Genomic DNA, 230,686 nt, shown 5'->3' with positions numbered 1-230,686 from the left:
GAAATGGCTTCCGGTTCAAAAAAGGCATTTTCTTCCGACTATGCTATTGCGACAACTGGAATAGCGGGGCCAGGTGGTGGAACAGCTGAGAAACCAGTTGGCACTATTTGGGTGGCTGTTGCCGGGAAAAAGGAAATTTTAACCAAGAAGTTTCAATTTGATAACGACAGACTGATCAACATCGAACGTACCCGTATGAATGCTTTATTACTGCTATGGAAGTTGCTTGTAAAAGAAAAAGAACAGGATACACAATAGAGTAAAATAATATTTCAAAAAAAACGTTATTTAAGGAATAATATTTTAAATTGTTGAAAGTAAACCACAATTTATTTAACTTCGTTTTTCTATAACGAGATTGCTAAAAAATATGGCTTTATATAAACTCTTGCTCCCAAAAATGGGAGAAAGTGTATCCGAGGCAACAATCACAAAATGGTTAAAACAACCTGGTGACCTGATTGATGAAGATGACACTTTATTGGAAATTGCAACTGACAAAGTTGATTCAGAGGTACCTTCCCCTGTAAAAGGTGTTTTAAAAGAGCATTGCTATACCGTAGACCAGACTGTCCAAGTTGGTGAAGTCGTTGCAATTATAGAAATTGAAGGCGAAAATGAAGAACCTGGGATTCAAGCACAAGAAAATATCGCTCCTTCAGCGGCAACTCCCGAAGAAATCATAGCATTGAACATCCCAGGTGTAGACCAGCTGCCCAATGTAACGGCTGAAATTCCATCTTCTTCATACGAAAATACCCTTCGCTTCTATTCACCTTTAGTGAAAAATATCGCACGCCACGAAGGATTGTCCCAGGATGAACTTGACCGTATCCAGGGTACCGGAGCAGAGGGAAGAGTGACTAAGGAAGATATTTTAACGTATGTATCGCATCGGGATTCATCCTCAAAATCGACAAAAGCCATTCCGGCAGAGCACACGAATACGAGCACGGGCATGGGTACGGAATCTCCAAAAATAACCTCCAGCGCTCCGTCGCATGTTCACACCGTTGCCAATGGCAGTGATGAAATCATTGAAATGGACCGTATGCGGAGATTGATAGCGGACCATATGGTCAAAAGCGTACAGACCTCTCCCCATGTATGTTCTTTTGTTGAGGCAGATGTTACCAATTTAGTTTTGTGGCGCAATAAAGTTAAAGATGCCTATAAAAAACGCGAAGGAGAAAACATCACGTTTACCCCTTTGTTTATCGAGGCTATTAGCAAGGCACTCAAAGATTTTCCATTGGTCAATATATCGATCGACGGTTACAATATCATCAAGAAGAAAAACATCAATATTGGTATGGCGGCAGCATTGCCTAATGGTAATCTCATCGTTCCGGTCATCAAAAATGCGGACCAATTAAGCTTAGTCGGGTTGAGTAAAAGTGTCAACGACCTCGCACAACGGTCACGGGCGAATAAATTGAAGCCTGACGATACCCAAGATGGTACATTCACATTCACCAATATCGGCGCTTTCGGTAATATTATGGGAACGCCTATCATTAACCAACCGCAAGCTGCAATCTTGGCTGTCGGTACCATTACGAAAAAACCAGCGGTCATAGAAACAGAGTATGGCGATATGATTGGTATTAGACATATGATGTATCTGTCACTCTCTTACGATCACCGTGCAATCGATGGTGCCCTCGGAGGTACTTTCTTAAAACGTGTGGCCGACTACCTGGAAAACTGGGATAGCAATAGAGTAATCTAGCAATCAGAATAAAAAAACGGCTCTTAACAGAGCCGTTTTTTGTATTTAGTATATACGTTTTGTTACTTAAACATACTTTGTTCGAACTGTATTTTTTTCTTCTTAATCACCAATTGAAACCGCAGGTAAAGTAAAAGCGAAGAGCTTAGCAGGCCCAGCGTTAACCCGTACCAAATCCCCTTGATACCCCAGTTAAACAAGACGCCCATGAGGTAGCCGCTTGGTAGCCCAATAATCCAATAAGCGATAAATGTGATTAGGGTTGGTATATTCACATCCCCCATCCCACGTAACACTCCCAGACCGACAACTTGGGTACCATCAAACAATTGGAAAAGGCCCGCAATAATCAACAGCTGAGAAGCAATAATCACCACGGCATGATCTGAGGTAAAGATATAAGGCAAATAATCATTCAACAGCGCGAACAAAGACGCTGTAATCACCATAAAGATCAACACCAATTGATACGACGTGATGGCAAATCGTTCGAGACGAAAAAGATTTCGATTACCATAACTATTCCCCACCTTGATTGTTGCAGCAGCAGCAATACCACTCGCCATCATATACGTCATCGCGGCCAGCTGTATGGCTACTTGATGAGAAGCTTGCGCTGTCGCACTTATGGTACCCGCCAATAAGGATGCCCCTGCAAAAGCCCCAATTTCAAATACATATTGCATAGCCACGGGTGCCCCGATACGCACGATCTTCAGCAATCGCTCCCGATAGACCTTTGTTATCTTAAAGTATTGAATATATCCTTTAAATTTCTGCGATCGCAAGACATAGGTCATCATCACAGACATCATTAACACACGGTCGATCAATGTACTGTATCCGACTCCCTTGACCCCCATTGGACTGATGCCAAACATCCCTTTGACAAAGATGATCGCCAAAATAATGTTCAATACATTCCCCCAAATAGTTACATTCATCGCTTGCTTTGTAAATCCCAGGCCTTCAGCAAATTGCTTAAAGGTGCTAAATACCATCAATGGAAGCATCGATAAACTCAGAATAAGCAAATAAGGCTTTGCCTCCTTCACCACAGCCGGATCTTGGTTGAGGTGATCGATCGCCAACATCGAACCAAAATAGACCAATGCGAATAACAAGAGTCCTGCAATAATATTTAACCAAAAGCTATTAGATAACAAAATGGCACATTCTTTTTTATTATCACGGCCATTCTCTTGCGCAATCAACGGCGTGATGCCATACGCAATCCCCAAACCAATGACCATAACAACCATAAAAACAGCATGTACCAACGAAACTGCCGCCAATGGAATAGTTCCTGCAAAATGTCCAACAATCACACTATCTGCGGTATGCACCAGCGTATGTCCCAACTGTGAGATCACCACTGGCCCCGCCAATACCATCGTACTTTTGTAATACGGTTTAAATGTTTTAAATTTTCCCAACATAATCGATTTCCCAAAAAAATAGCCACAAAAATACGAAGATATTTCCGCCCTATCGTCATATTAAAAAATATTTAGCAAAAATACAACAATTTACACCCATCAAATAACCGCACTTTATTAAGTAATTTTTATGTTTCAAATACCTTAAAATTATCTTAAATTTACTTTTGGGTCTAAGAACTATAGAAATATAAATGTACCTTAGCATCTAGTTAGTAATCAAAAGAAGAGGAAAAAGAGTATGTACAATCCAGTAATAGCATTTCTAAACATCGGAACACAAGAGATGATCTTAATTGTGTTTGCAATCTTGTTACTTTTTGGAGGCAAAAAACTTCCTGAATTGGCGAGAGGTTTAGGAAGAGGAATACGTGAGTTCAAAGATGCATCAGAAGGTATCAAACGTGAAATTTCAGATCAGATCAATAATTTCGAGAAAGACATAGACGTTAAAACAGAAGTAAAAGAAGAAACTGTTCCTAATGATGTTCGTTTGGCTGAAGAGCAAGCTCAAGCAGCACACGAAGAAGGGGCTAAGCCACAGGAAGCCGTAGAAGGTTCAGAAACAGATCAACCAAAGAAAAAATATGAATTCACAACACCTGCCGGTGTCGTCGAACATAACCCACATAAACAACCCGATTACGGCGAAGAGCCATCTCACATCACGTACGGGTATAACGATCATTTTGCTGAAACGAAAAACAACGAGGTAGAAGATAAAAAAGTTCCTGAGCAGGACAATACCAGTAAACCTGCTTAATTTTACTACTTTAGTTTATAATTAGATATACTTAGAGCTGTTGAATCGCCATTCAACAGCTCTACTTTTTAAGATTAAACCGACAATGAACTTATCAACACACGAAATTACCATTGCTAATGAGCTTTCTATTAGCGAAAAACAAGTTCGCACGACTATAGCACTATTAGACGAAGGTGCTACTGTTCCGTTTATCTCACGCTACCGTAAGGAAATGACGGGTAGTTTGGACGAAGTTCAAATCACCACGATCAGAGATCGTTTCCAGCAGCTGCGTGATTTAGATAAACGTAAAGAAGCTGTTCTTAAATCGATCAACGATCAGGGAAAATTGACACCGGAGCTTGAGCAGCAGCTTTTGGGTGCCGAAACCATGGCCAGTCTCGAAGATATCTATTTACCTTACAAACCCAAGCGTAAAACTCGCGCCAGTGTGGCACGTGAAAAAGGTCTGCAACCTTTAGCGGATCTTATTCTAGCACAAGAAACAGGAGATTTCCTCGCCCTTGCCGACAGTTTAATAGATGAAGAAAAAGGCGTCAAGAATACAGAGGAGGCACTGGCAGGTGCCCGCGATATCATCGCAGAGATCATTGCGGAAGATGCGACAGTGAGAGCCAAAGCGAGAGCGATCTTCCTCGAAAAAAGCACATTTGTTTCACGGGTGGTTCCCGGAAAGGAAGAAGCTGCACTAAAGTATAAAGATTATTACGAATGGTCTGAACCGTTGAAAAATGCACCTTCACATCGTGTGCTGGCCATGCGCCGCGGAGAGAAAGAGGAATTACTCTATTTAGATATCGATATCAATGAAGAAGAAATTCTACCGAGTATCGAATCCATGTATGTTAAGGGTGCCAACGATGCCGCAGCTCAGGTAAAACTTGCCTTGGTCGATAGCTACAAGCGTCTGTTAAAACCTTCTATGGAGACGGAAATTCGTGTATTGACACGTCAAAAAGCCGATGAAGAAGCCATCAAAGTTTTTGCCGACAATGTGCGTCAACTACTTCTAGCCGCTCCACTAGGGCAGAAAAGGCTGCTCGCGATCGACCCAGGATTTCGTACAGGCTGTAAAACGGTTGTTCTGGACGAACAGGGACAGCTCAAAGAAAATACGGCCATCTTTCCACATACAGGCGCCAACGGGCTTGCAGAAGCAAAAAAAACAATTCAGTATCTAGTATCAAAATACGATATCCAAGCCATCGCAATTGGCAATGGAACCGCCGGTCGTGAAACGGAAGAATTTGTACGGAAACTCGGATTAAATAACGTTACCATCGTAATGGTCAATGAAAGTGGAGCCTCTATTTATTCAGCTTCCGAAACTGCCCGTGAAGAATTTCCAGATCAAGATGTTACGGTACGCGGCGCAGTATCTATTGGTAGACGGTTGATGGACCCATTGGCTGAACTGGTTAAGATCGATCCAAAATCGATCGGTGTCGGACAATATCAGCATGATGTAGATCAAAATAAACTCCAGACTTCATTGGATGATACCGTCATCAGTTGCGTAAATGCTGTCGGTGTCGAATTGAATACGGCTTCCAAACAAATTTTATCCTACGTTTCCGGTCTTGGTCCATCCCTGGCACAACAGATCATCAAATACCGGAATGAGAACGGTCCTTTTGCCTCCAGGCGCGAACTGAAAAAAGTTCCTCGCCTTGGCGATAAAGCCTTTGAACAAGCTGCAGGCTTTCTACGCATCCGCCATGCCGCAAATCCACTGGATTCGTCGGCGGTACACCCCGAGCGTTATGCATTGGTCGAACAAATGGCCAAAGACCTTGGCAAAAAAGTAGAAGATCTATTGACTGACGCTGACTTGCGAAAATCGATCCCTTTGAAAAACTATATCTCAGAGGAAGTTGGATTACCGACATTGAATGATATTCTCAATGAATTAGCGAAACCCGGATTAGATCCAAGGGAAAAGTTCGAAGCATTCTCATTCACAGATGGCGTCAATACCATTGGGGATTTAAAAGTGGGCATGAAGCTGCCAGGAATCGTGACGAATATTACAAATTTCGGAGCCTTTGTTGATATTGGCGTACATCAAGATGGCTTGGTACATCTAAGCCAATTATCGAATCGCTATATATCGGATCCCCATGAAGTCGTCAAAGTACAGCAACACGTCATGGTAACAGTAACAGAAGTAGACGAAAAGCGTAGTCGTATCGCATTGTCAATGAAAACAGATGAAAAGCCTGCGCTACCAAAAAACAAAAAAAATGAACCTAAAAAGCAGGCCGAGCCACAAACGGATATGGCCAGCAAGCTCGCTGCATTGGCGAGTAAGTTCAAATAGATAGTTTTAACTTCCTATCGAAAAGCTGACCGTTCGCCGGACTGCCCCTCATAAAAGTGCTTAACATTTTTTGGCAGTACTGCGGCGACTGGTCAGCTTTTTTTTGATTCGATTAAATCCAATGTCCGTCATTCGTATCGCTGTTTTATTTTGTATCTTTAGAGGAAACAAGTTTAGACCCGTTATGAAAAATTGTACCCTACTATTCTTCCTATTTTTTGGAATTTATTTTTCTAAAATCCAGGCACAGCAACTTCACGACGGAGCCTATCTATATCAGGATGGCATCAATAAACATCTAATGCTCGTTAAAGATCATTATATCTCATTCATAAGTTACGATGATGTCAGAAAACGTTTTCAACACACCTGGGGTGGGCCACTTGATAAACAGCCTAATCTGATCAATATCGCCATCGAGTATAATTCACAGGATTCATCTGCGATCGGCAAAACAACCCAATTGCAGTATCGGAGTGAAGCAGACTCCCTTCGCCTAAAAATAGCCAATAGCTATCATCTCTATATTAAACAGAAAAAAGTCCCGCAGGACCTGGACGCACTTTGGCGTATCACTGGTCGCCAACAAGGAGAAAAAATGCAGGATATTCCGAAAGCAGACCGCAAAACAATCAAAATATTGGTTGATGGCTATTTTCAATGGATAGCGATTAATCCTGCACAAAAAGGTTTCTATGGTACTGGCGGGGGCAATTATCAATACGATAACAATCGGTATACTGAAAAAATACAGTTCTTTTCGAGAGACAATAATCGAGTTGGGCAAGAACTGGCCTTTGACGGTGAAATTGTAGATGGCAGATGGCAGCATAGAGGAAAAAGCTCGAAAGGAGACGATATTTATGAAATTTGGAGCAAAGAAATAACAGAATAAAAAAATATATGACAATAGAAGAATTTCAATCACTTGAAAGTCCACTTCAGCATTGGACAGCGGTACAAAAGTCACTTTGGTATGATCTGAAAGGAAATTGGAAAACCGCGCACGACCTCATCGATCAATTGGGGGGAACCGACGCAGCACATGTTCATGCTTATTTACACCGCAAAGAAGGTGATCAATGGAATGCAGAATATTGGTATCGCCGCGCCAAACAAAATGTATACAGAGGCAATCTGGATGATGAGTGGAAAGAACTCTTCAAGTGTTACGTTGTGTAATCACAATTACCCTATTTTCCACAGGGGCTGTTCTCTTTTATATACACATGCGGAAAGTTTGCCAATAAAATAGGCGAAATTTTACCAAAAATTAACTCAATCCTTTTTCAAACTACTTAACATCTTTAAAAACATAAAAATATTACCAAATAAGATATAACATCAACCAAATCAAGTGATATTACGTAACAAAAATAACACAAAGAAAAATAGTATAAAACTAACAAGTAGAATGGCACAGATATTGAATATAGTCTACTATACTTGAGAAAGTATACTTTTCATAAATTTAGGTTAATAATTGGTTAGGTTAAACACTTGAAGTTCCCCACTTCAAGTGTTTTTTTTTAATCCAATGCTTACCATCTTAACCCCACGCACCGCTTTTCTTTTTTAAGGGTCGTATCGCGGCACTCCCGCCATTTTTTTCCATTAATCTCTGCCGGAACAAATGAGTGTAAAAGAGCGATCAAATTCGTCTTTTTCACAGTGCTTGTTCAGTGCTTGTTCAGTGCTCGTTCAGTGCTCGTTCAGTGATAGCTCAGTGTACACTGAATAAGCAATGATTAAATACTGTGTAAATACTGATTGAATAGTGGGATTAGATATACGTTGGTATTTGCATGTATCAAGATTAATATTTATCTTAACTATTTATAATCAAGCAATTGCGACGACCATCACAAATAGTTTGAGGCCCAAATTTTCACTCAACGGTCCAACAAAGACGAACACTATGCCGCATAACTTGCTGAAGACCGTTTCCACTTCCTGATCTTGCGGAAATACAGTTGACAGCGAAAGAAATTTCAAGTCTCGTTGGCGAATATAAAAGCGAACAACCGTTGTTTTACAGTTTTTCTAAATAGAAATCATCACCATACACAGTACCGCTCAAGGGTTTATAGAAATAGACCGTAGCCGTAGTATTATTGGCGCCAGTTGTAAAAGTAACCGAATTATTGGAATAGCTGGTCGTACCAATAGTCGCATTGACTGCAGTTCCACCAAAGTTTTTGACGCCGATACTAACAGACTGGCCAGCTGTAGACACTTTGGCGTAGCCACCGAACCGATAGGTCGTATTTGGCGTTAAACCGGTCAGGTATTGTTCAATGGATGTCTCCCCGCCAATTTCGCGGATGCATCTGCTTCCTGTCCGGGCGTCGGTGGAAACGACCGATGATCCTCCACCCCATGTTGTCCATGGATAGATGGTACCACTTTCGAAATCGCCATTGTTAAATAAAGGTAGCTTATACACACGTACATAATCAACCTGCATACTAAAGGGCAGGTCAGCATTTGTGATCGCTCCTGGCCATCCAGCTCCACCAGCCTGATTTAAAATCAGATAAAAAGGTACGTCAAATGGCCATTGTTGCGTTCCGCCACCAGAAACCCTTGCGTAGGTATACTGCAATACATTGTTGACGTAAAATCGAATGTCGTTAGGACTCCAGATCATCGTATATAAGTTGTAATCTGTCGTATTATAAGTGGCCGCTTTTGAAGCGGTGCTTCCACCATTTGCATTGGTAACCGAGCTATTATGGATCGTATGATACATCACACTTTCGTTGTTGACATGCTCCATAATATCAATTTCACCACAGGCTGGCCAGCCTCCATACGCCGTAGCCGGTTCGGGCATCATCCAAATCGCAGGCCAGGATCCTCTTCCTTGTGTAAACTTAGCTCTCACTTCAACTTTACCATAAGTCATACTAAATTTTCCCATCGACTTAACTCCACCCGCATGATAGGCAACAGGATCGCCGGCTACAACAGCATTATCCATACGCAATACAAGATTGCTCCCGTCTTGGGATGCATAAGCCGGCAAGGAGGTCATATACTTATTCCATGCGACAGTGCCCCTGTCTGCATAAGACCATTTTGTGGAATCAAATCCCCCGTTACTATTAAACTCATCCGACCAGATCAGTTCGTAATCTGTTGTCGCTACGGCAGTAGCATTGAATAGCTTAGTCGAGGCCTTTGCCTTACTGACTTCCGGAATCGAAGTTTTTGTTGTTGTCGAATCTTTTTTGCAAGCAAAAATAGACAGGCTAGTTGCGATTAGGCTCAACACCAGCCAAAATTTGGTTTTTCTCATTTAGTTTTGGATTATTGGTTTTATTTTAAGTTTATAGCGTTATTTGACAGCCTGTGGAGCAAGCTGCATTAGAAACGAAGATTCATTTTTTTCTTTCATTCCTTCCTGTTTTAACCAAAAGGAAGAAATGAAAGAAAATGTGTATTATTTCCATAACACGATATGCCTGATTATTTAAAATTTACTGGCAGAAAGACAATTTTGCTGTAATTCTCTTTTTCAAATAGAACACCGAGTTTATTTTTATTTAAAAGTACTAAATCGGAATAAGCAGCATAATCCCCTTTCACACCTTCGGGAGCTTTGGCAACGACCTGATTGAAATACCATGTTTTGCCCTGATCTTTACTTAAACGAACGGTTAGATTGTCCCGTCTATGGGTTGATGCAGCATTACAGACAGCCAATACATATTTCCCTTTCTTTTGCCAGGAAAGTACCGAGCCCTGGTTGACTGGATCGGCCAGATTTTTATCATAATAGGTTGTATCCCAACTGACACCACCATCACTGGAATAGGACACAATCCTCGATTTTACGTTACCTTGTTGATTACGGGAATTCATATACAGTCCTGTATGCGATATTTGCGCGGCCATGGTTTCATTTGATCCTTCAAATTTCACGCTCGCCCCTATCTTGAAGGTCTTTCCATGATCGTCCGAGTAATACGAATGCGCAAAATAGTCCTTACCATTTTCTTTCGGATTTCCTTCAGAATGGTTAGCAGGAATATAAATGCGTCCTTTATACTTACCAGAATCAAATTGTAAAGCATGCCCAGGTGTATTCGCATAGGTTCGCCAATCGTCCTTAAAGGTATATTGCGCATTCACTGACGGTTGATTGGGGCGATGTGTCTCAAGCGTAATATTCTGTGGCTTGGACCATGTTTTACCGCCATCGGATGAACTAATTGACCAACATTCCCGCAGGCCATTCCCTTTGCGCACTTCTCCCTCATGATTATTTCCCGTATTGTAAAAAAGTAAGAGACGTCCTTGAGGATATGCTGGATCCAATAGATCAACTACAGGTGCCGGATTTCCGACCTGTAAATTATCGTTGTCCACAGCGACTTGCAATGGCCCCCAGGTCTTTCCATTATCCTTACTGGTTTTATAAACAATATCCACATTACCAAAATCGCCAGCATGATCCACCCGACCTTCGGCAAAAGCGATTAACTGCCCATTTTTATCCTTTACAATGGCAGGTATGCGATAGCTTTTATAGCCCTCTTCGCCTGAAACAAACACATTCACTTCCTGTGCATGGCAGATACTGGCTAACATTGCAAATACCACCATTGTTCCTAATTTCTTCATATCGATATAAGTTTATTGTTACTTTTCTTTAAAAATTTCATCTGCATTCATGCATTGTGATATACGATTTACTGCTCTCTTTCAATCGGGAGGCAGGTAAACATCCATTTTAGTGGATTTTTCCAGTCTTTCCCTTGTAATTTCCCCACGGGCAGTTTGACTACAATGGTATTCCAGCCCTTGCGCAATTGAATCATCGTAGGACTTCGGTAACTGTATCCCTCATCAATTAAGGGGACTTCCAAGTCTCCTTTTTTGCCCGCCTGTTGCCAATCTGGCGGAAGCACTTTATGTCCATTGACCCAAAGTGTGCTCATTCGATCGTCCCAGGTCCCCAAATGTGGTGAATCACTGGCATACGAACGCGAGAGATCATTAAAACCGATCCAAAAACCTTGGTTGCCCCCTTTTTCACTCCACACTTTGCTCAGGGCATACACGGTACTATTTTCAAGTGGACGATCAATCGCCCCCTCGACAACATCAGCCCACCAATGGCGCAATACAATGGTACCTCCGTAAAACTCGCCGATCTTTTTCAAAGCGTTAAAATCTCCCGTAGCTTCATTTTTTAAGGCCATACCCAGATCGCCTTTATTTTCCACAGGCCCGTATAATATCCATTTTTGCCTACTTTGTTGGTGGTAGGGAAAGATAAGACCATTAAAATACAGTTGTTTATGTGCAAGTAAACGCTTTTCAAATTCGACAAAATCAGCCAATCCTTTCACATCCGTTTTGATATTACTACGCCATGCAAAATCCCCTTCGCCTCGCCAGCTGCGCTCCGCAAACGTCAATAAAGCGGGGTAAACTCCATTTTGACGAAATAGATCGTTTTCATTCTTCACCGCGCGATCGGGCCATGAACATAGCGTCGCACCCATTAACTTTTCATTTTCTGAAGACTGTCCGCCCAACTGCCTATAGAACAAGGTCGTCACCGTTTCTAAAGGATCCATATGATTGATGTACAAGTGCTTTGAATCAATGACTTCAAAAGGCGAATCATTGGTAATAGCCTTTGGACCACCCATCCAAAGCTGCCGGATTGTGTTTGGCTGCAAATTGCCGCCGGGTTCCCAACCAATAGTTTTTAGACCCAAATCCTCCGTCCATGTTGTCATCATCGGTAAAAATTCTTGATTATGAATTTTCACCTCATCCCCCCCAATATGCAGATAAGGTAGTCCCGGATAAGTGTTTGCAAATTCCTTAACCAGTTCCTTGAGGATAGCTATGCCGCTATCGCTCTGCATATCAGTTTTAAAATAACGGCGAAATGCTGCTGAATGTCCCGGCATATCAATTTCGGGTACAAGTTGGATATGCCGATCACGACAATAGCGAATTAGTTCTTGCATTTCCTCAACGGTATAATACTTTCCCTTCCAACGCTTCATATTCGTCGAGTCGGTCAAACCGGGATATTTTTTGCTGATCAGTCGCCAAGCAATATCCTCGGTGAAATGAAAGTGAAAAATATTCAGTTTATAGCGCGCCATGATATTGATCTGCTCCTTTAGCACATCCATTGACTGAAAATTTCGTCCGACGTCTACCAAGTAACCGCGCCAGCGAAAGGAAGGATAATCGGTAATGGAGCAATAGGGCAACTTGCCATCATTGCCTCTGAGTTGACCCAGAGTTTGTAAGGCATAAAAAACACCGGTACTCGTTCTGGCTTCGATCTGTATTCCCTGTTTATCCACGTCGATCCGATAAGCCTCCAATGATGCCGAAGGTAGATCCAATTCCTGATCACAAACAATGGTGATATTTTTATTCTTGAAGTTGTCGAAAATAACCTGAGTTACATTCCAATCTTTCAACAAGAGGCTTAACATCTGCCTATCAGCATTTGCAACCTCCCCTTTGATATGCACATGGACAAGATCCGGCAAACAATAACGCCCTGTTTTCCAGCTCACAGTATGGGGCATAGGAAGCAAAGGAGGTTTGATTGAATCCGGTAGACAGCGTAAAGGACTGATTAAAATAAGAATAACCAGCAGACCGGATAGCAATGTACATGTAATGGACTTTTGGTGCTCCATAATCTTCTACTTAAGGGAATTAAATTCCTTTAAAATTTGCATACAATACCATTCTTGGCGAGGGAGATGGAAAGGACCTTTAAACAAATTCCCTTTTGCGGTTTGGGCAATCTTCCCATCACGATGGAGGTAACCATACCACTCACCATTGATTTTATCGTGAAAATGATCATAGGCATACTGATTGATCTGCTGATGCCAATTTTTATATTTCTCATTCCCAGTCATCAGGTAAGCGAGTAATGTTGCGATAATCGTTTCATTCTGCGGCCACCAAAATTTCATATCTTGCCAATATTCTTGTACTGGCTTTCCATAGACATCTCGAAAATAGAGTATACCACCATATTCTTTATCCCAGCCCCGTTCCCACATATAATCCAACATACGACAGCCTAGATCAATCAAATGCGGATCGTTTCCTCGGGATCTAGCTTCATGTAGGATAAACCAAGCTCCTTCGATAGCATGTCCGGGATTGAGTGTACGACCGTCAATATGATCGACAATTTCACCTTCAGGTCCTACTTGTTCCATCACGCAGCGAATATCGTCCTTAACAAAATCACGTTCAATCTGTGCGATACAATCACTGATGACACGATCACAACGCGGATCCCCAATGGTCTCACGAATCTGCTGTGCCGTATTGATCATAATCATCGGCACACCTATTCCCTTCATTGGCCTTGTGGCTTCATACTTTGGTTCGATCAATTTTTCTCCATTTGCATACGCGAGGCAAATTCCCAGCAGATGTCGTGCTTCATCTGCTATCTCCTCGTCTCCAGTCGCTTTTGCATAGGCTGCAAAGGCGATTGCCGCGAAAGTCTCCGAAAAGAAATAGCGACGCATACGAATAGGATCGCCTAGGCGGTCAACATGAAAATACATTTTTCCATTAGCGTCAAAACAATGCTCTTTCAAAAATTCATAGCCGATTCGGGCTCCTTCCAGCCATTCCTCTTTTTGTTCAACCGTATTGTAAAGTGTGGCCAGCAACCAGCATGCCCTTCCCTGTATCCATACGGCTTTATCGGTATCTATCAAAGTCCCATCCTGATCGCGCATGAACAAATATCCGCCATATTCATGGTCAATAGACCGTGGAAACCAAAATGGTACAGTGTCTTTTAAAAGCTGATCACGATAGAATACTTCCAAATCCTTCAAGTAATCCCTGTCTATTATTTTTGCGGTATCTTTTATACTTATCTGTTTCATGTGTTTTACTACTTACATCAATTCATTTCTATTTATTGAATCGTCAAAGCGAAAGTGGATACCGGTGTTCCAATTTCATTTTGAAGATTTGCTCTACTGAATGGTTCGAATCCATACAGGATTTTGGTGATTTGGAAATTCGGTTTAACGATCTCGATGGTATTATCCGATACGATATTTGTGCTTACATTGAAAATCCTTCCTTTATTGTCCATCAGCTGAAACCCTCTTACCGCTGTATTTTCCTGAGTTTTTAATTTTTTACAATGATCAAATATCAATACCAGCTTATCCTCATGAAGTGTACAACTGACCGGATCAGGATGATCAGCATTCAGTTCAACGTTATACAAGTGTTTCTGCACTAAATTTGCCAAGCGCTGGCCTACTGTAATCTTTTCACGGGGATGTACATCCAAAGAATCACCTACATCGAGCGTTACGGCCATGTATGTACCTTTAATACCCTTCTCCAATAAGCGTTGTGCGTTTCTAAAATCTCCCCATGAAGGCCTGTCTATACTGGAGAGCTGCGCGAAGAAAAAGGGCAGTTCTTGGTGAAAATTCTTCCGCCAGGAAGAAACCAATGTTTTAAAAAGACGTTCGTAAAGTTCTATATTATGCGCATTGCTTTCACCTTGATACCACAGTATTCCTTTCAACCCGGTGTTTAACCATTTGCTGACGCCAGCTTCAAAATTGTAAGCTGGTTGATACGGATGACGTTGATTTTTAACGTTCGAACCAGCGAGATTCTGACCCGCACGTTCCCGACAGAACTCCTGCACAAAATCAGATTTTTGCCAGTTATGAATATAAGAAGCCAGCAAATCATCGTTTTCCAATGATTTACGGTCAATCCACGATTCGGTATTGGATCCACCGACAGACAGATCAATAATGCCAATCGGAATATGTTGTTCTCTGGCTATTTGTTCAGCAAAAGCATAAGCTACTGCGGAGAACTGTGCTGCTTCATCTTCATTCGCTTGCCTCCAGCTGCCGTTGAAATAGGCCAAATCGTTTACTTTTTTAAAGCTCGCGGTATCCCATGCAACGGCATTGGTCTCCACAAGATTTTGACATTTAAAAAGCCGCAGATGCTGTATTCTGCCGGCATTTCTGATCAACGAATCACTGTTTGTGGCACGGCGAAGTTGAAAAGCCATATTCGATTGTCCCGAAGCGAGATATACATCACCAAAAAGAATATTTTTCAACATTACTTTCTGTCTGCCAGAACTCACTGCGATTTCATAAGGTCCCCCAGCTTCCATTTTGGGTAACTTGATTTCCCAGGAACCATCAGGATTGACTTTAGTCTTATAGCTTTTCTTATTGAAAACGATGTTGATCTCAGCGGCAGCAGTACCCTTACCAAAGATGCTATTCTCCCAATTACGCTGGAGCACCATATCCGAACCGATGGTTTCGGCCACTTGTAGTTTTTGGCTAAGAGGTACCAGTGCATTAGCCACCTGTCTCGCAATCATTGTTGCTCCTTGCTTATTTGGGTGCAAGTAGTCGTCGAAAAGATCTATTCGATACCGAAGCGGGGTGTTGAGATCAATCAGTCCGACTTGATTGTTTTGAGCAATCTGAGGAATCAATTCCTGAATCTGGTTGTACCAATCGCGGGTTCCTGAGAGAAAACGCGGATGACCGCTAAAAATAGGCGTCAATCGACAGATGTAAATTTGCATTTTGGGATTAACGGATCGTATGGAATCAATCAAATCCGCGTAATCTGATGCAAAGGAGTATTTATAATTTGGCCAGTTTCTCGGATCGGTATCATTGAGTCCCAAATGTATAATGGCAACATCGGGTTTAAAATCCAAGGCCTTCTTGTATTCCTCTGTTTTAAAATAAGGTCTATGCCCCTTACGTAAAAGAGTGGCTCCTGAATGGCCAAAATTACGTACTTCAAACCGCTGACCCAACAATGACTGAAGCTGCCCTGGATAAGAATCCAGCCTAGGATTGCCGAGGCCATAACCAAAGGTTACGGAGTTACCAATACAAGCTACCTTTGTCCGGGGCTGTCCCAAGGAAATTAAGATGGAAAGGATCAAACAAAAAAGTAGGCCTCCTTTTTTTGAAATACTGATAAGCATTATGTCGATGAAGGGTTTCATATTCATGATCTATTCATTCAAGAGATAGCTGCGGTTACTTTTCCAGTGTTTTCGGTTTAAGAAATACGATTTGCAAGAGCAGTGCTAACAGTACCGCAGCCCCCAATAATGCAAAGCCTAAGCCAAAATGGCCTTCATCCTTAAATCTTCCCAGCCATTGTGTGATGACAGCTCCAGCAAATACACCTACCATATTCATAAAGCCATAAGCGGTTGCCCGCAAATTTTTGGGAACAACCTGACAAAGAATAGGCATATTGTTGGCATCGAAAATACCAAAGCCAATTCCAAAACAGACTGCCGCCCCCACAACTGCAGGTAGGGTCTGACCTAACCCTAAAAACAATAAAGCCGGTATAGTCAGTCCAAGGCCAATGGCACTGGTATAGATGCGACCTCGGATATGCTTTTGCACCCATCGGTCACTGAGTATTCCGCCGACGATAACCCCGATAAAGGATGAGATCGCAATTGTGATTGTGGACAATGGACCTGCACTGGCCATTGGAATATTTAGGCTATCTGCAAACAATGTTGGCAGCCAATTTTTGATAGCCCAGCCAGGTAAGCTTGGAGCGGCGAAATAAAACAATAGAATCCAGAATGCTACATTGGAAAATAGCAGCAGTAAGCTTTTAGAGAGGGGTAATTGATCTTCTGAAGTACGCTCATCAGTTGACGGTTCGTGTTTCTTCTCCAGGAGCAAGACTGCAAGTAGGAGGGCATAACATATTCCGATAATTCCAAACCAATGAAAAGCGGTATGCCATCCTTTTGAAGCGGCCAATGTTGCACCAAAACCGCCCAAAGCCTGCCCCGTATAGAGTCCTGTCATATGTAGCCCAATGGCCAGCGATCGATTTTTTCCAGTATGGTAATCGGCAATCAAGGAAAGGGCTGTCGGGATATACAGCGCTTCACTAAACCCCATAATAGCCCTTAGTACCAATAGTGTTGTGTAATCGTGCGCCATCCCCATACCATAAGTTACCGCTGACCAAACAAAAAGACTACCTACGATCAGCCATTTTCTATTGCTACGATCGGCAACGATACCCGCTATCGGACTCATAAGACCATAGATGTAAAGAAACACGGCCATCAATACACCAAAAGTCTCAGCACGCTGCAATTGTGGAATATCGACCTGCATGGCTTCGCGCATAGTTGATAGCATCTGCCGGTCCATATAATTCAGCAGAGCGACCCCCCAAAGGAGTGCTACAACGAGCCACGGGTAAAAAGATTTATGTCGTAAAGAAGAGATCATCTTAAGCTTTATCAGGGTTATATGAATTTTTTATATCTTATTTTTTCAATCCTATTTATTAGAAAATGTTGCTACTAAAATCTCAGGAGTACGAACGCCTGCCTTAATTTCGCCGCTAGGCAAAATGATCATGTCGTCCCAGACCACCGCTGTCGTGGTCACCGCCCCATCCGATGGCAGATCCGCCATCCGGCTCCATTTTTTAAGATTCAAATCATAGCGCCATATTGCTCTACCGAAACCAGGATGATTGATTTGCAATTTGTTTTTAGCATCAATAAGTTGCTGTCTCTTCGATGGATTCACTTCCTTTTTAGCGTCAAAGATCAACGATTCCACCCGATGGAAGGTATCACCCCGATCTGCGCTCAGCAACCATATTCCTTGGTCGGGTAATAAACATGCGGTTCCTGCCGCAGCAGGAAAAGGAATGTCCGCCTGTTTAGACCAGGTACGACCATCATCGGTAGAGCACCATAGTTCATGGTATAACGTTGAAGGACCCTGCGAATTCCCCTTTCTTCCACCCAGTAGATAAAGATTATTTTGGTTATCAGACAACAATTGTACATGGGAGACGGCATAGGGTAATTTCCCCACACAGCCCCATCCTTTTTCAAGATGCGCCAGATCCAATTGCAACACTTGGTCCGATACCGTATCCTGCTTTTCACCACCGACGATGACGAGTTTATTCCCATGAACTACCGCTCCCATATTGGCAAGCGGAAATGGGAGATCCGGAAAGTCTGACAGCGAAATTTTCTTGTTAGAGCCATCATATTTAATTAGTCTACAAGCAGCTGTTTTTCCTTCAGGAGTCTCTCCACCGATAACCAGCAATCCATCGGGTAGACTCAGGCTGGCAGCGTATGCAACCGCCATAGAAAGACTATCCTGCGCTGCTAAGCGTAGTCTTACCCCTTCTTTTCTGTAAATAAATACTTCTTTTTGGATCTCTTTCGCACCACCTTCCCAAGGTGGTAAATGTGGGAAATTCGCTCCACCGGCAATCAGGAGACAATTGCCCGTAACACCAGCTATTGGTCCTGCCAGACCAATATGCGTCTTTCCATCTTGCATAGCCGGCAGCGTAATGCCTTTATGCCATTCCAATTGACCAACTTGCGCATCAACAGCACCTGTAAACAGTATTCCCACGATAACTCCCATCCAATGTTGTTTTGTCATATCTTTTTATTGTTGAACATACACGCCAAGCTATTCTTAGTTATCTCCTGAGGGAAACACGTTAGCCCACAAGAACAAGTGAGCTGACTTAATGTGCGCAAAAACCCTGAAAGCCAACTTTTACCGCATCTTCCGTAAACAGTTCAAACTGCTCAACAGACATATTTTTCACGGGCAGTCTAAAAGCTCCGCAGTCAAGCCCAATTAATTTCATATACGCTTTCCCTACTGAAATACCACCGTACTTCCCTAACAATGTGATCATATCGATAGATTGCTGCTGCAAAGCATTCGCTTTGTCAAGCTCTCCCTTATCATAAGCCTCCATAAGATCAAGGTATAAAGGTGCGGCGTAGTTATAGGTACTTCCGACAGCTCCTTTGTTACCTAATACTAAGGCGGACAGCATATTCTCATCTCTTCCCCATAACATATCATACTTGCGATCTGCGTAATTCATACAGCTTAGAAAATCCATAAAATCTTCGTGTGTATATTTGATTCCCTTAAAATTGGGTATCACCCCATCAATCTGCTTCAACAGGTCGATCATCTGGAAATTTCCGCCGGTCAATACAGGAATATGATAATAATAGAAAGCCGTATTCGGTGCCGCTCGTGCAATTTCAACACAACATTTTGCCAATTGATCCACATTAGCAGGTTTGAAATAAGATGGCGCAGTAAATGACACGACATCGACCCCTGCTTGCTCGGCCAGCCCGGCCAATTGTTGGCATTCTTTGATATTTGTTCCCCCCAGAAGCATCATGAGTGTAAATGCATCATCCTCTTTTGTCAATCTGGCCCAAGCCGTCATCACTGCAACTTTTTCCTCAAAAGTCAACGACACCCCTTCTCCGGTAGAGCCACAAATAAAGGCACCCGTGACGCGGTTGCGCTTTAACATCGCATAGTATTGCGGAATCAGCTCAAGATTCAATTCTCCGTTTTCATCGAAAGGAGTAAATGGCGCTGCAATTAATCCTGAGATTTTTTGATTTAGCATATGGTATTTTATATAAAAAGTTAACAATATCCTGTCTCAGACCTTCGCGTGGGATTAAGACAGGCTATTCGTTTTTAGGTTCCCTTATAACCTGGATTTTGCTGATCATTTAATTTGGGATCTACAGTAAGTGTCCCCAAGTCTATTGGCCATAAGATTTTGTGTTTCTGACCATCAATATTGTTCAATACGCCGACTAAGTTCAAATCTTTACGAAACACCAATGGTTTTCCAGCAGAATCCTGCATGCGTCGCAAATCGAACCATCGCTTGCCCTCGGACACAAATTCCTTTGTACGTTCATAGAAGATCGCTAATTCGTTTGCCTCAAAACTGCTATTTATAAACAAAGGTGCTTTTCCAGCGTAGGCACGATTACGTACAGCCATGATTTCAGCAGTTGGATCCTCTCCCAATTTATTCTTAATTTCCGCCAACAATAAATAGGCTTCCGATAGACGATAAACAGGATAATCATCAGAATAGTTACGAACGCCGTCTATCAAAGTTCCCAAGAATTTTCTAAATACTATGGCAGATGTATTTCCTTTATTAAAATTAAGGAATGTTGCATTTGCCCTCGTATCAGCCTTTTCATATAATCTATAGAGGTCCATTTTATACTCGTAACGGATCAAACCCGTGGATCCAGTCTGAAGAGGATCTTTTGGAATTGCCTGCCCATTATCATCTACATAGCCTGTAATATCATCACTTGCCGCATAAATGAAATTACTGAAAAATGAAGTCGCTTCTCCATTTAGGTAACGAAGTACAAAGATCATTTCAGCATTACCTTTCATCGCTGGTACACTGGCAGATTTAAAGGCCTCTGCAAAATTGCTGACAAGCGTATATTTAGGAATTACTTCTTCTATAGCGGCTTTTGCAAGTTTTAATTCCGCAAGACTATTCTCTGGGGCCTTTCCATCCACATCAACTTTGGCCGACCATAAATATACCTCCGTTTTTAACATTTTTGTTGCCGCCAAAGACCATTGTGCTTTTTGATTTTTAGTCTCGTAGTTTCCTGAAAACGATTTTTCCGATTTATCAACTTCCGATTTGATAAAGTCTAAGGTTTCTTTCTCCGTTTCTGTTCGCGCCTTATATGCTTCTTCTGCCGAGGTCGGGGTATTAATTGCTGCTTGTGGTTCTGTCACCAAAGGCACCCGACCATAAGTTCTAAACAAATAGAAATAATAAAAAGCACGCAGTCCGTAGGCTTGCCCCAAATAGTAGCCCTTTTGCACATCTGTCAAATAATCGGCTTTCTCAACCTGATAAATAAAATTATTTACCTGAAAAATTGGCGCGTACAGTCCAGCCCAGCCCGATATGCCAGGAGAGCTTTCACGAATATCCTGTGTAATTATACCTGCTGAGTTCAATGATGCTGTTCCTGTAAAACTGGTACCATCTCGTAAGGTTCCCCCACGCAGTTCACCCAAATTCCATAAGTTTTGCTGTTGTCCACGCAACTGAGTATGAAGTCCCAACATAGCTCCAGCGACCTGCTCGTTGCTTTTCCAGAAACTCCCGCTGGCAAAGTAATCCTCGGGACTAAGGTCCAAGTCAATTTCTTTACAAGAAGAAAACAGAAAAACTACAAGACCTATATATATAAATATCTTTTTCATAATTTGGAATTAAAATGTTAATTGAAGCCCAAGTATAAATGTTTTAGGAAGAGGGTATCCGCCTCCATTTTGTCCTACACTTCCACTTTCAGGGGAGAACAATGTATTTTTTGACCAATAGTGTAAATTTTGGCCTGTGGCGGAGATGCTTAAATCTTCCATTTTTAATCGGTTAGCAATGGATTTAGGCAATCGATAAGCGACATTAATCTCTCTAAAAGCCAGATAATTTCCTTTATTATAAAACATGCTACTTTCCCGACTCGTATTATTTTTAAATAATTGATCTGCCCAATAATAAGTCGGATATTTTGCATTTGGATTTTCAGGTGTCCATGTATCAAATACACTTGTTGTCGTATTGAATGTTCCCTGCATCATTCCAAGAAACCAGGCTCTCGGTCCGTCATAAGCAACATAGCCCAATGCGTAATCAAAACGGGTACTCAAGCTAATATTCTTCCAGCGTAAAGCTGCACCAAATCCACCCGTCCATCTCGGTACTGTATTTCCCATATACACCCTATCATAAGAATTGATTATACCATCTCCGTTTACATCCTTCCACATAACATCGCCTAAAGCTAATGGGTAGTATAAATTCTTCTCACTGCTGGACAATGCATTATAGACATCCGGATGTACCAATGTACGCGCACCGATCAGATCTTTCAATTGCAAGGCGTAGCTATCCAACTGTTCTTTTGTCCGAATGATCCCGATGGCTTCATAGGCATAAGCAACGTTCGGGTCTTGCCCCTCCTGATTGCCCCCTACCCAAATGAGTTCTTTGGATTTTGGATCATAAACCTGTAAACCGCCTTGTCTGTTATTTTCAACGCCATTAAAAGGCAATTTTAAGATCTTGTTCTTATTATACGCCGTATTCCAATTAAAGCTTAGATCCCAATCTTTCCTTCTCAGCATTTGATAATTCACCCCAATTTCGACTCCCTGATTCTGCATATCGCCATTGTTGGTCGTAATTGTAGTAAACCCGGCTGAAGCTGGTAATGATAAACTTGCAATCTTATCTTTAGTCGTCCGATGATAATAGGCAAGACTCAAATCAATCTTATTTAAGATTCTGGATTCAAGTCCGACTTCTTTTGTAATCAAACTCTCCCATTTGAGGTTTGGAATTGAAAGCGTAGACATGGTGTACCCCACCTGCCCATCATACTTGTTTGTGCCATATGAACCTTGAAGTGTATAGGATCCGATTCCACTGACATTCCCATTCCCTCCATAACTAGCGCGTAATTTTAACGTATTTACGACTTTATCAGTGCCTAAATAATCCTTCAGGAAATCTTCACGGTGTAGAGCCCAACCGACTGAAACTCCAGGAAAGGTTCCCCATCGATTATTTAGCAATGTCGAATAACCATCTCTACGTGCAGTCAATGTCAAAAGGTATTTTTCTTTATAGTCATAGTTTACGCGTCCAAAATAGGACATGATACGTTGTCGATCATGGTATGAATCGATACTTCTTTTATTGGCCTCTGGACTCGTTAATCCAAGATCCATAAAGTCGTCTGTTGGAGCTCCACTTCCCGCAGCTGTAAATCCATTGTTATACGTATCGAAAAATTCCGACCCCAACATCGCGTCAATATGATGCGAACTCGCGATTTCAGTTCTGTAATTTAAAACTGCGTTATAGGTTTGATTATATATTTTATCATAGGAAGCCGAGGAATTTCTTGTGCGAACATAATTTCCTGGGCTGGCTATATAATCCTTATTAAAGGACTCGGAAGTAGACTGGTTAAAAAACCAGTTACCACTGACGCGTAAGCTAAGATTCTCCAAAAAATTAATTGTAAAAGCTTGGGTAAGCGTAAGCTTCTGATTTAGATTTTTACGTATGAACTTATCATCATTTACCAGAGGGTTCCCATCTTGATAATCACGACCAACGAGCAGATCTCCATTGGCATTTGTACCACGCATTGTTGGAGGGGCTCCCAGTGCCCGCGTCATATAGTTTGCTTCTCCGTTAATAGCGTCACGCCATTTCGTATACGCGAAATTCACCCCTGACAATGAATGTAGCCAAGGTTTAACTTTATATTCGCCATTTAACACAAAAGTTGTACGATCATAAAAAGTATTGATTGGCATCCCTTTCTCGTTATACTTCCCCACGCTTCCATAATATTTACCTTTATCGTTCCCACCTTGTAAAGCGATATTATAATCTTGCGTCAAACTAGCATCACGAAGTGCATATTTAGCATAGTCAAAATCCTTAAAAATTAGTTCTTTTCCAGTTACAGGATCAATCATGGTCTGCCATCCCTGTTGCAACAATTCACGATTGGTATCATCGAGCAACATGGTACTCCACACGGCATTGCTGGTAAGATTACCATCTAGGATATTTCCCTTATCATCCTTATATTTATTTCCTGTACCAAAGGGCCCCACACTTGTTAATTGATTCAACTGAGACGGTTGATATTGCCCCGATACCTGAACACCTTTTCTACTCCAGTTTAAGTAATCTTTGGCACTTAGGAAATCAAAAGGGTTGTTCAATTTATTGACACCAACTTTAGACGACAATGTAATATTGGAAACACCTTCTTTTCCCCTTTTTGTGGTTATCAATATCACACCGTTTGCAGCCCTAGCACCATAAATTGCTGTAGCAGAAGCATCTTTTAAGACATCGATCGATTCAATGTCATTTTGATTAATGTCATTAAATCCATTTCTAATCAAGCCGTCAACAATAACCAATGGTGTGCCACCGCCGCCATACGTAGTCCCGCCTCGAAGCACAACCGTGGGTACCGCTCCCGGTCTTCCTGAAGTTTGCTGCACTCGAATACCCGGTATCGTACCCGCCAAAGCAGAAGCTGGGTTCGAACGAACTCCAGTTTCAAGCACTTTTTTATCCAAGCTGCTTACAGACCCCGTTAAATTCGACTTCTTCATTTTTCCATATCCCACCACCACAACTTCATCCATTTGCTCAACCTTGGACTCGAGTTTGATATCCAATTGATTTAATTGTCCAACTTTTACTTCATACGGTCTATACCCCGTAGACGTGATGATTAATACCGTATTGGGATTCGTACTGATCGAGAACGTTCCATCAGCGTTTGTCTGCAAAGATTGGCTGGATCCTTTGACTTTTACAGTCACATTGCCAAGCAATTCCCCTGTCTTTGCATCGGTAATTTTTCCCCGCACGGCATGGTTTTGTGCTTGCGCTAGGAGCATGTTGCCCATCAAAATAGACAGGCTGAGAAGGGTTCGCAATTTTAGGTTTGAATACATATTGGTTTGTATTAAGTATTACATATATGCAAATATATAAATTACAAAATGTAAAAAACAAATTTTAATTAAATTATGTATAACATATTAATCGCTTTTATTAATTATCTTTGCCTTAACGCGCCTAATGCGCTATTATGTAATATATATGGAACCGAATTCTTCGCTCATAGAACATCTGAACACAATTGATACTTCTTCACTTGTAGATCGTGCAGAAAAAGAAATCATCAATCTTTTTGTCAATCAAGGCTTAAAGGTTGGAGATGCTTTACCTAAGGAAATTGAACTGGCAGAAACCCTTGGTGTAAGTCGTACGGTTGTTCGCGAGGCCATGTTGCGGTTGCGTATGGTCGGATTGATCGAGTCCAAAAAACATCGCGGAGCTGTTTTAACGAGTCCAGATCTTATAAAGCCCCTACGCAAATCGCTTTATCCGACCATCATGGAAAACAAGACCTTACAGGATCTTTTTGAAATGCGTATGGTGCTGGAGGTGGGTATGGCGGATATTCTCTTTGAACATATACAAGAAAAGGACATTGAGGAATTGGAAGCGATTGTTGCAAAAGAACCTATAGATGCAGATAATACTATTTTCGACATTGAAACTGAAATTGCCTTCCATGGTAAGCTTTACGAAATAACTGGAAATACGATTCTCAAAGACTTTCAGAACATGCTATTACCTGTTTTTCAGTATGTACACAGCAGTGGCTTACTGACCAGTCCCAGCCCATCGAAAAGCTTTATCTCACACCGAGGCCTAGTCGATATCTTAAAGGTGGGTAATGCTGAAGTTTTTCGAAATGCCATGCGCAAGCATCTTGATAATCATTATCAGCGACTCTTTTTATATAAGAAATCTATTGGATAATCTGTTTAACAGGATTGATTCACTTTACTATAGAAAGCCCGATTATATGATTGGGCTTTAAGCACCTACTAAAGCTACCAAGAGTATACACTTAATTGTTGCCTTAAATTCCATAATTATAGTATAAAAATAGATTACCTCTCCTTATTGTCATTTTAATCCACATCAAAAATACATAGCGGTATGATATAAAAAAGTAAATTCAATCATTTACTATTTTATGTAATACATATTAATCATTATCTTAGTCAGCATTATAATCTTTGCTAAGTCTATACTATTTTTCAAATAGCATAGGTTAAAAAACTTGATACATTCAATTTAAACCGAAAACACCATGAGAATCAGGATCTTTTTATTTGCTGTACTCGCAACATTTCTGCATAAAAATACATTTGCACAAAAAAAGCCCAATATCATTATCATTATTTCCGATGATCATGCCTATCAGGCAATAGGCGCCTATGGTTCGAAATACGGAAAAACACCACAGATAGATCGCATTGCTGCTCAGGGTGCTCTATTTAAAAATGCGTTTGTAAACAATTCCATCTGCGGACCATCCCGGGCTACATTATTGACGGGCAAGTACAGCCATAAAAATGGATTCAAAGATAATGAGACCTCTGAGTTTGACTTTAGTCAGGATCTTTTTGTCAAACAGCTCCAAAATATAGGTTACAATACCGCTTGGGTGGGTAAAATTCACTTAGGAGACAAGCTTCAAGGTTTCAACTATTATGATATTCTTGTTGGTCAGGGAACTTATTTTAATCCAGATTTTATCAGCAAAGAGGGGCGCAAACGCAACGAAGGGTATGTATCCGATATCGTAACCGAAAAAGCGATCGATTGGCTAGATACGGTAGATGCGAATAAGCCCTTTTGTTTAGTCATCGGTCACAAAGCTACACACCGTACTTGGATGCCGGATCCAAAGGACTTTGGCAGCTATGATTCTGTAAAATTTACCTTGCCAACTACTTTTTACGACAATTATCAAAGTAGAACTGCTGCGGCATTGCAAGAAATGTCTATTGACAAGGATATGAAAATGGGCTACGATCTCAAAATGTTCAATTCGCTGGAAGACATGATGGCCGACGGTAATTTCAAGCGGATGAACCAAGCTCAAAAAGACAGCTATATCGCCTATTATCGTCCTATTTATGAGCAATTGAAACAAAATAATTTGACAGGAAAACAGCTCGCCGAATGGAAATTTAGACGATATATGATTGATTATCTCAATACTGCCCAATCCATGGACCGCAACATCGGGAAAGTATTGGATTTTTTAGATCGAAAATCCCTCGCTGAAAATACAATTGTGATCTATCTTTCAGACCAAGGTTTTTACATGGGTGAACATGGCTGGTTCGACAAACGTTGGATGTATGAGGAATCCTTTCGTACACCAATGGTCATGCGGTACCCGGCTCTATTACATCCAAACTCAACCATAAATGCTAAAATTGTCAACGCTGATATCGCTCCCACGTTATTGGAATTAGCTGCTATCAAAAAACCGAAGGACATGCAGGGTGAATCTTTTGTGCATGTCCTGAAAAATAACAGCGAGGAACATCGAAAAGAGCTGTTCTATCATTATTTTGAAAATGGCGAACACGCCGTGAGCCCTCATTTTGGTGTTCGTGACGACCGTTATAAATTGATTCGCTACTATAAAAGGATTGAAAACTGGGAGCTCTTTGACCTTCAAAAGGACTCCAATGAACTTCATAATGTCTACAAGGATCCAGCCTATCAAAGCGTCGTCAAACGGATGAAAAAGAAACTTATCACGCAAATGCGCCAATTTGATGATAAAGAAGCAGAAGCTATTTACAAAATCAACATCGACCAATAATGTCATGAGGGTATCCGATCTACTGGATACCCTCTTTTTAATGCTATACCCTTTTTCAAATTGCTGATCAAAATGCTAGCTATATCGTGAACACAATAAGATTATCGCAAAAAGATTGCCCTTCAGACAAATAATGCAAAAAATATTGTAACAAATAAAATCCGCAATCGATTGTTTTTTAAATAAATTTTCATTTATAGTATAAAATTCATTTCTTTAATATTGTATTAAAATGATTTTACATTTAATCATTTTAATACAATATAGCCAAGATATACGTACTTAAATTTTATGAAAATTTACTTTATTTTAATTTTATTACTCACCGCAACTATAGCTATAGGCCAGTCGAAGGGAAAAGTTCTCGGGACGGTATTTGCTCAAAATGCGGAACCATTAGAAAAAGCAACTGTAACGATTCTCAATTCAAAAGACTCTTCCGTGGTTTCCTATCTCCTTACTGATACAAAAGGTAAGTTTGAATTTGTTAAAATTCCCACAGGGACCGCATTAACACTTTTTATTTCACATGTTAATGCAAACCCATTTCGTCAAGAATTCAATATTCCCAATGGAGAAAATTATGATTTCGCTCAATTAAAGCTCGATTCCAAAAGTCTCGATGAAGTAGTCGTCAATATTGTTCCCCCCGTACGGATGAATAAAGATACCTTAGAATATAACACAAACTTCTTCAAAACTCGTCCCAACGCCAACGTAGAGGAATTACTCAAAGAACTACCTGGTCTACAAGTTAATATGGATGGTTCGATTTACTATCAAGGGAAAGAAGTTTCAAAAGTAAAAGTAAATGATAAGGATTTCTTTTCGAGCGATCTGCGCATTGCTACACGGAATCTGGACGCTTCCCTTATTAAAACTGTACAGGTGTACCGCGATAAGGGTGAAACAAAAAAGGATAATGAGGACGAAGATAAGCTGCCGATCACGATTAATTTAAAATTTAAGAAAGATTTCCTCAGAGCTAGCTTCGGTAAGCTCTATGGCAGTGTCGGCAACCGGAGTAGATATGAGGCGGGCGGTTTATTCAATACATTTAAGGATACACTCCAGCTGAGTTTAATCGGTTTTGGAAATAACATTAACCGCCAAAGTTTTGACTACAATGAATTGAACCAAGAAGCTGGGCTTGGTCGTTCCGAAAATTATGGTTTTGATAATTTTGGAGGTAGAAACTATTCAGGTAAAGCCAACGATATTGGCTTAGGATTTAACCTCAACAATGACTGGGGAAAGAAAACCAAGTTGAATATCATGTATATGCTGAAATATAATAAAGCCGAAAATCAGAATACAGGCAATCAAATCTCTTTATTCGACCAGGAAAAACAATATTCAGAATCCAATTACCAACGACAGGAGAGATCTGTTGGGCATAATATCAAAACCCTGCTGCGTCATCGCATGGACACCACAGCCTACTTTGAATTTACACCGAGTTTGGGTATCAATGCAAAAAACAGTTCAACCTTCGGAATGAACCGCTCCTATACGGATCTCAAAAAACTAAATGACGCAACAGGTACAGGGGGGGATAATGAAAATACCCTGAACTATTCACATGGTTTCTATATCGAAAAGCAACTCCATAAAAATCATATTGTATCATTTAGAAATACGGTTTCCATCAATACCAATGAAAAGACCGACAGCTCTTTCCAGCTTACCAATATATACGATACAGCGAATCCTCAAACTAGTCTATGGCATAAAAACCTAACACAAAATAATTCCAACAATCTCTATTTTAGTGCTGCCTATTACAATAAAACTATTAAAAAACTCAACTTTGATTATTATTTAACCTATGTCACCAACCGGCAGGGACCACAGGAGAGTGTGTACATCAACCGTGACAGTACGGGAGAAGTACATGCTGCTCCCTATGAAAATAGTTACCGTTACAAATACCAGGATTATATTACGGGGATTATATTTTACTGGAGACCAACCAAAGATTTCAATGTAAAGTTTGGAACAGCCTATCAAGTAAAGGCAAATCATTTTGATTTACTTAAAATCAATTCGGTCGAGAAATCATCTTTAGGCTACTGGCTTCCCAATATTAACATCCGTTATAAAGATCTAAACCTCGGCTGGTACAAAGATCTCGAGTCTCCCGAACTCTACGGAATTCAACAGCTCGTCATGGATCTAAATCCATTGTATACGCGAAAGACATCTTTTATATTCAACAATATCGAAAAACAGAATGTTAGTATATCCTACTATAAGTATACCTCGAAATTGCAGTTTAATGTCAATGGGAATATCAATTATGTCAATAACAGCATCGGGAGCCGTAGCTGGCGAAACAACAATACAGGACAAATGACCACCCAGATGTTTCTCGCTGGCTCAAAATATAACTATAGTGCCTATACTTACCTGAGATACAACCTAAAAGCTAATAAAAATTGGTCATTCTATCTATCGCAAAACAACAATATCTACACCTATGAAAATTATAGTTCCATCAATGATGTTGATAATAAAGGGACCAATATAGGGATTAATGCCAGCCAACGATTTTCCGCGACGTGGAAAAACATGGTGACGATATCACCACAGTACACTTATTCTTGGAACAAAAACATAAATTCGGTAAAAGATAACCCCGACTTTATTGAATCAACCTATTCTACACATAAAATTGGCGCAGGATTGAATATTAATCCGATCCACGGGTTTTCATTGGAATCTACCTACTCGCTACATAACCGGGCCAGCGGATTGAGTGGAAGAAAAAACTACCATATCTTAAATGCTTCAGTCTATTACACATTGAAAAACAATTCACAGCTAAAATTGACTGGCTTTGACATATTGAATCAGAATACCCAAAATTATTGGGGCAGTCAGGGCAACAGGACGTATTTTGGAAATTCACTAACATTAAAACAATATTTTATGGTAGGTTATATTCACAAGTTTAATATTGTCAAAACAAAGAAATAGATCAGGTAAAGAGCTGAAGCTTGTTCATAACAACGATAAAAATAATCATTACAATCTTTCAATATTCGATATCTTACTTTTCATTTCTTCAAGTTCAGCTCGTGATAAACGTTGCTTTTCAGAATAGCTATCTGCATGTTGCTCGCGCAATTTGCGCAGGCCCTTTCGGCTATCCGCTTCATAATCGTTTAGGTCAAAGGTAACAGAGTCCGTCGTTAAATTGGCGATGCGATAAAGGGTACGCATGGTTTTTCCATCTTTTGTATAGGAAATCTCATACACATCGCCAACCTTTGGATCTTTCAGGTATTTTTCCTTCTTTTTTGCACCGGAAATTCCTGCTATAACAATAGCGGATACAAAAAGTCCAATCAGAACTAAGCCCGCAAAATATCCAATAGGTGTTTTACGGATAGTTCCCGATGATATGGACTGAAGTGTTTGTGGGTCGATTTCACGTTGATAACTTAGCTTTTTGCAATGGGTACACATGGTAATAATCTCCGAGGCATATGGAAATAGGGGTATCCAAAAAATATGAATGTACTTCACTTGTCTGTATGCAAAAAGAGACTGAGCAGTACCACAATATGCACAGTTGCCAATCGCCGATTGCGATCTGTTAGCTAATACCTTTGTTCTTGTACCAAAAATAATCATTGCGTTATACGTTTTATTACATGGAATCGCTGAACAAGAATATTGCCCTTTCCTATTCAAGAATACGAAGATTTACAATTCGTACGTCGCCGTTTATGATTCGTATCCGCCAATCAATATTCTGATAAGCAACATATTGCATAGAACATATGAAGGTATTCCGGAAAAAAAACGAACTTGATTAATTAGCCTCCCCCCTCCTTTAACGACCACATCTCATCATTCTGACTCAAAAATTACAAAAAACAAAAAAACAAAGTATAGTTATCAGGTAGATTTTATATATTTGCATTAACATTTTTTAACACATGAAACAGCATACAGATAATATCCTTGAAAAACGAATGTCCTAAGGGGATGTTTTACAGGTAAATTTCAAATATCTCCTATAACCCAACTCAAATAATAAACTCACTATTATAATTAATATGGCAAAAAATAACATAAATTTTGTCGTAATGGCCGCGCTTTGTCTTAGTACTGGCGCGCTATACGCACAAACCACTATAAAGGGAAAGGTAGTCGACAACAACAACAATCCTATCCAAGGGGCTACAGTTACCGAAACAAGTAGCAAAAAGCAGGTTCAAACAGATGCAAATGGATTATTTGAGTTCCCTTCGACTGGAAGCTCACTCAACATCAGCATTCAATACATTGGCTTTGAAACTAGGACTGTTCAAACCAATCCTACAGGTTTCACCACTGTTCAACTTTTGCCAACGACTTCACAACTCGACGAAGTCGTTGTGACGGCATTAAATATCTCGAAGGAAAAAAAGACATTGGGATATTCTATTCAGGAGCTGAAAGGAAAGGACCTTTCGGAAGCTAAAGAAAGTAATTTAGTCAATTCACTTGCAGGAAAGGTTGCAGGCGTTCAGGTAACAAATAGTCAAGGTAACATGGGGTCCTCCCGGATTATTATCCGCGGAGAAACATCAATTGCGGGAAATAATCAGCCATTATTTGTGATCGACGGAACCCCCGTTGATAATTCCCAGTTGGGTACGAGCGGTAATCGGGATTATGCTAATGCAATCTCAGACATCAACAGTGAAGATATTGAATCGATCAGTGTACTAAAAGGACCCAATGCCGCTGCATTATATGGTTCAAGGGCCGCCGCAGGTGTAATTTTGATTACAACAAAATCCGGAAAAAAACGCAAAGGACTAGGAATAAACATCAATTCAAATAATACAATCGAACGGCTTGCCGTTTTACCCGATTATCAAAATGTTTTTGGACAAGGTGCCGATGGAAAATTTAGCTATGTAGATGGCAAGGGCGGCGGGATAAATGATGGTGTGGACGAAAGTTGGGGGCCAAAGATGGACGGCAGACTGATTCCTCAGTTTTATTCCAATGGTGAAGCCGTGCCCTTTGTAGCACATCCAGATAACGTCAGGAGTTTCTTTGGTACGGGAAGAACTTTAAATAATGGTATTTCAATTGCCGATGCAACGGACAAAATTGATTACCGTTTCTCGTATAATAATAGCAATCAAACGGGGATTGTTCCAAATTCTTCCATTGAAAAAAACAATTTCAATATTAATACACGTTATAAAATCACAGAAGATCTAACCCTTACGGCCAACGCAAACTATGTACGAACGAATTCTGGTAATTTACCCGGTGTAGGCGGTTTCCGTTCGAATGGTTACATGTTACAATTTACGTGGTTTGGAAGACAAGTGGATGTTTCGCGTCTAAAAAATTATCGGGATGCTAACGGCAATCTAGTCAATTGGAACAATAGTTATTATAGCAACCCTTATTTCATTGCGGAAGAGAATACGGTTCAGCAGCAGCGCGACCGCATTTTTGGCAATATTGGTTTGAACTATAAAATCAATAAGCATTTGACGGCAAACTTCCGTACAGGTAACGATTATTATACGGATCGGCGTAAAATTAGAATCGCATATGGCACGAACGGTACGCCTTATGGCTCTTACGAAGAGGATGCTTACACCGTAAATGAAAATAATACGGAGTTTACTTTAAATTATAACCGTCCCCTTTCCAATGATTTCACATTGGACATCCTAGGGGGTGGAAATATACGAAGCCAGTCCCGACAACGGAATAACCAAAAGGCACCGCGTTTGGCAGTACCTGACGTATACACACTGGCAAACTCGAGAGATGCTCTGATCTCAACGGGTGAGTATAGTCCCTTGAAAGCTTACAGCATTTTTTCTTCCGCACAATTAGGCTATAAAAATTATGCCTTTTTGAATCTGACGGCACGAAATGATTGGTCTTCAACTTTACCCGTTGATAACCTATCTTATTTCTACCCATCAGCAAACGCAAGTATCGTATTGACAGATGCTCTTGCTATTCAAAGCAATGTACTTTCTTTTTGGAAATTACGTGGCGGATGGTCTAAAGTAGGTAAAGACACCGATCCATTTAATTTAATAGATTCTTATCTTTTTAGTGCGCCTTATGGAAATAGCCCGCAATTATCAGTCAATGACATCAAGAAAAATCCAGATCTAAAACCTGAAACAACAACCTCGACGGAATTAGGTACCGAGTTGGCCTTCTTCAAAAGTCGGGTACGTTTGGATCTAAGTTTATATGATATCAATAGTATCAATCAAATCTTAAGCGTTGATGTTAGCCCTTCAACAGGTTACAAAAAACAACTTGTCAACGCCGGAAAAATCAATAATAAAGGGTTGGAAATTCAACTCGGTGTTACCCCGTTAAAAAAACAGGATTTTCAATGGGACATCAATGTAAACTTTGCGACGAATAAAAGTAAAGTCGTAGAATTAGATGATGCCGGATTATTAAAAAGCTATACGATCGGTTCTTCGGGAACAGTACAGGTCTTGGCTGCAGTCGGAAAACCCTATGGAACTCTCTACGGAACCGGCTTTTTGCGAAATGACGCTGGACGTATTATTGTGAATGCCGATGGGACACCTGCTACCGACCCTGTCAACCACTATTTTGGAAAATTTACACCAAACTGGTTAGGTGGTATTACTAATCAATTCCGTTACAAAGACTTTGACCTAAGCTTTTTGATCGACATCAAACACGGTGGAAAGCTGTATTCTGGCACGAATGCTACAGGTACAGGAACAGGAGTATTAGCCTCCACGCTTCCAGGAAGGGATGCTGAGCATGGCGGTTTGAGCTATACGGTGAACGGTATAACGTACGATGACGGTATTATTGCAGATGGCGTTAATGCAGATGGTTCGGAAAACACGAAGGTTGTTTCGGCACAACAATATTATAAAACGTTATATAGAACCAATGAAGCAAATGTATTCGATGCTTCCTATGTCAAGTTGCGCGAGGTAAAACTAGGTTACCAATTACCCAATCGCTGGATTTCCAAAATTGGTTTTCAGGGAGCATCTTTCTCTTTAGTAGGTCGTAATTTGTGGATTATTCATAAAAATGCACCCAACATTGATCCGGAAACAGCTTTTAACACAGGAAATGCCCAAGGTTTGGAAAGTTTGCAATTGCCCACTACAAGAAGCTTTGGTTTCAATTTGAACCTGAAGTTTTAAGAAAATGAAACAATCGGATTAAAAATAGAACAAAACTTACGGATTTATACAAGTAACTGGCAATTAACAAAGCAAATAAGGTACAAGTACCGTTGATAACAGCTAATTGATAAACAAATAACGATAGAAAATGAAAATAAATAACAAACATATAGCAGGACTTTTTCTCTTACTGGGCCTAACGGCGTCCTGTAAAGACGAGTTGGCAAAAGTAAACCAAAATCAGAATGAAGCAGAAACTCCTCAGCCGGCCTACCTGCTAACCAGTACGATTAAAACGACAACAGATAGCTACTGGGGTATAAGTAACAACCTCGCGTCTAGCTTGTTATTTGTTCAACATTGGGCGAGAATACAGTATACTGATCCCGATCGTTACATCTTTACAAATAATGATTTTAACGAGGGTTGGTCTACCTGGTACTCGAAAAGCATTAGCCAATTGAAAATCATTCAAAAACTGGCGGCAAGCACAGGAAATGACAACTATAAGGGGGTGGCAATCGTCCTACAATCTTGGGTATTCTCGCTACTTACGGACGCTTATGGTGAAATACCTTACACAGAAGCGGGAAATATTGACGTTTATCTTACACCACATTACGATACGCAAGAAAAAGTATACACAGGCTTATTAAACGATCTGAAAAGTGCTCAGGCTTTATTAAATCCGAGTGGAAAAAATATTGAAGGAGACATTATTTATAACGGTAAGATCGCACAATGGAAGCGTTTTACAAATGCCCTCCGTCTACGTATTGCTTTACGTATCGCAGACCGATTACCAAACCTCTCCAAAACAACATTACAGGAGATCGCTGCAGAAGGAAGTGGCTATTTGACTTCAAATGCAGACAATGCACAGCTCATCTATCGCGACGCTCCCTATCGTAATCCGGTCAGTGCATCGTTTGAAGCGCGGGAAGACTATAGAGTCAGTAAGACAATTGTCGACAAATTGCGTTCACTTAACGATCCGCGCTTAGGTATTTACGCCGATACAACCACTACCTCAACGCCAGAAAAATATATCGGCGTACCAAATGGTTTAACGGCAAGCGACGCCAGTAACTTAGGATTCGCCCGTACTTCAAGACCTGGTATCTATTTTAGAGACCCACATGCTCCAGCAGTAATCTTAAGCTTTTCGGAAACACTTTTTGGTTTGTCAGAAGCAGTCAGCAGAGGATTTATTACAGGTGACGCAGCAGACTACTATCAGAAGGCAATCCGTGCTTCTTTGGAGCAATACAACGTTGGCAATGATCAAATCGTTAGCTATCTCAGCCAGGCAGCCATTAAGTTCGATTCCAATAGCTACAAAAAATCCATTGGCGAACAAAAATGGATTGCATTGTATGGACAGGGCTTAGAAGCCTTTGCAGAATGGCGTAGGTTAGATTATCCGCAATTAACACCAGCGAAAGCTGGTGCTTTAAATGGCAAAATTCCTTTGCGTTTTCTCTACCCGGGAACCGAACAATCACTCAATGGAACGAGCTATCAGGAAGCCATAGCACGTCAGGGTAGCAATACATTACTCACTAAATTGTGGTTTGATGTAGAATAAGCATAAATTCAAACAATTTCAAAGAAGCGGAAGAAGTTATTTTTCCGCTTTTTTTCTGTAGATTTCTTATCTTCGTATAGCACTCTAAAGAATAAAATGCTATGGACGATCAAACATTAGACAGAATAGACCAACTTAGCGAGGAAGGAAACATCCAATGTGATGAAGGCAACTATCAGGAAGCAATTCGGGTGTGGACCGAAGCGCTTGATCTAGTCCCTAGTCCACAAAATGTTCATGCGGAAAGCCTCTGGCTCGAAGCTTCCATTGGAGATGCCTTTTTCTTAATGGACGATTTTCGCAATGCCCTCTCCCATTTTGAAAAGGCAAAACAGAACATTATCGAAAATGCCTATGAAAACCCTTTTATCATGCTGCGCTTAGGACAGTGCTATTTGGAAGACAATAATAGCGAGTCTGCCCAGGAATATCTTCTCCGCGCCTATATGATGGAAGGAAGAGACATTTTTGACGATGAATCACCTAAGTATCTTAAATTTTTAGATGACAATATCGATTTGGATTGATAATAATTCGTCAAAACGAATCGATTACTTCGCCAACTTCCATAGGAAGATCAGACTCAAGAATGGAGGCTCCTTCCGCAAATATGGCCTTATACTTCTCGCCACGTTCTGCCTTTGTCTTCAATTTATCGTAGGTAGGTGCTGCTGAAATCATGCACATCACACCCTTTCTGTTGAAAAATTGATACATCGCCTGATTGGAATCCTTTAGTTCTGGCCCGATATAGACAATCATACGATCGTAGGGTAATCCAGCGGATTTAAACTTCTCCAATGCAGCTTGATCTTTGATATGCATGGACATATACTGTTCTGGATTCTGCGCCAAATAAAACGCTGCCTGTTCAGTATTATGTACCGTAACCCACACCCAACTGTAGGCATTGTATTTTTTTAGTATTGCTGCTGTAGCCGCCAATGGTAAATCTTTTTTATCTAAGTTGAGGATAGTTTTACCCTTTGCCCATTTAATAACTTCATCAAGTGTGTTAATACCATAGTTGGTCACATTTCCAGCCTGATCCTTTAGCTTCAGTTTACGCAATTCATCCCAGGTATAGTCTGCTATTTTTCCTTTTCCATTTGTGGTTCGATCCAATGTCGCATCATGCATCAAGATAGCAACACTATCCTTGGTATAACGCGGATCGATTTCAAAAATAGCCGGTGTTTTTTGCAGTACGGCCTCAAATGCCGCAATCGAATTTTCTGGAAGCCCAGCCTCAATCGTTCCCCGATGACCACTGACAATTTTTTTGTCGCTAGCATAGGTAAAATAAGCTCGCATCGCCTGTGGAGAAGCAAACGCAAGTGAGTGGATTTTTTGCCCGACGACGATTGAGTACGACGAAACAAAAAGAAAAAAAGCAAAAAATGTTCTTCTCATGAATTTATAATTACGTTAAAATTTCTTAGCCTGCGACACACAAAAACAGTATGCTAAAATAATCATCCAAGATCAATAAATCTTTAATAAAGCATTTAATTCGTGTAAACCCCAGCCCGTAAACATTTGCTTACCAATTCATACGCATCAAGTGCGACAAAATGAACTTGAAAATCACGACCTAACATCTGTAAAAATCAAAAAAATAACGTATAGCTGTTGGCACAACTATAAAATAAACTATATTTGCACATTAATTTATATTTGATCTAAATAAATTACCATGAAAAACGGAACACGCTATATGATGTTCAGCAGTGGAATTCTTTTGCTTTTAAGTGCTCAGCTACATGCACAAGAATTATCCCTTATCGTAAAAGACAGTGACAATAAACCATTAAGTCAAGCGAATATCAAAGTCGACGGAAAAAGCGTCGGCTATTCCAATCAATCCGGGCAATTCATTTTTGCAAAAAGACCGTTGAATAATCCCATTCAATTGCGTGTGTCTTATACAGGCTTTTCAACAGTTGAAAAAATGGTTAATTTAGATACCGTTCAACAGCCCCTGTTATTTCAGCTCAATTCTACTCAACTTTTAGATGAAATTATCGTAACAGCTGGACGCAAAGCGGAGAACATTTCAACTGTTCCTTCTTCAGTTTCTATTTTAACCACAAAAGAAATCGAAGCTCAAAGTCAAATAAGCACCAATCTTTCCACAATCTTGGGTAATACCATCCCTGGCTTGGGAACCTCAACCAACAAAGCGACCAATTCTGGACAAACACTGCGTGGGCGATCTGTACTGGTGTTGATTGACGGGATCCCGCAATCTACACCTTTGATGAATGGACAACGTGATCTCCGGACCATTGACCCGAGTGTCATCGAGCGCGTGGAGGTTATCAAAGGTGCCACATCCATCTATGGAAATGGATCGGCAGGCGGGATTATCAATTACATTACACGCAATCCCTCCAAAGACGCTGCAGCTATCCAAGGAATCACCAGTCTACGAACAACATTCAATCCCGTACACAGCGCCGGCACCATGGGATATCGCATAGGACAAACCTTGTACGGACAAAAAAACAGATGGAATTATACCGTTAGCGGTTCGGCCGATTACGTTGGCCTGCAGCGCGATGGCGACGGAGTTCCCCTTGGTCAGACAGACGGTCTTTCGAACACCTATCAATATAATGCGTTTTTAAAGGCCGGATACCGTATCGATAGTAGCTCCACTATTACGGCAGTATACAACTTCTACAGAAGTAACCAACACAACAGATACATCAGCCAAACAGGTGTATATGGTCAAACGCCAACGATAGGCGTAAAAGGCGATGATCCAGGTAAACCTGCCGGAACTCCGTATAACCACAATGCCATGTTGACCTATACTAAAAGTAATCTATTCGCTTCGACATCCTTAACTGCTTCTGCATACTACAATACATTTCGATCCATGAACCGTTATGTCGAGAAAGCTTCTGCATGGTACGGTCCGGGACAAACACAGATCAACTCGGAGAAAAAAGGCCTACGCGTTAACCTAAACACACCTTTCCAGGTATTGGGTTCCAATGCGGATATCACCTATGGTGTGGATTTATTAAATGATGTTACGGATCAAAATCTGACCGACGGCAGGGTCTATATTCCCTATATGAACATGTTAAACGTCGCTCCATACGCCCAGGTAAAAATTGATTTCCTAGAAAATTTAATCTTTAAAGGCGGTGTACGTTATGAAAATGCAACAGTCAAAATCAAGGATTTCCATACCATCGCTACAGGTCCCAACAACGAAGGCAGTATTGCCGTAAAAGGAGGTACAATTCCCTACAAAGGAGCGACCTTCAATGCAGGTTTGCGTTACAACAAATTCGCGATCTTTAATCCCTTCGTGAGTTTCTCACAAGGTTTCGCGATCAATGAACTTGGCCGTATTGTGCGTCGGGCAACAGATAATGATTTAGATAGCCTAAAAACTGACCCTATCATCACCAATAATTACGAAATCGGATTCTCAAGCAATTACAGCATTTTCCAGCTATCAGCATCTTATTACTACAGTACTTCAAAAATGGGCGTTGAACTGGTGGACATTGGTGGTTACCTGATGCCACAACGCCTCCCAGAAGATGTGTACGGATACGAAATTGCATTAAGCGCTCATATTTCGCCTCAATTGACCATCGGTGGAACCTATGCCTATGTGGAAGGAAAGTCAAAAAAAGACGATGGATCAAAATCCTACCTCAATGGTTCACGGATCTCGCCAGATAAAGCAACAGGATACATCTATTACACGCCAATCAAACCCTTAACCTTTCAGCTTTTTTGGGTGCATACCGGGTCCCGGGATCGCTTTCTTCCAAACGATAAAGGCGTATACAAAAACAGCGAAGGCCCAGTTAAGACTGTTGACCTATTTAACTTAAATGGAAATTACCAAGTAAACAAACAATGGTCTATCGGTATGGGTGTAGAAAACTTATTCAATAAAAACTATTACCCTGTTGTCAGTCAATATCGTGCCTTAAATGAAGAATACGTCAAAGGACAAGGTATGTTGGCCTCATTTAACATCAACTATAAATTTTAATATGTTTAAGACCGTCATTCTTTGGTTGCATAAATGGCTCGGAATCATCACCGGAGTTGTGGTATTCATCCTAAGCCTGACGGGCAGCATATACACCTTTCAGGATGAGCTCAAGCTCTGGGCTTATCCTGAAAAATATTTTATCTCCGATACAACCATCCTCTCAAAAACTCCACTACCATTAAGCACACTTCTTGACAGCGCACAGAAAAGCCTCAAAAAAAATCAAAAAATTACGCGGGTTGATCTCTATCCTTCGAAGAATCGTACCTGGGTATTTCGTGCCATAAAAACGGACGAAAAAGCATTTGGCCATTGGAATTATTACCGCTATTACAAACGCGTTTTCATCAATCCATATACTGGCCAGGTACAGCAAGTAGAAAATTCAAAAACAGAATTCTTTCAACTGGTGCTTCAGCTTCACCTCAATCTCCTCTTGGGCAAGCAATATGGCCACCCTATCGTCGCCTGGTCAACGGCCATTTTTGTACTTATCTTACTTAGTGGCATTGTTCTTTGGTGGCCAAAAAAATGGAAGGGCAAGAATCTCAAACGCAGTTTTTGGCTCGATACCAAAGTAAAATGGAAGCGACTGAACCACGACCTCCACAATGTCATTGGATTTTACAGTTTATTTATCGGATTGATTTTTGCCATTACGGGACTCGCTTTTGCTTTTCCGGATTTTAAAAAGACCTATAGCGCAACATTCAATTTATTGCAGTCGCCAACAGCTTCTTCCACACGTAGCTCCCCTATACCCTTGCCCGCTGTGGAAAAGAAATTTCAGGACAATGCGCTGCGGTATGCCTTGACAAATTATCCGGATGCTGAAATGATGTCGATCCGACTAAAAAAAGAAACCGAAACAGCAATGGATATACAGGTGAGACATCATGAAAAACGAAGCGGTGTATTTGACTGGCTTTATTATAATAAAGAAGAAAACAGTCTTACAGCAGTCAAATCCAGCAACGAATTGCAGTATGGGGATAAGCTCAGTGCACTTAACTATGATATTCATACCGGTGCCATCGGTGGACTCATAACAAAAATTATCGCTTGCCTTTCCAGTCTCTTTTGTGCTTCCTTGCCCATCACAGGATACATCATCTGGATGAACAAAAGCAAAAAGAAGAAAAAGAAAGGTTATCAACACAATGTTAATAAGTACTGTTAATAACTGTATTTTTCTTTTAAACAGGTTTTCAACAGCGTTATTAACATAATGTGGAAAACTAACCCTCACCCTATTTACCCGACACAATCTCTTGACCAAATTTACAGGAACACGATAAGCCAGCTGAAAAAATACCATACGAGAGAAAAAAGATGACAACCTTTAAATCGAGAAGAGTCCAGCGCGAAGCAGGATCAACAGGGCGACACTAAAAAAAGGAAGCATTCTTCAACATAAGGAACCACAATATAGAGCCTAAAAAGAAGGGCGAGCGGGAAAAAAGAAAATCCGATGCACAGGGTACACCGGATTTCTTCAATAATAAACCAACAACTAACTTTACAGATTCGGGTTCCGCACAGTCTCTTCGTATGGGATAGCAAACAAATAATAAGGGCTATTTTCCACAAAATTAGATCCATTAGGAAACTTAATAACCCGGTGCCCCTGCCCGTTCACTAGCTTCGGTTTGCCATCTGCACCCACAATTTGGACTTGAATAGGCTTGCCGTCTGCATCAACATAAGATTTTCGTGCAACCTTTCCTTGTGTCCGAAGAATATCCGACAGGGCAAATCCTTCCCCCCAAAGCTCTTTTCGTCTTTCAATCAGGACCGCTGCAATTAATTGATCCGTATCATTTCCTGAAAACAGCTTTGCATTCCTCGCTGCACGCAACTTATTCAAGGCTGCTACTGCTTTATCTTTTTCACCAGCCCGTGCGTACCCCTCGGCAGCGATCAAAACCATTTCCGAAGCACGCATATACACAATGTCACCGATCAAATTCGATTTAAACTTAAACTTCTTATACCGTAGAAAGCCCTCCCGACCGGGTAAATTATCCCATTCAAATAAAGCGTAACGCACATCACTGGTATCGAATAAATCTTTAAAATAAGGATCGGCCATAAAACTATAGTAATAAGATCCAGCTGACGAAACATCCAAATAATGAAATGTATAACTTGCCACATTTTGCTCGTTAGTCTGCTGATGCCCCCAAATCCACTCGCTATTTCCAAGATCATTAAAACCCGCCTGATAATCTGACGGAGTCATTAAATTATACTTCTGAGCTGCTTTTTCAGCATACGCTGCCGCCAGTTTCCATTCGCCCACCTGCAGATAAGTCCGAGCGAGCAAACCATAAACAACCTCTGCATTGATTTCGTATTTATCCGCTCGACCAGCAGAAGCCAACAAGCTTTCACTGTCTTTGAGATCTTTCAAGATAAGTTCATACACTTCTGCCTGTGTTGACCTTGATTTTCCTTCAGTCGATAGTGTACTGGGTTCGGTATAAATCGGAACAGATTTCGCATTTTTGTCCTTGAGGTAACTAAACTGATAAAATGTGGCCAGATTTAAGTAGGAAAATGCACGTAATGCTTTAGCTCTTCCCTTTAACACATTTTTAGTTTCAGTAGAGCCTTCGGCCCCATCTACCTTTGCAATGACATTGTTCATGTTATCGATCACCTTATACAACATAATCCAAAAAGAATTGACACGATTTGATCGATTATTTGTCAATTCGGTAAAGGCATAAGCATCACGATAGCCATATTTGGTAGTCACCGCCACATCACTTCCCATCGCATCACTAGTACGCATCACCGCTGTATATCCCGGATTAGCATAGGTAAAATAGGTATCATTTAAATACTTCCAGGTACCGTTGATCACCGTAGCAACATTGTCGGTGTTTTTAAAAACTTCACCTTCAGGCACTGCGGTCGTCGGATCCAGCTCAAGCGCATCCTTACATGATGCATTCACTAGGGAGAGCGCCAATATGATATATACAATTTTTAGTTTCATGATTTTCATTTAAATTCTCAGATTAACAATAAGGCATTAAAAAACAAGCTGAATACCACCAGAGATTGTTCGCATTGCCGGATAGCGAAAATAGGTCGCCCCATTCACCGTCTGTTCTGGATCCATTCCTTGATGACCATAAAATGTCAATAGATTTTCGGCTGTTGCAAAGACGCGAAGTTTTTCTACACCTATCCGCTTTAATAAATCCGAAGGTAATCGATAACCTAAACTTACATTTTTAAGGCGTGCATAAGTGCCACTGTAAAGAAAGCGTGTGGACGAAGAAGTCCAATTCAAGTTATCGGTTGTCAATTTAGGCACATCGGTCTGCGTATGCTCAGGCGTCCAGCGCTCGAGGATCTCCTTGGACCAAGCGCGTCCTGGATTATTACCGCTATGCATAAGCTGAATATAATCGTTATCTAATATCTGTCCACCCAAACTAAAACTCAATAAAGCAGACAAATCAAAATTTTTGTAGGTGAAACTGTTTTGAATCCCGCCGACAAGATCTGGCAATGAAGTTCCGGCAATAAAATTACCGGCCTTACTGTATTCCGAAGTTTTTTCACCTGTTTTATTACCGTCCTTATCAGCAGTATACCATTGTGGCAGACCGTTATCTGGATTTACTCCAGCCCATTCCGGCAGATAAAAATCATAGATACTTCCGCCTACGCGCAGGAGTTTATTCCCTGTAATGATCGGTTTGTTATCTTTTGGCAAAGCTGTAATCTTGTTTTTATAATGCGAAAGATTGACGTCTAAATTCCATTTAAAATTTTCATTTCGAACCGGGACAGTACGAATATCCACGTCGACACCTGTATTTTTCAGCGCTCCTATATTTGCATCATAGCCTGTATATCCTGTTGAATAAGCCATCGGCATTGTAAATAGCAAATCTTTACTTCGACGGTTAAAGTACTCCACACTTAACGACACCCGGTTCTCAAAAGCGGATACGTCAACCCCCACATTCAAATTGAGGTTCGACTCCCATTTCAGGTCTGGAGTAGCCAGCCTGCCGGTATAGGTACCGCCCTTACCTAAGCTATTGGCAATCGTATAAAGTCCTTTATAAGCATAATAGGTTCCCAGATTATCATTTCCCTGTCCACCATAACTCGCTCTTACCGTCAGCTGATCAATCGTTGTATTATCCTTCAGAAATTCTTCCTGCTTCAGTTTCCATGAGCCGCCCACAGACCAGAACGTACCCCAACGTTTATCCGGCGAAAAACGAGATGATCCATCTGTCCGTAAGGAAGTTGAAAAATAGTATTTGTTATCATAGTTATACTCCGCTCTTCCCAAAAAGCTCAGTAACCTATAATCAACACTGGATCCTGTAAAATTATTAAGTTGAGATGCAGCAGCAGGTTCGTCAAAATAAGGAAGTACAAACTGTTGTCTGCTACCATTTATATTACTGCTGTTAAAATCATAGTATTCCTGTCCGGCCAATACATTGAGGGAATGCAAACCAAACTGCTTTTCATAGGTCAGCAAATTATTCCAGGTCTGTGCGACCGTACGTACGTTTGAACGATACACATAACCTCCGGTGTTCACACCATCGCCCAACAATGGATTAGTGTAGTCGTGCGTATTTCCATTGAGATAATCAAGACTATAAGTCGACTTGAACTTTAAGTTTTTAGAAAACAAAACTTCCAGATAGGTTCGCGCAGATAGATTTTCGCGACGGATATCATTTCGATCCAAAGGAAGAGATGCTGCCAGATTATTACGTGGAGTCGCACCACTTGGACGATATTCTCCAAAATCGTAAATCTTGTTTCCGGCTCCATCAAGGACATATGAGCCATCCGCATTCCGTTCATAGTACGGATAAAAAGAAGGGACCAGTCTCGTAAAATTTATAATATTAGCCGTATTACTGTCTTCAGACTGCGGATATTTTTGTTGTGTACTGCTACCACCTATATTCAGGCCTACATTTAACCAAGACTTGACCTTACTGTCAATATTTGCACGCAGATTATAGCGTTTAAAGCCCGATTCAATTGCAATTCCTTGATCATTGAGATAACCTCCTGAAATGTAGTAGGTACTCTTCGCACTACCACCGCTAAATCCGAGGTCTGCCTGTGTACGCACCCCAGTACGTTGCAATACGTCGGTCCATGGATCATTCCAAAGCGTTTTTGCTCCAGCAACCAATTTACCATCTACGCCGACCGGCTGTGGGTATTGACTGCCGTAAGGATTAATATTTAAATCTGTCAATACGGTCTTACTTGCATTGGACGCCGCTTGCTCTGCCGTAAGGCCATTTGATAGGTTTTTATTTCTTAAAGCTTCCCAATAGAGTTGAAAATATTCATCGGTCGACACCTGATCATAGTCACGAACTGCACGTGTTGAATAGCCCTGTGTAAAATTGAGATTAATCTTGGTGTTGTCGGAAGTCACACCCGACTTTGTGGTAATGATAATCACCCCATTTGCCCCTCTGGAACCATAAAGTGCACTTGATGCTGCATCTTTTAAAACAGAGATGGACTGAATGTCATTCGGATTGATGGAGTTAATATCTCCTGCATAGGGACTACCATCCAGCACGATCAAAGGTGCACTGGAGGCATTAATGGAGCCGATACCCCTAATACGGATGGCTGCTTCAGTACCTGGCTGTCCCGAGGACGCCACGGACTGTAAGCCCGGTACCTGTCCCTCTAATGCTTTGGTAATATTTGACACTTGTCTATTTTCGATCGCTTTGCTGCTTACTGTACTGACCGATCCCGTTATGTTTGTACGTTTGGCAGTACCGTAAGCCACGACCACCACCTCTTCCAGATCTGTACTGGAGGGGTTCAAGGACAATGTTAAGTTTGTGCTTGTTGCTTTTAGCTGTTGAGATTCATAGCCAACAAAAGAAAATTCCAATACAGGTAATACGTCACCTGTGACATTGATTGTAAACTCTCCTTTTGAATTCGTTAAGGTTCCTTGATTTTGCCCCGAAATGCGAACATTTACTCCAGGAAGTAGGTGACCGGTATTGGCATCAACAACTTTTCCTTGTATAGCCCGCTGCTGAGCATAGAGCCTGTTCATATTGACCCCCGATAATGCTATAGCAGCAATAGGAATGTATTTAAGTTTTGCGTACATCGTAAGAATGCTTTACTAAATAAGTTAAGTGTGATTAAAAACAAAAAACACGGCGGCTTCTTGCACTCGAATAAAAACTACTTGTTTAATAGATTTTATTCGAGTGCAAATATATAATAAAATCCATTGAATTACTAGATTTTAAGAATTAAAAACAAAAAAACACTAATATTCAGCTACTTAATTTATAAATAGTGTAGAAAAATATTTTTTCGTTAGCTAACTCACCATTTATTGATCAAGCCATCTTTGAAACTTCGGGGACCGTTCCTCACTAACAATGACGACAATTCCTTCTCGGGTTGAAGGCATTAGCTCTAACTTGATTCGATTTCGACTAATCTTTAACATGGACTGGATGGCATCTATCCGAACAAGGAATTTCCGATTGATCTGAAAGAAAACTGTGGGATCCACCTGTGAAACGAGATGTGTGATGGTATCTTCAATAATATATGCAATTCCCGATCCTTTTTCTATGGCATACAGCTCTTTGTCTTCTGCCATAAAATAGGCAATATCAGCAATGGCCAGCGACTTTAAAAAATTACCATATTTCACTAGGAAGCGCTGTTTGAGCCGAGGTTCTACGTTGGGTAGTAGCGGTTCTATACGTTTCATGATCTCCGCCAACTCGTCGCTGTCGAAAGGCTTTAACAGATAGGCATAACCCTTATTTTGGAAGGCCTCCAATGCATATTGTTCGTAAGCCGTCGTAAAAATCAGTGGCACATCGATCGATACCTGCTTAAAAATTTCGAAGCTCAGCCCATCCATCAGGTGAATATCCATAAAAATCAGATCGAATTGATTTCTATTGATCGTCGTCACCGCTTCCTGAACCTCTTTTGCATTGGTAAAGATCAGTTCGCTTTCTCCATAGAGCGCAGTCAACATTTCCTTTAAGCCTACAAAAGCCCAGTCTTCGTCTTCGACAATCAGTATTTTCCATCCCATGGGTTGAATGTAATAAAAAATCCATTTCCTAAAAAGAAAATGGATTAATATATATAGGATTTTAAAAAAAAACGATTATTTCAACAGATCGGGATTATTATTGATTGCCTCCTGTGGATAACGAATCACATAACGTGGATCGTTCTGCTGCAGGGTTACTGTCCTACCGAAACTACTGTGTGTGATCGCCGGTCTTGTCGTCCGCTTTAGATCATACCAGCGTAATCCCTCTAGCGCCAGTTCACGCTTGCGTTCCAGCAGAACCGCATCTAGTAATTGCTCCTTTGACAAACCTGCGTCAGCCTTCGTTTCTTTGGCATATGCGTCTGCTGTGAATCTGTTTTTCTTTAAAGCAGACAGATATTTTAATGCTTCTGCTGTATTTCCCAGACGAACGTAACATTCGGCCATCGTCAAATAAAGATCAGCATTTCTAAAACTCACGTTAAAACGATTCTCACCACCTTTGAGGGATACATAATCGCCACCACTTTTTTGGAAGTAACGACCTTTTCTCAAATCGCCTGCTAAATAACTGTCTAATAAGGTCGGTGAAATAAAGGAACTTGTACGCACTCCGGGAACAGATACTTTTTCCAAAGCCATAATCATCTCCACTGATTCAAAATCATTCGGAAGTAGACTTCCAACAACATTTAAATCAACCAATTTGTCATTTATAACCAAAGCTTTTTTAGCGGCATCAATTGCATCCTGCCACTCACCGCGGTATAGATGAACGCGTGAGGCCATTGCAAAAGCAGCGCGTTTGCTAAAGCGATAATTAACACCTTTTGCCTGATCATCGACAGTCAGTAACGCTGTCCCTTTTTCCATGTCAGCCAGGATCTGCATATAAGACTCTCCAATGGTCGCTGGAACAAAACGTTGTTCCAGGTCAATCTTTGTCGATAAAGGAACACCCCGAAGCCCTGCATTACTCGCCGAATAGACCTCACTGTAAAGATTTAACAACTCAAAATGAGCATAAGCCCGCATTAGGTAAGCTTCCCCTTTAATCTGATCTACCGTGGCATTACTTCCTAATTTGTCATCAATGGTACTGATAATTTGATTGGCATAAAAAATACTGTTGTAAAATGCCAAATAAGGATAAGCGATTGTTGTCGCATCAGGATTTTGATCGTTCCAAAGATAGATATCTTTGGTTCTAGCGGCATCGGTCGAACTTTCATCCAACAATAGTTCATCCGTACGCAAAGACAAATAGGACTTATGTGTAGGGAATCCCAGGTAACCGCTTGTCATCAATCCTCTAAAATCACTTTCCGTGGCAGGGATGACCGTCCCAACGGGTTGTATATCTAAATATTTATTGCAGGAAGACAATGCACTCGCTGTCATGATCATTCCAAAATAAATTATTTTCTTCATGTTATAAATCAATTAAAAATTAAAAACTTGCGGAAAGACCAAAGGCAAACGATTTACTGATTGGCTGCGCATAATAATCGCCATAAGTTTCGGGATCAAAATACCCATCGTAATTTGTTCCAAAAACAAACAGGTTCCGTCCTTCTACATTCACGCGTAAACTGCTTGTACCAATCTTTTTACTTAGTGCAGCAGGTAAGGTGTAGCCTAAACGAATGCTATTGATACGGACATAGCTCATTTTCTTTGCCCATATATCATATTGTTTAAACGAATTAATTGGGTCGTTACTTTCCATCCAGGCATAGGCCATCCAGCGTTCGTTTAATTCAGAACTGATACTTCCCAATGCTGGTAATGCGGCTTTACCCTGCAAGGCCATCAACAGATCCTTTGTATAATTCTGTCCACGATCTACTTTGGCAGGATTGTAAGTTGGCGTACGGCTCGCCCAGCGTTCTAAATTAAATACCGCAGAGATAGCCAAATCAAATTGACCATAACGGAAACGATTGGTCATCCCGCCAATGAATTTAGGATCTTTACTACCAGCATATTTAAACTTGGAACGATAAGTTGCCGCCGACATATCCGTCTGAGAAGTATATCCTGGCAAGAAATCTGCCCAAGGGTCATAAAGACCATAAAACTCTTCCATACTCGCAACAGAACCATCCTGATTTCTAAACTGCATCACACCATCTTTGTCCAAACCAGCAGTTTCCAATACATATAAACCATTAATTGGTCGACCAGCCTGAGATTCTGGCGCATAAGCCGTTGGATTGTTGATTACCTTCAATAATTTATTATTGTTGTGTGCAATATTGAAGTCCGTTGACCAAGAAAACTCATCTGTCTGAATCTGACGGCTTGAAATCGTCAACTCAATACCTTGATTACGTGCTGAAGCCCAGTTAACCTGCACATTTTGAAAACCATTTTCCAAAGGAAGTGCACTATATGCGATGAGATCTGTACTTTTTCTGTTATAATAGTCGACTGTAATGTTTAATCGATTTTTCCATAAGCCCAAATCAATTCCGGCATTATAAGATTGTGTACGTTCCCAACGTAATTTATCATTGGCAGGCATGTCAACGACCACAGATCCTTCCGTGTTACCCGGAAGAAGCGTTGTATTACCATATTTACCGACGATAAAGGGGTAGGTATTGCGATCCACATTCCCTTGGATACCGTAAGAAGCACGTACACGAAGATCAGACAAGGCTGTTTTTCCTTTGATAAACTCTTCTTCTAGCACATTCCACGATCCTGAAAGTGACCAAATTGGTAAAAACCGATATTTTGGATCCACACCAAACATGTTTGAACCATCGTAACGAATACTTCCATACACATTATACTTACGATCCAGTGTATATGTTGCGTTACCGTAAAAAGAAGCATATGAGTTCTCGATAAATGCTTTTTTATATTGCACAAACCTAGAATCATTTTGATAGGTACTATTTGGAAAAATAATCGTCTGGGTAGTCAATGTTGTTGGATTATAACCAAACCCCTTCGTAGTCACCATTGTATTTTTGCTTCTTCGTAACTCCGTCCCTCCCATTACTTCTAATTCGTGACGATCGTTCCACGTTTTAGTGTACTTGAGGTAAGTTTTCCAATTATATTGAAAAATACTATTATGGGTATTTTCGATCGTTCCACCTACGGGTAAGAAATACTTATTTGTCTTACTCGCTGCATCGTAATAACGTGTAGCGGCACGCAATTTACGCGTGTTATAACTTTCCTGATCCGCAAATTTTTCCGAACCGTTTTCGTCAAATTGCAAGCCGAATTCGGTTCGTAATGATAGTTGTGGCAGGATGGTGTACTCCAAATAGCTAATCGCCTTAAGGCCTTTATTCGTAAATGTATATTTGGTATTTTCTCGTTCTTCAACCGCATTAAAAGGAATATAAGTATCGCCCTCAAACCCTTCAATATCGGGATCATAGTTATACTTTCCTGACTGATCATAGACCGACAGATAAGGATTAACCGAACGCACATAATAACTTGGGTTTGTAAAAGCATCGCGATCCTGAATTGGATTTTGTCGGTTTGAAGCCGTCCCCATTAGATTAATACCTGCTTTAAATCGATCATTAATATTAAAATCGTTATTTAATGTCAATGTATAGCGGCGTAGATCTACACCTTTCGTAGCTCCTTTTTCATCGTACAAACCACTGGACAAATAATAGCGATGTCCGTCATTACCACCCGAAATAGATGCAGAATACTGCTGATTCAGCGCCTGACGATAAAGTTCTTTCCCCCAGTCTGTTTGCTGTGAACGCAATTGATTGATTGACTGCTGCACGTCCGGCGACAAAGCCGCTAAACCACCGGAACGGTAAGCATCCAATGCGTCTGCTTTGTTTAGTATCCGCATAATCGCACCTTTGTTCGTACGATAATTTAGATCCGTGCGGTTTGCCATCAATAACTCAAAGTCAACCTTCTCGTTAGCATTCATCAGATTGAGGTTGTTGTAATCTGGGCGTTCGGTCACAAAGGTATTTGCTGAGACCTGCAATTTTGCGGGACCAGATTTACCTCTTTTTGTGGTAATCACAATGACCCCATTTGCTGCCCGGGCGCCATAAATCGATGTTGCCGCTGCATCTTTTAATACTGTAATATCGGCGATATCATCAGGATTGATACCTGCAATAGGAAGATTTGTCAAGCTATTGAGGTTGTCCTTATCAATTCGATTAGGCATTTCAGTTCCTTCAATGGGCAACCCATCAATTACCCATAATGGATCTTGTGTTCCATTGAGTGATACTGTACCACGGATACGAATCTGAGGAGCACTATTGGGACCGCCGCTAAAATTACTCAGTTGCAAACCTGCCACCTGACCAGCCAACATTTCGTCGATCGATGAAATACCGGTTTGTTTGATATCAGCGACATTGATTTTATTGTAAGCCGTCGTATTCTTACGTTTTTTGATATCCGTATAACCTGTTACGATCACCTCATCCAAAGATTCACCACTTGGCTGAAGCAAGATTGTCTTATGATCCTGAAATACGGGCACCTGAATACGCTGGTACCCGACATAGCTAATCGTTACATATTTTAAATTACTAGGCACTTTTAAGCGAAATTCTCCAGCCGCATCGGTCAATGAACCCAATGCTGACTGCTGCACCTGATTAGGTACACCGATATCTTCTGCTACTGCCGAACTTTCAACGACAACCGTCGCCCCCACGACCGGTTTTAACGTGACCGCATCCAGAACCTTTCCTTTCAATTCTCTGGATTCCTGCGCATGCGCAATGTGCACACACATGAAGGTCAACGGTATTAAAAACTTATTCATTTTGGTAGATGTTAATATATTAGTTTAATTCTAAGGTATTTGCAATACGTAATAAAAGATCCATATAATGCGATTTTGTCGTCGCGTCACCAGTCCGCTGCTTTTGTTTCAACAACTGGTAAATCTCATATAATTCAGCTCGTTTATAGGTCAGCATATCGGACGTGCGTATCATACCAGTGACATGTACATTCCGCAGTCCAGTTTGTGAAGAAGATGCATGTTGTGGATGTAAACATAGATCAGGTTGCGTCGCTTCAACCAGCTGCTCAATACCTGCTAGTTTCTTCGCATTTAGTTTCTCCATCGATTTGTTGGTAGAGACCATCAGCACATCCACATAGTTTTGTTGCAGCATCCGTGTTTTAAGATCCAACGATTGCCCACTGATGGTTTTAGCAAAAACCGTCTGACGTACAGAAGTTAAAAACTCCGGTGCGCTCCATGCTTTCTTACTTCCGAAAAGATTTTCCATCTCAACCATACGCAGCAAACGTTCATCATTGACCAGTTTATACAACATAGCGTATTGAAATTCACGTTGTAAGTTATAAGGAGCGTACTCAAATGGTCCTATCGGAGAATCTTTCAATGGAAAAGTTTTTGCCATCAGCTCCGGAACGAACAACCATTCGGGCATGTAAAAGACATTCTTCTTGAGGTACTCCAAAGCACGTAGTTGTTTGTCTTTTGGTACTGGGCTATAGGCATCTTTTTGATCACCCAAAACAGCATTTTCGAGGTAAATACCACCAATATTATTTAAAACATGATCAGCATATGCATACCATTGTCCAACCACGCCCATATACAATTTACCGGCACGGTAGTAATCATCGCCGACATTGGTTGTCCAATTGATAATATTAGGCATCATGCGACGCAGATTCAGCATACCATATTCGCCAGCCATCATGGCGTCATCACCAAGATCTTCCGATTGAGCCCGCGGATCAACGATATTTTTAGAGTCTTGCTGTTCACCGTAATGATAAATAGGATCATGTACATGGCTATCAATTTCCTTTCTCAGCAAAGGGATTTCATCCCAAGGTTGCGTTTTGCCGTACCAGCGGTAGGCCCAGCCAATGGCGTACTTGTCGTAAGCACCGATCACGGGAGTAATTTGTTCTACGCCATCCTCAGGCTGTGCGACATAATTGAAACGTGCGTAATCCATGATGGAAGGAGCTGTCCCCCCCATTTTGGCGGTAAAGCTTTTGCTACGCAACGAATCAACAGGGAAACTTGCCGAAGAGCCCATATTGTGCATCAATCCAAGCGTGTGTCCAATTTCATGGGACGACACAAAACGAATGGCATGTGCCATTTTCTCATCGGAGAAAACATTAGCACGCACTGATGTATCTACGATACCGGTCTGTATGCGCATCCAACTGTTCAAAATAGTCATGACGTTGTGCCACCAAATCACGTCAGCTTCTAATATCTCCCCTGAGCGTGGATCAACAACAGATGGCCCCATGGCATTAGCTTGAGCAGATGCTGCGTATACAATAGAAGAAACATTAGCGTCGTCTGGATCAAATTTGACACTATCGGGCTGTTGTTTGGCCAGAATTGCATTTTTGAAGCCAGCAGCTTCAAAGGCGGCCTGCCAATCATGTACGCCATCAATAATGGCCTGACGCCATTGTTTTGGGGTCGCTGGGTCCAAATAAAAGACAATCGGTTTTTTGGGTTCGACCAGCTCCCCTTTTAGATAGCGCGCTTTGTCTTCGTCACGCGGTTCCAAACGCCAGCGATTGACCAGATTTTTCTTATCCAGTTCTTGTTGTTTATCGTTAAAATACCAACGCGGCGAAGTAAAGAAACCAACCCTTGGATCTGCAAACCGGGCAACCATAGGCTTTTCAGGCAGTTCGTAAAGGTTACTTGTAATTTCCAAAGAAACCGGTACAGATTCATTACCTTCCGTCACCTTGGTAGAAAATACAGACTTCACAACGATATTATTCGCATAGGATTTGATATCTTCAACTGTAGATATACTGCTTTTAGGTGAAGTTCCCAAACCCAAGGAAGTAAACACATCCGTAAAACTCTTTTCTGAACCATCAAATACCTTATTGACTTTGATCACAACAGCACTTGAATCTTTTGAATAACTTTCAATCTTAAAAGATTCAATATAAGAAGGGCGGTAATTATCGTATACCGAAGCGGCTATTGCGTCACCTTTAGGGACTTCCACCTGAGGTTTGATCTCCGAAACCCACACTTCTTTCTTCTCCTTGCGGAGTGTAAACCGGATGACCTTATTTTCATAATTCATTCCTTTGTTTACCCCAGCCTCATTTAAAGCCAATGGAACGGAGGACAGCTTCTGTATCAACAGAATATCCCGCCCCATTTTCTTCAATGGAATTTCAAAATAGTAATTATTTTCCTTACGAATTACCGTAAACATACCAGTATCAACCCGGGCATCTTTAAGCAATTTGTCGTACGCAGCTGTCGTATCTTTCTTGGCAATAGAATCTTTAGCAGAAGTAACCGTTTCTTTTTTTCGCAGGCCTACTGTTTGCAATAATGAACAAGATTGCATTAGACCAGCGGAAAATAAAAGACCTATGGCTAACTTAGTGTAAGTGTTTTTCATCAAATAAATATTTTGAGCCCTTGTTTTCAAAGGTGATATCTGAGCTCGTTGCACTCCATGTGTTTTTCAAAAGTGATGACGGATCATCAAGCTAATTATCTCGTGTTATCCATAAGCTAATTTTAGCTTACTACAGAACGATTAGAAAGTAATTTTGTCTATTCCAAGCAGGTCAATTCCAAGTCATTTATACTTAAAACTTATGCTATTTGATCGGATAGGATTAGGCTAACCACGAACTAATATTTCTAGATTAGGAGCCAAATTTGTTAAAAATATTATACAGAAAAGTATGCAAAGCGATGAACACGCAGTTTAAAGGTATGAACACGCGCTACAAAAACATGAACACGTAAACCGACCATCTTTTATTCTTCATTTTCAACTGGATGAGAGTGGTAAGTATACCGAAAAAAAGTCCGATTCTATCCCGTACCGGAAGCCCGACATCGCATAATAACGATAGATGGATGCTAAATAATTAAGTCCGTACCCCTCACCTTCCAGCTCTGCCCCCTGTCTGGGCTGCCAGTTATTGCGGATTTCCAGCACGTTTTCTTCAACAAGATAGATGATCTGAATCTTCAGCGGATGTTCGATCGAAATACGGGTATGCTTGATCGCATTTTCTACCAGCATCTGCAGGCCCAAACGTGGAATTTTCCGATCCAAACATGTTGCTGGCAGCCGAATTTCCATATCACTTAAAGCCGCTCCGAACCGCACCTGCTGTAAAAAGAAATAGGCTTTGGCCAATTCCAACTCCTCCCCCAATGATGACCATTCGGCTTCATCTGTGCGGAGCATCTTCCGGTAGACTTTTGTCATCTTGCCAATAAAAGATTTCGCAAGATCATTGTCCTTTCCAATCAGGTATTGAAGCGACCCAAATGTATTGAATAAAAAATGTGGATTGATCTGCTGCCGCAGTTGAACCAACTGCATGCGCGTATATTCATTCTCTTGCTTCAGGGATTGCAGTTTCAGTTGCTGAATCTTGCGACGCTCCACGATATTAAAGTAGATTAACACCATAGCTACCAACATCAAGCCCACACCAAGCAAGATGCTATACGTTAGCAATTCTTGGATTTCCTCTTCAATACTCAGCAACAGGACATACACCTTGATTTCACCACCCACTAAAAGAATGTTACAGGGATACGAATTGACCATAACGTCCAGCTGAAGAAAATCAGATTTCACAATCTGTCCTTGTTTTGCAACTGCTGTACTGGCCCGCTTACCCCACTTTCGATTATCTGGAGAATACACACATAATCCACGGTCGTCGTAAATCTCGAAATAAGCTCGTCTTCCGAAATTGAGTTCCGCGAAATAGGCATTCAATTTTACTACATCCAGATAAATGTGATATAGTCGGTGATTTATTGTCCGTGTGCGTAACAAGGTAAGCATTCGCTGATTGACAGCGTCCGCTTGTCCAACCGGCAAAACGACCAACAGCGAGTCAGCACTTTCTTTTAGATCAAAGGCGGGCTGATTTAAGATCTTTTTTTCCGAAAGGAATAGATCTTGCTGCAACAACTCCAATTGCTTTTTGACAAGCAACATATTCTCATCTGCAAAATCGATCAGTATCCTCTTCTTAAGGAGGTCTACTTTATGATGGATAATACCGAGCAAGCCTCCCCCAATCAACAACAACAAAAACAAACAGGCAGTCAGGATGATACTATTCTTCTGTTCGGCATTTTTAAATCGAAATTTCACGCCGCAAAAATACATGAAATTTTTAAAAGCCTATGCAAAGCACTTCGCAAGAAAGGCTTTAACGCGGCCTCTTGTCAATGAAAAACGACATAATCCAAGCCCTTTTCAAAATAAATGCATCACATAACTGAGATTAATAATAATTTTCTGATTTTTGTAACCACAAAAAATTCCAAAGTGTCAAAAGCAACATTTATAAAAGTTGTGAAACGTATCGCTATCGTTTTTACAAGCATCGCCGTACTACTCGTTATCAGCATATTATCTATTCCTTATATATTCGAAAATGAAGTAAACAGCAAGGTCAAATCGCTCGTAAACGAGCACATTACAGGTGAATTAAATTATTCCAAAGTAAGATTAACCTTCTTTGATCAATTCCCTTTGCTTACTGCATCGATGGATGATGTCTTACTAAAAGGGGCCGAACCTTTCAAAAACGACACGCTGCTCGCTGCAAAAAAAGTCAGTTTTGGCGTGGACCTTATGAGTCTTCTCAAATCTAAAATTGTAATCGACAAATTTATCGTGAACAGCGGGAAGATCAACATCCTGGTTGATTCTTTGGGAAATGCCAATTACAATATTTATAAATCTAGCTCCGCTGATGCTACAAAAACACAAGACAATTCCGAAAGCAGTGCTTTAGCCTTCCAACTGATTAAACTTGAAAAAACAAATCTCCATTATGAAGATCGCTCCATTCCGCTTCAGATAGAGGCAAAAGATCTGGAATATGAGGGTAAGGGAGATCTCATGTCAAATATCTTTGACTTGAACACACGTGCGAAAATTGCATCATTTTCATTTTCCTTTGACAATGAATTGTATGTGGACAAAAAGTCGATCGATGCCAATTTGCTAACACGGATCAATACCAATAATTTATCTTTCGTCTTCGAACGAAATGATATTAAAATAAATCAATTACCGGTTCGTTTCCGTGGGTTGTTGTCTTTTATCTCCCATGGTTATCACCTGGATTTTAAATTAAAATCACAGGAAAGCACCTTGGCCGAATTACTTTCATTAGTCCCAAATAGCTACGCTTCTTGGATCAAGGACCTCTCCGTGAAAGGTACATCGGAGGTTTTTGTCAATTTAGAAGGAGACTATATTGTCGACAACAACAAAATGCCTAATCTTTCCCTTGGACTCATGGTCAACAATGGCTTTCTCGCGTATAAACAATCCACCAATCCGCTAACAGACTGGAATGCAAAATTACGGATAGACTTGCCGGCACTGAATCCAGACTCACTACAAATTGATCTGAAACAATTTGACTTTAAAGTTGCTTCAGGCTATTTCAATGCACAGGGCAACATTGCGGGTTTACACCCTGTAACCGTGCATGCTAACATAAAAAGTGATCTTGATCTCGGTAAACTCAATGAATCCCTACAATTCCCTGACTTTTCATTTGGTGGAAAATGGAATCTTTACGCAAAAATCGACGGAACATACGTCAAAGCTATTCGTAAGGTAGGACTTCAAAAACGCGAACAGGAATACATTGCATCCATTCCTACTTTTGATATCAAAAATACACTCGTCGATGGTAAATTCAAATTGGCTAACCTCCCACAAGGGTTGGACAAAATTGCTTATCGTCTGGAAGCAAAGGATCCCGATGGCCAATTAAAAAGTGCATCAATAGCAATCCATGATATTTCTGTTCAGGCGCTTAACAACTATATAAAGGGTTTTATTTCAATAACAGATTTTAATAAAATTGCTGTCAACTCGGATTTAAAAGCTTCATTTAATTTAGCAGATATCAAAAATTTCTATCCAATTAAACAAGTTGAATTGGCAGGGTTGGTGGATGTCAACCTTATGGCAAAAGGTTATGTGGATCTCAAACGAAACATTTTTCCCGAAACCAATACATCCATCGTGATGAAGAATGGCTTGATCAAGTCAAATGATTATCCTATCCCGATGGAAAATATTCAGGTCGAAGCCTTTGTCAATAGCGAAAAAGGCTCACTTCGGGATCTGAATGTCAAAATCCTACCGGTATCATTTACATTTGCGGGCGAACCATTTTTCTTGAATGCAGACCTCAAGAACTTCAATAATATCAAGTACAGCATACAATCCAAGGGTAAGCTCAATCTCGGCCCTATTTATAAACTCTTTGCATTAGATGGTACCAATGTCGATGGTTTTATCTATACGGATTTCAGTTTAAAAGGTTTACAGAGCGATGCCACCAATGGTCATTATAACCGACTCCAAAATAGTGGTCAGTTAAGTATTGGAAACATCCAGGTTCAGTCCGACATGCTTCCACAGCCTATTGCAATTAGACGTGGGAACTTCAGTTTTTATCAGGAGAAAATGAATTTCGATAAATTCTTGGTAGCCTATGCGAAGAATGATATTTCCATCAAAGGATATCTCAACAACATTATTAATTATGCAACAAGTAGTCAAGCACCGTTAAAGGGGCAATTTACACTCAGCAGCAAGAAAATCAATGTGGATGATTTTATGGTTTTTGCTTCTCCGGCCACATCGACGACTGCAAGCTCTTCGGAAAGCGGTGTGGTTCTTCTCCCCAAAAATTTGGACGTTCAGGTCTTGGGGCTTGTCAATGCCATAGCATATAATAAAATGAATATCAAAGACTTCAAAGGTGACCTACAGGTAAAAGACGGTAAGATGATTCTTCATAAGACAAACTTTGAACTAGCGGGACTGAAAGTAGATATGAACGGAAGCTATCGTCCTATAAATCCACGTAGAGCAAGTTTTGATTATGCTGTGAAAGCTGACAGCTTTGATATTCAACGCGCTTACAAAGAGATACCGCTATTCAGAGAAATGGTTAGCTCTGCCAAAAATGCTTATGGCCTGGTTTCATTGGATTATAAATTGGGTGGTTTATTGAATGGCAATATGCAACCAGTAATGCCCTCCATCGTCGGCGATGGATCCCTAACACTGAATCAAATTAAATTCAGAGGCTTCAAGTTACTTAATGGAATTAGTCAATCTACTTCCAAGGAAAAATTGAAAGATGGCGAAGTGAAAAAAGTTGTTATTAAATCCCATATCAAAAATAATGTGATGACCATCGAACGCACTAAAATGAAAATGATGGGATTCAGGCCTCGTTTTGAAGGTCAAGTAACCTTAGATGGACGGATGAACCTGGGTTTTCGACTGGGCTTACCTCCTTTTGGAATCTTTGGGATACCTATGCGAATTACGGGCACTCCAGATAACTTTCACTTAAAAATGGGAAAATACAAAGAAGAGGATCTCGACATGGAAATGGATGACGAGGACAACAAAGTATATAAAGAATCTCAAAAGACGCAAGAATCACAGGCTAAATAAACTTGCAATAAGTTCTAGTAAAGTCTGTCAACACAATAGTGCTGCAGTAAAAACGTTGTTTAATATAACAGAAAGATTTGTTAACTTAAACAACGTTTTTAATTTTTGAAAACCATGAGATATATACTAATTATACCCATTGCAATGCTATCCATTTGCAGTTGGTCCAGTTTCAAGACCGTTAACGACCAGAAAAACCCCTTATATGGGAAAGTATTCCGTGAGATCAATGAAATTGCTGAATTAAAATCTTATACCTATACAACTGGTGCGCTTATTGAAACCGACAAGAATACCCAAGGAGACTTTCGCTTTGCTGCCGGCTATTTTACAAATGCCAAAAATGGTGTTTGTATTTTAGAGGAATTGTTGCCCGATGATAGCAAAGGTAAAGTCAAATACAAGATTTTGGATACCATCAATATTCAAAAACTGAAGTCCAACGAGCAACTCAGCTTATGCAACTGCAAGCAAGGTGACAAACCAGACAGCGAAATTATAGCCATTAGCCGGGTCGATGAAAGCAAAGAATATTTCGACAAAATCGTCAAGGCATGGCGAATGGATACCAAAAGCCAAAAAATTATTCCTTTAAAAGACACAAAGGGTATCAGCTGCCTCAATGAAGGCTATGGCATCTAGCAGCGACAGGATTTTTTAAATCAATCCGTCAGCCTTCAACTTGTCAAACACATGCAAAACGCCAATGACCTGGATAGGTTCTTCCTGATATTCTTGGTGTGAAAAATAACGAACGGCGCCAATCTCATTACTGGGTTCGATCTGCTCTGTTAATGGATACAGAAAACAATCCTGTTCCATGATAACCTCTGGCACAAGTCCGTACGCCGGGGCTGTTATATGGCAATAGTACGAGATTTTATCCGGATCCAGATTGATATTCAACTCCTCCAAAATCTCGCGACGTAGGGACTGCAGGGCTTCCTCCCCTGCATCAATCTTCCCACCTGGCAGATACCATGCCTTTCTATTGTTGCTATACGCCAATAATAATTTATCTTCCTTAATACTCACTAAACCCGCTGTAGGCAAATATTTTTTTGTTGTCTTGAAATCCATTATAAGCTATTACTGATTAAATACGCTAGATGTGAAATTACTTCTTTTACAACATTTATCAAAGCGCAACAGCTCATCTGGAGAATGCTTCGTTAAAACCTCGCAAAAAATCAATACAGCGGGGCCAATCAATATACCGAAACATCATCGGCTAGTTTCTCTTTGTGCACAAGCTTCCGTAGACTCTTCAAAAATGTCTCCGCGTGATTCATGGTGAAACAGAGCGGCGGTAATAGGCGGAGGGTATAGCGTCCTGCATATCCTGTAAAAATCTTTTCAGAAAACAAAAGTTCTTCCCGTAGGTGTTGAATATCGTTTTCAAACTCTACGCCAATCATCAATCCTTGCCCCCTCACTTCACTCACGCCATGAATTTTTCTTAATTCTGTCAACAGAAATTCACCTACAGTTGCGGCATTATCAATCAATTGCTCTTTTTGGATGACATCAAGTACAGCCAGTGCCGCCGCGCAAACCACATGACTACCGCCAAAAGTAGTGCCCAATTGCCCCGTGACCGGCTTTATTTTAGGCGAAATAATTGTCGCCCCCATCGGGAGGCCATTTGCAATCCCTTTGGCCACCGTAATTAAATCGGCTTCTATCCCAGCATGCTGATGTGCAAAGAAACGTCCCGTGCGCCCATACCCGCATTGAATTTCATCTAAAATAAGCATAGTCCCAGTTTTCGTGCAGATTGCTCTTACTTCCTGTAAGAAACTAGGACTTGCCCGATGAATCCCCCCGACTCCTTGAATAGGTTCAATGATGACAGCACAATATTCTTCGGTTTCCAATTGTTTTTTCAAACTGGAGATCTCGTTGAAGGGCGTAAAGACAAATTGTTCACTGTCATTTAATGGTGCACGAATCGACCGGATATCCGTTGCCGAAACCGCGGCTGAGGTTCTCCCATGAAACGCATTTGACATCGCCAATACTTTCCTCCTTCCCGTATGGAACGAAGCTAACTTCAGTGCATTTTCATTTGCTTCGGCCCCCGAATTACTGTAAAAAACAGCATATGTAGGATAACCACAGGCACTGCCCAAGCGCTCGGCCAAACGATCCTGAAGATCGTTTGTAACTGCATTTGAATAGAATCCGATCTTATTCATCTGTTGTATAGTTTCTTCAACAACATGCGGATGGCTATGCCCAACAGAAATAACGGCATGACCACCATATAGATCTAAATAGGCCTGCTGCTGTTTATCATAAACAAAGCAACCAAGGGCTCGTTCGATCGCAATATCAACTTTCTCAAAAACGGGAAATGGTTTCATGAATGACTTCGATTAGTAAAACTCAAAAATCAACTTAAATCTCCTTTCATTCCTAGTCCAAGATGGTTATTTATTCCTAGTCCAGCCGTCACGTACAATAAACAAAACAACTCATCTTAAATAGAATAGCGCAGCACTGATCATGCATCATCTATCCGATGTATTTTAATCCTGCAGAACAATTGTATATTTGAACAATTACCCGATACAATAGCCTCATGCTTAGACCTTGGAATTTAACGATAGATATTGACAGATCCTCTTCAAAAGCGATTTACATCCAAATAGCGGATAACATTGCTGCTGATATACAATCAGGTCGATTGGCGAAAGGAACGGCCTTACCCAGTAGCAGATCTCTTGCAGCCCAACTAAAATTAAACCGAAACACGGTAATTGATGCCATACAGTTGCTGTTGAGCGAAGGCTGGCTGGTTAGTCAGGCACGTAGAGGTATATTTGTAGCGGCTCAATTACCTTATGGCTCTAACCTATATGTTGCACAAAAGATCGAATTATCTGATCATCAAGCCCCCACACGTATTATATTCGATGATGGTAATCCAGACAGCAAGATTGCCCCGATAGAACAGCTCGGACGGGCCTATCGTCAAATTTTTAAACGCAGCGCACGTTGGAAAATGATGGGCTATGCCGATCCCCGAGGACATCTTGATTTTCGGGAAGAAATCGCCAATATGCTCAACATCGAGCGCAACATGCACATTGATAAAAATAACCTATGCATCAGTCGTGGAAGTCAAATGGCCATGTACCTGGTCGCCCAATGCCTATTACGGCACGATGATTATATCTTTGTGGAGTCCCCTGGATACCATTCAGCCTGGAAAATCTTTGAAAAAGCTGGTGCGCGATTGATTCCTATCCCTGTCGATACCGATGGTCTTATCGTTGATGAACTTCTCCCACATTTATTGAAAAAAAGCAATATTAGGGCACTATATCTTACTCCACATCGACAATATCCAACCACTGTGACCTTAAGCAAAGAACGGAGATCACAATTAATAGCATTATCCAACCAACATAACTTCACGATCATTGAGGACGATTACGATTACGAATTTCATTTTGAACAAGCGCCCTATTACCCACTCGCTTCACAGCAGGAACTGATCAATACTGTTTACATTGGTACACTCAGCAAAGTTGTTGCACCAGCACTCCGTCTCGGTTATCTGGCGACAAGAAACGAGCAGCTACTCCAGCAGGTTACCGAACTTCGCTACTTCATCGATATACAAGGTGACAATATTATGGAGCAAGCTGTCCTGGAACTCATTCAGGATGGAACAATTCGTAGACATATCCGAAAAGCAACGCTGCTTTACAAAAAGAAACGTGATTTCATGATCGCCCAATTGGACAAATATCTGCAGGATCATGTGAGCTATACTTCTCCAAAAGGGGGATTGGCGGTTTGGCTATCATTTAAACATCAGATCGACTGGGCATTTTTATCCCAAAAATTAAAGGAAAGATCAGTCCATATACCGCATCCCGAAAACTACAGCAGAGAAAATATTTTTGGTGGAATACGACTTGGTTATGGATCCTTATCTGAGGAATTGATCGAGGAAGGAATCATCATTTTAGCTGAACTTTTGGAACAGGCGAAACGCTCCTTCCGATGATTTGAAACACAAAAAGCAACTAGACTATTTTGCGAATTGGACGAACATAGTTAGATTAATATTTCGTAAAAACAGGCGCATTCAATATTTAATTCCGCATCATAAAGACCGATTAAAAGATTAGTATAGACAATATGTAAAAAACAGTTAAAAGTGTTGGCAAAACGTAATTTTTTGCCATAAATCATTTTTTTCGCTTACTAATCGCATAAATTAACCGTAGTTTTACGGCGCAAAAAACACACGAGTCATTCCTAATAGGATAGCTATAATAAGAGAGAGAATAGAGTACATTAATTTATGACTGAGAGAATACCCAGCAGGCCGTATGCAGCAATTACTGGTATTGGCGGATATATTCCACCGAATAAGAGATCAAATACAGATTTGGAGCAGTTTTGCGATACATCCGATGAATGGATTATCAAACGTACAGGTATTAAGGAGCGGAGAATTTTAGAAGAAAATCTTGCCACATCAGACATGGCTGTAAAAGCTATACAAGATTTGGCAACACAATATCATAAAAATCTGAACGATGTAGATGCGCTAATTGTAGCGACTTCTACACCCGATATGCCAATGCCGGCAACAGCAAATATCATTTTAGAAAAATTAGGTCTTACCAATGTTTGGGCTTTTGATGTCAATGCTGCTTGCTCTGGGTTTTTATATGCCTTAGACATGGCTTCAGCTCTCGTTGAGACAGGCCGTTATAAAAATGTACTCGTAGTCGGTGCTGACAACATCAGTACTTATGTCGATTTAAAAGATCGTTCGACCAATATTCTTTTTGGTGATGGCGCTGGTGTGATATGGCTTGAGCCATCTTTAGAAGGTGGAATTATGGATGCCTATCTATGTAGCAATGGCGCGGGAAAAGAATTCTTAAAAATCGAAGCCGGCGGTTCTTTGCATCCAATCGACAGTAATCTTCCTGTCAACGACAACAGATTCCTGAAACAAGATGGCAAAACTGTATTTAGACATGCTGTTCAGTCTATGAGCGACGCTTGTAATACGGTTTTACAACGCAACAACCTACAGATTGAAGATATCAACTGGTTAATTCCACATCAGGCTAATCAGCGCATCATTGATGCCGTTGGGCGTAGTCTGAATATACCAGAAGACAGAGCATTAAGTAATATCGAATACCTAGGAAATACCATTGCTGCCACGATCCCGTTGTGTATCTGGCAGAATATTAAAAAATTAAATACCGGTGATTTAGTCATGTTAACCGCCTTTGGTGCAGGTTTCTCTTGGGGAGCCAGCATATTTAAATGGATGATTTAAGCGATCAAAAACTTTAGTCGTCATAAAATTCACACTAGTATAAAACGCCAGGAATAAACCATTTCTGGCGTTTTTCTTTCTTTCCATCTACCAAAACCAGATTCGCCATTCCCCAATAAGAATTGATCTATCTTCCTTTTATAGGCAGGGTAGCGGAGAAAGGAATACGCTAACGGGGAAAGCACTAAGCTAGCGATAACCCGAAGGGCAAAACATGAAAATACATTGTAGACAAAGCTTACATAATAAGTTATTTTTATATTCAATAATAGGGAGTTTATAGGGACCTTATTCGGACCTTATAGGGACCTCATTTGGATGAACGCGGCTAAAGTCCGATTTATCTCCCAATAATCTACCAATAAAATCAGGATTATTTTATAAACAGTACGCCACTTATCCACTCTTTTTATAGCACAAGAAAAAGGGGGCTTTGCGATGGAAAGCCCCCTTTAAAAATCCAATATAAAATCTATTCTTTTAATAATTTAATGACAAGCCCACACCAAAGCCCATATCGCTATCATAATGTGTTCTAAAAGCCATATTTTTGGTGATGACATAATTTAGTCCAGCCATATATTCAAGGTCTGAGTTGACCATAAAATCGCCACGGATCCTTCTAGCGATCGGGATATCCTCACGCATAAGCTGCAATCGCACAATTCCATCGTGATACACCTCTGCCTGAAAATTGACCAACATGGGTAAAGTATACATAAAACCCAGACTTAAAGCTTTGCGACTATCTTTTTTATTGGCCTGTCCAAAAATATTTTTCTCATGTTCATCCTCCCCCATTCGACGATAACGATAATCAAAACCTACAAATGGCATAAACCATTGCATCTTCCCAAAGTATCTACCCAAGTGGGTTTCCACCTCATAACCGTGCATATCATTATACCCCAAACGCCATTCTGAACCAAGCTGCCAGCGTGCATTCTGAAACATTGCCTGACCGTCATTTCCATTGGTAGCGAAATCATTTTGCGCCATGAAATGAGTCATATTACTTTCCATCTGCAGCTCCTTATAGGCTTTAGCTTTATCTGGAAGATAGGGATTTTTATAATCGTCCACAGCAAAAACGCGGTTCATCCCCGCCATCATATGATACAGGATATGGCAATGAAAAAACCAGTCTCCTTCTTCATTCGCTAAGAATTCGATCGTATCCGTCTCCATGGGCATGATATCCACCACATTTTTCAACGGCGCTTTTGATCCTTTTCCATTTAACAATCTAAAGTCAAAGCCATGCAGATGTATTGGATGACGCATCATTGAGTTATTATAGATGGTAATGCGCAATACCTCGCCCTTTTTTACAGGTATCTTATCCGTTTCAGAAAGAATTTTATTGTCCATGCTCCATACATAACGGCTCATATTTCCCGTCAGGGTAAATTTGAGATCTCGTATCGGCGCTTCTTTAGGTAGTTCAGTAGCTTGAGGAGACTCCAGCATCGCATAGTTGAGCGTGACAATATCGCCCAATGCATTGGCATTATAACGATTGGGATCTTCGTCCATGTTCATTTGTCCATGATTCATACCGCTATGTTTACTGTGATCTTCTTTTTTCTTTCCATCACCTGTAATTTCGGGATACATCACCACATTCATATCCATCTGGTTCAGACTCATCTTCATGCCCATATCATTGAGATCACCATTCATCTTCATCATATCGTTCATCATCTTCATGCCCTCAAAATATTTAAGGCGGGGAAGCGGGGAAATCAATTGTTTAATACCATTTCCGACAAAATAACTGGCAGATTGTGTTCGATCTTCTGTTGTTGCCATGAATTCGTAAGCTGTACCTTCATTTGGTATAGTTACAACGACATCATAAGTCTCCGATACCGCAATCATTAATCGATCGACCTCCACCGGAACCACATCATTCCCATCATTGGCAACAACGGTAATTTTGCCACCTGCATAGCGCAGCCAAAAATAAGACGAAGCACCGCCATTGGAAATTCGTAAACGCACTTTATCTCCTGCTTTCAAAGCTTTACCATTCACCGACTTTAAATCCGTGGAATGAGCCCCGTTCATCAACACCTTATCATAATAGACATCACTGACATCCATCGCCAGCTGACGTTTCCATTCATTCGTGACTTTCGTCTTAAACTTCCCTTCTTTAATTGCTTCGACGTACGATTGTGTAGACCCTTTTTTTATCGCGGCCCAATCGTTGGCCGTGTGTAGCATTCGCTGAATGTTATCGGGGTTATAATTTGTCCATTCACTTAATATGACCGGAATCGTGGGTAAATCATCAATTCCTTTTCGGAAAGTCTTATCATCTGCACGCTTGTTGAGAATAAGGCTACCATACATACCGATCTGTTCCTGGAGGCCCGAATGCGAGTGATACCAATGTGTACCGTGTTGAATTATCGGAAAACGATAGGTATAAGTCGAATTCGGCTTTATAGGTTCCTGCGTCAGGTGTGGCACACCGTCTTCTTTATTCGGCAGAAAAATACCGTGCCAGTGCAGCGAAGTACTTTCCTTTAACTCATTGTGAACAACGATTTCCGCCGTATCTCCTTCAGTAAAAGTCAGGGTCGGCATTGGAATCTGCCCGTTTACAGCGATTGCCCGTTTTGATTTGCCGGCATAATTGACAATGGTATCCCGTACATAAAGGTCATGACGAACCACCTTCTGGGCCAGCACTGTCAGTTGTGTCATCAATAGTAAGACAACCGTTAATATATTACTCTTTTTATACATGTTTATTCATTTAATACATTAGTATTCCATTTCCCATCGGTCCTACGCCATATTGGTAGACCAGTCTAGCACCGTGATGCCCCGTGATAAATAGTGTCACCGATAAACTGATCAACAAAATCAATATCAAATAGTTTATCCAAGCACTTGTATCTTTTCGCAATCCAACAAAATGCAGGACTGTAGTGCTACTTGCAATCCAAAAGCTGATCCAGGCAAAACGTTGATGGATCTCAAAAACCGCGAAGGCCTTTTCATCTGCATCGCCTGAAATATGGGTTGCGGTCTGAATTGCAGCAAGAGCTCCAAGTGTTCCCAGTAATAACAATCCGAAAGTCAGCACAGTGAAAGGACGTCGATGTTTTTTTAACAATAAGGCACCTATATGACTAATCAAGGCCATCAGCAAGAGCACAATCGGAAAATGTACCAATAGCGGGTGTAAGCTGGGCAGTCCTTCGAATAAGCTTTTCATTGTATTAATGTATTGTTTCTACGATAGATCCACAGGTGGCCATTGATTGACCTAAATAAGGATTTTCAATTTTCTTTTGTGTACTCAACCAATTGGCTCCTTTTCCATCACGATACATAGGGCAGTGTTGGTAATAGACCGTAACTTCAGGTTTGACAGATTTCATCAACACATACATATTTTTGGAAAGGGTCACAAAGTGCTCTCGCTGATGTTCATTTTCCGTAATCCCAGCAATATGCTCTGTATCGAAAGCCAATTTCCGTTGGTATTCCTTCCAAAGTTTTGCCTGAACAGCATCCAATTGTTCGTTATTAACTCTTTCAATGGCAGCCTGTATTCCTTTCGCTGCTGTCTGTGCAGCCGCGCCATTATCCTTAACCAATGCATCTTTCAGCGCGAAATAGGCGCTGTATAAGCCTGCAAAAGGATTGCTAGCTGCTGTTACATCAACTTTCCCCGCCGATGGTTCTATTTTTGCAGCTGTATTATTTACTCTGGCAGCCTCTTTAGTCAAAGCGCTATCGCCTTTGCTTTTGTCAACATTCGTCGTTGCGGTATCCGCAGCAACAGGGACCGTATGATCTGCATGTGTATTTTTCGATGTTGAATTGTTGCATGCAACGAATATCAATGCGATCGCCACAATTAGCATAAACTTTTTCATAATTACGTGTATTTATAGGTTTAGATTTTTAATATAATTTCGATAGTTTGTTTCGTTTTCAAAATAGGAAACTTCCCCTTGATCGCCGGTAATTGCAATGGAAGCCGTCGCCTTATCCACTTCTTTTTTTGAAAAAGGATCGATGGCTACACGTACCGCAGCTTCTTGCGGTATGCGCTTTTTACACATTTCACAGCAACCATAATAATCCTTACCCTCGTATCTGACCAGCAATTGTTTTTTCCCCATAAAAGCATCATTCACCATGCAAACTTGTGCTGTGGGGACGAGATCACCCACTTTATATTGAACTGACTGTACAGGCAAACTGATCGCCGGATCAGTCGAAGCTATTTGATCTTCAGCTTTGGTATTTGTTTGTGAACCGCTACAGGCCGTTAAAGACAATACAACAACCGATAGGATCGCTAGGAAATAATTCATAACACAGGCGATTAGTTTAACGTTTCTACTGTACTTCCACAACTAATCATTTGCGCTCCAAAGAATGGGTTTTTCACGGCATTCTCCTTACTTAGCCAATGCGCTCCCTTGCCTTCACTAAACATAGGGCAATGCTGATAATAAATAGGTCCGTCCACTTTACTCACCTTCAGCAGCTCATACAACGCATTTGAAAGAGATGCAAAAGCCACACGTTGCTTAGCAACATCTTTATTTTTAGTTATACCTGTCGCATCGCTTGCCAGCTTATTCATCACCTTCATCCATACCGTATGTTCATCGTGGCTAAGTTTATTCATATCGACAGCTTTGACTGCTGCTTGAAATGCCTCGGCATGAGCTGCTGCCGCCACCGCATCTGTCTTCACCAATGCATCCTTTAGCGCAAAGTAAGAACTTGCCAAGAGTGCAAATGCGGTCTTTTCATCCGCTGCTTTTGAGTTCACCGAAGGCTGAATTGTTGTTTGTACGCCCTGACGATGGTTCGTATGATCGACCTGCTGTTCAGTATCATTTTTTAATGCTGGTTTTAGGACTCGTTCATATTGTTCAGCTTTTGCCAATTGAACATAAGCATCATCTGGAGCCAGAAATTTTTCATTGTCGAACCCTGCCAATGCAATGCGCTTAAGAACCTCATCCGCGCTTGTTTTTGACGAGTCGTAGGTAACAACCGCCAGTTTGGTTGCCTGATTCCAGTCAACTTTCGCAAATTGTCCGTCCCGACCTTCTTTTTCAATGATCGTTTTAACAGCCGGTGTATTTCCAAAAATCTTTACAGTCGCTGTCTTTGCATTTTTAATTTGTGCATGTGTATGTTGGGTGGATAGTAATACAGGGATTACCAAACCAAGTAATGACATTAATCTCATGATTATCATATGTAGTATATAAAAGAATACCGACGAAAAACCCTTCTACAGCGATTTACTGTATTTGCGTATTGAATCCGATAGATCCAAAGGGATTTTCATAAGCTAAAATAAAACGGGGCTTTGGATAGAGAAACCGATCCAAAAAGACATAGCATGGGCTATCAGTCTAACACTAGGCGATCTGAGGAGGTTGCCAAATGGAAAAATAGGCATCAGCGCAATAAGGCTGTTTATAGCGCGCATAAGCGCTTGATGCATCAGCATATAAGGGTAAAATAAGCTGAGCTTCGATCACTGAAACAATAGGATTACATTGCAGAGAGGTACGGCATGATTTTTCGCCACAATGTTTACCACAGTCATCCGCATGATGATCTGATTTTGGTGATTCAGCTCTTTCATCTTTACAACAATCTGCTGTTTCGACGTCCTTTACCTGTTGTCTTTCATCAAGGCAACATGATTTTTCTTCCTGTTTTGGCTTTTCGGACGGTTCGTGGCAGGCAAATAACCTATACGGTGCTAAGAAAAGCCCCAGCATACAGATTATAAATACGATATTACGTTTTGCCCACATAACGGATTAATTTGAAAAGTAGAGATGTGCTACTTTGGAGGTAAATTTCGGTAGAATTTTCGAATGTACAATTGTAATATTTTTTATTTTATTTATAATATTTTGATTTGCTGTATTTCCGATTCTCGGCCTGGCCGCATAAAAACTACTTTTCGAGTCCTTTGATCCAGTTCAGTATCAACAGGCAACCAGGCGCATACACTCCCCCATGATCAAACCCCTGTAGCTGATACAACGAGGTTCTGGTATGCCCTACCTGTTTTAAGACCGCTGCCAAATGGGCGTTTTCTTCAAACCGTGCCGCCATTTCCAATTGTTGATCCCCAGTGATCAGGAGAATTGGCGGTGCATCTTTCCGTGCGAACGAAAGCGGTGCAAAATGATCAATCTGGGGGATCACCATGGATTGCCCACGTTCCTTTTTAATCGTGTAATGCGTATTTGTTTGCCCACTAATCGGTGCCAGCCCTTTTATATTATTTGCATCAACACCAAATTTTTGCAGGTAATGCTTATCCAAACCAACCATTAAAGCCAAATATCCGCCTGCTGAATGTCCCGACACATAAATTTTTGAGGGATCTCCGCCATAGTTTGCAATATGTGAAAATGTCCATGCAACAGCCTCAGCAGCATCTTCGATATAGCTCGGCGCTTTCGCTCTGGGGCTTAGCCTATAATTGACTGCTATAACCGCTACACCTTTTTCTTTAAGTTCAAGTGGAATAAATTTATTTGCCTCCTCTAGTCCGCCGCCATGAAACCATACGATGGTAGCAAAATTTTTACGATCAGTCGGGATATAGATATCCAATTTACAACGTTCTTTCTTATAAGAATCTGGTTCATCTGGTTTACAATAGGCAATGTCGGTTGTCGTTTTATACTGCTGCGCAAACATTAAACTCGGTGAAAACAGAAAAAAGAAGATAACAAGCAATTTGGAAGACATATAAATCGGATTTAAGTATTAAATAGCTTAAAGTTAACAAAACTCCATCAAAACCATTTGGTTGAGTTAAAATAAGTTTCAACTTTACACTTTTTATTATATATTGATAATTATCTGGCAATAGATATAACAAAACACAAATTTTCCTGTTATTAACTTAGAAAACATCATAACATTATATGGAACGGATAAAGATTGAAACCCATATCAACGTACGCGTAGAAACGATCTGGAATGCCTATAACTCGGCCGAGGATATCATGCAATGGAATCATGCTTCAGATGACTGGCACTGTACAAGTTCGATCAATGACTTACGTATTGGCGGAAAGTTCAAAAACCGAATGGAGGCAAAAGATGGATCTATGGGCTTTGATTTTGAAGGCAGCTATACCGCGCTTGAACCCTTTAAAAAAATAGCCTATGTTATGCCTGATGGTCGTCATGTTGAAATCAACTTCAATGCAAAAAAGTCTGCTACGGATATCACGATAATTTTTGATGCAGAAACGGAAAATCCTATTGATTTGCAACGTGATGGATGGAAGGCCATTCTCGAAAATTTCAGATCCTACGTTGAAAACACCTATGCAACGACACAGCTCGGGCAATCGCATGAATGACGACTGAGCTTAGCTTGTCTTTTCATGCGATCATCTTTTAAATAAAGGATATGCTTAGGATTCTTAAAAGTATAGTTATATTTAGCCACTAATTCGTCTCCCCCTTCTTCATAGAAAGCGGAGAACGATACCAACAAAACGCGATAAAAAGATTACATATGACAATAATTAACAATTATGAAGAGTACAAAGCCTTTGAAGGAAAATCATTAGGCGAATCCCAATGGCATGTTATTGATCAAAAACAAATTAATCAATTTGCGGATGCAACCCTTGACCACCAATGGATTCATTTAGATAGTGAAAAGGCCAAAACTGATAGTCCTTTCAAATCGACTATTGCTCATGGCTATCTGACCTTGTCCCTTATTCCTTATTTATGGAAACAAATTGCTGAAGTAAGAAATGTCAAAATGGAAATCAATTATGGGATTGAAAACCTACGTTTTGCACAACCTGTTTTGGTTGACAATGCTGTACAGCTCCATACACAAGTAAAATCGGTTGTCAATTTGAGAGGGGTTGTCAAAGTTACCATCGAAGCTACATTGAAAATCAAAGACAGTGCAAAACCGGCGTACGTGGGTGATGTGATCTTCTTATATCATTTCAATTAATTCCAATCTTAGACTATAGGCCATTAGCGAATTCTTATACATGCGCAATAGCTTTCAAATAAAACTTGTTACAAATCATAAGGAATATCCTTATGATTTGTTGCTTTTGGCAGACGAAACCATTCATGCAATTGACAAATACCTCTATGAATCGCTAGTTTATGTTGTCTATGAAACGGTAAAACCGATCGCTGTTTTCTGTTTGTATCCGGTCAATACAGAGACATTAGAAATTAAAAACATCGCCGTATCACCCGAGTTTCAAGGTATGGGGCTCGGAAGTCAACTGCTTGATTTTATCAAGGAGAATTACCGGCAATATCCGAACCTGATTGTGGGTACCGCAGATTGTGGTTTGGCTCAAATTCGTTTTTATGAACGAAATGGCTTTGTTAAATACGCCGTCCGTAAAGATTTTTTCATTGAAAATTATGAGCTGCCTATTTATGAAAATGGCCAGTTGTTGAAAGATATGATTATGCTGCGGTATACGTTAAATCCCTAGAGACAAAAATAGATATAGATGAGTACTGGTATTGATAATCCCAACCACAGCACTACCCCCTGTAGTATTGCTTTAAAACCTACTGCCAACAAGACCTCCCTCGACAAACTTGCTCCAATTAAAAACAACGTTAAGGTAAGCCCCATCTTTGAAATAGAAACGACATAGCCTCCTATATACTGAAAAAAAGGGATATAACTTGTTAAGATAACCGCCAATACAAATAGGCCAATAAAATACGGTATTTTAATTCTTGTCCCTTTGGTTTTGAATGCTACAGCACTTAAACAGGCAATTGGAATGATCCATAAAGCTCTGGTCAATTTTACGGTTGTCGCAACCTGTAGTGCTTCATTACCGTACTTACTTGCCGCACCAACGACAGAACTGGTATCCTGTATGGCAACCGCACACCATAAACCAAATTGCGTCTGGCTGAGATCAAGCAAATGACCGACGACAGGAAATACAAATAAAGCAATGGCATTTAGTACAAATATGGTCCCTAACGCCACACTTACTTGCTTTTCATTGGCTTTTATCGTCGGTGAAACCGCAGCAATGGCGCTTCCTCCACAAATGGCAGTGCCAACAGAAATCAAATAAGCGGTCACCTTTTCCAATTTGAGTAACCTACCCAATAGATAGCCCAATGATAATGTTCCGAGAATAGAAATAACGGTTAACACAAACCCCTGCTTACCCGTTTGGATAGCTGTATCGATATTCATTCCAAATCCAAGTCCAACCACAGAAATCTGTAACAAAATCTGTGTTGCCCTGTGATTGACTGCCAGAAAGGGATGGCCAATCCATTGCGCTACAATAATACCCAAAAGTAAGGCAAGAGGGGCCGACACAAATGGGGTAAGACATAATACAAATAAGAGTATAAAAATGATTTCCCGAACGGAGACTTTATGATTGAGCAGCTGCTTATAACGAATTGTCGTATTTATTTTTTTGTCCATGACAATGATGCATTGATTTGGCACAAAATTGAATAACTCTCAATTATTTTAAAAGACACAATTACAAATAAGTCATAACAATTGGTTATAACAGACAACTACATTTTAACCAAAATAATTAAAGGATACGCTATTAAAATGAAAGAATCCTTCCCATTAGAACATTAAAGTATTACGATAAATGATTATATTTCAACGAGGTTATTCATAGGAATTAAACTTGACTTAATAATTATATACCGATGACACTGACAGCCATTCATCCCAAACTGCCCATGCGCAACAAAACCATCACAAAAGATTTTTATCTACATAAACTTGGATTTTCATTATGTGGAGCAGTCGATTACGAAGGTTACCTGATGCTAAAAAAAGACCATATTGAAATTCATTTTTTTGAATTCCAAGAACTTCCACCAGAAGAAAATTATGGTATGGTTTATATACGCACAGACGACATTGATTGTCTGTATCAGTCTTTTCAAGAAAATCACGTTGAGATTCACCCCAATGGCAAACTTGAGATTAAGCCCTGGGGTCAGCGGGAGTTTTCGATTTTAGATCCCGACAACAATCTACTCACCTTTGGCGCCGATGCTTAAATAGCGAAAAGCCCACTAAAGATTGCTAAAAATCAGCAAAGATCCATAGTGGGCTTGGTATTGTTCGTATGGGTTCTTAGCCAAAAAGGTCTGAACTCAAATAGCGGTCACCTCGGTCACAGGCAATAAATACAATAAGGCCTTCGTCGATTTCATTTGCAATTTTAAGTGCTCCTGCAAAAGCTCCACCGGTGCTCATTCCTGCAAAAACCCCTTCACGCTTAACAAGTTCCCGGGCAAGCGCTGTTGCCTCCTGTTGGGATATATCGATAACGCGATCTACCCTGCTTGGATCAAAAATCTTAGGCAGATAGGCTTCGGGCCAACGCCGTATGCCTGGTATGGAAGATTCAGGAGTGGGCTGACAGCCTACGATCTGAATGGCTGCATTTTTTTCCTTCAAATAGATGGAATTTCCCATAATTGTCCCCGTAGTTCCCATGGCGCTTACAAAATGTGTAATCTTCCCCGCAGTATCACGCCAGATTTCAGGTCCCGTTGTTTTGATATGTGCTTCGTAGTTATCTGGATTTGCAAATTGATTCAATATAAAATAGCCTTCTTTTTCGGCCTTTTCTTCTGCATAATCGCGACATATTTCCATGGATTCCAATAAAGTAACTTTCGCCCCGTAAGCCTCCATCGTAAGCGTTCGCTCCCGCGTTGAAGAAGCTGGCATCACAAGCTCGAGGTTAAGTCCATATATACCGGCGATCATAGCAAGTGCGATCCCCGTATTACCGCTCGTTGCCTCGATCAATTTACTATCTTTTGTAATATCGCCCCGCTCCATCGCCGAACGGATCATATTGAGTGCTGCACGATCTTTCACCGAGCCCGCAGGATTATTACCTTCCATTTTTGCAAAGATCCGCACCTTGGGATTTGTATGAAATTGTGTAATCTCGACTAAGGGTGTATTTCCTATGGTATCTATGATATTTCCCATGGTATCTATATTATTGGTTTTGAATCTATAAATTTTGATGTAGCCTGATGGTATACGGTGGTGTAAGGCTCGACAGAACTTGTCAACCAGACATTCCCGCCAATGACCGAATGATGGCCGATGTGTGTTTCGCCGCCCAGGATTGTGGCTCCAGAGTAGATAATAACATGATCGCCAATTGTCGGGTGGCGTTTTACATTGGAAAACACCTTATCCACACTCAGGGCCCCCAGGGTTACACCCTGATAAAGTTTCACATAATTACCGATGGTGCAGGTTTCACCGATAACCAATCCGGTGCCATGGTCAATATGCAGATGATGGCCTATTGTTGCTCCAGGATGGATATCAATTCCCGTTTTGGAATGCGCATGTTCTGTCAATATGCGCGGTATCAAAGGAACACCCAGGCGATGTAGTTCGTTCGCCATCCGGAAAATACAGATCGCAAAGAAACCGGGATAAGTACGTACAACCTCTCTTTTATTCTGTGCTGCAGGATCGCCATCCATCAATGCATCTGCATCCCAGCACATCAATTCATAAAGTTGTGGAATCCGTTCAAAAAACTGGTGCGCTACTTCCGAGTGATTGCAGCTTTGACAAGCTTTGGATTTGCTCAGGAGCTGCTCAAGCTCCAATTCAAATTGTTCAAAAGCGAGCTTCACATCATCGACCGATTTCATCTCGCTAGAATTTCGTTCGGGGAAGAGCACATCCACAATTCGGATAGCCCAGCCGCAGATCTTCTTGTTAGAAGGCATTTCTAGAACAGCCAATTGCTGTTCATAGATATGTTGATAAAAATCATGCATCTTCACTAGTTTATTAAAACAAATATACTATACAATATTGATAGATTAAGCCTTATTATCAAAACTTAGCCCCTTTGCCAATCATTTAGCTCATTTGATGAGCAGAGGATATCTTTTAGCTTAGCGAACCAAGCGTTCAAACAGCTCGTTCAATGTTGCTTCGGGATCCTCACATAATCCGGGGTGTGATGCCGAGCATTGAATCAGGGTACTTCGCTTCGCTGTAAGCCAACGAAACCGTTCAGTGATATCTAACTCGGCAAGTTTACCGGCATCTTTTTCGCCGTGGCAGATTCGCTGGAAGGAAGACAGATGATTTTCGATCAACTCCAACTCGATATTCGGACAAAGAGCACGCACCTTTTGTTCATTGACCAGATAAACCATCTTCGCAAAACGATACTTACGACAATAAAGAGCTACGCCTACATTGATAAATTCCTCTCGCTCCACTCGTGGTATCAAACGTACCACAGCATACTCATATACGGTCTTTTCTGGCATCTTCTATTTGTTTTACAAAAATGGATGAATTGGCTACACGCTGTTTCAGGAAAGAAACATACACTTCGCGCGCATCGGCCGCAGAGAGCTCACGTTCGGCATCTTCCAGCCATTCATCGGGTACCACCGCCAATATTCCACGAAATACCGCCTCCGTAAAAACGGAACGATATTCCTGATCTATTTTCTCCACCATACTCGCATTTTTGAGCAGTACGTGATCTTTAATCTGAACAAATGGTTTTAGGGATTGTTCTTCCCAGTTATCCCAACTGTGATGGAAATATAAGGAAGCGCCGTGATCTATCAACCAAAGTTCTTTATGCCATATCAGCATATTTGTATTCCGTACGGTACGGTCAACATTCATCAAGAGCGAATCCAACCAGACAATTTTCGATGCTTCCTCCGCCCCGATGGCATCAACATTCGCATCAAATGTGATGGCTCCACTCAGAAAATGAAGTCCCAGGTTTTTGCCTACACTAAATTTGAGCAGATCCTGAATTTCTTCATCGGGTTCTGTACGGCCAAAGGATTCGTCCAGCTCCGCAAATACAATTTCGGGAACCCTCAATTTTAGCAATCTTGCTAGCTCTCCACCGATCAGTTCTGCGATCAATGCTTTTCGTCCCTGACCTGCCCCTCTAAATTTTATAACATAACTAAAGCCGTCATCGGCATCGACTAATGCGGGCAAAGACCCTCCTTCCCGAAATGGCTGAACATATCGGATGATCTCTACATCTCTAATAACAGGTTGTTTAAAATCCATGAATTATATTTTTACGATCTTCAAAGTTGGCAATACCATGCAAACTGATCAAACTTATCTAAAGTTACCTATATTTAAACGTTTGCAGCTATAGGAAATGAGAAATTCACGTCATGTACTTGCACAATGCCCCTACTCTTTGTCCCTGCGAACTATTAAGTGTGGTAATATCCAAAATTATTGCTTATATTTTAGCAATAAAGCACAAATTGTACATTCATTTGACCGTTGGAAGTATTATTTTCTAATTATATTTGTAGTGTAATCACAACTTGTCTCATCAAGTTTCTTCAATCAACGATATGGATACCATTCAGGAATATAACAATGTTATTAAACATTGTCAGGATTTATTTATTAAAAAAACAAAAGATTATGGAACGGCCTGGCGGATTATGCGCCTATCTTCCATTACAGACCAGATTTACATTAAAGCACAACGTATACGCACGCTAGAAATCAAAAAGGTTTCCAAAGTTGGCGAAGGCATTGTCGACGAATATATCGGTATTATCAATTACTGTGTCATGGCCATGATTCAGATTGATTTGGGTGAAGATGGTGAAGAAAATCTGGATCCAACTTTTGTGAATCAGAAATATACCGAAAAGGTTACCGAGACCAGAGATCTCATGCTTGCCAAAAACCACGATTATGGTGAAGCATGGCGCGATATGCGTGTTTCTTCCATGACAGATCTGATCTTAATGAAAATACACCGCGTTAAACAAATTGAAGATAATGATGGGCAAACCCTTGTCTCAGAAGGCATCCATGCCAACTATCAAGATATGCTCAACTACGCAGTTTTTGCATTAATTAAATTAGGAATTGCACAACAATAATCGGATTATGACAGCCACACAGCAGCGTACCAAAACAAATTATCTTTTAGGATTTTGCCGGATTTTTACGGGACTTTTGTTCATATTCTCCGGTTTTATTAAAGCAAATGACCCGACAGGGTTTGGCTATAAGCTTCAGGAATACTTTGAGGTCTTTCATCTCACAGCTTTTAATGAATACGCCACGGCCATGGCCGTGGTGATATGTGGTTTTGAAATTTTGTTAGGCGCACTTTTATTACTTGGGGTTTATGCAAATACCGTTGCCTGGGGCCTGCTGCTGCTGATCCTGTTTTTCACCTTTCTAACCTTCTATTCGGCATTTTTTGAGGTCGTGACCTCCTGTGGCTGTTTTGGCGATGCCATCCCACTCACACCTTGGCAATCATTTTCTAAAGATCTGGTGCTCTTGGCCTTGATCCTTATTATATTTTTTAACCGAAAACAATTACGATCAATTATCAAAGGATCAGGCAATCAATTCGTTGCTACTTTGATTACAGCAATCATCTCCTTAGGTATTGGTGTTTACACCGTAAACTACCTCCCCTTTATTGATTTCTTACCCTACAAAGTTGGCAACAACTTACCTTCATTAATGGTATTACCTGAAGGCAAACAAGGCGATGTCTTTGAGCAAATCTATACCATGAAAAACAAAAAGACGGGCGAAACCAAAAAGGTCAATGACAAAGTCTATATGGCTGACAAGCTATGGGAAGATGAATCATGGGAAATTATAGGTGAGCCTGAGAGTAGATTAGTAAAAAAAGGATATGACATCCCTATTCCTGATCTCTTAATTACAGACGCTGATGGTGCAGATCATACACAGGAAATCATTGCCAACCCGTATTATAACCTTGTGATCGTTGCAAAAGATCTTTCTTCGACCAATATTGATGCTATCCAAAAGATCAATCAGACAGCCATTCAGTTAACAAAAGATTATAATGGACTGCGCGTTGTTCTATTGACTGCTTCTGCATCCAAAGACGCGCAATATCTGAGTGATAAAATGCAATTAATTGCGGAGATATTCTATGCCGATCTCATTCCTCTGAAAAGCATGGTGAGAGCAAATCCTGGTGTACTGCTCCTAAAAGGAGGCAACGTCGTCGGAAAATGGCACTATAATAATTTTCCGGATGCCAAAACCATTGAAGATAAATTTCTAAGTAAAGACAAATAGTACCTATGCCTAAACCTATATTTTTGATTGGTTATATGGGAAGTGGAAAAACTACCCTGGGTAAGAAACTTGCCACCAAACTCGAGCTCCCTTTCATCGACACTGATGAGGAAATCGTCAAACAAATTGGCATGAGCATTACCGAATATTTTAGTCAACATGGTGAAGACGCCTTCCGGACATTAGAACGCGAGCAATTGCGTAAATTTGCGGAGAATGCTGCCGTAATATCTACGGGTGGTGGCGCCCCCTGTTTCTTTGATAACATGGAATGGATCAAGGCGAATGGTTATGCCGTCTATTTACAGATGTCGCCCAAAGCACTTTTTGACCGTCTTTCTCAATCTAAATTACACAAAAGGCCCATTCTGATCGGAAAATCACCGGAGGAACTACGACTATTTATTGAAGAAAAGTTGATCGAAAGAGAACCTTATTATACACAGGCACATCTGACGATTGACCAATTAAACACGAGTGTCGAGACACTGGCCGATCTGATCAATCAGTACAATAGATAGACAATGAATATACGTACCCCCCACTACTTCCTTTTATTGATCTGCTTTATCGTAAGCAGTTGCTTTCGTAATGGAGCCAATACGGATGGCTTGCCGGTGGGTAAACGTATACAGCTCCAAAATGTGGAGGAATTATATCAGTTTTTGACCTATGATGATAATCGTTATCCATTAGTCAGTTTGCATCGTGGGGGCCCCGCTTCCGGATACCCGGAGAATGCAATCGAAACTTTTTCCTATAACGCGAGCTTACAGCCAGTCCTTGTTGAATGTGATGTTCGTATCAGTAAAGACTCAGCATTAATATTAATGCATGATAATACGCTAAACCGAACAACCACAGGTAGAGGGACTGTGAACGCCAGCACATTGGCTGAGCTCAAAAGTCTTCGTCTATTGGACAATAACAAAAAGATAACGCCCTATAGGATCCCTACGCTGGAAGAAGCACTTGCTTGGGGAAAAGGAAAGGTAATCTTCACCTTAGACATTAAAAATGATGTCCCTTATGAAGCCGTTATCAACGCTATTCGCAAACAAAGGGCAGAATCCAGCGTAGTCATCATCACGTATAGTGCCAACCAAGCGGCCAAAGTGCACAGTCTGGCGAGCGACATCATGATTTCGGCTTCGGTCAATAACATGGAGGACCTTGCTCGTCTAAATGAAAAAGATATACCCGACAATCGCTTGTTAGCTTTCGTCGGAACACGTGAAGCAGATCCAGCATTAACCAAAATACTACATGACCATGGCATTATGTGCATATTGGGTACACTGGGGAACTTGGACAAACAGGCCGACAAAAAAGGCTTTCAAGTTTATGCTGGGTTTATTGATCGCGGCGCAGACATATTAAGTACAGATCGACCTACGGAAGCAGGGCGAGCGCTGAATTTCTACATCAAGAAAAGAGGAATTACTTCGAAATTTATTCAGTAAGACTGATAACATCATTTTTCCACCTCAAATCACTACAGAAATCATTTCGCCATCAAATATCGCACTTGACACTGCATCGCATCATGAGCTTAGGCCGCCTTTAAGCAAATCGCTGTTAGCGTAGATTTCAAATCCTAATCTTAAATTAAGTTCTATCAGATTTTCTTTGAACTGAAATTCTCCTGATCAATTTATAAACCTCAAACCATAAAACGGATACTGCAGCCACGGACAGCGCTATTCCCAATTCATATCCACTCAGGGCTGTTACAGCAAAAAATTGGGCAACCGGAGCAACATATAATATCACCGCTAAAAATAGAAGCACAGCGATCGAAATTCCCACGAGCAGCAAGTTTCGGTTTTTAAAACTCTCCAGGATACTATAGTGAAAAGATCGGTTGGCATAACTTAGCAAAATATTGGCAAAGATTAAAGTAGTAAAAACCATAGCCCTTGTTTTTTCCTCAGTTCCCCCCTGCTGAACAGCAAACTGATAAGCAAAAAGAATTCCCATGGTGATTATCAGGCCTTGAACAATGCTGATTCCAAGCTCATTTATACTCAAAAAAGTGTCGCTCATAGCTCTAGGAGGCCGCTTCATGGTATCCTTTTCAATAGGTTCATTTTCATATACGATCGAGCAAGTAGGCCCCATGACCAATTCGAGGAAGATCACATGCACAGGGCTAAAAATCTGCGGAAATACCCAGCCTAAAAACAAAGGGAGTGATACGGTCAAAATAATGGGGATATGAATAGAAATGATGTATTGAACCGCCTTCTTGATATTTGCGTAAATCCTTCTTCCAGCGGCTATACCGATGATTAACTTCTGTAAATCGTCGTTTGTGATAATCAATGCCGCGGCTGATTTTGCAATTTCAGTACCTTTATTACCCATTGCCACGCCGATATGGGCTGCTTTTAATGCTGGGCCATCGTTCACCCCATCGCCAAGCATCGCCACGACCTCGCCTTTCTTTTTCAGGGCATTTACAATGGCTAGTTTAGCATCCGGAAACATTCTGGTAAATAACGTTGTTTGCTCTGCTATCGCCATAATTTCACCTTCGGACTTGTTTACGATCTCACTGCCATTGACCGGCGCAGACAAAATACGAATTCCGGCCTGAGCTGCTATTGCTTGAGTCGTATCGGCATTGTCGCCGGTAATCACATTGACTTTAATCCCCGCAGCATAAATATCTTTAAACACCTCCTGAATACCCTTTTTGGGTGGATCATAAAATACCGTCAACCCTAAAAATTGGAACTCAAATTCCTGTTGATTCGCAGGGAAATTATTGCCTTCGAATGTCGCTTTCCCCACACCTAATAAGCGAAAACCCTGCGCTCCATAGGATTTAACAATAGCCCTAATTTTATTTTTCTCCTTATCGGACAGCTTGGATACGCTAAGTATAGCCTCCGGCGCCCCTTTGGCAGCAATAATCCGATCTTTTCCCGTATTTTCGAAAAGATGGGTCATCATCGGCGGTTTACCCGCTAAAGGATATTCATGAAATAGTACATATTCCTTTCTGAAGTCCTGCTTTTGCGTTTTTTCATATATTTTATGTAACGTAATTTCCATGGGGTCGAAGGGCACAGGCTCGCTGCTCCACATCGCATAATCGATAAGCTCTCTTAAATCGGATTCATCAAACCTTTCCTGATCATAAGATGAATCCGTAGCATAATTATAGAGGTATTTCAATTGCATGGAATTCTCTGTAATAGTCCCGGTCTTATCGGTACAAATCACCGTCGTACTGCCCAAAGTCTCAACAATACTGCTTCTTTTGATGATAATTCCCTCGCGCATGAGCTTCCATGCGCCAAGCGCCATAAAAGTCGTAAACGCAACAGGAATCTCTTCCGGCAATACAGACATCGCCAACGTAAGTCCATTGAGCAAGCTCGCCACCAAATTACCACTATCAATAAAACTGTATATACATACGAATAAAAAAATGAGTATACCGACAATAGCCATTGCTTTTACAAACTTTTGGATTTGCACCTGCAAGGGTGAAATTTCTTCTTTGATATTCTTTATCGATTCACCGATTTTCCCAACGCGTGTCTCCTTACCGATTTCAGTAACTTCAAACACGGCCAGGCCCGAGACCGTAACCGTCCCACTGTAGACTAGATTATCTTCGGATCTACTGTCCTTAAACACCGAAAAACTCTCCCCCGTCAGCGAAGATTCATTGACAGAAAAATCGTTACTATGTAAAATACGACCATCAGCGTTTATAATTCGACCTTCCTCTGTAATACAGAGATCCCCCACAACAATCTCATGTGTTGGAATTTCACTAACCTTCCCATTTCGAATCACAGTGCTTAATGGTTCATTCAGCTTTTCAAGTTCCTCCAGGGCTTTTTTGCTACGATTGTCCTGATAAAAAGAAATTGCCGTAACAGCAACAATAGCGACAAACATAAATACGGCCTCTCCGTAATTCCCCACAAAAACATAAATCATCGAGATGATAATCAATAGAATCAGCATAGGCTCTTTCAAAATATCCACAAGCAGTTCAAACCAGGTACTCTTGTGACTATCGCTCAATTGATTCCAACCATATTTAGCTCGGGAGGCATGCACCTCAGTTGCGGAAAGACCTTTCAGATTATCGGGAATATTATATGACATATCGAATGAACTAGGTTGATTAAATATAATGAATAATTATGGTATATAAGGACTAAAAACATCTGTGGGTGATCGTCCCCTTTACCCGTAATATGATGTTACAATCTCTTATTTCTACACTTTCTTTTCTGTAAAACAGAAAGGATAAAAAACTCATCAGCAACAGATTAGCATAAAATTTACCTTCTACTGCTTTTCTTGTATTGAATATTTCCATTACAATCCTATATTTGCGCAGAAATTCACTTGGGGACATTGAATTTCTTATTAGCCGAAAGCAATTTTAAGATCATTTTCCAATACTGCCAAGATAGCTTCTTGCTATTGAAGTCCTTCTTTGCTACCTATGTTTTCAGGTGCAAAACACAAACTGAAGCTGAAAACTCAACATATTGTAAAATATTTCTGTACCTATCGTCAGATATGGAATAGGATCTAAACTTGTTATGGCCTCCATAGTAGTCTATTAATAATAAAAATAAGATGGTCATCTTAATTGCAGAAGATAATGAGTTGATATTACGGACAGTTCAATACAAACTGATCAAGGCAGGTCATGAGGTTATCGCTACCACCAATGGAAAAGATGCAATTGAAAAGCTCAATACAATGGATCTCGATCTGATCATTACCGACATTATGATGCCGTTTGCTTCGGGGATAGAAGTCCTCTCTTCCATAAAAAAGCTCGAGAAAAAAACCCCCGTTATTGTACTTTCCAACATGGGACAAGAAGAAGTTGTCATTGAGGCTTTTGATCTTGGCGCTTCAGATTTTATGGTGAAGCCGTTCAGCCCAGAAGAACTCCTGCTGCGGGTCAAACGACTGACGAGCAACAATCGCAACTAAATCCTTCACCGATAGCCTGTATTCAAGGGCGGATAGCTGTCTTTATTGAAAACTGTTTCAATTGACTAAATCCATTTCTTCAATAATTTAAAAACTTTATTCTTTTTAGCATAGGGTGGATAAATCAATGTAGAAAACGAAAATTTAGATTGAAACATGACAGCTCTTTCATGTGAAAATGCCTTAAAGCCAAATTGCCCATGACAACTGCCCAAGCCACTGCCATTGACACCACCAAAAGGCAAATGAGGGTTGGAAACATGAATCAAAACATCATTCACACAAGCACCTCCAGAGGACACCTGTTGGAGGATATATTGAATATTGGACTTGTTATTGCTAAATATATACAAAGCCAAAGGCTTTTCAGCACGATTAATCAGTGCTAGAGCCTCTTCTTGATCTTCATAGGTCACTATGGGAAGTATGGGGCCAAATATTTCTTCCTGCATAATGCTGTTGTCGGCCCTCACATCGATCAACAATGCAGGACTTAATGTCAGATCATCAGCTAATTGTCCGCCTTCGCGCAGTTGTGCCCCACATGCTATTGCATTGGTGATTAATGAAACAAGACGACTAGCATGCTTTTGATTAATGATCTTCGCGTAAACTGTTCGATCCAGCTGTCCATCCTCGGTGAAAAACATACTTTTAACCGCCTTTAGATAATAGTTTACAAATTCATCCTGTTTATCTTTAGGCAAAAGAATATAATCTGGTGCAATGCAGGTTTGCCCAGCATTGATTAATTTTCCCCAAGCAACTTTATGGGCAGTCATCTCCAAATCTGCAGTCTCATCTAGTATAACGGGGGACTTGCCACCAAGTTCCAGGGTCACAGAACTGAGATTGCGGGAGGCAGCCTGCATAACCAGTTTGCCTACCGCCGGACTCCCGGTGAAGAAAATATGATCAAAAGGAAGCGCTAATAGTGCTTCGGAAACATGCTGTTCACCTTCAATACAGGCCAATTCCCGTTGGTCAAATCCTTTGGTCAAGATCTCCCCAATAACTGCCGATGTGAATGGGCTATGTTCTGAGGGCTTTAAAATCACACAATTACCCGCTGCAATAGCTGAAATCAAGGGGCTCATGGTGAGCTGAAATGGATAGTTCCAAGGCGATATAATAAGCGCCGTACCCCTAGGCTGGTAGGTAATTGTGCTTTTAGCAAGAAAATTGGTCATTGAGCGACCAACCTTTCTAGGCTTCATCCATTTTCGTAAATGTTGTATTGCAAATGCTATTTCACCGTAAATAAACAATACTTCGCTTATGGCGGCTTCACTTCGTGACTTCCGTAAATCTTTTTCGAGCGCCGCATAGATTAAATCCTCATGACTTTCAATAAGCGCCCTTAGCTTGTGGAGTTTCTTTATCCGGTCCTCTGCACTGCTAGACCGTAATTCATATTTAAAAAGCTGCTGCTGTTCAAATATTAAACCGATCTGATCGGTTGATGTCTCTTTGTTCATACCAATTGAAGATCAATATTATTATTTTTTTGACGGCATATTATCGATCCATTGACGAATCAGATCCACACCTTCTTGATGTATTATACTTCTCGCCAACTCCGGCATTGCTGTACCCGGTTCCACACTATTCATCCGATAAAGCAGGATAGAATGCTTGGCATCTCCTGGAACCACATCAAAATCTAAGCCACCTGCTCCACCTCCAGCTGAAACAGGAGCTTTACCAATACCAAGGTGTGAAGGAATTTTCACATCGTAATCCAGGAAAAGCCCAGTATTATAAGCGTCTCCCCCTTTGGTGTGGCAATGCGCACAGTTCACATCTAAATAGGCTCTTGCCCGTTGTTCCAAACTGAATTTGTTTTCATCAGTCCATACGGGCAATTGCGGTACGCTCTTTAGATTGGGCATATTGACCATCCGACCAAGGGAAACCCATTTGGCGAGTTGATTGATCGAATCACCTAATCGCACAAAATTGAGGTTTCGGGCTTTTGGACCTATGGGCATCAGCTTGGAGCTATTGTTATGGCAGCGTTTGCAATCGTTGGTATTGGGTACCATGTAGTTTGTCGTATGCTTGTTGCCAGCATTATCGATCAATGTAATCGGTAGTTTAGCACCACGAATCTGTTTCATCGCATCAGTCTGCACATCATTCCACAGATAATTCATCACTTTCCAGGCATGATCAGCTGGATCCTTCACCAGTAAGCGCGTCTCTATCAATACTTTTTGCTTTTGTTCATTGATGTAGGAGAAATTCTTTATAATAATTGTTGAGTCGGGAAAATCTAACGGACCATGTTCTGTATAGCCCATTTTCCCTTCTTTTGGCAATACAATAAAGCGGTCTTTAACGGCATAATCAGAAAATAGAGGTGTACTCAGATCGTAGCCCAAGATATCGGCTCTTGCGATTAATTGATTTAGTTTTCCAGTAAAAAAGCCGTATTCGGACAGTCGTTCTTTAAATTCAAAAGAAACAACCCCATGGTCTGATGATTTCTTTTGTCCCTGCCGACAGCTCTGTTGCAGCACAAGCAGGATCACGCTCAATATTCCGGTACAGACGAGGGCAAATTTTGTTGGTTTCACGGTTAATTGCATAGAAAAGGTTGTACATTACTTGAGGGTTTCCACTTCGCTGGTTGACCTGCGTGACTAAAATCTGCGGCTACAAACATATTCTCACCCGGCTGATTGATACAGATGGAATCTGGGTTTTGAGTGCGACCATTCGTGATCACATTACTGGTGATACCATCATACAATATGGCTGGAATTCGCTTATTTTTTCGATCCGGCTCAACGCTATTTAACTGGGCTTCGGTAGCAATAATCAATTGACCGATACGATGCTCATATGCTGCTTGGGGGAATTTATCCCCCATCTTAATGGTGTTTCTATAAATTTTAACATGTGTGGGTATTGGAGAGTAATTTGCATTTATTCGTTCTCCAGCTTTTTCATCGACAGCAAAGCCTGAAGCGATCGTAATCGCAGAGGTATTGTTTTGTTCGATAACATTATCATAAATTTCAATATTTGATGTCGAGAGGATAATGATACCACTTCCCGGTGATGCATTCCCTACCCCCCAGAAAGTTCCGAAGCTCCCACCCTTGGCAAAATTTTTAAAATTATTAGCATAGATTTTATTGTGATACGCCTTTACCCTTCCACCCCGCTGTGAAAGTTCAGGCAGATCAAAAATCAGAAATCCGGCTGTATTTCCATAGAATTCATTATCGTAAACTTCAGCATCTGTTGTATTTTCAATTTCACATCCAGCCACATTTTTCGTTGCCTTGCATTTACGCACAATAACACCTTTTGTCTGTCCAACATAAATACCGGCATCTGAAGCCCCTTCGGCATAACAATTCTCGACAAGCACATTCTTACAGAGCACAGGATAAATCCCATATCCACCACTCGTAGAATCGGCCGAGCTCCATATACTATGAAGGTTTGAAATGACAACGTCTTGACTATTGTTTATCTTCAACAGATCTCCTTTTGAATCACGAATGGTCATATTTCCAATCGTTAAACCTTTCACATCGGTAACCCGTATTCCCTCTCCTCCTTGTGTCTGACTGGAAAAATCAATAATTGTCTTATCATAGCCCTCACCTTCAATCTTAATATGATTTACTTGTGCGATACTCAAATTATCGAAGGAGTATTTCCCGGCTTTTAGCACGATGTTGGTGCTATCTTTAATAGAGAGGAAAGCTTCCTCAATTGCCTCTTCCTGTCCAGGAGTAAACGTTAGGACTTTGTAACTGTCTTTCGATTGGTCGGCACAGCTGTACAGAAAGAAAGCTGTGACCGCAATACCGATCAATTGTTTTAAATATCTTTTCATGGTCTGATTTATTTAATTTTGATTAGAAAATATTATAAGCATAAGTGACATAATATACTGCACCTATACGTGGATTAGCAATACCTGTAGAATAGTATTTGTTTGTGATATTGGTTCCGCCAATACGAATTCCGGAACGAGCCTTAACAAACTTATAGCTCACTTGTGCATCGATCACCGTCGAGCTTGGCACTTGGCCTGCGGCAAGCCCCCCAGACACGACATAATAGAAGCCCGGTTTATAGCGTAAGGAAGTACTAAACGACCAAACTTGTTTTTTTCCAAAGCCACTATTCGCGAATTCAAAATTAAAGTGATAGTGTGGTGTATTGAAGTTGTTAATTTGACTATTGTTTTTATTTTTTAGGTAGTCAGAATAATAATTGGCCTTGGTTACAAAATTCCGACCTAGATCCAAACTAAGACTCGCGGCGTATCCATAAGTATTTACGGTCTCTCCGCCATTAAAGGCGATATTATACTGCACATAGGTTGCATGATCTTTAAACGCATTGTAATCATTGCTTCCAGGAGTATTAGCAACATTAGCATAGCCAATAAAATTCTTCCAAGTTGAAAAATAGCCTAACACATCGATCATCACCCGCTTGCCCAACATAGCTGCATAACCCAGTTCGAAAGCATTAACCGACTGCGGTTTAATATCATCAAATTTAAATTTCTGAAGTACGGTTGGATCGTTCGATTGCTGAAACTTCTGTACGCTTTCCAAGGTGTAAGGAGGATAGCGGTCAAACTGATAATTATCGATCAACAGCAGCGATGAACCACCGGAGGAATAGCTATTATAACCATTTAAGGTATTTTGTAAAGCTTGTATATTGGAGGGGAAACTATATGCATTCTGATAAGAAAGGCGTAAATAATTTTGATGAAACAGATCAAACACCAGTGATGCCCGTGAAGTTAATTTTGGTTGAGCAAACAACGTATTCTTATCGTAACGGAATGAGGTAGCAATATTCAAGCGATCGTCCAATACTTTTTTGGCGAGTTGCAGGTATGCACTGTACTCTTTTACATGAATTGGCTTATCCTTATCTGGGAATAATGTATTTTTTGAATTTAGGTTGTACAAACGCCAATTGACACCTGCAATCACCTGCATAAATTTTACGAGATCGGAGAAATTATATTGTGCTTCGGCATTGTATAATTTGCTGCGATCTAAGAATAACGTTCCACCCTGCGATATTGGTGTATTGCTGATACTATCTTTAAGTCTATTGAACAGTGGTGTTCCGAGTTCGGCACGTCCTTGGTCGGCTAGCGTGCGCGCTGCTAAATGAGCGTCTGTGAGTGAAGTACCTGAAGCAAGTGCATTTAAGAGACCAGCAGTATATTCAGGATACCAGCCACCTGTTCCTCCATCGTAACTTGTTTTCCACGATTCATTAATATATTGTGCTGTCGGCCCTGCAACTAGTGTTCTCCCTGAATTTTCCTGGGTTGTGTACGTTCTGAAAAACCATTTATCTCCACGAAGTTCCAATCGATATTGCCCTACCTTAAATCCTTTCAGCTGATAACGCGTATCGTTGGTATACACAATATTGCCTGTACCAAAAGTGGCTGAAGCTATGGCTTCAATATTTGTGGAAACCTTGTAACGGAATTCACCATTGATTTTAAAGAGCTTGGCTCTATTATCGAGATAGCCATATTCAGGATATCCAGTCCGGGCAACATAATTCGGATTTTTCAGTAAGGGTTCGATTAAGGGGGCCAATTCCGGATTTCCCTGCAGTGCACCTTCCAAAAAGGGATTGATATCGGTCGAAGTCGCTCCACCATACAGGTTAACTCCATTATAGTTTGGATCTGTCAGCGCTGTCCCCGGACCATTTTTGTTGGTTTCATCGTTGGCTACCCAATCTTTTGCCTGTGTATACTGGCCATTGAGCTTGAAAGCAATTTTATTCCCCATTTGTTTTGCGTAGCGGATAGCCCAATCATAGTAAGGTGACGTAGGCACCGGATCATTGTTTTTTTTAGGATTAATATGGTTTACACCTTGAGTTACCAGTACACTTAATCCTTGATATTTAAACGGATTTTTGCCTGTGGCCACCATCGTACCATTCAATCCTCTTGAACCATACAGGGCCGAAGATGCTCCAGACAGCACCTCTATATTATCGACATCAAGCTGGGTTAGCCCGATGACTGACCCGAGCGGAAAATTCAGACCGGGCGCCTGATTATCCATCCCGTCTACGATCTGCGTAAAGTTGGTATTCCCACTGGTATTAAATCCCCGCGTTGTAACACTGGTAAAACCAATACTGGATACGGTAACATCGACTCCCCTCAAACCTTGAAGCATATCCATGTAATTTAATTGTGCAGCATTACGAATGTCTTTGCTGCTCATTTGCTCAATTGTTACTGGAGCGGATAGTTTACTCTGTACGGTTCTACTTGCAGAAACAACAACCTCCTGCCCCAAAATGGGGGACAAATTCAACGAAATACGCAAAGGCGATGACAGGTTATTCACCAAAACTTCTTTCGATTCATATCCAATAGCGGAAATATAGAGCGTAATGGGTAGTGGTTTGTTTGTTTTCAGCTGAAAACGCCCTCGATCATCTGTAAAAGTACCTTCCTTTCCGTCTTTTACGTGGATCGAAACGGCATAGGCCGGCTCGGATGTCGAGCTATTACTGACCTGCCCATTGATGATCTGTTGTGCAGACAAGCTAAATGGCACACAGATACAGAGAATCTGGATTAATAAGGCAATTTTTTTCATGTTTATATTGGTTAGCGTATTATTATCGCTTCAATGCTTCACCTTACCCACCATGATTCTCCTAAATGGACAATCGAGAATTAGATTCTAAGTCCCCTAAAAATTAGGCCGACTAGAAATTTGGTATCCCGAAGACTTTGTGCATAGTCAATTTCGACCTGCCGCTTCAGTATTGCCTGTTGTTCTGTACTATGTTTTAATGCATTAGCAAAATTTATAAGTACAGAAGCTATATTTTCAGGATCTGTTAGATCCAATTTTTCATGTGCAATGGCTTGCGTAAGAAGCTTCGTAAGAAAAGCTTTCTCTTGCACCATCATGGCATCATATAGTTCAAAAAAACGAGGTAAAATCTTATCAAGTGATTCGACAGACACCCTGTTCATATTGAGCACATTGGTATAATAGTTCAATCTCGATTCTAAATAAAAAGAAATCTGATTCTCCACGCCCTTCTTTTTCAATGTACTTTTTTGTAATGTATCGATAAAAGATTGTCCCTCTCGTATGGCTACTTCAATAAAAATATCCTCTTTGTTCTTGTAATAATAATAAAGAGACGTTTTGTTCAATCCCACAGTTTTAGCAATGTCTTCCAAGGTTGTTTTTTCCAATCCATAACGCTCGAAACATTCCATGGCCGCCTGTCCAATTCTTTCTTTGACCTGTTCCTTTTTGTTCATCTAAAATAAAGTTAGTAATATATTTTTCAATTTTCAAACATTTTATTTAAATGTTTGAAAATTGAAAAATATATTATGATGCAAAACCAACACTGTTAAAAGTCAGCCACATACAGACTTAACATGTTACTCCAAACATAGATAAATTGATTTTTAAATAAAAGAAGTATGCGATCTTATTCAGATAATTCGCTATAAAACTGTCTTTACTGTCAATTTTTAAAGGTTCAGTTTTCTTTTCATCAACATATCTCTCGTTTTTAGGTTTCGAGAGCATAAGATGGTAATTAAATTAACCCAACTGTTAATTTAGCTAATGTACGCTGTAAGAGTCCAATTAGACTGAGAAATTATCCTACTATATCCAACTAACCGACTCTTTCCAATGTATATTGGAAGACTTCTGCTATAAATACAAAATACTACCACACATCACGATTTGATGCCTTAAGGCTTTCCCGAGCGTAATTCGCTACTTCATCATTTTCGTCTCCGGTTTTTAAACGTACCTGCAGATTTTCTAGCCAGTCGGCTAATGCATCTAAAGCCGTTTCACCGTTTCCGAAAATGCCTTGATGCGGATCGGGCCCCAGTAAACACCAATACGATGTTTCTTCTTTAAAAACAACAGGACGTAGCTCACGAATTTCAAAAGGTAATTCTTCTGAATCAAAATCCAGTGGCACAATTTTATCTTCAGGTATTTTCATCTGTTCCATAACCCATTTCTATTTTTTTTAAATCTTCCTCTGGCCAGGTAAGCAGCTCCTTCAACAAATATATTTTTGGTCCTCCATCTGCTGTATCATCAGCAAACTGTTGTAGAAATCCCTGTAGATCACCTTCAACTTTAATTAATTTTCCATCCTGAAGAACATCATATCCCGCTGCAATCCATTCTTCAATCTTTTCGGTATTGATTTGTAGTTTCTCCATTTTCCGTATTTTGTAGCATCTTACATGCTGTCTTATAACATCTAATAATAGTTCATCGATAAAAAATAGTCCAGCGCACTAATTATACCTTAAAAAAAAAGACTTTCTGTGATTAGAACACACGCTAGCAAAAACGGTTGGCTTTATTTTTAGATTATGCACAAAAAAAGACATTAAAAAAGAAGCAGTTACAGATCATTTATTGTTCATCAAAATATTAAAAAAATCTTTGGCAAACTATTTGTTTGAACAGCGAAAGTTTTCTAATCGAAAACGCACAACTAATATTTTTTTAAATTATCATGAAAAAAGTAATTCTACCTTTTCTAACACTTTTTACGCTACTATTTGCTGCTCATCAGCAAGCAAACGCACAAACTCCCTATCGGACAGCCATTGGTCTTGGAATAGACGTCGGCGATGGTCAAACGCTATTCGGTCCACAGATAAAACACAATTTTGGTGGAAATGACGCCGGAAATGCACAAGTATTATTTGGAGACAATATTACTGTTATCGGTGTGGATTATTCATACAATAAACGTATTCCTGGATCTCGAGGTCTTTCATGGTACATTGGTGTTGGTCCACAAGTTTCATTTATTGATTATGGTAAATGGCACGACGACTGGTATGACGACTACCACTGGAAAGATGGGAAAACACATACTGATTTTGCGATCCGACCAGCCTTGGGTCTAGAGTTCAAAATACCTTCGGCACCATTGGCAATGCATTTCGACTGGAAACCTTGGTGGAATCTTTCTCATGGTTCTAATTTCGAACCATCGCGTTTTTCTTTAGGATTTAAATTCGTTTTGAAATAGTATAACGCGGATACAAATAACAAAAATCCTGCTCATCGTTCGTATGGCAGGATTTTTTGTTTCACAACTGCAATTTCACCATTTCACGAATACTTAGATTAGCCTAGAAATCAGTATAACACTATCCCTCAACCTGATATTCGATCGGTTGTCCGGTAGCAATCTCCCGTTCCAATATTTGTTCCGGAGAAAGATGTTCCAAAAACATAATCAGTGCCCTAAGGCTATTGCCATGCGCAACAACAAGTACATTTTTGCCTTCTTTCAGTTTAGGTGTTATAAAATGTTCATAATATGGAATAACACGTTCGTATGTATCTTTAAGACTCTCCCCTCCTGGTGGCGGAACATCAAAAGACCTACGCCAGATATGCACTTGTTCGGCACCATATTTTTGGGCCGTTTCAGCCTTATTCAAGCCCTCAAGTTGTCCATAACCGCGCTCATTTAAAGCAGCATTTATAACAATAGGGATGGGAGGATTGCCCATTTCATGCAAAATAATTTCCAAAGTATGTTGCGCTCTTATAAGCGCTGAAGTATAAGCGATATCAATTCGTTCATTTGCCAAAGCTAGTCCCGCCTGCCGAGCTTCCTGTTGTCCCAATTCGGTAATATCAATATCTTGCCAACCCGTAAAGCGATTTTCCAAATTCCATTGCGATTGTCCATGCCGTACTAAAAAAAGTTTTGTCATTATTTATCCTAAGTTTTTCTAAAACTGTCGCCCACCACAGGCCCAACGCCATATATAATAACGGTACATTCCATTTTGTTTTATTTATACTTTGAATGCTTGTCTAACCGTCTAAACTAAGGATCGAACTACAGCTATAGGCTACCACAGATTCCTTAGTTGAAAAAGCGGCACAAACAAATCCAGCTACCCTATTATTTGTATATACTTATTGTTTTTATAAGGGCACGCAACGAGTTTTATGGTAAAAATTGTTCTCATTCTCAAAGGAATAAAAATTTAAACAACTGTAAATCAATCAAATAATAAAAACAGGAATTATTTAACATATTTTAATTCTACACAATGTAGAATATGCTCTATATTTGTAGTATGAATAAATTATCAGCTACGGAAGAACAATTGATGGGCTACATCTGGGACATGAAAAAAGCTTTTATGAAAGATCTAATGGAAGCGTATCCTGAACCTAAACCGGCGCCAACAACTGTTGCTACATTATTGAAGAGAATGACTGAAAAGGGGGCAATATCTTATGTGCTTTATGGAAATTCGAGAGAGTATTATCCATTAATCGATAAAGACAACTATTACTTAGCACATGTAAATGATATTGTAGAAACTTACTTCGACAATTCAGCATTAAAATTTGCATCTTTTTTCACTAAACAATCTCAGCTGAGCAAAGAGCAATTGGAGGAACTGAAAAATATAATTGATTCCGAAATTAAAAACAAAGAGACATGATGCTATATATTGGAAAACTGATAGCCTGTTCGGGTTTACTGTATCTCATTTATTGGTCAGTACTACGCAACCAGAAGTTGTTGCTATTCAACCGCTGTTATTTACTTGGGATTATCCCCTTATCTGTCATCATTCCAATGATCCAGATCGCTGTCCCATTTGATGTTTTCAACTTATTGAACGCAAGAAACACTGATGCTACCCCTGTCGGGTCGATCATTACACAGCCGGCAACGGATTCAGCACTCTTCAATAATGATTATGTTGATTGGTACAACCTCGCTCTGCTGGTTTATGTGATCGTCTCGATTGCATTACTCCTGAAACAGGTTTGGTTGTACCGCAAATTCCTGTATTATATCCGAAGTGCCACACCGACTCATGAACAGTCTATATATTGCATACGTGGTTTAAAAACACCTTTTTCTTTTTTTCAAAAAATTTATGTTCCCAAAGAGGCCTATCAACAGGGCGATATTGATCAATCAATTATAACGCACGAACGGGCCCATGCCAATCAACGTCATTCAATAGACGTACTTTTTATACAGCTCTTGGGTATATTTTTTTGGTTCAATCCCTTTATTTATCTCATTCAAAAATCGATCCGACAAACGCATGAATACCTTGCAGATGATGCAGTAGTGAAGATTCACGAAAAGTTAAGATACCAACATTTAATTATCGAGTGGAGCATGTCCACCCCTGATATAAACACATTACCGGCCAGTAATTTTAATTTCTTAACAACAAAAAAACGATTAATTATGTTACAAAAAAGAACAACCCCAAGTAAACTCTTGCTAATGCCTGGGCTTACTTTATTACTGACAGTAGCGATATCCACGTTGTTTTCAACACATGTGGAGGCACAGAAAACAACGCCGACTACGCCAAAAAAAGCCGCGGCTGCCAACACCGCAATAACGCCGCCTGCATCACGGCAATCGGAGGCTCCTAAAACTAGTGGAAGAATTCCTAAATCACCAACAAAGGAGATGGCTCCGCCAATAATATCCCAGCAGAGGTCTTCTTCTCAACAAGAGGATAATGTACGTTTCCCGGCACCTCGAAAAAAACCTGCTCCACCTCAAAATTCCCCCAAAATAATCGATGAGGTACATGTGGAGCGAATCAAATTTGCGGAGCCTCAAAAAGAGTCTACTCCATCAAAAAGAGTTTCACCGATAGTCGAAGAAGTGCAAGTAGCCCCTAAAATTGAGGAAGTATGGGTCGAAGATATTCAACCGCGTCAACCAAAACGTATCAATCTTTCTGCCAATGCCAATGTCAGTTCAAATCAAGATCAAAAAGACATTCAAGTTAAGGAGGAAAAGCCTATACGGATTTCCCTAAAAGTGAAACCCGAAGTGGAAGTAAATACAGTGAATAAAAAATAGCGAACGGAATTCTTCGAATTGCAATAAGAGGAATTGTATTCCTCTTATTGCGATATATCCACTTCTCTCGACTACACACCTATAAACCAACATGTTGTTTAGATTATTCAAAATTTAATGTACCAACGCTTCTTATAGATTTGATATAATTTAAAGTCCAGTTAAAGACAAACATCACCATTTTCCAAAATATGATTAAAGAGTAGATTCGGGTTAAAAAACAATAAATCCTACTGCCATTTATTTTTAAAGCAATTCGGTCCGTGTAATGATCCTTAAAAACGGTGGAAAAAGTTATACGCATCTTGGTGAAATGAATGTCTACCGGATGCGCTCTTCTATCATCGACAAAGAAAAGGAAGCTGAAGATAATTATTGACCATCATCACAAAGATTTTTTTTCTAATCATCAATGGTGCTCAAAGGTGCACGACGACGGTGGTAGAAATACCTCCGTTTTACTTTTCGCTCTAGTATATCATCAACATTCAAACAAGCTCCAAAATGCTCTGAGGTCAAATTTCCGCTATAGCATCAGTGTATGTGAAGAAGCGATCCCCAGCAAAAAAATAAAAAACTTTTTTATTACCTTAGATAAATAAATCGAACAAGAAAACAACTTGTTTTTTCATTAACTATAGTTCACATATATGAAATTATATGCCTTTGTATTGGGAGTAGGTTTACTTCCAGCCGTAGGATTATGTCAAAAGACCGTCACCCCTGGGAGCAGCGATATCAATACCAACTATATAAAACCAGAAAAATCACTGTATACGGTCTATTATGTTAAAGATAACAATTGGGACAAACAAGGATCACTGACCTACGAAATTGTAGCGGCCGACAATCAGCTGACCTTAACCAATACCTATGTTCCGAAAGACAATGCCTGGACTTCGATACGCACGACGACTGCCGACGCAAAAACACTTCAGTCTATCCGCTATTCTAGCGATGGCAAGGAAGCAAAAGTAAACCTCAACTTTGGAGAAACAATTACAGGTAATTATTATTCGAAGAAAACGAAAAAGGAAAAAAAGATCAACTTACAGCCAACTAGACCTTTTGTGGATTTTAACTGGACAGATCACCTGATTTCAACTCTCCCTTTAGACCTAGGGTATAAAGCGCGCATCCCGCAATTTTATTATAATAGTGATTCGGACATTTTCGTCGAAGACTATACCATCAAGGAAGTAAAAAGCTACAGTTATGGCTCCCCAAAAACAGGTAAACACGACAGTTGGCTGGTTACACTTTTAGAAGAAAGTACCGGAGCCATCTATAATTATGTCATCGATAAGAAAGATCACCGATTATGGCAAAGGGAAATGTCCATGGGAAACGGCAAATGGGAAATTACCGTAAACGAAGAACTGGACTATCAACCTATTAAAAATAGATTTAACAAAGAACAGGCTGCCCAACAGATTTCCCAGGGTAACAGTGTTATTATCGGGACGGCTTACGCTCGATCTAGCTCCGGAAAAAAACTTGGCGGACTCGTCAATACCGCCAAAAAGCAATATGCCCCAAAAGGTACAGAAATTACACTCTTCGCCAACTCCGCCTATTACGAAGAATGGCTGGAAGTCAATAAAAAGATCCGAAAACGGAAAAAGGTGCAGGAAGTTCCATTGGATCCCGATTTTGGCTATGCTATTAAAAAAGCAAAGGTGTATGATGATGAGGGGCATTTCGAATTTGCAGATCTCATGCCAGGTGCATACGTGATTATGGTGAGCTTCGATTTTACCAATTCTTACAACTATTCCTATGTATCAGGCTACACCAATTATTATAACTATTGGGGTTATACAGGTTCCACGACAAATTATGGTACGGCAAGATCATCCTATGTCGACAAAGCCAATGTTGAAAAGCACGTCACCATTGACAAAGACGGTGAAAAGAAAGAGGTAAATTTAAAGGAAATGTAATCGAAAAAATGCCGTTAAGCTCCTTTGTTTGACGGCATTTTTTATGCTTTTTAAAACGTATTTCTAAGACGATAAAATCTTCGACCCTTCATTTACCCATCCATTTACTTTTTCGAAGGTCAATATACCGGTCTAGGCTAATGGGAAAGTTATCGGCAGTCTGCAGTAGAAAACAGGCCGCAGCTCCTACCCAGACCGAATAATCAAACGTCGATTTAATTCCGAAGGAGAAAGTCATCACCAGCCCAAAGCAGATCAGTAGAATCCCGGCAACGAATGCAGTGAAACGCAGTTTATAGCCAATCAGCAACAGGATTGCTAAGACAACCTCTAATAATGTTGCGCCGATAGCAAGTATATTACCAAAAGTTTCAGGCACAAAAAAATTAAGGGTATTTGAATAGGCTACAAAATTGGTCCAATTTCCCCAGGAAACATGTGATGCCCCCGGTACCCCCCACAGCCCCAAACGATCTGCGACAGCAGACAGAAACGCTGTAGATACAGCTAAACGTACAAAAAGTTGACTATACATGGTATGAATTATATAAATAGGGTATAAACGATATAAACCAAATTTAAAAGAACAAAAACAGTCCAAACTTAAACCAGTTTAAGAAACTTGTTTCAACCATCCCATACCCACAAAGACTCCCCCTCATTGTCGGTGTTATACCTTCACTCCCTCGCTCATCGTTGGGCGATCACCTTTGGTCAAACCCATTGCACAGTTAAATCAATAAGGCTGCCAGCACATGGGTGCTGTACAGCCTTATACATCAATTAATACGAATAAGAATTTAATATGTGCGCCCCCGGTAAGATGATAACACACTGTTATAATGACGACCTAGATGCTCAATAGTCCCAATGGAAATAAAAATTATAAACAAAAAATAATATCGTCATAAGATGATCGATCTATCACAACTGCCATGTTTTACTGCTAATTGCTCACAATAGCTATATCGCATGTCAACAAACCGAAGTACAATCGTATATTTCAATAAGCGCATAGAAAATTTACTACAGCTGCAGGGTTAATTCCTGCTGCTGTTGGTTTCTAAAAATTAACACCTTCGGCTGGTCAGCGTGTACATGCTTTTTAATCGCTTGTTGCAGGTCTATTAATTGATCTATTTTCTCGCCCTGATAATTCAATACAACATCGCCGACACGCAAACCGCTTTTATAAAGATTGCCTTTTTCATCCAACTCGAGCAACAGTACGCCGTTTATCGAGGGTAGGCCTGCAGCCGACTGCTCGCCCAAAGTCTCCACTGATTTAAATACCCCCGACTTCCAGGTCCACCTGCTCCCTTGCTCCTTTGCTTCGGATTGGATCAACTGTGGTATTTCAGGACTAGCGGCTAGAGTTTTAAGTCTTTTACTGGTAACTCCAAAATGCAACATGTCAAAATTTTTAAAATCCTGATCCTTCCAGTTTTTCAACCGGAAATCACCATGTGCGGGATTCGTAAAGTTCAATTGAATAACCCAACCATGTTTTTCTATGCCTTTCACCCGATCTTTGTTTAGGTCGTCCTGCCGTCCGTAAATATTATGGTCTACCTCTTCCCCCCAATACTTGACCTGTATATCCTGATGGGACTCCATCACGATATTATTACGGAATACATCGTGACTATGCTGAAACCATACATGAGGATGAAAACCATTGTTGATCATCACGTTGTTGTACACTTTGCGATAAAACCCTTCTCTTAGTTTTAGTCCTCCACTTAAACAAAGGTTATTGTAAATTTCATAGTTGGAAGATCCGTCGTCCAAATCAATATCCCAACCGTGATCGCAGCGAAATCTATTATCATGAATTTTGGTTGTTTTGACTGCGTCCAGCAATATTAAATTGGGATGTTTCCTCGTCAGTTCATCCATCTCCTTTCGATTGGGATGCCAAAATCGGTCGCGCCCCCATGAGTTGAAGGCACCATGATCGCTGGTTTCCAGGACTGTATTAAAAACATCATTGTAAGCTATCTCATGACCGCCCCAAGTACCATCACCTACATTAATACCTGCTCGAGGCACATTGTAAATGGTATTATGCAAAATTCGTAGAGATTCAGCCATGGAGACCTGCACACCTGCTACTTGTTTTTCGATCAATCCAATGTTATGGATCAGATTGTCACTTGCCTCACAGTTCATGGGATAATTATTGGTTTTTGGTCCTTTAATGGTATCCATTTGGTCAAATGGGACAAATTTTTCATATCGAAATGCCGGTGAGCGCACTGCCGCTGGGTCACCTACAAAATTGATCGCTCCGGCACCGATTTGTTCAATCCGGTTTCCTTCGATTTTGACCTCGCGATTGTAATTATTAACAAATATTGCATTGCCGCCCAAAGCGATAAAATCATTCGCGCGGAAGATACAGTTTTCCGCACCTTCAATCTTTACTGCTCCCTGTCGATAGATCGTCCAATCACTACGTAAGAGTGGTTCGCTTGTTTTCATAAAGGTAGGAGCAGTATACATGAAGCGAAGGCCACTAACCTCAATATCATGCACTGGACTGAAAGATGAACCTGAAAGATAGATTAGATTTTCCAATTGTGGCGCTACAAACTTCAGCTGGTTGGGATTAATTCCTTTAGCAGGCATATAGTATAATAATGCTTTCTCTTCATCCAAGTACCACTCTTGAAAGGTATCGAGTTCCTCAAAGATATTTTCTACAAAGCGATAGGTCTCGTGCATTTTACTGGGCCGATTATTTTGCTGCCCACCTTCAAGTGTAACTGTTGATAGGCCATCTTTTCCTGTAATCTTATAATGGAATCCTCCCCAGCGACCAGCATGCAAAGCATGTACAATTCCCCCCTTGGGGGTTTTCCACGTTGTTACGCGTTCGGGACTTAATGCATCTGCAGCATAGCCTTGAAATGGTAAGACAGTGGGATCATAGTTTGGATAACGTGCCCGAACAAGATGCTTATCATTAGCATATAGACTTTGGAAGTTTACACCTCTTGTGACCTTAGCCACCCAAATACCACGATCGCCCTGTTCCCATTTGAGGTTAAGCGATTTGGCACCACTCAGCGTAACTTGTGCTCCATCCTCAGCTTTGATCCGCAAGGGTTGCCTTCTTGTACCCGATACCCCAGCAGACAATTCAATCGGTTTATCCAGCTGGTAGGTGCCCGCCATAAAGATGATTTCGATGTCTGGTGTATTTTTTTCTTGTTTCTGTTTTTCTACCGATCGCAGTGCGGCTTCAGCTGTGGCATAGGGACTGCCCATGGTTCCTTGGTTTCTATCACTTCCTTTTGTACTGATGTAAATACGTTTTACCGAGCCAGACTGTTGCCCATGCACGCTAAGTGAAGCGACACCGGTAAGGCCAATAAATAATAATTTTGGAAATAACATACAAGATATCTTCATAATTTTAATCGTTCATATAATATTAGCTGGATTATATCAACTATAAACCAGCCATATAGTAAGGTCTATAAGTCCATAAAAATAAAGTCGTTTGCTATGCACAAACGACTTTTCAGTTCGTGTTTTATTCGATCAGGTTAATATTGCACAAAACAATAGAATTTCGCCGAATTGGCAAACGGTCTATTGAATGACTTCATTGATCTGTATCTCTGGTGTAATATTCGTATATTTTGGAAAATCTTCGGCAAACTTTTTCCCATTTTCTTTTAAAGGATCCTGATAGGCTGCAACAGAATCAAAATACAAATGACAAATGGCCAAATAGATCGGGCCTTCTGCTGAGCCACGTCCCGAAAGCCCTTTATCAATGGTTACGCCTTTCAATGCTTTACCGTAAACTTTTTTGACAAGCGCAATGTGTTTAGGGAGATAATAATCCCAATCAAATGTCTTTCCAGGTCCATTGCGATAAAAAATCGATACCTTGATCGCCCCTTTTTTATGAAAAGGTGGATCTGCCTTTACATCGCACTGAAACCCCAACAGCATGGTTATCAAAACCAGAACTAAAATGATCTTTGTTTTCATATTTGTTGATAAGTAAGATTAAATAACACTTTTTTTTCCAAAACATTTGCGAAGAGTCAATAAACAGCAAATTAACTCAGATTAGTTCTTTTTTCGCTCTGCTGCTGCTTTCAACAAAATTTCTTTACTGGCAGCCGGCACATTTCCGTTAGCATCAGGCCCAATATTGAGCAGCAAATTCCCGCCTTTTTCATTTATCTCGCGCAGCTTAGTATTTACTTCTGTAGGAGATTTCCAATTATTATCTGATTTTTTATATCCCCAAGAATTATTCAAGGTATAACAGGCTTCCCAATCGTAATCCAGCAACGTTCCAGGATGTTCTTGTTCAGGCGTTCCAAAATCACGCTTAAATTGATCCCTCTTTGCTACGCGGTTATTAATGATTAGAGTGGGTTTTAATTTGCGTAGATATTGATAAAGATCTTCTCCCGCGGCCATATCCCACCAATTCACCCAGTCCCCATCAAACCAAAGGATGTCAGTATCATACTTAACAACCAATTCTTTCAATTGATTTTTCATGTATTGAATATAAGCGGCTTTCTGTTCCGGCTTAATGAGAATCTGGCCCCAGTCGCCTTTACCATTGGGATCAACATATTGCGAATCGTGATGCCAGTCGATAATACTGTAGTAGGTACCAAATCTAATCCCAGCTTTCTTACAAGCTATGGACAACTCCCGCACGAGATCTCTTCCTTTCATTGGCGTCGAAGCGATATCATAATCTGTATAGGGGGAATCCCACAGACAAAATCCCTCATGATGTTTGGTCGTCAGGACGATATATTTCATTCCAGCATCCTTAGCCAATTGAACAATACGATCCGCATTGAAGTCCTTGGGATTCCAGGTGTTGATCAGTTCCGAATATGCTGCCTTCGGAATATTCATCTCCGATTGTATCCATTCGGCATATCCTTTGGTCGAATTCCCATTATACATCCCTCCAAGTTGACTATAAAGCCCAAAATGAATAAACATTCCGTACTTTGCTTCCCTAAACCAATGCATCCGTTTATCAAAATCCTTTTTGGATTCCTGCAAATAATTAACTTGGGCGTTTCCCATGTTCATAAACAACATGGCTAGTAAAGAAAGAATACAATGCGTTGCTTTTATCATATTTATTTTAATTGGTTAATCCAACAAGCTCAAGCAGCTGTCAAATCTTCTGTTGGTGCCACACACACATTATGCAAAATGCTAAACCATTCTGCTATTGCAAAATAAATATAAAAAATATGGACAATACTTTTTATTTATTTCAAATAAGTTACGCTTAATGGACAGGCCTGTACCAGTCACAATTTTATAAGAAATAAATACTTTCAAAGCGGCTTATCAAACAAGCTATCTACTATAAAATTTAATGTAAATTCATTCCAAAAAGGATTTATATTTAGTAAATATTTCATTTAACACCATACTATAGATTAAAATTATGAGTTTAAAAACCTTAATCACAAAAAGTGCTGAATATAACAACTGGGTCGTCAATAAATACATCAATTGGTTGGCTGATAAATCAGATGACCAACTTAACCAAGAGGTACCTTCAAGTTTCCCGACCATTTTGAAGACCTTAAACCACATCTTGCAGACACAGGAATATTGGTGGAGCCACATTGCGGAAAGCAATGATTTTGATTTTGAGAAAAAGCGAGCCACAAAAGAAGAAATATTTGAAGCACTACAAAGAAGTTCAGCTCAACTCGTGGATTACATACACAAACTAACCGAGTTGGATCTTGAAAAAAATATCAAAGTGGAATCACCATGGTTTCAATGCGACTTCACGAAGTATGAATACATACAACAGCTGATCCTCCACGGAACATATCACAGGGGACAGATCGTTACAATGGGCCGAGCTATTGGAATAACTGATGCTCCAATGACAGACTTTAATTATTGGAATATTTATAAAGATCAACAATAGGGATTTGAGCACTGCCATGGACAAAATTACCAGTAAAGTACAGATCCGAGAAATTGTCGCAGCGGCGAAACAGCAAGGACAGCAATCCGGTATAGAATCCTTTATGTTAAGCTTACAAGCGTGTTTACTGAAAAAGAAAGTTCGTTTTCCGCTTCTGGAGTTTGCGGCCAGGGAAATTATGCTATTCGTACCTGAAACCGAGCAGTTACACTTAACAGATCGTCTCATTGCCACAACAGAAATGGGAAGTTATGTTTTAACGGGAATAATTCTCCAGCAACGTCTCCCCGAACACTTCGAACAATCCATCCATAAAGCCTGTACCTATATAACCATAGGTAATCAATGGTACGTCTGTGATATCATCGGCGAACGCGTACTTGGTCATGCGCTGTTGACTTCGCCTAAAAAAGCAATACCTCTATTAAAAGAATTAGCTCATCATTCTGACAAATGGATTGTCCGAACAATTGGTGTAGCTACACATTATGCCGTAAAAAAAGGCCTATCAGCCACATACGTAAACATTTTATTGAAGCTACTGATTTCATTGTCAAACACAACAGATTTTCATGTAAAAAAGGGAATTGGCTGGGGAGCCAAAACAATAGCAAAATTCCATCCCGATCTTGTTAATTGTTACAGTAAAGCAATTGAATCGCCAGAAACCAAACAATGGTTTCGGACAAAAATTACGATTGGTCTCAATCGCCACAACTTGAGGACTAAACAGAATCGGCAGAATGATACGACCATTCATCTTAACCAATGAAATGAATGCGTGATTTTCTTTGCGATAATTATACATCAAGAAAGAACTATACAGCAGGAAAGGCGAAGTCTACAATTAAACCTCGCCTTTCTATAAACCTTTAGTCCATATGTAACCACGCCCTCGGTTATTGGTCTTTTTTCATTGTTCCTTTTTCACGAAGGTTGATATGCCAGCTAAAAGCCTCTTCTAACAAATGTGGTGTATGCCCCCCTCTCTCACAAGCGCGGTTATAATAATCTAATAGCTGCTCTTTGTAATCGGGATGTACACAGTTCGCTATAATTACTTTCGCTCGCTCGCGAGGCGCTAAACCACGTAAATCTGCCAAGCCATAATCTGTTACCAAAATATCGACATCATGTTCGGTATGATCCACATGGGAAACCATGGGTACAATGTGAGAAATTGCATCTCCTTTAGAGGCCGCCTGTGTGACAAAGATGCTCAAATAAGCATTGCGTGCAAAGTCACCCGACCCGCCGATACCGTTCATGATATTTGTTCCTGAAGTATGGGTAGAATTTACGTTTCCATAAATATCAAACTCTATGGCTGTATTAATTGCAATAATCCCCAAACGTTTGATCAGTCCAGGTGTATTGGAAATGTTCTGTGGGCGCAATACAATTTTATCACGGTATCGATCCAAATGATCGAACACTCTTGAATAACACTCTTCCGAAACAGTAATTGAAGAAGCAGAAGCAAAATCCAGTTTTCCGGCATCGATAAGGTCAAAGGTGCTATCTTGCAACACTTCAGAAAACATCGTTAGATTACGGAACTTACTATGTATAAATCCCGTCAGAACAGCGTTAGCTACTTTTCCAATACCCGCTTGAAGTGGCATCAAGCTTTCTGACAAATGGCCTAGCGCTACCTCATTTTCGAAAAACTGCAAAATATGCTTCGCTATCGCTGTTGTTTTGGTATCCGGTTCAGCAATATCGGCAGGGCTATCAAGCTCATTCGTAAACACAATTCCCACCACCTTGCTCACGTCCAAAGGAATAGTTTTACGTCCAATTTTATTTTCTGGAGCTACGATTGGAATAACATTACGCCGAGGGTAATCTTCGGCTTGATAAATATCATGTATTCCTTTAATAGTCACCGGTATCGCAGTATTGACTTCTAAAATAACCTGCTTAGCCAATGCAGCAAAAGTTGCCGAATTTCCCACAGAAGTCGTTGGAACAATACTTCCATCCGATTCTATTGCTGCTACTTCCAAAACAGCAATATCCACCTGAGGTAAATTCTTATTGTGCAGCAATTCGGCTGTTTCGCTTAGATGCTGATCAATAAACAGCACATCTCCAGCATTAATTTTATGACGTAAAATACGATCTACCTGAAAGGGCATCCGCTTGGATAATGCTCTCGCTTCCGCCAATTTACCGTCCGTTCCGTGTCCCAACGAAGCCCCAGTAATCAAGGTTATTTTCAATGGATCCACTTTTGCACGTTCAGCCAAGGCAGGTAACACCACCTTACTGTCTCCAGCCTTGGTAAAACCACTCGACCCAACGACCATTCCGTTTTGAAATAGTTTAGCAGCTTCTTCTGCTGTAATCACTTTATCATGTAAGCTTTGAACTTTTATTCTTTCGTAAGCCATATTGTTATAGTTTGATTTTATTCCATTATTGTAAACTTAAGAAATTGAAATCTATATATTTCCCTTCGTTGAAAAGTTCTTTGTTATAATTTGCAACCTCTTAACCAAACAATTTTAGCACTTTTTTCAACTGCATATTTATTATCATTCGACACAAAATTATCCAAAGGCGACTAAAGATACGCAACGCACTACAAATCAAAAATATACAACAAATCATAATAAAAAAATAGTTTATATCACCCCGACAGATAATATATATCACACTGATAACAAACAACTTACAAGAATAACAGCAAAGCCAAAGTAAGTAAAGACTAACTCTCCGCTTGAATAACTGCCATTTTAATGTAAGCATACACTCACTTTCAAGAAGTAAAGGCGGGGTCTAGTAAAAAAGTCTTACCTTTGTGACATCGTATTATAGGTTAAAATGAATACACAAGAGATAAGCACAGATGCCAAATATGTCAACCGTTACTATATGACGGAAGTAGACTCATTTGAAGATAGCATTTACTGTCACCACGCTATTATAGCAGAAAACCATATTTCCGAACATTGCCATGATAAGGATCAATTTCTATATACAGAAGGCGGTGTCGTATTTGTTAAAACAGAGGAAAAATCTTATTTTCTACCTGCCCGTCATTATTTGTGGATTCCTGCTGGCATAAAACATAGTATTCATCCAAGTACCCCTGAGGTCGTTATGCGTAATTTGTATTTTCCCAAAGCCACTAATGACGCCCCCTTCTACAGTAAAATGGGAATTTATCCAGTAAATGATCTTTTGATAGAGCTGATTATGTTTACCAACCGCTGGAATGGCAATATCTTTCCAGTCGAAGAACCTAAATATAGTATCGCTACAGCATTTAAACTTATCCTTCCGGAACTATCGCTACATGAGCTTCCATTAGCCTTGCCCTATCCTAGTCATCAGAAATTAAAGGATATTGTCACTTACCTCGAAGAAAATATAGAGGAAAACGTCAGCTTTAAAAAACTTGCCGGATTATTTAACATTAGTGAACGCACATTGGCTAGACTATTTCAAAAGGAATTAAATATGTCTTTTATCCAATACTACACGATCCTCAGAATGCTGACCGCACTTAAGCTCCTTTTGGACGAAAAACTAAGCGTAAATGAAGTTGCGCTCAAAGTTGGATACAATAGCCTTCCCACATTTAGTAACACATTCAATAAGGTCGTCGGCATCCGTCCAAGCGAATATGTGAAACAAAAAGAATTGCTTATTTAAAAATGTTTACCTAATTTAGGTCAATAAACCTAATTCAGGATGAAATTCAAACATATCATTTACAGTGCTGGAATCCTATTGCTTAGCACTTCTTTATTTGCCAAATCTCAAGATAAGAAACCCAAACCCATTCAATTATTTAATGGGAAAGATTTGAAGAACTGGACTCCAAAAATCAGAAACCACAAAGTTGGTAATAATTATAAAAATACATTTCGTGTAGAAGACGGTTTACTCAAGGTAAGATATGATGGTTATGATAATTTCAATTTTCAGTATGGCCATCTGTTCTACAATAAAGAGTTCTCAGCGTATTTGTTGCGTGTCACTTACAGATTTGTCGGTGAACAGGTAAATGGTGGAGAAGGTTGGGCTTGGCGTAATAGCGGAGCCATGCTACATGGACAGGATCCTAATACCATGGGTGTGGATCAAGACTTTCCAATATCTATCGAAGGGCAACTGCTGGGTGGAAATGGCAAGGACGAACGGACCACAAGTAATCTTTGTACACCAGGCACAAACGTTGTGATCGACAATAAACTATTCACACCACATTGCATCAGCTCAACATCAAAAACCTATGCTGGAGATCAATGGGTAACTGCTGATTTCTTGGTGTTGGGAGACTCTCTTGTGCAACATATCCTTGAAAACAAGGTCGTATTACAGTATACTAAACCCCAAATTGGTGGCGGCAATGTAAGTGGTTTCGATCCCAAAGTGAAGAAAGATGGACAGCTTTTAAACAAGGGTACTATTTCACTTCAGAGTGAGAGCCATCCCATTGATTTCAAAAAAGTGGAACTTTACGATTTAGAACCTTACATGAAAGATCCCAACAAATTGAAAAAGGTCATCGCAGAGCTACTTCCAAATTTACAGCAATAAATACACTGCAAATTTCAGTTTTAAAATAAAAAAGCATCGGTATTCAATGCTTTTTTATTTACTATTCGCTTGGAAAGAGAAATCCAAAGTATATAACATAAAGAAAAGGGATACAGCGAGCTGTACCCCTCTATATCTATACGAAAAGCTTACGCTAAACCGTTAACAAATTTTGTTAACTTCGATTTGTTGTTAGAAGCTTTTTTCTTGTGGATCACATTTTTCTTTGCCAAACGATCAAGCATAGAAATTACGCGTGGTAACAATGTTTTTGCTTCTTCTGCAGAAGTAGTGTGACGTAATTTTTTGATTGCGTTACGTGTAGTTTTTGCTTGGTAACGGTTTCTTAAACGTTTAGTAGCGTTTGCTCTAATTCTTTTGATCGCTGATTTATGATTTGCCATTTTTTTTAGCTAATTTTTATTCAATTTTTTTCTTGTAATTCGGACTGCAAAAATAACACCTTATTTTCAATATTCAAAATCTATTTTATTTTTTAGGTTTAGTATATTTGCGACATGCAAAAATTATCGATGGATGAACTTCAACGTACAGATGTTGAATCGTTTAAAAAACAAGAAAAAACTCCTATCACAATCGTTATGGACAATGTACGGAGCATGCATAATGTGGGCTCGGCCTTCCGTACTGCAGACGGATTTGCTATTGAAAAAATATACCTGTGTGGCATTACCGGCACACCTCCCCATCGCGAAATCGAAAAGACCGCCCTCGGGGCAACCCAATCGGTCGCTTGGGAATACCACAGAGATACCTCAGCTGTTGTAGATCAGCTTAGGACTGAAGGCTATGTCATTATTGCCATCGAGCAAGCAGATGATAGCGTTATGCTACATCAGTTTGAACCAGAAAATGACAAAAAGTATGCGCTGATTTTTGGAAATGAGGTTAATGGAGTCGATGAGGATGTCATGGAAAAAATCGATACCTGCATCGAAATCCCCCAATACGGGACTAAACATTCCTTAAATGTATCTGTCGCAATTGGCATTATTCTTTGGGATTTTATCCAAAAACGCAATTTCAATTAAAAATTTATCAATAAAGGTCACATTCCTATTCACATTGCTTCCATTTTAGAAAGCAAAATAGTAGATTTGTGTGCAAAATTTAAAGAAGAAATGAGTGTATTAGTTAATAAAGATTCAAAAGTAATCGTTCAAGGTTTCACTGGAAACGAAGGTACTTACCATGCTACTCAAATGATTGAGTACGGAACAAATGTAGTTGGTGGTGTTACTCCTGGTAAAGGTGGTCAACAACACTTAGACCGTCCTGTATTCAATACTGTGCAAGATGCAGTAGACGCTACAGGAGCTAATGTTTCTATTATTTTTGTACCTCCAGCATTTGCTGCAGATGCGATCATGGAAGCTGCCGCGGCTGGTATCGAAGTGATTGTTTGTATTACAGAAGGTATCCCAACAAAAGATATGATCCAAGTAAAATCTTACTTGAGCGACAAAAACTCTCGTTTGATCGGTCCTAACTGCCCAGGTATCATCACTGCAGGTGAAGCTAAAATCGGTATCATGCCAGGATTTATCTTCAAAAAAGGTAATGTGGGTGTTGTTTCTAAATCAGGAACTTTAACTTACGAAGCCGTAGATCAAACTGTAAAAGCAGGATTAGGTATCACAACAGCAATCGGAATTGGTGGTGACCCTATCATTGGTACGACAACGAAAGAAGCTGTTGAATTATTAATGAACGACCCTGAAACTGAAGCGATCATCATGATTGGTGAAATCGGCGGTGGAATGGAAGCTGAAGCTGCTCGTTGGATCAAAGAACATGGTACCAAACCTGTTGTTGGATTTATCGCCGGTCAAACAGCGCCTCCAGGACGTCGTATGGGACACGCTGGTGCAATTGTAGGTGGTGCAGATGACACTGCTGCAGCAAAAATGAAAATCATGCGTGAGTGTGGTATTCGTGTTGTTGAGTCTCCGGCTGAAATTGGAAAAGCAATCGCAGAAGAATTGGCTAAATAATTAGACCATCGAACATATAAAAAAAGGGAATCAAATTTGATTCCCTTTTTTTATACCTATATACTTACATTACAACATTAACTAGGCATTGCTTCGTCTGCCGATGGTCCATATAAGCCCGGGACAGCAATATCCAATAATCGCAAATAAACCGTCAACTGACCACGATGATGAACAATATGATTATTGACAATAAAACGTATTGCTCCGGCTCGTGGTAAACGTGCAATGAGATAATCGCCCGATTGTAATACCCAATCTTTAAACCAGTCTTCTTCCTTTATGTCTTCAATTGCGGCCTTATTATTTTCCAGGCCTATTGTTAATATCTCTTTTAATTCTTCTACAGAAGATACTTTAATGGGCTGATAATCCACTTTAAAATCAAATACATCTTTTGGTATTGCTTGATGTACCCAATTATGTAGTCCAACAATGTGAGCAGCTAGTTCTCCCAAACTCATCGATTTTTCGTGTGGACGCCAATCCAATTTATCGTCTGGTATGCGTTCTAAAATACGTTTGGTATTTTTTGTTTCGTGATCCAATTCGATCAAATAGCTCTTTTTGATACTCATATAAATATTAATTCATGAATTGAAAATCTTTTAATACGGTAACAGCATAGGGTGATTCCACAGCCTTATGTGCTGCTGCTCGCGCAATTTCGCCCTCTACATAGGTTACCTTTAGCGGTAAAAATGTATTGTTGAGTACATTTTCATGAAATAACGCCTCGTACCAGGTACAGGCAGCAACGAAACGTCCGTAGTTCAGATTTAAGTGATAGCCATCACGTGTAAAATGATCACCTACAAAACTCGAACGCGCATTTTGAACAGCTGTACCGGAAGGAATCAAAAGATCGAAATTACCCCAGTTAAACACCTCCTGCGAAGTGTTGGCAATAGCCCTATACATGCTATCTTGGCTACGGTTATAGCGAACAAAACCTTCATGCGATGAACCGTTCTGATACGCCCAGGTTTGATGTAATATATACTTGGTTTCAGGAAATAAAATATGTTTTGTTACATAATCATATAAGAGCGGTAGATCCTTCGCATACGAATCATAATCTCCTGATAGCGGACTTGCTTGCTGAAAGCTAATATAATCCCAAGCCTCATCTACAAGCGCTTCAGATAAGCGCTCATTTGCTTTCTCCAACATCTGCCCGTCAAGATTGATTTTACGGTAGCGATAAGCCGGCTTATCCTCTTTTGCGTTGCTAACATGTAAACTTAAAGGAGCCCCCCCAATATAGAGATTGCCGATTACTATCTTTTTTTTTCCGGCTTTCGCCAATTCATATAAATTCTGTTCAATAGCATCTTCCGAGAAACTATTACCGATGGCCAATATTCGTAGCACACCATCATCTAAAGATTTATTTTGTGCGTTTAATCGATTATTTTTCAAAAAAAACACGATTAAAAAGACGAAAACCAATACCTGTTTTACTTTTATCATAATATAATGCAATAACAACTAAATTAGATAATATCTCGTAGAAATGCGAATGATATCCCCAGAAAGAGAGATTTTATCCCATTTGCAAGCTATCAGGATAACAGTTCGGACAGATACGAAAGTTTTGGAACAGACGCTACACAGTACAGCTAGACCACAGTGACGACTACATACCCCTGCTGGCTACGCCGATTTACCATACCGATAGACCACGGTGGCAGCTGCATGTCCCTGGCTCCGAGGATGCGCCATACCATTGCAGCACAGTTGGAAACTGAACTACAGTCATCGATGGTCATGCTACTGCACCATACCCTTAAAGACAGTAGAGGCTCTAGGACAGCGCCGGTCGGGGAAGTACGGCAGATATGCAATAGCATTGTACAGGGAAGTACGGGAGTTATCTAAACGAAAGAAGCCCTTGACTGTTTCCAGCAAGGGCTTCCGTATAAAAAAAGGCACCGACCTACTCTCCCACCTGTTACGGCAATACCATCGGCTCTGGCGGGCTTGACTGCTCTGTTCGGAATGGGAAGAGGTAGACACCGCCGATATAGGCACCTAAATATTTTTTTAGATCTGAGATCAGGGATAAGAGTATCCGGAGCCTGTAAGGTCCGAAATGATCCCTATGTTCATATCTAAATGACATATCTATTGAAAGAGTTTCGTTTCTGTTTTGTTTCTAAAAATTAAAGAGGAAGACAACAGTGTTATCTGCTTGAGAAAGCTTCGGGCTATTAGTACCACTTGGCTTTGGTCTCTCAACCTTTACACCTATGGCCTATCAACGTAGTCATCTTCTACGACCCTATAAGGAAGTCTCATCTCGTGGCTAGTTTCGCACTTAGATGCTTTCAGCGCTTATCTATTCCAGACGTAGCTACCCTGCCGTACACCTGGCGGCATAACAGGTTCACCAGAGGTCTGTCCAACCCGGTCCTCTCGTACTAAGGTCAGATCCACTCAAACTTCCAACGCCCACAACAGATAGGGACCGAACTGTCTCGCGACGTTCTGAACCCAGCTCGCGTGCCACTTTAATGGGCGAACAGCCCAACCCTTGGGACCTTCTCCAGCCCCAGGATGTGACGAGCCGACATCGAGGTGCCAAACCTCCCCGTCGATATGAGCTCTTGGGGGAGATCAGCCTGTTATCCCCAGCGTACCTTTTATCCTTTGAGCGATGGCCCTTCCATACAGAACCACCGGATCACTATGTCCGTCTTTCGACCCTGTTCGACTTGTCGGTCTCACAGTCAAGCAAGCTTATGCCATTGCACTCCACGTACGGTTACCAAGCGTACTGAGCTTACCTTTGAAAGCCTCCGTTACCTTTTTGGAGGCGACCACCCCAGTCAAACTACCCACCAAACAATGTCCTCCACATCATGGAGTTAGAAACCGAATACAGAAAGGGCGGTATTTCAAGGTTGATTCCATGACTCCTGGCGAAGCCACTTCAACATCTCCCGCCTATCCTACACATCCTGTACCCAATCTCAATGTTAAGCTATAGTGAAGGTGCATGGGGTCTTTCCGTCCCGTTGCGGGTAATCGGCGTCTTCACCGATACCACAATTTCACCGAGCTCATGGCTGAGACAGCGCCCAGATCGTTACACCATTCGTGCAGGTCGGAACTTACCCGACAAGGAATTTCGCTACCTTAGGACCGTTATAGTTACGGCCGCCGTTTACTGGGGCTTCGATTCAATGCTTCTCTTGCGATGACATCCCCTCTTAACCTTCCAGCACCGGGCAGGTGTCAGGCCTTATACTTCATCTTGCGATTTTGCAAAGCCATATGTTTTTGTTAAACAGTCGCCTGGGCCTTTTCACTGCGGCTGCTCTTTCGAGACAGCGCCCCTTCTCCCGAAGTTACAGGGCCATTTTGCCGAGTTCCTTAGCCATGACTCACTCGAGCACCTTAGGATTCTCTCCTCGACCACCTGTGTCGGTTTGCGGTACGGGTCTTCATAACCTGAAGCTTAGCGGGTTTTCTTGGAAGTCTGTTTACCTGCTCTATCAGCGCCACCGGAGCTTTGCTGTACTATTGGGTTTCAGCTAGAGTTGCGGATTTGCCTACAACTCCAATACCTACGCCTTTCAACGAACTATTCCGTCAGTTCGCGGCAGTGTCACTACTCCGTCACCACATCGCAGTTATGAAGAGTACTGGAATATTAACCAGTTGTCCATCGGCTTGCCCCTTCGGGTGCGCCTTAGGTCCCGACTGACCCTGATCCGATTAACGTTGATCAGGAAACCTTGGTCTTTCGGTGGGCGGGTTTCTCACCCGCCTTATCGTTACTTATGCCTACATTTGCTTTTCCATAACCTCCACACAGCATTGCCACTGTGCTTCACCGGCGATGGAATGCTCCCCTACCAGATGTACATCTTTCAGTACAAATCCATAGCTTCGGTACCGTTCTTGATGCCCGTTTATTATCCACGCCCGGCCGCTCGACTAGTGAGCTGTTACGCACTCTTTAAATGAATGGCTGCTTCCAAGCCAACATCCTAGCTGTCTGGGCAACCGGACCTCGTTAGTTCAACTTAGAACGGATTTGGGGACCTTAGCTGATGGTCTGGGTTCTTTCCCTCTCGGCCTTGGACCTTAGCACCCAAAGCCTCACTGCCGGCTATATTTGATAGCATTCGGAGTTCGTCTGGATTTGGTAGGATTTGACTCCCCCGCACCCAATCGGTAGCTCTACCTCTATCAAACTCCACGCCGACGCTGTTCCTAAAAACATTTCGGGGAGTACGAGCTATTTCCCAGTTTGATTGGCCTTTCACCCCTACCCTCAGGTCATCCGGAAACTTTTCAACGTTTATCGGTTCGGTCCTCCATTACATGTTACTGCAACTTCAACCTGCCCAAGGGTAGATCACAAGGTTTCGCGTCTACCTCATCTGACTATGCGCCCTATTAAGACTCGCTTTCGCTTCGGCTGCGTCCCTGAAGGACTTAACCTTGCCAGACAAGAGTAACTCGTAGGCTCATTATGCAAAAGGCACGCTGTCACAGGACCTGCCTGCTCCAACCGCTTGTAAGCACACGGTTTCAGGTTCTTTTCACTCCCCTGTTCGGGGTTCTTTTCACCTTTCCCTCACGGTACTGGTTCACTATCGGTCTCTCAGGAGTATTTAGCCTTACCAGATGGTGCTGGTGGATTCCCACAGGATTTCTCCGGTCCCGCGGTACTCAGGATACCACTATGTCAACATTCTTTACCTGTACGGGGCTCTCACCCTTATTGCGCAGTTTCCCACCTGCTTCCAGTTCATAGCGCTGTACAATGTCGTGGTCCTACAACCCCGACCATGCCGTAACATGATCGGTTTGGGCTCTTTCCCGTTCGCTCGCCACTACTTGGGAAATCATTGTTATTTTCTTCTCCTACGCCTACTTAGATGTTTCAGTTCAGCGCGTTCGCGTTTTATACGACTATTCTTCAAATAGTCAGGTTGCCCCATTCGGAAATCTACGGATCACTTCGCATTTGCCAATCCCCGTAGCTTATCGCAGCTTATCACGTCCTTCTTCGCCTCTGAGAGCCTAGGCATCCCCCGTGTGCCCTTATTTACTTTCTTCACCGGCATAGCCTTTTGCTACTATGCGGCTGCTTTTGATATATATACCCATATGCTACGTAAAGATTCGTTCGGCATTCACCGAGGGTCTCCTCTCTACATCAGACACATACACGTATTGTCTCTATACTGTTGTCTTCTCTTGTAATTTTTTTTCTCTTTCAATATGTCAAAGAACTCTTTTTCCGGTTTGTTTCTTCGGAGCATCTGTCGATGTCCCTCCCGGAGATGTGGAGAATAACGGATTCGAACCGTTGACCCCCTGCGTGCAAGGCAGGTGCTCTAGCCAGCTGAGCTAATTCCCCTTAACTTTTCGTAGTCCCGAGCAGATTTGAACTGCTGACCCCTACATTATCAGTGTAGTGCTCTAACCAACTGAGCTACGGGACTAGCTATTTCCTGTTCATCTGTCTCTCTCGGTCCTGCTCCTTTCGGGGCGGGCACTTTCTTCTGATGTTTTTCTTCTTTTGCAATCATATGTAACGTGACGAGCACCGATCTGCGATACTCTAGAAAGGAGGTATTCCAGCCGCACCTTCCGGTACGGCTACCTTGTTACGACTTAGCCCCAATTATCGGTTTTACCCTAACACGCTCCTTGCGGTAACATGCTTTAGGTACCCCCAACTTTCATGGCTTGACGGGCGGTGTGCAAGCGCCCGGAACGTATTCACCGCGTCATTGCTGATACGCGATTACTAGCGAATCCAACTTCATGGGGTCGAGTTGCAGACCCCAATCCGAACTGTGAATGGCTTTTAGAGATTAGCATCATATTGCTATGTAGCTGCCCGCTGTACCATCCATTGTAGCACGTGTGTAGCCCAGGACGTAAGGGCCATGATGACTTGACGTCGTCCCCACCTTCCTCGCTGTTTGCACAGGCAGTCTGTTTAGAGTCCCCACCATTACATGCTGGCAACTAAACATAGGGGTTGCGCTCGTTGCGGGACTTAACCCAACACCTCACGGCACGAGCTGACGACAGCCATGCAGCACCTAGTTTCGTGTCCCGAAGGACGGGTGCGTCTCTGCACCCTTCACTAACTTTCAAGCCCGGGTAAGGTTCCTCGCGTATCATCGAATTAAACCACATGCTCCTCCGCTTGTGCGGGCCCCCGTCAATTCCTTTGAGTTTCACCCTTGCGGGCGTACTCCCAGGTGGATAACTTAACGCTTTCGCTGGGACGCTGGCTGTCTATCGCCAACATCGAGTTATCATCGTTTAGGGCGTGGACTACCAGGGTATCTAATCCTGTTCGATCCCCACGCTTTCGTGCATCAGCGTCAATACCAGCTTAGTGAGCTGCCTTCGCAATCGGAGTTCTAAGACATATCTATGCATTTCACCGCTACTTGTCTTATTCCGCCCACTTCAAATGGATTCAAGCCCATCAGTATCAAGGGCACTGCGATGGTTGAGCCACCGTATTTCACCCCTGACTTAACAGGCCGCCTACGCACCCTTTAAACCCAATAAATCCGGATAACGCTCGGATCCTCCGTATTACCGCGGCTGCTGGCACGGAGTTAGCCGATCCTTATTCTTCCAGTACATTCAGCTAAATACACGTATTTAGGTTTATTCCTGGACAAAAGCAGTTTACAACCCATAGGGCAGTCATCCTGCACGCGGCATGGCTGGTTCAGGCTTCCGCCCATTGACCAATATTCCTTACTGCTGCCTCCCGTAGGAGTCTGGTCCGTGTCTCAGTACCAGTGTGGGGGATTCTCCTCTCAGAGCCCCTAGACATCGTCGCCTTGGTAGGCCGTTACCCTACCAACTAGCTAATGTCACGCGAGCCCATCTCTATCCTATAAATATTTAATCAACCGAACATGCGAACTGTTGATGTTATGCGGTGTTAATCTCTCTTTCGAGAGGCTATCCCCCTGATAGAGGTAGGTTGCTCACGCGTTACGCACCCGTGCGCCACTCTCACCATCTTCGAGCAAGCTCTCCGATGGATCCCGTCCGACTTGCATGTATTAGGCCTGCCGCTAGCGTTCATCCTGAGCCAGGATCAAACTCTCCATTGTAAAATGAAGTTTTTGATTCCAACTATTTATAATAATCAGAATTCTTTTTTTATATCTCTGATCTTGGATCGAATTGAACAATTACTTGAATTTGTTCATGACTTTCGACTTTCGTCTGTCTACTCGTCACGCTTACATGATTGTGTTTTCTTAAAGAACTTTTGCCGCTTCAACTTCCGTATCCGCTATATTCCGACAGGCATTGCGCCCCTCTTTATCTTTTTCGTTTTTCCCTTCGTTTCCGTTGGGACTGCAAAGGTAGAAATCTTTTCTGAACTTCCAAAAACTTTCTGAAGTTTTTTTTCTTTTCTCTTTTTCAGATTTCCGCGTTTAAAATAAACCCAGCGGGATTTTAAATCCTGCCAAACTACCTTAAACCCTTCTTTTTTCATGGTTTCTTCCTGCGAAGTAACCGTCCCTCCCTTGCGGAGTGGTGCAAAGATAGGAAGATTATTAACAAACTTCCAAGCCTTTTGTTTATTATTTTTTAATATTAAGGTTAACTAACTGTAACATTGAACGATTCATTTAAGATAGCTATGCCTTAAACCGTCCTATCAGGTAAAATTAACCAATTAAACGGCCAAGCTGCTCGCTATAAATTTCAGTTCACGCCCTCCCCTAACAAGCAATTTCACAGCTAAAAGGGTAGTTAAATATATTTTACGACCTTCTTCAATATCAAATAAGGTTACTATAGAAACAAGAAAGGTCCAGACATTCGTCTGGACCTTTCTATATAAAATAATCTATGATAGATTAATCTTCTTCTTTCGAAGCCAACAATTGATCGTACTCCTCGCGAGAGCCGACGATTAAATTGCTGTACTGACGGATACCTGTACCAGAAGGGATCAAGTGACCAACGATTACGTTTTCTTTCAAACCTAATAAGTTATCACGTTTACCTGCGATGGCAGCCTCGTTCAACACCTTTGTAGTCTCTTGGAAAGAGGCTGCAGAGATGAACGATTTCGTACCCAATGAAGCTCTTGTAATACCTTGCAACAATGGACTTGAAGTTGCCGGAATTGCTTCACGAACTTCAACAAGCTTTAAGTCACGACGTTTCAGGCTAGAGTTCTCTTCTCTTAACTTACGTAAAGAAACAATCTGTCCCGGACGTAAGTTATTGGAGTCTCCTGCATCAACGACAACTTTCTTGTCAAACAAGGAATCATTTTCTTCCATGAAATCCCATTTGTTAACCGCTTCTTTTTCTAAGAAACGCGTATCTCCCGGATCTTCGATGTTAACTTTTTGCATCATTTGGTGAACGATCGTCTCGAAGTGTTTATCGTTGATCTTCACACCTTGCAGACGGTATACCTCTTGGATACCATTCACAATGTAATGTTGCACCGCTGATGGACCTTTGATCGACAAGATATCCGCAGGAGAGATCGAACCATCTGATAATGGCATACCCGCTTTCACAAAGTCATTATCCTGAACAAGGATATGTTTAGAAAGAGGTACCAAGTATTTCTTGATTTGACCATCACGAGACTCGATAGACATCTCACGGTTACCACGTTTCACACCACCCAACGTTACCACACCATCGATTTCTGTTACAACAGCAGGGTTAGAAGGGTTACGTGCTTCGAATAACTCGGTTACACGTGGTAGACCACCCGTGATATCTCGTGTTTTACCTGTAGAACGAGGGATCTTAACAAGGATACCACCTTCTTTCACAGTCACACCATTAGCAACTGCAACGTGGGCGCCTACTGGGATATTGTAGGTACGAATAACCTCGCCTGATTTATCAAGAATCTTGATGGATGGGTTTTTCGTTTTATCACGTGTTTCAATAATTACCTTTTCTTTGTGACCAGTTTGCTCATCTGACTCCTCACGGAAGGTAACACCTTCAATGATTGCATCAAATTCAACTTTACCGGCAAATTCGGAAATAATTACTGCATTATATGGATCCCATTCCACTAATTTATCACCTTTAGACACGTTGCTGCCATCTTCAACAAATAACTGCGAACCGTAAGGGATATTTTGCTGGAACACGATTTTATTATGTGCATCGATAATCTTAACCTCACCAGAACGTCCTAAGACAACTTGATGTGTACCATTATCATTTGTTTGCGAAACAGTACGTACGTTTTCAAATTCGATTTTACCATCGTATTTAGAAATAATACTTGAATCAGCAGCAATGTTCGATGCCGTACCACCCACGTGGAATGTACGAAGTGTCAACTGTGTACCTGGCTCACCAATTGATTGAGCGGCGATAACACCCACAGCTTCACCTAACTGAACACGCTTACCTGACGCCAAGTTACGTCCATAACAACAAGCACAAACACCGCGCTTAGACTCACAAGTTAATACCGTACGGATCTCAATCCCTTCAATACCAGCTTTTTCGATAGTCTCAGCGATTTCTTCGGTGATATCTTCATTTGCAGAAACGATCAATTCCTCTGTATCTGGATGGAATACATCATGCAATGGCGTACGACCCAAAATACGATCGAACAATGGCTCAACAACATCATCATTATCTTTCAATGCTGTTGTATAAATACCACGCAAACCACCACAATCTTGTTCCACAACGATCATATCTTGTGCTACGTCATGTAAACGACGGGTCAAGTAACCCGCATCCGCTGTTTTCAATGCCGTATCGGCAAGACCTTTACGCGCACCGTGGGTAGAGATAAAGTACTCCAATACGGACAAACCTTCTTTAAAGTTTGATAAGATCGGGTTTTCGATAATCTCACCACCAGATGTACCTGATTTTTGAGGTTTCGCCATCAAACCACGCATACCACATAACTGACGGATCTGCTCTTTCGAACCACGGGCTCCAGAATCCAACATCATGTAAACTGAGTTGAAACCTTGATTATCATTCGAAAGAATATCCATAACGTGCGCAGTCAATCTGTTATTAATACGCGTCCAGATATCGATGATTTGGTTGTAACGTTCGTTGTTTGTAATGAAACCCATGTTATAGTTATTCATTACTTCTTCAACCTCGTTAGTTGCTTGTTGAATCAATTCAGCTTTCGCAGCAGGAATGTTCAAATCTTCCAAGTTGAAAGAAAGACCACCTTTGAAGGCTGTTTGATATCCCAATTCTTTCATATCATCCAAGAACTGTGCTGCACGAGCCATACCCGTAGTCTTCACAATCTCACCGATGATATTACGCAACGATTTTTTAGTAAGCAATTCATTGACAAAACCCATTTCATCAGGAACAACTTGGTTGAAGATCACGCGACCTACTGTTGTTTCTAACAAGGTATCAACGATGCTACCATCTTTTTGTCTAACTTTTGTTTTTACTTTAATCCAAGCGTGAAGGTCAATTTGCTTCTCATTTAAAGCGATGATAACCTCTTCAGCCGAATAGAAAGTCATATCTTGACCTCTTACGATATGATCGCCAGCAGTTCTACGGCCTTTAGTAATATAGTAAAGACCCAATACCATGTCTTGAGATGGTACTGTGATTGGAGAACCATTCGCAGGGTTTAAGATATTGTGCGCGCCTAACATCAAGATTTGGGCTTCCAAAACTGCAGCATTACCAAGAGGTAAGTGGACTGCCATCTGGTCACCGTCAAAATCGGCGTTGAACGCTGTACACACTAATGGGTGTAATTGAATAGCTTTACCTTCTACCAATGTAGGTTGGAAAGCCTGAATACCCAAACGGTGAAGCGTAGGTGCACGGTTTAGTAATACAGGGTGACCTTTCAATACATTTTCAAGGATATCCCATACCACAGGATCTTTACGATCCACAATTTTCTTAGCTGATTTTACTGTTTTTACAATACCACGCTCGATCATCTTACGGATGATAAACGGTTTGTAAAGTTCAGCAGCCATATCTTTAGGAAGACCACACTCGTGTAATTTCAAGTGAGGACCTACAACAATTACCGAACGAGCCGAATAATCCACACGCTTACCTAACAAGTTTTGACGGAAACGACCTTGTTTACCTTTCAAAATATCAGATAAAGACTTCAATGCACGGTTACCTTCTGTCTTAACAGCGTTCACTTTACGTGAGTTGTCAAACAAAGAGTCTACCGCTTCTTGAAGCATACGTTTTTCGTTACGTAAGATTACTTCAGGAGCTTTGATTTCGATCAAACGTTTTAGACGGTTGTTACGGATAATCACACGACGGTATAAGTCATTCAAATCCGAAGTCGCAAAACGACCACCATCCAAAGGCACTAAAGGACGCAATTCAGGTGGAATGATTGGAACGATTTTCACAATCATCCATTCTGGACGATTCTCGATATTTTCACGTGAGCTACGGAAAGCTTCAACCACATGAAGACGTTTTAAAGCCTCATTTTTACGTTGTTGCGAAGTCTCATTAGCAGCTTGGTGACGTAAGTCGTATGACAATTGATCCAAATCAATACGTTTCAACAAATCTTCCAACGCCTCAGCACCCATCTTAGCAACGAATTTTTGAGGATCGTTATCGTCTAAATATTGATTTTCTTTTGGTAGGGTATCTAAAATATCTAAATATTCTTCTTCAGTCAAGAAGTCCATGAAGTTGATACCATCTTCTTCCTTAATACCAGCTTGGATAACCACATAACGTTCGTAGTAAATGATCATATCCAATTTCTTGGTAGGAAGTCCCAATAAATAACCAATTTTATTAGGAAGAGAACGGAAATACCAAATGTGCGCAACAGGAACTACCAAGTTGATATGTCCCATACGCTCACGACGTACCTTTTTCTCTGTTACTTCAACACCACAACGGTCACACACAATACCTTTATAACGGATACGTTTGTATTTACCACAGTGACATTCGTAATCCTTTACAGGACCAAAAATACGCTCACAGAATAAACCGTCACGTTCCGGTTTGTAGGTACGATAGTTAATCGTTTCCGGTTTTGTAACTTCACCACTTGAGCGTTCCAAAATAGTTTCTGGAGAAGCCAAGCTGATCGTAATCGAAGTGAAGTTGCTTTTAATTTTATTATCTTTTTTGTAAGACATACTTATTCAAAAGTTAAAGCTTTATAAAGAAGCCTTGAAGGACTGAGCCCTTCAAAGCCCTAATTGCTTAATTAATCCAATGTGATATCTAGACCCAATCCACGTAGCTCGTGTACCAATACGTTGAACGATTCTGGTACCGATGGTGTCGGAAGATTGTTACCTTTTACGATAGCCTCGTAAGTTTTGGCACGACCAACCACGTCATCCGATTTCACAGTCAAGATTTCTTGAAGGATGTTAGACGCACCGAATGCTTCCAATGCCCAAACCTCCATCTCACCGAAACGTTGACCACCGAATTGCGCTTTACCACCCAGCGGTTGTTGTGTGATCAATGAGTACGGACCGATTGAACGTGCGTGCATTTTATCATCAACCATGTGACCTAATTTCAACATGTAGATTACACCCACTGTCGTTGGTTGATCGAAACGGTCACCCGTCAATCCGTTGTACAAATATGTACGTCCTGATTTTGGTAAACCAGCTTTCGCAACCCAATCCTGTACCTGATCCATTTCAGCACCATCAAAGATAGGTGTAGCAAATTTCACACCTAGTTTTTGACCAGCCCAGCCCAATACGGTTTCGTAGATCTGTCCCAAGTTCATCCGTGAAGGTACCCCGAGTGGGTTCAACACGATATCAACTGGTGTACCATCTTCTAAGAATGGCATATCCTCATCACGTACAATACGTGCAACGATACCTTTGTTACCGTGACGACCGGCCATCTTATCCCCTACTTTCAACTTACGTTTTTTAGCAACGTAAACCTTAGCCATCTGCACAATTCCTGATGGAAGTTCATCACCGACAGATACTGCGAATTTATCACGTTTGAACGAACCTAACTCTTCATTAATTTTAATGTTGTAATTATGAAGGGCCATTTTGATCAACTCGTTTTTATCTTCGTCAGTTGTCCATCCCATTGGGTTGATGTTGTTGTAATCTAATTCAGCTAGAATTTTTTGTGTAAACTTAGCTCCCTTAGCAACCAACAACTCTTTATAGACATTGTATACCCCTTGGCTAGTTTTACCATTCACAACAGTGAATAATTTTTCAACCAAACGGTCTTTCAATGATTTAACCGCTCTATCGTGAGCAACCTCTAGTTTCTCTAAAGTTTTACGTTCAACCTCTTTAGACATTTTCTTCGCACGCGAGAATAACTTCGTATCGATAACAACACCTTTTAATGACGGTGGAGTTTTCAATGAAGCATCTTTCACGTCACCAGCTTTGTCACCAAAGATTGCACGTAACAATTTCTCTTCCGGAGAAGGATCAGATTCACCTTTAGGTGTGATTTTACCAATTAAGATATCACCGCCACCAACTTCAGCACCGATACGGATAATACCGTTTTCGTCCAAATCTTTTGTCGCTTCTTCAGATACGTTAGGAATATCAGCTGTTAACTCTTCTTCACCACGTTTTGTATCACGAACTTCAAGTTCGAATTCTTCGATGTGAAGAGAAGTAAACCAGTCTTCTTTCGCTACACGCTCAGAAATTACGATCGCATCCTCAAAGTTATATCCTTGCCAAGGCATGAACGCTACTTTCAAGTTACGACCTAATGCCAATTCACCATTTTCAGTCGCATAACCTTCACATAACACCTGTCCTGGTTCAACTCGTTGACCTTTCTTAACGATAGGCTTCAAGTTCATACATGTATTTTGGTTGGTTTTCTTGAATTTGATCAATTTATACGTTTTGACATCATCATCAAATGATACAAGACGATCATCGTCGTTTCTGTCGTAACGGATTTTGATTTCATCAGCATCTACATATTCTACTACACCATGACCTTCCGCATTGATCAATGTACGCGAATCTTTCGCAACACGACCTTCAAGACCAGTACCTACGATAGGCGCTTGCGGACGCAATACAGGCACGGCCTGACGTTGCATGTTTGATCCCATCAATGCACGGTTGGCATCATCATGTTCCAAGAAAGGAATCAATGAAGCCGCAATAGATGTAATTTGGTTTGGAGCAACGTCCATATAATCAAGCATATTAGGCTCGATAATTGGGAAGTCACCCTCATATCTGGCTTTCACTTTCGCATCTTCGAAATTACCTTTGTCATCATACAAAGCATTCGCTTGTGCGATTGTTTTACCATCTTCATCCTCAGCAGATAAATATACAACCGGCTCATCAACCACAACAACCCCATCTTTTACCTTACGGTAAGGAGTCTCGATAAATCCTAAGTGGTTAATTTTCGCATGTACAGCCAATGAGGAGATCAAACCGATGTTTGGACCCTCAGGAGTTTCAATTGTACAAAGGCGACCGTAGTGTGTGTAGTGAACGTCACGAACTTCGAAACCTGCACGCTCACGAGAAAGACCACCTGGACCTAACGCTGACAAACGACGCTTGTGCGTAATTTCAGCAAGAGGGTTAGTTTGGTCCATGAACTGAGACAACTGGTTTGTACCGAAGAACGAATTGATTACGGACGAAAGTGTACGTGCATTAATCAAATCAGTTGGCGTAAACACCTCATTATCACGAATATTCATACGCTCACGGATGGTACGAGCCATACGCGATAGACCTACACCAAATTGAGCATATAATTGTTCACCTACAGTACGTACACGACGGTTTGACAAGTGGTCAATATCATCTACTTCGGCCTTAGAGTTGATCAAATTGATCAAATACTTCACAATTGCAATGATATCCTCACGGGTTAATACTTTCGTATCATCCGGAGTTCCCAACTTCAATTTACGATTGATACGGTAACGACCTACATCACCCAAATCATAACGTTTGTCAGAGAAGAATAAACGATCGATGATACCACGAGCAGTTTCCTCATCTGGTGGTTCAGCGTTACGCAATTGACGATAGATATGCTCTACCGCTTCTTTTTCTGAGTTGGACGTATCTTTTTGTAAAGTGTTATATATAATAGAATAGTCTGCATTGTTTGACTCATCATCTTTCGCTAAGATAATAGACTTAACGCCAGCTTCGATGATCAAATCAATGTGATCTTCTTCTAGAACAGTTTCACGCTCAAGGATAATTTCGTTACGGTCGATAGATACTACTTCACCTGTATCCTCATCCACGAAATCTTCTACCCATTTTTTCAATACCCTAGCCGCAAGACGACGACCAACATATTTTTTAAGACCAGATTTACTAACTTTTACTTCATCCGCTAAATCGAACAATTCCAAGATATCTTTATCCGAATCGTAACCGATAGCACGCAATAAGGTAGTCACTGGGAATTTCTTTTTACGGTCGATATACGCATACATGACGTTGTTTACGTCAGTTGCAAACTCGATCCAAGATCCTTTGAAAGGAATTACCCTTGCAGAATAAAGTTTAGTACCATTTGTGTGTCTACTTTGACCAAAGAAAACGCCTGGTGAACGGTGTAACTGCGATACGATCACACGCTCTGCACCATTTACCACGAAAGTACCTTTAGGAGTCATATAAGGGATAGTCCCTAAATACACATCCTGAACAATAGTTTCGAAATCTTCGTGTTCTTCATCATTACAAGATAACTTTAACTTAGCCTTTAAAGGAACGCTATAAGTCAAGCCGCGCTCGATACACTCTTGGATATCATAACGTGGTGGATCAATGAAATAATCCAAAAACTCTAGCACAAAAATGTTTCTTGAATCAGAAATAGGGAAGTTTTCCGAGAATACCTTGAACAGCCCTTCCTGATGGCGGTTGTCAGAAGTAGTTTCTAATTGAAAAAACTCCTTGAAAGATTCCAATTGCACATCTAAGAAATCTGGATATTCCAATACTTTCTTACTTGTTGCAAAGTTTATTCTTTCTTGTTGAATATTATTGTTTGCCAAGGGAATATGAATTTTAGTTTTAAAAAAACTGCGCTTACATTTATGCTGTAAACCACGTGTCCACTGTGCCCAGCATATACACAGCATAGTGGCGTATTGATATAAATAGGAATAGACTCTGACGAAAAATCGTCAGAGTCTAAACCTTTTCGGGCTAATTAGTTGAGATTATTTAATCTCAACAACAGCACCAGCTTCTTCTAATTGTTTTTTCAAAGCTTCTGCTTCGTCTTTAGATACACCAGCTTTTAATTCTTTAGGTGCTCCGTCAACTAAATCTTTAGCTTCTTTCAAGCCTAATCCAGCTAAATCTTTAACCAATTTAACTACAGCTAATTTTTGACCACCAGCTTCTTTCAAGATAACGTCAAATGAAGTTTTCTCTTCTGCAGCAGCAGCACCACCTTCAGCTGGAGCAGCAGCTACAGCAACAGCAGCAGCAGCAGGCTCGATGCCATACTCGTCTTTTAAGATATCAGCTAATTCTTTAACTTCTTTTACTGTTAAGTTAACTAACTGTTCAGCAAGTTGTTTTAAATCTGCCATTTTATTTTGAATTTTTGAATGTACTTTATAAAAATTGTTAATTAAATTGTAACGAATGTTTCTGTTCTAGAGGATTCGTTAACCTCTTTCTTCTAAAGCTTTTACTAAACCTGCAACAGTATTTCCTCCTGATTGAAGAGCTGAAATAACATTTTTCGCAGGAGATTCCAAGGCTGCGATAACGTCCGCAATAAGTTCGTTTTTAGATTTAAGATTAACTAATGCAGTTAATTGATTATCTCCAACGAATGCAGTTGCTTCAATGAAAGCCGCTTTTAACAACGGTTTTTCACCCGATTTACGCAATTCTTTGATTAATTTCGCAGGTGCGTTAGCGACTTCTGAAAACATCATTGTAGACGCTCCTTTAAGCGTTCCAAAGATTTCTTCTTCATCAACACCAGCTTCGATTAATGCTTTCTTGATTAAAGTGTTTTTTACAGCTTTAATTTCGATGCCTTGTTCAAAACATTTACGACGAATGTTATTCACTTTTTCAACTGACAATTCAGCAGTATCGGTAATGTAGAAGTTACCGTAAGATTTAATCTGTTCGGCCAAAGCTAGAACAATTTCTTGTTTTTCTTCTTTTCTCATGATTAAATACCTGCTACTGATTTAGTCTCAATATGAATACCAGGACTCATAGTTGAGGAAATGTGAATACTTTTAAAGTAAGTTCCTTTAGCTGCAGATGGTTTCAAACGAGCTAGAGTTTGTAATACCTCTAGTGCGTTATCATATATCTTATCTGCATCGAACGACGCTTTACCAATAGAAGTATGGATGATACCGGTTTTGTCAACTTTGAAATCGATCTTACCACCTTTTACATCTGTTACAGCTTTACCAACTTCTGTTGTAACTGTACCAGTTTTAGGGTTAGGCATCAAGTTTCTTGGACCTAAAATACGACCCAATTTACCAACTTTAGCCATAACACTAGGCATAGTAATAATGATATCAACGTCAGTCCAACCACCTTCAATTTTGCTGATGTAATCATCTAAACCTACGTAGTCTGCACCTGCCGCTTTAGCTTCTTCTTCCTTATCAGGAGTACATAAAACTAAAACACGAACAGTTTTACCAGTACCGTGAGGTAATGTTGCAATACCACGAACCATTTGATTTGCTTTACGAGGATCTACGCCCAAACGAACGTCGATATCCACAGAAGCATCAAATTTGGTCAATGAGATTTCTTTAACTAAAGCCGAAGCTTCTTTCAAAGAGTATGCTTTACCAGCTTCAATTTTGGATAGTGCCGCTTTTTGATTTTTTGTTAATCTAGCCACTTTTCTTAAATTGATTTCTTAATTAATTGTTCCAAGGAGCATTACCTGATACAGTAATACCCATACTACGTGCTGTACCAGCTACCATTCTCATAGCAGCCTCTACAGTAAATGCATTTAAATCAGGCATTTTATCTTTAGCGATTGTCTCAACTTGTTCCCAAGTGATAGCCGCAACTTTTTTACGGTTAGGCTCGCCAGATCCACTTTTTAATTTAGCAGCGTCTTTCAACTGAACTGCTACCGGTGGAGTCTTGATGATAAAATCAAATGATTTATCAGCGTAAACTGTAATGACAACAGGTAATACTTGACCTGGTTTGTCTTGCGTACGAGCGTTAAACTGCTTACAGAAATCCATGATATTCACACCTTTAGCACCTAATGCAGGTCCTACTGGAGGTGAAGGATTCGCAGCTCCGCCCTTAACTTGTAATTTTACTAACGCACTGACTTCTTTTGCCATTTTGTTTTGAATTTAATTTTGTTAAATGTCTGTTAGTAAGTTGGAAGCAAATAACGTAACATTCATCGGCCAGGACGTAACACCCCAACCGAGGTGCAAAGTTAATAAGAAGATTTGAATCCTGCAAGTATCTAACTTTTAATTTTTCAGGAATTTATGTTTTTTTTATCCCCACCTAGATCCGACATCCTATTACAAAAAAAATAATCTTAGCACTTTTCTAAAAATCAAGGCTAAAAAAATCGGTTTTAACGAAGTCACAACAGCGCTACTGCCTTTTAATAATCTTCAACACCTTATCCAATACCGGATCCTTCCCTTTTACAACATCATCAACATTTCGTACAATGGAAACATCCGGCATAACACCCCGTCCCGCTTCGTTTACATGATAATAAGGCTTCACGTCCATTAAGCCAAAGCGCCACCGTAAATGGGAGTTTGGCAGTTTCAGTACAGGAAGAACTCCTGCAACCGTACCACTAGCAGCCCCGCCAGTCTCTTCACCAAAGAAAACAGCACGTTTCCCAACTTTCAGATTTGTAGCAATCAAACTCGCTGCAGAAAAAGTCCCGCCATCGATCAATACAAATAAATCACCGCGATAGCGATTCGCTTTTGATTTTTCAATTTTGCTTCCCGTAAGGTGAGTATAATTTATCCCATCTTTGGAAAAGGTCTTTGTCCAAGATACTACAGCACTTGGTATAATAAATGGTGATAAAACGGGATAAGACCAGCCTGGCAATCCTTTTATCTGATAGAACGGCAACTTGAATTTTGAGGTGATCACTGCTGGCTGAACAAATTGGAACTTATCCGCTTCTACCAGATAGCTATATAATTCACGAACATCGGACAAACGTCCACCCAGATTGCCACGAAGATCCAAGATCAGGTATTGAACCGAATTAAGCTCCAGTCGATCAAAAATCCTTCGATAGGCTTCTTTTGGACGCCCATAGGAAAAGTCTGCCACCTTCAATAAAGCAATACTGCTATCGCCTTTGACAGGGAAAGAGAGCTGTTTGCTCATTCTTTTTAGATTGGCATTATAGCCGAATATCTTGCGCTGCTTTTTCGTATCGGACTTCTTTTCTATTGGCTTATCCTTCTTTTCCAAAGGCTTTTTATTCGGTTTTTCCGTATCCGCATGGCTTGTCCCGACCTTTCCCTTCTGTTCAGGTGCTTCAAATCTTCTGACAACAACCCGCTCATACGTACTATCGGCACGAGAAAACACCACAGCAATAGAATCGCGATACCCCAATTCCAATTGGTAATACCGCGGTAATAAACGTTCAAAAGCCTGATCTATAAATGTTGTATTATACCCATCCGAGGTAAAGGTTGGGCGATATTTTGTGTATAAATTTTGTGGCTGTATCCCTTCAATAGCCAGAATTTTTGATCCGACAATCAGCGTTGAATCTGCCGTTCCATTTTTTGAAAGATACAATGTATTTTCTTGCCAATGAAATCCTAATTGTGAGAAGGGTCCCTTACTTTTTTGGTAACGTACTTTATCTTTACCTTTCGGGTCAAATTTGGAAATAAGCGGGCTTAAGGTCATATGCCCCTGCCTGACTTGGGACAAAACAGCCGCTAATGCCAGCTGAAACTGGTTGGGTAGTAAGGGTTGACGCATCGTAGAACGGAGGCTATCAAACTTAGTCTTTAATTGATCTTCCCCTATATACAAAAACAGGTCCGGATGCATTTTCCATAAGTTATGCTCAACATAGTTGATATCTTGCTGCATAGCTTCCACTGCCAGGGGAGTTTCGATAAATCGATTATACTTCTCGACATTTGCACAGCTCAGCAATGTCAGCACATAAAACAATGCGAATAGATAAATACCTGGCCTTTTCATTTATGGTAAGATACAAAAAAAAAGCCTTCCAATTTTCATGAAAAGCTTTTCTCTATCGTTAATTACTAATCTTACTCTTTTTCTACTTGCATGTAGTTCAGTTCAAGTGGAGTCTTACGACCGAAGACTTTCACCATCACGATTAATTTCTTTTTATCTTCGTGGACTTCTTCGATCTCTCCAGTAAATCCATTGAAAGGACCATCGTTTACTTTCACTGTTTCACCCACATAGTAAGGAACGTTAATGGTTTCACCTTGTTCGGCCATTTCATCCACTTTACCTAAGATACGATTTACTTCTGCTTGGCGTAAAGGGACAGCATTACCAGCTTTATCTCCCAAGAAACCAATGACGCTATTGATATTTTTGATGATGTGCTCCAACTCACCGTCAAGAGCTGCTTCCAATAAAACATAACCAGGGTAGTAGTTACGTTCTTTAGCAACTTTCTTTCCATCGCGCATCAAGTAGTATTTTTCCATTGGAATCAACACCTGAGGAATCAAGTGCTCAATACCTAAACGGCTAACTTCGGCATCAATATATTGCTTTACTTTCTTTTCTTTACCACTTACAGCACGAACTACGTACCACTTTAAACCTTGATCTGCCATAAATAAATACGATTGAAAAATTAAGAAGCAATACCGTACAAGAATTCTAACCCTACGCTTGAAGCTTTATCCATCACAAAGACAACCAATGCAATAAGAAGAGACGCAACAAGCACAATAACAGCTGAACTTTGTAACTGAGACCATGTAGGCCAAGTCACTTTCTCAGTGATCTCTACATAAGAGTCTTTAAAAAAATCAAGTACTTTTGCCATTTTAGTTTATCTGTTTTTATAAGCACGGGCACCAGGACTCGAACCCAGACCAAAGGTTTTGGAGACCTTCGTTCTACCTTTAAACTATGCCCGTGTATTTCTTATTTTGTGATGCAAATATAGTGTTTTAAACCACTTTCTGCAAATCTTTTTTTACTTTTTTTTATTCTAATCCGATAAATCGCTTATCGAAAAAATAAGCTAATCAACCTCAGTCGATTAGCTTATTCTATGTGATTCTAAATCTTTATTAAAGACTAGATAATTTCAGTTACCTGACCAGCACCTACTGTACGACCACCCTCACGGATAGCGAAACGTAGACCTTTTTCCATTGCAATAGCAGAAATTAATTTCACGCTGATTGTAACGTTATCACCTGGCATAACCATTTCAGTACCTTCTGGTAAAGAGATCTCTCCAGTTACGTCAGTTGTACGGAAATAGAATTGAGGACGGTATTTGTTGAAGAATGGAGTGTGACGGCCACCTTCAGCTTTTGACAATACGTAAACCTCAGCTTTGAAATGATCGTGAGGAGTTACTGAACCTGGTTTACAGATAACCATACCACGTTTGATATCAGTTTTCTCAATACCACGTAACAATAAACCTACGTTATCACCAGCCTCACCGTAATCTAAGATTTTACGGAACATCTCAACACCTGTTACTGTAGATTTCAAGTTTTCAGCACCCATACCTAAGATCTCAACTGGATCACCAGAGTTGATTACACCTCTTTCGATACGACCTGTAGCAACTGTACCACGACCTGTGATCGAGAATACGTCTTCTACTGGCATCAAGAAAGGTAAGTCAGTCAAACGTGGAGGAATTGGAATGTAGTTATCTACAGCATCCATCAATTCCATGATTTTATCAACCCACTCAGGCTCACCGTTCAATGCACCTAAAGCAGAACCTTTGATTACAGGGATATCATCACCAGGGAATTCGTAGAATGATAATAACTCACGAACTTCCATTTCAACTAAGTCTAACAACTCAGGGTCATCAACTAAGTCAGTTTTGTTCATGAATACTACTAACGCAGGAACACCTACTTGGCGAGCCAACAAGATGTGCTCACGAGTTTGAGGCATAGGACCATCAGTCGCAGCAACTACGATGATAGCACCGTCCATTTGAGCAGCACCAGTTACCATGTTCTTAACGTAGTCAGCGTGACCTGGACAGTCAACGTGTGCATAGTGACGGTTAGCTGTAGAATATTCTACGTGTGCAGTATTGATTGTGATACCACGCTCTTTTTCTTCAGGAGCAGAGTCAATTGAATCAAATGAACGAGCTTCTGACAAACCTTTATCAGCCAATACTTTAGTGATAGCAGCTGTAGTTGTAGTTTTACCGTGGTCAACGTGACCGATAGTACCAATGTTTAAGTGTGGTTTACTACGGTCAAATTTCTCTTTTGCCATGTTTATGCGAATTAGTAATTATAAATTATTTCTATTTGTTATATACTCTTGCTTAACTTTACACAAGTACGAGCCAAAGATGGGATTTGAACCCACGACCTCTTCCTTACCAAGGAAGTGCTCTACCCCTGAGCTACTTCGGCTTACTAAAAAACCTTATTTACGTATTAATGCCCCCACCTTTAGATACATTATTATCAAAGAAGATAGAGACTAAATTTAATACTTGAAAAATTTGAGCGGAAGACGAGGTTCGAACTCGCGACCTATAGCTTGGAAGGCTATCGCTCTACCAACTGAGCTACTTCCGCTTAATAATTAGAAACTAGAGCAAATCTAACACCCTAATTAAAATAAAGTGTGGAGGGAGAAGGATTCGAACCTTCGAAGCCGAAGCAACGGATTTACAGTCCGTCCCATTTGACCGCTCTGGAACCCCTCCAGACCTGTAACTTTCGTTACATTTAGAGCCTCTTATCGGAATCGAACCAATGACCTACTGATTACAAGTCAGTTGCTCTACCAGCTGAGCTAAAGAGGCTTCTAATATCTTTATTTAAACTTACATTCTATCAACGTCTGACTAAGCATTTCTACCTTTTCAGCGAGTGCAAATATCGAATTTACTTTTGATTTCTGCAAGTTTATTTTTTATTTTTTTTCATTTAAAGAACTAAGCAAACTTTCGTTGTTTTGAACCGTTGTTCCCTTGTTTGCTGATGCAAAGATAGACACAAAACTCACTTTACAAAAATATTTGTCAAAAAAAAAAGACAGTTTTCGGCAATTATACTGATATGCAGCACAATAATTTTTGATTGCATATTTACCTGTTTTGGTTATTTGGCTAATATACTATCTTTGGGCATGCAAATTTTACCGCAATCACTTTCAAAACTTACCCGATACTCCGTACTATTCACGGTATTTTTAGTAGGATCGGCCGAATTGAAAGCTCAAAATATTATTCAAAAATTGAGTAAAAAATTTCTTTCCTCCGAAAGAGATTCTACACGCTCCGGTAGTTTTATGGTTTTACCGGCCGTTGGTTATGCGCAGGAAACAGGCGTCGAATACGGCCTGGCAAGCGCTTATAATTTTTACCTGGACAAATCTGATCCCAAAATCCGCACCTCCACCGTCATGGTCATGGGAACCTTTACATCCAATAGTCAGTCTAACTTCAAGCTGCAGACAGATCTTTGGACCAAAAACAACGATTATCATCTGATCAGTGAAATACGCTACCGCAATTGGCCCTTTAACTATTATGGCGTCGGTATGGACACCTGGAAGGCAGATGAAGAACGCATTGATCAAAAATTATTTCGCGTCAAACTCGAAGCTGAGAAAAAAGTCAGCAATAACCTCTATTCGGGTATCAACATTCAATACGACAACTTCACCATCCGTAGCGATAGTGCCGATCGCATTTTCAATCATTCCGATCTTATTGGAAAGCATGGTGGGCAACAGTTACTCGTAGGTCTCTCACAATTGTTTGATAATAGGGACAACGTTTCTTATACAACAAGGGGGTATTATGCTAAATTGCGGCTGGCCTATGCTCCAAAGCTATGGACAAGTACTGATTTTACGGGGGCAAACCTCGACGTGGATCTGCGTGGCTTTATTCCCCTGCACAACCAAGTCACGCTAGCCCTGCAAGGAATTTTTCGCTCCACATTTGGAAAAACCGTACCATTTTACAACTACCGTGAGCTCGGTGGAGACATGATGATGCGCGGATATTACCTCGGACGTTATCGCGACAAAAATTACCTTGCCTCGCAGGCTGAACTCCGTTATCGCTTTCATCCACGCTTTGGCATTGTTGGATTTTCAGGGCTCGGATCGACCTTTTCCAAGGAAAATAGCAGCCGATATGTCGCAAGTTATGGCGGTGGCTTAAGATATTTCTTTAGTCTCGAACACAATAGCAGTATACGCTTTGATTATTCCTTTGGTGAACAACGGCCTGGAGAAAAACGACAATCGGGTTTCTATCTGTCCCTAAGTGAAGCTTTTTAATAAACAAGAGCATCCATAAATATATGGATGCTCTTGTTTATTCTTGCCGAATGACAGCTACCTGTTCCTCTTCGCTCTCCTCTCCTGTATCCTTAAACTTCAGATAAAATATTTAATGCCTTAGGGAACGTGGCCAATGACTGCCTATCGACAGCAAAAAAATGGTCGAAACAGTAGCCTAAAATCGTATCAGAAAATGCTCTTTTCGTTGTTCTTTTCTAAAGTAAACCAACCCAATTCGGTATAGATCTATGGTAACCACAACACGATTATCCTGTTTCAGCTTGTTCCAGTAGGCTTCCCTTTTCGCTGACACATGGGGTTCGTTTATAATCAATAGATCTCGATCGCCAACATTTTCTAAAAAATTCAGGTCAAGATCCTCCAGGTCAATATAATAAATATGTCGGTACGCATAGCTCCCACATTGGTCCTGCAAAAGATTCCGATAGCTTTCGAGCGGACAATCGGCCCAATAGCTAAAATTGTCGTAAGCAAATGTCTTTAATAGTCGATCGATTAATGCATACTTTTTCTGTTCTAGCTTGCTTCCGTTTTGAATAGTTTGCGGTAATTCTGAAACGCTCGCTTTGGATGCCCTTCGATAGATCACTTCGTCAACCAATTTATAAACAAAAGGAGAATGGGTCCCATGGCGACTATGGGATACAAAATAATGCCGCCAATACTTAAGCATGTAGTTCATTTCGCTGCAAACATCGCTAAATTTTATGATTTTTCACATGGAACATTAGGTTTTTTGCTACCCAGGAATACATGCTATTAAACTGGAAAAATAACAGACCAGAAGAAATATGCCTGCTAAAACTGAAGGACAAAAACACTTCCCTCTCCCTCCGTGCTATTGAGAAAAATAGTCCCTTTGTGCAATAGCATGATCTGTTTGCTTAGGGTAAGGCCGACACCTGTGCCCGTTTTCTTTGTTGTAAAAAATGGCGTGAAGATCTGCTCCTGAAGGTCGGCAGGAATCCCTGCCCCGTTATCTTCAATCCGGATCTGCACCTTGCCGTCCACTTCAAGAGCAGATAAACTTATATAGGCTTCTTCCCTATTTTTAACCGCATCTATCGCATTCAACATTAAGTTAATAATAACCTGTTCGATCAAATTGACGTCGGCAGATAAAATGAGCCTTGTATTTTTCAGGATAATATCGACATCAATATTTTTCTGAATCAAGGTTGGTTCAAGCAGTTGATAGATATGTTCAAATAACTGCGAAATTTGAATCGGCGCTAGCTGCGGCTGATCGACTTTATTGATCATGCGATAACTCTTCGCAAAATGTAAAAGTCCTTCGCTACGGCGTTTTATAGTGGAAATACCTGTTTTTAGATCATCAATATCCTCAGCTCCTTTAAAATGGTCCAAACGACCGTTTAAGGTTTCAGCCAGTGAGCTGATTGGAGCGATGGAATTCATGATTTCATGTGTCAATACACGCAATAACTTGTGCCATGCCTTTGTTTCTGTCTCATCAATTGCTTCGTTGATATTTTGGTACACGACAATGCGAAACAAAGCGTCCTGTGTCTCAAAGCTTGAGCTCTGAATCAATAATTTTATTTTTCCTTTACTTGACTGAACGGACTCCATCTGCTGCTGTCCGTTTTCAAGTAACATGGTTTTTTCATAAAGATCATTGTTTTTTTTCTTCAACCCAGCGATGTTTCCGAGATGTGGCAAATGAAATAGTTGCTTAAAAGCCTCATTCACCCACATCACCTTTCCACTATCCATTTCGTAAAAGATAATTGCCGAATTTAGCATATTGATTACACGATCGAGGTATTGATGCTGAATTTCCTGCTTAATGCTGATCTCTTTATAGGTTTCGTTGATCTGATTAAAGGCCATAAAAAGCTGCCCCTCTACCGACTTGGTATTTTTCACCAGGAAACGTCTGGTAAAATCACGGTATTTGACCGCTTCGGAAAATTCAATCAGCTGTCTGGCCAAAAAATTATATTGTGCATATAGGTTAAAACCAAGGTATAGCATTATACAGAAGATCAAAGCCGCCTGTACATATTCCCTTTTAAGTAACAGATAAGCACTCACAAGTGCTGCTATCAGCAGTACTATAACCTTGATTGCATTTAAGATTTTTCCGTGCCTCATTGACTAAATATCATATTTCTCCAAACGTCTATACAACGCTGCTCTTGTAAGCCCTAATTCTTTTGCTGCTTTACTGATATTTCCGTTATAACGCTCGATTGCCGACTTGATTGCTTTACGTTCCAATTCTTCCAGATTCTGACTGCTCGGACTGGATTCGACAACTCGGTTATCTGTTTGCTGTTCTATTGGTGAGAAAAAGAGGTCATTTCCGGCAATACTGAGTTGATCAGCCATAATAACGGCACGCTCGATGCTGTATTGGAGTTCTCGGACGTTGCCGGGAAAATGATATGCACACATTTTTTTTACTGCATCCGTTTCGAAGCCTTCAATCCGCTTATTATATTTCTTTGAATAAATATCGAGAAAATGATCAGCCAATAGTTTGATATCTTCCCCCCTTTCACGCAATGGCGGCACCTGAATTTCAACGGTATTGATCCGATAAATTAAGTCTTTTCGAAAACGGCTTTCATCAGCGAGCTGTTTCAATGGAACATTGGTTGCTGAGATCAAGCGTATATCCACCGATATTGGTTGGTAGGAACCTAACGGTGTCACCTGTCTATTCTGTAGTACCGTCAACAATTTGGCTTGTTGCTGCAAAGAGATATTGCCAATTTCATCGAGGAACAAGGTCCCCCCATTTGCCGCTTCAAATCGCCCTTGACGGTCTTCACGTGCATCCGTAAATGCGCCCTTCTTATAACCGAAAAGCTCGCTTTCAAACAATGTTTCTGTGAGCGCCCCAACATCAACCTTAACATAAGTCCGATCTGAACGCAAGGATCTTCGTTGAATAGCTTGAGCAATCAGGTCTTTCCCTGTCCCATTTTCACCTAATATTAATATATTGGCATCAGTTGGCGCTATTTTTTCCAATTTATATTGCAGTTCGTCCATAACAACAGAGTTACCAATCAAATCAAGACTATTGGCACTACTGAGCAAGGAACTTTTACTTTTCTTTTCTTTATTTTTTGATTCAGCAAGAGCGCTTTCGATCGTTGCCAATAATTGTTCATTTTCCCAGGGTTTCACAACAAAATCTGATGCTCCCTGTTTCAGCGATTTCACAGCGAGGTCGACAGCTCCATACGCCGTAATCATAATGACATGTATCTGAGGAAACTTTTCTTTGATCCGGGACAACCAATATAATCCCTCATTACCGGTATTGATCGTACTTTTAAAATTCATATCTAAAAGTACCAGATCATAAGGCGTTTTCTCCAGATGTGCTATTAAGTTCTCGGGATTGGGTTCAACTTGTATATGACTGACTTTAGGTTTAAGCAAGATTCTTGCCGCAGTTAATAAATCCTGGTCATCATCAACGACTAAAATAGATGCTTTTTTCATACTTCCTGACTTCATTGAAGATACTAAGATAATTATAAATTCAACGAGCCTGCGTAATAATCATTGATATATTTTTGCAGCAGCCATTCATACTGCTTGACGACCAATTGAATCTGACTGTTGTCAAATTTGTTTTTTGCCGTTAAAAAAATCACTGAATTACTGTTTCCTAATTCGAAAACAACTTTGGCTATGCGAAAAGACTCCGCGTAGTTTTCATTTTGACTACGTAATTGTGTAATCATGTTACTCGCATTCTGTAGATTAAAAACCGCATTGGACGTCGCCGATCGTAAGACATTTTGTTGGATCTCTTTTTGAAATTTAGCAGCTTGTAGATCTAATTTTGCCAGGCGGACGTTGTTATATACTTGCAAATGATTAAAAATGGGAATTGAGAGATTTAGAGAAATAGACTTTCCCACGTTATTACGCATTTGGGACCAATACGTTCCTTGAATCCCCAATTTCGAATAATTTGATCCTAAGCCAGCGCTCAGACTCAAAGACGGATAATAGTATGATTTCGCAATCTTAATATCCCGCTCCGCCACTTTAATCCGATAATCCAAAGCTTTAATATCAGGCAATTGGTCGACAGCCATATCATATAATTGCTTCTCATCCAAACGCTGTCCTGTCTCATTTATTCCGATATTGTCCAATTCCCCTAATTGATTTTCAGCCATATTCAATAAGGCCGCCAGTTTCACCCGGCTGCTGTATAGTAACTGACGATTATTTTCAATCGTGTTGACATCATTTGCCAGTTGTCCTTTCAAATCAAAATAATCCCCAGGGTTAATTGCGCCTTCCTTATGCATGCTCTCCGCACGTCTGACCTGTTCTCGGGTTACTTCAGTTTGCATTTCGGATTGCCGCAATATATCCTGGGCAGTCAAGCTTTGAATATAAGCGGTAATAACGTCTAGTTTTAGGTTATTAATCTGCGTATCAAAAGTCAATTTACCAGCTGTCTTTGCATCGGCACGCATCCGAATTTCGTTAAATAGACGAAACCCTCTAAATAACGGCAGGCTGGCTCCCAAAGAAAAATTCCCTGTTGAGTTGTTGGATGAAATATATTGAAGGGTCGAGTTATCCTGCGATCGACCTGAGGTCAGGCTATGTTGTAGGCTCGCATCGACATCGGGAAGTCTATTCGCTTTCGCCTGAGCTAAATTCACCTCCGCACGCTTCACATCGAGTTCATTCTGCAATAAGGTTGGATTGGCCTTTATTGCCAACTGGATACACTCAGCTAAGCTCCGCTTGGCAATTTGTTTATCGTCGACCGCTGCAATTGTTGCTGTCCCCGACACTCTTTCCGTTAGTTGCTGCTCCGTCTGTTGCGCCCCTGCCTTAGCATAACTCAATAAAAAGCATAATGTACTATATATATAAACTCTCTTCATATCCATTTTTTATTTTCTTGCCGACCATCGCCATGCCAAACAACAAAAACACTAACTATCAAATAGATACAAAAAACATGTTTTCAAAAATGTTCATTAATGAACAGTCGGTGTGCGTAGTTGGACAATAGCAAAGTCAAACTGTATAAATAGAAGAATGATTCGAATCAAATTCGGCATTTATTCATCTATTCAATGGATATAAGTCGGTGCTTATTCGGTTTTTCTTCGGTTACAACCGAACAAGCACCGAAGGAGTACCGAACAAGTACCGAATAAGCACCGAGTAATCTCCGAATACAATAGCTATTGTCTTATACTGAAATAGATCGAAATCCTGACTTCTGAATAGACCTCTTTTGCCAACCTTCAGGACTAATCGATCATTATAGCTACGTCCTCTTAACCCATTTACGCTAGCAGAATAACCTTTGCTCCACCGGAACTAATGTGCATCACCGCAGCCAAATTATAGTTGCTCACAGCGCTTCAGTGGACGCCCTAAACAGCAAAAAACTTCCAGTTGTACGCCTTCGTACAAGAAGTGTCCGCTATCGAACACCAAGCTTAACACTCAACAAAATAAAAACCTACCAATCAGCAAATTACATTCTTGGCACAGCTTTCATAGTTACATACAAAATTGATATTAAATTATGGACAGACCTTTAGAAAAGAAGAAGTGGAATAGCAAACGTATCATGACTATTGTGGGGGTTGCTGGCTTAGTTGGATTGATCAGCGCCAGTTTCTATTTTACCTCCGGCAAAAGCAAACTGAATGTTGAAGCTGACCGCATCTCTATTGTCGAAATAAAAAACGGTAACTTTCAAGAATTTATCCCCATAAATGGCACAGTGCTTCCCATTAGCAGTATATACCTCGATGCATCTGTAGGTGGACGTGTAGAAGAAAAATTTGTAGAAGATGGCGCTATCCTGAAAAAAGGGGATGCCATCATGCGTCTTTCCAATACCGATCAGGAGCTTACCCTGGTACAACAAGAAACGCAAGTGCTCAATCTATTGACACAGTCACAAATTGCGCAGACCAATGCACAACAAGCATCAATCAATAACCGCAACCAAATGGCTGATGTAGAACAGGCCTACCGGGAAGCGGAGCGGATCTATAATCTAAACAGAAAATTACTTGCCGAAAAAGCCATTGGGACACAGGAGTTCGAAAAATCAAAGAACGAATACAACTATCAAAAAGAACGGGTCAACTTGACCAAACAGATCCTGAAACAGGACGAAATCTCCAATGCGCAGAAAACCAATCAGGACAAACAAACCTACCAACGCACGCAGAGTGCATTGGAACTGATGAAAAGGAAAATTGGCGACTTGATTGTTAGGGCACCTGTTGACGGGCAATTGACCGCCTTCGATGCAGAGATCGGGCAAAATAAAAACGCAGGGGAACGATTGGGACAAATCGACGTCTTAACAGGATTCAAAGTGCGTGCTGACATCGATGAACATTATATCAACCGTATTTTCCCAGATCTACAAGGGGAGTTTTCTATCGGTGAAAAAACCTACAAACTCCGTATCAAGAAAGTCTATACACAAGTCACCAATGGCCGATTCCAGGTTGACATGGAGTTTATCAATGATGTTCCCAAAGGGATCCGCCGTGGACAGACTTTACAAATACGTTTGGCATTAAGCGATGAAACCAAAGCGTTATTGCTGGCAAAAGGCGGTTTTTATCAACAGACCGGTGGTAACTGGATCTTCAAATTGGATAAAAATGGAAGTACAGCATATCGTGTCGATATCCAATTAGGAAGACAAAATCCGGAATATTATGAGGTTATCAAAGGTCTACAACCGGGCGATAAGGTTATCGTATCGAGCTATGAGACCTACGATAAGGTGCAAGAGCTAAATATTAAAAAGTAACATCTAGCGGTTATCGAGCACATCAGATCTCTCGATAACCGCTTTTATCATACGACTTAATTATGATTAAAAACTTTATTAAAACCGCACTTCGCAACCTTTGGAAAACCAAGGGGTACAGCTTTCTTAATATTTTTGGATTGGCGGTCGGTATCGCTGCGGCATCGTTGATTTTTTTATGGGTTGAAAGCCAGTTGGGCTACAACGATAATTTTGCCAACAAAAAGAATATCTATGTTGTCAAATCAAAACAGATTTACGATGGTGCTACTTATGTATTCGAATCGACACCTGGACCATTTGCCCAAAGTGTAGCAAAAGAAATACCCGGTATTAAGCATGCCGTTCGCATGAGCTGGAATTCGCCCATGTTATTTTCTGTAGGAGACAATAATATATTTCAGACAGGGGTATATGCCGATGGCTCCATTGCAGACGTGCTTTCCTTGGAATTTTTGGAGGGTGATCGAAAGACCGCATTCGATCAGGTCAACAATATCGTATTATCAGAAACAGCTGCCCATAAATTATTTGGTAACCGCCCGGCATTGGGAAAAACCGTTAAAACAAACAATACTGAGCCATTTATTGTTGCAGGGGTAATCAAGGACCTACCCAAAAATAGCAGCTATGATTTTCAATGGCTGATTCCATTCAAAAAGTTTGAAGCTGGTCAGGATTGGTTGGAAAACTGGGGAAACAATGGTGTACAAACATTGGTTCAGGTCGAAGATAATGCCCATGTTGATCAGATCAACAAACAGATGATGGATTTTGTCAAACACAAAACCAATGGTGAAGTCACGTTCTCACAAAATTACCTCTATCCAATGGAACGTTGGATTACTTACAACCAATTTGACAATAGCGGAAATGAAATAGAAGGCGGTATTAAAAATATACGTCTATTTACCTTTATTGCTTGGGTTGTTCTATTGATTGCCTGCATCAATTTTATGAATCTCGCAACAGCAAGATCAGAAAAAAGAGCAAAAGAAGTGGGTATGCGTAAAGTTGTTGGCGCAAGCCGCAAATCTTTGGTGACGCAATTCCTAGGGGAATCGCTCGTATTGGCAACCATCTCTTCCCTGGTAGCCTTGTTGCTGATTTACATCTTTATCGGTCCTTTCAATGCAATGATAGGCCAAGAGCTGAAGGTTAATTTATCGGCACCTTTACACCTCCTTTTTCTGTTGGCAATTACCCTTGCCTGTGGCCTATTTGCAGGTAGCTATCCCGCATTTTTCCTATCCGCATTCAAACCACTAACGACAATTAAAGGTGCGAAGCAAAAAGCCGGAAGCGGAAGTCTTGTACGCAAAGGATTGGTGATTTTACAATATACGGCATCCGTCGTTTTGATTATCTGTACCATTATTATCTACCAACAGATTCAGCACAACAAGAACAGGGATCTCGGATTTGATAAGAGTCAGGTAATAACAACAGCGCTACAAGGTGATATGGCCAAACATCTCCCACTGATTAAAAATCAATTATTGGCAACAGGAGCTGTGCAAGAGGTCGGTGTCAGTGATATGAGTATACTCAATATCAACTCCAATACGTCGGGTTTTAACTGGGATGGAAAAGATCCAAATGCCAGTATTTTGATTGGCATGTTACGTTCTGATGAAGGTCTTATTCCTGCTTTGGATCTAAAGCTTTTTGACGGTAGAAACTTCCATCAAAATTTTGTAGGTGATAGCACCTCGGTTGTCATCAACGAAGCATTTGCAAAACTGATCAAAAAAGATGGCCTTGTGGCCGGTAATATCATCAGTTACGGTGAGGAAAAGTTCACCATCGCCGGTGTCGTCAAGAACTTCGTTTATAACAATGTGTATGCCGATCCTGAGCCGATGCTATTTTTACCAATGAATAGAGATAATGGCATCATGACCATCAAGACAAAGGCTGGAGTAGATTTACCAGATGCCATTCAACAAATTGAGAAGGTCATCGTCAAAAATAACCCGGGCTTCCCTTTTGACTATAAATTTTTAGATGATAGTTTCAATAATAAGTTTAAAGCTGAGCTTTTTGTACAGCAACTATCCAGTGTATTTGCACTGATGTCTATCATCATCTCCTGCCTGGGCCTGTTTGGTTTAGCCGCCTTTGCAACAGAGCAACGCGCAAAAGAAATCAGTATTCGTAAAGTCCTGGGGGCCTCTGTTTCGGGACTTATCCAAATGCTCAACCGTGAATTTGTTACGCTTATAGCGATCTCCTGTATCATTGCCTTTCCTATTGCATGGATCATTATGAGCAAATGGTTAACCAACTATGCACATCATGTAGAGATTTCCTGGACCATCTTTGTCATCAGTGCTGTGGCAGCAATTGTTATTGCCCTACTGACGATCAGTTCACAGGCATTTAAAGCGGCGATAGCCAATCCGACGAAGACTTTAAGAGATCAATAAACAATTAAATAAACAGAATTTAATAACAGAAATAATAACTGTCCAAGGCAATATCGCCAAGGATCCAAAACATAAAAACCATGAGCACAAAAAATATGATCAAGATCACAAACCTTCAAAAGTATTACCGCACTGAAGAAGTTGAAACCGTCGCATTAAACAACCTAAACATTCATGTCAAAGAGGGCGAGTTTGTTGCTGTAATGGGTCCTTCGGGCTGTGGAAAATCGACTTTACTCAATATTATCGGATTGCTGGATGATTTGGATGAAGGAAGCTATCTGTTCAACGAGATTGAAGTTGCCAAATTCAAAGAACGTGGTCGCTCAGATCTCCGCAAACATAACATTGGTTTTGTATTCCAGAGCTTCAATCTAATCGATGAACTAACGGTATTTGAAAACGTGGAACTTCCACTGGTTTATACCAATGTTCCAGCTGCAGAACGCAAAAAGCGTGTAGAAGAAGTTTTGGAAAAAGTCCAGATCATGCACCGCCGAAATCACTTTCCACAACAGCTTTCCGGAGGTCAGCAACAACGTGTGGCCGTTGCTCGCGCTGTCGTGAATAATCCAAAATTGATTCTTGCCGATGAGCCTACAGGTAACCTCGATTCCAATAATGGTAACGAAGTCATGCAGCTCCTTACTGAATTGAATGAAGCCGGCACAACCATCGTCATGGTAACACACAGTGAGCACGATGCTAAGTTTTCTGATCGTGTGATCCGCATGCTAGATGGGCAAGTAATTATGGAAACAACTTCAGTATAAGACAACTCATATATTACCAAGATATTAAACCTAATAACCTGTAGATGATGAGTACGATTAAATTAATTTTCAGACAACTATGGCGTAACCGTCTTTTCACATTTTTAAATGTACTTGGGCTTGCCATCGGAATAAGTGCCTGTTGGCTTATTTTCCGTATCGTCAATTATGAATTTAGTTTTGATCAGCATCATCCGGAAAGTGAGCAGATTTACAAGGTCCATACCTCCTATGAAGAAAAGGATAAATTAGATCATTTCGATGGTGTTCCCGCACCATTACCGGCATATATCAAGGAAAACTTTGTCCATGTTGAACTGACAGTACCCATCTTTAAACAATACTTTGAGCGTGTCAGTAATATTGGCGGCACGCAGAAAATAGAGTTTGAAGATCAACCCGATATCATCGGTACCACGGGAGACTATTTCAAAATGACACCTTATGTTTGGTTAGCTGGCGACCAAAGGAATATACTAAAAAATAGCCATGAAGTCATCCTGACAGAATCGCGGGCTAAATTGTATTTCCCAAACAGGTCAATAGACCAAATCATAGGACAGACTTTGTCCTATGATAGCACATTATACAATGTCACCGGCATTGTAAAAGATCTAGCCCATCCAAGCAGCTTTTTGGGTAAAGAATTTATCCAGATTCCAGAAAAGGAATGGAATAGCACAAACTGGAACAATTCAAATTCAAATTGGCAGCTCTTTATTAAGATAAAATCATCGGCTTCCCTTCCTAACCTCATAAAGACAGCCGATAAAAAGGCCTATGAGATGACGCATGCCGAATTTGACAAGTTTGGGTTTAAAATGCATGTAAACACAGTACCTTTAAAAGACTTACATTTTACTTCTTACGCGCAAAATAATGTTGATAAGAAAATAATGTATGGCCTAATCGGCATAGGTATATTTTTGCTTTTACTCGCCTGTGTCAATTACATCAATCTCGCTACCGCCCAAATCCCGCAGCGGGCTAAAGAGATTGGTATCAGAAAGACATTAGGAGAAAGCCAGAAAAGAATTACAAAGTCCTTTTTGTTGGAAACATTTTGCATTACAGCTTTTTCGGTGCTTTTATCTTGGCCTTTACTTATTCTCATTCAAACAGTTTTAGCCTCCTATATTCCCGATCAGCTCAAGTTGTATCCCGATCCATGGGGAGTATCGCTATTTTTAGCAACACTTACAATCACGATTACCTTAATTTCCTCAGGTTACCCGATTTTATTAACAAACAAAGTCAAGATTGTTGAAGTCATTAAAATCTCAAATGCGCAAAGTCTCAAATTTGGCAATCTTTCTTTTCGGAAAATGCTCATTATATTTCAATTTTTGATTGCTCAGCTGTTTGTTATTTCAACTTGCATCATTGGTCTACAGTTGAAACATGCGCTACAGAATAACTCCGGCTTCGATAAGGATGCGATCATTACCCTACGTTTCCCGAGTAAAAGCTACCAGGACAGTAATGTTGATCCTTTTGTTTTTAAGCAAGCGATTAAGCACATCACAGGTGTAGAGCAGGCTTCATTGGGGCATCTGCCCATGAGTAACGACCATTGGGGAAATGCCTTGTTTGCGAAAAGTGATACGGGACAGGTACAAGCTGATGTACAAATGAAATTTGTCGACCAAGATAACTTTAAACTCTATAATTTTAAAATGCTTGCTGGCCGCCCGCTGCAGTTGGCCGATACGAGCACAGGCATCGTGTTAAACTTAGCCGCCGTTCAAAAGTTAGGCTTTAAATCCGCTGAAAATGCTGTAGGTAGCTTTGTCACCTATACCGACAAACAGCGGCAGATTGTGGGTGTAACCGACAATTTTCACACAAAAAATCTCCATGCAGCCATTCAACCTGTTGTCATGCTGGGCTCTATTAAAAAATGGGAATTAAACAGACTAAGCGTCAAACTCAATAGTAATTCAACTACCTGGCCGGAAACTTTAAAACAGATTGAGAAAGAATGGAAAAAATATTATCCAAAAGCCCCATTCAAATATGATTTCTATGATCAGCAAATCAAAGAACTCTATAGCAGTGATCTAAAATTTTCGAAGATTATCAATCTATTTACATCGACGACAATTCTCATCAGCTGCCTGGGATTGATCGGTCTGGTTACCATCACCACGGTACAACGTACCAAAGAAATTGGTATTCGAAAAGTATTGGGAAGCACGGTATTGGGGATTATTGGATTATTATCAAAAGATTATATCAAACTTATACTCATTTCTATTTTGATTGCTACCCCAATTGCTTGGTGGGCGATGCACAAATGGTTGGATGATTTTGCCTATAAAATAGAGCTATCCTGGTGGATGTTTATTATTCCGGCTGCCGCAACCTTACTTATTGCATTTTTTACGATGAGCTACCAATCCATAAAAGCGGCACGTGCAAACCCAGTACATAGTTTAAGAGATGAATAAGATGATAAAGAAGCTCATTAATGAACAATACAACTAACACCTGTCCCTATGATAAAGAATTATTTAATAACCGCAATTAGAGAATTAAGGAAAAGAAAATTCTATACCGCGATCAATATATTAGGTCTGTCGGTCAGTCTTACTGCAGCGATATTAATTATTTTTTGGGTACAGGATGAACAGAGCTTTGATAAATTTCACCCAAACTATGAGGCCATATATACCGTAAATTCCCATTTGGATCCAGAACACAATGGCGCAATATGGGGGATTACGCCGGGTCCTGTAGGCAATTATGCCCAAAATGCACCCGACGTAGAATTTGCAACGCGCGTTTCACAGGATTATAATGTTACTTTGGTCAACGATAAGCTGAAACGCCCTGTAACGGATATGAGTATCTATTATGTTGATAGCAGTTTTTTTAATATGTTTCATTTTCCCTTACAAGAGGGTTCGCTTGTAGGTTTTCAGGAAAATTATAAACAGGCACTGGTCACAGCATCGACAGCGGAAAAACTCTTTAGCAGCCAGCAGGTCATTGGAAAGACCTTCCGTTACGGTACAGATCTGTTCACCGTAGCCGGTATCTTAAAAGATGTTCCACAAAATTCCTCGATGCAATTCAATGTGATCATTCCATTAGGTTATCATGCACAACGGTTTACAAATTGGGGCGGTAATGGAAAATGGAAAACAATCGATGAAGACTTAGGCAATTACAGCTTCGCTACCTACGTCAAAGTAAAACCAACGGCTTCTCCTACCCTCATTGGAAAATTTATCTCGGATAATTATACCAAAGCCCGCGATGGTGAAAATTCAACCATCTTTGTTTTAGATCCTTTAAAAACCATGCACTTAATCGCCCCGGACGGCAATAAATCGACACTTCGCATGGTGCAAATTTTTGGGATCATTGCAATCTTATTATTGGTTATTGGTGCAGTAAATTATGTCAATCTGAGTACTGCACGGGCATTGGACCGGGCGAAAGATGTTGGCATCCGAAAGATAATCGGTGCCAATCGTCTCCATCTATTCTTACAGTTTATCACCGAAACGGTTGTTGTATTCTTTTGCTCGCTCGTAATAGCTTTCATTCTTATCCTTTTACTTCATACTGGATACAATCAAATTGCACAAAAATCAATCAGCTACTCCTTCCAAAACAGTACAATATGGTTATATATAGGTGTTGCGATTATCGGCACACTAGGCTTATCCAGTATATATCCTGCGATACAGCTTTCCTCATTCAATCCCATTCATTCGTTAAAAGGAAAATCAGTTAAAGGAGTTTCCTCAACGACCATGCGTAAAATATTGGTGGTTTTTCAATTTACACTGTCTGTAACACTGATTGTATGCACCTTGGTTATCCGCAATCAACTGGATTTTATCCAAAAGATCAACCTCGGATACGACCGAGATCATGTCATTACACTTGGTCTTCCTGAGGAGGCCTACAAACATATGGACGCCATACAGACCGAACTCAAAAATAACGACGCAATACAAGGAGTCTCTCTTTCAAGTGTTTACAACATGACAGATTTCGGAAATGCCACGGGCGATATAGATTGGCCTGGCAAATCCAAAGACAACAAGCTAATTGTAGCGCAAGCCAAAATTGACAAGGATTTTATTCCGTTAATGAATATACAGTTCGTTGAGGGGAAAAATTTCACAGGCCTGCCAGCGGATTCTTCCGGATATATTATCAACGAGACCTTAGCAAAACAAATGGGGTTAAAGCCGCCATATGTGGGATCCAATATGAGTTTCCACGATTTCCCTGGACAAATTATCGGTGTGGTGAAAGATTTTCACTTCAAATCCATCAAAGATAAAATAGGTCCAATGGTCTTCTGGACGCGCTGGGGCTCGGGCACGCTTTATGTTAAAACAAGTACCAAAAAAGCCACTGAGGCCATCAAAGCATTAGAAAAGGTCTATAACCGCTATCCATCAGACACTCCTTTCAAATATACTTTCATTGATCAGCAATTTGATAGTCTATATAAATCCGAACAGCGTACAGGTTTGTTGTTCAATGTTTTTGCAGGTATCGCCATTTTTATATCTGCTTTAGGTCTGTTTGCATTGGCAACTCACGAAGCGCAAATGCGTATAAAAGAAATCGGCATCCGTAAAGTTCTTGGAGCTAGCACCTTTGGTGTCGTCCGGCTATTGGGAAAAAATTTCGTGCTACTCGTTTCCATTTCCATTCTGATTGCCTGTCCCATCGCGGTTTACCTGATGAAACAATGGTTGAGCAATTTTGCATATAAAACAGATCTAGAACTGCAAACATTTGTCTTCGGTGGTATCCTGGCCTTGCTAATTGCCGTTGTCACCGTCAGTTATCAGGCCGTTAGAGCAGCTTTATCCAATCCCGTAGATAGTTTAAGGGACGAATAAAAAGAAATATAAGAACGTGGATGATTGATATGCATTCACTGGCACTCAAGAAATAAAGCTATGATCAAGAATTATATAAAAATAGCCTGGCGCAATATCCAGAAGAACAAAGGATACTCGACCATCAACATCATTGGCCTTGCGATAGGTTTGGCCTGTTGCCTATTGATCGCAATTTATGTTCAGAACGAACTTTCCTACGATAAGTATCACGTAAACAAAGAGCGGATTTACCGCATCGTACACGACTATAAAGATGTTAGCAGCACAGAGCAGCATCAAATCTGGGGCAATGGACCTATTGGTGAAGCTATCAAAGCAGACTTTCCAGAAATCGAGAAAGTTGTTCAATTCTCGGGTCAAACGTCTATCCTGCTCAAACAGGGCGATAAAAGATTCCAGGAGGAAAATGTATTTTTCATGGACTCTACTGCATTTGATGTCTTCAGTTGGAAGGTTTTGGCCGGCGATCCTCATACAGCTTTAAAAAACGCCTATTCTGTCGTATTAACAGAAAGTACTGCAAAGAAATATTTCGGAGATCAAAATCCCATTGGCAAGACGCTTGAGGGAGGCTTAGCTGCGGGCCGTGCTGACGCAGGTCTATATACTGTAACGGCAGTAATGGCCGATGTACCTGCTAATTCACATTTTACGTTCGATGCATTGCTCTCGATGAATACATTCCGAAAAGCACGGCCAGACGTATTTAATAAAGAAGGCTGGGATTATGTAGACTTCTACACGTACTTTCTCGCTTCAAAAGACTTTGATCCTGCTAAGTTCGACCAAAAAATACCGGAGTTTCTCAAGCGGCATCTCCCTACAAATCAAAACCCCAACGCAAAATACAATTTCCATATCGAGCCTCTCCTCCAAGCTTACATGCACTCGTCGGCAGATCGTCAACCCGGTACAAACGGAAGTTATCAAAATCTCTATATATTCACCATCATTGGTGGCTTTATCTTACTTATTGCCTGCGTGAATTTTATGAATCTTGCGACCTCCAGGTCAATGGAAAGAGCAAAAGAAGTCGGTGTCCGAAAAACCATTGGCGCGAGCAAAAGCAATCTGATCTTTCAGTTTATGTCTGAATCATTGGTTCTTGTATTCGTCAGTAGTATTTTGGCTATACTGCTCGTTATGGCCTTTCTCCCCTTTTTGGAAGCATTCTCGGGCAAACACCTCAATTATTCATCCCTGAAAAATGGGACGACCTGGGCAATATTCCTATTCACTACCATTTTTACGGGACTTCTTGCTGCCAGCTATCCCGCGTTGATTCTAGCAAATTTCAAACCGATTGCAGTACTTAAAGGAAGTTATAGCAACAGCAAAGGTGGCACATTATTACGTCGCGTATTAGTTGTTTTCCAATTTTGCCTTTCCATTGCACTCATTGCAGGTACAGTCGTCGTTTTTTCTCAACTAGATCAATTACAGCACCGAGATCTTGGATTTCAAAAAGATCAACGGCTTGTCATTGATTATAATTTCGATGATAAGGTAAACAATAACCTGGAAGCGATAAAATCCACACTCGCCAAAGACAAAGATGTCTTGTCTGTCACCGCATCACGTACGGTACCGGGAACGTTTTTTCCAAATGCCGGAACCGAAATCATGTCAGCTAACGGAACGATGACTCAATTTGCTCCTTTCTTATACGAAGTCGATGTTGACTTTATTCCTAATATCGGTTTACAGATGGCTGCGGGACGTGCTTATTCGAGAGATTTCCCTGCTGATACTGCTCATTCACTTGTTATTAATGAATCTGCGGCAAAGCAATGGGGCTATTCAAATCCACAGGATATCATAGGCAAACAATTCCGTCAATGGGGAAGAGAAGGAACTGTTATTGGAGTGGTGAAAGATTTCAACTACCTTTCTTTGCACCGTAAGATTGAGCCTTTAGCATTGCGACTTGAACCAAGCAGCAGCCGGTATTTAACCTTGAATATCCAACATGTAAACCAGCCTGAGACCGTTGCGAGAATCGGCAAACTGTGGAATGAGCTCGTACCACACCGCCCATTTTTATACAGCTTTCTGGACGATAATTTCAATCGGCAATATGAAGCGGATTTTAATTTTAGAAGACTTTTTACAGCTTTCTCCGGATTGGCACTTTTTATTGCCTGTCTGGGTTTATTGGGACTTGTTACGTATACAGCCCAACAGCGTACCAAAGAAATCGGCGTACGGAAAGTTCTCGGTGCATCCATCTATAATTTAATCCTCCTCCTCTCTTCCGACTTTATCAAGTTATTGGCAGTAGCGCTCTTCATCGCGACACCGCTTTCCTGGATGGCGATGAAAAAATGGCTCGACAACTTTGCTTATCACATTGAGCCACAATGGTGGATGTTTGTCTTTGCTGGTTTCATGGCCATTATGATCGCCTTATTCACGGTAAGTTATCAGACTCTTAAGGCGGCAAGAGCAAACCCGGTAGACAGTTTAAGAGACGAATAATCTGCTATAATCTTATCCAATCATAATACTTCTGCGATGAACAACCTCCTATTAAAATCGACAATTCGACAACTTTGGAAGAATAAACTATTCTCCCTATTAAATATTATTGGACTGGCGATCGGCATTACCTCATGTTGGGTCATCTTTAAGATTGTCAATTATGAGTATAGTTTCGAAGCCGGAGTTCCTCAGCTTGAGCAAACCTATCGGATCATTTCCCAGTTTAAAAATGATGGTAAGGACAATTATAACGGGGGATTGGCAAAACCTTTTTATCAAGCCATTCGAAAAGAAATTCCGGGTGTCGAGCTGGTTGCTCCAGCATTCAGAAATTATCAAATGGAATCTGTCACAATCAACAAGGGACAAAAAAATCAAAAACTTGTCGAGGACTTTGATGAGGCTGAAGGCAATGTGACGGAGACTACCAGCGACTACTTCAAGCTCGTTGGCTACAAATGGTTAGCAGGTTCACCTGAGAAAGCATTTTCAACTGCCAACGACATCGTATTAACAAAAAAAAGGGCAGCCATTTATTTCCCAAACCAGGCTGTCCAGGGCTTAATCGGCAAAACCATCTTTTATAACGACAGTATACCCAAAACAGTAACTGGCATTGTTGATGACCTTGGCTTCAACACGGAGTTCAATGGCACAGAATTCGTCTTGCTTAAAGATGAAGTCTACCCACTGAATGTCTGGACGAATACCAATGGTACTGACAGACTTTATATCCGATTAAAAGATGGTGTAAAAGACCTTCCAATCCAGGCAGCTATCAATAAGATCGGACAAAAAAAATGGCAGGAATTCAGCCAGGAAAAAAAACCGAGGTTTGACTACAACCGAAAGGTCGTGGTCATGCCACTAAAAGATTCCCATTTTGCAGTCCACATAAAAGAATGGTACGCCGAAAGAACAAGCAAAACCGTTATTTATGGGTTAATTGCCGTAGCTGCTTTTCTGATGCTTTTGGCCTGTATCAACTATATCAATCTTAGTACGGCACAAATACCAGCGCGGAGTAAAGATATTGGTGTCCGTAAAACATTGGGAAGTAGTCAGGGAAAATTGGTTAGCCAAATTATCTTTGAATCGCTTTTAACCATTGCTATTGCACTTGTTTGTTCGGTCTTTCTGACGAAACTGGCCTTTTTCTATTTTCAAGAAATGATTCCGGAGAAAGTAAAGGATTTTACAAGTTCGACGACATCCATGCTGTTTATCGCAATTTTACTGACCGTAACGACTTTAATTTCCTCGGCATATCCTTCTTGGTTAATTAAAAAGGTACAGCCTGTCAATTTATTTCGGGCTGGCAAGCAGTTTCAAATTGGAAAAACACAAATCAACCTCCGGAAGACGTTAATTGTATTCCAATTCTTTATTGCTCAATTTTTTACAGTTTCAGCCCTTATCATCGGCCAACAACTCTCCTATACGCTCAACAAGGATATGGGATTTGACAAAAATGCAGTAGTCACTTTTGACCTCCCGTCCAAACTTGTCAACAAGTTTTACGAGGAAAAAATTGACCAGCGTAAGAAACAAACACTTCTGCACGAGATCCAAAAGATAAAAGGGGTTGCGGCGGTCTCAATTGGTAGCAAGCCTTTAACAAACAATTACTCCTCCTCTTGGTTTCATCGACAAGACCCTACCTTAAAAGAGAAAATTTCATCGGATATTTTCTTTAAAAATGCGGATCCGAATTATATCGCTGTCTATGACATGAAGTTAATTGCGGGCAGCAATCTACCGCAGTCAGATACTGTCAATGCTTATATTATTAATGAATCTGCTGTCAGGGCTTTCGGCTTCAATTCGCCTCAAGATGCCATCGGGAAGTCAATTGGTCAAGAAGACAGTACCTTCCCGATCGTTGGCGTTATTAAAGATTTTCATGCCCAGGAATTCTATAAAGAGATCACGCCTTTGGCTTTGCGCAGTTTTAGCCGTGGTGCCTATACCTTCAATATAAAACTATCGGGAAACAGCAAAGAATGGAAAACCAGTATTGAAGCGATCAACAAAGTATATACGCAATTTTTTCCGGGACTCCCCATAGAAATAAAGTTCTACGATGAAACGATTGCGTCACTCTATCAAAAAGAGCAAAATCTGGGCAAATTAATTAACGTGAGTACAATTGTTGCCATCTTAATTGGCTGCCTGGGTCTATTTGGACTGATTACCCTTGCAGCTTTCCAACGCAGCAAAGAGATCGGTATCCGTAAAGTTTTGGGTGCAAGTATTCCCAATATCTTCCATTTACTCGCCAAAAACTTTGTACAGCTTATTTTAATCAGCATTCTTATTGCCGCACCATTGACCTGGTGGATGTGCAGCAAATGGCTTGAAGACTTTTATTACCGCATTGATCTGACCGCAAGTCCATTTATTCTGGGCGCCGGTCTGGCTTTGTTTGCAACGCTGCTGACTATTAGTTTTCAATCGATCAAGGCAGCTATCCAAAATCCCGTAAATAGCTTACGGGACGAATAGCAACACATAGTTTATCAAATTGTAGGGTTAACAAAAACACAGCAACAATGATTGTAAATTCGCTAAAAACAGCCTTTCGTTTTCTAAAAAAACACAAGCTGATCACGTTTATCAATATCATCAGCCTAGCCATTGGCATAACCGCAACACTGGTTATTTTCTTAATGATCCAATACGACTACAGTTTTGATAAACACGTTCCAAATCAAGAACAGGTCTATCGTGTTGTCAATAATGGTGAATTTAAAAATGCCGGTGTTTACGTACCATTGGTTCGTACCATGGAATCGGAATTACCGAACTTAGAAGCAGTAGCCCCCATTTATCGAAGCCATATTCCCAAACTAAAAGTTTCAACCGCGACGGATAAATTCCAAACTTTTCCAAAAGAGCAAAAGATGGCTTTCACCAACAGTCAATACTTCGATATTTTCCCTTCGAAATGGTTGGCTGGAAGTGCTAAGGCTTTGAATTCATCCGGAAATATTATCCTTACACAGAAAACACTAGAAAAGTTTTATGGAAAAGAACTGCCTGCAAATGTAATTGGCAAAACCATCATTTATGCAGATAGCATCCCACTTCAGGTCGCTGGTGTAATCGAAAATCCACAACATAATTCGGATTTTAATTTTGATAGTTTTATCGCTGATGCGACCATCGTCCAAGACAACAACCTAAAAAAGATGTATAGTTGGGAAGCTTGGAACAGCATCTCTGATTCACATCAGGTACTCATCAAGACAAAAGCACAGAGCAATCCGCATCTTCTGGAACGAAATATTGCTAATCTCCTTAAAAAATATAAATACAAAGAAGGTGAAAAAATCAACGATAAGCTTGAATTACAAGCCTTATCTGATGTTCATTTCGACACGCGATTTAATTATGAAGCGACTCATCCAGAAGCACTTCGCAACCTCATTTTACTGGCATTCTTCCTGTTAGCCCTAGGGGCAGTAAATTTTATCAATCTATCCACAGCACAATCCATTGAAAGAGCTAAAGAAGTGGGTATTCGCAAGACATTGGGTAGCTCTAAGGCAACATTAATTAAACAATTCTTACTAGAGACATTTCTGATTACCTTATCGGCAACAGTACTCGCTGTTTTATTGCTTCCTTTGTTCTTACATGTTTTTGAAGGATTTATTCCCAAAAACTTAAGTTTAGACCGGTTAGACAAAACCATTATCACTTTATTCCTATTCGGGCAGCTTATCGTGGTCACCATTCTTGCGGGGTTTTATCCAGCTTGGGTATTGACAGGATACGCTCCTGTATTGGCACTCAAAAACCAGCTTGGAAAAAACACCAATCTTTCCCGAAGCGTATGGGTCCGCAAAGCACTGACTATTTTTCAATTTGTCTTAGCTCAGGCTTTTCTGATTTGTGTACTCGTTGTTGTTCGGCAGATCAATTACGTCTCCCATCGAGACATGGGCTTTCAGAAAGACGCCATCGTCAATATCAATATTCCTGGAGCTTTCCAAAATTCTGCTAAAGGTATCGTCCTTAAAAATGAGCTCAAAAAACTAACGGATATCAAAGCTATTAGTTTTGGAAACATTGCCCCCGCAATGAACGGCTGGATGACCACAGCAATCACTTATGATCAGTCACCAACGAAGGAATCGCTAACATTTGACAGCCGCTCAGGTGATGAAAATTATTTGGAAGTCTATCGGATTCCACTTCTGGCAGGAAGAAATATACGTTTACTGGATTCAACCAGTGAAATGCTGATCAATAGAAAAGGACTTGAGCTACTGCATATCAAAGATCCACAGGATGCCATTGGTAAAACCTTCGAAAATGGGCAGAATATCATCGTTGGTGTAATGGAGGATTTTGATCTAGCCTCTGCCCGACAGGCGGTTAAACCAGTCTTGTATACAGGCAGTAAGGAAGGATACGTACTCCATATTGCATTGGACCAATCACATCCCGAAAACTGGAAAAATACCATCGATAGAATAACGAGCAGTTACAAATCTGTTTTTCCAGACGATGAACTGGATCTGAAATTTTTGGATGATGTCGTCCAAAATTTCTACACCCAAGAAAAACAGCTTTCTAAGCTTCTATCATGGGCAGTAGGGCTTTCAATCCTGATTGCTGGCCTAGGTTTATTTGGATTAGCCATATTTACGGCAAATCAACGCACAAAGGAAATTGGAATCCGTAAAGTATTGGGGGCATCTGTTTTCCAGATCACATTTCTACTACTTAAAAATTTGCTTTCGCTGGTTGGCATAGCCTGTTTGGTCGCTTTTCCGATTGCGTATTATTTTATGCAGAGCTGGCTCAATGACTTTGTTTATCGAACCACGATAAGCCCTTGGATTTTTGGACTTTCTGCCTTGGGGTTGATTGCATTTGCGAGTCTTGTCCTATCAACCAAAAGTGTCTTTGCAGCAAAAGCAAATCCGATCAATAGTCTAAGGGATGAATAAATCAGCCGGTAAAAGCAATAAGCGTACTCCTGTGCATAACATATATTAAGAACTTAAAAACCCATAAAAAATGATAAAGAACTTCATCAAAACCGCATGGCGAAGTATTTTTTCTAATAAATTCTACAGTGCCATTAATATTTTAGGACTAACAGCAGGATTGGTTGTGGGGATATTCCTCTTACTGTGGATTCAGGACGAGCTGTCCTTTGACCGGTTCCATAAACATCAGCGCTCCATCTACAAAATTGGTATCGAAGGAGGGACAGGGATATCAAAACGAATCTTTGGATCCATCATTGCTCCTGTAGGAAGTTTTGCAAAAAAGGAAATTCCTGAAGTCCAAGATGCAGTACGCATTTTTAAAATTGGAGATGCCGCCCTCAAATACAAAGAGAAGAGGTTTAATGAAAAGAACTTTGCATTTGTAGACCCCAGTTATTTCTCCGTTTTCGATTTTCCGCTACTACAGGGCAATCCACAACAACCATTCCCCGACAACAATTCCATTGTGATTACGCAGCGCACGGCACGTCGGTATTTCGGTGATGAAAATCCAATTGGAAAGACTGTGACACTGGGTATAGAAGACCTATGTGTCATCACAGGTGTCATAGCCGATTATCCAGAAAACTCTACTTTTCAATTTCAGGTTCTGCTTCCCATTTCGAGATTTAATGAAAGGGCTTATATCAAAAACAAAACGACCTATGATAATAAGACCTTTTTATCTTCCATGGATGAAGATTGGTCCAATTTTTCATTCGAAACTTATTTGCTGCTGCGACCGGACGCAAATATAACTGCAGTTACACAAAAGTTACAAGCCATACACGAAAGGAACAAACCTGAGGATGCCCCTGTTCCCTATGTCACACAAGCTTTGGCAAAAATGCATCTCTATCAAATGGACGGTAGTGATGGTGGAATTGACAATGTTCGAGTTTTTATAGGCGTAGCGATTATGATTCTTATTATCGCAAGTATTAACTATATCAATCTTTCTACAGCACGGTCGTTGTCGCGCGCAAAAGAAGTGGGGATACGTAAAGTTATCGGCGCTGGTAAAAAAGAGCTTTTCTTTCAATTTATATTGGAAACAACCATACTATTTGTCATTGCATCAACATTGGCACTTGCGCTAGTATTTATTGGCCTCCCCTTGTTTAATAATTTCTCGGGGAAGCAGATTTCCCTACAATTCTTTAATCCTACACTATGGATAAGCGTGCTGATTATGCTTGTGGGAACACTGGCACTTACAAGTATATATCCTGCCCTGCTTTTATCCAAATTTGATCCGATTAAGGTGCTCAAAGGTAGATTTGCCTTTAAAAATTCCAGTGCACGGAAGATATTGGTTATCTTACAGTTCACGGTTTCCATCATCCTTATTACCTTGACAATCGTTATTGGCCGACAATTGGATTTTATAAAACATCAAAATCTAGGCTACGAAAAGGATCATATTATTTCCGTTGCTATGGCACCAAAAATGTCCAAACATTTTGATGCTGTCAAAACCGAACTTCTAAAAAACAAGGATATTGATGACGTTATCCGTCTTGGCCGGGATATGGTTTATGGTGGAGCTTCAACTGGAGACAACGATTGGGAGGGGAAGCCCAGTAAATCAAATCTTTGGTTCAACATGACCTATTCCGATCAATCTGCGCTCAACTTTTTTAAGATAAAACTTACGCAAGGTCGTAATTTTACAGGCTCAACGGCCGATTCAACACATTTCATTATTAATGAAACGGCAGCACGGGAAATGGGTTTAAAAGATCCCATTGGTGCACGCTTACGTATTCGAACAGTTCCAGGAACTATTATTGGGGTTGTAAAAGATTTTAATTACGCGAGCGCCAGACAAAAGATTGAGCCCATGGCCTTTCAATATAGTCCAACAGATTGCTGGCAGCTATACATCAAAACATCAGCTTCGGGTACAAAATCCGCATTAAACTCCCTGCAACACATCTGGAAAAGTTACTATGATGATATGCCGATGACCTATAGTTTCCTGGATGAGAGTTATCAAAAGCAATATACGAATGAGCAGAAACAAGGCACCTTATTCAATTTTTTTGCCCTGATCGCCATCGCCATATCCTGCTTAGGACTCTTAGGGCTATGTACCTATACTGCACAGGTTAGGACCAAAGAAATTGGTATCAGAAAGGTCCTTGGCGCAACGGTATTTAGCATTATACAATTATTAAACAAGGAATTTTTACTCTTAGTCGTCTTAGCCAATGTCATCGCAGTACCAATCGCTGTATATTTCAGCATAAATTGGCTCGATGGTTTTGCTTTTAGAACGACGCTCCCATTTACCATATTTCTATATGCGGCGGGGATAACCATTGCTATTGCATTATTTACGGTGAGTTTCCAGTCCATCAAAGCGGCATACGCCAATCCTGTAAAAAGTTTGCACGATGAATAGTTTATATTTGATAACCAAAACAACAGCATAAAATGATTCGATTATTCCTTAAAACAGCGCTGAGAAATTTGAAGCGCAGTCCCTTAAATACAACAATTAATATCTTGGGACTAGCACTGGGGTTTACTGTTGCGCTGATCAGTACTTTATGGGTACTAAAGCAATTTTCTTTTGATAAGCATTACAGTAATTATCAGCATATCTATCAGGTCATGATGACGGGGACTTTCAATGACGAAAAATCTACTGATCGCTCCACCCCCATTCCCTTGGTCAAAACGATCGCGTCTGATTTCAAAAATGAAATGCCAGATGCCACTTTGGTCACCAATATGGAAAGCAACAATCTTAAAGTAGGTGATAAAAAGCTTAATGCACCGGGATTCTATGCCATGGGAAAATTCGCCGAATTATTTTCCCTTGAGTCCCTCAAAGGTGACAATGCTACCCCAATCAGCCCATCAACCATTATTATTTCTGAGTCCTTAGCAAAGCGACTGTTTGATCAGACCGATGCTGTCGGAAAAATTCTTCAATTGAATGGTAAGGAACAATATACTGTTCAAGGTGTATATAAAGATATTCCTGAAAACAACACTTTTTATGGCCTAGATTATATATTGCCATTTGTCGATTACCTTGCTAAAAACCAAGGCATAGAAGAAAGCTGGTCCAGCTGCTTTTTTAGCACTTTCGCCAAGATCGACAATGATGCCTTTGTTCCCGCTTTGGAAAATAAACTGACAAATATCATTAATAAAAAATTGACAGACATAAAACCGGAGATTTTACTACATCCCATGTCCAAATGGCATTTATACGATTCATTTAAAAATGGAAAGAACGTAGGCGGGCAGATTCAATATGTATGGATGTTTGTTTGGATAAGCCTATTCATCATTTTATTGGCCAGTATTAATTTTATTAACTTGAGTACGGCGAGAAGCCTAAAAAGAGGAAAAGAAATCGGGGTTTTAAAGTCTGTTGGCGTCAACCGCCGGCAGCTTATTGCAGGCTTTCTTGTTGAGTCAATCCTAGCGGTAGCCTGCGCATTTTTGATCGCTGTTCTATTCGCTACACTGCTGTTGCCTTGGGTCAAAACGATTACACATACTTCATTGCATATCCCTTTTGCGGATATTCGTTTTTATGGCTATTCTCTATTAGGAATAGGCGTTATAGGGCTTTTAGCGGGTATGTATCCGGCATTATTTCTATCGGCTTTTAATCCAATTCTTGCACTTAAAGGTAAGATCAACAACCGAAAAGGCGGATCAAGAAGTAGAAAGGCAATGGTGATCGTACAATTTGCGATTTCTATTTTCCTGATGATATCCACTTATCTGGTGATTCAGCAATTGCATTATACCAAGGACCGTCCAATAGGTTATAAAAGTTCAAATTTGGTAAATATTACTTCATCCAATTCAACTATCGTCAAAAACTTTGATGTTCTTAGAAAGGATTTAATCGGTCAGCGTTTAGTTAAAGATGCTTCCCTTTCTTCCAACTTTGTCAACCACCTATCCTTAACGGGTGGTGGCTTTAATTGGCAGGGTAATGATACCAGGGACGGTGCGATCATGGGGATCTTCACCGTGGATGAAAACTTTGCTAATACTGTACAATGGAACTTTATAAAAGGACGCAATTTTTCAAAAGATTTCAAAACAGATTCAACAGCTGTTATTCTGAACGAAGCTGCGGCCAAATTTATGGGAGTCACCGACCTAAACAGCAAACAACTTTCACGTGCCGGTATTGATTACCATATCGTGGGTATTATCCAGAATACGCTGTCCGAATCACCGTTCAAATCCATTACACCGACGGCTTATTTTCTAAAATTTTTACCAAAGAATAAAATAACGCTTCAACTGGATGAAAATCAAGATGTCAAACAAAACCTAAAAGCTATTGCCGCAGCATTCAACCGTATAGATCCTGATCTTATTTTTGATTATACCTTTACGGATCAGGAATATGCCAAAGAGTTTCAACAGATGGAAATGATCAAGAGCTTAACCAGTTTATTTACAGGGCTGGCCATACTCATTTCATGTCTTGGTCTCTACGCGCTGGTTTCCTTTCTTACGGAGCAACGAGAAAAAGAAATTGGCATTCGTAAAGTATTGGGCGCATCAGAACTTGGCTTGTGGCGACTACTTTCCACAGAATACATTTGGCTCACAGGTATTGGCTTTTTACTCGCAGCCCCTTTAGCCTATCTGCTAATGGAATCATGGCTCGAAGATTATGTCTACCGCATATCAATTACATGGACGGTCTTTGCTATCACAGGCTTAACCGCGCTAATCATCACCTTATTAACCGTTAGTTACCAAGCGATTAAAGCAACATTAGCAAATCCTGTAAAAACCTTAAGAAGCGAATAATACCAATTTGTTCGGGGACGGACACTATACTGTCCGTTTCCGAACATTTAAAACCGCTATAAAAACACAACAAAAACCTAAAAATCAATACATTATATTTATGGCAAACGAATTGAACTACTTGGCTTTGCTATTTTTCGAATAACGAAGCGTTCTACTAAAGCGAGCTAAGTGACAAGAATATAGCCTAATTAACAGTATAAATGCTCATAACCATGTTAAAGAACTATTTTAAAATTGCTTGGCGGAATATCAGAAAAAACAAAGGATTTTCTCTTTTAAATATGTTTGGCCTCAGCATCGGAATAACATGTTTCCTATTGTTGGCAGCGTACATCTATCATGAATCCAGTTATGAGCGTTTCCTTCCCAATGCGGACCGCCTGGCTTATATTAGCCTCACCTATAAAGCACCCAACAGCACGGAAGAAGTAAATTCTGCCGTAACACCAACAGGCTTAGCTCCTACGTTGCAGGCTGAATTTCCGGATGTAGAACAAGCAACCAGATTCTACAGCTATTCCAAAGGCGGCAAAATAGAATCCAAAGAGGCACTAATAACTGAAAAAGGCCTACTTTATGCTGACCAGAATGTTTTTAAAACTTTAGGTTATACCTTTCTCGAAGGTGATTCACGATCAGCCTTAGCAGAACCAAATCAGATTGTCTTAACAAAAAAACTCGCAGCGAAATATTTCCCCAATCAGTCGGCCATCGGTCAGACACTATCTATTGACAAAGTCAGCTGGAAAATCACAGGTATCATCGCAGACTTGCCCACAAATACACAGTTGAACTTCTCTGCGCTCCTTTCCAACAAAGGATTAGAACGCTACAAAGAAATGGCTTGGTCATCTGCAAATGATATAACCATAGCACTCCTAAAAAACAAAGATCAGTTCGGTTCGATCCAACAGAAATTGGACCAAATGACAAAATCAAAATTCGCCGAAGCAACAAAACAAGGCTATCAATTTCAATTCGTCCTGGAAAAGCTGACCGATATCCATCTTCACTCCAAAGCAGCAGGTACGGGAAACATTACTTATATCTATATTTTATTGGCATTAGGTGCTGCGCTTATTATTTTAACCTGCGTCAATTTTACAAATTTGGTCTTAGCACATGCGCTTGAACGCAAGAAAGAAATCGGTGTCAAGAAAGTTTTGGGTGCTGCAAAGAAAACGATATTCTTTCAGTTCTTTTTTGAATGTAGCCTTATGGTTTTTCTAGCTGTTGCGTTTAGCCTTCTGACTACAGTACTCTTGTTGCCCGTATTCAGTTCATTTATGGGCGCCGAAATGAAATTAACCGTATGGACAGACCCTCGGTTTTATATAATTTTAATTGTTTTCATAGCCTTGCTGACGCTTCTGTCAGGTGGCTGGCCAGCCTATTCAATTGCCAGTTCAAAACCGATTTCTATTTTCAAGCGAAAATTAACTGAAAAACTAGGTGGCCTATCTTTAAGCAAGGTGCTCGTTACTTTTCAATTCAGTATCTCTATATTTTTTATTATCTGTACCTTATTTGCGAGTAGACAGATGGATTTTATCCAATCTAAGAACACCGGATTGGATCGCTCTGATATGCTGGTCATTGATGGCCGAGGATGGCAAGATAAAGAAAGACAGCTATTAAAAGAAAAATTAATGCAGCTCAACAGTGTCCAGGGGGTTACCGCTTCGTATGACAATCCCGTCAATATCCAAGGTGGCTACAGCATCAGTGAAGTAGAAGGCCAACCCAATGATTTTGATATGAATGTCACTGCAATTCCGATTGAAAAAGATTTCGTATCCGTTTTTCATATTCCATCTGTTGCCGGTGCACCGTTGTCAGACGCGGACATTTTGCGCGCGCAAGACACTATTTCACCAGAATATGGTTTTGTAGTGAATACACTTGCTGCATCCGCCATGGGTTTTACTCCTGAACAGGCTATTGGGAAGAAAATCAACTTGAATGGGCGTAAGGGCAACATCAAACAAGTCGTTGCGAGTTTTAACTTTGCGTCATTACATAACGAAGTCAAACCAATTGTACTTTTTCCTGAATATGACTATTTCGGCAATATTTTCATCCGACTCAATCCAACAGCGCCAATAAAAGATGCGCTTGCGCAGATAAGAGCTGTCATCAAAGATATTGATTCAAAAAACAGCTTTGAATATCATTTTCTCAATGACGACTATAACAAATTATATCTCAAAGATCAGCAAACAACACGGGTAATGCAGTTATTTTCCATCATTACAATTGCTATCGCTTGTATGGGCCTTTTTGCCCTATCAGCTTACGCTGTACAACAACGCTTCAAAGAGATCGGTATCCGTAAAGTATTAGGTGCTTCAACGATCAAGATTGTCAACATATTGAGTATTGACTTTATGGCCCTCGTCCTGTGTGCCGTATTGATCAGTGTACCCTTAGGCTGGTATGCCATGCACCGCTGGGTAGAGAATTTTGCTTACCACATCACGCTAGACTGGTGGGTATTTATTGTGGCGGCGATAAGTGCATTATTGGTATCATTTATCACCATTAGTTTTCAAACCATAAAAGCTGCGATTCTAAACCCGGTTGATAGTTTAAGAGATGAGTAATTGTTTTAGTAGCTATTAAAATAAAGACACCTGATAAATAACAAGCTGGACCTTTAAAATTCAAGTTTTTTCTATTTAGCAATAACCAATACGACAAATATGCTTAAAAATTATATCAAAATAGCATGGCGCAACCTGATGAAAAACAAATCCTTCTCTTTGATTAACATCATCGGATTGGCGATCGGTATGGCCGGAGCATTACTTATAGCACTTTGGTTGCAAAACATGTTAACCATGGACCGCTTTCATGAAAAGGGTGATCGCCTGCATGTATTGAGTAATCGAGACGAATTTCAGGGCGATAAATCAGCTTGGGCCTTCACTCCTAAAATATTAGGTCCCTCCTTGTCCGCCGATTTTCCAGATATAGAAACTTTTACCAGATATAATGAGAGCGGCCAATTTCTAACGACATTCAAGGATAAAAAACTGATCGCAAATACTGTTTTCATCGATCCCGGTTTTTTCAAGATGTTTTCTTTGCCTTTTGTGAAAGGAGAACAGAATATTAAATTTGATAACCCTAAAGGCCTTGTTCTCACAGAAAGCTATGCCAAGGCTTTATTTGGCAGCGAAGATCCTATTGGAAAATCAGTTCGGATAGACTCTGTTAATCAGGTCTCCGTACAGGCGGTACTTAAAGACCTTCCGAGTAATTCAAGTTTCAAATTTGATATTCTCCTACCATTTGAATATGCAAAAATAATTGGTTACGTGGATGATAACTGGAGCAATAATTCATTAACCACCTATGTGCTCCTAAAAAAAAGTGTCTCACTTACCGCGTTTAACAGCAAAATCAGAACCTATCTGAGAGATCATATCAATGCAAGTAATAAGGCTGCCGGTTACCAATCGGCTAGAAATACGGGTGAGATCTTTGCTTTTCCCTATCCCGATTCGTTTCTTTACAATAGCGGAAAAGGAGGAAATTATACGTCCGGACGTATCGATATCGTCAAGCTATTTGCTTGGATTGGTGTATTTATTTTATTAGTGGCAAGCATCAATTTTATGAATTTGAGTACGGCACGTTCCGAACGCCGTGCGAAAGAAGTCGGTGTCCGCAAAGTAATTGGGGCAAATAAGACAAGCCTAATGGCGCAGTTCCTCGTTGAAAGCATATTGATCAGCCTAATCGGCATGGTACTCGCGACGATACTTGTTTTTATTGTCCTGCCATTCTTTAACGAGCTTGTCGGAAAACAGCTTAGCCTATCGTTATTAAACTTACCAACCTGGCTATTTTTAATTGGCTTTGCTTTATTTACAGGTATATTAGCCGGTACCTATCCCGCCTTTTTCCTTTCTTCCTTTCAACCTATCAAAACGTTGAAGGGGAAATTCGTTTCTAAAACGAGGGGTCTTAGTATTCGCTCCATCTTAGTGGTCATTCAATTCAGTCTCGCGATTATATTGATTATCGCAACGGTCATTGTCGCCAAACAAATCCAGTACACTAAACAGCGCGACCGTGGTTATAATGAAAATGGGTTGCTTTATAGCAGTATCAAAGGTGACTTAGAAAAGAATTATAAAATTTTACGCGACGAATTACTAGCCAGCAACGCAGTTGTTTCTGTATCAAAAAATATGTCGCCAGTAACCGATTTCTATAGCAATGGCTGGGGATTTACGTCTGGGACACCAACGGAACAGGACAAACGCATTTCCTATAACCGTTTTAGTACCGATGCAGATGCCGTAAAAAATCTAGGCCTAACTCTTATACAGGGGCGGGATATCGATATTTACAAGTTTGCGACAGACAGTACTGCTTTGATTTTAAATGAATCCGCGGTAAAAAGTTTGCACCTCAAAAACCCGGTCAATAGCATTGTGGATGGTGATGGAACAAAATGGACCGTAGTTGGGGTGGTCAAAGATTTCATTATGGGATCGCCATTTGGAGATAATAAACCCATGGTGATATTGGGGCCGCAAGCCTGGTTTACAACGATCCATTATCGTTTAAATACAAACAATGACATCGGAGACAACTTAAAAACGATTGAGTCCATCTTTAAAAAGTTCAACCCAGACTATCCATTTGAATATCAATTCATAGACAAGACTTACGAAGAAAAATTTAAAGAGACAAAAGCTATAGGTACGCTAGCCATGATCTTTGCAGGATTGACGATCTTTATTTCCTGCCTTGGTTTATTGGCATTAATCGCCTATATGGCCGAAACGCGCATGAAAGAAATTGCTGTCCGCAAAGTTCTTGGAGCAAGTGTCACCCAAGTAACTTCTTTACTTTCGGTCGATTTTATCAAACTCGTGGTGGTCGCAATTTTTATCGCAACACCCATTGCTTGGTGGGCCATGGATAAATGGTTACAAGATTACAGTTATCGAATTGAGATACAGTGGTATTACTTTGTCATTGCAGGATTATTGGCTATTCTGATCAGTATGGCCACGATAAGTTATCAAGCAATTAAGGCCGCACTGGGTAATCCTGTCGATAGCTTACGTGATGAGTAGACTATATTTTCAAATCATTAAGAGGCCTCAATATGATCAAGAATAATTTAAAAATAGCATGGAGAAATTTAACCCGCAATTTCTCTACATCGTTTATCAACATCGTTGGGCTGGCCATGGGCATTGCAACCTGCCTTCTGATCAGCTTATATGTGACCGATGAATTTAGCTTTGATCGTTATAATGAGCATGCAGACCGTATTGTACGTGTTGTTTTCAGAGGAACTGTAAAGGGAGGAACGATCAATGAGGCACATGTAATGCCACCTGTAGCTTCGACGATGAAGTCAGAGCTACCCGAAGTGCAGGAAACAGCGCGATTAAGAATGGGTGGATCGCCTCTATTTGTCGTCAATAATAAAGTTTTCCACGAAGAAAAAATGGCTTTCGTGGATGCTTCCTTCTTCAAAATTTTCACGCTCCCTTTTATTAAAGGGAATTTGTCTACAGCTATTTCTTCCCCTAATTCTGCAGTGATATCCGAATCCACCGCCTTAAAATACTTCGGCACAAACGATGTTGTCGGTCGAGACCTCATCATCAAAGACAATACAAATATTCTCAAAATCACTGGCGTAATTAAAGATGTTCCTCAAAACTCCCATTTTCATTTTGATGTATTTACCTCTTTGGATGCACTGGAAGATTCACGTTCAGATTCATGGATGACCTCCGAATACTATACGTATGCGCTTCTTTCAAAAAATGCGTCACGTGAAAAACTCGAAAAAAACTTAGCCACCCTATTCGACAAACATGTTGCCACACAATTTATGGCCGGTTTTGGTATGAGTTACCAACAATTCAAAAAAACGGGAAATAAGATCGGTCTTTATCTACAACCGCTCACAGATATCCATCTACATTCGAATTTCAACTATGACCTCAGCGCCCCTGGGGATATACGGTACGTTTACATCTTCAGCGCTATTGCACTTTTTATGCTATTGATAGCCACCATTAATTTTATGAATTTATCTACAGCCAGTGGTTTTAAGCGATTTAAGGAAGTAGGGGTACGAAAAGTACTGGGTGCTGACAAGCAAAACCTGATGCGACAATTTATACTAGAGGGTGTCCTCCTGACTTATATTGCCTTGGGAATAGCTTTGGGAATTGTTTTACTTGCCCTCCCCCTATTTAATCAGATTTCCGGAAAAGAGATTGATATTCAAAAACTTGAAATATCTAAAATCATCCCCATCCTACTCAGTTTTGGTCTAATTGTCGGTCTATTTTCCAGTAGCTATCCCGCCTTATATCTATCCTCATTTAATCCGCTCCGTGTATTAAAAGGGAAAATAAGCCGCTCGACTAAAGGCTTTAATTTACGCAGCGGACTTGTTGTATTTCAATTCATCATTTCCGTCGGGCTTATCTTTGGAACCGTGGTCGTTGTTCAGCAGCTGGATTATATGCGTCATATTAAACTTGGATATAACAAGGATAATGTCCTTATTATACCGAGCTGGCCTTTGGGAAAAAACGAAAAGACATATTATAATTTATTGATGCAAGATAGCAGGATCAAGCATGTCTCTCATTCGTCCTATCTTCCTGCTGGAGAAAGCAACAACAACAATTTTTTCATCTATCCAGATGGCAATACTGATCAATGGGTCAAAACAATTCGTTACGATGTTGATGAAGAATATATTCCTGTTATGGGTATGCAACTTAAAGAAGGACGGAATTTCGCAAAAACATTTGGTAATGATAGCCTTTCTGTCATCATTAATGAAACCGCAGCAAAAGATCTTGGTTGGAACAATCATAGCATTGGTAAAATATTAACCAATAAAGACAACAAAAGCTATCGTGTTATTGGTGTCGTTAAGGATTTTCATTTTCGCTCTTTGCATGAGCAGATCTCTCCGCTTGTTATGGTTCTTAGCGATCAAGCCGGCAGTTTGATTCTTAAAACACAAACAACCGATATGGAGAAGCTCATTCAAAAATTAGCGTCTCTCTATCGTTCCTTTCCAACAGACATTCCATTTAGCTATTCCTTTCTGGATGAGCGATACGCACAAACCTACCAAGCAGAAGTGAAAACGGGTAAATTACTGAGCATCTTTGCCGGGCTGACTATTTTTGTGGCTTGCCTCGGTTTATTTGGCTTGGCTATTTTTACCGCCAATCAACGCAAAAAGGAAATAGGGATCCGAAAAGTTGTTGGAGCTACAGTTCCCGACATCACACGCATGCTTTCCACGGAGTTCGTCAAACTCGTTCTAATTGCCATTATCATTTCTTCTCCCCTAGCTTGGTGGATGATGCACAAATGGTTAGAAAATTTTGCGTACCGAATTGAGATGCAATGGTGGATGTTTGTACTAGCAGGTGCGCTAGCCGTTTTTATTGCTTTAATTACGGTAAGTTCACAAGCGATACGTGCCGCCCTAACAAAACCTGTTGACAGTCTACGTGATGAATAAAAATAGACTCGTCTGTTCAGCTATGGACAAAGCACTGTCCGATATCGAACAGCGAGTAAAAGAATCAGGAAGACAATCCGTTAATGATCAACAGGATAATTACTTGGCCAAACATTTGTATTTTTAATTTCCTAGTAGAGCACAAGCTATCAGCAGCTCCACGACCAAAATAAATTCATATTATAAGACAATGAACTTTACAAACTTCAAGATTGCCTGGCGAAATATCGGAAAGAAAAAAGTACAAAATCTGATCAATCTAATTGGATTGACCTGCGGTATTACTTTTCTATTACTTGTAAGCGCTTATGTATGGGATGTACATCAAGTGAATAGCAATATCAAAAATATTGATCGGCAATTTTTGTTGCAAAGCAACTATAAGAAAGAAGGATTTGGTATTAACTTAACCACAATAGGGGCACTCCCCAAAGCCTTACAGGAGGAGTATCCCGACCTCGTCTCTAATTATTATCGGATTGACGGATTGACCGGTATCGTAGCGAACGGAGCAACAATACATGAAGAAGGAATGTCTCTTGGCGATCCTAGTCTATTGACGATGTTCGGATTCCAGATTTTAGCAGGCAATGCCAATACCGCTTTGAATAATCCCTTTTCAGTAGTCATCAGCGACAAAGCAGCCATAAAATATTTCGGGCATGTGGATGTACTTGGCAAATCGCTACAAATAAAAAATTTCAAGGGTGAAAAACATGATTTTGAAATTACAGCAATCATCAAATCTGATGTCCAAAACGCCATTATGGATCTCACAAAGAATATGCATGCCGACATATTTTTACCGATCATCAACGAGCAATTCTTTGGCCGATCGATAGACAATTGGGATAACCCTTATATTGCCGGTTATATCGAATTGAAACCAGGTGTAAGCGTGGAGCGTGTAGATGCTGCCATCGAAACGCTGGTAAGAAAGAATACCGATAAGGAATTTTCCAGTCAATACAGCCCTAGTCTAAAACCACTGAAAACCTATTATTTGGATGACAATCAAGGGGCCGTCCGCAAAATGATACAGACATTAATTTGGACAGCTGTTTTCATCTTGATCATGGCCATTATCAATTTCATCAATTTTAGTATCGCTCAGCACATTACGCGATTAAAGGAAATCGGTGTTCGCAAGATGATGGGATCATCTCGAATGCAGCTTATTAGGCAACTGATGACCGAATATATCCTGATTGTGGCCATAGCAGCATTGATCAGTCTTCCAATTTATTTCATCACAAGTCCAATCTTCGAACATGTCTTGATGCGCAAGCTACCCTCGTTGGTGGAATTGCCTATTTACTTTTTTGGTTTACTGGTTATAATGACGTTGTTCATTGGACTACTAGCCGGGCTCTATCCAGCCATTAAACTTTCCAATGTCGCGATACTTCCGGCAGTCAAAAGTCAGTTTTCGACGCTGGGGGGCAAACAACTGGTGCGAAAAATTCTTTTGTTTTTTCAATTTGGAGTAGCCTTGCTCCTGCTTGTCTGCACACTAATTATTTCCAAACAGGTGGATCTATTTCTCCATAGCAATCTAGGGTACAACAAAGACTACTTATTAACCGTTCAGGTACCTAGGGATTGGTCCGAAAATGGTGTTCGCAAAATGGAGACTTTACAACAGGAACTCAGCCAACAACCAGAAGTAAAATCAGTAAGCTTATCTTATGAAACTCCTGGATTGCTGGGGTCCAATATGCAGCCTGCATTCGGGACGACAGACGACAAAGAAATCCAGGTACAACGGATTACAAGTGATAGTCACTTTTTGGAAACCTACGAGATACCACTAATTGCGGGAACTTTTCTTCCTAAACACTATGCAACTAATACGGATAATAGACCAGTTGTCATCAACAAGAAGGCTATGGATGATTTTGGCTTTAAAAATGCCGAGCATGCAATTGGTCAGCAAATAGCAATAAATGATCCTAATTACAAAATGACTATTGTGGGCGTTGCTGAGAATTTTGTAGCCAACTCACTGCATCAGGCATCTCCGCCTATTATCTGGATGGATGTACATGAGAGCCTTCAATACCGATACCTTAGCATTCGATTGAAGCAGGGACCTCTTTCCAATGCAGTACAACAGCTCGAAAAAAAATGGAAAACACTGCTGCCTGATGCACCATTCGAATATCAATTTATGGATGAACGCATCAAAAATCTATATGAAACTGAGCTGCAGTTGCATCGCGCTTCCCAGATTGCCACTGTTGTTTCGCTGCTGATTGTTGTATTGGGACTTACCGGATTAATATCGCTTTCCATCCATCTGCGCAATAAAGAAGTCGGCATTCGTAAAGTACTTGGGGCTTCACTAGCACATTTAATGTTGCTGTTTTCAAAAGAGTACTACGGAATATTCCTATTTGCAGCATTTACAGCGGTTCCACTGAGTTATCTATTGATGCAATACTGGCTACAAAATTACATCGTCCGTATAGAGATCAATGCACTTATCTACCTGCTACCACTAGGTATGTTGATTGGTTTACTGAGTTTGTTGGTTGGCATTATTGTATTTCGATCAACCCGCTTTAATCCCGTTGAAAAATTAAGAGATGAGTAAAAAAATAAGCCGTAGGTTATCTAAGCTTAAAAGTGTATTTATTATTAACCTATTGGGAATGGAAGTTTATAATTGGTGTACCTACGGCTTAGGATCTTTGAAGCAATTTTTAGCTGTCCGCTTTGGAAAGCTAAAAATTGCTTATTTCTTTTCAGTCGATTCCATGGGAGCAGCTAAAATATAACCAAATCCGTATTGCGATGCCTTTCGAATAACTTTGCGTTCATCAGACCTATTAAGGAAATCATCTAGCACTTTAATCAGGTTTTTAGGATGTATATCCCTATCTAGTTTAGCACAGCATAAGTTGTGTATTTCGTCAGGTCTCTTTTCCTCATTAAAATATCCCATAGCCATATTCTCATCCAAAAGAGCACTTATCTTTTTTACTTCTTCTATTGTAGAAATTTCATACGGGTCGAGATCATGTCGAATATCGATTAACTTAAATTCGAGTACTTTCTGCTCTTGCTCTACATCAACTTTATACAGTTCATAAATAACGCGGTCACCCAATTTAGTCAGATGCAATTCATATGTATACTTCTGTGACGCCAAATCAATTCCGTAAGGCATCAATTCATTCATACTCTTTATTTCTAGTACATGCTGCATGACAACCAAATCATGAACAAAAATTCTTTTTATTTTGAATATCTCGACTTTGTTTATAAAATCGAATGACTTTCCCATTAGAAAAGAAACTTCTTCGGGTGATAGGTGCCGCGAAATACGCTGTAGCAACATACGATAATATATTTGCATATGTAACTCTTCGCATCTTCTCCTATATACTTTTGTTTTTTGAATTTTCGCTGTTTTCATCATCGATACATTTAAAACATATAGATTTTCAATACAAAAGAACAGAAAATATTTTAAAATAAAAACATATGTATAAATAAAAATAACATTATCTATATTTATCTATACAAAAGGACAGATTATTAAAATATAAGGATGACGAAATTAGGTGAATTTTTAGCGAAGAAATCTGTGAATAAATCCCAGATTGCGCGTAAAACAGGTTTAAGCAAAGCAAGAATCAACGAGTTGACAATGACCGAATCGGCTAAATTGCGTTTGGATGAGATGTATTTGATCGCGTTGGCCATCGACACTGATCCCGCTAGAATGATGTTCGAACTATGTGATCATCTCCAGCTAAAAGAGATCGTGGAATAAGCGATTCTTTTTAATCCCCAACCGAAAACCGCTGTGCGGTACTGAACGCTAAACTGTTCGATATCGTACAGATACAGCAGGTTACAATAAAAATAAAAGATTAATAATCAGAACATTACAAAAATGGCAATGCAATTGATTTTGGGATAAAGGTCTGCTTTGATTATAACGACCAATCATTCAGGCATTAAAAACATTCTGCTATGATAGGAAATAATCTCAAAATTGCCTGGCGGAATATGGCAAAAAACAAGCTATATTCATTCATCAAAGTTGGTGGATTTGCCTTTAGTATTGCCATCTGTATTCTTATTGTTTTATATATAAAGCATGAGACAAGCTATAATAAGTTTTATCCGGCGATGGATAGAGTTTACCGTTTGGTCGTTCAGTTACCGATTGAGCATAAAATCGAGCGCTGGGTTTCACTTTCTGCCCCTGTGGCGCCGACCCTGAAAGCAGAAATCCCGTCCGTTGAGCAAACGGGACGCATTCTACCAAACCCTTTATTCGGTGCGGGCAGTAACCAATTGTCATTAAATAACAGCCCTGATAGCCATTATGATGATGGATTTGTCTATGTCGATCAGTCCATTCTCGACATGTTTCCTATGCCCATGGTTTCGGGCCAGCTGTCCCACGCACTTGACAAGCCCAACACATTGGTAATCACCAGAAGCAAAGCCGAAAAATATTTTAAAAATAATCCAATTGGACAAACGATCTATCTCAACAACAATACATCGAAAGCCTATACCATTACTGGGGTCATTGAAGATATGCCCAACAATTCGACCCTTGCCGGTTATAGTTTTTTTATGTCGCTCGCTGGAGAGCCTTTTTATCAAGGTGAACAGACTGCTTGGCTCAATAACAACTATACCGTCTATGTCAAATTAAAACCCAATGTAGACGTTGCACTGGCAGAAAAAGAAATTTCAAAGAATTACTTAGAAGTACATTATCTCCCTGAATATCTAAAATCAGGACGTAAACTTAATCCGCTTTTCAAGCAGGCAAAAATAACCCTACAGAATGCTCTCGACATACATTTAAAATCCGCGGATGTAAGCGACGATAAAGTGAGTACATTGAACAGAGGGGATATTCGAATGGTTTGGACCTTCGCAACTGTAGCCTTATTTATTTTGTTCATTGCCTGTATTAACTTCATCAACTTATCGACAGCAAATGCAGCAACAAGAGCAAAAGAAATTGGTATCCGTAAGACTATTGGCTCCTCCAGGAAGCTGCTTATTGGACAATTTCTTGTTGAAGCAATCTGTTATAGTGTACTGTCACTGATTATCGGGCTCTTTCTAAGCTGGCTACTACTACCGGTATTCAACCAGCTAGCCAACAAATCCTTGACCATTCCTTGGCTATCGGTCTATTTCTTTCCTTCTCTTTTGGCGGCGATATTGGTGATCGGCGTCCTTGCCGGAATCTACCCAGCACTGTACCTATCCAAATTTAAACCAATCACTGCACTGAAAAACAACGTCATTGGTGCCAAATCTTCGCTTTTTAGGAATAGTTTGGTTGTCTTTCAATTCGCAACCTCAATAATCCTTATCGTTGGCGCATTGGTGACCAATAAACAGATAAACTACATATTAGACAAAGATCTGGGATTTGACAAGGACCAAGTCGTTGTGCTTCGCGGAATTGGAACATTATCGAAACAGCTTCCAAGTTTAAAAAATGAACTAAAAAGCCTCCCCGATGTTGCTTCAGTTTCCCTGAGTGACTTTCTTCCTGTACCCATCGATGGTGCCAAACGAAATGGCAATCCGTTCTGGATTGATGGCAGAAGAGATCTTGATATGGCTACACAAGGCCAATTTTGGGAAATTGATCAGGATTATCTGAGTACATTCGGTCTTCATTTAAACAAAGGACGAAATTTTGATCCCACGAGAGCCACCGATAGCAGTTCAGCTATAATAAATCAAAAATTGGCCGACGAACTTCAATTAAAGAATCCAATTGGTGCAAAAATTACCAATGGCAATACCTGGACCATCATTGGTGTAGTAGACGACTTTATCTTTGAGTCGTTGAAGGATAAAGGTTATGCAGGACTTTGTATGACATTACAAGGCAATCCTTCCCTACTCTCTATTAAGGTAAAATCGCAACATCTCAAAGAGACACTCGCTGATATTACAGCCGTATGGGACAAATTTGCCCCAAATCAACAAATTAACTACAGCTTTTTGGACGAAGGTTTCGCGGCCCTTTATCAAGATGTGGAACGGACCAAGAATATATTCACCTGTTTTGCACTTGTCGCCATTTTTGTTGCTGCACTCGGGCTTTTTGGTCTAGCAACGTATGTGACACAACAACGCACCAAAGAAATTGGTGTACGTAAGGTGCTTGGAGCCAGCGCAATGAGATTACTCCGATTATTGTCTGGAGATTTTATAAAATTGGTGTTTGTAGCCTTGGTCATTGCCACACCTGTTGCGTGGTGGGCAATGAACCAATGGCTTACTGATTTTAACTATCGAATCGAAATAAATTGGCTATACTTCATTCTTGCAGGTATGAGTGCCATTTTAATTGCTTTAGGCACAATCAGCTATCAGACTTGGAAAGCCATTCGCGCCAATCCGGTGGATAGCCTGCGTGATGAATAAATACAAAAACCGTAAAAGAACTTTATTATGATAGGAAATAATTTAAAGATCGCTTGGCGAAATATGGCCAATAACAAACTTTACTCGATCATCAAGATCGGCGGGTTCGCTTTTAGTATTGCCATTTGCATTCTTATTGTACTGTACATTCGCCATGAAACCAGTTATGACAAAATGTATCCCGACATAGACCGTGTTTTCCGTCTTATCGTTTCGGCACCCGATGGTGATAAAGTGAGGCAAACCTTTGCCTTTCCTGCCCCAGCAGCTAAAACCTTGCAAGAGGAAATCCCAAGTGTAGAATTAGCTGGCCGAATTTTACCCAATACCTTATTTGGTGCCGGAAGCAATCTATTTACGGTAAATGGCCGCGCGGAGAATTACCTTGATAAAGGATTTGTTTACGTTGATCAGTCCATTTTGGAGATATTTCCACTTCCCGTCGTACAAGGACAGCTATCACATGCGCTGGACAAACCCAATGCGATCGTCATTACCAAAAGTAGGGCCGAGAAATATTTCAAAGGAAATGCTGTAGGGCAAACGATCTATCTCAACAATAATAAAAGTGTTCTATATACCATAACGGCTGTGATCGATGATGTTCCGAACAATTCCAGTCTCTATGGTTATGAATATTTTATATCCCTGGCAGGTGAACCATTTTATCCGGGTGAACAAAACAATTGGGGCGCGACAAATTACATTACCTACGTAAAACTGAGGGAGAATACAGCTATTGCCAACGCACAGCGTAGCATTTCAAAAAACTATATTCAGGACCATTATATTCTGATTAATAAAAAAAATGGAATGAAAATATCGCCCGAAATGATGCAGTCAACCGTGTTGCTTCAAAACGCCCTTGATATGCACCTGCGTTCTAAGAATGTGTCGGAATATGGCATGGCTACGCAATATCAAGGCGACATTAAGATGGTCTGGATATTTGCTGGCATCGCATTTTTTATTTTATTGATCGCTTGTATTAACTTCATCAACTTATCAACAGCGAATGCGGCAACGCGGGCAAAAGAAATTGGAATTCGGAAAACTATTGGATCCAATCGAAGGACACTGATTATGCAGTTTATGACCGAAGCGGTATGCTACAGTCTCATTTCACTCCTTATCGGACTATTATTAGCCTTCCTCTTATTACCATTATTTAACAATTTAGCTAACAAAGCCTTGTTTATACCTTGGTCAGTAGGGTACTTTGTGCCTTCGCTGATTTTGAGTATGTTCTTTATCGGCATCCTGGCTGGCTTATATCCAGCACTCTATTTATCAGGATTTCAACCGATTAATGCCTTAAAAAGCAAATCGGTCACGAATCCTAAATCTTCATTATTGCGCAATGGACTGGTTATTTTCCAGTTTGCAACATCTATTATATTGATCATCAGCGCACTCATTGCAAATCAGCAAATCAGTTTTATGCTCAATAAAGACATTGGCTTTGATAAGGATCAGGTCATTGTACTTCGTGGTGTAACGGGAATTGCCTCCCAGGCAAAAGAATTAAAAAATGAATTGAAAGCCATTCCAACAGTCCGTGATGTCTCTATTGGCGACTATTTACCGGTTCAATTGGATGGTGCAAAAAGAAATGGAAATCTTTTTTGGGCCAAAGGCAAGGAAGATCTTGAATTAGGTGAAGGCGGGCAATTCTGGAATATCGACGAAAGCTACCTTTCCACATTTGGTCTGAAGCTAATAGCCGGCCGAAACTTTGATCCACATATCGCATCGGATAGTACAGGTGCTATTGTTAACAAAAGAATGCTTGCTGATTTAGGCATCAAAGGAAATCCCATTGGTACACAAATTACCAACGGCAGGACATGGACCATTATCGGTGTCGTCGACAATTTTATCTTTGAATCAATGAAAGATGAGGGCTACTATCCCGTTTGCATGACCCTTGCCAATAGCCCTTCCATGCTTTCCATCAAGACTAAATCGAGGGACATGGCCAAAACATTAGCCGACATTAATACTGTTTGGAATAAGTTTTCGCCGAATCAAAAAATCGACTACAATTTCCTTGATGCCGGCTTCGCTGACCTCTATCAGGATGTCCAACGGACTAAAAATATCTTCAGCTGCTTTGCCTTTGTCGCTATTTTTGTTGCCGCTTTGGGACTTTTTGGACTAGCAACTTATGTCACACAACAACGTACCAAAGAAATTGGTGTCCGTAAGGTTCTTGGTGCAAGCTCCATCCGATTACTCAAATTACTCTCCGGAGATTTTATAAAATTGGTGTTTGTAGCCTTGATCATTGCTACACCTGTTGCGTGGTGGGCAATGAATCAATGGCTGACAGATTTTAACTATCGTATAGAAATCAATTGGTTATACTTTGTTCTGGCAGGAATAAGTGCAATTGTAGTTGCATTTGGAACCATTAGCTATCAAACCTGGAAGGTTATTCGTGCCAATCCAGTCGATAGTTTAAGAGATGAATAAAGTCAGAAGATCTTAAAAATTGATGTTTGTTGCCTTGGTAATTGCCTTGCCTGTTGCGTGGTGGCAATGAACCAATAGCTTAGGGGAATGAATGTTCGATTCTGGACGTAAACTGTTCGAAATCGAACATTCAAAAACAAAACAAAAACACGATAAGCTACTTATAATAAAACCATTACAATACTGGCAAGCGGATTGTATTTTTTCTCAGGTGAAATAGTTCGACTTGGTTTAAACATAGATATATCCAGCGTAATATGGCAAAAAATGATTTCAAACTAGCTTGGCGTAAACTTCTAAAAAACAAGGGATTTACTTTCTTAAATATTATTGGATTGACCCTTGGCTTTACCGGTTTTATCCTTTCCTATCAATACATCAATCGAGAGACCAGCTACGATAAATGGAATCCACATTATAAGGACATCTACCAAATTGGCCTTGAAGCAGAAGGTGCGTTTACGGACGAAACGTCTCCTTCGCTAGCTCCTTTGCTAAAGCAGAGTTTACCAGATATTGTATATGCTGGCAGGAAAATAGTTTACAATTACGGCAGTTATCCGCTTTTTGGTGAAAAAACAGTGCTTATTAAAAATACTGCACTGGTTGACTCCTCAGCCGCACGGATCTTTCAAATCGAAAATGCGACTGGACCACTCTACAAAAGCAAGGACCAAAAGGATGCAACTATTGTCAAAAGCCATATCGCCGAACAATTATTCAAAAAAGAAGACCTAAATTTTGACAACCCCCATTCGATTCCCACTCAAAGCCTCGCTTTAGGTGTACGGGAGACAATTTATGGTACTATAAAAGAGCAAGGTCTATCCATGATTGATTACGATCTTCTGTTTATCCGTGAACCACAGGATCTCTTCGCCGATAATAATCCTTTTTTGTATCAAACTTATATTCAAGTACGTCCCGGTACGGATATCACCAAGTTGACAGATCGCATCAATGCACTTTACCAGAAAGAAATTGCACCGAAAGATAAAATTCGCTCCTCCAGTTACACCAAAGGGAAGATCTATTTGGATCCATTAGCCAATCTTCATTTAAGGCCAAAAACAGGTAGTAACACGGCTTATATCATGACGTGGATTATTGGTATTATCTCCGTTTTGATCCTCTTACTCGCCGCGGCCAATTTTACCAATATGATTATGGCGCAGGCAGATCAGCGCATTAAGGAACTTGCACTCAAAAAAATATTGGGCAGCTCACGTTGGGCTATCGTCAAACAACTGGTACTGGAGGTGTTTATCCTGACTTTCAGCGCTGCGATACTGAGTATCGTTACTTTGACCCTCACAGGAAATATCCTTCAAAAATGGTTTAATGATGATCTTAAGGGCTATATTTTGCGTTCAGAAACCATTGCCCAACTTGCTATTGCCGTACTATCGACAACAATTCTATCGGCAATATACCCCGCTATCGTACTCTCTGGCTTCAAATCCGTTAATCTCTTAAAAGGTGGACTGACTTCCATTCTCAAAAAGTGCACATTTCGAAACGCACTACTAACTTTTCAGATCAGTATGGCCATCCTATTTATATCGGGCATGCTGGTTATTAGGACACAACTAAATTACATGCAGCAGGCGGACAAAGGATTTGAACCTGCACAGGTTGTTAATTTCAAAGGAATAGGCATGTATTATGATTCCAAAATTGATGGTTCCTATCAACAACTAAAACGTCGATTGGAAAATGATCCGAGTATTGCCTCAGTTGCATCAGCGACAAATATTCCAGGTGAAGGCGAACAGCCTCCCAAAATGGATTTCTCCTATGCCCAAAAAAAGGTTTCATTTGCACATGTCGGCATTGACCCTGGATACTTCAAGACGCTAAATATCTCCAGTATACAAGGAAACACCACTGTTTCAATAGATCAACTGCTTCACGATTCCTTGGCCAACTATGCTATTATCAACGAATCTGCAGCCAAAAATTTAGGACTTGAAAACCCGATAGGTGCTAAAATCAAAGGCTGTGATGTCACCTTTGAAATTATTGGCCTTGTCAAAGACAGTAAAGCTTATGGCTTTGAGAATGCCGTTCAGCCGAGCCTATATTCATTTAAAAACGAATGTGGTACTATGCGTTTGCAAACAACCCTCATGGTCAAAACAAAACCGGGAATGGTCGATCGGGCAATTCAAACAGTCAAAGCAGAGTGGGAGAAAAATCCATCCGCAAAAGATCTGCCCCTTGATTATTCCTTTATGGATGAGCAATATGCTTTACAGCACAAAAAACAGCACGAATTGCAGACTGCTTTTAATAGTTTCACAAGCCTTTCGGTTATCATCGCGGCCTTAGGGCTGTTCAGTATGGCGGCATATCAGGCGGCATTGCGAAAAAAGGAAATGAGTATCCGTAAAGTACTTGGAGCCTCGGTACAATTGCTCTTTATTCAATTAAACAAACCATTTTTCAAGCTCTTTTTAGTCGGGATCGGCATAGCCCTTCCAATAGCCTATCTACTCATGAATCAATGGCTTTCCAATTTCGCCTATCATATTCAGCTGTCCTGGTGGTCGTTTTTGATCCCAATATTTTGCATATTTATCCTCATATTGGTTTCCATCAGCTTCCAATCGATAAAAGTCGCAAAAACAAATCCAATAGATAGCCTGCGCGATGAATAAAAGATAATTTGAGCGGTAAAGAGCCTTATTCCGCAGTCGAACAATCATTAGGATGACTAATAAAAATATAAAATAAGAATATCTAAGATCTCAATACTAAAAAATGATACAATTAAAAAATTTATTCAAGTGGTATAACGTAGGTGGTACACGCTCATTCGTCCTCAAAGATGTAAGTCTCGATATCGCTGAAGGTGATTTTATCTCCATCATGGGGCCATCAGGGTCTGGAAAATCGACTTTATTAAATATCATCGGTATGCTTGATGAACCTGATGAAGGTGAATATATCTTTATGGGCGAGAATGTATTGGAAATGAAAGCAAAGAAAAGAACCCAACTATACCAGTCCCATATAGGCTATGTATTTCAAGCTTATCATCTCCTGGATGAATTGACCGTGTATGAAAATATCGAAACTCCCTTGATCTATAAAGACATTTCAAGCAAAGAAAGAAAAGCTATTGTTGCCGATATGCTTGATCGCTTTGGTATTGTCGGGAAGAAGGATCTCTTCCCGGCCCAGTTATCCGGTGGTCAGCAACAGATTGTCGGTATAGCGCGTGCATTGGCGGGATCACCCAAGTTATTGCTGGCCGATGAGCCTACGGGTAACTTAAATTCCAAACAAGGTGAAGAAATCATGGATTTATTCAAACAGCTCAACGATGATGGCGTTACAATCATACAAGTAACCCATTCTGAAAAAAATGCCGAATACGGTAAAAGAGTTGTCAATATGCTGGATGGTCAGCTCAAATAATTGTATGCCAATTTAACCTGGATAATCCCTACGCAGTATATCAATGACGGTAGGGATTTTTTTAGCTCATATCTCGAATCAATTAGTTAACTTCGTTATGATGAATGAGAGAGAGTTGAAATCGCTAATATCCCTGTTGGACGACACCGACCAACAGATTATTCAGGAAGTGGAACACCAGTTAAAAAGCCAAGGTCCTGAGATTGTACCCTATTTGGAAAAATTTTGGGAGTCCAGCTTTGATCCTCGCGTTCAGGGGCGATTAGAGAATATTATTCACGAAATTCAGTTTGATCAGACCAAAAACGAGTTGCAGATCTGGAATTTGAGTAACTCATTCAATCTACTGGAAGGATTAATTATCCTCAATAATTATCAATATCCTTCTTATGAGGATCATAAGATTGTTTTGGCGATAGAAGATCTCAAAACTGAGGTATGGCGCGGTTTGCATTACGACATGAGCCCGCTGGAAAAAGTGAACCTGATCAATCATGTTCTTTTTGGCTCCTTCGGCCTAACAGGAAATACAAAGGATTATCATCATCCGCAGAATTCCTACATTGGACAAGTACTCGATACCAAACAGGGGAATCCCTTAACCCTATCCTGCATTTATAGTATCATTGCACAAAAATTGGACATTCCGATTTACGGTATTAATTTACCAAAGCATTTTGTATTGGCGTATATGGATTCGGATGAAGAAGGGAATGAAAATGTGCTTTTTTACATCAATGCCTTTAATCGTGGGCAGGTTATGCAAAAAAGCGATGTAAATTCATTTTTGAAGCAACTGAACCTCAATCCGGATAGAGAATTTACCTATCCCTGCGACAATGTGACCATCCTTAAACGAGCTTTGCGAAACTTGATGTCTGCCTACGAGGAACATGAAAGTTCAAACAAGCAACAGGAAATCAAAGCGCTATTCCAGTTGCTTGCGTAAACTGCACATTAGAAATTGTTCGCTTCACGAGCATCTAAAAAGATATAATTGGGCGTCATAGAGCCATAGGTTTTCGCCGCAATATCAGGTTTTAAACTACCTTCGCCTAAGCCAACCAATGGAAAACGCGAAATTGTACGATTCGTTAGATCAGAAACATAAAAGAATTTCCCCTGGTCGGTACGGTCATCAATCGCTACACCCCCTGGTTTTACCAAGCCCGTATTAGCCCCACCGACAACATAATCCGGTTCCACGTTCATTTTATCCTTCGTGCCACTAAATAAGGTTGTTGGATCTTTGAAAAATAGCACTTCACTACCGGAAGTTACCGCCAACAACCCCTTTTTGGGTGCATAGGACACCGAGCCTAACCCCGTTTTGCCATTGATATATACTTTCATCATTGGCGTAAATTTAGTGGAAGCTACAATGGTATCACGAGGACGGTCGATGAGTTCTTGTTTGAGTTGTGAATATACTGCAAAACCACTTTTATTTTCTGTTCCTTCATTATTAAAACCAATTAGCACCAATTTCTCATTACTATCACTTGTATTGCTGTTCAATAAGGTCAGTGAACTCGGAACAATGTTCCCAAGATTAATCTGCTTGTCAATGATTGGTGCTCCACCTTTTGATCCCACTTTTCCACTTGGTGTACTTATTGCGTATAACATGGAGTTACCTGCTCCACGATTTGTAACCGCCAAAAGAAATGGTGTTGTAACAGATCCAGATGTACCATTTTGTTGGGCATACGTATAATAGGCCAATCCTCTAACATTCGTAAAACCACGGTATCCAATAGCACCTGCATTACCGGGAATTCCATAGATCTCATTGGCAAATGGAATCACTTGAAGAAAAGTATCCTGTGCCGTAACACTCGCCTGAAAGATAGCCCGGGCAGCAGCATCGAAAAGAATTGGTCCGCCCCCTTTCGCCGGAGAAAGATATTGATAGATATTATCTAAATTGGTCGTATCAGCCGGATCGATAATCATCATGTTTTTAAGCGCAGAATTGTTCTGGTCGTAATCCGAGAAAGAAACATATAATCTAGAGATCAAAGTAGCACCCGTTCGTACAGGTTCATCATCCAGTTTCTTGCAGGAAGTAAAACCTATTACACTAGCAACGAATAGGATAATACAGGATTGAAACGAAAATTTCATATATTTTTTATTAAAAATAGCGTATTGCGTTAAACATACAAATCTACTAATATATGCAGAATATCAATGAATTTATATGATTCTTTTAGAGGCAAACCCGTATAAGTAAAACGGAAATATTTGTCAATTCGCTACTTTTTGATTAAAATTGCCTTTGTTTTTGTTAGCACATACAATTATGGAAAATAAGGAATTTGTAAGGGAGAAGTTGACATTACCGGGAGAGGGCAAAAAATTACTTTTACACTCCTGCTGTGCTCCATGTTCTGGAGAAGTAATGGAAGCACTCATTGCTTCGGATATCGATTTTACAATCTATTTTTACAATCCCAACATTCATCCCCGCAAAGAATATGATTTACGCAAAGACGAGAACATTCGATTTGCGGAAAAACATAATATCCCTTTTATTGATGCGGACTACGATGTTGATCATTGGTTTGATTTGGCCAAAGGGATGGAGCAGGAGCCGGAAAGAGGTATCCGTTGTACCATGTGTTTTGATATGCGTTTTGAAAAAACAGCCGAATATGCTGCTGCGAATGGTTTTGATGTGATTTCAAGTTCACTGGGTATCTCACGCTGGAAAAACATGGAACAGATCAACGACTGCGGTTTACGTGCTGCCTCCCGCCACGAAGGGATGGAATACTGGACGTTCAATTGGCGCAAGAAAGGTGGTTCTGCCCGCATGCTTGAAGTCTCTAAAAAGGAGAAGTTTTATATGCAGGAATATTGTGGCTGTGCTTATTCGCTACGTGACACCAACAAATGGCGTATGGCAAATGGACGCGAAAAGATAGAATTAGGTAAAAATTATTATGAATAATCCCTGCTACCGGTGTATATAAAGCTTTGCTTCGGAATATTTAAAAAAATATTTCTATCCTAATGATTTTATACATACCTTTGCAGGCTCAAATGCAAGATTGTGAAACATCTAAAACAATACAGAATTCCCTTTTCGGGGCTCAACGCTGGAAAGCACAATTTTGAGTTTGACATTAATAAAAAGTTCTTTGACTGCTACGAACATTCGATTGTAAAAGATGGCAATCTGAAAGCAGAAGTTGAGTTGCAAAAGCAAGAAAATCTTTTGATTTTGCATTTTGATATCCAAGGCGAAATTCAATTGACTTGTGATACCTGCTTAAAAGAGTTTATGTCACCGATTTCAATTCAAGAACGCATATTAGTCAAATTCACGGATGAAGATTGGACAGATAATACCGAAGAGGTATTGATCTTATCCAAAAGCGACCATGAATTGGATATAGCTGAGTTATTATACGAATACATTAACTTAGCTGTTCCCTATATCGTCAAATGTGAAGAGCAGGGACAAGGCATACAATGTGATCCTGAGATGCTCGCGTTATTTACAAGCGAGTCTGATTCAGAGGAACAAAAAGAAGAAGAAATTATCGACCCACGTTGGGAAGCATTGAGAAATATTAAAAATAACTAAAACAAAAATACGAGATGGCACATCCAAAACGTAAAACTTCTAAATCTAGAAGAGACAAAAGAAGAACACATTATAAAGCTGAAGCTCCAAGCTTGACAGTATGTAAAGAAACTGGCGCAGTTCATTTACCTCACCGTGCGTATACTGTAGACGGAAACTTGTACTACAACGGTAAATTGATCATTGAAAATACAGCTGTTGTCTAAGGTAAACCTTTCATAACACCAAAACATCCCAGACAAGCACTATTTTAGAAATTTGCTTTACTTTGGGATGTTTTTTGCGTATTATTGATTTACTAAATAATAACGGATGAAGATTGGTTTAGATATTTTAGGAGGAGATTATGCTCCTAAAGCAACGATAACGGGTGCTATTGAAGCACAAAAACAGCTTACTGGAGACCAAAAAATAGTCCTTTTTGGTAAAACTGAAGAGACTAAACAATTAATCAATCAAGCCGGAGGAAATTCATCTGACTTTGAATATGTGGAGGCTCCAGAAGTCATTGCAATGGGTGAACATCCAACCAAAGCAATAACTCAAAAACCCAACTCAAGTATTGCGAAGGGATTTGAATACTTAAAAAACAAAGAAATTGACTCATTCGCTTCTGCTGGTAATACTGGCGCCATGCTTGTGGGGTCAATGTTCAGCGTTAAAGCTATCCCAGGCGTATTACGTCCTGCAATAGCATCCATTGTTCCCAAATTAAAATCAGGCTTCGGAATCTTATTGGACGTCGGCGCGAATGCGGACTGTAAACCAGAGATGTTGAACCAATTTGCAATCTTGGGAAGTGTCTTTGCCGAACATGTATTTAATGTATCTAACCCGAAAGTAGGATTATTAAATATCGGAGAAGAAGAAGAAAAAGGAAACATCCTAACAACCTCTACCTACCCCCTACTTAAAGCCAACGACAAGATTAACTTTATCGGAAATGCAGAAGGCCGAGACCTGTTCAGCGACCATGCCGACGTTTACGTCTGTGATGGATTTACAGGCAACGTCGTCTTGAAACTCGCAGAATCATTTTATGTAGTGACATTGAAAAAAGGTTTTAAAGATGATTTCTTCGACCGATTCAACTACGAGCAGTACGGCGGTAGCCCCATCTTGGGAGTTAATGCTCCTGTCATTATTGGCCATGGTATTTCAACACCTGAGGCCATTAAAAATATGGTTTTATTTTCAAGAGATATGATCGAGTCTAAATTCATTGACAGCATCAGATCTATTTTCAATTAGAATATTTATGTCAAAGATTCACGCCGCAATCACGGCTGTAAATGGTTACGTTCCGGATTATATCCTTACTAACAAAGAATTGGAAACAATGGTCGACACCAACGACGAATGGATTGTTTCCAGAACGGGAATCAAAGAGCGTCGCATCTTAAAAGGTGAAGGGCTTGCTACTTCAGATCTTGCTGTACCTGCAGTGCAAGGTTTATTGAAAAAAAGAGGTATAGCTGCTACAGATATTGACCTTATTATCTTTTGTACAAGCACACCAGATATGCTGTTCCCTGCGACTGCAAATATCCTGGCCGATAAAATCGGAGCTACAAATGCGTGGGGATTTGATCTTCAGGCTGCTTGTTCAGGTTTCTTGTTCGGTCTGAATACAGGAACACAATTTATCACTGCTGGTACACATAAAAAAGTCCTTGTTATCGGTGCCGATAAAATGTCTTCGGTCATCAATTATCAGGACCGTAATACCTGTATCCTATTTGGTGATGGTTGTGGTTGTGTATTGTTGGAACCAAATGAAGAAGGCATGGGTATACAAGATGCTATTTTAAAAACCGACGGTTCCGGAGGACAGTTTTTGAATATCAAAGGTGGGGGTTCACTGAATCCAGCGTCGCACGCAACTGTAGATGCAGGATTACATTATGCTTACCAAGAAGGACGTACAGTGTTTAAATTTGCCGTAACCAATATGGCAGATGTAGCACATGAGGTTATGGTCAAAAATAACTTAAAGTCAGAAGATATTGCTTGGTTGGTACCTCATCAGGCCAACAAACGCATTATTGATGCAACGGCAGAGCGTGTGGGGCTTCCGGAAGAAAAAGTGATGGTGAACATTCAAAAATATGGAAATACCACTAGTGGTACTATCCCTTTATGCTTATGGGAATGGGAATCTCAATTGAAAAAAGGAGACAACCTGATCCTTGCCGCCTTTGGTGGTGGTTTCACTTGGGGATCCATCTATTTAAAATGGGCGTATTAGTTGTCCATTTTATGGTATAATTTATTACTTTTGACAGTTAGAATTTTTTAAGAAACAAACAAAACCTAGAATACTATGGGTATGGATATCAAACAAATTCAGGACTTGATTAAATTCGTTTCAAAATCAGGTGTGAATGAAGTCTCAATTGAAGAGCAAGATTTTAAAATTACAATAAAAACAAATCAAGAGCCTACGTACGTAACAGCTACTGTTCCTGCTGTTGCTCCAATTGCTGCTCCTCAAGTTGCACAAGCAGCGGCACCAGCTCCAGTAGCTAGCCCTGCAGCACCAGCCGCAAGCGCTGAAGCAAACTTGATCACAATCAAATCACCAATGATCGGTACATTTTACCGTTCGGCTGGACCTGGTAAACCATCTTTCGTCAATGTTGGTGATGATATCAATACCGGTTCTGTACTATGCATCATTGAAGCAATGAAATTATTCAACGAAATTGAATCTGAAGTTTCAGGTAAAATCGTTAAGATTTTGGTAGAAGACGCTCAACCTGTTGAGTTCGACCAACCATTATTCTTAGTTGAGCCTAAGTAATTTACAATTACGTAAATGAATACATGTAGCCTCCAAAGGGCTACATTTTTTGCAAACTTCATAATTCAAGACAATGTTCAAAAAAATATTAATTGCAAATAGAGGCGAGATTGCCCTGCGCATTATCCGTACCTGTCGTGAAATGGGTATCAAGAGTGTCGCAGTATATTCCACTGCCGATCGCGATAGTTTACACGTAAGATTTGCGGATGAAGCAGTTTGTATTGGTCCTCCGCCCAGTAGAGACTCTTACTTAAACATTCCGAATATTATTTCTGCAGCTGAATTGACAAATGCCGATGCGATTCACCCAGGATATGGTTTCTTATCGGAAAATGCTCGTTTCTCAGCTATCTGTGCAGAGTATGGTATCAAATTTATTGGTGCAACTGCAGAGCAGATCGAGAAAATGGGGGATAAATCCCGTGCAAAAGATACCATGAAAAAAGCTGGTGTTCCTACTGTTCCAGGATCGGATGGTTTGATCTCAAACGTGAAAGAAGGTATTACCTTGGCCAATGAAATAGGCTACCCAGTTATCATCAAAGCAACTGCTGGTGGTGGTGGTCGCGGTATGCGCATCATTTGGAAAGATGAAGAGTTCGAACCAGCTTGGGATTCGGCACGTGTTGAGTCCGCGGCAGCTTTTGGTAACGATGGAATCTACCTGGAAAAATATGTAGAAGAACCGCGTCACATCGAATTTCAGATTGTGGGTGACCAATTCGGTACAGTATGTCACCTCTCTGAACGTGACTGTTCGATCCAACGTCGTCACCAAAAATTAATCGAAGAGTCGCCATCCCCATTTATGACTCCTGAATTGAGAGCTGAAATGGGAGAGGCTGCTGTCAAAGGTGCTAAAGCTGTAAACTATGAAGGTGCTGGTACAATCGAATTTTTGGTTGACAAACACCGCAACTTCTACTTTATGGAAATGAATACCCGTATCCAAGTAGAACACCCGGTAACGGAAGAAGTCATCAACTTTGATCTGATCAAAGAACAAATTAAGGTGGCTGCGGGAATACCAATCTCTGGAAAAAACTATGAACCGGGAATGCATGCGATCGAATGCCGTATCAATGCGGAGGATCCTTTCAACAATTTCCGTCCTTCACCAGGTAAAATCACCAATTTTCACTCACCAGGTGGGCATGGTGTACGTGTAGATACACACGTTTACTCTGGTTATTCAATTCCGCCAAACTATGATTCTATGATTGCTAAATTGATCACTGTTGCACAAACACGTGAGGAAGCAATTTGTACTATGGAGCGTGCGTTGAGCGAATTCGTTATTGAGGGGATAAAAACAACCATTCCTTTGCATTTGAGATTGATGCGCGATCCTAATTTTAGAGCGGGCAACTTCACGACAAAGTTTATGGAAACTTTCGACCTAACGGAATATCCTGCAGAAGATTAAATAAAATTATCTTTACATACATAAAAAATACCATTCTTTACAATAAGAATGGTATTTTTGTTTCCAAACAATTTTTATGAGTACACCTAATTCGAAAGATCTAATACAAGCTATTAAAGATAAAGGGAAGAATATAGAAGCAGAAATGTCTTTTTTCGACCACCTTGAGGTCTTAAGATGGCATTTGGTCCGTTCAGCAATTGCGATATGTATCTTTGCGGGTATTGCCTTTACATTCTATGATTTCGTATTCAACGATATCATCATGGGGCCAAAGAATTTAAATTTTTGGACCTATCGCATGATGTGTAAGGCAGCAGACGCTTTCAATTTAGCAGATTTCTGTGTCAAGAAAATTCCTTTTAATATCATCAATACCGAATTGGCGGGTCAATTTATGCTTCAGATAAACTCCTGTTTATTGATGGCTTTGATGATGGGATTTCCCTACCTCCTTTTTGAAATCTGGTTATTTGTAAAACCGGCGCTGACCGATGTGGAAAGACGGTCTGCACGTGGTTTTGTTTTTTACTCTTCTTTATTGTTTATTTTAGGAGCACTCTTCGGATATTACATCGTTGTACCCTTATCCATCAACTTTTTAGCCAATGTATCCCTAAGTGATGAAATCGTCAACCAGATTACTATTGATAACTACCTTTCTACGATAGCAACGTTGACATTGGGCTGTGGAATTGTTTTCCTACTCCCGATACTGGTATTTATTCTCTCAAAAATAGGCATTATGACACCTGAATTTATGCGGGCAAGCCGTCGTTATGCAACTGTAATTATTTTAGTGATAGCAGCTGTCATTACACCTTCTGCAGATATCATCACTATGTTGACAGTTGCAGCACCAATGTTCTTATTGTATGAGATAAGTATCATGGTTTCGGCCGATGTCAAAAGAAAAAAATTAGCACAAGAAAAATAAAATAACAATAAAATGAGCAGCGTAAAGAAAATTGCGATCGGAAGTGACCACGCAGGTTTTGAATACAAAACCGCTTTGGTAAGTTTTCTAAATGAATTGGGGTATGAGGTAACAGATTTTGGAACAAATTCGCCAGATTCAGTTGATTATCCAGATTTCGCACACCCAGTTGCATCAGCGGTAGAAAACAAAGAAGCTGATGCCGGAGTCTTAATTTGTGGAAGTGCAAATGGTGTTGCTATCACAGCCAACAAACACCAAAATATCCGTGCTGCTATCTGTTGGTTGGAGGAAATTTCGGCTTTAGCCCGTCAGCATAATGATGCGAACGTCGTATGTATACCTGCACGTTTTATCGATCTTGACCTCGCTAAAAAGATCGTCAACACATTTATAAACACGGAATTCGAAGGTGGGCGTCACGCTAACCGCGTAAACAAAATAGCTTGTAGCTGTTAGGTAAATTAACATATTTTAAGAAGCGGATGATAAGCAAATTACACTTTTCATCCGCTTTTTTTTATATATTGTGCAGATAGTGACCTATTATATCAATCAAGGAGTTGATACTCGGCTGATCTGGTCAATTAGAATTACAAATAAGACGCTGAAAGTCGTACTAGTAAAAATAAACAATGAAAAAAATATACAACCTGCTTTGGATAGCATGCGCTCTGATGAGCTGTGCAAATGCACAGGACATAAACAGTAAATATGCTGATGAAATCACGGTAGAATCTACCCAGAAGCATCTGCGCACTTTAGCTTCTGTCGATTTTGAAGGCCGGGGAACGGGCCAAAAAGGCGGACGTCTGGCAGCAGAATATATTGCCAATGAATTTAAAAAATATGGACTTAGTGCGCCTGTCAATGGATCCTATTTCCAACCCCTGCAACTAATTCGCAACAGCTTTAAAGTAAAACAGTTTAGTATTAACGATAGACCCTTTCAGCATGGTAAGGACATTTTTGTCATTGGCAACAACGAGAATAAATTCTTCGAAAGCAATGAAATCGTGTTTATTGGTTATGGCATAGATGATCCCAAGTATTCGGATATCTCGGGCATGGATCTCCACAATAAGATCGTTATGTTGATCAATGAGAATGAGCCAACTGATGAGAAAGGAAATTCATGGATTACCAGCAAAAAGGCGGCTTCAGACTGGGCAACAACCCGAAATAAAAAGGTCAAAGAGATCCTTAAACACAATCCCAAAATGATATTAGCGATCAATAGTCAGCTGTCCCAACTTTTGGAGGATGCGGGAGACCGCGCTATTGAGGGCCGTTATAATTTGGCGGTGGACCAACCTGCGCCCGAAAAATCGCCGATGATCCCTGTGGTTAATATTACAGACCATGCCGCAAATTATATTCTAAACCTGGCGAGAACCAACCTTGCTACTGTTGTTGCAAAGATTAATCGTACGGGACAACCTAATTCCTTTGTTATTTCAACAAATTTTAAAGCTGAGTTTGGGACCAATGCGGCCCCTTTAGCTGATCCAAATATTCTTGGCTACCTGGAAGGAACAGATAAAAAAGACGAAATCGTTGTGATTGGCGGCCACTACGACCACGATGGAATGGATTCCAAAGGAAATATTTTCTTTGGAGCCGATGATAATGCCTCGGGCACAACAGCCGTCCTTGAGTTGGCACGCGCTTTTTCGAAAGCTAAATCAACAGGAAATGGCCCACGTCGCAGCATTTTGTTCATCACCTATGCTGCAGAAGAAAAAGGTTTACTAGGTTCCAAATTCTATACAGAAAATCCGATATTTCCATTGAAAAACACCGTTGCCTGCATTAATATTGATATGATAGGACGTGTCGACGACAAGCATCTCAAAGGCAATCATGATTATATCCATGCTATCGGTTCAGATAAATTGAGCTCAGAGTTATATGAGATCAATAAAAATGAGAATGAAAAACATACAAAACTGGAGATTGACTATATGTATGACAATCCAAAGGATCCTATGCGTTTGTACTATAGATCCGATCATTATAACTTTGCCAAGAAAGGGATTCCCTCTGTCTTTTATTTTTCGGGCCTGCATCCGGACTACCACACGCCTGCAGATACCTATGACAAGATCGACTTTCCGTTAATGGTAAAACGCGAAAAGCTCGCATTTTACACGGCATGGCAAATAGTCAATAGGGAAAATCGCCTGGTCATCGACAGTAATAAAGAGTAAGGTCAAATTATCGGCTTTATCAAGGACTATTTTGTACAATACAAAAAAGCAAGTAAATGATTGTTTACTTGCTTTTTTTATGCCGCTAAAATGACCTTTAGCATAAACCTTTTATTCACAATTATTGTTATCTTTAATACAAAACAAGTATAATTTATGGCTTTTGTAGATTACTATAAAGTGCTTGGCATTGATAAAACAGCTTCAGCTGATGACATCAAAAAAGCATATCGAAAACTAGCCCGTAAATACCACCCTGATGTCAACCCCAATGACAATGAGGCCAAACAACGATTTCAGGAGATTAATGAGGCAAATGAAGTATTATCCGATCCCGAAAAGCGCAAAAAATATGACCAATACGGTGAACATTGGCAACATGGAGAGGAGTATGAAAAAGCGCAACAACAATACCGTCAGTCACAATCTAACGGAGGAAATCCATTCGGCGCTGGAGGAAATCCATTTGGTGGTGGCGGTTCCCATGAGTACACTGGAAACTTTGATGATGGGCAATTCTCTGATTTCTTCGAACAGATGTTTGGTAGCAGACGCGGAGGAGGCCGTCAAAGTACATTCCGTGGCCAGGACTTTAATGCGGAGCTCAGCTTAACCTTACAAGAAGCTTACACGACACATCAACAGACCTTCAATATCAATGGAAAAAGTATCCGCATCACGATTCATGCTGGCGTGGAGGATGGTCAAAAGATCAAATTGAAAGGTTATGGCGGAGAGGGTATCAACGGCGGCCCAAAAGGAGATCTCTATATCACTATCAACATCACACCTGATGCCCGTTTTAAACGGCAGGGGAATGACTTATACACGACACTCGACGTCGACCTCTATACAGCTATTTTGGGCGGTGAAGCAACCTTAGATACCTTCGGCGGAAAAGTAAAACTGACGATTAAAGCCGAAAGTCAAAATGGTGCAAAAATGCGCCTTAAAGGAAAAGGTTTCCCTTTGTATCGCAAAGAAAGTGAATTTGGCGACCTGTATGTCACATTGAATATTCAAATGCCCAATAATCTGTCTGCCGAAGAAAAGGCCTTGTTCCAACAGTTGAAGGATTTAAAACACTAATCTTATGGAAACGACACTCATTAAAGTCATCGACTTCTGCCAGTCCAGAAAGGTTGAAACAACATTCCTGCAAACCATGGAGGAATACGGACTCATACATATTGTCATTCAACAAGAAGAACAATATATTGATGAAGAGGAGCTCCAAAAATTGGAACGCTTTTCAAATCTCTACTATGATCTTGAAGTAAATCCTGCCGGAATTCAGGTTGCCAGTCACCTATTGGAGAAAGTTGAACAGCTCCAAAATGAAATTTCACATTTAAAGAATAAATTGAAAGCCCTGGATTATTGATCCAAGGCTTTCAATTTATTTCGTTAGAATTCGACATCCCGCTCTGTATTCACCTTGGTCTGCCAAACAATCTTGTCTTGCAATGTGGTATATAGAATTTCATAATCCCCTTTACAAGTCACAAAGGAACCATAAAAATCACCAGGCTTCATCACGCGGTAAACAACCAGTTTTCGTTCTCCGCCAACTTCACCATAAGCTTTCATTAACATGTAACCTGTTTTATTCACCTTTTCTTCCGGAATTTTATAATCTAAATGCGAACGGCTACTACCATCATCAGGACATAAAATCTCTGTGCGGCTCGGGGTAAATTTATAACGATCACGATACATAGCCACATTGGACATGACCACATCCTTGGCCCAGGCGATATCGGTAAAATCCTCCGGGAAGAGAAAAATCAGCGACACCATTTTCTCTTGCCAAAGGCGCCCGTTAAACGGAATTACAAAATGAAGCAGCTTTTGTCCCTTAAAAGTTGTAGTCGTATAAAAATACCGTCCTTCCTTATGTTGCTCCCGTTGAAAAGAACTTAAATCAAGTAGGTGATTTTTTTTCCCTTTTACATTTGGCGAGTTGTTGACTACAGCAAGCATGTCATACTGATATTTTCCTTCCAGATGTCCAGAAAACAAAACCTGATACGCGGTATCTGAATAGCGTAAATGGCGTAATACACGACGAAATCGATTGTCAACCTGCTTTGCATTAATCGGATTAGTCTTACCTTGCCAATTTTTATCCTCCATAATATCATCTCCGAGGAATACGGTGAGCTCTTTGTTAATATTAACAAAATACTCGTCTCCTTGTACCGCAAAACCGTTGGGAACCACTTTATAGGACTTACAGGAAGAAAGCATGGCCAAAACCGTAATAAAATAGAAAATTTGAATGAATCTGCTCTGCATATTTATGATCTAATCTTTACTTCTCTAAATTTAAACGAATCGGCAGTGTGTAAGCCACACGTACCGGTTTACCATTCATTATCCCTGGTTTCCATTTTTTCGCACCTTTTAGGAGTTCCAACGTAGCCTCTTTGGTCCCATAACCAAGATCTTTTTTCACATCAAAATGGGATAAACTACCATCCTTTTCGACAATAAAGACCACTTCGATTATACCGTTAACACTGTGTTTAATAGCTGCTTCAGGAAAAACAAAATTATTGCCTACCCAGATCATAAAAGATTGCATTCCCCCAATAGGTGTTGGTTGTACTTCAACTTTATTAAAGGCAACTAAATCATCCTGGAAATCCAACGAAAGATTCCAGCGGTCGCTCTCATCTTCCGTCCTTATCGATTTTACTTCCCTGAGTTGTTTTTCCGTCTCTTCACCAGATTCAGCGCCCGGGAATGAATGCGATGATATCCGGACCTTTCTGCCCAATGTGTCAGTTTCCTCCCAATAATACGTCGTTTTTCCGCCAACGGTAACGGGTAAGGAAAGCAACGATCGAACAACTTTCCCATTGACAATTGCGGGTTTCCATTTCCCACTTGCTTTTACAGCATTTTCCACAGCGGATGCCAGGCCATAACCTAAATCATTTTTAGCCTTTATATGGCTCAACTCACCATTTTTTTCCACGATGGCTGTGATGACAATTACCCCGATCACATTATTTTTGATTGCTTCATCACTCACGTGGATTCTACTGGCCAATCCCATGACATACTTTTTCATTCCTCCAACTGGAATGGCCATGATCTCAGGATCTTTGTAGACCTTACTGTCTTCATTTACCTGTCCATTTTTCAGCTCCTCAGACTGGCTCGGCAATGTCTGCTCATCAGTCACAGTTAACCCATTGACGCTTTCTTCTACATCAGCTACCATAGCCTTGGCCCTACTCGTATTAAAGACTAAAGTAGACCCCGCTACCACCAATAGCATGGGCAGCACAATCGCATATAACAAGCGTTGTCTTTGTACAGATTTATCTTTAAATAACATCGTGATGCGCTGTTTTAAAAAAGAATGATTCGAAAACTCATGTGAAAAAGCCAATTGATCTGTACGCAATGCATGAGCAACCAACATTTCTGCATAAGCCACTTTATCGGTCGAACAAATTTCATCTACAATATACTCGTGTTGAAACCTGATTTCCTTCTGAAAGAAATACACAACAGGATTAAACCAATTGAAAATTTTAAGTAGCTCAATCAACAGCAAATCGTAGGAATGCCCCTGCGCAGTATGGACCTGCTCGTGCCATTCAATATTTTTCTTGTTTTTAATCGATTTCCCAATCACTATTCTATTAAAAAAAGAAAAACTCAGGTACTCAGGAGAAGAACGCAATACCCGAACAAGTTGCCTGATCCGTATCGCCAGGAAAAAAAAGGCGATTCCCACTCCTATCCAATAGATCTTGGAAAGAATATCCAATAGAAAAAGAGGTTTTTTTTCGATCGGGCTCCCGATTTCGACATCCATATATGTTCCTAAGTCGACCTGTGGAATATGATTGGAAATCATTTCCGTCTTGGGTAATTCAATAAAAATACCCACAGGAGCTAATAAGGAAAATACAACCATTCCAATCAGATAGATCCGGTTCCATTGAAAAAAAGTAAGTTTTCTAAAAATCAGTTTGTAGAGCACAAAACTGATAATCAATGAAATATTGACAATCAATAAGTAAATCATAATCAAAAAGTTTATAAAAGGGTATTGGTTGTTATTTATTACGTTCGATGATCGATAAGATGTCATCAAGTTCTTTGATGTCCAGCCTATTCTCTTCCAAAAAATAAGAGAGCATACGCTTAGGCGAATTATCAAAATAATTCGTTAATAACTTTCCTGTAATACCTTTCTTATATTCTTCTTTTGAAATCTTTGGTAAATATTGATGACTTTTACCAAAAGATTCATGCCTTACAAAGCCCTTTGTTTCGAGAATACGAACGATGGTCGAGACCGTGTTGTAGGCCGGTTTCGGCTCCGGAAGTCGATCAATAATTTCTTTGACAAAGCCACGGCCCATCTCCCAAAGCTCTTGCATAATCTGCTCCTCGGCTTTCGTTAACTCTTTAAAATCCTCCATAACTCCTCAGGAATAAAATAAATACCAGAATAATAAATCAACACACAAGTTATAACTAAAATCATAGTTTTACAACTAATAAATTAGTTTAAAATACAAAATACTGATAATTAAACAATTAATTTACAACAATACGTGATATTGTCATCTTTATTCGTCGAAATTCTTTTTTCTTGAGGCTTTCAATTGAGACTGTTGTTTCTTTCGATCCAGTCTTTTTAGCACACTCGAATAGGGAGTTTTAGTTTTTTTACGGGGTTTTTCCGGCACAAGTGCGCCTTCCACAATACGCTTAAAGCGATCGATTGCGATTTCTTTATTACGGATCTGCGACCGATCGATATCGCACTCCAATTGCAGTATTCCTTCTTTATTGATACGATTTGCCAACGCAGTGAAAATCATTGCTTTTTCTTCAACAGAAGCAGCTGTGGATAGCGCAACATCCCACTGCAACAATACTTTCGATGACACCTTGTTTACATGTTGTCCACCTGCTCCACTTGATCTGGAAAACTTAAACGTAAGTTCTCCTATTACTCCTTCTAAATTCATTTATTTTTAAATGCTTCTTCTATTTTTTCCATCTTTTTTAATAGAAAGCTCAATTTTTCCACTTGATCCCGTTGTACTTCGACAAGTTCTTGTTCTTTGCGGATAATGAGATGATCTATTTTCTCATGCAATTCCCTGATTTCGAGTTCAGCCTTTAAGTTGACCATATAGTCATTTCTTGCACGTTCACGATCCTTATCTTCCTGTCTGTTTTGACTCATCATAATAACTGGAGCTTGCAAAGCAGCTACGCAGGACAAAATGAGGTTCAGTAAAATAAAGGGATAAGGATCGAAGCCTTTATTATTTAACCAAAAGATATTGGCCGCAATCCAGACAATCAAAAATAAGATAAAGGAAATAATAAAGGTCCAGCTTCCGCCAAACTCAGCTACTTTATCGGCAACCCGGTCTCCTACGCTGACTGGCTCCATATTATCTCCATCCAAACTTGCGCTGATTACTTTATTTTCCTTAAAACTGTTGATGACCTGCTGATCCAATTGACTTAACTGTCCAGACTCATCTTTCAGAAATTCGGCGATATAAGTTTCTTTAAATTGTGTCAACTCGCTTGCGGCGATATACTTGTCCTTACTAAAACCTGGATATTCCTTTTTTATCAGCTTAAAAATGGGTTGTCGGATTGAAGCCCCCAAAATACGTTGTTCCAAAGGAAATTGCTGTCCTGAAATATCACTTATAAAGTTATCCATATACCGATTTAATGTCTATTTAAAGATAGTGCTTTTTAACCAATCAAAAAATTCACAAAACTATGGCAATTGGTTTTTGTTATTTTACGCATAAATAGACGAAATTTGCAACACAAAATTCAGGAATAAGCATCTTCATTTACCTTGTTATCATGAAGTAAAATAAGAGGGCAATTGTCAGGCTAAAGAACTTCGTCGGTGCCACATGAATGAATAGCGTTTGTATGTAATGGGCATTGCGAGTCTTGAACAACGACAATCAAAGTACTAACACGAGGTTCCCGGGAGCCTTTTAACAAAAAATAAACAGCGTTTATAACGGGATACCGTTAAAATATGCGCTCAGACATAATTACGCAGATGAAAATAGGAATTGTTTGTTATCCCACCTTTGGTGGAAGTGGTGTAGTTGCAACCGAACTAGGAAAGGCCTTGGCCGCAAATGGACATGAGATTCATTTTATTACCTATCGACAACCTGCACGTCTGGATTTCTTTTCTGAAAACCTATATTATCATGAGGTAGCTGTTTCGCAGTATCCTCTTTTTGATTTTCTACCCTATGAATCTGCGTTAGCCAGCAAACTGGTTGATGTTGTTCGTTTCGAAAAGTTGGATTTGATCCACGTGCACTATGCCATTCCACATGCATCAGCGGCATTTATGGCCAAACAGATCTTACTCACTACCTACGGCATTAATATTCCTGTCGTGACGACTTTACACGGGACAGATATTACATTGGTTGGCAAAGACAAGAGTTTTAGTCCGGTCGTAACATTCTCCATCAATCAGTCCGATGGCGTAACCGCTGTATCACAGAATCTGAAAGATCAGACGCTTCAATATTTTGATATTACGCGCGATATCAAAGTGATTCCCAACTTTATTGACCTCGACAGATTTAGCAATAAAGATCGGTCACATTTCAAAAAAGCCATTGCCCCCGGCAATGAGCGTATATTGGTCCATACTTCCAACTTTAGAAAAGTTAAAAATACAGAAGATGTTATCCGTATTTTTAAGAAAGTACATGATGTTATCCCTTCCAAATTACTGATGGTAGGTGACGGTCCTGAGCGTCGAAATGCAGAAGAGCTATCCAGAGAACTTGATGTCTGCAAGGACGTCCGTTTCTTGGGGAAACAGGATGCAGTGGAAGAAATACTGTCTGTATCAGATCTATTTCTGATGCCTTCAAGTTCGGAAAGTTTCGGTCTTGCGGCTTTAGAAGCCATGGCTTGTCAGGTTCCAGTTATCTCTTCCAATACTGGAGGGTTACCTGAGCTGAATGAAAACGGCGTCACTGGATTTCTCAGTGCTGTTGGTGATGTTGAAGATATGGCGAAAAATGCGATTTATATCTTGGAAGATGGAGAGCGCTTAGAAAAATTTAAGGAAGCTGCATTAAATCATGCGAAAAAATTCCAATTGTCCAATATTATGCCTTTATATGAACAGTATTACGGAGAAGTCATTAATCAAACAATAAAAGCACAATAAATATTATTTTAGGCTTAAGGGATAAAAAAAATATTTTATCTTTGACCTTTGGAAAATTTCCAAAAAAACAATTATGAAATACAAACGTATCTTATTAAAACTTAGCGGTGAATCCTTAATGGGTGACCAAAGCTACGGTATCGATATTAACCGTGTATCACAATACGCTAATGATATCAAAGAACTTCACGATCAAGGTCTAGAAATTGCAATTGTTATCGGTGGCGGTAATATATATCGTGGTCTAAGCGCCGAAAAATCAGGCATGGACCGTGTTCAGGCAGACTATATGGGCATGCTTGCCACAGTCATCAACAGCATGGCACTTCAAGATGCGCTTGAGAAAGTTGGGAAAAAGACACGTTTGCTTACTGCGATCAAAATGGAGCAAATCTGCGAACCATTTATTCGCAGAAGAGCTGTACGCCATTTGGAAAAAGGCCGTATTGTTATTTTCGGAGCTGGTACAGGAAACCCTTATTTCACAACGGATACCGCTGCATCTTTGCGTGCAATCGAAATCAATGCCGATGCCGTATTGAAAGGAACCCGTGTTGATGGTATTTACACTGCAGATCCTGAAAAAGATCCTACTGCAACAAAATTTGAAGAAATATCATTCACAGAGGTTTATGAGAAAGGATTAAATGTTATGGATATGACAGCCTTTACCCTTTGTCAAGAAAACAAATTACCGATCATCGTATTTGATATGAACAAACCAGGCAACTTATTGAAACTTGCTAATGGTGAACATGTCGGAACTGTGGTTAAATAATTTAAATCTGTAAAAAACGTAATCTTATATGAACGAACTAATTTCAATTGAATTGGACGATTGTAAAGACAAGATGTCCAAAGCAGTTGCTCACACCGAATCCGAATTAACTAAAATTCGTGCGGGTAAAGCTTCTCCATCGATGTTAGATGGAATTTCAGTAGACTATTATGGTAGCGCCACTCCACTTTCACAAGTGGCCAACATCAATACAACTGATGCACGGACTATTGTTATCCAACCTTGGGAAAAATCGCTCATCAACGCAATTGAAAAAGCTATCACTGACGCTAACCTAGGAATCAACCCACAGAATGACGGTATCGTTATTCGTCTGAATATTCCTCCTTTGACAGAAGAAAGAAGACGTGATTTGGTGAAGAAAGTAAAAGAGGAAACTGAAAGAGGCCGTATTGGTATTCGTAATATCCGTAAAGATATAAACGAGTCCATTAAAAAATTAAAAAATGATGGCGCTTCAGAAGATGAAATCAAAACTGCTGAAGGAGAAGTTCAAAAGTTAACGGATGCATTCATTGTAAAAGTTGATAAATTGGCTGAACTGAAAGAAAAAGATATCATGACTGTTTAAGTTTCCTACTTGAATAGAAAAAAGGTCTGAAAAATTTTCAGACCTTTTTTATTGGTGTGAAGAACTCCGCACTCCTCCCCTAAAAAGAACTCTTCCCAACCTACAAGACATTGACCTTCCAAAAATTTTATGGGTTAAGATTCAGCATACGCTTCAAAAATATTCCTTGCAGTACCATTGATTTCTGAACAAATAATTGTACATTGTACACTAACAAGTAATCAATTATATGATGAACAATTCTCGTCGTCAATTTTTAAAGCAAGCTGGAATAGGTCTTTCGGCAGCTTATCTGGTGCCCAACTTTATATCTTGTCAAAATAAAGCCGGTGCAATCAGCGACAATCCATTACAGAATATAGGTGTACAGCTGTATTCCATTCGCGATTTAATGGATAAAGATCCGAAAGGATCTTTGGAACAAATTGCCAAAATTGGGTATAAACATGTTGAGCTCTATGGGATAGACGCCACAGCCAAGCAGTTCTGGAAATTGCCTTACAAAGAGTTGAAGAAAATATTGGATGATAACGGTCTAAAAACACATTCAGGCCATTACGATATGTCCAAATACCTCAGTAAAGCGCATACCGACAAAGAAGATCTTGCGGCTTATTTTGATGCGGCAAAAGAACTTGGCCAAGAATATGTAATTGCTCCTGTAACACCGATGTTTGATCTGAATGCATTGAAAAAAGATGATTATCTCTATGCTGCCGAGCAATTGAATAGAGCTGGTGAACAGGCTAAAAAATTGGGTCTAAAAGTTGCCTACCACAACCATTTCTGGGAATTTAGGGATCTGGGCAATAATACGACCGGTGAAGAGGTGATGTTAGCATTCACTGAACCTGATTTGGTCGATTTTGAATTAGACCTTTTCTGGGCAGAAAAAGCGGGTAAAAACCCGATAGCCTTGTTTGAAAAATTCCCCAACCGTTTTAAACTATGGCATGTCAAAGATATGGATAAAACAAAATCCAATCCCATTGAATGGCCCAAAGATGGAAAATTGCCGATTGAGCAAATCTTCAATGACATCAAGTATACTGAAGTGGGGACCGGAAGCATCAACTTTCCTGAAATCGTCAAAGAAAAGAACAAAGCCGGACTTAAATATGCTTTTGTTGAGCAAGACAACATCTATATGCCAAATAAGATGGAAAGTCTCAAAAAAAGTTACGATTATGTTCAGGCAAATCTTACAAAATAGAAAAAGGGAGCAGTGCTCCCTTTTTTATTTTGTAAGATTGTCAACTTAGAATTCGGTATCTTCCACCTCTACTGCAGTCTCGATTACTTTTCTCGCCAACTCTTCTTTAAATTCGATGATATTCTTGCTGATTGTTTCATCATATGTACCCAGAATCTGAGCAGCCAATATACCTGCATTCTTCGCCGCATTTAAAGCGACAGTTGCTACAGGAATACCATTGGGCATCTGCAGGATAGAAAGTACCGAGTCCCATCCATCAATGGAATTTGATGATTTTACAGGTACGCCTATTACAGGTAAATGTGTAATAGAAGCGACCATTCCAGGCAAATGCGCCGCACCACCCGCTCCAGCAATAATAACTTTCAAACCACGAAATGCTGCATTTTTGGCATAATCAAACATACGTTGTGGTGTACGATGTGCTGATACGATCGTTACCTCAAATTCCACTCCAAGGGTTTTGAGCACATCTATCGCATCCTGCATAACAGGAAGATCTGATTTGCTTCCCATGATAATGCCTACCTGGGCCTTATTATTGACTGACATAGTATTGTTTAAGCTTTAACTTTTAATATTTCTTGTACTTTTCTTGCATTGGAGATCGCTTTCTCCCGGTCATCATTGATAATACAAACATGGCCCATCTTGCGGAATGGCTTCGTATATTTCTTTCCATACAAATGAATATATACGCCTTCCATTGCCAACACCTCTTCTACACCCTCGTATTTGGCCAATCCTTCATAGCCAGGTTCACCTAACAGGTTAATCATAACGGCGTTCGTTCTGCATCTGGTATCACCTAACGGTAGATTGAAGATAGCTCTTAAATGCTGTGCAAATTGCGACACATAATTACCCTCTATGGTCTGGTGACCACTATTATGCGGACGCGGAGCCAATTCATTGACCAGAATATCACCATTTTTCGTTAGGAACATCTCTACAGCCAATATACCCACAATCTGCAAATCGTCGGCAATCTTTTTTGCGATAGCCTCTGCGCGTTGTTGGATCTCTACACCATACAAAGACGGCGCAATCAAAAATTCCACCAAGTTAGCCTGAGGATTAAATTCCATCTCTACCATTGGAAATGTAGACACCTCACCTTTATCATTCCGGGCAACAATGACCGCAATTTCCTTTTCAAAATCTACCCATTCTTCAATTAAGCTGGGTTCTTCGAAAGCATCTTGTATATCTTGTTGGTTAACAATCTTCTTTACCCCTTTCCCATCGTATCCATCCTTACGCAATTTCTGGATATAGGGTAAGTTTAACGAGGCATTCACTAAATTATCTTTATTGGATATCAATTGAAATGCCGAAGTGGGGATATCATTTTGTTTAAAAAATTGCTTTTGCAGACCTTTATCTTGAATCAGACGAATGATACGTGATTGTGGGTACACGATAACGCCCTCGCCTTCCAGTTTCTCTAAAGCATCTACATTCACCTTCTCAATCTCGATCGTGATCATGTCCAAATCCTTACCGAAATTATAGACCGTTTCAAAATCGCCCAATGAACCACATTCAAATTTATTGCACAACTTGCGACAAGGAGCATTCTTATCCGGGTCCAATACATGAACATTTACATTGTAATTAATGGCTTCCTGGATGAGCATTCTTCCCAGTTGACCACCGCCAAGAATACCCAATTGCAATTCACCATAAAAATCTTTTGCCATAATTGATTTAAAATCTTATAAAATTTATCTTTTAAGCTTTTCCGCTGAACAATTGCTCACCCAACAAGCTTTCTTTGTCTATCTTTTTTTGCAACTCAATAAAAGCACCAATTAATGCCTCGGGACGTGGCGGACAGCCCTGGACATAAACATCCACAGGGATCACTCGATCTACCCCTTTGACCACATGATAACCATGCTGCCAATATGGACCGCCACAGTTGGAGCAAGAGCCCATCGAGATAACATATTTAGGATCGGGCATCTGTTCATATAGTTTCTTGATACGATCGGCCATCTTAAAAGTAACCGTTCCAGCAATAATGATCACGTCGGATTGCCGTGGAGAAGGCCTTGGGAATACGCCCATCCGGTCTAAATCATACGTTGAAGCCATTGCCCCCATCATTTCAATGGCACAGCAAGCAATACCAAAGCTCATGGGCCACATCGAAGATAACCTTGCCCAATTCAGCAAATCATCTAATTTGGCAACAATAACACCATTATTCTGCAATTGACTATCTAAACTCATGCTTACTCAGGTTTTTTAAATCGAGGTTTAAAGGCTGGTTTCGGCGTCGACACCTGTTCATTTGTCGTCGTTTTGTGCGCGACAGCATCCTCTACGATCTGTGCATAATCACGCACCTGATAAGTCCTGCTATTCAGGCTTGCATAGGCACTATCCGGGATAGCTACAGGAACTTTAGGTAAGGACACATTCGGTTTAACCCATTCCAAATCGCCCTTTTTCCAGACAAAAACCAATCCTAAAATTAAAATGCCAATGAACATAGCCATTTCAATCATGGTAAACCACCCCCATCTTCCATCTGCCGCAATATATTCGGACTGTCCAAATACAGTGGCCCATGGAAAAATAAAAATAAGTTCTACATCAAAAAGTAAAAATACAAGGGCAATAACATAGAACCGTGGATTAAACTGAACCCAAGAAGAACCAATGGGATCCTCTCCACATTCGTAAGTACCAGATTTGATGGGATTATTCTTTTTCGGAGAGATTAAACGTGCTAGAAAAATGGTCGCACAGACTAACAGCGCCCCTATCAGCAGAATGATAAGGATTTTGCCGTATTCCGATAATTGCGCGGGGTCATCCATAATAATTACAAATTTAACAAATATTTCGTTTACTCGGGTGAGGAACTTGAAATTACGAATTATTTCTTTAAAAACAGTTCGAATTTTAAGGCACTAATGCGCCGTATCCGGTCTGCAAGCAGTCCCCAATTCATCTGGTGCAGCACTTAGCAGCAACCGAAAATAATCGAAAGAGCAATGCCATGTTCAAAACTTTCATGACTTTGCAGACACCAACAGCAATGAAAGCGGACTGAAGGTTCTTTCTGGCCAATAAGATCAGACATTTTCAGAAAAAAAAGAGGGCATCGTATAAAACGATGCCCTTCTTATGATGTAACTATTCTCCAAAAATTACATTTTTCCTGGCATTTTGGGCATATTACGCATCAATTTAGCCGCCATCGCCGGATTAGACATCTGCTTCATGACTTTACGCATATCACCAAATTGTTTCAATAACTTATTCACTTCATTAATATCAGTACCTGATCCCTTCGCAATACGTAAACGACGTTTTTGATCAATGACATCTGGGTTTTCGCGTTCAAAAGGTGTCATGGAATCGATAATCGCTTCAATGGGTTTGAAAGCATTGTCATCGACTTCAATATCTTTCATTGCTTTACCAACGCCAGGGATCATTCCCATGAGGTCTTTCATATTACCCATTTTCTTGATTTGTTGAATCTGGGATTTAAAATCGTTGAAATCGAATTTATTCTTACGGATTTTCTTTTGGAGCTCTGCGGCTTGCTTCTCGTCAAACTGTTGCTGTGCACGTTCCACTAAGGATACCACGTCACCCATGCCCAAAATACGAGAGGCCATACGATCAGGGTGGAATACATCCAATGCATCCATCTTTTCACCTGTACCAATAAACTTGATAGGCTTATTAACGACAGATTTAATCGATAAAGCTGCACCACCGCGTGTATCACCATCCAACTTAGTCAATACTACACCTGTAAAGTCCAGACGGTCGTTGAACGTCTTAGCTGTATTCACGGCATCTTGACCAGTCATTGAATCCACAACAAATAGGATTTCGTCTGGCTTTGTCGCCTCTTTAACTGCTGTAATCTCCACCATTAAAGGCTCATCGATGGCCAAACGACCGGCTGTATCGATGATTACGACATTATTTCCATTGCGTTTTGCTTCTTCCACACCGGCTTTGGCAATCGCAATAGGATCGTTAGATTCACGATTCACATACACTGGTACGCCCACTTGTTCGGCAAGCACTTCCAATTGATCGATCGCTGCAGGGCGGTAAACGTCACCAGCCACCAACAATGGTTTTTTATTCTTTTTATCTTTAAGGTACAAGGCCAACTTACCGGAGAAAGTTGTTTTACCAGCACCATTCAAACCCGCAATTAGAATGACTGTTGGATTTTTTCCAGTCTCAAGCTCCGTAACAGATCCGCCCATCAAAGCTGTCAACTCATCGTTCATGATCTTCGTCAACAATTGGCCCGGGGAAATACTTGTCAGTACATTTTCGCCTAAAGCTTTTTGTTTAACATCGTCGGTAAAAGTTTTGGCAGTTTTATAATTCACATCGGCATCCAACAACGCTTTGCGAATTTCTTTCATCGTTTCTGCAACGTTGATCTCGGTAATACTACCCTGTCCTTTTAATACTTTAAAGGCCCTATCTAACTTATCTTGAAGATTTGAAAACATAAAATCTGAATCTTATTCTATATAAACAGCAAAGTTAAAAAAATTGTCTATAGTAACCTCATTAACACCCCATAAAAAATGCGACTATAAAAAATAATCGCATTTTTGTAGGATAAAGTTACAATATCCGTATTTAATCACTTCTACGGCCACCGAATAAAATAGACGCATAATACAAAAGTGTTACCAACGCACTTAACGCCGCTACGACATAAGTCATCGCTGCCCATTTCAAAGCATCTTTCGCACCGTCATGTTCTTCGCCATTATAGGTTACACCGGCATGGTTTAACCATTCCAGAGCGCGGTTCGACGCATCAAACTCTACGGGCAAAGTGATAAAAGAGAACAGGGTCGTAATAGCCAAAGCCCCCACTCCAACAGCTAAAAGCCATGGGTTACCACCTTTGGAAAAAGCAAATAGCATAACACCCAGCATCAATACCCATGATGTCATTTTAGAGGCCACATTTACCATCGGAACCATTGCCGAACGGAATCCCAACCATTTATAGGCTTTGGCGTGCTGTACAGCATGACCACATTCATGCGCCGCTACTGCTGCAGCTGCAACACTGCGGCCACTGTAAACTTCGGGACTTAAATTTACGGTCTTATCTGACGGATTATAGTGATCTCCCAAGCGATCTGGAATAGACACTACCTTTACATCATATATACCGTTATCATTTAACATTTTTTGCGCAATCTCAGCTCCGGACATCCCATTGCTCAAAGGCATTTCGGAGTATTTCTTAAATTTGTTTTTGAATCTTGTTTGGACAATTAGGCTTACCACCATTATTCCAATAAATAAAATCAAGTACATAGCTATTCAATCGTTTTATAGTTATTATATGACTATCAAACCTTATTCCAATCGTCGAAAAAAGGTATATGCATGAATTTCTAAGATAAAAAAAGTCTTTGACCTGACAAAAAGAACAGGTTCTTCTGATCTCCACATGACATAATTGCCAGATCATTTGGGCAGATAACTCCATTTTCAGCTTCGTACAGTGAAACACCTGCGCTATTTAACAAGAATCCAAGATGTAGTCTCATCGGTGAGTATTGGAGATGCGTTTTATTTCAAGTTCGATCAGGGAGCTTATTATTGAAGCAAATGGCTTTTGAAAACACGATGCTCAGCGGATTATAGCCTTGCTATACTATTAAGACAAAAGATGAGAAACTAAGATAAAGGACGATAAACTACAAAAGCGTCGAGACTTCCTATGGCGCCAATTAGGAATGCAAATAAAAAGGGGCATTAAAAAATGCCCCTTTATTATAAATAGCCCATTTGCAGGGTAAGATCAGTACCTTCAATCATTTTACGCAAATTGCTCAATGCGTAGCGCATCCTCCCTAAAGCAGTATTGATACTTACTTCGGTTATCTCCGCAATATCTTTAAAACTCATATCACAAAAGTGACGCATAATAAGCACTTCTTTTTGATCATCCGGAAGCTTTTGGATCATTTTTTTAAGGTCGACATCAACCTGCTGTTTGAGCATTTTTGACTCCGCGCTTTCATCACTAAATTCGAGCACCTCAAAAATATCAAACCCGTCAGCATTCACAATATTTGGAGCACGTTTTGCTTTTCTAAAAAAGTCAACAATCATATTGTGCGCTATACGTATAGCCCAAGGTAAAAATTTACCTTCTTCATTATATTTACCGGATTTTAAGGTGTTGATGATTTTTATGAAAGTCTCCTGGAAAATATCTTCAGCAAGATATTCATCTTTTACTTTCATATATATGGAAGTATATATTTTCGATTTATATCGATTCAACAATGCCTCTAGACCGGACTCTTGGCCGCCGACATACATTTGGATCAACTCTTGATCGCTTTTACTTTTTAAAAGTCTCATACGTCACTTACTTTTTTAGCAGTTCGCAAATAAATTATCAGTTCTGTGTTAAAATGTAAATGTTTGCCGTATAAACTATCCTTTCTTATTGTAAAACAATCAATTAATCTAAAACCAAATTACCGTAAAATAAATGAGTAATCAAATTATTACAATTTATTTTAAGATTTTTTAACATTTAAAAATAAGTTATCTACCTCATAATTCCAAAATAAAGGTTCTTCGACCACAGTACGCCCCTTCAGACAAGATGGAATAACAACCTCGAACAGCTCCAAAATAACAAGTTTTAAAGTTATTACTTCATATGGACTTTATAGGGAGCTAATAGGGACCTTATAGGGACCTCATTAGGATGAATACCTATAAAATCCGTTTAAAGTCCGTATAAGATTGTTGTTAATATAGTCTAAAAAGTTAAGTTGATACAAGACTGTAACGAAACTATTCTTTCTAAAATGGCAGTAGAAAAAAAGACGGGATAAAAAAAGCGGAACCACCGCATCGGTAATTCCGCTTTTTCTATTCCTATGGAAAAAGTCTTATTTATACAATGGGAACTCAGCCATCATTGCTTTTACTTTACCATGGATCAAATCCAGTTGCGCATCATTTGATGCATTTTTCAATGCCTCATCGATCAATTCACCGATTTGAATAATTTCATTCTCTTTAATACCACGTGTAGTGATTGCAGCAGTACCAAAACGTACACCTGAAGTCACAAAAGGAGAACGTGTATCGAAAGGAACCATATTTTTATTTGTTGTGATACCCGCTTTACCCAATACAGCTTCGGCTTCTTTACCAGAAATATCTTTATTGCGTAGATCCACCAACATCAAGTGATTGTCTGTACCACCAGAGATGATCTTATAATCTCTTTCTACAAAGAATTGCGCCAATGCAGCTGCATTTTTCTTTACCTGAACGATATATTCCATATACTCATCGGATAAAGCCTCACCATAAGCAATCGCTTTCGCAGCGATTGTATGTTCTAAAGGACCACCTTGTGTACCTGGGAATACAGCTAAATCCAATAATTGTGTGATTGTACGGATTTCACCTTTAGGTGTTTTGATACCCCATGGATTTTCAAAATCTTTACCGACCATAATCATACCACCGCGTGGGCCACGAAGCGTTTTGTGCGTCGTTGTCGTAACAATATGGCAATGTGGAAGTGGATCATTCAATAAACCACGCGCGATTAAACCTGCAGGGTGAGAAATATCTGCCATCACGATAGCACCAATTTCGTCTGCAACTTTACGGATGCGTGCGTAATCCCAATCACGAGAATAAGCCGAAGCACCACAGATAATCATCTTTGGTTTTTCACGAAGCGCTGTTTCTTCCAATTGCTCATAGTCAATTAAACCAGTGTCTTCTTTTACACCATAAAATAATGGTTGATAGATCTTACCCGATAAGTTCGCTGGCGAACCGTGTGTCAAGTGACCACCGTGAGATAAATCAAGACCTAAAATTTTGTCGCCAGGTTTGATTGTCGCCAAAAAAACAGCTGCATTTGCTTGAGCACCAGAGTGAGGCTGAACATTTACCCATTCTGCGCCAAATAATTGTTTTGCACGGTCAATTGCGATGGTTTCGATCTCATCCACAACTTCACAACCTCCATAGTAACGTTTTCCTGGGAGGCCTTCTGCATATTTATTTGTCAACACTGAACCAGCAGCTTCCATCACTTGTTTTGAAACAAAGTTCTCTGAAGCAATTAATTCAATACCTTCTTCTTGGCGTTTAAGCTCATCAGCTATTAAATTAAAAATGGCTTGATCTCTTTCCATTGTTTTTAAATGTTGTAAAGTAAATTTTGTAGTTTATTTTAATGCCTCAAAGATAGCATATTCCATAAAGAATATCGACAAAAAGCCATATTTTATTAAATGTTCTTAGAAAAACAGCCTTATTAATGCGAATTACCTAATTAGGTCGGGATCATTTTATGGTACTATCGGACAAAATAAGCGGACAAAGAATTGAATGTTTCGAAAATGTCAAAAAATCCAGGTCAAGCAATTTGCCGTCAAAAAAATGTATTTTTGTATTGGATTGGCTAAAACACTATTAAAATGAGTACAGAACATACAGCAGTTGCTCCTGTTTCTTTAACAGAAGGGGCAATCAAGGAACTAAATAAATTAAAGGATCAACAAGAAATCTCTGATGATTTTGGTTTACGTGTCGGTGTTGAAGGCGGCGGTTGTTCCGGTATGAGTTATATCTTGGGCTTTGACCAGAAAAAGGACGGCGATAACGAATACGAAATTCAAGGAATCCGCATCTTTATGAACAAAGCACATGGCCTATATCTTGCCGGAATGGAAATCGACTTCAAATCGGGACTCGATGCAAGGGGCTTCACATTTAATAACCCCAATGCAACAAGTACCTGCGGATGTGGAAGCAGTTTTTCAGCATAACTGAATTTCAGTACAAATGAAATAAGAAAGGGACTGCCATAGGTAGTCCCTTTCTCGTAGTAGACACCACACTCATTTTTTGTTGGTTGATCGAGGAGAGATTTCAAAAAGTTCAACCTCGATTTAATGAGATTAGCACAACAAAGCCCTCTTTCATTTTCCATCATAAATCACTAAATTAGCGACCTTTATAAAAGAAGCATACAACAGTCTGATGTACAAAGAATATAAGCAGTTAAATTTACCCGAGATAGGTAAAGAGATTTTGACCCGTTGGGAACAGGAAAAAATATTCGAAAAAAGTATCAATAATCGTCCTGAAAGCAAGACCTATACATTTTTTGAAGGTCCGCCTTCTGCAAATGGCATGCCCGGGATTCACCACGTGATGGCACGTACGATTAAGGATATTTTCTGTCGTTACAAGACTTTGAAAGGTTACCAAGTGAAAAGAAAAGGCGGTTGGGATACCCATGGCCTGCCCATTGAACTTGCTGTCGAAAAAGCTCTTGGAATCACAAAAGAGGATATCGGCAAAAAGATTACCGTAGAACAATATAATGACGCTTGTCGCAAGGAGGTAATGAAATATACCGATGTATGGAATGACCTAACCACCAAAATGGGGTATTGGGTTGACCTTGAACATCCTTATATTACTTACAAGAATGAATACATCGAAACCTTATGGTATTTATTGAAAGAACTTTACAAAAAAGGTCTTTTGTACAAGGGTTATACGATACAGCCTTACTCTCCGGCAGCAGGTACGGGATTGAGTTCACATGAACTTAACCAGCCCGGCACCTATAAAGATGTGAAAGATACCACCATCGTTGCAGAATTTAGACTGATCAAAAGTCAGCTTCATCCAGCTATAGAAAAATTAGTTGACGACGATGCGGAGGATGTTGCATTCATTGCCTGGACCACCACACCATGGACTTTACCATCCAACACAGCTCTGGTTGTAGGCAAGAAAATAAATTATGTGAAGATCCGAACGTTCAATAAATATACCGGTGCGCCTGTATCCGTCGTATTAGCGAAAGATCTGATCAGCAAACATTTTAAAGCAGAAGGCGAAAATGCATCCTTCCAAGACTATAAATTGGGCGACAAAGTAATTCCTTGGGAGCTTGCAGCAGAATTTGTGGGCGAAGAGCTTGTTGGCTTGCGTTATGAGCAATTGTTACCTTATATCACCAGCGAGGATTTACAAGAAAATGCTTTCCGCGTTATTCCAGGCGACTTTGTTACGACCGAGGATGGTACGGGTATCGTCCATGCAGCCCCTACGTATGGTGCGGATGACTTTCGTGTCGCAAAAGAACATGGTGTACCGGGCATCTTGGTAAAAGATGAAAACGGAAAAGAGGTTCCTACTGTGGACCGTACTGGACGTTTTGTAAGTGAAATCACCGATTTTGCCGGAAGATTTGTCAAAGAGGAATATTACAGTGCAGAGGAACGTTCAAAAGAAGATTTCAAACCCACAGACGTGTTGATCTCTATCAAACTAAAAGAGGACAACAAAGCTTTTGATGTCAAAAAATATGAGCACACCTATCCACATTGTTGGCGTACAGACAAACCTGTTCTTTACTATCCGCTAGACAGCTGGTTTATCCGCACCACAGCAGTGAAAGAAGATTTGGTTGCCTTAAATAAAACCATCAACTGGAAACCCGAAGCAACCGGTACTGGACGCTTTGGAAACTGGTTGGAAAACCTGGTAGACTGGAACCTTTCGCGTTCACGTTATTGGGGAACTCCACTTCCTATCTGGCGCTCAGAAGACGAAAATGAAGAGGTTTGTATCGGTTCCTTACCTGAATTAAAGTCTTTATTGGAAGCTTCTTTGACCTCCGACATTCTGTCTGAGGATGAAAAAGCGAAAAATAAAGCTTACTTGGATAAATTCGATACCGAACAATTGGACCTTCACCGTCCCTATGTAGACGATATCGTCTTGGTTTCTGATGCCGGACAAAAGTTATTCCGCGAACCTGACTTGATCGACGTTTGGTTTGATTCGGGTGCCATGCCGTATGCGCAATGGGGACTGGATCACGAAAAATTAGCCAAAGGGGAACAATTTCCTTTTAAAGCTGGATTCGATCATGCATACCCGGCAGACTTTATCGCTGAAGGGGTTGATCAAACACGGGGCTGGTTTTTCACCTTACATGCGATTTCTACGATGATGTACAAATCGGTTTCCTTCAAAAACGTCGTTTCCAATGGCCTGGTATTGGATAAAAATGGAAATAAGATGTCCAAACGCCTCGGCAACGGTGTTGATCCATTCTCAACGATCGATCAATACAGTGCCGATGCAACACGCTGGTACATGATCAGCAATGCTGCCCCATGGGACAATCTTAAATTTAATATGGAAGGGTTGGATGAAGTCCGTCGTAAATTCTTTGGTACTTTATATAATACCTACGCTTTTTTTGCATTGTATGCCAATATCGATAAGTTCTCCTATGCAGAATCCGATATTGCGTTGGAGAAACGTCCTGAAATTGATCGTTGGATTATCTCCTTGTTAAATTCGTTGACCAAGGAAGTAGACGAATACTTGGCGGATTACGAGCCTACAAAAGCTGCGCGTGCTATTCAAAACTTTGTTGATGAACATCTCAGCAACTGGTATGTTCGCCTATGTCGCCGCCGTTTTTGGAAAGGAGATTATACAGAAGATAAAATTTCCGCCTATCAGACACTTTACACATGTCTTGATACGATTGCGAAATTGATGTCGCCAATATCACCTTTCTTCTCGGATAGGTTATTTCTTGATTTGAATGCAGCAACGAACAAAGAACAAGTTGAATCTGTTCACCTAGCGAATTTCCCGGTATATCACGAGAACCTAGTCGACAAAGATCTGGAAGAACGTATGGCATTAGCGCAAGACATCTCGTCTTTGACACTTTCCTTGCGTAAGAAAACCTCTATCAACGTACGTCAACCATTAAACAAAATTTTGGTCCCGGTACTGGATAGTGTCTTCCAGGAAAAGGTAGAAAAAGTAAAAGATCTGATACTTTCTGAGACTAATATCAAAGATATCGAGTTTATTACGGACACCACCGGTATCATTAAGAAAAAAATAAAACCAAATTTTAAAGCTCTTGGCGCGAAAGTTGGTAAGGATATGAAGTTAGTTTCTTCGTCTATCCAATCGTTGACTATAGATCAAATAAGTTCATTGGAATCAACAGGCGAATTGGCCCTAGCAGGCACGCCATATACGATTCTATTGAGCGATGTAGAAATTATAGCAGAAGACGTCGAGGGATGGCAGGTAGCGAACCTAGGTAAATTGACCGTAGCATTAGATGTACATATCACCGAAGAATTGAAAAAAGAAGGTTTGTCAAGAGAATTGATCAACCGCCTACAAAATCTAAGGAAGGATAAAGGATTAGAAGTAACTGATAGAATTAACGTAAAGTTAACAGCTGCTTCAGAAGTGGTCAATGCTGCCAACGAAAATTTATCGTATATTTGCACCGAAATTCTGGCCGATTCATTGGTATTTGAAGATTCACTAACTGAAGGAGAGACCATCGAGATCGATGGCAAAGAACTTAAGGCATTAATCCAAAAAAATTAAATTATGGCAAACAACAACGAGAAAACACGCTATAGCGATTCAGAATTACAAGAATTCAAAGATATTATCTTGGACAAGCTTAGAATAGCAAAAGAAGAGCTTTCCTCGTTGACCGCAACGCTAAATAACAGTAATGCAAATGGTACCGACGATACTGCTGGAACGTACAAGACATTGGAAGACGGTTCAGCTACTTTGGAAAAAGAGCAAACAAATCAATTGGCCGCTCGTCAAAAGAAATTTATCGACAACCTAGAAGCAGCGTTGGTGCGCATCGAGAACAAAACGTATGGTATCTGTAGAGAAACAGGGAAACTGATTCAAAAAGAACGTTTGAAAGCTGTTCCACATACGACTTTGAGCATCGAAGCGAAAAACAAACAGTATTAATTTTAGGCATTAAATATATGGTCTTTGTTTAGGCAAAGACCATTTTTATAACACAATGAAGGGTTATACGAAACCGATCGCACTTATTGTCGCGATACTTTTAATAGACCAATTGTCGAAGATCTGGGTTAAGCTGACTATGACAATCGGACAAAGCCACCATGTATTGGGCAAATTTTTCCAGATTCATTTTATTGAAAACAATGGAATGGCCTATGGGATGGAATTTGGCGGTGATTATGGAAAATTATTTTTGACGGTATTTCGTATTTTAGCCGTAGCGGGTATTGGATACGGCCTGCATTACATGATCAAAAATAAGTATAACCGGGGTTTCATCTTAAATGTTGCTTTAATTCTTGCCGGTGCGCTAGGAAATATCATCGATTCTGCTTTTTACGGTGTCATCTTTAGTGAAAGCACCTGGTATGATAAAGCGAGTTTGTTTCCAGCAGGTGGTGGTTATTCTTCCTTCCTACACGGAAAAGTAGTCGATATGCTTTATTTCCCATTGATTCAAGGTAACTTCCCTTCTTGGGTGCCCTTTTGGGGCGGTGAAGAGTTTCTCTTTTTCCGACCTGTATTCAACATTGCAGATTCGGCGATTTCTGTTGGGGTGGTTTTAATCCTGTTATTTCAAAAACGGTATTTCAAAACCGAAAAAGAAGAAAAATCCAGCATACACAGCGAAATCGTTGAAGATTAACGAAATATTTCTTAAAAGCCTTGTTAATCGCAAGGCTTTTATTTTTTTTACATATAACCCAATACAACTTCTAAACTCTACTATTCGCATGAAAAACATTAGTCTACTTCTGGCACTTTGCTGCCTACTAGGAATCCAAATAGCACAGGCGCAGCAGATCGAAGTTTCCAACTTAAAGAAACATATTTATTACCTCGCTGACGACAAAATGCAAGGACGAGGAACAGGCAGTAAGGAAGTCTTTAAAGCTGCAGATTATATTGAAAAGGAATTCAAAAAATACAAACTTGAGCCTAAAGGTGAAAAAGGCTACCGCCAATCCTTCAAAGCCAAAGTCTGGAAAGTAAAAGTTGCAGACAGCATTCGCAATGCAGATAATATCATTGGATTTCTTGACAATGGCGCCGACTTAACAGTTGTTATAGGCGCACATTACGATCACCTGGGAACAGGTCGTCAAGGAAGCTCAAAGGATTCCCTAGGGGTAGGCAAAATCCATAACGGAGCCGACGATAATGCCTCTGGTACCGCTGGTTTATTGGAGCTCGCACGTTACTTTAGCAGCAACAAGGAAAAAGAACCTTACAACCTATTATTTATCGCTTTCGGGGCAGAAGAATTGGGATTAGTAGGTTCAAAATATTTTACGGAACACCCTACGCTCCCATTGGAGAAAATCACAGCCATGCTGAATATGGATATGATTGGCCGTTATAATCCCAGCAATGGCCTTGCTGTAATCGGCTATGGAACAAGTAGTCAATGGCCGGCTATATTCAAAGATGTTCAAGCACCTATAAAATTTAATCTTAGTAAGGATGGTAATGGCGGATCTGACCAAACTTCATTCTACAAAAAGAATATACCGGTATTGTTTTTCCATACTGGTGGACACCCAGACTACCATATGCCGACCGATGATGCCGATAAAATTGATTACAATGCTTTAAAATCCATTTTAGATCTAGAAAAAACAGTGGTTGAAAATATCATGAAACAATCCAGTAAAATGGACTTTATATGGACCAACTAAAACAAAAAAAGCGGATTTGTCTTTAACAGCAAGTGATAATCTAGCTTTTTATATGCTCAGATGCTATAACAGAGATTAGTCAACTAGTTTTTAGACATACACGAATAAACTAAACAGCGCACTTAAGTCCCTGCAAACGAGTCTTTATAAACGGGTGCTTGGATATCATTTAATTATTATTGATGAAAAAAATACTAGTGACAGGATCCAATGGATTCCTCGGCCAAAAAGTCGTTGATTTACTTGCTAAAAATGACCACTATGATGTTGTTGCCATTTCAAAGGGTCCAAATCGCAACCCAAATCAAGTGAATTATACTTTCTTTCAAGTAGATCTATCGGATCGGGAAAAACTGACAGACTTTTTAGCTGCACAAACTTTTGATGCAATTGTACATACAGCAGCCATGACAAGTGTGGAAGCTTGTGAAGCAGATCAAGCCGCATGTCAATCGCTTAACGTCGATCTTGTGGCCTATCTTGCCTCCTATTGTACTACACATCAGACTCAACTGGTCCACTTATCTACGGACTTTGTATTTGATGGCAAAAAAAATACGCCTTATGATGAAACAGATCTCCCCAATCCACAAAGTGAATATGGGAAAAGTAAATATGCTTCCGAACAAGTGCTTGCACAATCGGGCTGTCATTATGCTATCCTTCGCACAATATTAGTCTATGGGATCAATGCTGACCCCAATCGTTCGAATCTCGTATTATGGGCCAAAAGTAAGTTGTCACAAAATGAACCTATAAAAGTAGTCAATGACCAATGGAGAATGCCTACCTTTGTTGATGATTTAGCTTATGCTTGCCAACTCGCTATTGACCGAGAAGCACAGGGAATATTTCATATTTCAGGAGCAGAGCTCATGTCGATCAATGAGGCTGTCTACAAAATTGCAGACTTCTGGCAACTAGACAAAGGATTGATTTCGGAGATCAGCGCTGCCAGCATTGGACAGGCAGAAAACAGGCCACGGCAGACAGGCTTTGATCTGACTAGATCTAACGCTGAATTGGGTTATGTGCCGACGTCATTTACGGATGCTTTGGCAATCATAGATCATCAATTCAAAACGTTTGGACGATAATGACAAATAATGATATGATAGAGAAATTTGCGCGAGAGTCATACACAGAGATGAACGAATTGGTATTACCCAACGATACCAATACATTTGGAAATTTGATGGGTGGCCGTTTATTGTATTGGATGGATATCTGTTCGGCTATTGCTGCTCAAAAACACTGTAGCAATGTCGTCGTCACAGTATCTGTTGATAATGTATCTTTTAAGCGCTCCATTAAACTGGGTGAGGTCGTCACGATACAAGCTCAAGTAACACGTGCGTTTAATAGTTCTTTGGAAGTACGCATGGAAATTTTCGCATCTAATTTACCGGAAGGCACCCGTGTAAAAACCAACGAAGCGTATTATACCTTTGTTGCTGTTGATGCGGATAACAACCCCAAAGCTGTGCCGGTATTAATTCCTGAAACAGACATAGAACACAAAGCTTACGAAGATGCATTACAACGAAGAGAGCTGCGCCTTATTCTCGCGGGGAAATTAAAACCTGAAAATGCAAAAAAATTAAAAGCGCTGGTCAGTCTTTTTAGCCAAAAGAATTAATACCTAATTTTTATGGCTTACATACCGTGCAAATAATAAAAAAGGGAAAACAGCTTGTTTTCCCTTTTTTATTATATCCCCATACACTGGGTTTATTTATTTGCGGTAGTTTACTCGTTACCGAGCGCTAAAATCCGATCAAACTCCTCCGGCTTCAACGGCATCACAGACAGACGCCCCTGTCTGACCAAAGCGATATCCTGCAACTGCGCATCAGCCTTAATGGTTTCCAACGTAACGGATTTCTTCAGCGTCTCTACAGGTGCCAGATCCACAACGACCCAACGCTCGTCATCTGTTGTCGGATCCTGATAAAATTCCCTGACGACTTTGGCCACGCCGACAACTTCTTTTCCTTCATTGCTATGGTAGAACAGGACCAAATCACCTTCTTTCATGGCTTTGATATTATTCCTAGCTTGGTAATTACGAACACCATCCCAAAATGTACGGCCATCTTTATTAAATTGTTCCCAGCTATATTTAAATGGTTCAGATTTTACTAAGAAGTATTGCATGGTCAAATTTCTGTTAAGCGTTTAAAACTATTGTTGTGGCATTAAAACTTCCATTTTATCTGCAAAATGCGCACAGTAATCACGCAAGTCGCCAATAACCTTTTCTGCCATTGGATCACCGCCTGAAGAACGGATAAAGGAGTCGCCCAATGTTTGAAGTGTTTCATAGAAAAAACGTTTCATCTCATCGTAAGGCATATCTTTAGTCCAAAGATCGATACGCATTGAATTTTTATAATGTGAATCCCATAGGGCTAAAAACATGGCTTTTGCAGGTAATTCCTCTGCATTATTTCCATCTGTAGACGACCACATGATATTTTCAGGCACGTTGTTTTCATCTAACGCTACCTGTAATTTTATTTCAGCTTTTTTCATTTTAATATTATTGAGCTATTTATATTGAGCTATGTTTTTGAAATAGAGACTATATTTGTCATCGATTCACAATCTTACTCGTCTTTATTTTTAATTTTTTCTCTTACCCAAAGGTTACTTTGACAATTAAACTGGTGACACAAACGACTACCAAAAATGCCAATTGTAATAACCACATTTTTTTATTTGGCTTTACAAAGACCCTAAATACAATATCAATGACGCTCAATATCAACAACAATAGGATAAATGCGCCCCAAGTAAATAAGGCCTTTTCATCATTGGGGTTTTCCATAACAAACCAGGCAACAAGGCATGCACTGGCGATATTTAGTGGTGTAAAGCGCACAATAAATTAACGTTTTTTAAAATTGCGATTTGTTCCCCCCGATTTTCCACCTGCAGACTTACTTTTACTTTTTGCTTTTGGTTTAAATCCAGAAGCTCGTTGTGCCTCGCGCACTTCTTTCTGTTTGATAACGTATTTTTTCTCGTGAAAAGCACCTTGGAAATCAGGATCATCTTTTCGCTTTTGATTATCAATCTCGCGAGCAATATCCTGTTTTTCATGAAAGGGTGTTTTCTCGATAAAGACATCCTCTGGGAGTGCGTGCACGGGGATACTTTGTTTGATCAATTTTTCGATTTTGCGAACATAATATTTCTCGGCTTCATTACAGAACGTGATGGCGTCCCCTTCATTGAACGCACGCCCTGTACGTCCAATACGATGTACGTAATCTTCAATAACAATAGGTACTTCAAAGTTGATCACATGGCTTACATTAGAAACATCAAGTCCTCGCGCCGCCACATCCGTTGCGACCAAAATCCGGATATTTCCTTCCTTAAATGCATTAATAGAGTTGATGCGTGTGTTCTGGCCTTTATTGGCATGAATAACACGAACCTCATCTTTACCATATTTACGTTCCAAAAAGTGGAAAACATTATCTGCTACCTGCTTTGTTTTACAGAAAACAATCAATCGGCTAAACGCTTCATCATCTTTTAGGAGATGTTGAAGTAAATTCAATTTTGTCTTTTGGTTGGGAACGATATAGAGCGCCTGGCTTACCGTCTTCGCTGGTGTAGCTTGTTCGGACACTTCAATAACCGTCGGAAATGCTAAGAAATCGCCTGCAATTTTGCGGACAAGCTCACTCATTGTTGCTGAGAACAGTAAGTTCTGCCGTTTGCGTGGGACAATTTCAAGCACGCGATGGATCTTACTGATAAAACCCATATCCATCATCTTATCGGCCTCATCTAAGACCAAAAATTTAAGTGACTTAACGCCAATATGCCCTTCCAGGTACAAGTCCAAAAATCGACCTGGCGTTGCAACGATAATATCCACTCCTTTTTCGAGTGCTTCTATTTGAGTTTTTGGCCCTAATCCACCATAAAGTACCACTGAACGCAAATCAAGATAAGTAGAAAACAGTTTAATATTTTCTTCGATTTGCATGGCCAATTCCCTCGTTGGTGTCAAAATCAACGCACGCGCATCATTTCCCTGAGCATACTTTAGCTTCATCAGCATGGGTAAAACGAATGCCGCCGTTTTCCCAGTTCCAGTCTGAGCGATGCCCATCACATCCTGCCCGGCCAATATTGGCGTAATTGCCTTTTCCTGGATCTCTGTCGGTTGTTGATACCCCGCCTCCGCTATCGCATTTAAGATCTGTTTATTGAATTTAAAATTTTCAAATGATTGCTGCATCTTGCAAAGATAAGGAAAAGAGTCCATTTGACTTTCCTTGACAACCAATACGGTACACATTTACTTTCAATTGACATAAAAATTGGTAAAAAGCATATTATAAAGTCTAATATTTTGGTTTTTAAGAGAATTAAAGCATTTTTGTACTGTATAAACAAACTTTTTATCAGGTTGATATGAAAAAATTATGGATGTGTTTGTTGTTCATCACAACAAGCTTTGCTGCATTTGCCGATGAGGGAATGTGGTTTTTAATGTATCTAAAGCGTCTGAATGAGTCAGATATGCAGAAAAAAGGACTTCGCTTAAGTGCCGAAGAAATCTACAGCATTAACCACTCGAGCTTAAAGGATGCAATCGTACAATTCAATGGTGGCTGTACCGCTGAGATCGTTTCTGATCAAGGATTGGTATTCACCAACCATCACTGTGGATATGGTGCTATTGCAGAACTTTCTACACCAGAAAATGATCATTTAACAAATGGTTTCTGGGCCAAATCCAAAAATGAAGAATTAAAGCCTAAATCGCTATCGGTTCGCTTTTTTGTGCGTATGGATGATGTTTCAAAACGAATCTTAGGTTTGGTCAACAACAAAATGTCTGAAGATGAACGTAAAAAGATCATTGCTGCTGAGACTGCTAAAATCCAAAAGGAAAATAGCGAAAATGGCAAGTATGTGGTTGAAGTAAAATCGTTCTACCAAGGTAATGAGTACTATTATTTTGTATACCAAGATTACAATGACGTTCGGTTGGTGGGCACGCCTCCAAATAGCATCGGTAAATTTGGTGGTGATACTGATAACTGGGAATGGCCCCGTCATACCGGAGATTTCTCGATTTTCCGCGTATATGCTGATAAAAATGGGAATCCTGCAGAGTATGCACAAGATAATGTTCCTTTGAAACCAAAACATTTCCTACCTGTCAGCTTAAAAGGTGTTCAAGAAGGAGATTTTGCAATGATCTTAGGATATCCAGGTCGTACCAATCGTTGGATGCCTTCTGGTGGCATCAACCAAAATGTTAAATTCGCTTATCCAGCTTGGGTAGAAGCTTCTAAAACAGGTATGGATGCCATGAAAAAATTCATGGACCAAGACCAGGCAGTCAAATTGAACTACGCTTCGAAATACTCTCAAGTAGCGAATTACTGGAAAAACCGTCAAGGAATGATTGACGCTTTGACATTACATAAAACGGCGGAAGCGAAAGCAAAAGACGAAGCTAAATTTGACAAATGGGCAAATAAAGCTGCTAACAAAGCAGAGTACGGTGATGTAATCAAAACAATCAACGAATTTTATGCTTCGACAAACGAGAAAGCTAGACATGACAATTATTTAATGGGCATGCTGCGTTCTAGCGCAATGGCAGCTTTACCGTATACAATCGGATCCGGTTTAGAAGTTTATGCTGCTGGAGATGAAGCAAGAAGAAATGCAATTCTTCCCCGTTTAAAATCGGCCATCGACGCAGGTTATGAAAAAATGTACATGCCGCTTGAAGAGCAGGTATTGATTGACGAATTGAATCTTTACGCTAAAAAAGCAGGAAATATTGCACCATATATTGCAGAATTGGCGGCTAAAAATAATGGTGACTTTACGGCGTATGTCAAAGAATCTGTGAAGAACAGCATCTTCGCTTCAGCAGAACGTTTGAACAATTATCTAGCTACCCCTAACGCTGAAATCTTGGCCAATGATCCATTGTATAAACTTTCTTCGGCCCTACTTAACAGATACCGTCAAGTAGATCCTAGCTGGAAAGCACAAGACGACAAATTTGAAGGTGCTTATCGCAAATATGTTGCTGGTGTATTGGCTTCTAATCCAAAAGGTAAATTCTATCCGGATGCAAACAGTACTTTACGTTTAACTTACGGCTCGATCAAAGGCTTACCACAAGACCCGCGTAACGATGCTGACAAGAACTTTTACACGACGTTAAAAGGTACTATTGCAAAATACAAAAAGGGCGACGAGGAGTTTGATTTGCCACAGCGTTTGATGGATCTGTACAATAATAAGGACTATGGTCGCTATGCGGACAAAAAAGGACATTTACCAGTAAACTTCCTAAGTGACAATGACATAACAGGTGGAAACTCAGGTTCACCAGTGATAAATGGCAACGGGGAATTAATTGGCCTAGCTTTTGATGGTAACATTGAAGCAATGGCTGGCGATGTGATCTTCGACCATAAGCTACAGCGTACAATTTCAGTTGATATCCGTTATGTATTATTTATCATTGATAAATTTGCAGGAGCAACCAACATTATTGACGAACTTAAGATTGTTGAATAGTTTTTTTTAAGCTTTTTCGATAAAAAAAAACGAAATTTATTTTCTATTTGATTCGTTTTTGTATATTTAAGGAGTGTTTAGGAAAAACCATAAAAACTAAAATTATAATTATAAAAAAATGGAAAACTACGTAAAATTAAAAGAGTTAGTAGCTTCTATCGAAGCTGATGCAGACAAGTTCTTCAACAATGGTAATTCTGCAGCTGGTACACGTGTACGTAAAGGATTACAAGAGATCAAAACCTTAGCACAAGAAATTCGTAACGAAGTTACTGCTAAGAAAAACGACGGAAAATAGTCTTTTCGAAGTTAAACATAAAAAAGGCCTTTCAAATGAAAGGCCTTTTTTCTTGGCTTTTACAGGAACGTACAGGCCATCACCAAATTGTAAATCTTAATACCCAGATAATCACCAAATGAGGCCTTTAGTTTATCATATACCTGCTGCCTGGTCAATGGTTTATCTTTCTTTTTTAACAAAGTGGCCGACGAGGGATTCACAGCTCCTAATTCCACCTTCGTCGCAAACATGTTGTAATGCAGTTCAGGGACAGCCAACCCAAGGATCATTCCCGGTAGCCCATTAAAGGCTGAAGGACCTCCTGAAACAGGGATTTGATCCGTATAAAAAGCCACGGCATAGATGGAATCCAGGACAAGTCCATTAGCCCTGCGGCAGGGATAACCTGCAATTTCACGGTATTCATTCGTAATTTTCCACTTGATCTTTAATGTCGAATCAGTCACGACGACCCGTTCCCCACCTAATTCAAAAACGGAATGAAATACTTTACTTTTTAGATTCTGATAGCCACTTATACCCGACTCAAAAATTCCAGAACGCATCAAGCCACTAACAACCTCCGAATACTCTTCAGCGACATGCTCATAGAGCACCTCCTCGTTGGAAAATGTCAGTTTCTTTTTCAGCACCTGATTTTCGGGGACCTGACCGATCATTTCTTTGATGGAGTTACGCGTATCCTCATCTTTTGCATAAGTGGCATAGCGCTTGAGCAGGTTTTTAAGAAACACGGTCTTATCGTAGGTAACTGTGCCTTGCGTAGGAAAATAAGCATATTGCCCAAATGCTGTCGCTGCCCAGAAAAACGCAAACAATAGGACCAGTAAATTTTTAGTATCTTTCATTTTATTTCGATTTTACGAGCATTTTATTGATTTCCCAAGTGAGCTTAACCATATAATATCTGCTGATCGTGTTGTATCGGCGTTCGGTCAGCAATGTTCCGTTCTGACTTCTGTCAAAACCGACGTTCTGTTTAAAAAGATCATTAATCATAAATGTCAATTCCAGCTTTTCATCTTTTCGGAATTTTTTTGATAAGGCGGGACTCAGCACAAATCGTTCAAATTTTTTACTGTACACCGCCGTAGGAGCCTGATACGTATAGCTGAAATCTGCTCGAACAATAAATTTAGCCGGTAGAAAGTACTTTAGATTTCCTTCAGCGGAAAACGTAAATCCCTTACTATCTTCCATAATGCCAATGGAATTATCTTGAATAAGATATCCTGGCGACAATTCAACACCAAAGTCCAAGCCTTTCGTTGTCGATCGCTGTAGACCATAATTCAACCCATAACGCTGCACTTTAGCATTGGCCAGTACCGTATTGACGTAATTATAATTGTTGCTGAAAGATACGGATGGTCCTCCTCCATGTCTCAATTGAAATTTTTTGGATAACTTGCCATAATACATTGGACTGATGCTAATCTGATTGTTGCTCTTATGATTTAAATTTCCCCACACAAATGTCGTTTTACCGAGTGAATCAATTGTCGTATTTTGCACCAAAGCATTATTTGTACGTGAAGCGCTTAGGAAGATTCCAATAAACTTATCTTCTAATATGGAATAAGATCTAAAATTAAGATTTAGATTATTGGTGTAAGATGGCTTTAGATTCTCGTTCCCCAAGTACTCATTCAGGGGATCCAAATTCGAACGTAATGGTTGGATCTGATTTAGGGACGGTAAACCATTTGTACCCTGATACTTCAAACTGATTGATTTATTTTTTTGAATCTCATAATTGACATCAACCACTGGATTATATACAAAAAATGATCGTGAAATTCTCGTATTTTCCATACGGTTTAATTGCGACAGATCACTGTTTTCGAACTTATTCGAGACGTTGACCACAAGCTTTTCCAGAGGCTTGTAATTAATTGCGAGATTATAGGTGTTTTTCGTCGTTTTGTATAAGAAATCATTACTATACAAACTATCCAGTCTGTCAAAAATACCGGTATGCTGATTTTTGTCGAAAGACTGAACTGCGTTATTATTTCTGTTAAGATTCAATCCATATTCGAAGGAAAGGATCATCTTTTTTGAAATTGGCTCGGAATAAGCAAATTCGCCACCGGTTGAAAAAGAGCTATTTTTCACAAATTTCCTCTGGTTGAGAGTTGAATCCCTTTCAGCATTCCCTTCTTTATAAAATGTAAGTTTAGAAAATAAATCCTGCTCACCGTCCTGTTTATTGCCCGATGTGAAATAGTTAAATGATAAGGAACGGCCTTTCTTTTTAAAACGTCTCACATAGAGCGCCGAAGCATTATACTGTTCCGACTTGGAGTCGTTCTTAAAGTTTCGAATGTTATTGTTGATCTTTTGATCAAATTGATTTACAGTCGTTGACTGGGTCTCCGAAGAACTATTATCATGCCTTTTGTTTGCACCTGCCCAAACCGTTAAATCCGACATCGAATCGACCTTAAACTCGTATTTCAAACCGATATTATGCCTTCTGTTTTCGTTTGATGCCAATGTGTTGCTATTGCTTGTTAATATCGTATCGCGTGCCGCATTGCGCGTGAACACGCTGCGATCTAGATCAACATCAGATCGGATATGCTTATAGTCGATCCGCCAAGCATGTTTTTTGTTAGCGGTTTTATCCGAATATAAAAATCCTGTATTCAAGGATTTGGGAATACCTTCGCCATTAAAATTATCACCGCCATCGTAATCTCCCCCCATACTATTCACTTCATCATAGCTGAGACCGGTCTTCCCGGTATTGCTTGCAATCAAATAAGCTGAAGCTTTAAACGACTGATTAAAATAGTTCAAAAACCCCTGTCCAGCATAGAACTTATCATTCCCACCACCGACATCTACTTTTCCAAATATTCCGCGTCTAGCTTCCTCTTTTAGCTTCACGTTGATTGTCTGTGTACGTTCACCATCATCAATACCTGTTTTTTCAGCCTTATCAGACTTCTTTTCATAGACCTGAATTTTGTCGACCATATCAGAGCGAATATTCCGGCTTACCAAAATTGGATCATCACCGAAGAACTCCTCCCCGTCAACCAGCATTTTCTTCACTGTTTTTCCTTGTGCAGTAATTTTACCAGAGGCGTCGACTGTTATCCCAGGGAGAACTTTTAACAAATCCTCCACTTTAGCATTTTTTTCCACTTTAAAACTGCCAGCATCGTATTCCGTAGTATCCCCCTTGATACTAATAGGTATCCGCCCCATTACAATGACTTCCTCCAGCAAGGTTGCACTGCTCGTCATTCCAATGGACATGTTATTGTAATGCTGCCCTGGCAAGATCTCTGCGTAATATTCTCCATACTTCGGATAGGTGACAATGATAAAATATTGACCCGTATCTGGGCGCTCAAGAGAGAACCTACCTTGTTCATCCGAACGGGCAAAATTGGTCAAAATGGAATCTTTGGCCGTTAACAACATAATTGTTGCGTTATGTAGCTTAAGCTGATCTTTTACATCACTGATTTTTCCTTCAATTCGGGATTGCGCATGAACTATTCCGCAGAAACAGAATAAAATAACTAAAAGTAGGTGCCCCACTCTTTTCATAATATGGTTTGGATAGTATATAATTATATAAATAATAAGATTCGTGCACAAAACTAATATTTTGTTTCAGTTAATTTTAGTTTATCTCAAAAAAAATACAAGCAATAAAAAGGCTTAAAAAAAACAAAACAAACAACTGATTAACAACAAAATACAAGAAAACATTCACAAAAAAAGCTCTTCAAAAGAAGAGCTTTTTTATCTAAACAGTTAGAAATATACAACATATTGTATGAACAGCATGCTGTGATCTTTATAAATTGCCAAGTTCCATAATAAATTGAACTGTCTCTTTATTCATGTGCTGAGACAGTACACTTGTAATCTGATCGGTCATGGCCTTTCTAGTCATTCGTTTCACCTTAGTATTCTCGAATTTCTTTTTATCCATCACCACAGTGTTGCTAAGTTCGACTTTTGTTGCAAAATAGGAAACGTGCTGGCTGGGTACCACCAGGCCTAAAATCATTCCCGGAAGACCATTGATGGATTCGGGACCTCCACTGATAGGAATCTCATTGCAGTAGTAACCAATGACATAAATGGAGTCTGGCGTAATCCCATTGGCTCTTCTACAATTGTAGCCTGCGATCTCGCGATACTCATCGGTAATTTTCCATTTGATGCGCTTCATAGAGTCCTGAACGATGATCTTTTCACCAACAATATCATTGTATCTCAAAAAAGACCGGTTAGACATATTTGAAAGTGTGGATGCATCAAAGTCCAGCGCAAGCATCATAATATACTGCTTAATCTCTGCATCCAGGCTCTCATCTTTTACCGATTCGAACAATGTCTCCGTGGCATTGAATTTCATTGACTTCTTTAGCACGGCATTTTCCGGTAATCTCGGTATTATACGCTCAAAAAACTGTTTTGAATTATCATCAGCCTTAGCGATAAATTTTTTGCTTACGATATTCTTCATATACATCGTCTTATCGTAAGAAATAGTTCCCGATCGGCCAAACAACGTATACTGTGCTTTAAGACCAAAGGCTGAACAACAGAAGAAGAGAAAAAAGATATATTTTAACATTGTATTTCGCTTAATATTTTATAAAAACATTTTTGTAAAATCCCATGATAGTTTAAGCATATAATATCTGCGTATCGTATCATATCGACGTTGCGTAAAGACAGAAGTCGATGCCGAACGACTAAAGCCCTTGTTTTGGTTAAGAACATCATTGATCATAAAATCCAACACCAACGATTCATTTTTCAAGAATTTCTTACTAATACCCGGGTGTAATAAAAACTGCTCAAACTTCTCGTCAAAAGCTTTGGTCGCTGCCTCGTAAGAGTAGGTATAATTGGTGTACACCTTAAATGTTTTGTTGAAAAAATACTCCACACTTCCGTTGGAAGCGAATACGAAACCATTGCTGTTGGTATTGCGTTCCAAACTTGATTTCATCAAACGATATTGTGGACTAAAGTTCAAGTCAAAATTTAAACCTGTCTTGGTATCTCTCTTGAAATTATATGTAAAATTAAAATTCGTTGTATTTACTTTATTCAATTGGTGATTGAACATATTATAATTGTCACTCATATTCACATAAAACTGTGGCGAGTTGGACAAGCCAAGTTTTTTACT

Annotated in this window: 174 protein-coding genes, 7 tRNA genes and 3 rRNA genes (2 of these 184 running past the window's edge); 85 read left to right on the top strand and 99 right to left on the bottom strand. The window is 40.3% G+C overall.

Annotated features, from left to right (window positions below; all coding sequences use genetic code 11):
- Positions 1 to 258 carry the final stretch of a competence/damage-inducible protein A gene (locus AAH582_RS04880; protein ID WP_343321349.1) on the top strand. 1,002 nt of this gene lie to the left of the window's left edge, so 258 of the gene's 1,260 nt are visible here — the last part of the coding sequence; its start codon lies off the left edge, out of view; it ends in the stop codon at positions 256 to 258.
- A 112-nt stretch (positions 259 to 370) separates the two neighbouring features.
- Positions 371 to 1,732 (top strand): dihydrolipoamide acetyltransferase family protein, encoded by a 1,362-nt coding sequence (locus tag AAH582_RS04875; RefSeq protein ID WP_343321348.1) that lies wholly within the window; start codon positions 371 to 373, stop codon positions 1,730 to 1,732.
- A 62-nt stretch (positions 1,733 to 1,794) separates the two neighbouring features.
- Here the strand turns inward: AAH582_RS04875 and AAH582_RS04870 are convergent, their stop codons facing one another.
- Positions 1,795 to 3,171, bottom strand: a complete 1,377-nt coding sequence (locus AAH582_RS04870) for an MATE family efflux transporter (protein WP_343321347.1) — start codon at positions 3,169 to 3,171, stop codon at positions 1,795 to 1,797.
- Between the two features lie 241 nt (positions 3,172 to 3,412).
- Here AAH582_RS04870 and AAH582_RS04865 point away from each other — a divergent pair, with 241 nt between their 5' ends.
- From AAH582_RS04865 to AAH582_RS04850, 4 genes are all read left to right on the top strand, one after another.
- Positions 3,413 to 3,934, top strand: a complete 522-nt coding sequence (locus AAH582_RS04865) for a Sec-independent protein translocase subunit TatA/TatB (RefSeq protein WP_046673947.1) — start codon at positions 3,413 to 3,415, stop codon at positions 3,932 to 3,934.
- 85 nt (positions 3,935 to 4,019) lie between these two features.
- Positions 4,020 to 6,257 (top strand): Tex family protein, encoded by a 2,238-nt coding sequence (locus AAH582_RS04860; protein WP_343321346.1) that lies wholly within the window; start codon positions 4,020 to 4,022, stop codon positions 6,255 to 6,257.
- Between the two features lie 184 nt (positions 6,258 to 6,441).
- Positions 6,442 to 7,152 (top strand): hypothetical protein, encoded by a 711-nt coding sequence (locus tag AAH582_RS04855; RefSeq protein WP_343321345.1) that lies wholly within the window; start codon positions 6,442 to 6,444, stop codon positions 7,150 to 7,152.
- Between the two features lie 8 nt (positions 7,153 to 7,160).
- Positions 7,161 to 7,439, top strand: coding sequence for a hypothetical protein (locus tag AAH582_RS04850; RefSeq protein WP_070564877.1), 279 nt, complete (start codon positions 7,161 to 7,163; stop codon positions 7,437 to 7,439).
- An 850-nt stretch (positions 7,440 to 8,289) separates the two neighbouring features.
- Here the strand turns inward: AAH582_RS04850 and AAH582_RS04845 are convergent.
- From AAH582_RS04845 to AAH582_RS04800, 10 genes are all read right to left on the bottom strand, one after another.
- Positions 8,290 to 9,558, bottom strand: a complete 1,269-nt coding sequence (locus AAH582_RS04845) for a family 16 glycosylhydrolase (protein ID WP_343321344.1) — start codon at positions 9,556 to 9,558, stop codon at positions 8,290 to 8,292.
- Between the two features lie 170 nt (positions 9,559 to 9,728).
- On the bottom strand, positions 9,729 to 10,886 hold the full coding sequence (locus tag AAH582_RS04840; RefSeq protein ID WP_286752428.1) for a sialidase family protein: 1,158 nt from the start codon (positions 10,884 to 10,886) through the stop codon (positions 9,729 to 9,731).
- A 68-nt stretch (positions 10,887 to 10,954) separates the two neighbouring features.
- Positions 10,955 to 12,943, bottom strand: a complete 1,989-nt coding sequence (locus AAH582_RS04835; RefSeq protein ID WP_343321343.1) for a family 20 glycosylhydrolase — start codon at positions 12,941 to 12,943, stop codon at positions 10,955 to 10,957.
- 6 nt (positions 12,944 to 12,949) lie between these two features.
- On the bottom strand, positions 12,950 to 14,167 hold the full coding sequence (locus AAH582_RS04830; RefSeq protein ID WP_343321342.1) for an AGE family epimerase/isomerase: 1,218 nt from the start codon (positions 14,165 to 14,167) through the stop codon (positions 12,950 to 12,952).
- A gap of 32 nt (positions 14,168 to 14,199) precedes the next feature.
- Positions 14,200 to 16,311 (bottom strand): GDSL-type esterase/lipase family protein, encoded by a 2,112-nt coding sequence (locus AAH582_RS04825; RefSeq protein WP_343321341.1) that lies wholly within the window; start codon positions 16,309 to 16,311, stop codon positions 14,200 to 14,202.
- A 28-nt stretch (positions 16,312 to 16,339) separates the two neighbouring features.
- Complete coding sequence (locus AAH582_RS04820) at positions 16,340 to 17,575, bottom strand: MFS transporter (protein WP_343321340.1); 1,236 nt, start codon at positions 17,573 to 17,575, stop codon at positions 16,340 to 16,342.
- 51 nt (positions 17,576 to 17,626) lie between these two features.
- Positions 17,627 to 18,766, bottom strand: coding sequence for a hypothetical protein (locus tag AAH582_RS04815; protein WP_343321339.1), 1,140 nt, complete (start codon positions 18,764 to 18,766; stop codon positions 17,627 to 17,629).
- A gap of 88 nt (positions 18,767 to 18,854) precedes the next feature.
- Positions 18,855 to 19,775, bottom strand: a complete 921-nt coding sequence (locus AAH582_RS04810; RefSeq protein ID WP_046673939.1) for a dihydrodipicolinate synthase family protein — start codon at positions 19,773 to 19,775, stop codon at positions 18,855 to 18,857.
- 74 nt (positions 19,776 to 19,849) lie between these two features.
- A complete protein-coding gene (locus AAH582_RS04805; protein WP_343321338.1) occupies positions 19,850 to 21,415 on the bottom strand; it encodes a RagB/SusD family nutrient uptake outer membrane protein in 1,566 nt (521 codons plus the stop codon).
- Between the two features lie 9 nt (positions 21,416 to 21,424).
- Positions 21,425 to 24,712: a SusC/RagA family TonB-linked outer membrane protein gene (locus AAH582_RS04800; RefSeq protein WP_343321337.1), complete on the bottom strand. Its 3,288-nt coding sequence runs from the start codon at positions 24,710 to 24,712 to the stop codon at positions 21,425 to 21,427.
- Positions 24,713 to 24,860: 148 nt separating this feature from the next.
- Here AAH582_RS04800 and AAH582_RS04795 point away from each other — a divergent pair, with 148 nt between their 5' ends.
- The 3 genes from AAH582_RS04795 to AAH582_RS04785 all read left to right on the top strand — a co-directional run bounded on the left by AAH582_RS04795 (position 24,861) and on the right by AAH582_RS04785 (position 30,438).
- Positions 24,861 to 25,589: a FadR/GntR family transcriptional regulator gene (locus tag AAH582_RS04795; RefSeq protein ID WP_046674026.1), complete on the top strand. Its 729-nt coding sequence runs from the start codon at positions 24,861 to 24,863 to the stop codon at positions 25,587 to 25,589.
- Between the two features lie 337 nt (positions 25,590 to 25,926).
- Positions 25,927 to 27,459 carry a sulfatase family protein gene (locus tag AAH582_RS04790; RefSeq protein WP_343321336.1) on the top strand — a complete coding sequence of 511 codons (1,533 nt, stop codon included), beginning with the start codon at positions 25,927 to 25,929 and terminating at the stop codon, positions 27,457 to 27,459.
- A 291-nt stretch (positions 27,460 to 27,750) separates the two neighbouring features.
- Positions 27,751 to 30,438: a carboxypeptidase-like regulatory domain-containing protein gene (locus AAH582_RS04785; protein WP_343321335.1), complete on the top strand. Its 2,688-nt coding sequence runs from the start codon at positions 27,751 to 27,753 to the stop codon at positions 30,436 to 30,438.
- A gap of 48 nt (positions 30,439 to 30,486) precedes the next feature.
- Here AAH582_RS04785 and AAH582_RS04780 read toward each other — a convergent pair whose 3' ends face one another.
- Positions 30,487 to 31,098 carry a hypothetical protein gene (locus AAH582_RS04780; RefSeq protein ID WP_343321334.1) on the bottom strand — a complete coding sequence of 204 codons (612 nt, stop codon included), beginning with the start codon at positions 31,096 to 31,098 and terminating at the stop codon, positions 30,487 to 30,489.
- A 428-nt stretch (positions 31,099 to 31,526) separates the two neighbouring features.
- Between AAH582_RS04780 and AAH582_RS04775 the strand changes: the two genes are divergently transcribed.
- The 3 genes from AAH582_RS04775 to AAH582_RS04765 all read left to right on the top strand — a co-directional run bounded on the left by AAH582_RS04775 (position 31,527) and on the right by AAH582_RS04765 (position 36,743).
- Complete coding sequence (locus AAH582_RS04775) at positions 31,527 to 34,646, top strand: SusC/RagA family TonB-linked outer membrane protein (RefSeq protein WP_053003662.1); 3,120 nt, start codon at positions 31,527 to 31,529, stop codon at positions 34,644 to 34,646.
- A 130-nt stretch (positions 34,647 to 34,776) separates the two neighbouring features.
- Positions 34,777 to 36,216, top strand: a complete 1,440-nt coding sequence (locus AAH582_RS04770; RefSeq protein ID WP_046673934.1) for a SusD/RagB family nutrient-binding outer membrane lipoprotein — start codon at positions 34,777 to 34,779, stop codon at positions 36,214 to 36,216.
- 101 nt (positions 36,217 to 36,317) lie between these two features.
- Positions 36,318 to 36,743 (top strand): tetratricopeptide repeat protein, encoded by a 426-nt coding sequence (locus AAH582_RS04765; RefSeq protein WP_046673933.1) that lies wholly within the window; start codon positions 36,318 to 36,320, stop codon positions 36,741 to 36,743.
- 10 nt (positions 36,744 to 36,753) lie between these two features.
- Here the strand turns inward: AAH582_RS04765 and AAH582_RS04760 are convergent, their stop codons facing one another.
- Positions 36,754 to 37,629: a glycerophosphodiester phosphodiesterase family protein gene (locus AAH582_RS04760; protein WP_046673932.1), complete on the bottom strand. Its 876-nt coding sequence runs from the start codon at positions 37,627 to 37,629 to the stop codon at positions 36,754 to 36,756.
- Positions 37,630 to 37,912: 283 nt separating this feature from the next.
- Here AAH582_RS04760 and AAH582_RS04755 point away from each other — a divergent pair, with 283 nt between their 5' ends.
- Both AAH582_RS04755 and AAH582_RS04750 read left to right on the top strand, forming a co-directional pair.
- Positions 37,913 to 40,243, top strand: a complete 2,331-nt coding sequence (locus AAH582_RS04755; protein ID WP_343321333.1) for a TonB-dependent receptor — start codon at positions 37,913 to 37,915, stop codon at positions 40,241 to 40,243.
- Between the two features lies 1 nt (position 40,244).
- Positions 40,245 to 41,426, top strand: coding sequence for a PepSY-associated TM helix domain-containing protein (locus AAH582_RS04750; RefSeq protein WP_343321332.1), 1,182 nt, complete (start codon positions 40,245 to 40,247; stop codon positions 41,424 to 41,426).
- Positions 41,427 to 41,765: 339 nt separating this feature from the next.
- On the opposite strand, the gene AAH582_RS04745 is transcribed toward AAH582_RS04750, so the two are convergent.
- The 7 genes from AAH582_RS04745 to AAH582_RS04715 all read right to left on the bottom strand — a co-directional run bounded on the left by AAH582_RS04745 (position 41,766) and on the right by AAH582_RS04715 (position 56,464).
- On the bottom strand, positions 41,766 to 43,250 hold the full coding sequence (locus AAH582_RS04745) for a RagB/SusD family nutrient uptake outer membrane protein (RefSeq protein ID WP_343321331.1): 1,485 nt from the start codon (positions 43,248 to 43,250) through the stop codon (positions 41,766 to 41,768).
- A 36-nt stretch (positions 43,251 to 43,286) separates the two neighbouring features.
- Entirely contained in the window at positions 43,287 to 46,397 is a 3,111-nt protein-coding gene (locus tag AAH582_RS04740) for a SusC/RagA family TonB-linked outer membrane protein (protein WP_343321330.1), read from the bottom strand.
- 231 nt (positions 46,398 to 46,628) lie between these two features.
- Positions 46,629 to 47,354 (bottom strand): LytR/AlgR family response regulator transcription factor, encoded by a 726-nt coding sequence (locus AAH582_RS04735; protein ID WP_343321329.1) that lies wholly within the window; start codon positions 47,352 to 47,354, stop codon positions 46,629 to 46,631.
- 75 nt (positions 47,355 to 47,429) lie between these two features.
- The gene (locus AAH582_RS04730; RefSeq protein ID WP_343321328.1) at positions 47,430 to 48,749 is read right to left on the bottom strand and encodes a RagB/SusD family nutrient uptake outer membrane protein; all 1,320 of its coding nucleotides are present in this window, start codon (positions 48,747 to 48,749) and stop codon (positions 47,430 to 47,432) included.
- A 19-nt stretch (positions 48,750 to 48,768) separates the two neighbouring features.
- Positions 48,769 to 52,107, bottom strand: a complete 3,339-nt coding sequence (locus tag AAH582_RS04725) for a SusC/RagA family TonB-linked outer membrane protein (RefSeq protein ID WP_343321327.1) — start codon at positions 52,105 to 52,107, stop codon at positions 48,769 to 48,771.
- Between the two features lie 19 nt (positions 52,108 to 52,126).
- Positions 52,127 to 54,730 (bottom strand): zinc-dependent metalloprotease, encoded by a 2,604-nt coding sequence (locus tag AAH582_RS04720; RefSeq protein ID WP_343321326.1) that lies wholly within the window; start codon positions 54,728 to 54,730, stop codon positions 52,127 to 52,129.
- A 381-nt stretch (positions 54,731 to 55,111) separates the two neighbouring features.
- Positions 55,112 to 56,464 carry a sensor histidine kinase gene (locus tag AAH582_RS04715; protein WP_343321325.1) on the bottom strand — a complete coding sequence of 451 codons (1,353 nt, stop codon included), beginning with the start codon at positions 56,462 to 56,464 and terminating at the stop codon, positions 55,112 to 55,114.
- 177 nt (positions 56,465 to 56,641) lie between these two features.
- On the opposite strand from AAH582_RS04715, the gene AAH582_RS04710 reads away from it, so the two are divergent.
- Together AAH582_RS04710 and AAH582_RS04705 are read left to right on the top strand one after the other, a co-directional pair.
- Positions 56,642 to 59,815 (top strand): AsmA-like C-terminal region-containing protein, encoded by a 3,174-nt coding sequence (locus tag AAH582_RS04710; protein ID WP_343321324.1) that lies wholly within the window; start codon positions 56,642 to 56,644, stop codon positions 59,813 to 59,815.
- 114 nt (positions 59,816 to 59,929) lie between these two features.
- Entirely contained in the window at positions 59,930 to 60,457 is a 528-nt protein-coding gene (locus tag AAH582_RS04705) for a hypothetical protein (RefSeq protein WP_286767008.1), read from the top strand.
- Positions 60,458 to 60,472: 15 nt separating this feature from the next.
- Here AAH582_RS04705 and AAH582_RS04700 read toward each other — a convergent pair whose 3' ends face one another.
- Positions 60,473 to 60,895, bottom strand: coding sequence for an NUDIX hydrolase (locus AAH582_RS04700; RefSeq protein ID WP_343321323.1), 423 nt, complete (start codon positions 60,893 to 60,895; stop codon positions 60,473 to 60,475).
- A 128-nt stretch (positions 60,896 to 61,023) separates the two neighbouring features.
- Positions 61,024 to 62,181, bottom strand: coding sequence for an aspartate aminotransferase family protein (locus AAH582_RS04695; protein ID WP_343321322.1), 1,158 nt, complete (start codon positions 62,179 to 62,181; stop codon positions 61,024 to 61,026).
- 218 nt (positions 62,182 to 62,399) lie between these two features.
- Between AAH582_RS04695 and AAH582_RS04690 the strand changes: the two genes are divergently transcribed.
- Both AAH582_RS04690 and AAH582_RS04685 read left to right on the top strand, forming a co-directional pair.
- Positions 62,400 to 63,836, top strand: coding sequence for a PLP-dependent aminotransferase family protein (locus AAH582_RS04690; RefSeq protein WP_343321321.1), 1,437 nt, complete (start codon positions 62,400 to 62,402; stop codon positions 63,834 to 63,836).
- A 300-nt stretch (positions 63,837 to 64,136) separates the two neighbouring features.
- Complete coding sequence (locus tag AAH582_RS04685) at positions 64,137 to 65,135, top strand: beta-ketoacyl-ACP synthase III (RefSeq protein WP_343321320.1); 999 nt, start codon at positions 64,137 to 64,139, stop codon at positions 65,133 to 65,135.
- A gap of 480 nt (positions 65,136 to 65,615) precedes the next feature.
- On the opposite strand, the gene AAH582_RS04680 is transcribed toward AAH582_RS04685, so the two are convergent.
- The 7 genes from AAH582_RS04680 to AAH582_RS04650 all read right to left on the bottom strand — a co-directional run bounded on the left by AAH582_RS04680 (position 65,616) and on the right by AAH582_RS04650 (position 71,903).
- Positions 65,616 to 67,892: a multicopper oxidase family protein gene (locus AAH582_RS04680; RefSeq protein ID WP_046673917.1), complete on the bottom strand. Its 2,277-nt coding sequence runs from the start codon at positions 67,890 to 67,892 to the stop codon at positions 65,616 to 65,618.
- Positions 67,893 to 67,902: 10 nt separating this feature from the next.
- Positions 67,903 to 68,367, bottom strand: a complete 465-nt coding sequence (locus AAH582_RS04675) for a DUF2231 domain-containing protein (protein ID WP_343321319.1) — start codon at positions 68,365 to 68,367, stop codon at positions 67,903 to 67,905.
- Between the two features lie 4 nt (positions 68,368 to 68,371).
- Positions 68,372 to 69,034, bottom strand: a complete 663-nt coding sequence (locus tag AAH582_RS04670) for a DUF3347 domain-containing protein (protein ID WP_343321318.1) — start codon at positions 69,032 to 69,034, stop codon at positions 68,372 to 68,374.
- Between the two features lie 12 nt (positions 69,035 to 69,046).
- Positions 69,047 to 69,478, bottom strand: coding sequence for a hypothetical protein (locus AAH582_RS04665; RefSeq protein WP_286752403.1), 432 nt, complete (start codon positions 69,476 to 69,478; stop codon positions 69,047 to 69,049).
- Between the two features lie 11 nt (positions 69,479 to 69,489).
- Positions 69,490 to 70,371 carry a DUF3347 domain-containing protein gene (locus AAH582_RS04660; RefSeq protein WP_046673914.1) on the bottom strand — a complete coding sequence of 294 codons (882 nt, stop codon included), beginning with the start codon at positions 70,369 to 70,371 and terminating at the stop codon, positions 69,490 to 69,492.
- A 175-nt stretch (positions 70,372 to 70,546) separates the two neighbouring features.
- Complete coding sequence (locus tag AAH582_RS04655) at positions 70,547 to 70,951, bottom strand: hypothetical protein (protein WP_046673913.1); 405 nt, start codon at positions 70,949 to 70,951, stop codon at positions 70,547 to 70,549.
- Between the two features lie 145 nt (positions 70,952 to 71,096).
- The gene (locus AAH582_RS04650) at positions 71,097 to 71,903 is read right to left on the bottom strand and encodes an alpha/beta hydrolase (RefSeq protein WP_343321317.1); all 807 of its coding nucleotides are present in this window, start codon (positions 71,901 to 71,903) and stop codon (positions 71,097 to 71,099) included.
- A gap of 179 nt (positions 71,904 to 72,082) precedes the next feature.
- On the opposite strand from AAH582_RS04650, the gene AAH582_RS04645 reads away from it, so the two are divergent.
- The 3 genes from AAH582_RS04645 (at position 72,083) to AAH582_RS04635 (ending at position 73,648) form a co-directional block, all read left to right on the top strand.
- Positions 72,083 to 72,526 carry an SRPBCC domain-containing protein gene (locus tag AAH582_RS04645; protein WP_286767001.1) on the top strand — a complete coding sequence of 148 codons (444 nt, stop codon included), beginning with the start codon at positions 72,083 to 72,085 and terminating at the stop codon, positions 72,524 to 72,526.
- Between the two features lie 158 nt (positions 72,527 to 72,684).
- The gene (locus AAH582_RS04640; RefSeq protein ID WP_046673910.1) at positions 72,685 to 73,143 is read left to right on the top strand and encodes a MaoC family dehydratase; all 459 of its coding nucleotides are present in this window, start codon (positions 72,685 to 72,687) and stop codon (positions 73,141 to 73,143) included.
- 40 nt (positions 73,144 to 73,183) lie between these two features.
- The gene (locus AAH582_RS04635; RefSeq protein WP_343321316.1) at positions 73,184 to 73,648 is read left to right on the top strand and encodes a GNAT family N-acetyltransferase; all 465 of its coding nucleotides are present in this window, start codon (positions 73,184 to 73,186) and stop codon (positions 73,646 to 73,648) included.
- Here AAH582_RS04635 and AAH582_RS04630 read toward each other — a convergent pair.
- Positions 73,645 to 74,619, bottom strand: coding sequence for a YeiH family protein (locus tag AAH582_RS04630; protein WP_343321315.1), 975 nt, complete (start codon positions 74,617 to 74,619; stop codon positions 73,645 to 73,647). The two genes, AAH582_RS04635 and AAH582_RS04630, sit on opposite strands and share 4 nt — an antisense overlap.
- 242 nt (positions 74,620 to 74,861) lie before the next feature.
- Between AAH582_RS04630 and AAH582_RS04625 the strand changes: the two genes are divergently transcribed.
- Positions 74,862 to 75,221, top strand: coding sequence for a bleomycin resistance protein (locus AAH582_RS04625; RefSeq protein ID WP_343321314.1), 360 nt, complete (start codon positions 74,862 to 74,864; stop codon positions 75,219 to 75,221).
- Between the two features lie 76 nt (positions 75,222 to 75,297).
- On the opposite strand, the gene cysM is transcribed toward AAH582_RS04625, so the two are convergent.
- The 4 genes from cysM to AAH582_RS04605 all read right to left on the bottom strand — a co-directional run bounded on the left by cysM (position 75,298) and on the right by AAH582_RS04605 (position 78,264).
- Positions 75,298 to 76,170, bottom strand: coding sequence for a cysteine synthase CysM (cysM, locus tag AAH582_RS04620; protein WP_046673906.1), 873 nt, complete (start codon positions 76,168 to 76,170; stop codon positions 75,298 to 75,300).
- 5 nt (positions 76,171 to 76,175) lie between these two features.
- Positions 76,176 to 76,985, bottom strand: coding sequence for a serine O-acetyltransferase (locus AAH582_RS04615; protein ID WP_046673905.1), 810 nt, complete (start codon positions 76,983 to 76,985; stop codon positions 76,176 to 76,178).
- A 120-nt stretch (positions 76,986 to 77,105) separates the two neighbouring features.
- The gene (locus AAH582_RS04610) at positions 77,106 to 77,489 is read right to left on the bottom strand and encodes a DUF3037 domain-containing protein (protein ID WP_046673904.1); all 384 of its coding nucleotides are present in this window, start codon (positions 77,487 to 77,489) and stop codon (positions 77,106 to 77,108) included.
- On the bottom strand, positions 77,467 to 78,264 hold the full coding sequence (locus AAH582_RS04605; protein ID WP_046673903.1) for a HipA family kinase: 798 nt from the start codon (positions 78,262 to 78,264) through the stop codon (positions 77,467 to 77,469). Before AAH582_RS04605 ends, AAH582_RS04610 begins: the two co-directional genes overlap by 23 nt.
- Positions 78,265 to 78,566: 302 nt before the next feature.
- Between AAH582_RS04605 and AAH582_RS04600 the strand changes: the two genes are divergently transcribed.
- Genes AAH582_RS04600 through AAH582_RS04585 form a run of 4 tightly spaced genes read left to right on the top strand, consistent with a single transcriptional unit; the run spans position 78,567 to position 81,764 of the window.
- Positions 78,567 to 79,109: a DUF1599 domain-containing protein gene (locus AAH582_RS04600; RefSeq protein ID WP_046673902.1), complete on the top strand. Its 543-nt coding sequence runs from the start codon at positions 78,567 to 78,569 to the stop codon at positions 79,107 to 79,109.
- A 7-nt stretch (positions 79,110 to 79,116) separates the two neighbouring features.
- A complete protein-coding gene (locus tag AAH582_RS04595; protein WP_046673901.1) occupies positions 79,117 to 80,301 on the top strand; it encodes a BT_3928 family protein in 1,185 nt (394 codons plus the stop codon).
- Between the two features lie 5 nt (positions 80,302 to 80,306).
- Positions 80,307 to 80,822 (top strand): shikimate kinase, encoded by a 516-nt coding sequence (locus tag AAH582_RS04590; RefSeq protein WP_046673900.1) that lies wholly within the window; start codon positions 80,307 to 80,309, stop codon positions 80,820 to 80,822.
- A gap of 3 nt (positions 80,823 to 80,825) precedes the next feature.
- Positions 80,826 to 81,764, top strand: a complete 939-nt coding sequence (locus AAH582_RS04585; RefSeq protein WP_046673899.1) for a glycerophosphodiester phosphodiesterase family protein — start codon at positions 80,826 to 80,828, stop codon at positions 81,762 to 81,764.
- A gap of 145 nt (positions 81,765 to 81,909) precedes the next feature.
- Here the strand turns inward: AAH582_RS04585 and AAH582_RS04580 are convergent, their stop codons facing one another.
- Positions 81,910 to 84,432, bottom strand: a complete 2,523-nt coding sequence (locus tag AAH582_RS04580) for a cation-translocating P-type ATPase (protein ID WP_343321313.1) — start codon at positions 84,430 to 84,432, stop codon at positions 81,910 to 81,912.
- A gap of 483 nt (positions 84,433 to 84,915) precedes the next feature.
- Between AAH582_RS04580 and AAH582_RS04575 the strand changes: the two genes are divergently transcribed.
- Entirely contained in the window at positions 84,916 to 85,281 is a 366-nt protein-coding gene (locus AAH582_RS04575) for a response regulator transcription factor (RefSeq protein ID WP_046673897.1), read from the top strand.
- Between the two features lie 65 nt (positions 85,282 to 85,346).
- Here AAH582_RS04575 and AAH582_RS04570 read toward each other — a convergent pair whose 3' ends face one another.
- From AAH582_RS04570 to AAH582_RS04540, 7 genes are all read right to left on the bottom strand, one after another.
- Positions 85,347 to 86,759 carry an aldehyde dehydrogenase family protein gene (locus tag AAH582_RS04570; RefSeq protein ID WP_343321312.1) on the bottom strand — a complete coding sequence of 471 codons (1,413 nt, stop codon included), beginning with the start codon at positions 86,757 to 86,759 and terminating at the stop codon, positions 85,347 to 85,349.
- A 21-nt stretch (positions 86,760 to 86,780) separates the two neighbouring features.
- On the bottom strand, positions 86,781 to 87,860 hold the full coding sequence (locus tag AAH582_RS04565; protein ID WP_343321311.1) for an SO2930 family diheme c-type cytochrome: 1,080 nt from the start codon (positions 87,858 to 87,860) through the stop codon (positions 86,781 to 86,783).
- A gap of 2 nt (positions 87,861 to 87,862) precedes the next feature.
- Positions 87,863 to 89,137 carry a parallel beta-helix domain-containing protein gene (locus AAH582_RS04560; protein WP_343321310.1) on the bottom strand — a complete coding sequence of 425 codons (1,275 nt, stop codon included), beginning with the start codon at positions 89,135 to 89,137 and terminating at the stop codon, positions 87,863 to 87,865.
- Between the two features lie 22 nt (positions 89,138 to 89,159).
- Entirely contained in the window at positions 89,160 to 91,913 is a 2,754-nt protein-coding gene (locus AAH582_RS04555; RefSeq protein WP_343321309.1) for a TonB-dependent receptor, read from the bottom strand.
- An 80-nt stretch (positions 91,914 to 91,993) separates the two neighbouring features.
- On the bottom strand, positions 91,994 to 92,596 hold the full coding sequence (locus tag AAH582_RS04550; protein ID WP_046673894.1) for a TetR/AcrR family transcriptional regulator: 603 nt from the start codon (positions 92,594 to 92,596) through the stop codon (positions 91,994 to 91,996).
- Positions 92,597 to 93,018: 422 nt separating this feature from the next.
- On the bottom strand, positions 93,019 to 93,315 hold the full coding sequence (locus AAH582_RS04545; RefSeq protein ID WP_112373707.1) for a hypothetical protein: 297 nt from the start codon (positions 93,313 to 93,315) through the stop codon (positions 93,019 to 93,021).
- Positions 93,293 to 93,532, bottom strand: a complete 240-nt coding sequence (locus AAH582_RS04540) for a hypothetical protein (RefSeq protein WP_286752392.1) — start codon at positions 93,530 to 93,532, stop codon at positions 93,293 to 93,295. Before AAH582_RS04540 ends, AAH582_RS04545 begins: the two co-directional genes overlap by 23 nt.
- 302 nt (positions 93,533 to 93,834) lie before the next feature.
- Here AAH582_RS04540 and AAH582_RS04535 point away from each other — a divergent pair, with 302 nt between their 5' ends.
- The gene (locus AAH582_RS04535) at positions 93,835 to 94,359 is read left to right on the top strand and encodes a hypothetical protein (protein WP_046671657.1); all 525 of its coding nucleotides are present in this window, start codon (positions 93,835 to 93,837) and stop codon (positions 94,357 to 94,359) included.
- A gap of 121 nt (positions 94,360 to 94,480) precedes the next feature.
- Here AAH582_RS04535 and AAH582_RS04530 read toward each other — a convergent pair whose 3' ends face one another.
- Positions 94,481 to 95,056 (bottom strand): 2,3-bisphosphoglycerate-dependent phosphoglycerate mutase, encoded by a 576-nt coding sequence (locus tag AAH582_RS04530; RefSeq protein ID WP_343321308.1) that lies wholly within the window; start codon positions 95,054 to 95,056, stop codon positions 94,481 to 94,483.
- Between the two features lie 372 nt (positions 95,057 to 95,428).
- Between AAH582_RS04530 and AAH582_RS04525 the strand changes: the two genes are divergently transcribed.
- From AAH582_RS04525 to AAH582_RS04515, 3 genes are all read left to right on the top strand, one after another.
- Entirely contained in the window at positions 95,429 to 95,803 is a 375-nt protein-coding gene (locus AAH582_RS04525) for a BlaI/MecI/CopY family transcriptional regulator (RefSeq protein WP_046671655.1), read from the top strand.
- The gene (locus tag AAH582_RS04520) at positions 95,800 to 97,203 is read left to right on the top strand and encodes a M56 family metallopeptidase (protein WP_343321307.1); all 1,404 of its coding nucleotides are present in this window, start codon (positions 95,800 to 95,802) and stop codon (positions 97,201 to 97,203) included. The genes AAH582_RS04525 and AAH582_RS04520 overlap by 4 nt, the downstream gene beginning before the upstream one ends.
- Before the next feature lie 650 nt (positions 97,204 to 97,853).
- Positions 97,854 to 99,146: a hypothetical protein gene (locus tag AAH582_RS04515; RefSeq protein ID WP_343321306.1), complete on the top strand. Its 1,293-nt coding sequence runs from the start codon at positions 97,854 to 97,856 to the stop codon at positions 99,144 to 99,146.
- Between the two features lie 88 nt (positions 99,147 to 99,234).
- Here the strand turns inward: AAH582_RS04515 and AAH582_RS04510 are convergent, their stop codons facing one another.
- The 4 genes from AAH582_RS04510 to AAH582_RS04495 form a co-directional block, all read right to left on the bottom strand.
- Complete coding sequence (locus AAH582_RS04510) at positions 99,235 to 99,681, bottom strand: hypothetical protein (protein WP_343321305.1); 447 nt, start codon at positions 99,679 to 99,681, stop codon at positions 99,235 to 99,237.
- Positions 99,682 to 100,172: 491 nt separating this feature from the next.
- The gene (locus tag AAH582_RS04505; RefSeq protein ID WP_343321304.1) at positions 100,173 to 102,548 is read right to left on the bottom strand and encodes a PDZ domain-containing protein; all 2,376 of its coding nucleotides are present in this window, start codon (positions 102,546 to 102,548) and stop codon (positions 100,173 to 100,175) included.
- A gap of 198 nt (positions 102,549 to 102,746) precedes the next feature.
- The gene (locus tag AAH582_RS04500; RefSeq protein WP_343321303.1) at positions 102,747 to 103,154 is read right to left on the bottom strand and encodes an EthD family reductase; all 408 of its coding nucleotides are present in this window, start codon (positions 103,152 to 103,154) and stop codon (positions 102,747 to 102,749) included.
- Between the two features lie 81 nt (positions 103,155 to 103,235).
- Positions 103,236 to 104,282: an alpha-L-fucosidase gene (locus tag AAH582_RS04495; RefSeq protein WP_343321302.1), complete on the bottom strand. Its 1,047-nt coding sequence runs from the start codon at positions 104,280 to 104,282 to the stop codon at positions 103,236 to 103,238.
- A gap of 319 nt (positions 104,283 to 104,601) precedes the next feature.
- Between AAH582_RS04495 and AAH582_RS04490 the strand changes: the two genes are divergently transcribed.
- Entirely contained in the window at positions 104,602 to 105,099 is a 498-nt protein-coding gene (locus tag AAH582_RS04490; protein WP_046671651.1) for a DinB family protein, read from the top strand.
- Between the two features lie 16 nt (positions 105,100 to 105,115).
- Positions 105,116 to 105,871 carry a DNA alkylation repair protein gene (locus tag AAH582_RS04485; RefSeq protein ID WP_343321301.1) on the top strand — a complete coding sequence of 252 codons (756 nt, stop codon included), beginning with the start codon at positions 105,116 to 105,118 and terminating at the stop codon, positions 105,869 to 105,871.
- 127 nt (positions 105,872 to 105,998) lie between these two features.
- On the opposite strand, the gene AAH582_RS04480 is transcribed toward AAH582_RS04485, so the two are convergent.
- On the bottom strand, positions 105,999 to 107,495 hold the full coding sequence (locus AAH582_RS04480; protein WP_343321300.1) for a succinate CoA transferase: 1,497 nt from the start codon (positions 107,493 to 107,495) through the stop codon (positions 105,999 to 106,001).
- A 433-nt stretch (positions 107,496 to 107,928) separates the two neighbouring features.
- Between AAH582_RS04480 and AAH582_RS04475 the strand changes: the two genes are divergently transcribed.
- Positions 107,929 to 108,762: an AraC family transcriptional regulator gene (locus AAH582_RS04475; RefSeq protein ID WP_046671648.1), complete on the top strand. Its 834-nt coding sequence runs from the start codon at positions 107,929 to 107,931 to the stop codon at positions 108,760 to 108,762.
- Positions 108,763 to 108,801: 39 nt separating this feature from the next.
- Entirely contained in the window at positions 108,802 to 109,653 is an 852-nt protein-coding gene (locus AAH582_RS04470) for a 3-keto-disaccharide hydrolase (RefSeq protein ID WP_343321299.1), read from the top strand.
- A 149-nt stretch (positions 109,654 to 109,802) separates the two neighbouring features.
- On the opposite strand, the gene rpsT is transcribed toward AAH582_RS04470, so the two are convergent.
- Positions 109,803 to 110,057, bottom strand: coding sequence for a 30S ribosomal protein S20 (gene rpsT / locus AAH582_RS04465; protein WP_046671646.1), 255 nt, complete (start codon positions 110,055 to 110,057; stop codon positions 109,803 to 109,805).
- Positions 110,058 to 110,171: 114 nt separating this feature from the next.
- Between rpsT and AAH582_RS04460 the strand changes: the two genes are divergently transcribed.
- Together AAH582_RS04460 and sucD are read left to right on the top strand one after the other, a co-directional pair.
- Positions 110,172 to 110,705 carry an RNA methyltransferase gene (locus tag AAH582_RS04460; protein ID WP_046671645.1) on the top strand — a complete coding sequence of 178 codons (534 nt, stop codon included), beginning with the start codon at positions 110,172 to 110,174 and terminating at the stop codon, positions 110,703 to 110,705.
- A gap of 90 nt (positions 110,706 to 110,795) precedes the next feature.
- A complete protein-coding gene (gene sucD / locus AAH582_RS04455) occupies positions 110,796 to 111,668 on the top strand; it encodes a succinate--CoA ligase subunit alpha (RefSeq protein ID WP_046671644.1) in 873 nt (290 codons plus the stop codon).
- A gap of 77 nt (positions 111,669 to 111,745) precedes the next feature.
- Here sucD and AAH582_RS04450 read toward each other — a convergent pair whose 3' ends face one another.
- Positions 111,746 to 112,246: a DinB family protein gene (locus tag AAH582_RS04450; protein WP_286832134.1), complete on the bottom strand. Its 501-nt coding sequence runs from the start codon at positions 112,244 to 112,246 to the stop codon at positions 111,746 to 111,748.
- A 7-nt stretch (positions 112,247 to 112,253) separates the two neighbouring features.
- On the bottom strand, positions 112,254 to 113,141 hold the full coding sequence (locus tag AAH582_RS04445; RefSeq protein ID WP_343321298.1) for a DUF4886 domain-containing protein: 888 nt from the start codon (positions 113,139 to 113,141) through the stop codon (positions 112,254 to 112,256).
- Between the two features lie 159 nt (positions 113,142 to 113,300).
- On the opposite strand from AAH582_RS04445, the gene AAH582_RS04440 reads away from it, so the two are divergent.
- Positions 113,301 to 113,549 carry a hypothetical protein gene (locus AAH582_RS04440; RefSeq protein WP_343321297.1) on the top strand — a complete coding sequence of 83 codons (249 nt, stop codon included), beginning with the start codon at positions 113,301 to 113,303 and terminating at the stop codon, positions 113,547 to 113,549.
- 45 nt (positions 113,550 to 113,594) lie between these two features.
- Here the strand turns inward: AAH582_RS04440 and rrf are convergent.
- The 21 genes from rrf to AAH582_RS04335 all read right to left on the bottom strand — a co-directional run bounded on the left by rrf (position 113,595) and on the right by AAH582_RS04335 (position 134,702).
- Positions 113,595 to 113,706 (bottom strand): 5S ribosomal RNA (gene rrf / locus AAH582_RS04435).
- A 156-nt stretch (positions 113,707 to 113,862) separates the two neighbouring features.
- Positions 113,863 to 116,743: ribosomal RNA gene (locus AAH582_RS04430) — 23S ribosomal RNA — on the bottom strand.
- 231 nt (positions 116,744 to 116,974) lie between these two features.
- A tRNA-Ala gene (locus AAH582_RS04425) sits at positions 116,975 to 117,048 on the bottom strand.
- A gap of 11 nt (positions 117,049 to 117,059) precedes the next feature.
- Positions 117,060 to 117,133 (bottom strand) — tRNA-Ile (locus tag AAH582_RS04420).
- Positions 117,134 to 117,256: 123 nt separating this feature from the next.
- A 16S ribosomal RNA gene (locus AAH582_RS04415) occupies positions 117,257 to 118,783 on the bottom strand.
- The 16S, 23S and 5S rRNA genes sit together here with 2 tRNA genes alongside, the layout of an rRNA operon.
- A gap of 185 nt (positions 118,784 to 118,968) precedes the next feature.
- Positions 118,969 to 119,175: a hypothetical protein gene (locus AAH582_RS04410; protein WP_343321296.1), complete on the bottom strand. Its 207-nt coding sequence runs from the start codon at positions 119,173 to 119,175 to the stop codon at positions 118,969 to 118,971.
- Positions 119,176 to 119,542: 367 nt separating this feature from the next.
- A complete protein-coding gene (rpoC, locus tag AAH582_RS04405) occupies positions 119,543 to 123,820 on the bottom strand; it encodes a DNA-directed RNA polymerase subunit beta' (protein ID WP_046672238.1) in 4,278 nt (1,425 codons plus the stop codon).
- 71 nt (positions 123,821 to 123,891) lie between these two features.
- Positions 123,892 to 127,701, bottom strand: coding sequence for a DNA-directed RNA polymerase subunit beta (rpoB, locus tag AAH582_RS04400; protein WP_046672286.1), 3,810 nt, complete (start codon positions 127,699 to 127,701; stop codon positions 123,892 to 123,894).
- A gap of 168 nt (positions 127,702 to 127,869) precedes the next feature.
- On the bottom strand, positions 127,870 to 128,247 hold the full coding sequence (gene rplL / locus AAH582_RS04395; RefSeq protein WP_002992785.1) for a 50S ribosomal protein L7/L12: 378 nt from the start codon (positions 128,245 to 128,247) through the stop codon (positions 127,870 to 127,872).
- A gap of 78 nt (positions 128,248 to 128,325) precedes the next feature.
- Entirely contained in the window at positions 128,326 to 128,844 is a 519-nt protein-coding gene (gene rplJ / locus AAH582_RS04390) for a 50S ribosomal protein L10 (RefSeq protein ID WP_046672239.1), read from the bottom strand.
- A gap of 2 nt (positions 128,845 to 128,846) precedes the next feature.
- The gene (rplA, locus tag AAH582_RS04385; protein ID WP_046672240.1) at positions 128,847 to 129,545 is read right to left on the bottom strand and encodes a 50S ribosomal protein L1; all 699 of its coding nucleotides are present in this window, start codon (positions 129,543 to 129,545) and stop codon (positions 128,847 to 128,849) included.
- Between the two features lie 22 nt (positions 129,546 to 129,567).
- Positions 129,568 to 130,011, bottom strand: a complete 444-nt coding sequence (rplK, locus tag AAH582_RS04380; RefSeq protein WP_028072660.1) for a 50S ribosomal protein L11 — start codon at positions 130,009 to 130,011, stop codon at positions 129,568 to 129,570.
- A 268-nt stretch (positions 130,012 to 130,279) separates the two neighbouring features.
- Positions 130,280 to 131,887: a S41 family peptidase gene (locus tag AAH582_RS04375; RefSeq protein ID WP_343321295.1), complete on the bottom strand. Its 1,608-nt coding sequence runs from the start codon at positions 131,885 to 131,887 to the stop codon at positions 130,280 to 130,282.
- A 71-nt stretch (positions 131,888 to 131,958) separates the two neighbouring features.
- The gene (gene nusG, locus AAH582_RS04370; RefSeq protein WP_046672242.1) at positions 131,959 to 132,504 is read right to left on the bottom strand and encodes a transcription termination/antitermination protein NusG; all 546 of its coding nucleotides are present in this window, start codon (positions 132,502 to 132,504) and stop codon (positions 131,959 to 131,961) included.
- Between the two features lie 20 nt (positions 132,505 to 132,524).
- Positions 132,525 to 132,719 carry a preprotein translocase subunit SecE gene (secE, locus tag AAH582_RS04365; RefSeq protein WP_028072657.1) on the bottom strand — a complete coding sequence of 65 codons (195 nt, stop codon included), beginning with the start codon at positions 132,717 to 132,719 and terminating at the stop codon, positions 132,525 to 132,527.
- Positions 132,720 to 132,742: 23 nt separating this feature from the next.
- Positions 132,743 to 132,813 (bottom strand) — tRNA-Trp (locus tag AAH582_RS04360).
- A 163-nt stretch (positions 132,814 to 132,976) separates the two neighbouring features.
- Positions 132,977 to 134,161 carry an elongation factor Tu gene (gene tuf, locus AAH582_RS04355; protein ID WP_046672243.1) on the bottom strand — a complete coding sequence of 395 codons (1,185 nt, stop codon included), beginning with the start codon at positions 134,159 to 134,161 and terminating at the stop codon, positions 132,977 to 132,979.
- Positions 134,162 to 134,232: 71 nt separating this feature from the next.
- Positions 134,233 to 134,304 (bottom strand) — tRNA-Thr (locus tag AAH582_RS04350).
- Positions 134,305 to 134,399: 95 nt separating this feature from the next.
- Positions 134,400 to 134,472 (bottom strand) — tRNA-Gly (locus AAH582_RS04345).
- Positions 134,473 to 134,522: 50 nt separating this feature from the next.
- A tRNA-Tyr gene (locus tag AAH582_RS04340) sits at positions 134,523 to 134,603 on the bottom strand.
- Positions 134,604 to 134,629: 26 nt separating this feature from the next.
- Positions 134,630 to 134,702, bottom strand: a tRNA-Thr gene (locus AAH582_RS04335).
- A 326-nt stretch (positions 134,703 to 135,028) separates the two neighbouring features.
- On the opposite strand from AAH582_RS04335, the gene AAH582_RS04330 reads away from it, so the two are divergent.
- Positions 135,029 to 136,192, top strand: coding sequence for a BamA/TamA family outer membrane protein (locus tag AAH582_RS04330; protein WP_343321294.1), 1,164 nt, complete (start codon positions 135,029 to 135,031; stop codon positions 136,190 to 136,192).
- Positions 136,193 to 136,370: 178 nt separating this feature from the next.
- Here the strand turns inward: AAH582_RS04330 and AAH582_RS04325 are convergent, their stop codons facing one another.
- The 4 genes from AAH582_RS04325 to AAH582_RS04310 all read right to left on the bottom strand — a co-directional run bounded on the left by AAH582_RS04325 (position 136,371) and on the right by AAH582_RS04310 (position 141,114).
- Positions 136,371 to 136,889, bottom strand: coding sequence for a hypothetical protein (locus tag AAH582_RS04325; protein ID WP_046672245.1), 519 nt, complete (start codon positions 136,887 to 136,889; stop codon positions 136,371 to 136,373).
- Positions 136,890 to 137,014: 125 nt separating this feature from the next.
- Positions 137,015 to 138,334: a sensor histidine kinase gene (locus AAH582_RS04320; protein WP_046672246.1), complete on the bottom strand. Its 1,320-nt coding sequence runs from the start codon at positions 138,332 to 138,334 to the stop codon at positions 137,015 to 137,017.
- A gap of 3 nt (positions 138,335 to 138,337) precedes the next feature.
- Positions 138,338 to 139,699 (bottom strand): sigma-54-dependent transcriptional regulator, encoded by a 1,362-nt coding sequence (locus AAH582_RS04315; protein ID WP_046672287.1) that lies wholly within the window; start codon positions 139,697 to 139,699, stop codon positions 138,338 to 138,340.
- Between the two features lie 32 nt (positions 139,700 to 139,731).
- The gene (locus AAH582_RS04310) at positions 139,732 to 141,114 is read right to left on the bottom strand and encodes a TolC family protein (RefSeq protein ID WP_197083967.1); all 1,383 of its coding nucleotides are present in this window, start codon (positions 141,112 to 141,114) and stop codon (positions 139,732 to 139,734) included.
- A gap of 656 nt (positions 141,115 to 141,770) precedes the next feature.
- Here AAH582_RS04310 and AAH582_RS04305 point away from each other — a divergent pair.
- The 15 genes from AAH582_RS04305 (at position 141,771) to AAH582_RS04235 (ending at position 173,526) form a co-directional block, all read left to right on the top strand.
- Positions 141,771 to 143,024 (top strand): efflux RND transporter periplasmic adaptor subunit, encoded by a 1,254-nt coding sequence (locus tag AAH582_RS04305; RefSeq protein ID WP_046672247.1) that lies wholly within the window; start codon positions 141,771 to 141,773, stop codon positions 143,022 to 143,024.
- 62 nt (positions 143,025 to 143,086) lie between these two features.
- Positions 143,087 to 145,453, top strand: a complete 2,367-nt coding sequence (locus AAH582_RS04300; RefSeq protein ID WP_343321293.1) for an ABC transporter permease — start codon at positions 143,087 to 143,089, stop codon at positions 145,451 to 145,453.
- Positions 145,454 to 145,548: 95 nt separating this feature from the next.
- Positions 145,549 to 146,226 carry an ABC transporter ATP-binding protein gene (locus AAH582_RS04295; RefSeq protein ID WP_046672289.1) on the top strand — a complete coding sequence of 226 codons (678 nt, stop codon included), beginning with the start codon at positions 145,549 to 145,551 and terminating at the stop codon, positions 146,224 to 146,226.
- 44 nt (positions 146,227 to 146,270) lie between these two features.
- On the top strand, positions 146,271 to 148,676 hold the full coding sequence (locus AAH582_RS04290) for an ABC transporter permease (protein ID WP_343321292.1): 2,406 nt from the start codon (positions 146,271 to 146,273) through the stop codon (positions 148,674 to 148,676).
- 48 nt (positions 148,677 to 148,724) lie between these two features.
- A complete protein-coding gene (locus AAH582_RS04285) occupies positions 148,725 to 151,100 on the top strand; it encodes an ABC transporter permease (protein ID WP_343321291.1) in 2,376 nt (791 codons plus the stop codon).
- 60 nt (positions 151,101 to 151,160) lie between these two features.
- Positions 151,161 to 153,581 (top strand): ABC transporter permease, encoded by a 2,421-nt coding sequence (locus AAH582_RS04280; protein ID WP_343321290.1) that lies wholly within the window; start codon positions 151,161 to 151,163, stop codon positions 153,579 to 153,581.
- Between the two features lie 36 nt (positions 153,582 to 153,617).
- Positions 153,618 to 156,089: an ABC transporter permease gene (locus AAH582_RS04275; protein ID WP_343321289.1), complete on the top strand. Its 2,472-nt coding sequence runs from the start codon at positions 153,618 to 153,620 to the stop codon at positions 156,087 to 156,089.
- A 47-nt stretch (positions 156,090 to 156,136) separates the two neighbouring features.
- Positions 156,137 to 158,545, top strand: a complete 2,409-nt coding sequence (locus AAH582_RS04270; protein WP_046672253.1) for an ABC transporter permease — start codon at positions 156,137 to 156,139, stop codon at positions 158,543 to 158,545.
- Between the two features lie 70 nt (positions 158,546 to 158,615).
- Positions 158,616 to 160,997, top strand: coding sequence for an ABC transporter permease (locus tag AAH582_RS04265; RefSeq protein WP_343321288.1), 2,382 nt, complete (start codon positions 158,616 to 158,618; stop codon positions 160,995 to 160,997).
- Positions 160,998 to 161,029: 32 nt separating this feature from the next.
- Positions 161,030 to 163,393 carry an FtsX-like permease family protein gene (locus AAH582_RS04260; protein ID WP_343321287.1) on the top strand — a complete coding sequence of 788 codons (2,364 nt, stop codon included), beginning with the start codon at positions 161,030 to 161,032 and terminating at the stop codon, positions 163,391 to 163,393.
- A 215-nt stretch (positions 163,394 to 163,608) separates the two neighbouring features.
- On the top strand, positions 163,609 to 165,999 hold the full coding sequence (locus tag AAH582_RS04255) for an ABC transporter permease (protein ID WP_343321286.1): 2,391 nt from the start codon (positions 163,609 to 163,611) through the stop codon (positions 165,997 to 165,999).
- A 99-nt stretch (positions 166,000 to 166,098) separates the two neighbouring features.
- Positions 166,099 to 168,492, top strand: a complete 2,394-nt coding sequence (locus AAH582_RS04250; RefSeq protein ID WP_343321285.1) for an ABC transporter permease — start codon at positions 166,099 to 166,101, stop codon at positions 168,490 to 168,492.
- 32 nt (positions 168,493 to 168,524) lie between these two features.
- Positions 168,525 to 170,930, top strand: a complete 2,406-nt coding sequence (locus AAH582_RS04245; protein WP_343321284.1) for an ABC transporter permease — start codon at positions 168,525 to 168,527, stop codon at positions 170,928 to 170,930.
- Positions 170,923 to 171,057, top strand: a complete 135-nt coding sequence (locus tag AAH582_RS04240) for a hypothetical protein (protein ID WP_262506834.1) — start codon at positions 170,923 to 170,925, stop codon at positions 171,055 to 171,057. The genes AAH582_RS04245 and AAH582_RS04240 overlap by 8 nt, the downstream gene beginning before the upstream one ends.
- 63 nt (positions 171,058 to 171,120) lie before the next feature.
- Positions 171,121 to 173,526 (top strand): ABC transporter permease, encoded by a 2,406-nt coding sequence (locus tag AAH582_RS04235; RefSeq protein WP_343321283.1) that lies wholly within the window; start codon positions 171,121 to 171,123, stop codon positions 173,524 to 173,526.
- 141 nt (positions 173,527 to 173,667) lie between these two features.
- Here AAH582_RS04235 and AAH582_RS04230 read toward each other — a convergent pair whose 3' ends face one another.
- Positions 173,668 to 174,219 carry a hypothetical protein gene (locus AAH582_RS04230; RefSeq protein ID WP_343321282.1) on the bottom strand — a complete coding sequence of 184 codons (552 nt, stop codon included), beginning with the start codon at positions 174,217 to 174,219 and terminating at the stop codon, positions 173,668 to 173,670.
- 267 nt (positions 174,220 to 174,486) lie between these two features.
- Here AAH582_RS04230 and AAH582_RS04225 point away from each other — a divergent pair, with 267 nt between their 5' ends.
- The 6 genes from AAH582_RS04225 to AAH582_RS04200 all read left to right on the top strand — a co-directional run bounded on the left by AAH582_RS04225 (position 174,487) and on the right by AAH582_RS04200 (position 184,203).
- Positions 174,487 to 174,711, top strand: a complete 225-nt coding sequence (locus tag AAH582_RS04225; protein ID WP_046672261.1) for a helix-turn-helix domain-containing protein — start codon at positions 174,487 to 174,489, stop codon at positions 174,709 to 174,711.
- Between the two features lie 203 nt (positions 174,712 to 174,914).
- Positions 174,915 to 177,356: an ABC transporter permease gene (locus AAH582_RS04220; protein WP_343321281.1), complete on the top strand. Its 2,442-nt coding sequence runs from the start codon at positions 174,915 to 174,917 to the stop codon at positions 177,354 to 177,356.
- 27 nt (positions 177,357 to 177,383) lie between these two features.
- Positions 177,384 to 179,831, top strand: a complete 2,448-nt coding sequence (locus AAH582_RS04215; RefSeq protein WP_343321280.1) for an ABC transporter permease — start codon at positions 177,384 to 177,386, stop codon at positions 179,829 to 179,831.
- Positions 179,832 to 180,088: 257 nt separating this feature from the next.
- A complete protein-coding gene (locus AAH582_RS04210) occupies positions 180,089 to 182,491 on the top strand; it encodes an ABC transporter permease (protein WP_343321279.1) in 2,403 nt (800 codons plus the stop codon).
- Positions 182,492 to 182,594: 103 nt separating this feature from the next.
- Positions 182,595 to 183,254, top strand: a complete 660-nt coding sequence (locus AAH582_RS04205; protein ID WP_046672265.1) for an ABC transporter ATP-binding protein — start codon at positions 182,595 to 182,597, stop codon at positions 183,252 to 183,254.
- 97 nt (positions 183,255 to 183,351) lie between these two features.
- Positions 183,352 to 184,203 (top strand): transglutaminase-like domain-containing protein, encoded by an 852-nt coding sequence (locus AAH582_RS04200; protein ID WP_316933106.1) that lies wholly within the window; start codon positions 183,352 to 183,354, stop codon positions 184,201 to 184,203.
- Positions 184,204 to 184,211: 8 nt separating this feature from the next.
- On the opposite strand, the gene AAH582_RS04195 is transcribed toward AAH582_RS04200, so the two are convergent.
- Positions 184,212 to 185,381, bottom strand: a complete 1,170-nt coding sequence (locus AAH582_RS04195; RefSeq protein WP_343321278.1) for a hypothetical protein — start codon at positions 185,379 to 185,381, stop codon at positions 184,212 to 184,214.
- Positions 185,382 to 185,559: 178 nt separating this feature from the next.
- Between AAH582_RS04195 and AAH582_RS04190 the strand changes: the two genes are divergently transcribed.
- The 12 genes from AAH582_RS04190 to AAH582_RS04135 all read left to right on the top strand — a co-directional run bounded on the left by AAH582_RS04190 (position 185,560) and on the right by AAH582_RS04135 (position 195,612).
- Positions 185,560 to 186,210, top strand: coding sequence for an epoxyqueuosine reductase QueH (locus AAH582_RS04190; protein WP_046672267.1), 651 nt, complete (start codon positions 185,560 to 185,562; stop codon positions 186,208 to 186,210).
- Between the two features lie 102 nt (positions 186,211 to 186,312).
- Entirely contained in the window at positions 186,313 to 186,849 is a 537-nt protein-coding gene (locus AAH582_RS04185; protein WP_343321277.1) for a YceD family protein, read from the top strand.
- Between the two features lie 14 nt (positions 186,850 to 186,863).
- Complete coding sequence (gene rpmF, locus AAH582_RS04180; RefSeq protein ID WP_046672269.1) at positions 186,864 to 187,055, top strand: 50S ribosomal protein L32; 192 nt, start codon at positions 186,864 to 186,866, stop codon at positions 187,053 to 187,055.
- Positions 187,056 to 187,161: 106 nt separating this feature from the next.
- Positions 187,162 to 188,100 (top strand): phosphate acyltransferase PlsX, encoded by a 939-nt coding sequence (gene plsX, locus AAH582_RS04175; protein WP_046672270.1) that lies wholly within the window; start codon positions 187,162 to 187,164, stop codon positions 188,098 to 188,100.
- 7 nt (positions 188,101 to 188,107) lie between these two features.
- Entirely contained in the window at positions 188,108 to 189,097 is a 990-nt protein-coding gene (locus AAH582_RS04170; RefSeq protein ID WP_046672271.1) for a beta-ketoacyl-ACP synthase III, read from the top strand.
- A 75-nt stretch (positions 189,098 to 189,172) separates the two neighbouring features.
- Complete coding sequence (accB, locus tag AAH582_RS04165) at positions 189,173 to 189,652, top strand: acetyl-CoA carboxylase biotin carboxyl carrier protein (protein WP_046672272.1); 480 nt, start codon at positions 189,173 to 189,175, stop codon at positions 189,650 to 189,652.
- A 73-nt stretch (positions 189,653 to 189,725) separates the two neighbouring features.
- Entirely contained in the window at positions 189,726 to 191,081 is a 1,356-nt protein-coding gene (accC, locus tag AAH582_RS04160) for an acetyl-CoA carboxylase biotin carboxylase subunit (protein ID WP_046672273.1), read from the top strand.
- 76 nt (positions 191,082 to 191,157) lie between these two features.
- Positions 191,158 to 192,018: a twin-arginine translocase subunit TatC gene (gene tatC, locus AAH582_RS04155; RefSeq protein ID WP_046672274.1), complete on the top strand. Its 861-nt coding sequence runs from the start codon at positions 191,158 to 191,160 to the stop codon at positions 192,016 to 192,018.
- A gap of 12 nt (positions 192,019 to 192,030) precedes the next feature.
- The gene (rpiB, locus tag AAH582_RS04150) at positions 192,031 to 192,477 is read left to right on the top strand and encodes a ribose 5-phosphate isomerase B (RefSeq protein ID WP_046672275.1); all 447 of its coding nucleotides are present in this window, start codon (positions 192,031 to 192,033) and stop codon (positions 192,475 to 192,477) included.
- Positions 192,478 to 192,653: 176 nt separating this feature from the next.
- Positions 192,654 to 194,228, top strand: coding sequence for a M28 family peptidase (locus AAH582_RS04145; protein ID WP_343321276.1), 1,575 nt, complete (start codon positions 192,654 to 192,656; stop codon positions 194,226 to 194,228).
- 156 nt (positions 194,229 to 194,384) lie between these two features.
- Positions 194,385 to 195,317: a J domain-containing protein gene (locus AAH582_RS04140; protein ID WP_343321275.1), complete on the top strand. Its 933-nt coding sequence runs from the start codon at positions 194,385 to 194,387 to the stop codon at positions 195,315 to 195,317.
- 4 nt (positions 195,318 to 195,321) lie between these two features.
- On the top strand, positions 195,322 to 195,612 hold the full coding sequence (locus tag AAH582_RS04135) for a chaperone modulator CbpM (RefSeq protein ID WP_046672278.1): 291 nt from the start codon (positions 195,322 to 195,324) through the stop codon (positions 195,610 to 195,612).
- Between the two features lie 23 nt (positions 195,613 to 195,635).
- Here AAH582_RS04135 and AAH582_RS04130 read toward each other — a convergent pair whose 3' ends face one another.
- From AAH582_RS04130 to AAH582_RS04110, 5 genes are all read right to left on the bottom strand, one after another.
- Complete coding sequence (locus tag AAH582_RS04130; RefSeq protein WP_343321274.1) at positions 195,636 to 196,526, bottom strand: hypothetical protein; 891 nt, start codon at positions 196,524 to 196,526, stop codon at positions 195,636 to 195,638.
- A 16-nt stretch (positions 196,527 to 196,542) separates the two neighbouring features.
- On the bottom strand, positions 196,543 to 198,276 hold the full coding sequence (locus AAH582_RS04125) for an energy transducer TonB (protein WP_343321273.1): 1,734 nt from the start codon (positions 198,274 to 198,276) through the stop codon (positions 196,543 to 196,545).
- A 31-nt stretch (positions 198,277 to 198,307) separates the two neighbouring features.
- Positions 198,308 to 198,676, bottom strand: coding sequence for a BlaI/MecI/CopY family transcriptional regulator (locus AAH582_RS04120; RefSeq protein WP_046672281.1), 369 nt, complete (start codon positions 198,674 to 198,676; stop codon positions 198,308 to 198,310).
- A gap of 150 nt (positions 198,677 to 198,826) precedes the next feature.
- Positions 198,827 to 199,231: an alternative ribosome rescue aminoacyl-tRNA hydrolase ArfB gene (gene arfB, locus AAH582_RS04115; protein WP_343321272.1), complete on the bottom strand. Its 405-nt coding sequence runs from the start codon at positions 199,229 to 199,231 to the stop codon at positions 198,827 to 198,829.
- Positions 199,228 to 199,947 (bottom strand): DUF1003 domain-containing protein, encoded by a 720-nt coding sequence (locus AAH582_RS04110; RefSeq protein WP_343321271.1) that lies wholly within the window; start codon positions 199,945 to 199,947, stop codon positions 199,228 to 199,230. Before AAH582_RS04110 ends, arfB begins: the two co-directional genes overlap by 4 nt.
- A 360-nt stretch (positions 199,948 to 200,307) precedes the next feature.
- Between AAH582_RS04110 and bshA the strand changes: the two genes are divergently transcribed.
- The 4 genes from bshA to AAH582_RS04090 all read left to right on the top strand — a co-directional run bounded on the left by bshA (position 200,308) and on the right by AAH582_RS04090 (position 204,033).
- A complete protein-coding gene (bshA, locus tag AAH582_RS04105; protein ID WP_046672291.1) occupies positions 200,308 to 201,450 on the top strand; it encodes an N-acetyl-alpha-D-glucosaminyl L-malate synthase BshA in 1,143 nt (380 codons plus the stop codon).
- A gap of 73 nt (positions 201,451 to 201,523) precedes the next feature.
- Positions 201,524 to 202,228: a UMP kinase gene (pyrH, locus tag AAH582_RS04100; RefSeq protein ID WP_046672284.1), complete on the top strand. Its 705-nt coding sequence runs from the start codon at positions 201,524 to 201,526 to the stop codon at positions 202,226 to 202,228.
- Positions 202,229 to 202,256: 28 nt separating this feature from the next.
- Positions 202,257 to 202,820: a ribosome recycling factor gene (frr, locus tag AAH582_RS04095; RefSeq protein WP_046672285.1), complete on the top strand. Its 564-nt coding sequence runs from the start codon at positions 202,257 to 202,259 to the stop codon at positions 202,818 to 202,820.
- A 229-nt stretch (positions 202,821 to 203,049) separates the two neighbouring features.
- The gene (locus AAH582_RS04090; RefSeq protein WP_343321270.1) at positions 203,050 to 204,033 is read left to right on the top strand and encodes a sugar phosphate isomerase/epimerase family protein; all 984 of its coding nucleotides are present in this window, start codon (positions 203,050 to 203,052) and stop codon (positions 204,031 to 204,033) included.
- Positions 204,034 to 204,078: 45 nt separating this feature from the next.
- Here AAH582_RS04090 and purE read toward each other — a convergent pair whose 3' ends face one another.
- The 8 genes from purE to glyA all read right to left on the bottom strand — a co-directional run bounded on the left by purE (position 204,079) and on the right by glyA (position 212,243).
- On the bottom strand, positions 204,079 to 204,588 hold the full coding sequence (purE, locus tag AAH582_RS04085) for a 5-(carboxyamino)imidazole ribonucleotide mutase (protein ID WP_286843510.1): 510 nt from the start codon (positions 204,586 to 204,588) through the stop codon (positions 204,079 to 204,081).
- A gap of 8 nt (positions 204,589 to 204,596) precedes the next feature.
- Positions 204,597 to 205,739 (bottom strand): 5-(carboxyamino)imidazole ribonucleotide synthase, encoded by a 1,143-nt coding sequence (locus tag AAH582_RS04080; RefSeq protein ID WP_286752351.1) that lies wholly within the window; start codon positions 205,737 to 205,739, stop codon positions 204,597 to 204,599.
- Between the two features lie 31 nt (positions 205,740 to 205,770).
- Positions 205,771 to 206,274 carry an NADH-quinone oxidoreductase subunit B gene (locus AAH582_RS04075; RefSeq protein ID WP_046674041.1) on the bottom strand — a complete coding sequence of 168 codons (504 nt, stop codon included), beginning with the start codon at positions 206,272 to 206,274 and terminating at the stop codon, positions 205,771 to 205,773.
- Positions 206,275 to 206,276: 2 nt separating this feature from the next.
- Positions 206,277 to 206,867 (bottom strand): NADH-quinone oxidoreductase subunit A, encoded by a 591-nt coding sequence (locus tag AAH582_RS04070; protein ID WP_046674042.1) that lies wholly within the window; start codon positions 206,865 to 206,867, stop codon positions 206,277 to 206,279.
- A gap of 333 nt (positions 206,868 to 207,200) precedes the next feature.
- On the bottom strand, positions 207,201 to 208,541 hold the full coding sequence (gene ffh, locus AAH582_RS04065; RefSeq protein ID WP_046674043.1) for a signal recognition particle protein: 1,341 nt from the start codon (positions 208,539 to 208,541) through the stop codon (positions 207,201 to 207,203).
- Between the two features lie 133 nt (positions 208,542 to 208,674).
- Complete coding sequence (locus AAH582_RS04060; RefSeq protein ID WP_046674044.1) at positions 208,675 to 209,370, bottom strand: zinc metallopeptidase; 696 nt, start codon at positions 209,368 to 209,370, stop codon at positions 208,675 to 208,677.
- Positions 209,371 to 209,832: 462 nt separating this feature from the next.
- On the bottom strand, positions 209,833 to 210,429 hold the full coding sequence (locus AAH582_RS04055) for an RNA polymerase sigma factor (protein ID WP_046674045.1): 597 nt from the start codon (positions 210,427 to 210,429) through the stop codon (positions 209,833 to 209,835).
- 542 nt (positions 210,430 to 210,971) lie between these two features.
- Complete coding sequence (gene glyA, locus AAH582_RS04050; RefSeq protein WP_046674046.1) at positions 210,972 to 212,243, bottom strand: serine hydroxymethyltransferase; 1,272 nt, start codon at positions 212,241 to 212,243, stop codon at positions 210,972 to 210,974.
- A gap of 285 nt (positions 212,244 to 212,528) precedes the next feature.
- On the opposite strand from glyA, the gene AAH582_RS04045 reads away from it, so the two are divergent.
- The 7 genes from AAH582_RS04045 (at position 212,529) to AAH582_RS04015 (ending at position 220,275) form a co-directional block, all read left to right on the top strand.
- On the top strand, positions 212,529 to 212,879 hold the full coding sequence (locus AAH582_RS04045) for a HesB/IscA family protein (RefSeq protein ID WP_046674047.1): 351 nt from the start codon (positions 212,529 to 212,531) through the stop codon (positions 212,877 to 212,879).
- A gap of 214 nt (positions 212,880 to 213,093) precedes the next feature.
- Positions 213,094 to 216,507: an isoleucine--tRNA ligase gene (ileS, locus tag AAH582_RS04040; protein ID WP_343321269.1), complete on the top strand. Its 3,414-nt coding sequence runs from the start codon at positions 213,094 to 213,096 to the stop codon at positions 216,505 to 216,507.
- Positions 216,508 to 216,510: 3 nt separating this feature from the next.
- Positions 216,511 to 216,897: a TraR/DksA family transcriptional regulator gene (locus AAH582_RS04035; RefSeq protein WP_046674049.1), complete on the top strand. Its 387-nt coding sequence runs from the start codon at positions 216,511 to 216,513 to the stop codon at positions 216,895 to 216,897.
- A 55-nt stretch (positions 216,898 to 216,952) separates the two neighbouring features.
- The gene (locus AAH582_RS04030) at positions 216,953 to 217,603 is read left to right on the top strand and encodes a lipoprotein signal peptidase (protein ID WP_075991120.1); all 651 of its coding nucleotides are present in this window, start codon (positions 216,953 to 216,955) and stop codon (positions 217,601 to 217,603) included.
- Positions 217,604 to 217,691: 88 nt separating this feature from the next.
- Entirely contained in the window at positions 217,692 to 218,636 is a 945-nt protein-coding gene (locus tag AAH582_RS04025; RefSeq protein ID WP_343321268.1) for a M20/M25/M40 family metallo-hydrolase, read from the top strand.
- Positions 218,637 to 218,818: 182 nt separating this feature from the next.
- Positions 218,819 to 219,733, top strand: a complete 915-nt coding sequence (locus AAH582_RS04020) for an SDR family oxidoreductase (protein ID WP_343321267.1) — start codon at positions 218,819 to 218,821, stop codon at positions 219,731 to 219,733.
- Between the two features lie 14 nt (positions 219,734 to 219,747).
- Positions 219,748 to 220,275 (top strand): acyl-CoA thioesterase, encoded by a 528-nt coding sequence (locus AAH582_RS04015; RefSeq protein WP_046674180.1) that lies wholly within the window; start codon positions 219,748 to 219,750, stop codon positions 220,273 to 220,275.
- Between the two features lie 110 nt (positions 220,276 to 220,385).
- Here AAH582_RS04015 and AAH582_RS04010 read toward each other — a convergent pair whose 3' ends face one another.
- The 4 genes from AAH582_RS04010 to AAH582_RS03995 form a co-directional block, all read right to left on the bottom strand.
- A complete protein-coding gene (locus AAH582_RS04010) occupies positions 220,386 to 220,793 on the bottom strand; it encodes an EVE domain-containing protein (RefSeq protein ID WP_343321266.1) in 408 nt (135 codons plus the stop codon).
- A gap of 27 nt (positions 220,794 to 220,820) precedes the next feature.
- Positions 220,821 to 221,171, bottom strand: coding sequence for a gliding motility protein GldC (gene gldC / locus AAH582_RS04005; RefSeq protein WP_046674054.1), 351 nt, complete (start codon positions 221,169 to 221,171; stop codon positions 220,821 to 220,823).
- 103 nt (positions 221,172 to 221,274) lie between these two features.
- Complete coding sequence (locus tag AAH582_RS04000) at positions 221,275 to 221,520, bottom strand: hypothetical protein (RefSeq protein ID WP_343321265.1); 246 nt, start codon at positions 221,518 to 221,520, stop codon at positions 221,275 to 221,277.
- A 6-nt stretch (positions 221,521 to 221,526) separates the two neighbouring features.
- Positions 221,527 to 222,897 (bottom strand): DEAD/DEAH box helicase, encoded by a 1,371-nt coding sequence (locus AAH582_RS03995; RefSeq protein ID WP_046674181.1) that lies wholly within the window; start codon positions 222,895 to 222,897, stop codon positions 221,527 to 221,529.
- Positions 222,898 to 223,073: 176 nt separating this feature from the next.
- Here AAH582_RS03995 and AAH582_RS03990 point away from each other — a divergent pair, with 176 nt between their 5' ends.
- Positions 223,074 to 225,212, top strand: coding sequence for a S46 family peptidase (locus AAH582_RS03990; RefSeq protein ID WP_046674056.1), 2,139 nt, complete (start codon positions 223,074 to 223,076; stop codon positions 225,210 to 225,212).
- 118 nt (positions 225,213 to 225,330) lie between these two features.
- Entirely contained in the window at positions 225,331 to 225,510 is a 180-nt protein-coding gene (locus AAH582_RS03985) for a hypothetical protein (protein ID WP_046674057.1), read from the top strand.
- Positions 225,511 to 225,569: 59 nt separating this feature from the next.
- On the opposite strand, the gene AAH582_RS03980 is transcribed toward AAH582_RS03985, so the two are convergent.
- From AAH582_RS03980 to AAH582_RS03965, 4 genes are all read right to left on the bottom strand, one after another.
- Entirely contained in the window at positions 225,570 to 226,361 is a 792-nt protein-coding gene (locus AAH582_RS03980) for a GLPGLI family protein (protein WP_053003670.1), read from the bottom strand.
- Position 226,362: 1 nt separating this feature from the next.
- Positions 226,363 to 229,080 carry an outer membrane beta-barrel protein gene (locus AAH582_RS03975; protein ID WP_046674058.1) on the bottom strand — a complete coding sequence of 906 codons (2,718 nt, stop codon included), beginning with the start codon at positions 229,078 to 229,080 and terminating at the stop codon, positions 226,363 to 226,365.
- A 253-nt stretch (positions 229,081 to 229,333) separates the two neighbouring features.
- On the bottom strand, positions 229,334 to 230,122 hold the full coding sequence (locus AAH582_RS03970) for a GLPGLI family protein (RefSeq protein ID WP_046674059.1): 789 nt from the start codon (positions 230,120 to 230,122) through the stop codon (positions 229,334 to 229,336).
- A gap of 18 nt (positions 230,123 to 230,140) precedes the next feature.
- Positions 230,141 to 230,686: the final stretch of an outer membrane beta-barrel protein gene (locus AAH582_RS03965; protein WP_343321264.1), read on the bottom strand. It continues 2,178 nt past the right edge of the window; 546 of the gene's 2,724 nt are visible here — the last part of the coding sequence; the start codon falls outside the window, past its right edge — the gene reads right to left on this strand; it ends in the stop codon at positions 230,141 to 230,143.

It is taken from the genome of Sphingobacterium multivorum, from assembly GCF_039511225.1.
Classification (GTDB): domain Bacteria; phylum Bacteroidota; class Bacteroidia; order Sphingobacteriales; family Sphingobacteriaceae; genus Sphingobacterium.
The sequence above is the reverse complement of the archived record's forward strand: the minus strand, read 5'-3'. Positions and strand labels throughout refer to the sequence as shown.

Excerpts from the sequence above, each read along its gene's own strand:
- AAH582_RS04850 (WP_070564877.1), top strand. The coding sequence starts at position 7,161 with ATGACAATAGAAGAATTTCAATCACTTGAAAGTCCACTTCAGCATTGG.
- AAH582_RS04835 (WP_343321343.1), bottom strand. The coding sequence starts at position 12,943 with ATGGAGCACCAAAAGTCCATTACATGTACATTGCTATCCGGTCTGCTG.
- accB (WP_046672272.1), top strand. The coding sequence starts at position 189,173 with ATGGGTATGGATATCAAACAAATTCAGGACTTGATTAAATTCGTTTCA.
- AAH582_RS04500 (WP_343321303.1), bottom strand. The coding sequence starts at position 103,154 with ATGAAAACAAAGATCATTTTAGTTCTGGTTTTGATAACCATGCTGTTG.
- AAH582_RS04805 (WP_343321338.1), bottom strand. The coding sequence starts at position 21,415 with ATGAAAAAGATATTTATATATATAGGTCTTGTAGTTTTTCTGTTTTCT.
- AAH582_RS04145 (WP_343321276.1), top strand. The coding sequence starts at position 192,654 with ATGAAAAAAATATACAACCTGCTTTGGATAGCATGCGCTCTGATGAGC.
- AAH582_RS04445 (WP_343321298.1), bottom strand. The coding sequence starts at position 113,141 with ATGATAAAAGTAAAACAGGTATTGGTTTTCGTCTTTTTAATCGTGTTT.
- AAH582_RS04090 (WP_343321270.1), top strand. The coding sequence starts at position 203,050 with ATGATGAACAATTCTCGTCGTCAATTTTTAAAGCAAGCTGGAATAGGT.
- AAH582_RS04135 (WP_046672278.1), top strand. The coding sequence starts at position 195,322 with ATGGAAACGACACTCATTAAAGTCATCGACTTCTGCCAGTCCAGAAAG.
- rpsT (WP_046671646.1), bottom strand. The coding sequence starts at position 110,057 with ATGGCAAATCATAAATCAGCGATCAAAAGAATTAGAGCAAACGCTACT.
- AAH582_RS04490 (WP_046671651.1), top strand. The coding sequence starts at position 104,602 with ATGAGTTTAAAAACCTTAATCACAAAAAGTGCTGAATATAACAACTGG.
- AAH582_RS04580 (WP_343321313.1), bottom strand. The coding sequence starts at position 84,432 with ATGTCATATAATATTCCCGATAATCTGAAAGGTCTTTCCGCAACTGAG.
- AAH582_RS03970 (WP_046674059.1), bottom strand. The coding sequence starts at position 230,122 with ATGTTAAAATATATCTTTTTTCTCTTCTTCTGTTGTTCAGCCTTTGGT.
- AAH582_RS04705 (WP_286767008.1), top strand. The coding sequence starts at position 59,930 with ATGAGATATATACTAATTATACCCATTGCAATGCTATCCATTTGCAGT.
- AAH582_RS04325 (WP_046672245.1), bottom strand. The coding sequence starts at position 136,889 with ATGCTTAAGTATTGGCGGCATTATTTTGTATCCCATAGTCGCCATGGG.
- cysM (WP_046673906.1), bottom strand. The coding sequence starts at position 76,170 with ATGGGAAATATCATAGATACCATAGGAAATACACCCTTAGTCGAGATT.
- AAH582_RS04650 (WP_343321317.1), bottom strand. The coding sequence starts at position 71,903 with ATGTCTTCCAAATTGCTTGTTATCTTCTTTTTTCTGTTTTCACCGAGT.
- rplL (WP_002992785.1), bottom strand. The coding sequence starts at position 128,247 with ATGGCAGATTTAAAACAACTTGCTGAACAGTTAGTTAACTTAACAGTA.
- AAH582_RS04255 (WP_343321286.1), top strand. The coding sequence starts at position 163,609 with ATGTTAAAGAACTATTTTAAAATTGCTTGGCGGAATATCAGAAAAAAC.
- AAH582_RS04800 (WP_343321337.1), bottom strand. The coding sequence starts at position 24,712 with ATGTATTCAAACCTAAAATTGCGAACCCTTCTCAGCCTGTCTATTTTG.
- AAH582_RS04600 (WP_046673902.1), top strand. The coding sequence starts at position 78,567 with ATGGATACCATTCAGGAATATAACAATGTTATTAAACATTGTCAGGAT.
- AAH582_RS04025 (WP_343321268.1), top strand. The coding sequence starts at position 217,692 with ATGAAAAACATTAGTCTACTTCTGGCACTTTGCTGCCTACTAGGAATC.
- AAH582_RS04590 (WP_046673900.1), top strand. The coding sequence starts at position 80,307 with ATGCCTAAACCTATATTTTTGATTGGTTATATGGGAAGTGGAAAAACT.
- AAH582_RS04485 (WP_343321301.1), top strand. The coding sequence starts at position 105,116 with ATGGACAAAATTACCAGTAAAGTACAGATCCGAGAAATTGTCGCAGCG.
- AAH582_RS04830 (WP_343321342.1), bottom strand. The coding sequence starts at position 14,167 with ATGAAACAGATAAGTATAAAAGATACCGCAAAAATAATAGACAGGGAT.
- AAH582_RS04300 (WP_343321293.1), top strand. The coding sequence starts at position 143,087 with ATGATTAAAAACTTTATTAAAACCGCACTTCGCAACCTTTGGAAAACC.
- AAH582_RS04480 (WP_343321300.1), bottom strand. The coding sequence starts at position 107,495 with ATGGCTTACGAAAGAATAAAAGTTCAAAGCTTACATGATAAAGTGATT.
- AAH582_RS04450 (WP_286832134.1), bottom strand. The coding sequence starts at position 112,246 with ATGAGTATCAAAAAGAGCTATTTGATCGAATTGGATCACGAAACAAAA.
- AAH582_RS04330 (WP_343321294.1), top strand. The coding sequence starts at position 135,029 with ATGCAAATTTTACCGCAATCACTTTCAAAACTTACCCGATACTCCGTA.
- rpoC (WP_046672238.1), bottom strand. The coding sequence starts at position 123,820 with ATGTCTTACAAAAAAGATAATAAAATTAAAAGCAACTTCACTTCGATT.
- AAH582_RS04080 (WP_286752351.1), bottom strand. The coding sequence starts at position 205,739 with ATGGCAAAAGATTTTTATGGTGAATTGCAATTGGGTATTCTTGGCGGT.
- AAH582_RS03995 (WP_046674181.1), bottom strand. The coding sequence starts at position 222,897 with ATGCAGCAATCATTTGAAAATTTTAAATTCAATAAACAGATCTTAAAT.
- AAH582_RS04260 (WP_343321287.1), top strand. The coding sequence starts at position 161,030 with ATGATTCGATTATTCCTTAAAACAGCGCTGAGAAATTTGAAGCGCAGT.
- AAH582_RS04595 (WP_046673901.1), top strand. The coding sequence starts at position 79,117 with ATGACAGCCACACAGCAGCGTACCAAAACAAATTATCTTTTAGGATTT.
- AAH582_RS04250 (WP_343321285.1), top strand. The coding sequence starts at position 166,099 with ATGCTTAAAAATTATATCAAAATAGCATGGCGCAACCTGATGAAAAAC.
- AAH582_RS04295 (WP_046672289.1), top strand. The coding sequence starts at position 145,549 with ATGATCAAGATCACAAACCTTCAAAAGTATTACCGCACTGAAGAAGTT.
- AAH582_RS04125 (WP_343321273.1), bottom strand. The coding sequence starts at position 198,276 with ATGATTTACTTATTGATTGTCAATATTTCATTGATTATCAGTTTTGTG.
- AAH582_RS04265 (WP_343321288.1), top strand. The coding sequence starts at position 158,616 with ATGATAAAGAACTTCATCAAAACCGCATGGCGAAGTATTTTTTCTAAT.
- AAH582_RS04630 (WP_343321315.1), bottom strand. The coding sequence starts at position 74,619 with ATGGACAAAAAAATAAATACGACAATTCGTTATAAGCAGCTGCTCAAT.
- rplJ (WP_046672239.1), bottom strand. The coding sequence starts at position 128,844 with ATGAGAAAAGAAGAAAAACAAGAAATTGTTCTAGCTTTGGCCGAACAG.
- AAH582_RS04305 (WP_046672247.1), top strand. The coding sequence starts at position 141,771 with ATGGACAGACCTTTAGAAAAGAAGAAGTGGAATAGCAAACGTATCATG.
- bshA (WP_046672291.1), top strand. The coding sequence starts at position 200,308 with ATGAAAATAGGAATTGTTTGTTATCCCACCTTTGGTGGAAGTGGTGTA.
- AAH582_RS04720 (WP_343321326.1), bottom strand. The coding sequence starts at position 54,730 with ATGAAAAACACTTACACTAAGTTAGCCATAGGTCTTTTATTTTCCGCT.
- AAH582_RS04475 (WP_046671648.1), top strand. The coding sequence starts at position 107,929 with ATGAATACACAAGAGATAAGCACAGATGCCAAATATGTCAACCGTTAC.
- AAH582_RS04615 (WP_046673905.1), bottom strand. The coding sequence starts at position 76,985 with ATGCATGATTTTTATCAACATATCTATGAACAGCAATTGGCTGTTCTA.
- AAH582_RS04130 (WP_343321274.1), bottom strand. The coding sequence starts at position 196,526 with ATGCAGAGCAGATTCATTCAAATTTTCTATTTTATTACGGTTTTGGCC.
- AAH582_RS04795 (WP_046674026.1), top strand. The coding sequence starts at position 24,861 with ATGGAACCGAATTCTTCGCTCATAGAACATCTGAACACAATTGATACT.
- AAH582_RS04195 (WP_343321278.1), bottom strand. The coding sequence starts at position 185,381 with ATGAAATTTTCGTTTCAATCCTGTATTATCCTATTCGTTGCTAGTGTA.
- AAH582_RS04045 (WP_046674047.1), top strand. The coding sequence starts at position 212,529 with ATGAGTACAGAACATACAGCAGTTGCTCCTGTTTCTTTAACAGAAGGG.
- AAH582_RS04495 (WP_343321302.1), bottom strand. The coding sequence starts at position 104,282 with ATGATAAAAGCAACGCATTGTATTCTTTCTTTACTAGCCATGTTGTTT.
- AAH582_RS04745 (WP_343321331.1), bottom strand. The coding sequence starts at position 43,250 with ATGAAACTAAAAATTGTATATATCATATTGGCGCTCTCCCTAGTGAAT.
- AAH582_RS04750 (WP_343321332.1), top strand. The coding sequence starts at position 40,245 with ATGTTTAAGACCGTCATTCTTTGGTTGCATAAATGGCTCGGAATCATC.
- AAH582_RS04470 (WP_343321299.1), top strand. The coding sequence starts at position 108,802 with ATGAAATTCAAACATATCATTTACAGTGCTGGAATCCTATTGCTTAGC.
- AAH582_RS04530 (WP_343321308.1), bottom strand. The coding sequence starts at position 95,056 with ATGACAAAACTTTTTTTAGTACGGCATGGACAATCGCAATGGAATTTG.
- AAH582_RS04285 (WP_343321291.1), top strand. The coding sequence starts at position 148,725 with ATGATAAAGAATTATTTAATAACCGCAATTAGAGAATTAAGGAAAAGA.
- AAH582_RS04775 (WP_053003662.1), top strand. The coding sequence starts at position 31,527 with ATGGCAAAAAATAACATAAATTTTGTCGTAATGGCCGCGCTTTGTCTT.
- AAH582_RS04280 (WP_343321290.1), top strand. The coding sequence starts at position 151,161 with ATGATCAAGAATTATATAAAAATAGCCTGGCGCAATATCCAGAAGAAC.
- AAH582_RS04540 (WP_286752392.1), bottom strand. The coding sequence starts at position 93,532 with ATGGAGAAACTACAAATCAATACCGAAAAGATTGAAGAATGGATTGCA.
- AAH582_RS04570 (WP_343321312.1), bottom strand. The coding sequence starts at position 86,759 with ATGAACAAAGAGACATCAACCGATCAGATCGGTTTAATATTTGAACAG.
- AAH582_RS04230 (WP_343321282.1), bottom strand. The coding sequence starts at position 174,219 with ATGGGAAAGTCATTCGATTTTATAAACAAAGTCGAGATATTCAAAATA.
- AAH582_RS04015 (WP_046674180.1), top strand. The coding sequence starts at position 219,748 with ATGATAGAGAAATTTGCGCGAGAGTCATACACAGAGATGAACGAATTG.
- AAH582_RS04215 (WP_343321280.1), top strand. The coding sequence starts at position 177,384 with ATGATAGGAAATAATTTAAAGATCGCTTGGCGAAATATGGCCAATAAC.
- pyrH (WP_046672284.1), top strand. The coding sequence starts at position 201,524 with ATGAAATACAAACGTATCTTATTAAAACTTAGCGGTGAATCCTTAATG.
- secE (WP_028072657.1), bottom strand. The coding sequence starts at position 132,719 with ATGGCAAAAGTACTTGATTTTTTTAAAGACTCTTATGTAGAGATCACT.
- AAH582_RS04225 (WP_046672261.1), top strand. The coding sequence starts at position 174,487 with ATGACGAAATTAGGTGAATTTTTAGCGAAGAAATCTGTGAATAAATCC.
- AAH582_RS04070 (WP_046674042.1), bottom strand. The coding sequence starts at position 206,867 with ATGGATGACCCCGCGCAATTATCGGAATACGGCAAAATCCTTATCATT.
- glyA (WP_046674046.1), bottom strand. The coding sequence starts at position 212,243 with ATGGAAAGAGATCAAGCCATTTTTAATTTAATAGCTGATGAGCTTAAA.
- AAH582_RS04535 (WP_046671657.1), top strand. The coding sequence starts at position 93,835 with ATGAAAAAAGTAATTCTACCTTTTCTAACACTTTTTACGCTACTATTT.
- AAH582_RS04780 (WP_343321334.1), bottom strand. The coding sequence starts at position 31,098 with ATGATTATTTTTGGTACAAGAACAAAGGTATTAGCTAACAGATCGCAA.
- AAH582_RS04725 (WP_343321327.1), bottom strand. The coding sequence starts at position 52,107 with ATGAATAAGTTTTTAATACCGTTGACCTTCATGTGTGTGCACATTGCG.
- AAH582_RS04645 (WP_286767001.1), top strand. The coding sequence starts at position 72,083 with ATGGAACGGATAAAGATTGAAACCCATATCAACGTACGCGTAGAAACG.
- AAH582_RS04670 (WP_343321318.1), bottom strand. The coding sequence starts at position 69,034 with ATGAAAAAGTTTATGCTAATTGTGGCGATCGCATTGATATTCGTTGCA.
- AAH582_RS04010 (WP_343321266.1), bottom strand. The coding sequence starts at position 220,793 with ATGCAATACTTCTTAGTAAAATCTGAACCATTTAAATATAGCTGGGAA.
- AAH582_RS04030 (WP_075991120.1), top strand. The coding sequence starts at position 216,953 with ATGAAGGGTTATACGAAACCGATCGCACTTATTGTCGCGATACTTTTA.
- AAH582_RS04505 (WP_343321304.1), bottom strand. The coding sequence starts at position 102,548 with ATGTTATTTCCAAAATTATTATTTATTGGCCTTACCGGTGTCGCTTCA.
- AAH582_RS04765 (WP_046673933.1), top strand. The coding sequence starts at position 36,318 with ATGGACGATCAAACATTAGACAGAATAGACCAACTTAGCGAGGAAGGA.
- purE (WP_286843510.1), bottom strand. The coding sequence starts at position 204,588 with ATGTCAGTCAATAATAAGGCCCAGGTAGGCATTATCATGGGAAGCAAA.
- AAH582_RS04320 (WP_046672246.1), bottom strand. The coding sequence starts at position 138,334 with ATGAGGCACGGAAAAATCTTAAATGCAATCAAGGTTATAGTACTGCTG.
- AAH582_RS04060 (WP_046674044.1), bottom strand. The coding sequence starts at position 209,370 with ATGTACTTGATTTTATTTATTGGAATAATGGTGGTAAGCCTAATTGTC.
- AAH582_RS04575 (WP_046673897.1), top strand. The coding sequence starts at position 84,916 with ATGGTCATCTTAATTGCAGAAGATAATGAGTTGATATTACGGACAGTT.
- AAH582_RS04790 (WP_343321336.1), top strand. The coding sequence starts at position 25,927 with ATGAGAATCAGGATCTTTTTATTTGCTGTACTCGCAACATTTCTGCAT.
- AAH582_RS04875 (WP_343321348.1), top strand. The coding sequence starts at position 371 with ATGGCTTTATATAAACTCTTGCTCCCAAAAATGGGAGAAAGTGTATCC.
- AAH582_RS04640 (WP_046673910.1), top strand. The coding sequence starts at position 72,685 with ATGACAATAATTAACAATTATGAAGAGTACAAAGCCTTTGAAGGAAAA.
- AAH582_RS04825 (WP_343321341.1), bottom strand. The coding sequence starts at position 16,311 with ATGAATATGAAACCCTTCATCGACATAATGCTTATCAGTATTTCAAAA.
- AAH582_RS03985 (WP_046674057.1), top strand. The coding sequence starts at position 225,331 with ATGGAAAACTACGTAAAATTAAAAGAGTTAGTAGCTTCTATCGAAGCT.
- AAH582_RS04840 (WP_286752428.1), bottom strand. The coding sequence starts at position 10,886 with ATGAAGAAATTAGGAACAATGGTGGTATTTGCAATGTTAGCCAGTATC.
- AAH582_RS04140 (WP_343321275.1), top strand. The coding sequence starts at position 194,385 with ATGGCTTTTGTAGATTACTATAAAGTGCTTGGCATTGATAAAACAGCT.
- AAH582_RS04110 (WP_343321271.1), bottom strand. The coding sequence starts at position 199,947 with ATGGATAACTTTATAAGTGATATTTCAGGACAGCAATTTCCTTTGGAA.
- AAH582_RS04690 (WP_343321321.1), top strand. The coding sequence starts at position 62,400 with ATGCTTAGACCTTGGAATTTAACGATAGATATTGACAGATCCTCTTCA.
- AAH582_RS04730 (WP_343321328.1), bottom strand. The coding sequence starts at position 48,749 with ATGAAGAAAATAATTTATTTTGGAATGATCATGACAGCGAGTGCATTG.
- tatC (WP_046672274.1), top strand. The coding sequence starts at position 191,158 with ATGAGTACACCTAATTCGAAAGATCTAATACAAGCTATTAAAGATAAA.
- nusG (WP_046672242.1), bottom strand. The coding sequence starts at position 132,504 with ATGGCAGATCAAGGTTTAAAGTGGTACGTAGTTCGTGCTGTAAGTGGT.
- AAH582_RS04785 (WP_343321335.1), top strand. The coding sequence starts at position 27,751 with ATGAAAATTTACTTTATTTTAATTTTATTACTCACCGCAACTATAGCT.
- AAH582_RS04815 (WP_343321339.1), bottom strand. The coding sequence starts at position 18,766 with ATGACAAAACAACATTGGATGGGAGTTATCGTGGGAATACTGTTTACA.
- accC (WP_046672273.1), top strand. The coding sequence starts at position 189,726 with ATGTTCAAAAAAATATTAATTGCAAATAGAGGCGAGATTGCCCTGCGC.
- AAH582_RS04635 (WP_343321316.1), top strand. The coding sequence starts at position 73,184 with ATGCGCAATAGCTTTCAAATAAAACTTGTTACAAATCATAAGGAATAT.
- AAH582_RS04170 (WP_046672271.1), top strand. The coding sequence starts at position 188,108 with ATGTCAAAGATTCACGCCGCAATCACGGCTGTAAATGGTTACGTTCCG.
- AAH582_RS04190 (WP_046672267.1), top strand. The coding sequence starts at position 185,560 with ATGGAAAATAAGGAATTTGTAAGGGAGAAGTTGACATTACCGGGAGAG.
- AAH582_RS04545 (WP_112373707.1), bottom strand. The coding sequence starts at position 93,315 with ATGGAACAGATGAAAATACCTGAAGATAAAATTGTGCCACTGGATTTT.
- AAH582_RS04035 (WP_046674049.1), top strand. The coding sequence starts at position 216,511 with ATGGCAAACAACAACGAGAAAACACGCTATAGCGATTCAGAATTACAA.
- rpiB (WP_046672275.1), top strand. The coding sequence starts at position 192,031 with ATGAGCAGCGTAAAGAAAATTGCGATCGGAAGTGACCACGCAGGTTTT.
- AAH582_RS03990 (WP_046674056.1), top strand. The coding sequence starts at position 223,074 with ATGAAAAAATTATGGATGTGTTTGTTGTTCATCACAACAAGCTTTGCT.
- AAH582_RS04660 (WP_046673914.1), bottom strand. The coding sequence starts at position 70,371 with ATGAGATTAATGTCATTACTTGGTTTGGTAATCCCTGTATTACTATCC.
- arfB (WP_343321272.1), bottom strand. The coding sequence starts at position 199,231 with ATGAATTTAGAAGGAGTAATAGGAGAACTTACGTTTAAGTTTTCCAGA.
- AAH582_RS04550 (WP_046673894.1), bottom strand. The coding sequence starts at position 92,596 with ATGAACAAAAAGGAACAGGTCAAAGAAAGAATTGGACAGGCGGCCATG.
- AAH582_RS04200 (WP_316933106.1), top strand. The coding sequence starts at position 183,352 with ATGATGAATGAGAGAGAGTTGAAATCGCTAATATCCCTGTTGGACGAC.
- rplK (WP_028072660.1), bottom strand. The coding sequence starts at position 130,011 with ATGGCAAAAGAAGTCAGTGCGTTAGTAAAATTACAAGTTAAGGGCGGA.
- AAH582_RS04120 (WP_046672281.1), bottom strand. The coding sequence starts at position 198,676 with ATGGAGGATTTTAAAGAGTTAACGAAAGCCGAGGAGCAGATTATGCAA.
- AAH582_RS04235 (WP_343321283.1), top strand. The coding sequence starts at position 171,121 with ATGAACTTTACAAACTTCAAGATTGCCTGGCGAAATATCGGAAAGAAA.
- frr (WP_046672285.1), top strand. The coding sequence starts at position 202,257 with ATGAACGAACTAATTTCAATTGAATTGGACGATTGTAAAGACAAGATG.
- AAH582_RS04760 (WP_046673932.1), bottom strand. The coding sequence starts at position 37,629 with ATGAGAAGAACATTTTTTGCTTTTTTTCTTTTTGTTTCGTCGTACTCA.
- ffh (WP_046674043.1), bottom strand. The coding sequence starts at position 208,541 with ATGTTTTCAAATCTTCAAGATAAGTTAGATAGGGCCTTTAAAGTATTA.
- AAH582_RS04695 (WP_343321322.1), bottom strand. The coding sequence starts at position 62,181 with ATGAAACCATTTCCCGTTTTTGAGAAAGTTGATATTGCGATCGAACGA.
- AAH582_RS04655 (WP_046673913.1), bottom strand. The coding sequence starts at position 70,951 with ATGTGGGCAAAACGTAATATCGTATTTATAATCTGTATGCTGGGGCTT.
- AAH582_RS04810 (WP_046673939.1), bottom strand. The coding sequence starts at position 19,775 with ATGCTAAATCAAAAAATCTCAGGATTAATTGCAGCGCCATTTACTCCT.
- AAH582_RS04290 (WP_343321292.1), top strand. The coding sequence starts at position 146,271 with ATGATGAGTACGATTAAATTAATTTTCAGACAACTATGGCGTAACCGT.
- AAH582_RS04375 (WP_343321295.1), bottom strand. The coding sequence starts at position 131,887 with ATGAAAAGGCCAGGTATTTATCTATTCGCATTGTTTTATGTGCTGACA.
- AAH582_RS04315 (WP_046672287.1), bottom strand. The coding sequence starts at position 139,699 with ATGAAAAAAGCATCTATTTTAGTCGTTGATGATGACCAGGATTTATTA.
- AAH582_RS04245 (WP_343321284.1), top strand. The coding sequence starts at position 168,525 with ATGATCAAGAATAATTTAAAAATAGCATGGAGAAATTTAACCCGCAAT.
- AAH582_RS04700 (WP_343321323.1), bottom strand. The coding sequence starts at position 60,895 with ATGGATTTCAAGACAACAAAAAAATATTTGCCTACAGCGGGTTTAGTG.
- AAH582_RS04665 (WP_286752403.1), bottom strand. The coding sequence starts at position 69,478 with ATGAATTATTTCCTAGCGATCCTATCGGTTGTTGTATTGTCTTTAACG.
- AAH582_RS04555 (WP_343321309.1), bottom strand. The coding sequence starts at position 91,913 with ATGAAAAAAATTGCCTTATTAATCCAGATTCTCTGTATCTGTGTGCCA.
- tuf (WP_046672243.1), bottom strand. The coding sequence starts at position 134,161 with ATGGCAAAAGAGAAATTTGACCGTAGTAAACCACACTTAAACATTGGT.
- AAH582_RS04240 (WP_262506834.1), top strand. The coding sequence starts at position 170,923 with ATGAATAAAAATAGACTCGTCTGTTCAGCTATGGACAAAGCACTGTCC.
- AAH582_RS03980 (WP_053003670.1), bottom strand. The coding sequence starts at position 226,361 with ATGAAAGATACTAAAAATTTACTGGTCCTATTGTTTGCGTTTTTCTGG.
- AAH582_RS04735 (WP_343321329.1), bottom strand. The coding sequence starts at position 47,354 with ATGGGATGGAAAATACTGATTGTCGAAGACGAAGACTGGGCTTTTGTA.
- AAH582_RS04585 (WP_046673899.1), top strand. The coding sequence starts at position 80,826 with ATGAATATACGTACCCCCCACTACTTCCTTTTATTGATCTGCTTTATC.
- rpmF (WP_046672269.1), top strand. The coding sequence starts at position 186,864 with ATGGCACATCCAAAACGTAAAACTTCTAAATCTAGAAGAGACAAAAGA.
- AAH582_RS04820 (WP_343321340.1), bottom strand. The coding sequence starts at position 17,575 with ATGATCTCTTCTTTACGACATAAATCTTTTTACCCGTGGCTCGTTGTA.
- AAH582_RS04860 (WP_343321346.1), top strand. The coding sequence starts at position 4,020 with ATGAACTTATCAACACACGAAATTACCATTGCTAATGAGCTTTCTATT.
- AAH582_RS04310 (WP_197083967.1), bottom strand. The coding sequence starts at position 141,114 with ATGAAGAGAGTTTATATATATAGTACATTATGCTTTTTATTGAGTTAT.
- AAH582_RS04020 (WP_343321267.1), top strand. The coding sequence starts at position 218,819 with ATGAAAAAAATACTAGTGACAGGATCCAATGGATTCCTCGGCCAAAAA.
- AAH582_RS04855 (WP_343321345.1), top strand. The coding sequence starts at position 6,442 with ATGAAAAATTGTACCCTACTATTCTTCCTATTTTTTGGAATTTATTTT.
- AAH582_RS04220 (WP_343321281.1), top strand. The coding sequence starts at position 174,915 with ATGATAGGAAATAATCTCAAAATTGCCTGGCGGAATATGGCAAAAAAC.
- AAH582_RS04755 (WP_343321333.1), top strand. The coding sequence starts at position 37,913 with ATGAAAAACGGAACACGCTATATGATGTTCAGCAGTGGAATTCTTTTG.
- AAH582_RS04210 (WP_343321279.1), top strand. The coding sequence starts at position 180,089 with ATGGCAAAAAATGATTTCAAACTAGCTTGGCGTAAACTTCTAAAAAAC.
- AAH582_RS04520 (WP_343321307.1), top strand. The coding sequence starts at position 95,800 with ATGATGCTATATATTGGAAAACTGATAGCCTGTTCGGGTTTACTGTAT.
- AAH582_RS03975 (WP_046674058.1), bottom strand. The coding sequence starts at position 229,080 with ATGAAAAGAGTGGGGCACCTACTTTTAGTTATTTTATTCTGTTTCTGC.
- AAH582_RS04515 (WP_343321306.1), top strand. The coding sequence starts at position 97,854 with ATGAAATTATATGCCTTTGTATTGGGAGTAGGTTTACTTCCAGCCGTA.
- AAH582_RS04055 (WP_046674045.1), bottom strand. The coding sequence starts at position 210,429 with ATGAGACTTTTAAAAAGTAAAAGCGATCAAGAGTTGATCCAAATGTAT.
- AAH582_RS04275 (WP_343321289.1), top strand. The coding sequence starts at position 153,618 with ATGAACAACCTCCTATTAAAATCGACAATTCGACAACTTTGGAAGAAT.
- AAH582_RS04680 (WP_046673917.1), bottom strand. The coding sequence starts at position 67,892 with ATGTATAAAAAGAGTAATATATTAACGGTTGTCTTACTATTGATGACA.
- AAH582_RS04605 (WP_046673903.1), bottom strand. The coding sequence starts at position 78,264 with ATGGATTTTAAACAACCTGTTATTAGAGATGTAGAGATCATCCGATAT.
- AAH582_RS04525 (WP_046671655.1), top strand. The coding sequence starts at position 95,429 with ATGAATAAATTATCAGCTACGGAAGAACAATTGATGGGCTACATCTGG.
- AAH582_RS04510 (WP_343321305.1), bottom strand. The coding sequence starts at position 99,681 with ATGTATAGTCAACTTTTTGTACGTTTAGCTGTATCTACAGCGTTTCTG.
- AAH582_RS04845 (WP_343321344.1), bottom strand. The coding sequence starts at position 9,558 with ATGAGAAAAACCAAATTTTGGCTGGTGTTGAGCCTAATCGCAACTAGC.
- AAH582_RS04460 (WP_046671645.1), top strand. The coding sequence starts at position 110,172 with ATGCAAAAATTATCGATGGATGAACTTCAACGTACAGATGTTGAATCG.
- AAH582_RS04075 (WP_046674041.1), bottom strand. The coding sequence starts at position 206,274 with ATGAGTTTAGATAGTCAATTGCAGAATAATGGTGTTATTGTTGCCAAA.
- AAH582_RS04625 (WP_343321314.1), top strand. The coding sequence starts at position 74,862 with ATGACACTGACAGCCATTCATCCCAAACTGCCCATGCGCAACAAAACC.
- AAH582_RS04770 (WP_046673934.1), top strand. The coding sequence starts at position 34,777 with ATGAAAATAAATAACAAACATATAGCAGGACTTTTTCTCTTACTGGGC.
- AAH582_RS04270 (WP_046672253.1), top strand. The coding sequence starts at position 156,137 with ATGATTGTAAATTCGCTAAAAACAGCCTTTCGTTTTCTAAAAAAACAC.
- AAH582_RS04865 (WP_046673947.1), top strand. The coding sequence starts at position 3,413 with ATGTACAATCCAGTAATAGCATTTCTAAACATCGGAACACAAGAGATG.
- AAH582_RS04560 (WP_343321310.1), bottom strand. The coding sequence starts at position 89,137 with ATGAAAAGATATTTAAAACAATTGATCGGTATTGCGGTCACAGCTTTC.
- AAH582_RS04610 (WP_046673904.1), bottom strand. The coding sequence starts at position 77,489 with ATGCCAGAAAAGACCGTATATGAGTATGCTGTGGTACGTTTGATACCA.
- AAH582_RS04870 (WP_343321347.1), bottom strand. The coding sequence starts at position 3,171 with ATGTTGGGAAAATTTAAAACATTTAAACCGTATTACAAAAGTACGATG.
- AAH582_RS04740 (WP_343321330.1), bottom strand. The coding sequence starts at position 46,397 with ATGTACGCAAAACTTAAATACATTCCTATTGCTGCTATAGCATTATCG.
- AAH582_RS04685 (WP_343321320.1), top strand. The coding sequence starts at position 64,137 with ATGACTGAGAGAATACCCAGCAGGCCGTATGCAGCAATTACTGGTATT.
- plsX (WP_046672270.1), top strand. The coding sequence starts at position 187,162 with ATGAAGATTGGTTTAGATATTTTAGGAGGAGATTATGCTCCTAAAGCA.
- ileS (WP_343321269.1), top strand. The coding sequence starts at position 213,094 with ATGTACAAAGAATATAAGCAGTTAAATTTACCCGAGATAGGTAAAGAG.
- AAH582_RS04410 (WP_343321296.1), bottom strand. The coding sequence starts at position 119,175 with ATGAAAAAAGAAGGGTTTAAGGTAGTTTGGCAGGATTTAAAATCCCGC.
- sucD (WP_046671644.1), top strand. The coding sequence starts at position 110,796 with ATGAGTGTATTAGTTAATAAAGATTCAAAAGTAATCGTTCAAGGTTTC.
- AAH582_RS04675 (WP_343321319.1), bottom strand. The coding sequence starts at position 68,367 with ATGAAAAGCTTATTCGAAGGACTGCCCAGCTTACACCCGCTATTGGTA.
- gldC (WP_046674054.1), bottom strand. The coding sequence starts at position 221,171 with ATGAAAAAAGCTGAAATAAAATTACAGGTAGCGTTAGATGAAAACAAC.
- AAH582_RS04205 (WP_046672265.1), top strand. The coding sequence starts at position 182,595 with ATGATACAATTAAAAAATTTATTCAAGTGGTATAACGTAGGTGGTACA.